Here is a 208650-nt window from a genome sequence, read left to right as displayed (position 1 = left end):
GGCTGCCGGACAGCGCCGCGAAGCGGCGCCATCGCCTGCGGGGGCGAAGCCCGCAGGCGAGCGGCCCCCTGCGGCTGCGCAGCCGCAGGGGAACCCGCCCGCTGCAAGACGTGTGCAGCGGGTGTATGTGAAGATCGCGGCCGGGATGGAGCAGCCGGCCGCTCTCGAGAAGCTGAAGCAGTTGCTCGTGGCCCATCACGGGCCGCTGCCGACGGTGCTCTTCTATGAGCGGGATCAGCGGATGCTCGCGCTCAGCGAGCAGTATAATGTGAAGCCGTCGCCGGATCTGTTCGGCGCTGTCGAGGAGCTGCTCGGCAAGGGCTCGATCGCCGTAAAATAATAAATTGCAATAGGACGGGCGTCCGCGCATGCAGCGCCGCACGTCCTATTTTTTATGCACATCTGCCCGCCCGCTTGCATACATTAGGAGACACCGGGCTTTTCTCCCATCCGGGGGACTTGTCCGCCGAAGCGGTGCGAAGCCGCAATAAAGCGACTGTCGGCGGCATCTTAGCATGTACGCTGCGTCCGGCTACGGAGGGATGACAATTGACTAGCGGGATTGAGGCATGGCTGCTGAAGCGGGGCGTGTCGGTCGGCGACGTAGCGGAAATCGTATACTCGCTGCAACGGCCGTACAATGCCGATCTGACGATGGCGCAGTGCGAGGAAAGCGTACGAGCCGTCTTGGTGAAGCGGGAAGTGCAGTATGTGCTGTACACTGGCATCGCGCTTGACGAGCTGGCGGAGAGGCGTTTGCTCCCCGAACCGCTTCAGGCGATTATGGAGACGGATGAATCGCTGTATGGCGTCGACGAGACGCTGGCGCTAGGCATTACAAATGTTTATGGCATGATTGGATTGACGAGCTTCGGCTATCTTGATAAAGTGAAGCCTGGTATTATTCGTCAGTTGAACTTAAAAGGCGAGCGTATCCACGTATTCCTTGACGATTTGGTTGCCGGACTTGCCGCTGCTGCATCGGCGCGGATCGCACACCAGGATCCGAAAGCGGCGAAGTACGATTTGCCTCAAGGGGACTAATTTGAAAGATACCCCCTGGAAACGTCGATGGACGACCGCTTTGGTTGCGGCCCGAAGAGTAGATATGCTATCATTAATTCATTATAGGGCCTGGAGACCGATGTTTTTTAGGGGGTACCTTTTATGTGGACGGTCATCTATATTGCACCAACGACCAAGATTGCAGAGAGCATTAAGACTAGGCTGACCGAAGAAGGGTTTCTTGTGCAGGTGCGGCCGATTAACCTTTCGAAACAGCAATACGAAATTCTGGTCCCGTCCGGTGAGTTGGAAGAAGTGCAAGAAGTGCTTAACTCTATACTCCATCCGTGATTTCGGCCTAATAACTGCGCCGTGAGAGGTGTCATTCGTGTTTAAGGACTTATTCCATAAGAAGAAATATGCCACGGTTCCTTCCGTGCCTGCTCCTTTGCAAGAGAGGCCTAAGAAGGATCTTCCGGAAGGCTTAATGAACAAATGCTCCAAGTGCGGCAACATCGCCTTTACTAAGGAGCTAGAGAAAAACTTTAAAGTATGTCCGTCATGCGGGCATCACTTCCGTCTGACCGCATGGGAACGGATCGGAATGACGCTTGATGACGGACGTTTGCTTGAATTCGACGCTAATCTGGAGTCGGTCGATCCGCTTGGATTCCCGGACTACAAGAGTAAGCTCGCCAAGCAGAAGGAGAAGTCTGGCCTGACGGAAGCGGTCGTAACGGGAGAAGGCGCCATTGGCGGCGTTCCTGTTGTTGTCGCTGTTATGAGCTTTGATTTCTTCACGGGCAGCATGGGTTCCGTTGTAGGGGAGAAGATTACGCGTGCGATCGAGCAGGCGGATAAGAGGAAGCTCCCGATCATTATTTTCTCGACATCGGGCGGCGCCCGTATGCAAGAAAGTATTCTTAGCTTGATGCAGATGGCGAAGACGAGCGCAGCGCTGGCGAAATTCCAGGGCAACGGCGGCTTATTTATCTCCGTCTTCACCGATCCTACGACAGGCGGCGTATCGGCGAGCTTTGCAAGTCTTGGCGACATCAATTTGGCCGAGCCTGGCGCATTGATCGGCTTCGCGGGACGTATCGTTATCGAACAGACGATCCGCCAGAAGCTGCCTGACAATTTCCAAACGGCGGAATTTAACCTTCAGCACGGCCAGTTGGACAAGGTCGTCCATCGTAAAGATATGAGATCGACGCTGACGAGGCTGCTGGAACTTCATACCGTAAAGGGGGATTGGTCCGATGGCGAATGAGCTTCCATTCGAGAAACCGCTCGTTGATATGCGCAAGAAGGTCGAAGAGCTGAGACAGTTGAGCCATGACAAAGGCATCGACTTTTCCGAAGAAATCGCGCGTCTGGAGCTCCGCTGCAAACAGTTGGAGGAAGAAATGTACAGCGAGCTGTCGGCCGCTCAGAAGATGCATCTTGCACGGCATCATCAACGTCCGACTTCGCTTGACTATATTCAAGCTATTTTTACCGATTTCATGGAGCTGCACGGCGACCGGCTGTTCGCTGACGATCTCGCGATCGTTGGCGGCATTGCCAAGCTGAGCGGCGTTCCAGTGACGGTCGTTGGCCATCAACGGGGTAAGGATACGCGCGACAATATCGCCCGTTTCTTCGGCAGTCCGCATCCGGAAGGATTCCGTAAGGCGCTTCGCTTTATGCAGCAAGCAGCCAAATTTAATCGTCCGATCGTGACATTTATTGATACGAAAGGCGCTTATCCTGGCAATACTGCTGAGGAGCGCGGACAATCGGAAGCGATCGCTCGCAATCTGCGGGAGATGGCTGCTTTTGGCGTGCCGATCGTATGCGTGGTCATCGGGGAAGGCGGAAGCGGCGGCGCGCTGGCGCTTGGCGTAGGCAACCGCGTGCTCATGCTGGAGAATGCGATCTATTCGGCAATCTCGCCTAACGGCGCAGCCTCCATTCTGTGGAAGGATGCGTCGAGAGCGGACGAGGCGGCGGAAGCGATGAAGATCACGGCCAAAGATTTGCTCGCGTTCGGCATTATCGAAGAGATCGTGCCGGAGCCGCAAGGCGGCGCACACCGTGATTTGACGGAACAGGCTGCATCCATCAAGGAGGCGCTCGTTCGTCATTTGAAAGAGCTGACGGAGTTAACTTCGGAGCAACTGATCGAGGACCGTTACAACAAATTCCGGAAGATCGGCGCATTTTACGAGGACCAAGAAGCAGCGAAAGCTGTCTCTTCCTCCGAGGAGCCGGCTATTCTTGAACCGGTTCAGCCGGCATTCGATAACGCTGCCGATCATTTGACGGAATCTGCTAAAGTATAACGCAATGAAGGCCAATAGGATGTACAAGCCGCTCGAATGGCGGCGGAACGCCTATAGAGCCGGGTAGTTAATGGATGTTATATGGGTACGTTACCAAACGGAGGAATGAATAAGAATGATGCGCAAAACGAAGATCGTCTGTACGATCGGACCATCGAGCGAATCGCTCGAAAATACGAAGAAGCTGATCGAAGCGGGTATGAACGTCGCTCGTCTCAACTTCTCGCACGGTGATTTTGAAGAGCACGGCAACCGGATCAAGAACCTGAAGCAAGCTCGCCAGGAGCTGGGCAAGACGGTTGCGATTCTGCTCGATACGAAAGGTCCTGAGATCCGTCTCGGCAAGCTGAAGGAAGAGCCGATCGAGCTCGAAGCAGGCAATGCAATTACGTTGACGACGGAAGAGATTCTCGGCGACATCAATCGAATTCCGGTAACGTACAAGAACTTGCCGAACGACATCTCGGAAGGTTCGACGGTTCTGATCGACGACGGTCTGATCGGCCTGACGGTCGAGCGTGTTGAAGGAACGGAAATTCATTGCCGCATCGTGAACAGCGGTCAGATTAAGAGCAAGAAAGGCGTTAACGTGCCAGGCGTACATATCTCGCTGCCAGGCATTACGGAGAAGGACGCTGCGGATATCGTGTTCGGCATTGAGCAGGGCATCGATTTCATTGCTGCTTCGTTCGTGCGCAAAGCAAGCGACGTACTCGAAATCCGTGAACTGCTGGAGAAGCATAACGCGAGCCATATCCAAATCATCTCGAAGATCGAGAACCAGCAAGGTGTCGACAATCTGGATGCGATTCTGGAAGTGTCCGACGGCCTGATGGTTGCGCGCGGCGACCTCGGTGTAGAGATTCCGGCAGAAGAAGTGCCTCTCGTTCAGAAGCTGATGATCCAAAAGTGCAACCGTGTAGGCAAGCCAGTTATTACGGCAACACAGATGCTGGATTCGATGCAGCGCAACCCGCGTCCTACCCGCGCTGAAGCGAGCGACGTCGCGAACGCGATCTTCGACGGTACGAGCGCAATCATGCTGTCCGGTGAGACGGCTGCCGGCAAGTACCCGGTTGAATCGGTAGAGACGATGTCCCGTATCGCGGTACGTGCGGAAGCAGCTCTCGAATACCGTGAGTTGTTCATCAAGCAAGCGAACGCACAGCAGACGTCGGTTACGGAAGCAATCAGCCAAGCGGTTGCGAACTCCGCGCTCGATCTGCAAGCAGGTGCAATCGTAACGTCGACGGAGAGCGGTTATACGGCACGCATGGTGTCTAAATACCGTCCGAAGTCGCCGATTATCGCAGTTACGCCTAACGAATCCGTAATGCGCCGTCTGGCGCTAGTATGGGGTGTCATTCCTGCTTTCGGCAAGGAAGCGGACACGACGGACGAAATGTTCGAGACGGCTGTATCCGGCGCAATCTCGACGGGTATCGTTGGACTCGGCGACACGGTCGTCATTACAGCAGGCGTACCGGTTGGCCGCGCAGGCACGACGAACCTGATCAAGATCCACCACATCGGCGAACTCGTTGCGAAGGGACAAGGCATCGGCACGCAATCGGCTAAAGGCCGTATCGTCGTAGCACGCACGGCAGCGGAAGCAGTAGCGAAGACGACGGAAGGCTCGATTCTGGTCACGGTATCCACGGACAAAGACTTTATGCCGGCTATCCAGAAAGCGGCTGCGATCGTAACGGAGCAAGGCGGCATTACGAGCCATGCGGCGATCGTCGGTCTGAACATGAGCATCCCGGTCGTTCTCGGCATCGACAACGCAACCTCGCTGCTGAAGGATGGAATGGAAGTGACGCTGTACGGCGAGACAGGCGTCATCTATACAGGACAATCCAAAGTACTGTAACTTCTATAAGCAATAAGCAGCTTCTTCGAGCGACGGTAACGGTACCGTCGCTCTTGTTCTATATTTCTATATTCGGCATAGGCGGGTGAATAAGAATGACGGCAACTACCTCTTGGCATGTGTTTCCGCTGCGGGTTCGTTATGAAGAAACGGATCAGATGAGCGTCGTTTTCTATGGCAATTATTTGACCTGGTTCGAAATCGGACGCACGGAGATGATTCGGCATGCCGGCTTCCCTTATCGGAATATCGAAGCGGCGGGGCTAATGCTGCCTGTTATCGATGTTGATTGCCGATATGTGAAGCCTGCGCGTTACGACGACGTAGTACTAATATGCACACGAATTGCGGACGTGTCTCCGGCACGGGTGGCATTCGAATCGCATGCGCGCCTTGGTACGGAAGCTCATCTGTCGGCTGGAGGCGGCCTGCTTAACGAGGGCGAGCTCGCGGGCTGCGAGTTGCTGGCGTCAGGCGGGACGCGCCATATGTGGGTGAATCGTTCGTTCAAGCCGACGAGGCTGGAGCGGGCTATGCCGGAGCTATATGCGTGGCTGCAAGCGAGAATGCCGGTACAAGTGCAGAAATAATCCGTTCATATCGGACTCGGATAGGAGAGAGACATGATGCGCAATCGACGTAATTGGATGTTGGCGCTCCTGATCATTATTCCGCTAATCGAGCTGTGGCTCATCGTGCAGGTTGGAGATTGGCTTGGCGGCGGTACGGCGTTCCTGCTCCTGTTGGCAGGAGGCGTCGGAGGCTTCTATTTAGCCCGTATGGAAGGACGCAAAGCTTGGATGGAGGTACAGAATCAGATCCGACTGGGACAGCCGCCTGGCCATGCGATGCTGGACGGTCTCTGTATCCTGCTGGGCGGCATCTTGTTGATGATTCCGGGCTTCCTGTCCGATATCGTAGGGTTGACGCTGCTGATTCCATTCACACGTCCGCTCTACCGGCGAGTTATGCTGCAATTTATCGAGCGCAAAATGCGCGGCGGCGGTGGGAGCGGCAACGGCAGCGGCAACGGCATGTTTAGAATTCACTGGAAATAGGTTTTATAGCTGATCCCTGCACATCGTGCAGGGATTTTCACTTTATGAAGCCAGTTGTTATCCCTTTTCGTTAGTCCGACAAGCGTTGACGCAGTTGGAGCCGACATAATATGTGTTGTAAGGTATTGATTTTTTTGACAATACAGGCTATTTTATAAATAGTTTATCGATATTAGCGATAAGCAAGTTCCTGACACGAAGGGAGATGTTTTTAATGGCAACTACTTATATGGTGGTTTGTTCTTAAAACTGAATAGCAGGCATACGTGAAGAAAAAGCGGGGAAACGCCCGTATTATTTGGTATGCCATCCAAAGTAACCTTTCGTGAATATTGCTGTTTGCAGATACGATGAAGGTCGTATCTTTTTGTGCGTCCTGATGCCACGCGACAGCAGCTTCTTCTTGAGGCTGCTTGTCCGTGGCATTTTTGCGTCCAAAAAAACAACTTTAAAGGAGCTAACTCAAAAAAATATGATGGATTTAAAAACCTATGGCTACACAGAAATAGAAGAAATTCAAGGCGGATTATTGCCCGGCAGGGTGACGGAGCTTCGGCGCGAGCGCTTCACGGTCATGACGGAGCGGGGCGAAGTAACGGCGGTGCTCAAAGGCGCATTCTATCACAATGTCGAAATGCGCGTAGACTTTCCGTGCGTCGGTGATTTTGTGCTGTTGCACTACAACGAGAGCGGAGATTCTCTTATTGATACCGTATTGCCCCGCCGATCCAAATTCTCACGTGCAGATTACTCGGGTCATGCCGCAGGCTATGCCAAAACCGTGCTGGAACAGGTCGTTGCAACCAACTTTGACTATGTGTTTATCCTTTCTTCTCTTAATTGGGATTTCAATGTTATCCGCATTATGCGGTACCTGACACAAGCCAGACAGAGCGGCGGCCAGCCAATCGTTATTCTGACCAAGGCTGATCTCGTTGAAGATTATAATCTCCCGCTTACGGAAGTCACACTCAGCATCCCTGATGTGCCGGTTCACGCGATCTGCAGCCACACCGGCCAGGGGCTGAACGAACTCGATCCCTACTTGATGCCTGGCAAAACAGTCGTGTTTCTCGGTATGTCCGGCGTCGGTAAATCGTCTCTGCTCAATGCTTTGATGGAACACGACGTAATGAAGGTTCAGGAGATCCGGGAGGTTGACAGCCGAGGGCGGCATACGACAACGCACCGTCAGTTGTTCATGCTCCCCTCCGGTGCGATGGTTATCGATACGCCGGGTATGCGTGAACTCGGGCTTTTTGATGCCGACGAAGGCATTCGAGCAGGCTTTACCGATGTGGAGGAATGGTTCAGGCAATGCCGGTTTACGGATTGCCGCCATCACGCCGAGCCGGGCTGTGCCGTTCTCGCCGCGCTTGCCGACGGTTCATTGCCGCATGAACGGTGGGAGCATTATGTTGCCCAGCGGCATGAGAACAAGTATGTCCAGGATAAAACGAGCTACCTTATCGACAAGAGGGCTCGAAACAAAACAGCCGCCATGTGGAGCAGGCAGACGAAGAAAAATGGAGGCTGGAAAAAATGAATATTAAACACGAAACGCTGATCTTTGTCTTAAGCCAAAAGTTCAAAACGACTATTCTCTCCGCGGAGTGCCAAACTGTGCCGTTGCAGGGCGGAACGGTGGGTAATGTGGGCCTGGTAACAGGCAACGCAGAAACTGCGGATGGCCAAAAATTGCCGTACCGTATCGTGCTGAAAATCCAGCAACAATTTGCACGCTACGGCGATCCGGAATCATGGCGTCGGGAGTATGATCTGTACGCATCTGATCTGGGGGCAACGTTCTCGGATGCCCTTCGCTGGCCGACGTGTTACCACTTCGAGATGAATACCGAAGAAGATGAATTCCAGCTATGGCTGGAATATATCGACGGCGTATCCGGATTAGACTTGACCGGCGACATGTATGAACAAGCCGCGTTGGAGTTAGGACGCTATCAAGGCAAGCTGTATGCGGAACAGCCCGCCGAGTTGCAGAGCCTGATCAACCTAAGTGATGCGGATCTCATGAAGAATACGTATCTGCATTACCGGTCTTGGCCAGTCGTCTACGATTATATCCGCTCGAAGGACTGCGCATTCCCGAAGCATGTGCGGCAGATGCTGATTGATATCGATGAGCACGCGGACGAGATCCTCGCCCGCATCGAAAAGTTGCCCGTCGTGTTATGCCACCGGGACTTCTGGGTGACCAACCTGATCTACACTGACGGAAAATTCGCGATCATCGACTGGGATATGAGCGGCTGGGGCTACCTGGGCGAGGATATCGCAAGCCTGATTGCGGATGAAGCGGATATCGATCACATGGTCGAATACTATCAGCGATGTGTCCCAGCCTATTACAAAGGCTTCTCGGAGTATGCGGATGCACCGCCAGTCGCTGAGCATTGCGTCTACGAGCTGATCCTGCTCAAGTTCGGGTACAGATTCATGGAGTATTATCTTCACACAGAGGACGATGACAAGAAGGTGAAGTATCTCCATACGCTCCAAAAAATCTATGAAATAAAGACCAGTTCTGTGCAGGGTTGACCTAAACAAGAACTCCGAACCCGCTTGAATAAGCGGGTTCGGAGTTTTTTCTTCCCCTCGAAACAAAAGCAGCTCCCAAGCCGATAAATCTGCTTGAAGAGCCGCTATTTATGTAACCTGATGTCAGGACTACTTCACGCCCCGCATGATAAAATAGTATAAGTCGCGGAAAACGTTGGCCCTGATGATAGCGAACAAAATGACGAGCGATACGGGACCGATGATAAGTCCGAGCACACCGAACAGCTTTAAGCCAACGAACATGGCGATGAGCGTCGGCAGCGGGTCAAGACCGACGCTGCTTGCGAGCACTTTCGGCTCGATCATTTGTCTGGTGACAAGAATGACGCCGTATAGAATCGATAAGCCGATGCCTAGCTGCATGTCGCCGTAGATGAATGAGTAAGCGATCCATGGGACCATGACGGCGCCTACGCCTAAGTAAGGCAATAGGTCGACTAAGCCGATGAGCAAGCCAATTGTAATCGCGTAATCGACCCCGATGAGGAAGAGGCCGATAATGACGACGACCGCCGTTATTGAGATCATAATGAACTGGGAGCGTACATAACCGAACAGCGCTTTTTGCAAATCGGTCCATACGGTGGAGATCGACTTCCGAAGCCCTTGCGGAATCCATCCGCTGATCAGCTTCGAATGTTTGTGCCAATCTTTGCCGATGAAGAAGGAAGCAAGAAGGACCACGACCATAATGGTCAGCATATTAGGCAGAGAAATCAGAAGGGCAGTCAACCCGTTGAAGAAGTACGTCACAATATCCGAGCTCGCTTGGGCGAGCAGATTGGCCGTATCAGCGATTTTGGCGTCGATTGGCTCCTGGTATTTCGGGTTTTCATTGTAGAAGGTGCTGATTTTGTTAATGAGGTCCTGCATTTCCGGCGTCTTAATAAACTTATCGAATTCGTTGCGCCACCACTCAATCGTTCCGTTAATGGATTGCGATAAGTGGATGATTTCGGATACGATCTTTGTAATGAGGGCCGATACTACGGTTAGCGCCGCGGTAACGAAGACGAATAAGGTGACCGTAACGGCAAGCCATCGTGGAAATTTTCCTTTATTCTGAAGGTAATTGACGATCGGATTAACCGCATAGGCGATAATCCATCCGATCAGGAACGGGTACACGAGCGGCGTAACGTAGACGACTGCCAGCGCGAGCACGATCAGCATGACGAAGACAAAAGCGCCGCGCCATACGCGCATCCAAATATGACGATTCAATAATTCGCACCTCCACGTAGTCGAATAGTTAATCTTATGTAGTAAGTTGGATTGAGGCCGTTACCGGAAATTTTATCATGAATCAAAACGATTTACCAAGACGACGAGCGGAGGCTTGTCTTAACGTGAATCGGTTTGAGAAAATATGACAAATTGTTTTAACATTCCCTTTACAAATTGTTAATGCTAGACGAATATTCGACTGGCATAATGAAGGTAAGATTGGAGGCACGCGACCGATGAACAAGCAGATGTCTATGTCCTACTACGTCAATCGTGATTTGAGCTGGATCGAGTTTAACCGGCGCGTCCTGCGCGAAGCACAAGATCCGACAACCCCGTTGCTGGAGCGCGCGAAATTTCTGGCGATTGTATCCAGCAATTTAGATGAATTTATGAGCGTGCGCGTTGCGGGTACCCAGAGCCAGATAAAGGCCGGCTATACCAAAATGGATTTTACCGGCTATTCGCCGTCTGGTCTGTGGAAACGATTAATTAAACGAACGTCCCAAATGGTGACGGAGCAGTACCGCTCGTACCGCGACCTGCTTCGCTGCATGGCGAAGGAAGGCATAGTCTTCCGCTCGATCGAGGAATTGAACCAGGCGCAGTACGCGGCGATGGAGCAGTATTTTCACGATATTGTCTTCCCGGTACTCACGCCAATGGCAGTCGATCAGAGCCGTCCGTTCCCGCTCGTACATACGAAAGAGCTGTATTTGTCCGTACTGCTTCGCAAGGACGATGAACCGGAGGATGAGGAGCCTTACTTCGCAATCGTGCAGGTTCCTTCGATTCTGCCTCGCCACGTGCAATTGCCTACGCGCGGCGGATCGAAGCGTTCTGAGTTTGTTCTGCTCGAGGATTTGATCGAGAACCATATCGATACGCTCTTCAAGGGTTATACGCCGTTCGCCGTCCATCCGTTCCGGATTACGCGCAATGCGGATCTGGCGCTTAACGAGGAAGGCGCAGAAGATTTGTTGGAAGAGATCGAGAAAGAGATTAGGCGCAGGCGCTGGGGGATGACCGTCCGGCTTGAAGCGGACAAAGGCATTCATGAATATGCGTTGTCTGTGCTCAAGGATGAGCTCGAAATCGGCGATAACGTCATCGAAATTGACGGACCGCTTGATCTGAGCTTCTTAATGCGGTTCGCCGGATCGCTGCCGGGCTACGACAATTTGCGGTATGAACGGCTGGAGCCAGCTTACCCGCGGGAATTTAACGAATCGGACGATATGTTCGAAGTCATTCGCGAACGCGACGTACTTGTCTATCATCCGTACGAGTCGTTCGAGGCTGTCACGGACTTCCTCGTTCAAGCGGCGTACGACCCTGAGGTGCTCGCGATCAAAATGACGTTGTACCGCGTCAGCGGACAATCGGAGCTTGTTCAGGCACTCGTCAAGGCGGCGGAATCCGGCAAGCAAGTGACGGTCGTCGTCGAGCTGAAGGCGCGCTTCGATGAGGAGCGCAACATCGCATGGGCTAGACAGCTGGAGAAGTCGGGGTGTCATGTCGTCTACGGACTTATCGGTCTGAAGACACACGCGAAGATCATGCTGGTCGTGCGGCGGGAGATGGATGCTTTAAGACGGTATGTCCACGTCGGCACAGGCAATTACAACGATAATACGGCGAAGCTGTACACCGATATCGGCTTGTTCACGTCCCATCCCGTCATCGGAGAAGACGCTTCGGCTCTGTTCAATGAAATGACAGGGTATTCGGCCCCGTATGAATGGCGTGCATTCGGCGTTGCTCCGACGTCGCTCAAGGATAAGCTATTCGCGTTGATTGACCGGGAGAAAGAACATGCGATCGCAGGAAGGCCGGCGCGTATTATCGCGAAGATGAATTCGCTCTCCAATCAGGAAGTGATCGATAAACTGTACGAGGCCTCACAAGCGGGCGTGAAGATCGATCTTATCGTTCGGGGCGTATGCTGTCTGAGACCTGGCGTGCTGGGCAGAAGCGAGAACATTCGCGTCATTAGCGTCGTCGACCGGTTCCTGGAGCATTCCAGGCTGATGCTGTTCGAGAACGGGGGGCAAGAGGAAGTGTACCTGTCGAGCGCGGATTGGATGACCCGCAATTTGAACCGGAGGATCGAACTGATGTGCCCGGTCTTCGATGAACGGCTTCGCAGCTCCATCAAAAATATTTTGTACATGAATTTGGACGATAACGTGAAAGCTTATGAGCTGCTCTCGACCGGCATCTATGAGCGCGTAACGAACGAACTGGCCCCTATGAGGAGCCAGTTCGAGGCGAAGTATATTTCGAAATGGAAATCACATTCGCATAATCACTAAACGCAAGCGGAGGCGCTAACCGTTATGGTAAGGCATCTCCAGCACAGGAAGTAACTTCCACGCTTTACGGAAATCTTTGGACAGCTCGTCCACTTCGGCCCGTTCGATATCGAGCGGGCCGCTGCTCGTTACGGCGCTCAGCTTCAGAATCCCGTTCTCTGCCGTTACAGCCAAGCGGCCGATCGATTGCGTCTCGCTTCGGTCAAGCGCGATGGACAGCTGCAGCAGCATGCCTAGCAGCGCTGCGGTCTCGATGTCGCTCTCGCTCAGCAGATCGCGGAATTCAGCAAGCTGCTGGCGAAGCTTGCTCTTCCCTTTGAAGGAAGCGATGGCCGCGATAATGACGATCTCCCGGTGGGACAGCCCGTTCAGATGCGAGTTGATGATCAAATAGTACGTATGCTTCGAATACTGGTAGTAGTCGATGGATGCGCCGATACGGAACAAAGTAGAAGCTGCATCGAGCCACAGCGCGGCGCGTTCGGGCAATTCCGTCTGGCGGTTTAACGCTTCGAACAGCTGCATGGCGATCCGGTTCACTTGTACGACGTGAATAGGCGGCGCTTCCGGGTGCAAAGCGCACAGGTTGCGGACGCTGTACCCGAGCACATCATCGAGTCTTGGCTTAGCCGAGAAGCGCGTATCGAAGAACAAGCCGTCACGAAGACCGGCACCGCATACAAGATAGTGGGTCGATTGCAGCTTGCGGTACACGACCCGCAGGATGGCTAGACCGGTAATGAAGACGTCAGCACGGTCTTTGGACAAGCCGGGCATTTTGTTCCGCTTCTCCGTCGGAACGAACCGCAACTGCTCGAACAGATCGTCCGTACGCGCTGCGGAGATGTTGTAATTGTGATTGAGCGGGAAGCTGTATTTGCTTATCGCCTGATCGAGCTTGCCCAGTGCACGGACCGTACCGCCGACGCCGACAAGCGGAAGACCCGGCGACCATTGCAGCCAAGGTTCGCGCTCAAGCGCTGCATGAACCGTTTCTTCTAGCGTTTGTAAGGTAGTGTCCGGCAATGTGCCGTCCTCCGTCAGGAAGGATCGCGACATATTTACGCAGCCGAATGGGAACGATACGCTTTGTACAAGCGTGCGGTCGCGAAACAGGGATATTTCCGTGCTGCCCCCGCCAATATCGATCAGGAAGCCGTCCCGGACGTCAAGCGAGTTGATCATGCCAAGAAAGCCGAAGCGGGCTTCTTCTTCGCCGGAGATCACCTCGATCGTCATTCCGGTTTCCTCTTGGAGGCGGTCCACAATTTCATCGCGGTTGATTGCGTTGCGGATCGCAGCCGTAGCGACGGTACGAATATGTCCTGTCCGGTGGTGGGTGCAGATGAGCCGATAATGGTTCATGATGTCGACTAGCTCGTCGATTTTGTCCGGCATTAACCGTCCTTGCTCATCGATGGCTCCGCTGAGTCTTGCAGGACGCTTGCTCCCGTCAATTACGCGGTGAGCGCCGCTGGCCGTTCGTTCATATACGGCTAGCCGAATGGAATTGGAGCCAATGTCGATGATACCGATCCGTTGTTCTATCGTCATAACGTTCCTCCGGAAACGAGTGGAATGCCTCGCATAACGGTATGCGGACTGTAACGACATTTTACCATTTCGGACGCATGATTAATAACCATTTATGCCGTTACATAGAGCTTTTTTTGGCATGGTTAAAAATACTTTATGATGTCGATAAAGGAATTCTATTTGTGGATTTGGGCTGTTTTGTTCACTTCAACGTCAAAAATACGGTATGATAAATAATGTTGAAAATGAGACGAGAGCCTTTTTTCATTGTATAATTCCGCAACCAAAGGAGAGATAACACATGACAGCAACCAAAGGTTTGGAAGGAATTGTCGCTACGACATCTTCCATTAGCTCGATCATCGACGGCGTACTCACGTACCGCGGAATCAATATCGATGAATTGGCGGAAAATGCTTCCTTCGAAGAGGTTGCCTACTTGCTATGGTTCGGTAAGCTTCCGACGCAATCGGAACTGGACGACCTTAATCGTCAACTGGGCGAGTATGCTGCAATTCCATCGGAAATTATTGAGCAAATGAAGCTGTACCCTAAGGACAGCAACTCGATGGCAGCGCTCCGCACTGCTGTATCGAGTCTGGCGCTCTATGACGCCGAAGCGAACGACATGGCTTACGAAGCGAACGTTCGCAAAGCGATCAAGCTGCAAGCGCAGCTGCCGACGGTAATAGCAGCGTTCTCCCGCATCCGTAAAGGGCAGGACCCGATTGCACCTAAGCAAGGCGTATCGGTTGCTCACAACTTCCTATACATGCTAAGCGGTGAAGAGCCTAGCGATGTAGCAGTTAAGTCGCTTGATCAAGCGCTCGTGCTGCACGCTGACCATGAGCTGAACGCATCGACGTTCTCTGCCCGCGTTACGGTAGCAACGCTGTCGGACATTTATTCCGGCGTTACTTCCGCAATCGGCACGCTGAAAGGCCCGCTGCATGGCGGCGCCAACGAAGCGGTTATGGTTATGCTCGAAGAAATCGGCTCGCTCGCTAATGTAGAGCCATACATTACAGCTAAGCTGAACAACAAAGACAAAATCATGGGCTTTGGCCACCGTGTGTACAAGAACGGCGACCCTCGCGCGAAACATCTGATGAAGATGTCCCGTGAGCTCGGCAAACAAAAGGGCAACCTGGAGTTGTACGAGATGTCCACGAAGATCGAAGAACTCGTGACCGGCCAAAAAGGTTTGAAGCCAAACGTAGACTTTTACTCGGCATCGGTATATACTACGCTGGGTATCGCGCGCGATCTGTTCACGCCGATCTTCGCGATCAGCCGCTTGTCCGGCTGGACGGCACATATCCTTGAACAGTACGAGAACAACCGGATCATCCGTCCTCGTGCTGAATACACGGGACCGTCGAACGCGAAATACGTTCCAATTGCGGAGCGTTAATTCGTAAGTTCAGTCTCGCCGCAACAACATTTACGTACATGCCGGGCGGGAGCCGCCCGCGGGCCTTTGGCTTGCGAGGCGCTTGCATCCGCCGGGCTTTGTTATGACTACTAATTCAATTTTCTAGGAGGAACCATTCATGCCACAACTCGAAAAATTCGCGCTGCCGACTGAAGGCGAGCAAATCACGATTCAAAACGGCGTTCTGCAAGTACCGAACAATCCGATCATTCCTTTCATCGAAGGCGACGGCACTGGCCGCGATATCTGGCGCGCATCGGTTCGCGTTCTCGACGCTGCTGTAGAGAAAGCATACAAAGGCGAAAAGAAACTCGCTTGGTACGAAGTATTCGCTGGCGAGAAAGCATTCAACCAATACGGCGAATGGCTGCCGGCTGACACGCTGACGGCAATCCGTGAATATATCGTTGCAATCAAAGGTCCACTGACGACGCCAATCGGCGGCGGCATCCGTTCCCTGAACGTTGCGCTTCGCCAAGAGCTTGACCTGTACACTTGCCTTCGTCCAGTTCGTTACTTCAACGGCGTTCCATCGCCAGTTAAACGTCCTGAGCTCGTTGACATGGTTATCTTCCGCGAGAACACGGAAGACATCTATGCAGGCATCGAGTACCAAGCCGGTTCGGACGCAGTTAAGAAAGTGCTCGCATTCCTGCAGCAAGAAATGGGCGTTAACAAAATCCGCTTCCCAGAAACTTCCGGTATCGGTATCAAGCCAGTTTCGGCAGAGGGTTCGAAACGTCTCGTTCGTTCGGCGATCGAGTATGCAATCAAACACGGCCGCAAATCGGTTACGCTCGTACACAAAGGCAACATCATGAAATACACGGAAGGCGCGTTCAAGAACTGGGGCTACGAAGTAGCTGAGCAAGAGTTCGCTGAACAAACATTCACGTGGGGCCAATACGATGTAATCAAAGCAGAGCAAGGCGAAGAAGCGGCTAACGCTGCACAAAAAGCTGCTCTGGATTCCGGTAAAATTCTCGTGAAGGACGCAATCGCAGACATCGCACTGCAACAAGTTCTGACGCGTCCAACGGACTTCGACGTTATCGCAACGCTCAACCTGAACGGTGACTACCTGTCCGACGCACTGGCTGCACAAGTCGGCGGCATCGGCATCGCTCCAGGCGCTAACATCAACTACCTGACGGGCCATGCGATCTTCGAAGCAACGCACGGTACGGCTCCTAAGTATGCAGACAAAGACGTTGTTAACCCAGGTTCGGTTATCCTGTCCGGCGTAATGCTCCTTGAGCACCTTGGCTGGCAAGAAGCGGCTGACCTTATCTACAAAGGTATGGAAACGTCGATCAACAACAAAACGGTAACATACGACTTCGCACGTCTGATGGAAGGCGCTAAAGAAGTTAAATGCTCCGAGTTCGCTAACGAAATCATCGCGAACATGTAGGAATGTTTGTTTGTAAGGGGGCAGCCCCCTTACGAACCCCCGGGTCCCCTGCGGGGAGGCTGAATCGCCCTAGTCGGGCGGGACAAGCTTCCCTTAGCAGGGGGCTCTTTTTGTCCTCTGCGTGGGGCCTCTTTGCGCCCTGGCCGGGCGTGGCAGCATGATCCACTGCGTGGGGCCTGTTCGCCCTAGCGGGCGGGACACCTTTTCCCCTGCGGGGCAGCTTTTTTCGCCCATCCCCCTAAATCCCCCTTCCCCCAGGAAGGAGGACCCCAAAGGGCTCCGCCCTCTGGACACCCGGAGGCCTCGAAATGGTGCGCACTCGTGTGGGACTGTGCTGTTGAGCCGCTTTCGTACGATCGGATGTTCCCTGTCGGGAACATCCGATCGTACACGCTCTACGGCGTGCATGCAACTTCCTTGCGAGGTCGGCGGTTCGAGCGTTTGAGCGGGCTGTGGGTGCTGATGCGATGGAACAAGATTAGTGCCGTGCGCTCAAGAGCTTCGCGCACGAGGGACATGACCGCCTTCGTAGGATCGGTTCCCTGCGGGAACGCCCGATCCGAAAGCGGTGGACTACCATGTAGTCCGAAAAACATAAAAGCAAGAACATAAAAGCGACAAGATAAGAGCGACAAGATATAAGCAACAGGGCAAAGCTTGAGCGATTAGCGTTGATGTGATAAGTTTAGATTTGATGCTGCATCATTGCTTCATGCCATATTTCTTTGATAAAAAGCGGAAGAACCGATAAGCCTATTAGAGGCTGAAGAAATGGAGGTAGCTGCAATGGCGATCAAACGGAACAAAATTACAGTGGTCGGAGCCGGCTTCACCGGAGCGACGACGGCGCTAATGATTGCGCAGAAAGAGCTTGGGGACGTTGTGCTGGTCGATATTCCGCAGCTCGAGAACCCTACGAAGGGCAAAGCACTCGATATGCTGGAGTCTACGCCGGTTCAAGGGATAGACTCGCGTATTACAGGGACGTCGAGCTATGAGGATACGAAAGATTCCGACGTCGTGATCATTACGGCGGGAATCGCCCGTAAGCCAGGCATGAGCCGCGATGATCTTGTCAATACGAACGCTGGCATCGTGCGGTCGGTGTGCGATAATGTGAAAGCAACAAGTCCTAACGCCTATGTGATTCTCTTGTCCAACCCGGTCGATGCAATGACGTATGTCGCTTATCAACAGCTCGGTTTTCCGAAAAATCGCGTCATCGGCCAATCCGGCGTACTGGATACCGCACGCTATTGCACGTTCATCGCGCAAGAGCTGAATGTGTCGGTAGAGGATGTACGGGGCTTCGTGCTCGGCGGACACGGCGATGATATGGTTCCGCTCGTTCGGTACTCGAACGCCGGCGGTATTCCGATCGAGAAGCTGATTCCGGCTGAGCGGATCGATGCTATTGTGCAGCGTACGCGCGTTGGAGGCGGGGAGATTGTGAATCTGCTCGGCAACGGCAGCGCCTATTATGCGCCTGCGGCATCGCTGGTCCAAATGACGGAAGCGATTTTGAAAGATAAGAAAAGAATACTCCCCGTAATCGCGCTGCTCCAAGGCGAGTACGGCTATAACGATCTGTTCATGGGAGTACCGGCCATTATTGGCGGAGACGGCATCGAGAGGGTGTTCGAACTCGATCTGACGGCGGAGGAGAAAGCGGCGCTCGATAAGTCTGCCGACTCGGTACGCAGCGTGATCCGAATCGTTCAAGGATAAACCGCATCATTCATAATAGATTTGCACAATAGCATCAGGAAGACCCTGACAGGCTGAATGACTGCCAGGGTCTTCTTTTGTTTAAGAAGAGAGGGGTGAAACGACGTGCTGGCAGAAGCGAGGAAGCTGCTGAAGCAGGTTTACGGCTATGATACGTTCCGCAAAGGGCAGGAAGCGATCATAGGGGGCATTATGGAAGGAAGGGATACGCTAGCCATACTGCCGACCGGCGGGGGCAAATCGGTTTGTTATCAAATTCCGGCACTGCTCATGGAAGGTACGACGCTGGTCGTATCTCCTCTAATATCCCTGATGAAGGATCAGGTGGATGCGCTCAACCGTCTCGGCGTGAAAGCGGCTTATTTGAATAGTTCCATGGGGGCGGCCGAGTACCGGGAAGTGATGCGGCAAGCGTTCATGGGCGAGTTCAAGCTGCTCTACGTCGCACCAGAGAGATTGGATGCTCCGATGTTCGCGTCGTTGTCGGAGCAAATGGTTATACCGCTGATCGCAATCGACGAAGCGCACTGCGTGTCGCAGTGGGGGCATGATTTTCGTCCAAGCTACCGGCAGCTAGCAGGATGGATCGCTCGGATGAACAACCGGCCGCTCGTAGCCGCTTTCACGGCGACGGCGACGGAGGAGGTAGCCCGAGATATCGCGGCTATGCTAAGCCTTCGCGATCCGAGCGTTCACGTCAGCGGCTTCGCGCGCGATAACTTGTCGCTGTCCGTAGTGAGCGGGACGGACAAGCCTGCCTTTCTGCGCAAATTTATGGCGGAGCGCGCCGACCAGTCGGGCATCGTATACGCAGCGACGCGCAAAGAGACGGAGCAAGTACATGCTCAATTGGAGAAGATGGGCATCGCAGCCGGCAAGTACCACGGCGGTCTAGGCGATGTGGAACGCGCAGAGATGCAGGAGAAGTTCCGGTTCGACGAACTGCGCGTCATGGTAGCGACGAACGCATTCGGCATGGGCATCGATAAGCCGAACGTCCGGTTCGTGATTCATTGGCAAATGCCCGGCGACGTCGAGTCGTACTATCAGGAAGCAGGCCGCGCAGGACGAGACGGAGAAGAGAGCGAATGCATTCTGCTGTTCGAACCGGCGGACGTGCAGGTACAGCGGTTTCTGATCGAGCAGGGCATGGGCGACGGCGACCGGAAATCGATCCAGATGGCGAAGCTGCATACGATGATGAACTACTCGCGGACCCAGCGGTGTCTTCAGCAGTTCATCGTCGAATATTTCGGCGAAGCGGATGTGCCGCCGTGCGGGAAATGCAGTAGCTGTCTGGACAAAAGCGAACTGGTCGACCGGACGGACGACGCGCTGAAGGCGTTGTCCTGCGTCGCAAGGCTGAAAGGAAAGTTCGGCGTCACGACGGCGGCGAAGGTGCTGAAGGGCTCGCGCGACAAACGAGTGCTGGAGTGGGGGCTGGACAGGCTGTCTACCTATGGTTTGTTCTCCCGCTGGCCAGAGAAAGAGATTTCCGATTGGCTCTATTGGCTAGTAGCCGAGGGATATCTAGCCATGAGCGAGGGGCAATATCCGACCGTGTCGCTAGCATCCGGCTCGCTGCCGGTGCTGGAAGGCCGGGAACAGGTGCTTCAGCGGAAAAGGACATCTGTACGAAAAGCCGCTTCCGCTGCCGTCAGCTCTCCGTTGTTCGAAGCGCTGCGAGAATGGCGGAGAATGGCTGCAGCACGGGAGAAGGTTCCGCCGTTTATGCTGTTTTTCGATGCGACCTTACGCGATCTGGCAGACGCGGCTCCAACCACTCACGAGGCACTGCTGACGGTCAAAGGCATTGGCGCGGCCAAAGCGAACAAATACGGCGCCGAAGTGCTCGAAATTATCCGTTCATCCTCAAGCTCATCAGGTTCAAGCATCGCACAATTGGCTGATGCCGGATCACTGGAGGCAGGCAACACGTCAGGCGGTGAACCATACGGCGGTATGCATGACAGCGGCGTGAAGCGGACAGCTTCCGCAACAGCAGCAGCGTCATCTGGTGCACCAACAGCTGTGTCTGCCGCAGATGCAGCCGACAATGCGGCAGGGACCAGCCACGCGCTGTCGATGGAGCAATTCGAAACGGGCATGAGCGTGAAGGAAATCGCCGCTTCGCGGGGGTTAAGCGAAGTCACGGTTGAAGGACATTTGATCCGCTGCGCACTGGAAGGGTATGCGGTCGATTGGGAGCGGATTTTGCCTAGCCAATATGAGAGTAGGATCGTAGAGGCGATCGAGCAGACGGGCGGCGAGAAGCTGAAACCGATCAAAGAGGCGCTTCCCGATGAGATCACCTACTTCATGATCAAGGCATGCCTAGCAAAGCGAAGCTTAGGTTAGAGTGGCTTGAAGGCGGCAAAGCTGACAATATGGTGAAGTTTGTCGTCCAGCTTTGTGAAATGGAGTGCATTTTAGTATACTGATAGAGATTAGAAGGTAACGTTTTCAAGGAGGAATTGGTTATGGACAACATTATGACTTTGCTTCACGTAATCGGCGCGACGGGTATGGGCATTTATTTGCTGATGCCGGTGCTGATCGGACAATCGACGAAACTGACGGGCGCGGGCCAAGAAGGGCTTTCCGCTGGTCTGTATACGGCGAACCGCATTGCGCAATACTTCCTCGTCCTGCAGCTGTTGACGGGCGGCTATATGATGTCGCAAAACGACTACACGCCGCTGTGGATGGCGCTCGTAACGGTCGGCTTCCTGGCGATTGCCGCTGTATCCGGCATTATGGGCAAGCCACTGAAGCGCATCGGGCAATCGATTAAAGAAGGTCAAAGTGCAACGGCTCACATTGGCAAAGCACGCGTGCTTAGCATCGTTGTGCTGCTTCTGTATGTGGTTGTTATTATTTTGATGAAAAATCCGATGACGTAAGATCAACGGGAGAGGAGTATCAGCATGAATACTGCATCACCTGATTTGATTACGTTTGGAGAATCGATGGCGTTGTTTATGCCGGCTGAGCACCGCGCTTTGGAGCGGGCGGCTGTGCTTGAACAAGGCTTTGGCGGTGCGGAAAGCAACGTCGCAGTCGGGGCAGCCCGGCTCGGCGTTTCTGTAGGGTGGTTCGGAACGCTCGGCAACGATCCGTTCGGCCATATGATCGTCAAGACGCTGCGTGGGGAAGGCGTCGACGTATCAAGGGCGAAGCTGAGCAGCGAAGCGCCTACGGGGCTGATGTTCCGCGAGACGGTCGCCGGCAGGCTGGCCGTCCACTATTACCGGAAGCATTCGGCTGCAAGCCGTATGACGCCGGAGGATCTGGACGAGGAATACATTCGCAGCAGCAAGCTGTTGCATGTGACAGGTATTACGGCGGCGCTGAGCGACAGCAGCAGACAAACCGTCATCCGTGCGATGGAGATCGCCCGCGATGCAGGCGTGCCGGTGAGCTTTGATCCGAATTTGCGTCTTAAGCTGTGGTCGATCGAAGAAGCCCGCAAGACGCTGCTTCCGATGGCGGAGATGGCGGATTATTTTATGCCGGGCTGGGACGAGCTCCAATTGCTCTATGAGACGCAGGATTGGGAGATCGTTGCCGAGCGGCTCGCGGCGCTGAAGGCGATTTCGGTCGTGAAGAGCAAAGGGGACCGTACAATCGTTCTGCAAGACGGGCGTATGGACGAAGTTCCGTTCTATCCAGCGGACAACGTTGTAGATACGGTCGGTGCAGGCGACGGCTTCTGTGCCGGATTCCTCGCAGGTATCGTGAAAGGCATGACGCCAATCGAAGCGGTTCGCCTTGCGAGCGTTACTGGATCGCTTGCGGTACAGATGCGCGGCGACTGGGAGGCGCTCCCGACTTGGGAAGTAGCTGCAGGACGCTTGGGCGGACAAGCGTGGGTGGAGCGCTAAGATGGCAGAACTGCAAGTATCGAAAGGCAAACGACGCCGCGACGGTATTTTGCAAGAGCTGAAGCTTCAAGGCAGGCTGTCCGTTCAAGAAATTGTCGACCGTTTCGGCTGCTCGGAGGCGACAGCCAGACGCGATCTGGAGCTGCTGGAGAAGTCGCAACCGATCATTCGCACGATTGGCGGAGCGATGTACGACGGGATGAGCACGGTCAGAGATGTCAGCTTTGCGGAGAAGGAGCGTCTGTCCTATCTCGAGAAGGAACGTATCGCCGCGAAGGCGGTATCGCTTATCGAGGAAGGCGACGTCATCGGGTTGTCCGGCGGGACGACGAATTTTCTTATCGCCCGGTCGATTAAGACTCGCCGCGGCATTACGGTCGTGACGAATGCGGTCAATATCGCAATGGAGCTCGCGGGAAGCGAGATACAAGTTGTCGTGACGGGCGGCATTATGCGCCATAACAGCTTCGAGCTGTGCGGTCCGCTCGGCGAGGCGATGGTCAGTCATCTCCATATCGGCAAAATGTTCATCGGCGTCGACGGTGTCAGCGTCTCGGGCGGCATTACGACGTATTCCGAACAGGAAGCGCAGATTGCCAAATCGCTGCTCTCGCGCTCTCAGCGTACGATAGCTGTCTTCGATCATACGAAGGTCGGCAAGACGTCGCTGTTCTCGATAGCGCCGTTGTCTATTATTCATACGTTCATTACGGATGCGCCGCTGGAGCCTGAAGTTGCCGACGCTGCGAAGCAGATTGGCATAGAAGTGCTGCTGTGCGAGAACTGAACTAGAGTGTTGGAAGGCTGTCCCTGCCGTTAGGCGGGACAGCTTTTTTATTTTGGAGATGAATGTGGTGTTGTTATTGCTAGCTGGTGCGGGACATAGGAGAGGGGGATTGGGGGCGCTAATGAATCCTACAATGCTTATTAGCGGAAAAACAGACGCTTGAGAAGTGTAACGAATCGTACAGACGTTATTTCGTGTTGTAATGGCTCAAATCGAGTGTTTTATTTCGCAAGGCAGCTCCCGCTAACTACTTGGTCGGACTGCCCTGTACCTGTCTATATCGCTAATGCATCTAAGCTGAGACTGATGCCTATAGGAGAAGGGTTAGCAGGTATGGGCATCAGTCTCAGCTAGGCGAGTGTTGAGCGATTTGGTCGGACCGCTCTGTCTAAATCGCTAATGCAACTAAGCTGAGACTGATGCCTATAGGAGAAGTGTTAGCGGGTAAGGGCATCAGTCTCAGCTAGGCGTGTGTTGAGCGAGTTGGCCCGGCAGCCCTATCTATATAATCCAGAACAAAGAACCTAAAGAAGCATCTTACACGGCTCGATAGAAGCGAGCGTGAGTAAGATGCTTCTTAAGGCGAACATTAATGTTGAATGTATGGATCCCTGTGTCAGTTGAGAAGTGCCTATCGCTGATAGACGGTACGGCCGGCGACCCAGGTGCGCTGAACGCTCAAAGTGTCGTCGAGCAGGACGAGATCGGCGCGTTTGCCGGTTGTGATGGAGCCGGTCTTCTCGTCAATGCCGAGCAGCGCTGCGGGATTGCCGCTCGCTTGACGGCTCGCTTGCTGGATCGTTGCGCCGGCTTGTTCGATCATGTAGCGAAGCGCCGCATCCATAGTCAATGTACTGCCGGCCAGATTGCCGCCTTCCTTTAGCCGGGCGATGCCGCCGGTTACGATGACGTCGAGGCCGCCGAGATCATAGTTGCCGTCATCGAGACCTGCTGCCGATATGGCATCGGAAATAAGGACGAGTTTGTCCGCTGGTTTTGCTGCGGCAAGCAGCCGGACCGCTGCCGGATGCACGTGGATGCCGTCGGCGATGAGCTCGGCATAGATCGTATCCTCGGTCATAACCGCTCCGAGCGTACCCGGCTTCCGGTGATGAAGGCCGGTCATGGCATTGAACGTATGCGCGCCTTGGTTCAAGCCATATTGTACCGCTTCGACGATCTGTTCATACGTCGCGTTTGTATGGCCGCAAGCCGCGTTAATGTGATGGTCGCGCAGCCAACGGATAAGCGGAAGCGCACCTTCTTTCTCCGGCGCCAGCGTCATCTGGCGGATGAGACCCGGAAAGCGTTCCGACCAGTCCTCCAGCCAGTCGGGGCGGGGAGGCGACAGATAGGCCGGGTTTTGCGCGCCAATCCATTCGCGGCTTAGAAACGGGCCTTCGAGGTGAACGCCAAGCAGTTCGGCATATTGCATATCTCCGCCGCGGTATCCGCTGGCAGCAGTCAACACGGCTTCGATTGCTTCATGTGAAGCAGTAACGGTCGTGGCGAGCATACCCGTCGTACCGTGAGAAGCATGGAATTTCGTAATTCGGTCGTAAGCGTCATGGTTGGCATCCATGAAATCAGAGCCGAAGCCGCCGTGAACATGAACGTCGATGAAGCCAGGCAGCAGCCAGCCTCCTTCGCCGTTGATAACAACCGCATTCTCGACGAGCCGCTGGCGGTTTTCCAAGTTAGGACCCTCATCCGAAACAACGTCAGCTATAAGCCCGTTATCGATTATGGCACTGCCTTGGATGATTTGATCGCCGCTGACGATTCTCACATTGCGAATAATCCAATTTCTGTGGCTGCTAGTCATTAAAGATCCAACTTCCTTCCCGCTTCGCGGTCGAGCAGGACAATGACATCGCTGTGCGTCTGAAGCAGCGAAGCAGGACAATCGGTCGTGATCGGTCCAAACAACGCTTCGCGTACAATGTCCGCCTTGTCTGCGCCGCGAACTGCTAGTATGATCGTTTTGGCTTTAAGGATCGAACCAACGCCCATCGTAACCGCTTCTGTCGGTACTTCATCCTTAGAATCGAAGAAGCGGGCGTTCGCATCTCTTGTCTTCTCCTGAAGCTGAACTATATGGGTTCCGCCGATCAAGCCTTCCGCTGGTTCATTAAAGCCGATATGTCCGTTATGGCCAAGACCAAGCAGTTGGACATCGATCGGATGCTCCTCAAGCAATTGGTCGTATCGTTTGCACTCGCTGTTCAGCGAATCCGCCATTCCGTTCGGCAGATTAGTCTGTCCGGCAGGAAGATCGATGCGGCTGAACAGATGTTTGTTCATATAGAAAGCGTAGCTTTGTTCGTGATCGGCTGTCAACCCGACATATTCGTCGAGATTGAAGGAGGTAATATGGCGGAACGATACGCCCAAGCGGTGATGCTTCTCTACCAGCTTGTCATAAATGCCGATAGGGGTCGAGCCTGTTGCAAAGCCGAGCACCGCTTCAGGATTATGTTTAACGGTATCGATTAAGTATTGGGCGGCTGTTTCGTCGAGCTGCTCCTGCGAGTCGAAAATTTGAATATTCATTTCGCGCAACCTCCATTAATAAGTTACTTCTATTGTACGTCAAATGACTGGTTGTTACAATAAAATGATCGATAAAACCATAATTATGATTTATTCAATCAAAACGAATGGGTGAATCGAAGGGAAGCTCGCACATGCCTCGTTTTATTAACCTGCGTAAGCTGAACCTCCATTATCCGACCGGCTTGTGCAGCAAACCGGAAAGTTGCTCGAACCATAATCGCTACGTTATGATTAGGGAATAAGGTTTGAACGAGGGAACAGGAGGAATTTGTCGTGGCTTATTCATCGCGCAATGCGCCGGATGAGGCAGCGCAGACCGCGAAACGCAAAGGGGAACATATCCGGATCTGTTTGCAGGAAGAAGTGGCTGGCGTTGGCATTACGCCGGGCTTTGAGCGTTACCGGTTCCGGCATAATGCGTTGCCGGAGCTGAGATTTGATTCGATATCGCTGGAGACCGATTTTCTGGGCAAAAGATTAAAAGCGCCCCTTCTTGTCAGTTCGATGACCGGAGGAACGGATGAAGCATCCGCTATTAATGTAAGGCTTGCGAAGACAGCCGAAGCGAGAGGATGGGCCATCGGGCTCGGATCGATGAGGGCTGCAATCGAGAACGAAGCGCTGGCGGATTCGTTCCGAGTACGGCATGTTGCGCCGACGGTCCCGGTCATTGCCAATCTGGGCGCTGTACAACTTGGCCTTGGGTATGGCACGGAGCAGTGCAGAAGAGCGGTTGAGCTTGCGGAGGCCGATGCGCTCGTCCTTCATCTCAACGGCATGCAGGAGCTGTTCCAGCCGGAGGGCGATACCGATTTCAGCGGATTGTTGCATCGGATAAATGAGGTTTGCCGGCAGTTGGACGTGCCGGTCGGCGTGAAAGAAGTCGGCTGGGGCATTGATGCGGCTACGGCGGCACGGCTGCATGATGCGGGAGTTGCTTTTATCGACGTGGCGGGGGCAGGCGGAACGTCATGGAGTCAGGTTGAGAAATTCCGCTCGTCCGACCGAATGAGACGTGCTGCGGCGGAAGCGTTTGCAGATTGGGGCATTCCGACGGCGGAATGTATTCGGGACGTCAGGCAAAGACTGCCGGAAGCAGTCGTTATCGCTAGCGGCGGCCTCGGCAACGGCGTTGAAGCTGCGAAAGCGATTGCGCTTGGCGCGAATGCAGTTGGCTTTGGCCGTGCGCTGTTGTCACAGGCTGCGCCTGCCGGCGGTGAAGAAGCGTTGAGCTCACAATTCGAGCAGATCGAATTCGAGCTTCGCGCGGCGATGTTCGGCATTGGGGCTGCTACGATTGCTGAATTGGCGGCTACAGATAGATTATGGGACGAGAGCGGGGCAACTCGATGAACGGTCGGCATATTGTTGTGGCGGGAAGCTTGAACATGGATGTCGTCAGCCGGGTAGAACGGTTCCCGCGTCCCGGCGAGACGATTCGCGGCACCGACGCTCTGTACAGTCCGGGCGGCAAAGGAGCGAATCAAGCGGTTGCGGCTGCCCGATCCGGCGCAGCAACCGTAATGGTTGGAGCCGTCGGCACCGACGGCTTCGGACAACAATTGTTAGGAGCACTCGCTTCAGACGGGATAACGGTTGAAGGTGTTGGCGTTAAAGAGGGCTCGTCCGGCATCGCGCTAGTTACGGTTGATGGAGCGGGCGAGAATCAAATCGTACTGTGCGAAGGGGCGAACGGGAAAGTCGGAGAGGAGGAGCTGAGACAGTTCGAACAGCTCATGAGCAGCGGTGCTGCTGTGCTGCTGCAGAATGAAATTCCGTGGGAAGCTAATGCGGCGCTCATGAAGCTCGCTTCGCAAGCGGGCGTTCCCGTGCTGTACAATCCGGCGCCTGCGGCTCCGGTACCGGACGAAGTATTGCCTCTACTCGATACGATCGTGCTGAATGAGACGGAGACAGAAACCGTAACCGGCATCGCGCCTTCCGATGAGACGAAGCTAAAGGAAGCAGCCGGACATTTGCTTGCGAAGGGTGTCGCTGCTGTTCTCATTACACTAGGAGCAGCAGGCAGCTATTACCATGATCAGAGCGGAACGACCGTACGCATGCCGGCACGGCAAGTGTCGCCGGTGGACACGACTGCGGCTGGCGACACGTTCATCGGTGCCTATGCAGCAGTACGGTACGGCGGCGCTTCCTCCTCGCAATCGCCGGAAGAAGCGCTCAGCTATGCGACGGCGGCGTCTGCATTAGCGGTTATGAAACCAGGCGCGCAGTCTTCGATTCCTTCGAGACCGGAAGTGGTGGCTTGGATGAAGGACGAACCGACCGTATAGACGGGCTACTGAGGCGGAGCGCCGGTAGAGCTTCCGATCATAAGCTCATTCTGCAGCACAAGCCGGCTCGGCGCCTCATTCGAACGCCCTTCGATTCGGTCGATCAGCATCTGAATTCCGAGTTCTCCGAATTTGTAAGCTGGCTGTACGGCTGATGTGAACAACGGATCGATGAGATCCCGGTAGCCGAGATCGTCAAAAGTCACGATCGAGATTTGACCTGGCACATCGATCGATCGGCGGCGAAACGATTGCAACAGCCCTAGCGCCGTTACGTTGTTGCCTGCGAGCACGGCAGTCGGCACCGGAGACAGAGAAAGCAGCCGCTCGGCGGCTGCTTCCATATCCTGCAGCCGGTAGCCAGTCTGAAGCACTAGTTCTTCATTGTAAGGAAGTCTATTCGCTTCCATCGCTTCCTTGAAGCCTTGATGCCGCTGGCGCGCGGTCGATACGTCGAACGTTCCGCCGACGAGCGCGACATGCTGATGGCCAAGCGACACCAAGTAATCGATCAGCTTACGTACTCCACTAATGCTGTCTCCGACGACTGAATCGCATAGGATGCCGGGCACGTCGCGGTCGAGCGCAACGTATGGCGTACCGTGCAGCGTGAGCGCTTCCAGATGGCCTTTCGAATCATCTCCGGCTGGCGTGAGCAGTACGCCGTCTACCCGCGTCGATAGAATCGTATCGATATATTCTTTCTCCTTCTCGGCATTCTCGTCGCTGTTGCCGAGCAGCAGCTTGTAGCCGAGCGATCGTGCGGCATCCTCTGCACCGCGCGCCACCGTCGTATAGAACGGATTCGTAATATCCGTGACGAGCAGCGAGACGATATTCGTTTTCTGAAGCACGAGTCCGCGCGCCATAGCATTGGGCACATAATTCAGTTCGGCCATGACTTGCCGGACTTTCATCCTCGTTTTATCGCTAATCCGTCCTGTATTATTAATGACACGCGAAACGGTCATTGCCGACACATTCGCATGCTTCGCGATATCATATATCGTAATCATCCCGTACCAACCTTCCGCTTGATATCCGTTCGAAGTAAGTAATAGATTAATCGTACCGAATTTCATCATTGACAGCAACCGTGACGCTTTGATACTTTTATGTTATCGGAAGGGTTATCGGTAACCCATTAGATCTTTAGTTCTAAATATTTCTTTATTTTTAGTTCTTTAGTTCTATGACTCTTTTGGTTTTTAAGTACTTTTAGCTTTTAAGTTCCTTTAACTCTTTTAACTTTGTTCTTATTAAGTTCATCAGAATCTTCAAGTCCATTAAACTCTTCTAGTTTTTTACTCTTTTAGCCTTTTAAGTTTTTAGTTGGTTTGGTTGCAGGACGCCATTATTTATTCAAATACGACTAATTGTCGTAAGGAGATGTTCATATGGGCAAAGCATGGGAGAGCGGAGCAGACGCTATCGTCATGGACGACCGAGATCACGTTGCGACCGCACTGCGCGAATTGTCGCCTGGCTTGACGATTACGTTCAAGCACGCGGGCGAAACCGTTCAACTCGAAGTCATGGAAGCGATTGCATTCGGACACAAAATTGCGGTTGCCGCAATCGAAGTAGGCGTGCATGTACGGAAATACGGTGAGGTAATCGGCCGTGCAACAGCTGTCATTCCGAAAGGCTGCCATGTGCACGTTCACAATATAGAGGGCATACGCGGGCGCGGCGACCAAGCTGCAGCGCCAGCTGCGGCGAAAGGGGAGTAACGGACAATGACTGTCAAAACGTTCAAAGGCTATGCGAGAGAGAACGGTGATTTCGGCATTCGCAATCATTTGCTCATTATTCCGACCGTTATCTGCTCGAATCAGGTCGTGAACCGGATTGCGCAGCTCGTACCGGACTCGGTAGCGATTCCGCATCAGCACGGCTGCAGCCAGATCGGTGCCGATAAAGACCGGACGTTCGACGTGCTTGCCGGAACCGGCATGAATCCGAATGTCGGAGCGGTGCTTATCGTCAGTCTCGGGTGCGAGGTTGTCGATCCGCAGCAACTGGCGGAGACGATTCGCGCGACAGGCAAGCCGGTCGAATTTTTTGATATCCAGAATGTCGGCGGGTCGGTCAAAGCGATTCAGCACGGTGCCGAAATCGCCCGCCGCTTGCGTGCGGAGCTCGACCGTACAAAGATGGTCGACGTGCCGTACAGCGCACTGCGCGTCGGCGTGAAGTGCGGCGGCTCGGATGCGACGAGCGGACTTGCTTCGAACCCGGCGCTCGGCGTTGCGGCGGATACAGTGATCGGCGAAGGCGGCAGCATCGTCATCGGCGAGACGACGGAGATTATCGGCGCAGAGCATATTCTCGCCGAGCGGTGCCAAGACGAGAACGTATCGGCGAAGCTGTACGAAATCGTCCACCGGTTCGAGCGGGAAGTCGAGAAAGTCGGAGCGGATATGCGGGGCGGCAATCCGAGCCCGGGCAACATCGCGGGAGGCTTATCGACGATTGAAGAGAAATCGCTCGGCTGCATCAGCAAGTGCGGTACAGCGCCGATTCGCGCCGTTATCGAATATGCCGAACAGATTCCGAATGGCGGGCTTTATTTCATGGACTCCCCGGGCAACGATATCGAATGCGTCTCCGGTATGGCGGCGGGTGGCGCGCATATCGTCTGCTTTACGACTGGACGCGGGACGCCGACGGGCGCAGCCGTCAGTCCGGTCATTAAAATAACGGCTAATCAGCGGATGTACGACCGGATGTCGGACAATATGGATGTCAACGTCAGCGGCTTGCTGACAGGTGAGCTTGATTTGGCCGAGGCGGGTGCATTGATCGGCAACGAAATTTTTGAAGTGGCGGCAGGGAAGCTGACGAAAGCCGAAATTCTTGGCCATCAGGAATTCAGCATTAACCGGATCGGACCAAGCTTGTAATCATCGAAGGGAGATAAGAGGATGCAGCGTTTATTGGATAAAATATCGCTTGTAACAGGCGGCAGCCGCGGAATTGGCGAGGCGATCGTCATCCGTCTGGCCGAGGAAGGCTCGGACGTCGCCATTAACTATACGTCGGAACGTTCCGCCGTGCTGGCGGAATCCGTCAAAGCAAAGGTGGAGGCGCTCGGACGCCGAGCCCTTATCGTTCGTGGCGACGTTGGTAAGAAGGACGATGTCGAAGCGATGTTCGAACAGGTGGAGCGCGAGCTTGGACCTGTCGATATTCTGGTTAACAATGCCGGCATCGCGCCGTTCGAGCCGTTCATGAGCGCGACCGAGGAGACGTGGGACCGGACGATCGATACGAATTTAAAGTCGATTTTCTTATGCTCGCAGCGGGCGGCAAGAGGGATGATCGAACGCAGACGGGGCAAAATCGTCAACGTGCTCTCGACGGCAAGTCTTGTCGTGACGAGCCCGGTCATTCCGCATTATCAAGCGTCGAAAGCCGGCGCCCATATGCTGACCAAGGGAATGGCCATCGAGCTTGGCCGGTATAACGTAAACGTCAATGCGGTTGGACCGAGCACCGTAGACACGGATATGTGTAACGATTTCCTTGGAACGCCCGGCATGCGGGAGAAGGAAGAGCAGGCGAATCCAATGAAACGGCTAGGCACCGCGCGCCAGATCGGCGATGCGGTCGTCTTCCTCGCTTCGGAAGAAGCGATGCAGATCAACGGTCATCTGCTTATGGTCGATGGAGGTTTGAGCGTGAAGGCGGCCCAGCCGGAAGACCATATGGAACGGTAATGGAGGTTTCACAAAAGACAGGGCATTCAAGTCGTTGCTTTTACTTGATAAGCCCCGTTCCATCGATTTTGACCGACGTGCGGACTTCGAATTTCGCGTTCGGATACAGCTTCACCCACCGGTTCCATGTTGCATCGGAACCCCTATGCATGGCCCGGTAACGCAGGCCGAATCCGAACGGATCGACGCCTGTGTTTCTTATTTTGTCGAGCATCGTTTCTGCCTTCGTTGAATACTGATCGCTGAATGCCTTCTCGATCTGTCTCCAATCGCTGTTATACAGCCCTCTAGGCGCTTGCTCCAGAATGCAGCGGAGCCGGACTTTCATTCGAATGACCGCCTGCCCGTTCTGTTCAATAATCCGATAGCTCCGGTGAATCCCGGTCAGCAAAGCGACGATCGGTTTCCCTTTGTACGTGGCCATAATCGAGGACTTCTTAAACTGAGTGCTCAGTTGGTTATACATTTGCGTTTCTTCATTGCTTAGCGTCAGTTTCACCTTCTGTTTGTCCAGAAAAGCGACCTTGCTGATCATATACGTCATATGATCCCGCTTGATAACGGGAAGAAACGGATCCAAGCCCCTCTCCGTGTACCGGCGCTCAAGGTCGAACAAAAACATCTGAAGCGTAAAAGGTGAATCCGTTCCTTCTGTCCCAAAGCTCAGAAAGAGCGAGTTGCCGGGATACCGTTCAGACGGCGGGTTCGCATTCATCACATCTTCCGCAGAAGGCTTGCCGACAGCAACAGTAGCGATGCTCTGAATGTCGCGTCTGCGAATCATCCAAGTCAGCGCCTCAACGTAATCGCTCTGAACTAGAGACTCTCCAAGTACGATGACTTTGCAATGGCCGAAGTCGATCTCCTTATCTACATGGCCTTTGAGCAGGCGTACGCCTTCGGCAATCGTTGCCGTATCGATGGACTCGAGCTGCGATTTGGACGCGCCGGGTTCGGCTTTCGGTGAAGGGATTGCGAGCCGCAGCGTAATCCGGTACGGTTTATCCGCATTGCTCGTCCGATCGATGCCGGCTGCTACGACGAAAAATCTTTTGTCGATATCCTTGAACCCGCATCCCTGCATCAACAAGGACAGCATGATGAAGGCCACGCAGGCGGTGCAGAATCGTCTCAAGCCGCTCCCCTCCTCAAGAGTGTATGCACAACGATCCAGATGACAAGCCCGTATTCCGAGAACATCCGAATGATCAGCCAGTAGGACGTAAATTCGGTCAAATGTTTCTCGTTGAGCAAATACAGCGCAGCGACCGTAATGACCGCGAATACGGATACGATGACGTAATTGCTTCGCGGGACCGGATGCTCATCGATCGACGGCTTGTACTTCGGAAAGCAGCTCTTGATCATTTCCATCGCCTGATGCCAGCCCGAAGCGGTATAGATAAGCGTCAAATTCAAGTACAGAATCAGGAAGACGAATAGGACCCGTTCAATAAAGCCGTATTCCATTGCGAGCGAGTCGGACGTGGCGGACCATACATAGAGGTATGAGGATACGCCGTCTATCCCATGAAGGCCGATCGGAATGAAATATGTGGTCGCCAGTACGCCGATGCCGAACACGGGCAGCAGATATCCGCGCTTGAATTTGTAGTTAGGCGGCAGCACGCGGTTATAAATGGACAGGTTCAGATAGCCGGTAAAAATAAATGTCGCGGCAGCGAGCGGCGCGAGCTTCGGCATCGATTGCACGTAATTGCTGGCGGTACGAATAGCATCCCAATTCATCTGATCGCTGCCGCCTGCCTTCACGAGCAGCATGACAATAAGCGGCACATTCAGCAGCAGCATAATTTCCATGATGAATAGCATGCTGAGCGTCGAGCGGGTTGCAGCATACAGGCAGATGACGCACATGACGCCTAGAATAACAAGCACGTTCGCGTCCGGATTGAAGAACCGGTTGATCAAGACGGCGTACGCATCGACCGTAATGCTGGCAGCAGAGAACCACATCAGCGCGAAAAACAGAAATGCCGGAACCGTTACCCATCGCGGATAGTTCTCGTTCAAGATTTCCGGTACGCCCTTGCCGGGATATTTGGTTATGGTGCGAATAAATACAATGCCAAATAAGGGACCGATCACCGCGGCAGCGATAAGAGACGATACCGCTCCATGGTACCGGTATTGGAATAAGATATTCGGCACGAACAGCATCAGGTTCAACAGGCTCACCATGACGAAGTTGTACATCACGTAACGGTTCATCGGGCGTTCACCTGGCCGATGTCGCCTTCTTTCTTCGTAATGTTGCCGAGGAACCGGAAGTAAGGCTTACCGAAGCTGCGCAGTTGGCACAAATACACGATGTAAATGAACAACCCGAAAGCAACGCCCATAATGCCGAAGAAGATCGATAGGACGATGAGCGGGTATTTCAAGAAACGGATCGCATACGACATGGATGCGATAGGGACGACGAAGTTCGATATCGCAACGACGGACGTTACGATGATCATGATGCTGCTGACGAGACCTGCTTGCTGGGCGGCTTGACCGAGAATGAGACCTCCGACTGTCGTCGCGGTCGAGCCGACGTACCTCGGCAGCCTCGCGCTTGCTTCGATCAGCGCTTCGATGAGAAACAGCATCAGAAACACCTCGATGAACGAAGGATACGGGACGGCAGACCGGCTGCCTGCAATGGAGAATGCAAGCTGAACGCGGAACAGTTCTGGGTTGTACGAAACGACGGATATGTATAGGGCCGGCAGCGTCGTCGTGAGCAGTATAGACAAGTAACGAAGCGCGATTAGAAAATTGGTCATCCACAGCGATTCATATTTATCTTCCATCGCGTGCATGAAGTCGAAGAAGTTGGCCGGCAGAATAAGCGCGAACATGCTGCCGTGCAGCAGAAGCACTAATTTGCCTTGACTGAGCGCTCTTGCCACTCGGTCAGGACGTTCGGTAATGATCATCGTCGGGAACAACGCGCGCCGCGGCGATGACAGTTCTTTCTCTAGCTCGCCGACGGCGCCGATCATTTCGTGCGTGACTTCCTTTAATCGGTTACGTATATTCGCTAATAAAGTTGGATCGACGCGGCGCTGATCGTACAGCAGCAGCATACGGGTCATCGACAGCGTGCCGACGGTGCCTTCTTCGATCTTGAGCTCTGCGGAAGGATAGCGGGAGCGAATAAGGTTCATCGAGTCAATCAGGTCTTCGCTGAGCGCTGTCTGCGGTCCTTGCACGGAGCTTTCGACTTCCGCAATCGGATTCTGGTTGCGGATAACACGGGCTGCGTCCAGCATGTATATGGCGTTCTCCAGCTTCACTAGGACGAAGCCTCTCAGCAAGTTGCCTGCCCAGCGCGCGGGGTCTTCGATTTTTTTGAACGAAGGGTTCGTCTCTAGAATCGTCTTGAACGACTGCTCTTCCTTCGTGAACGGAACGAGGATGTAGTCGCTCACTTTGCTCTCGTCGACGAGGGAACCGATGTACGCCACTTCGAGCGTAAACTCGCGATTATGTATCCGGTGCGTGTTCAAGTCTTTAGCTTCGGCGAATAACGTCGTAATGCGGTGCAACATGCGATAGCCTCCTTCTTCCGATGCTGGTTATAATTAGTAGGATGTACAGCGGGGCGGAAATTATGTCCGTGAATTGACCTTTGCCCGCTGTGCCTCAGATGAAGTACAATAATTCGGATGGGGTTGTCCGAATATAGGCGAAGTTTCGGAATCTGAGGCTTCGAGCAGTTAGGAGATACGGTTCATGGGAGAATGGTTCGAACGGAGCTTCGGCTCTGATTATATGGTTGTATATAAACACCGCAATTGGGAGCAGGCGAACCGCGAAGTAAAGCAGTTGTGCGAGTGGGCGAAGCTGCCTGCCGGCATGGAATTGCTGGACATCGGCTGCGGCATGGGGCGGCATGCGCTGGCACTTGATGAGCTAGGGTATCAAGTAAGCGGAATGGATTTGTCGCTGCCGCTGCTGGAGCAGGCTAGAAAACAAGACGTGAGCAGCCGGGTCAACTGGAAGCAAGGCGATATGCGCAAACTTCCGTATGCGGACGGTACGTTCGGAGCGACGGTTAACTTGTTCACGTCTTTCGGCTATTTCAATGAAGAAGACAACGCGGGCGTTCTTAAGGAGCTGCGCCGGGTGCTTCGTCCGGGCGGCACGTTCGTGATCGATTTCTTGAACGCGCCTTATGTAGAGCGGACGCTGGTGCCGCTGTCCGAGAGGGTAGATGAAGAGACGGGATGGACGATTCGGGAGGAACGCCGGATCGAGGACGGTGCCGTCTGCAAGACGATTACGATTACGGAGCCGTCAGGCGAAGAGCGCTGTTATGAAGAGCGAGTGAAGCTCTATGGTCTCGAGTGGTTCAAGCAAGCGATCGCCGCGGCAGGTTTACGGCTTGAGCGGACTGCGGGGGCATACGATGGAAGTCCTTATCAGATTGATCAATCATTAAGACTGATTATGAGCGGGAGTGTAGCGGAATGACAGCGGAGCAGGAGCATCCAACAGCAGGCAGCAATGGCGGTCCGGCAGGCGGACAGCCGGCGAACGTGAAGCGCTGGCCGAATGGATGGCTGCAGGTGAAGGTTCCGCTTCCATTTGCGTTGAAATATGTGAATGCTTATGTCGTGCCGGAGCCGGAAGGCGGCTATACGCTGATCGATCCCGGGTTGAATACGCCGGAAGCGGTCGCAGCTTGGGACGAGGCGCTGGAGCGGGAAGGGATTCGCGATGAACAGATCGTTCGAATCGTTCTGACCCATCAGCATCCGGACCATTACGGACTTGCTGGACTGTTCCAAGAGCGGTCTGGAGCGCCGGTCTGGATGACAAAGCCGTCGCACCAATATGCCCTTCGGATGTGGGGGCAGGAGCGGGAGCTTGGCGCGAAGCTGTCGGCGGTGTTCGAGCTGCATGGCATGCCGGCCGTTCTGCGTGAAGGAATCGCGGACAACTTGGAGAGCTTCGTCGCGAACGTATCGCCTCAGCCCAAGGTGGAGTATATGGAGGCCGGTCAGCCATTCCGGTTCGGCGGTATCGAATGGACGACGCTCGACGCGCCGGGCCATGCGAGCGGGCACATTCTGTTCTATGACGCTGCGAGCCGGACGATCGTATGCGGTGATCAGGTCATGCCCGACATTACGCCGAACGTAAGCATCGTGCCGGATGAACTGGACGATCCGCTTGCGGCATTCCTAGATAGTTTGCTTCAGTTGAGCCGGCTGGACGTCGGGATGGCGTTTCCAGGACACCGAGAGCCGTTCGTAGATTTTGTGGTGAGGTGTAACGAGCTGATCCGCCATCACGAGCGCCGTCTGGACAAAATGGTTCAACTGCTTCAGGAGCAGGAGAACCAGTCGGCGACCGGCTTCGAGGTGTGCGAATTGCTGTTCGGCGCCCGTCTGCGCACGAATATGCATAATCTCCGCTTCGCCATGGCGGAGACGCTTGCGCATTTGGTCCACCTGGAGAAGCAGGGGCGAATTGAGCTTGCGGAGCGGGACGGATGCGCGGTGTACCGGGCGAAGTAAGTTCTAGCGCTCGCGCATGCAGGAGTGTAATAAGCAATAAGAAGGCGCGTCAGTCTAATCCCGCAGCAGGCGAGAAAGGATTGGTGCGCTTTTTTGTCGAGATCGTCATAAGATTGCTGTCATTAAGGTTTTCTAGTTGAGGCAGCATCTCGACGAATTTCTTGATGCCGTATAATAACTAAATCCATCAGTTGTCTGTAGAGTTGAGTTGCAGCCTTGCTGTCCATGCCGTACCTTTCAGCGAGATGTTCGACTTTGTTGAAAATACGAGATTCGCGGTCAACGTCTTGGACATTCATATCCTCTTTCGCTTTTATTTTGCCTACTTCTTCAATTAATTTAAACCGCTGTGCGAGCCGCTCGATGATTTGTTCATCCAGCTGGTCTATCTGCTTCCGAAGGTCTTCTAATGTTGCCATCGCGTTAAACACTCCTTATTCAACTGAGCTTTAGTGCTTTTATGCTTTTGTGCACTGAAGTAATTGAACTATAACATATCTGCTTAAACGATTGGAAATTTTTTTATGGAAAATAATGATGGGTAGGCGGTGCGGCATGCACGATCGTGAGAATGAACTAGAGGGACAGATCCAGGAAGTGTTGGTGCCGATGCTTAAGCGGTAGCTTCGGGTAACGAAGGAAATTAGAAGGTGGTTAATTGTATATGAAAACGAAATGGATATGGGCAGCCATTGTGTTGCTATTAACATCCTGCGCTCAGGTTAAAGATGCTGCGAATCCATCCCTTACGGGGCCTGATTCAAACAAGATGGATCGGCTGGACTATAACATTACGGAGGCCGATTATACGTCGGGGAATATGTCGATCAAATACCCTCAGATCACGGGGCTGGACGATGCAGGCAGACAGAACAAGATCAATGAACTGATCCGGAATGAGAGTCTAAAAGTTTTACACTATTACACTGATCCGGGCAACCAAGGCATTCCCGACAATTTGGACTTAGATATCACTTACCAGATTGCATTGAAAGATGCGAATCGATTAAGCATTCAATACGCTGGTTTAGGTGATGTGGCTGGGGCAGCCCACCCGAACAATCTTTTCTATACAACCAATATAGATCTCGCCAATGGGACGAAATTACGGCTGAATGACGTTGTAGTTATAGATGAGCATTTTATCGATAAGTTGTGGAATGGACAATTTACAGTACCGGAGCATACGGCGGCGAGTAAATCAGACATTGTAGACGCATTAAAGATGTGGTCCAAAAGCGAGCTGCTGCAGCAGTTCAACCATTCTGATTCTTTAGATGAAATCGGAACAGCCAGCCAGAGTGATATTTTTAGTTATTTTACGAAAGATTCAGTAGGCATCAGCATCCCTGTTAGTCACGCGCTAGGCGACCACGCGGAATTCGAGATCAAGTATAGCGATTTGGAACTTAAAAAATAGATCACACTTCGAGAGGTTGAAAATATGCAATTTACTTTCGATCATTTAGGCGCTTATAAGCGGGGAAGACTCTGGCTGGATGAGTCGCCGTTATTGCCATATTCATCACAGAGCACGGTAGAGAAAACATTTATTCAAAAAAACGGCCTTCAATCCAGTCCATGTCGCTTAACCATCGAACTTGTATTGAGAGCGGGTATGATTAGTAAATATGCTTTTATTGGCGTAACCTATAGCCCTTCTAACGAAGGGAAGCTAGTCGTGAAGGCAGAGGTTGGACACGAGAATGGTACGATTATTGAAGATATAATCGCGCTGAAGCCTGATGAGGTTCGATTAGGTATTCCAGAGGAATATATCACCGCAATAGTAGACGAGATTCATAAGCTTGTCTCTGATGCGAACGATCTCCTGCCTTCCGGAACATTAATCATTCATACAGGTGCCCATGGCTTAGTGGGGTCAAGTCAGATGAGTTTTAGAAAAGCGATAAGAGTGGTTTTGAATTTATTGACGCATGGTGATCTAAATAACGGTACGGAAATTAGAGACCTCATTACGAAAGAGCTGAACATCCCCTTCTAATTAGATCTTTGTTGAAATTATGAATAGAGATATCTTTAATGTGAAAGCAGGATTTATTCAACATTTTATTATGCGTTTGGTCAAAGGCGATTACGCGGTGAACATCACGGCTGCAGGCACGTACACGGTACCCTTCTCAATCGGATGGTTGGGGAGGGCTATTTTTTTCTTTTTAGAAATGGGGGAAGTGCCTTATGATGTGTATATCTGGAAGTAGGGCGGGTGATCCCGTTGGAAATCGACAATGAGAGAGGATTGGAGGGGGATTCAAGATGACCGAATTCGATTCTTTAATGACGGATTTCTATCAGAAACACAAAAAGTATCACTGCTTACAATCATTCAATCTGCATCGCGATCTAAGTGGGCTTGGCGATCCGGAATATACGTTGGAAGTTATTTTGTGTGACTATCCATGTTACGAGGGAGATCAGAAATTTCGGATTACCTTCGGAGGTGTGAGAGATATCAAAGTGGGATATCTTGAGGGGATGTTTGCATTGTACTTCAACATTTATGACGTTAGAGACCACCAACTGCAAGGCATCAAATACCGAGTTGCTGAGGAAGAGGAAGCAATGTTTTCGTTTTATTGCGAGAGCTTTGAATATGAAATCATAGAATGAGTAGGAGCGTTAGGAGCTTCTAGTTGATCAATATAATGATAACTTGGAGGAATCGCGATGAGTTACGATGTTCATATTATTAAGTCTGAACACTGGTTCATGAGTAATGAGCGGCCCATTACAGAAATTGAGTTTACGCAGGTTATAAAGCATCTTAAAGATCTGCCAGTCTTTTATCAAGATGGCAGACTAACTTTGTGCGGAGCGAATAAGCCAGCAATTGAAGTGCTCATTGCTGCTGCTAATAAGATAGGCGCCAAGGTTCAAGGAGACGAAGGGGAATATTACGATTAAGAGTTAAAGATGATGCTGTAGATAGTTGCTGGAGGTGTGAGGATATTTGATTAAGGGAAGTTGTTCACTCGTGGTTTCATCGACTGATCCAGTTGATTTTGAATTGATAAGTTCTATATTAAATGTTGATCCGACGAGGGTCGTCAACAAGGAGCAGATGGTAGGAGGTAAATCTGCACCTAAAAATATTTGGAGATATGACGTTAAATTCAAGGAAAAAACGCCAGACGAAGCATTAATGGAACTTTTGGATCTGTGTGTTAATCGTAAAGAAACGCTGCTGTCTTTAAAGCAACAATATGAATTATCAATAAAACTATTTATTAGATCAGATTTTGGTCAACTAGGGTATACATTGCCTGCAAGTGTTATTAAGAGCCTAGCTCAACTTGAAGTTGATTTAGAAACTCATATTTTATCTTTTGGTGGAGTGGAATGATTAGAGAATACAGATGATGTAAGAGCTGTATGAGTAAACTATTTGCCTTCTTTACTCGTTCATAGTGTTAAATGATGTAAGGGGACGTGCTTCATTCGATGCGGCAGGTAATGAAGCTATATCTCGGATTTACCGTTGTTATTTTAATGCTGAGCATGTTGAATGGTTGCATAAGCAAATCCAAATATCCCATGGGAAAAGATACGGTGGAGGAAACCGGAGGCGGGAAATTCCAGATAGGGAGATATCCCGATGATCTGAAACTGGAAATTTATAATGATAACCTTGAAATGACGATATTGGATTATCATGTGGCAGACTATAGAAAACGGCACGGAGTTTTATATATAATTGGCGATACTTTTGCTGTCGTGAACGGTAAAACTAATACTTGTAAAATATACTCGAAATCCGGTCAAAAGATATACGGAAAATTGGAGAATGAAAAGTTTATAACCTACTTGGATAGCTATGACAGCTTCTCTGATGCTGAGAAAAAGGTTTTTGATGAGATGAAGAGATAACAATCTAAGAGGACCGCCTTACTCGATGGAATGGTTGAAAAAAAACCGCAACCAGCCTCCCGGCCGGTTGCGGTTCCCCGTTAAAACTTCGCGTAATCGAACTTATCGCTGCCCGCGTCGAACTTCATGAGCGGCAGCTTCTCCAGCACGACCAATACTTTGTGCTCGCCAAGCGAATAAGCGATCGCTGTCCCGCCCGTATCGGTGTTCACTACCGTTCCACTCGTCAAGATGCCCTCCAGCTTCAACATGGAGGCGGTTTCTTTAACAAGGTTGGCAATATGCTCAAGGTTCGGCTCGTTAAGCGAAATCGTATGAATCGGTGAATTATTCACGTAGATTGTCGTTAGGGTCATATAGGCTCTCGTCATCTGGAAGCATCATCCTTCGCGTCATATTGTTAGGAAGTGAGGTCGTGCTGCTTCTATTCTAACAGAGAGCCGGGATTTACACAGCATTAAAAAAGAGTTTCGAGCATATCTATGAACAAATCCAATTATAGCTCCCGGTTCCGCTCATAGTAGTAATGAAACGTCTTGGTCAGCAGCTCCGCCAGCTTCATGCTGTCATCCGCGCCGAGATGGTCGATTAACCCGTCAATCGATTCATTCAGCTGCTCATCTGCTTCCATCGCGATTTGCCTTCCTTTATCGGTAAGCTCGATGCCGACAGACCGTTTGTCATCCGGATCTACGGTGCGTTCTACAAGCTCGGATTCGATCAACCGTTTCATCAATTGCGTAATGGTAGGGGTGGTGACCATCATTTTTTTGCCTATGTCGGATACTTTCATTTTCGGAACTCCGGCTTTCTCACTTTCCATTATGCTGAACAGAACACGAATCTCGCTCCGGTTGAAACCGCGGATCGTCCGCTGGCGCCATTCGGCCTTGGAGAAAAGCAGGAACGCATCGTGCAGCTGTTGTATCGTTAATGAATTATTCGGCATGTTGAAATCAAATCCCATCTCAATCTGAATTTGTACAAGCTTATTATACTTGAATTATGCGAAACGGTTCATTATTATATTAATAGTTAAGTTAGTAAACTAATTATCTCGCTCATCGTAAATGAAAGTCAAGCAGCACCAAGAAGATGAGGTGAATATGACGATGATAACAATTGGAATAATCGGTACAGGGTACGTAGGGCTCGTCCACGGCGCGGTTCTTGCTCATTATGGTTTCCAAGTGACGTGCATGGATGTCGATGATTACAAAATAACCCGTCTGCGCGAAGGTGAATCTCCGATTTATGAGCCAGGCTTGGATAAACTGCTTAAGGAAGGGCTTCAATCAGGCGCGTTGTCGTTCACGACAAGTGCCGAGCAAGTCGTTCACAACAGCGATGTAATCTTCATCGCGGTCGGAACGCCTTCGAAGATGGACGGCAGCGCGGATCTTCGTTATGTCCGGGAAGCGGCGCTTTCGATTGCGCAATATGCGGACCGGGACAAGCTCGTCGTGTTAAAGTCGACACTGCCTGTAGGCACTTGCGGAACGTTCCAACGCTACTTCGACAGCGCTGTTGCCGGCAGTGGTGCAGCCTATCGGATCGAGGTGGCATCGAACCCGGAATTTTTGCGGCAGGGTCAAGCCGTGAGTGATGCATTGTCGCCGTCCAGAGTCATTATCGGGACCGAATCCGAGCATGCAGAGCGGCTGCTCCAGTCGGTCTATTCGGTGCATGCCGATGCGGGCATCCCGTTCCTCTGCACGAATCTGGAGTCGGCAGAGATGATTAAATACGCAGCTAATTCGTTCTTGGCGGTCAAAATATCGTTCATCAACGAAATGGCGCTGCTGGCCGAGAAGGTCGGGGCGAACATTTCGCATATCGCGCAAGGAATGGGTATGGACGAACGGATATCGCCCCACTTCTTGCAGGCGGGCCCGGGATATGGAGGCAGCTGCTTCCCGAAAGATACGCAGGCGCTCGTCGACGTCGGCAGACGAAGCGGCGAAGAGCTTTATGTTGTACAGGCTGCTATCGCTGCGAATAAGAAACAGAAGCAGACGATGCTTGACCGCATAAGCGAGACGCTCTCTTATGGCGGTTCCTTGAAAGGCAGGACGATCGCCGTCTGGGGGCTGGCCTTCAAGCCGGACACCGACGACATTCGCGAGACGCCAAGCTACGATGTCATTCAGGGACTGAGCGGCAAAGGAGCGGCGATTCGCGTCTATTGCCCGCAAGGAATGAAGCAAGCAGTGCGGTTATGGCCAGATCTGAACCCATCGATCGAATACTGCATCAGCGAAGAGGAAAGCGCCATTCAAGCGGATGCCATCGTCATCATGACCGAATGGGAGCAATTTCGCAGAGTCGATTGGAACGCTATTGCAGGCAGCATGCGCAGCAGCTTTTTATTTGATTGCCGCAACATGTTCGGACAGGATAAGGCTGTTCGCGGCCGCTTCCATTACTATGGAGTCGGAGACGGCTCGGATCGGCGGCATTATACGCTGCGGGAGGCTCAATGAGAACGTATTGCGTAACCGGAGGAGCGGGTTTTATCGGCTCCCATTGGTGCGAGAGGCTGCTCAGCCTTGGGCACCGTGTCGTTTGCATCGATAATTTCGCGGATTTTTATGATTATAAGATCAAGATAAGCAACGTGCTTCAGAGTACCGGAACGAAGCGTGCCTTCCCTTACAGGAATAAGAAAGAGGACTTGAGCAGGCTGCCAGACTTCGTGAACGGGCCCGCATATAAGCTTGTCGTGGCGGATATCCGCCATTCAGACGAATTGGAAGCGATATTCGAGCAGGAGCGAATCGATGCGGTCATTCATCTGGCGGCGATGGCTGGCGTGAGGCCGTCGATCGATAATCCGCTGCTCTACGAGGACGTGAACGTTCGGGGGACGATGCAGGTGCTCGAAGCGATGCGTAAGCATGGCGTACGCAAATGGCTGTGCGCCTCTTCGTCGTCTGTATACGGCAATCAGTTGAAGGTGCCGTTCTCCGAGCAGGATGTCGTGGACCGGAGCATCTCGCCGTATGCGGCAACGAAGAAATCATGCGAAGTGGTCGGGCACACGTATCACCATCTTTATGGTATCGATACGATCATGCTTCGATTTTTTACCGTGTATGGTGCTAGGCAGCGGCCGGATCTCGCCATCTATAAATTTACCCGCATGCTGGACCATGGCGAGGAACTGACCGTGTACGGCGACGGGTCGACTAGGCGTGATTATACGTATATTGACGATATTATCGACGGAATGCTCGGTGCTCTTCATTATGTAGAAAGTCGTGAACCTGTATATGAAATCGTCAATTTGGGTACGAATCATACCATAGAGCTTGCTGAGCTTGTTCAGACTATTGAGAACGAGCTCGGGCGCAAAGCGAACATTCGCAGGCTGCCGAAGCAGCCTGGGGACGTCGAGAAAACCTATGCGGATATTACAAAAGCGAACCGGTTGTTCGGATATGAACCTAAGACTCAGCTTGCGCAAGGGATAACCCGGTTCGTTACATGGTACAGGAGTGAGTGCGTATGGTAAGACTGTCAATCGTAGCGCCGATCTATAACGAAGAGGACAATATTCGGCCGCTGCATGAAGCGATTACGAATGCGGTGAGAGGACGGGTTGAAAGCTACGAGATCGTGCTTGTCAACGACGGAAGCAAGGACCGCAGCGCAAGCCTGCTGAATGAACTTGCGCAGGAAGATCCGGCCGTGAGGGTCATTCATTTCGAATCAAACTGCGGGCAGACGGCCGCGATCTATGCCGGACTTAAACAGTCGGTTGGAGAATTGATTGCGCTCATCGATGCCGATCTGCAGACGGATCCGCGCGATATTTTCAAGCTGATGCCTTATATTCCGCAGATGGATTTCGTGAACGGCAAACGGGTGCGCCGGCAGGACACGCTCGTGAAGAAGGTTTCTTCCCGCGTCGGCAACGGCGTGCGCAATTGGCTGACCGGCGACAGCATCTACGATACGGGCTGTCCGATGAAGCTGATGAAGCGGGAGGTCGCGGACAGCTATTATTTGTACGAAGGGATGCACCGGTTTCTGCCGACGCTTGCGAAGATCAACGGCTTCAAGGTGATCGAGGTTGCTGTGTCGCATCATGAAAGGCAGTTCGGCGTGTCCAAGTACGGTGTGTTTAATCGGGCATTCGTCGGGTTGATGGATGCAATCGTCATCGGCTGGCTGCGCAAACGGGTCATCCGCTACCAGATTAAGGGCCAATAGGATGGGGCAGCTCACATTCAGCAACTTATCGGTCAGTGAAATCTGTTGGGTCGTATTCGGGTTCGCCGGACAGCTGCTGTTCACGATGCGTTTCATAACGCAATGGCTGGCGAGCGAGAAAGCGAAGCAGACGGTCGTGCCGCTGTCCTTCTGGGTCTACAGCATACTGGGCAGCGCGGTCCTGTCGGCATACGCGATCTACCGCCGCGACCCCGTCTTCATTCTGGGGCAATTGCCCAGCGTATTCATCTATATCCGGAATATCATGATCAACCGCAAAGCGAATTTGGCGGATGCGCAAACAGGCGGCCGGTCTGTCGATTCGAATATGTAGCGGCATGATTCGTGTTCGAGGATGAAGTAATCATCGGCAATTGAAATGCGATAGAAACGAAAGAAACAACCTTAGTTCGGGCGCTTGGCCGGATTAAGGTTGTTTTTGTTGTGCTGATCTCGTGGTGAACAGTACCCTAGCGATTCCATCCATGAAGGGGGACGTTGGAAAAAAGTCTTGGTACCGGTTCGAAATTATGATACATGTAATATATTGGATTTAATTTGGTTTTCATAGCAACAAATCGGAACAACCCGCTGCTAATCAGGAGGTTACATATGAGTTCTATTCTGAAAGTTATAGAAAAGCTAAAGTTAAACGTTTTGAATATTGATGATGTTCCGGAGTCATTTAGTTCCGATGTATACAAGCTTACTCTTGCCAGCGGAGCTAACGTTTTTGTGAAAATCCCATATAACAAGGACAAACTATTCCGCGAATATCAGATGCTTGAAACATTGAAAGGGATAATACCTGTTCCTGAGGTGTTGGACATTTGGTACGGGGATGAAAGCAGTACGGGAGCCTTGCTTCTTTCAGCCATTCAAGGTAAGCCTTGTACAGGGGACGTTGATGAGAAACTCTCTTATCAAATCGGCGTGTATCTGGCTATGCTCCATGAGGTTAAGACTCCTGGGTATGGTTACCATGTAACCGATGGGTTTAAGCTGCTTGAGCCTAATGATTGGAGATTACATATTAGAAGCATCTTTGAACAGTGGAAAGAGCCATGCAAAGAGATTCTCGACTCGACCTTGTATGAAAGATGTATTCTTCACTTTGACGAAGTTTTCTCTGCTTTACCCGATCCTGACGGGCCATGCATTGTTCATATGGATTTTAGACCAGGGAATATATTGGTGAATGGCAACGAGGTTGCTGGCATTATTGATTTCGAGAGTGCACGGGGCGGATCGTCGGAAATCGATTTTACCAAAGTGAATCGATATATTTGGGAAGTCAATCCGAGAACAAAGATGCCATTTATCGAAGGGTATCAATCGGTTCGACCTATGTTGGCTCTGGAGAGAGTGTTGCCGTTATATGATATTTACGATGCCTTCAGCGCAGTTGTTTGGTGTAAAAACAGAGGAATTGAAAAGAATCTGACTTTCCTTCAGGAGAATATTGATATTTTAAGAGCCTGTTCAAAAAGTTCAATAAACTCGTAAGAAAGCTAGGGTTGGTCCGAGAAGGGCCATCCCCGCAAGGGATGGCCCCAAAACTTGCCGTTAGATGATGAAGGGGTTAGATTAAGGCACGTCTTGCCGTAAACCACCAGCCGCCGGCTAGCAGCAAGCATGCAAGTGCGAGTGTCAATCCGAATCCTTGAAGAAGGGAATCGTTGGAGATCAGCGTCTTTAGTCCGTCGACAAGTTTACTGCGAAGCGGCGCGATCGACGTGAGGATGGGGATTGCCGCGATGAATACTGCCCAGATAACCCAACCTGCGGCGTGGCGCAATCCGGAGAACAATAGGTTCAAGAGCGATAGCAGAAACAGATAAGCGCCGAACTGGTACACCAACATTCCCGCAACGCCGAATTGATCCCATTGGAAAATTTCGAGAATATTAAATGTATGTTCATAATCACGGATCCAGTTTATCTCCAATTGGTACCAAGCAATGTTGAATACTGCGAAGATGAGCGACCATAACGCATAGATGATTAAGATGCCTACGTAATAATCTTTGCGGGTTGCGCCTAAGTTGATGATCCTTCTGAAAAAGCTTACCGGCAGGACGCTGCCCACGAAGATCAGGAATAGCGTAAATAGGTTCCCGGCTGACACCGAAGAGTTCTCTCCTGCTCCCATGGATAGACTTAAGATTAGATCTGTAATCAAACTGACGGCAAAGATGCCTAGAATAATCAACAGATACAACTTAAGCTGTAAGAAGGATGCTTTCGTCAATACAGCGATTTTATTCAATTCGCTGCCCCCCTTCGATTAAATAGGAGAAGAATTTCTGCAGCGGCAGGCCTTCGATGGAGATGCCGAGCTTATGAGCCTGCTGTCTGTCCGCATCTCCGAGCGGTCCGTATACGGCAGCCAGAAATCCTTTGCCGTGAGCCTCCTTATAGATGACTTGCCTTCCGTTTATGAAAATTTCTATAGCTTCTCGTTCGCCAGTCAATAAATGAGACTGATTTCGGAGATGGTCCACTTCGTCTTGCAGCAGAATGCGGTAGAATCGCTCCCGCATCAGCACATCAAGACCAAGCACCGGTTCGTCGTAAATCGTTAGTGGCGCCCGGCTTGCCAGACCGATGATATTCCCTACTAGCGATTCCATGCCTCTAGAGAGCTGGCGGATTTTCTTGTTGGGGTTGAGGTTGAAGGTTCTAAGCAGCTCGTGGGCGAATGTCCAGTCCCAGTTTTTGTGGAACACGGATGCAAGCTGCAGGATCTCCATCACTTTCGCGCTGCCGAAGAATAGATTTTTCTCCCGTATATAGCAGACGTCTTGTGGAGTTTCGCCTATCCTGAGCCGGGACCCTGCGATTTCGATTTGGCCGTAACTGGGGAATATGCCGCCTGTGATCATATTCAGCAGAGTCGTTTTTCCAGCTCCGTTGCGGCCAAGCAATCCATAGATGGTTTTCTCGGTCAGATTCATTGCGAGATGGCTGACAGCATCATGTTTTCCGTAGCTTTTGGTTAGGTTCGTGCAAGTAACCATTGTACTCATCTCCGATCATCTCCCGCCCTTCGCTTGAAAATGATTTTTTAAAGAGCAGCGGCCTTGGGGCCGGCTACGATACGCAGAACCATTTCGGCTTCCGGCATCCGATAGTTGTCTGCCATAGGCATGTTGAATGTTGCCAGAGCGGAAAGTGTGATCAGGAAGGAGGAGATTAAGATCGATAGATCTCCATCGACGAATTGTTGCGTTTCCTGTCCTTCTATGAACAATGGCAGCAGCAGTTCCACATAGTGGTCCATCGAGTATTTGTTAATCATTTGCTTAACTTCCGGCGGAACTTCATCCGAAACATGAGCTTGTTGGATCAGCATAAACGGGTATTGCGATTTTACGTCCTCCAACACGCTTGTGGTAAAAGCCTTTAGTTTTTCATACGGAGAACCGGGAAGTTGATAGATGGTTTTCAACGCGTTGACGGATTCTTCCATCGCTACTTCGATAAGCGCAATGAACAGCTCTTCTTTGGATTCAAAAAAACGGTAAAGCTGGCCGGCACTGAGACCGGCTTCATCGGCGATCATACTCATCTTGGCTCTATTCCAGCCTCGCTGGGCAAAGACTCGATAGGCAGCTTCCATAATTTGTTCTCTTCGTGCTTTACGTCTGCCGAGAAGTTGTTTTTCGGTTAAAGGTGACATGAGCTGCAAAATTCACTCCTTTGATTGATAACCATTCCATGTTAGGGTTGCTGCATCAATTGATCCATCGTTGCAAATGCCGCCCGTTCAAAAGAAGGCATGTTGTGTTCGAGCAGTTCTTCGATTGACCTGTCGGAGCCTGCGGCTAACTCATATAACAGTTGTTTGCCGGCGTCGGAACCGTCAGCAAGCAGGGAGGAAACCAAGTGCGGATTGAACAGCTCGGAAGGAGAGAGGTACAAGGAATTCACGAGCCAATACAATCCGTGTAATTGATAATCGGTCTGCTCCGTTGAATGTCTAAGGATGAATTCAAAATAGCGTTGTGCAAAAGTTAAACCTTTTAACGGCTCGGGCCCGACATGCTCGACTCCTGGCCACCTCAAGTCAGCGACGCCGTTTAACCACCAGGCGGGCTCAATCGTATCCTGCATTCGCTGGAGAACGCTCAGTTCGAAGTCGGATCGAGGCCGGAGTTGCTGCTGTGACAAGCAAGCTGCCAAAATTTCTGCTTCGATCGCGGCGACGGTCATTCCTTGGCCGTAGATGGGATCAAACTGAGCAAAGGCATCTCCCATAACCAACAGACCGGACGGCCAACGCCGCATTTGCTCAAAATGTTGTCGGGTCAGCTCCGGCACGCGGTAACCGCGTGGAGAAGACACAGGCTCAAGTTCCTGCAGCCTTTCCATAAATATCGGATTTGCCAATTGGGCTACTTCGCGTTCGAATTGCTCTGCATTCGTAGCGGGATAACGGCCTCCCAAACCCCATAGTGTCATTTCGGCAATATTATTTTCAATAACAGACAATACGGCTGTATAAGTCCCTCTGGCAGGGTCACCTTCGGAACGGAGGACGTTCCATTGATCTGCTTTATCGGAAGGGATTTTGTAATGGCGCGTACTGTATCCCAGGGATACTCTCAGCAGCTCCGGTTCAGGCACATCATAACCGAGCTCGGTCAGCCATTGGACCGCTTTGGAGGAACGGCCGCTGCAATCGATCACAAGGTCCGACGTAATAGGGTTCACCTGCGCTTGGGCTGAACCTCGTTCCTGGATTTGCACCCCGATGATTTGGGAACGGTCCGGCGTTGGATAGAAACCTAACACGTCTGTCCGGGCTAGAAAATGAACGTGCGGAATCATCTGCACACGTCTGCGGAGCGCCCATTCCAGCAGCGCTCTGCTGAACAAAGCTTCTTGTTGAGGGTTGACGGTGACCATGTTTCCGTACGGATTAATCAGATAACTTGCTCTGCCCTGTGATGAAGGAGCACCGTTCGTCAGCAGTTCCTCCGTAAGGCCTGGAAACAAACGATTCAAGATCAAACTACCCCGAGGGCTTAGCCGATGGGGCTGAAACGCTTGCGGAGTACCGGGTCGATTCTCAGGCAGATCGGGTAAGGCATCTCTGTCAATTACCAGAATTTCGCCATAATACTCAGACAGCACCTTGGCAGCCAATAATCCTGATATCCCGCCACCGATTACTATGGCTCGTTCAGTGGTGCTCTTCGTAGCCGTATACTTCGTGTCAGTCATACGGTCTTCCTCCTGTTATGAAGTATGGTTTCCGTTCTCAATAACGTTCTTGAGGTTGAGCAAGTCCTGTTGGGCACTGGCAAATGATCTAAATCAGAGGCGTACTCGTAAACGGAATCGGACGAAGATAGAATGAACCATTCATTCATTTTTAAAATTAACAAACGGATATAGATTTGTCAATAATTACTTATATGAACGGGCTTTTATCAAAGAAAGGGCCATCCCGTATAAAGGGTGGCCCTGGAGCTATCATTTACAGACGTTGCGGTGCTCACTCCATGACAAGTCCGCCGGTGACAGGTGTGTAGGTTCCCGTCAGGAATCTAGCGCCATCCCCTGCGAGAAATGTAATAACTCCTGCGACATCCTCCGGTTCGGCGATCCGGCCCAGTGGCGTAAAGCTGCCGATTACTCGGCTTTCTTCCTCTGAGATCTTAAAAGGCTCATCGGTTCTAACGAAGCCGGGAGCGACGATGTTAGCCGAGATTCCAGCAGGGCCGAATTCTTGCGCAATATATCGAGCAAACGTATCGAGCCCGCCTTTCGCAGTACCGAAAGCAATATATTGAGGGGTAGGATCTTTGCCCTCCGTACTGGAAAGATAGATGATTCTGCCAGAACGCTGGGCCATCATCGTAGGGATGACGGCCTTCGTGGGCTCGAATGCCGATTTCAATTCATCCGTCAGCTGCTGTTCGAATGATTCCCAAGAGAGCTCGGCAAAGGTGGAAGCGATAGTGCCGGAATTGGAATTGCAGATGAGAACGTCGATACGTCCGAATGCGTTCTTCACGGCATCTGCGAGCTGTTCCATTTGCTCTTTGCTGCGAGCGTCCGCGCGAAAGGCAAGAGCTTCGCCGCCGGCGGCAGTAATCTCGGAGACAACGGATTGGATGGCTAGCTCATCCTCATTGCCGCTGACCACAACCTTGGCCCCTAGTAGAGCTAATTGCATACACGTTGCACGCCCAATCCCCCGAGCGCCCCCGGTAACAATGACTACTTTTCCGTGCAGAGACATCATAAGCAAGCAACCTCCTTCCTTGAACCTATTCCGTATCCTGCATACCATATTGCCTTGCAATATCTAGTGCTGTCTGCTTCACTTTGGCCGCAAGATGTGCAGGCTCAAGCACAATAACATCCGTCATATACTGGAGTACCGTACGAATCAGCCAACTTTCACTCGAAAAGGCCGTGCGCACCATAAGCTGTCCGTCCGGCAGCCGTTCAATATCTTGATGGTCAAAATGGTCCATCACGCTCACAGCGGCCGATGCTTTAAATTGAAGAATAACGGAAAACTTCTCATTCCTCTCAGGCGCTATCCATCTTTCATTCAATTGCGCGAGCGATTCTGCTCGACGAATGAAGGTGCCCGTCTGCACATCCAATTCCCGAATCCGCGTCAGCTTGAAAATACGATAATCGCTGCGCAAGCGGCAATAACCGTGAAGGTACCATGCATAGTTCTTGAGCACGAGCGCCATCGGCTCGACTTCACGTCCTTGCTCATCGCCTGTTCGGCTCGTGTAGTTGAATCGGACAAGCTTTCGCTCATCCACAGCTTGGCGCAGCGAATCATAACGGCTCTGGTCTTCTTGGCTATTCTTCCAGGGAGTGAAGTCGATATGGATACGCTGCCCTTCTCCTGCCCGGCCTTGCTCAGCTTGCGCCACCATCGCCCCCACTTTACTGAGAAGGAGGTCCATGTTCGAGGAATCATAAGCTTTCGTAGATTCGAGACCGCGAAGTGCGGTTGAGAGGGCGGTCAGCTCATGGAAGGACAGCAATTGACGATCCAGCCGGAAGCTGTCCATAATCTCATAACCGCCCTCCATACCGGTATAGGAGACGATGGGAATGCCTGCTTGACCAAGCGATTCGAGATCGCGATAAATGGTTCGCAAGGATACTTCAAGCTGATCCGCCAATTCCTGTGCTTGTACCCGCTTGCGGTTGAGCAGCAATATCGTAATGGTCATTAATCGTTCAAGCTTCATGGTCATGTCTCCTATGCCGGCATGCCGCAGCCCGCCGTTATATGAATTAATGTGCGGTTGCCAGTTCCTCGCCTTCGGCAGCCGGTTCCATTTTATCCTTCGTCATCAGGCATGCTGCAATCAGCGCTAGAACAGCAGGGATAAGACTCCATGCAAAGGTGGTTTCAATGGATCCTGACAGCCCGGCAGTAACGGTATCAAGAAGCTGAGGATCAACCGTTTGACGGAACGATGGATTCAGCAGCGAATGAGGATCGCTTAAGTTCAAATCAGCAGGAACGGCGATGTCGCCTTGGCCGAGCGATGCGGTGAGCTTCGAGAGCATGCTGTGGCTCTGTATAATGCCGAAGATCGTAATGCCAAGCGCCATGCCGAGCGAGCGATTAAAATTCAACGTCGAGCTTGCCGCTCCGCGCTGTGCTGCAGGGAACGAATGAAGCACAGAAGTGCCTAACACCGAGAAGGAAGCGCCAATGCCAAGTCCGATTAGGATCATAATGCCCGTAATCGAAAGCCGAGAAGATTCTACCGTAATCTGCGAGAGGAAGGCAAGACCTGTCAGCAGCGTCGCCAGCGTTCCGATCATAATGGTTCGGTATTGCAGCTTCGTCATCAGGAATCCGCCAAGCGTTGCGGTGACGACCGAACCGAACATCATCGGCAATAAGGTCAAGCCCGAATTCGAGGCCGAACCGCCTAATACGCCTTGCACGTAGATCGGAATAAAGATTGCCGCTGTCATATAGGCAGCTCCGCTCAGCATGGCAACCAGATTGCTTGTTGCGTACAATCTGCTGCGGAATAAGCCGAACGAGATGATCGGTTCTGCGGCTTTTTTCTCTGCCAGGACAAGGAGGAAGGCAAGAACGGCGAATCCGGCGAACAACCCGATGATTTGCAGTGAGTCCCATGCGTAGGTTTTGCCGCCCAGCTCAAGGGCGAATATAAAGCAGATGATCGTTCCGACGAGAAGAATAGAACCTGCCCAGTCGATTTTCTGCCGCGAATGCTCTGCCGACTCTTTATAGAACAAGACGATCATTAGTAAAGCGATGATGCCCAGCGGCAGATTGATATAGAAAATCCAAGACCAGTTAATATGATCGGTGATGTACCCGCCCAGCAAGGGGCCGATTACACTCGACAAACCGAATACGGCCCCGAAAGCTCCCATCATCTTCCCGCGGTCCTTAGGCGACACGACGTCGAACAAGATGGTGAACGCAATGGATACCATTGCCCCGGCTCCGACCCCTTGTATAGCCCGAAAGATACTTAACGCAACGATCGATTGCGCGAAGCCGCATAGTGCGGAACCGATCATGAACATGATGATTCCGAAGATAAAAAATCGTTTGCGTCCATACATATCGGACAGTTTGCCGAAGATCGGCATGCAGGCCATCTCTGCGACCATGTACGCTGTGGTGACCCACACGAACTTATCGAGTCCGCCCATCTCTCCGACGATCGTGCCCATTGCAGTAGAGACAATGGTGTTGTCCATGGACGCCATCAGAATAGCAAGCAGCAGTCCCCCAACGATAGCTGGCAATTTGTTAGTCATACGTTTCCATTCCCTTCTTGTACCTGAATTGATTGCTGAACAATCATCTGAAACCATCATAAGCTTCCCTTGTTGACAACTGTGTGTCAGGGAAGAAGGGCTGCGGCGATTTTTTCTGAAAAACAGCTATATGTCGTCAGTCGTTTTCGAACCTCCCAGTTACAGGGAAATTCAATCATTTTGTCGAATAAGTAGTCATCTAAATGAAGGAGACAAGGGAAATGACAATAGATGAATGTAAAAAATTTTTAGAGGATTCTGTGATCGTGGAAGATGTTTGTTCAAAATATATCCAGAACCTTGAGAATACAAAAGAATTTATTGATTGCTTTATAAAAGGCTTCGTTGAGGAAGGAAAGGATTGTTCTTTTGATTTTGCGGAGGTATTCAGTTCAGAGGAAATGGTTACTGAGAATATTGAATTAAGAGGGAATCAATTTTATGTTTCATTTCATTATCCTTATTTACTTTCTGTCTGGAGAGATCAAACACAGCTTGCCAGAGTGACAGCAACAGCAGACGGTGAATGTGTAATTGAAAATGATGAAGAAATTACAGAAGAAGACATAAAAATATTACGTCTTAAAAACATGGAAGAGGAATATGACGACATATCAATTCTATAGGAATAGAGAAGGTGGCTAAATGAATATCTGTTTGAAGTTCGGTGACACATCCATTATTGGATTAGTTAATGCTCAGGAATATAAATCCTTTGTTAATAGTGACTGGAAACTAAATGAACTTTTAAATCATTTCTCAGAACAAATGACTAATGGGAATTTATTGGTTTACCAGATGACGAATGAGGGCATTGAACACTCATGGAATATTCTTATAGAGAATGGTTCTGATATAACGGATGAGGAATTTTATAGGAAAGCAGAGGGATATATTAAAGTCACAAGTAACCGATTATACATCGTTGACTATGATTGTTTAACGATGTCTGCTCAATTTGAAGATAGCGGGGTTCCAGATAAGAACTGCAAGAAAAACGAAATTGACCTAAGCAACGGCACCTATAAAGTTACTTTTTATCAGTATTACAATGTCGATGAGAGTAACTATATGGGAAGAACAGATATGGATGCGAAAATGGTCTTTACTTTAGTCTCTGATTTCCAAGATAATACTGATCAGGTATTCTGGTGCACTTATTACTAATGGCCATCCAATCTGGATGGCCCTTTTCCATATCGTTATAGTAGACGAATTGGTGTGGATACCCATTATTCGAGCCCGCCATGCTTCCCTACATACTTGATCGAGTGAATATGCGTTCTCGTTAGATCGATCACTTCCTTAATGAATTCCTCAAGAGATTCCTTGAAATTGCCCCTGATCCACATCACAATCAGTCCGTAAAAGCCGAAGGCTGTGTACCGTTTGAAATAATCCATGTTGACCTGCATGTTATTGATCGTTTGGAACTGGAACTGTTCTTGATAGATATTCAGAATCGTCTGAGGGAATTGAGTGTGCAGCCCTGGCAGCGTGTCATCGAACGTAATCAGCTCGAAAAAATCCCGGTGTTCATAGATGTAAGCAATGATGGCGAACGAAGGCGGATTCAGCTTCTCAGCGTACACTTGTTGGCCGGGGATATAGGGCTTCCCTACGGAATCCTCTAGCCCTTGCATCATGGAAGCAAGCAAATCATCAGCCAGCTCTATTTTGTCCTGATAATGCACATAGAAGGTGCTGCGGTTATAAGCGGCGCATTCCACAATGTCCCGGACAGTCACGGAATGGTAGCCTTTCTCTTTGATGAGCTTGATGAAAGCGGTCTTCAAATGCTCTTTCGTCCGGTTTCGTTGCCGGTCATTCATGAATGAATTTCTCCTCAACAAGACATTTTTGATCGAAGTGTCTACGGACTGAACATCCGCGTAAACCTTGATGATTGTTATAAATGTACGAAAAAGTACAATGAAAGTGTAAACTAAATAGCGGCTGCATTCAGTAGTCATGCTATTCTCATAAACCTACTGCTAGGAGGATCAACTATGGGTAAACTGCAGGACAAGGTAGCGGTCATTACGGGCGGAGCTTCCGGAATTGGCGCAGCGACAGCACGGTTGTTCGTGTCCGAAGGAGCTAAGGTGGTTCTTGTCGATCTGAATGAAGAGAAGGGATTGGCATTCGAGCAAGAATTAAAGGCGCTTAACGCCGAAGCCCTGTTCATAAAAGCGAATATTACAAGCGAAGATGAAGTAGCCGACATTTTCCAAAAGACAGTCGAAGCGTTCGGCAAAGTGGATGTCGTGTTCAACAATGCAGGCATCGGACGCGTACATTCTTCGCATGATCTGGAATACGCCGAGTGGCGCAATACCGTCAACGTTGACTTGGACGGCGTGTTCTTGGTAGCACGTGAAGCGATCCGCGAAATGTTGAAAACGGGCGGAGGTTCGATCGTTAATACAGCGTCTATGTACGGCTGGGTCGGCTCGCCTGGTTCGGCAGCCTATAATGCAGCTAAAGGCGGCGTCATTAACTTGACTCGTTCGCTTGCGCTTGAATATGCGGAACACCATATTCGGATTAACTCATTATGTCCAGGCTTTATTGATACACCTATCATTCCGGAGGAAAGCAAACAAGCGTTAGCTGCGCTTACGCCAATGAAGCGTCTCGGTCAAGCAGATGAAATGGCCAAAGCTGTTCTGTTCATGGCGTGTGATGATTCTTCCTTTATGACAGGCAATAGCTTGACGGTTGACGGCGGATACACGGCTCAATAAACAACCTTGATGGATACATTTCACCAAACTTATATTCATCATTCCAGGAGGGATATAATCATGGGAAAATTCGACGGAAAAGTGATCGTCATTACGGGTGCGGCAGGCGGAATCGGGAAAGCAACGGCTAAGAAGCTGGCAGAGCAAGGAGCGAAGCTTGCTTTGGTCGATCTGAACCTTGGTGCGGTTCAACAGGTCGTGTCGGAATTGGGACTTGATGATTCGCGTGCAATTGCTCTTCAGGCTAACGTAGCGAACGAAGAGGAAGTTAAAGCTTACGTGGACACAGCTGTCGGGAAGTTCGGGAAAATAGACGGTTTCTTCAATAACGCAGGGGTCGAAGGCATTACGGCTAATATCGAGGATTATCCAACAGAAACATTCGAACTTGTGTTCAACGTCAATGTGAAGGGCGCATTCCTTGGCTTAAAATATGTCGTGCCTGTGATGAAAAAGCAAGGGTACGGCAGCATCGTGAATACGTCCTCCGGCGCCGGACTGATCGGTGCGCCTGGATTCGTCGGCTACAACAGTTCTAAGCATGCCGTGATCGGCATGACCAAGGTCGTGGCATTAGAAACGGCTCCATTCGGCGTTCGGGTGAATGCCGTGGCGCCTGGTGTAATCAACACCCGCATGATGCGCCAGATCGAGAAAAACACGGTCCCTCAAGACGCCGAAGGAGCGAGACAAGCGTTCGGCGCAGCAGTCCCGATGGGAAGATACGGAGAGGCTGAAGAGGTTGCGAACGTAGCCGTGTTCCTGCTATCCGATGACGCTTCCTACGTGTCGCAATCGATCTACACGGTCGATGGCGGTCAAATTAACCAGTAACGACTTGCGTGTATGTATGCCGCAGCAATAGTTAAATAGGAAACCTGCGACGGGTTACCAAAACAAAGAGAGGGCTCATCGTCCTCTCTTGTTTGCGTTTCATTCACCCATTGCTGATGCTGGGGGAACAAATGGATCGAGTATCTTGTGATTTTATCGTAAAATTAACTCCTTTCCGGGTACTATTCAGACGCGGCAAGCGCGCATGAAAAGGATATTTCATCTCTTTCACGAATAGTTGAACGACGGAGGTGGTTTCCATGAAACGAATTGCAATCGATATGGATGAAGTTGTGGCGGATACGACGGCCAAGCAGTTGGCGGTCTTTAACGAACACTTCAATGAAGCGTTAACGGCCCAGGATACGAATGGATCGAGGTTGTGGAAGCTTTACCCGGAGCGGGCGGAACGGATAATCCAGTTTTTGAACGAGCCGAAGTTTTTCCGCGATCTAGCCGTTATCGAGGGAAGCCAACAGGTTATTCGCGAGCTTAGCGAGCGGTACGAAATCTTTTTTACGACGGCCGCGATGGAGCATCCTTCGTCTTTCACGTGCAAGTACGAATGGCTGAGAGAGCATTTTCCTTGGATATCGCCGATGAATTACGTGTTCTGCGGTGACAAAAGCATTATCCAAGCGGACTATTTGATCGATGATACTCCTCGGCATTTTGAACGATTTCAAGGACAAGGCATATTATTCTCGGCCCCCCACAATATATATGAGACAGGATATATTCGAGTGAACAACTGGCAAGAGGTGCGCGACTACTTCTTGAAGTAAGAGCTGCCGCTATCCTGTAATGGGTTGTCATTCATCTATATAATTGGAGTGGGGATATGAACAAACAAACGATTATTTTCGATCTCGACGATACGCTCGTTCATTGCAATAAATATTTCGGAATCGTGATTGATCAGTTTCTAGACCGAATGATGACCTTGTTTCCGCGAACCGAGCGGGCGGTTATTCGCAGCAGGCTGATGGAGATCGATCTTGCATCTGTGGCAGCGAACGGGCTGACAATGGAGCATTTGCCGGAGTCGTTCGTCGCGACCTATAAGGCGTTCTGCGGGGAACAGGGGGCTGCGGCCGACAACCGAACGGCGGATGAGCTGTACAATTTGGGACTTAGTGTATTCTCCATTCCGGTTGAGCCGCTGCCGCAAATGGTGGAGACGCTTGAGCGGCTGCGCGATGAAGGCTATCGTCTGGTGCTTCACACGGGCGGGGAAGAGTCGAATCAGTATCGTAAAATAACGCAGCTCGAGCTGTCTGCCTATTTTGACACGCGGATTTATATTTCGAAGCATAAGGATACGGCAGCTCTCCAGCGGATCGTCGATCAGATGAGGCTGAACCTGGCCGATGCTTGGATGATCGGCAACTCGCTTCGGACCGACGTCATGCCGGGACTATCCGTCGGCTTGAACGTTATTCATATTCCGACCGAAGACGAGTGGGAATATAACAACATCGAGATCGACGTGAAGCCGCGAGGCGCGTACCTCACGTTGAAGTCCCTGGAAGCAATCCCGGACGCGATCCGGGCATATGCGGACCGGGAAGCGGCGGAGCGTTGAGCGGCTGTGGATGAGTTAGTCAGGTAAACGTTGAATATCCGACGTAGTACCGCGTCCGGTCAAAGTAAAATTACTGTACGATGTGCATCCATTTGGCGCTAACTTCGAAAGTTCAGCGGTATTCCTGCACAACGTACATTCATTCGGCGATGAATCGTGTCCTCGACAACTAACTAGGCCCAAAGCCTGCACAATGTGCAGGCTTTGTTTGTGTTGTTGCTCCACTATGTGAAGTGCCTGCACATTGTGCAGTAATCTCACTACACTCGAACATTCGCTTGCGGAGTGGCGCACCTGCGGTCGGTACCTCGATTTAGCTCGTACGAAATACTAGGACAAAACTGGTCTAAAACAAGCATAGGCTCGTATACATAGTACTACCAACCGAACCAATGAAGGTTAGGGTCAATGAAACCATTTCGCCGGGCACGGCGCGAAGATGATGGGAGGAAGAAACGGAGATGAAGCATTATCGTTGGATTCGCCGCGCAGCATGGACAGGGGTAGTCGTAGTACCGTTATTGACGGCGGGCTGTGGGGTGTTCTCACAGAATACGACGAAAGAGATCGACCCGCCACCGGTCGAAACGCAAAACAACGCAAGCCCTACGTTAGCGCCGCAAGATGCGACAGGAGCGGAATCGAATGCTTCCGTCGACCTGAAGACAGGTGAAACGCAAATGACGGTGTACTTGCTGGATGAGAACAACTATCTTGCACCTGTTACGCTCCGGACTACGTTAGGCGATACGAAGCTTGGTAAGAAAGCGCTCGAGATGATGGTCGACGGCGGAGCGTATGCCGACCAGCTGCCTGCAGGGTTCCGAGGCGTACTGCCGAAAGGCACGGAAGTAATCGGTTATGATGAGTCGGCTGAGAAAAAGCTGGCGACCGTCGACTTTTCCCAGTCGTTCGCGAGCTATAACGCGAACGATGAGCGCAAAATCGTCGAAGCGATCGCCTGGACGCTTACCGGCATACCGAACGTGCAAGGAGTAGAGCTTCGTCTCGAAGGGGCCAAGCTGGATGAAATGCCGGAGCAGGCGTATCCGCTCGATCGCCCGCTTACCCGTTCGGTCGGCATTAACCTCGAAGCCGCAGACGGCGTCGATTACGGACAATCGGTTCCGGTTACGCTCTACTTCTCGTCGGAAACGCCAGACGGTGAAACGTACTATGTTCCCGTTACGAGACTTATTAACCGGACTGACGATATTGCCAAGGCAGCAGTCGATCAGCTCGTACTCGGACCTCTGGATCAGAGCAGCCTGATCGGCGTGATGACGCCGGATGTCCAAGTGAAGAGCGTCACGCCGAAGGACGATACGGTTACGGTCGATCTGACGGATGAAGATTTCACGGAAGGCCAACCGGAGCCAGCCGATATGCTGCAAGCTATCGTATGGTCCATTACGGAAAATACGGGCGCAGCCAAGGTGCAAATTAAATTGAACGGCAAGACGAACATCCTCGACGAGAACAACGTATCGTACAGCGAGCCTGTCGGACGCCCAACGGTTATTAATGCATTGAAATCGTAGTTGTTGACGAAGCCGGCGCAGAATAAACTCTTTTCAACTGCCCCTCGTGAAATGGCCGTTAAGCGGCTATGAGCGAGGGGCTGTTTTCGTTTCGAAACAGAGAAAGTCGATTTTGTCTTGCGCGTCTGGTAAAATGGGGAAGGTTATCATACAGAAGATGAACACTAGGAGGACCAGCATGAGAACAGATGGACGTCAGGAAGGCCAACTTCGGCCCGTTACAATACAGACGAATGTGAACAAGTATGCGGAAGGTTCCGTCATGATCGAATTCGGCGACACGAAGGTGCTGTGCACGGCATCGGTCGAAGAACGGGTTCCGCCATTCATGAAGGGGCAAGGCAAAGGCTGGGTAACGGCGGAGTACTCGATGCTGCCCCGCGCAACGCAAACCCGCAATCAGCGCGAAGCGGCCAAGGGCAAGCTCGGAGGCCGCACGATGGAAATTCAACGTCTGATCGGACGTGCGCTTCGCTCGGTTGTCGATCTGCCCGCTCTGGGCGAGCGGACGATTACGCTTGATTGCGATGTCATCCAAGCGGACGGCGGCACGCGTACGACGTCGATTACTGGCGCATTCATTGCAATGGCGATCGCTATACATAAATTGTCGGAGAAGCATAATTTTAATAAGTATCCGATTACGGATTTCTTGGCTTCGGTAAGCGTCGGCGTTATTAATGGCAAACCGCTGCTCGATCTGAACTACGAAGAAGATTCGAAGGCGAAGGTAGACATGAACGTTGTGATGACAGGAGCGGGCCAATTCGTCGAAGTGCAAGGTACGGGCGAAGAGTCGCCGTTCACGCGGGACGAGCTTCACTCGCTGCTTGGCTTGGCGGAGTCCGGCATTCATGAATTGGTTGAGAAGCAGCGCGAGGCGCTCGGCAGCGCCGGCGCCCGGATCGGGGGCTAGAGAACGATGTTGCTACAAAGCGGACAAGTCGTCGTCGTGGCGACCGGCAATGCAGGGAAAGTGAAAGAGTTTGCGCATGCTTTCGCTGAGCTGGGCATGGAAGTACGCAGCTTGCGCGATTATGAAGGTCTTCCTGAGATCGTCGAAGACGGCGATACTTTTCAAGCGAATGCACGGAAGAAAGCGAAGATTATCGGCGACGCTCTTGGCTTGCCTGTGCTGGCTGACGATTCGGGCTTGTGCGTCGATGCGCTTGGCGGTGCTCCTGGTGTCTACTCGGCCCGCTATGCAGGGGAAGATGCGACAGATGCGGACAATAACGCGAAGCTGCTGCGCGAGCTGAAGAAGCTTGCTGGCGCTGCCGGCGACATACCGGCTTCCGAAGCGCATGGCGTCGTATTGTTCGGCGGCGCGAGATTTAAATGTGCATTGGCGCTGTACGATCCGGAGAGCGGCACGTTCATCGATGCGGAAGGCGCAGTCGAAGGCCGTGTTCTGTCCTCGCCGCGCGGAGAGGGAGGCTTCGGCTACGATCCGTTGTTCTGGCTGCCGGAGCTAGGACGTGCGATGGCCGAGCTGACGACGGAAGAGAAGCAAGCGATCAGCCATCGCGGCGCTGCACTGCGCGAGTTGCTAGCTGCGCTTCGGCAGAAAGCTTAGCTGATAGGCGTACTTGCGGATAATGCCGCAAATGCAAAAAGGTCGATTAGAGGCAGCGCCTGCTGTCCTATTCGACCTTTTATATTTTGTGCTTAACCGTACAGTACAGGTTATCCTAACCATATCCAGCAGATTATAATGACCGACCAGACCAGAGCGGAAATTTTTAATCCGTTGGACGCGCCTTGTATGAAATTCCCTTCTTCCTGCATCGCAATAACCTCCTCGAAACGAAGTAATAGGTGAAGCACGCTTATTTTTCCTATACGTCTTAAGTAGTAGTGTCGGTTTATGAAATCGAATTCATAAGAGTGATTCCTAAAGTTGAGTAAAAAGGACTAGACGAGGAGCGCAGCGGCTGGCGGCACATGAAAAGGCGGCGCAAGGGATTATCCTTGCGCCGCCTATGGGCGTTTGAAGCGGGGGATGGCAATCAGCCGATCGACACGTTATATTCTCGCAGCCATAGATCCGTTTGCCACAAGTAGGCGAACAATTGCGGTCCGCTCATCAGCTGGCCGAACCAAGGGATGTTGGAGCTTGCATCGGTCGAAGCGGCGATTTCGCGTACCTTCTGGACGTTGATGAGCGGCAGCAGAGGAGAGCTAGGATCGTTCAGCACGTCGAGCAGCTTGCCGCGAACTGCGTCCAAGTAGTTCGGATTATGGGTTTTTGGATAGGGGCTTTTTTTGCGCCACAGCACATCGTCCGGCAGTACGCCTACAAGCGATTGACGCAAAATGCCTTTTTCCCGGCTGCCCGCCGTTTTTATTTCCCAGGGAATATTGAACACGTAATCGACCAGTCGATGATCGCAGTAAGGTACCCTCACTTCGAGACCGACCGCCATGCTCATCCGGTCTTTCCGGTCAAGCAGCGTCGGCATAAAGCGTGTAATGTTCAAATAGGACATAATCCGCATACGCTGCGTGGCCGCGTCCTCGCCAGCGAGATGCGGCACCTCGTCGAGTGCTTCGGCATACCGGTCAGCCAAATATTGCTGCGGCTTGATCCAGTCCGCAATGTCAGGATGAAGCAGATCGGTACGCATTCCGGCCGCAAGGGACCAAGGGAATGTATTGGCGTTCAATGCTTCTTCACGGTGGAACCACGGATATCCGCCGAATATTTCGTCAGCGGCTTCGCCGGACAGGGCGACGGTCGCACCTTTCTTGATCTCCCGGCAGAAGAGCAGCAGCGATGCATCGACATCCGCCATTCCCGGCAAATCGCGGGCTAGCGTTGCTGCCCTCAGGGCATCCACGAGCTCCGGCGTATCAAAATGAACGTTATGATGGATCGTACCAAGATGCTCGCTCATTCGGGTTATCCAAGGGGCGTCTGCGTTCGGCTGGAACGCATGCGCCTTGAAATGTTTGTCGTTGTCGACGTAATCGACGGAATACGTATGAATGTTGCCTTGGCCGGTTCCTTGGTAATATTCCACCGCAAGGGAAGTAAGAGCGCTCGAATCCAAGCCGCCGGACAGCAGTGTGCACACGGGAACGTCGGAAACAAGCTGCCGCTCGACCGTATCCTGCAGCAGCTCTCTTACACGTGCAGCCGTTGCGTTGACGTCATCCGTATGCATCCGGCTTTCCAGTTTCCAATACGTAACCAACCGATTGCCTTCCCGCGTTACGGTCAAGCATTGACCGGGCCGAAGCTCCCGCAGCCCTTGGTATACCCCTTGGCCTGGCGTTCGCGCAGGTCCGACAATAAAAATTTCTGCTAATCCTTCTGCGCCGATCCTGGCCGGAACATCAGCATGAGCTAAGATCGCTTTCGGCTCCGATCCGAACATGAACGTGCCGTTGCCTTCCCGGAAGAACAGCGGTTTGACGCCAAGCCGGTCGCGGGCTAGAAACAGATGCTGCTCGGCGGAATCCCATACGGCGAATGCGAATATGCCATTGAACCGCTCCAGACAAGATTTTCCCCACTCCATATAGGAGATCAACAGCACTTCCGTATCGCAGTTTGTCGTGAACGAGCGTCCTCGGCTCTCCAATTCGGCCCGCAGTTCAGGCGCATTGTACAACTCGCCGTTATACACGACGACGCAGGTACGGTCGCCGTCGCGCCGGATCATCGGCTGGGCTCCGTTCTCGGGATCGATAACCGACAGCCTCCGGTGCCCTAGACCGCAATGGGCGGATATCCACGTACCGGCCGCGTCAGGGCCGCGAGGGGCCATCGTTTCTGTCATCCGTTCGAGTTGTTCGCTATCCTGCGTCAGATCACGGCTCCAATCGATCCAACCGGTAATTCCACACATACAAACTCATCCCTCTCTTCAGGATGTTATCGGCAAGCTCGCTCGTTCCACCGTCTGCGGCCCGCCCGGCAGTTGCGCTCAGGTGAGGGCAGACGTCTATTTGTCGAGATAATACCAGTTATATGCGGAATTATAGGATAAAATGTCTGTCCATGGGGGGAACCTATGGAAGGATGTCCAATAACCGGACAAGGAAGGGGGCGATCACGATGAGACACGATGAGGCGCATGCGAACGCGGATGCGGGCGAACGGAGGAGGTACTACGTATCGGCTGCGTCCGGTCAAGTGCTGGAGGATCCCGAAGCGGCCGCTTACGAGCTCGTTATCGAGGCGAATGACGATGAGGTGAACAAGCTGAAGGAGCTGTTCGGCGAATATTCGAGCATGGACGAGGCTGAGGCGTTTCATTTTCTAAGACACCCGTACGAAACGAGTGATGACCGGGCGATTACGGCCGGAACGGACACGATCATTAACCAGATCTATGGCATGCTGTACGATCTGGGTACGGAGGAGACGAAACAATTTCTTCATGACAGCCGGATTCGTTAACATACACGATCAAGAAGCCTTCGAGCCCGGCTGTTGCGCCGGATTCGAAGGCTTTTTTATTGCGGGCGCGGCACTAGTGCTCCATTAGGCAAGTATCCAAGATTACAGCTTCCTCTGTACATATGTTGAAGAAACCGAACATTAGCGGAGGGGAATCATGAAGGCTTGGGTCAGCAGAAGCATTCCTTTTGTGAATAAAATAAAAGTAACGAAGTGGATGCGCGGGGGCAAGAGCACCCGGTCCGCTATACCGGAAGCCGGCAGGCTGACGAAGCAATCGCTGGACAATATGCTTAATCAATACCGGATGGTTTACGTGAAGCCGTCATCCGGGCAGAAGGGCCAAGGAGTCATGCGCGTCCGGAAGGCAGGCGACGAATACGAATTTCGTTATAAGCGGATTAACAAGAAAACGGCGACCGTTGACGAACTACATGGGTTGATTCAAAAGTATAAAGTCGGCGGCCGGTATATGGTTCAACAGGGCATTCGGATGATGAAATATAAAGGCAGCAGCTTCGATCTGCGTATGCTGGTGCAGCGTAAGGGAACCAAAAAAAGCTGGGTCATTACAGGCAAGTTTGCAAGAGTAGCGGCGAAAGGGAAAATCGTGACCAATGTTGCTCAAGGCGCTGCCGTTCATACTGTTCCGTCTGTGCTTCGTGCGAACTTTTCGAAGAAGGATGCCCGTTCGATGGCGCAGCAAGTCGAGGAGCAAGTGCTTCGGATTGCGCGCCGTTATGCCAAACTTATTCCCCAGTGTATCGAGCTTGGCGTGGACATCGCTATTGACCGCGAACAGCAGATATGGATGCTTGAACTAAACACGAAGCCGGGCATTTATCCGTTCCTCTATTTAAAGGATAAATCGATGTATCGTAAAATATTGGAATACCGGAGAGCGAAATAAGAGGCACTTCCAACTCATGAGATGCTGGCGCGAATGCCCGGCACAGTAGGAGCGGCGGCGATATCGAAGTCTTATGCCGCTCGGAATAGGTATGAATCCAAGACGGGACCTGCTGCCGGACATATGCTGAAGACATCACATCAAGCATGGAGGTAGTGATGAAAGCTTCCAAAGCTAAAGCTTCTATAAGTTATGTTAACAAACTAAATGTAAACCGATGGATGCGCGGCAGTAAGGGCACTCGCTACGCGATTCCGCGAACGGTCTGGCTGACGCGCCGAAGCCTCGGCAGCATGCTCCGGGCTTACCGAATGGTCTATGTAAAACCGAAAGGCGGCGAGAAGGGCAAGGGAGTGATGCGCGCCCGCAAGCTGCAAGGCCTAAGAAGATACGAATTGCGATTTAATCGAAAAACGAGAAAAGCTTACTCCGTCGCGGCGCTGCATAGGCTGATTCGACGGCATAAGAAGAGCGGCGCTTACATTATTCAGCAAGGCATCCGCATGATGAAATATAGGGGCCGAAGCTTTGATATACGCGTCATGACTCAGCGTAAGAGCACGAAGAGCAGTTGGGTCATGACAGGCATGTGCGCGCGCGTAGCGGCAAGTGGATTGATCGTAACGAACACTTCCCAAGGCGGTGACGTTCTGCCAGTATGGACAGTGCTGCGAGCGAATATGTCACGGAAACGCGCTCGGTCGATGACGGGCCGAATCGAAAGGCTATCGCTTCGCATCGCGAGGCGGTATGCGAAGAAGCGTTCCCGGTCCGTGGTGTTTGGCGTCGATATCGCAGTCGACCGCAAGCGCCGGGTGTGGATGCTGGAGTTGAACACGAAGCCGGGTCTCGTACCGTTTCGTTATTTAAAGGATAAATCGATGTACCGGAGAATGCTGAAATATCGCAGACGGAAATAATTACAGAAGGCATGCGGATCGGCTGTGCCGCCCGCATGCCTTTTGCAGCTATACGCTACTCTTTGAGCTCTAAACCGAGCCCTCTTTCCTTCGCAAGATCAACGTAATAGGTGGCGACGGCCAGATCGAATATGGCCATTCCCATCGGGGAGAACAGCAGCCGGCCGCCATCTGGAACCTCCAGACCACCGTCAATAACCGCATCTGCCAGCGGTACCGAATCCTCCCTGCGCAACCCTGCCGTTTGATACATATGCTCGATATCCGTATTTTCACGGCAGATTTCATCCCAGTCGTCGACGACGACCGTCTCGATATCGGCTAAGGCGGACGGCATGTAGTCGCGGAGCGATACGTGCAGCAGCAAGCTGCCCGCTGGCGGCGGAATATCGATGTACCTGCTGCCAGACACCGTGCAGGTAAGCACGATATCTGCTTCCGCATAAGCATCGCGCCAATCCGAGGCGGCGATGCCCGAAGGTCCGGCGAGGCTTGCCGCCTCTTGCGCGCGGGCTTCCGATAAGTCATAGGCGGTCAGACGTCCGAGACGTGGTCCAAGCACGCTCTGGAGCATCCGCACATGCCACTGGCCGATCGGACCGCATCCGATTAAACATACGTTCAGCGGACGATCATGCTGTTGATTCGGCAGAGCAAGCCAGCGCCGGAGCATAACGGAGCTGACGGAAGCGGTTCGAAGAATGCTAAGCAGCGGGCTATTGATCAGCGCATAGGGTTTACCGGTTGCCGCATCGTTCAGAATGACGACGCTGTGCGCTCTCGGCAGGCCGCTGGCCGGATTGTCCGGAAAGCTTGCAATCCACTTTATGCCTGCCGTATCGAATGGCCCTCCGATATAAGCCGGCATAGCGATGATTCGATTAGCAGGGTTATGAAAGCGAAGATAAGGCTTTATCGGTTGGACATAGCTGCCGCCCCGCATGCATTCAAGCGCGTTCACAATTGTATCGGTCAGGTTGGCCCAATCTGCGCCAACCTCCAGTAAGTCGGTTTCGTTCAAATAGAGCATGTTACAGTTCAGCTGCCAATCGGACTGCCGCTTCTTCGCCGAAGCAGTTTCTCACCCAGTCATCGCTGTATACGGTATCCAAGTAGCGGTCGCCGCGGTCGGCAAGGATCACGACGACGTTGGCGCCGTCAGGCAGCTGGTCCAGTCTGCGTTCCAGCGCCATAATGACCCCTCCTGCCGAGCCGCCGACCATAATCGACTCCCGCCGCAGAAGCCGTCTGCAGCCGATGGCGCAATCGAGGTCGCTGACCGTCTCGTGGCTGTCAGCGAGTCCCGTCTTGAACAGCGGCGGGACGATGCCTGCGCCAAGCCCAGGAAGCCGTCTGCTGCCCGGTCCGCCAAATATGACGCTGCCCGCAGCATCGACGCCGATGACGGATGTGCGCCAGCCTTGTCCGTGCACATAATCCGCGCAGCCGCGAATACTGCCGCAGCTGCTGACGCCGACAAGGAGCATGTCGATCTCGCCGATTGCCTCTGCAATTTCCGGCATCGTTGTATCGCGGTGTGCTGCGGCGTTAAATTCATTCCCATATTGATTCGGCCAATACGCGTCGCCGATTTGATTTACTAGCTGATTGACTCGGGCAATTCGGGCAGGCAAAAACTCGCCTGTCGCGGGGTCAGGCTCGCTGACGAAGTCGATCTGCGCGCCATACGAACGTATGATGCGCAGATTCGTTTCGGCCGTTCGCGGATCGACGACGCAGATGAACCGCAGGCCGAGAACGCCGCATATCATCGAAAGGCTGATCGCCATATTGCCTGAGCTGGATTCGACGATTGTCGTGTTAGGGCCTACTTGGCCGGTTGCAATCGCTTCTTTCATCATCCTTAGCGCAGGCCGGTCTTTGGCGCTTCCTCCGGGGTTATACATCTCAAGTTTCGCATAAATATTGACGCGCGCATCCGGATACAGACGGCGCAGAGGCACAAGCGGCGTTCCGCCGATAAGACGGAGTACGCCTGTTTCTGTTTCTAATTGGAATCGGTTGGACGATGCCATTTCTTTTGTTTCACACTCCCTTGCGGCAGTTCGCTTTCGCTGGCCGCCAGCACGATTTCGATACGGGGCAGCATGCCTGCGCTGATCATTGCGCCGATCTCGGGCACCTTGCGCCCGATCTCCGCTTCGATCCGAGCGGCGGCAGCCGGCGTTGCATCGGGGCCGTACAAGTAGACGACGAGCCGGTTGCCGTCCGAGGCGGCTCTCACTTGGACACGGTTTACATGGGCGAATACAGCCGCTTCAATATCGTGGATGCTAATTTTCTCGCCATGCTTAAGCTCGGGGCCGATTCGTCTTACGATCGCTTCGAACGTCGATTCCGTTCCTTGTCCATTGCTTCCGCTTGTGAAGCCGCGCACAACATCGCCAGTCGCGAACCGAAGCGCCGGAAAAGCTGCACGCTGCGTTGAAGTCAGCAGCAGCGCTGCTTCGTCCTGCCCGAGCAAATCGGTCAGTCCAAGTTCCGATGGCTGTACGACTTCTGCGCTAATGCCGTCCGCCAGCCGGTATACGCCAGCTTCATGATCATGCCAAGCGATCGTTCCGATCTCGATTGAGCCGTACGTATCGATAACATCCTTCTCCTGCAAACCAAAGCTAGCCGCCATGGCGCTTCGCCATTCCGGAGATGCCGGTTCGCCAACGGTCACAATGCATCGGATGCCGAGCGATGCCGGGTCGTCAAATGCGCATGCGACGCGGTCGAGCAGCGAAGGCATCGTGTAGAACAAGTCGGGGCGAAAGCTCGTTAGCCGCTCGACATGTTCGGCAAGAGGGGCGTCGTATGCGATAGCATCCGCTTCCCATCCGAGCGTCCGGAACACGTCCAGCGCCGTTGCCGCTGCATGTCCGGTGCCCATGTCGGCAAGGGCGCGGCGAATAGGCCTGCCGCTTGTTATCCGGGCGAACAGCTTCGCTTTCACCTGCAAGTAACGGCGCTCGTCCGCATGCGAATAGACGATCGCTTTGCGGGAGCCGCCGCTCGTGCCGGATGTCCGGTAGACGTACGAGTTCTCGGGTGCAGGGGCGCTGTAATAATGACGCTCCAGCACGTTGGCTGTCATAATGGGCGGCTTGCCGTCTAAGTCGGGTTGGGATTGCAGCAGCTCGGCATACCAAGGAAATTGGCGCGCGTAATACGCGGCCAGCCGGTTCATTTGGCTTATTTTCAATCGAATACCTCCCCCGATTACTATCGTATGTTCAATCAGGCCGCCCGGAATGGGTGAGAATCCAAGATTGGACCTGCTAGCGTACATATGCTGAAGAAACCAAACCATTGGCGGAGGGAACTTATGAAGATAACGATCAAAGGCGTGAAGTATGACCGTAACAAAATGAGAAAGACGCGTATACTTCTCGGAGACAGCAGAGTCCGTGCCGCTATTCCGAAAACGGTCATGCTGACCACGAACAATCTTCGCAACATGCTTAGAGCGTATGGGATGGTTTATGTGAAGCCGAACGTCGGAGCGCTTGGCAACGGCGTTATGCGTACTCGCAAACTGAAGAGCGGCGGGTATGAGTGGCGTTATAAGCTCATGAAGAGAAAAGTATCGACCGTTGCGCAGCTTTACCGGTTGATTCGCCAACATAAGCTGGGCGGCAGCTATATTGTGCAGCGGGGCATCCACATGATGAAATACAACGGAAGGAGCTTCGATCTTCGCGTCATGACGCAGCGGGTTCATCCGCACGGCAGCTTTGTCATAACCGGTATGCTTGCCCGGGTAGCGGCGAAAGGGAAGGTTGTCACGAACGGCAGCAAAGGGGCGACGATTCATACGACGCGGCAAGTGTTCAAGTCGAAACTGTCCAACTCGGGTGCTATTTCGTTAGAGCGGAAAGTGGCCATACTTGGTCTGCGAATCGCTCGCCGATACGCTGTCGCATATCCGCGCTGCATTGAGCTCGGGCTTGATATAGCGGTCGACAACAAACGTCGCGCCTGGCTGCTTGAGGTGAATACGACGCCGCAAATTACTCCTTTCCGCAAACTGAAGGACTTGACGATGTATCGTAGAATATTAGCTTACCGGTAAAATAACCGTATGCCTCCGACAAGTCCGAAACTTCGTTGGAGGCGTACTCGTCTCAAGTATTGGTACCGGTTTCATAAACGGAACGACACTTATGAATTGACACCAATCCGAATGAACCAACCCGCCCCAGAAGTGACACCTGAAGCGATGCGCTAGCCCGAAGTCACCCATCCAACCCGTCTGCCGCCATTTATTCGTGTAATAAAACCTAACACAACCATTGATCACTTTGCCCGAACGAACTAAAATGTTAGATATAGTGACATACGAGCTGTTCGGGAGGGGTCCGCATGCGTATGACGGTTGAGCAAGCGCTGTCGGTGTATCCGTTGTCTGAAGGAAAGCTTATTGCGGGTAAAATGGGGCTCCAACGTATGATTCGTGCGGTGAATGTCATTCGAACGCCAGAGTTTGCAGGCCATGTGCGCTCTGGCGACATGCTGCTCGCGCCGGCTGCCTCGCTGCCGGGCAGTCCGGATGAAGCGGTGCGCCTCGTACGAACGCTCCATGGGCTTGGCACGGCAGGTATCGGTGTAACCGGTGTGACTGGCGGAGCCGGCAGTCTTAACCATCAAGCCAACGCCTTGGTGGAAGAGGCTGAGCGGCTGCAATTGCCGGTCATCGCGCTCCCTGATGCATTCAATTGCGTTGCCGATGTGGACGGACTGCTCCGGGCGGAGCTCGGGCGGCAGCTTATTACGGTGCAAGATGTCATTGAGAAGCAGAAGAAACTGATGCGGCTTGCGCTGCGAAGGGATAAAGGCGGTGACGGCCGCATTGCGGACATTGCCGATATCGTCGGATTTCCGGCAGCAGTCTTGCTGCAGAACGGCCGGATCTTATTCAATTCAATGTCGAGTACGGAGGCGGCGCTGATGCGCCACTGGGAGCGGCTGCCGATCGGCCGCTGGGCAGGCTTCGAAGGCATTCGGGCGCTGAGGATCGCATTAACGAACGGGGAAGAAACGATAGGCTGTGTATTGTTCCAATCCATCGGACAGACGACGAAGCCGGAAGAAAATATGCTGCACCAAGCAGCGGAGCTGATCGCGCATCATGTGTCTTCGCTCCAACCGGACAGCGCGGCGCTGCTGGCGCCTGATGATCTGGGGACGCTGTTCGTCCGCTACTTGCAGGGCGGGCTTCCGTCGCGGCTGCTTATGGAGCGCGCCCGCAAAATCGGTGTAATGCTGTGCAACGGGGAATATTACTGTGTGCTCGGCGTGCAGGAAGAGCGAATTCCAGGGCGACTAATGACAGCTGCACCGGTGCAGCATGGCATTGACCGCAGCCTAAGTCAAGAGATGATGTCGCATCCGCGGCTGACGGGACTGCAGATCGTTCATTTCTCGGTTGGCGAGGACAGTGTATTCGTCATTCCGGCCGAGACGTTCCAGGGCGTCGATAAGCTCGCCGCTGTGCTGCGGGAGTGTATGGATGCCATCCGGCGCAAGGGCGGCAAATCGCTGCGCCGAATATCCATCAGCTATAAGAAGACGGTGCCGAATCAGCTCCGGGAGGCATATGCGGAATGCTTGGATGCGATAAGGCTGTCAGACAGCGCGGCAGACGAGGAGGAAGTCGTTCCATTCTCGGACAAAGAGCTTGCGTTTTTGTTCGAGGGAGTGCCGCGAGAGCGGATGGACCGGTTCTGCCGTGCGGTGCTTAGGAAGCTGTCCGATGAAGAGAATGAAAACGAGCGGGAGCTGATGCGCACGCTCGATATGTTTTTGCGGCACGACGCACAAGTTGGGGAAGCTGCGAAGCAGCTGTACATTCACCGGAATACGGCGGCATACCGGCTGGAGAAGATCGGCGAGATGCTGGAGGTCGATTTCAAAAAAACGTCGGATCTGCTCCGGATGAAATTAGCCTTTCTGTTCCGGCATATATTGATGGAGGAGCAGCCGGTTGATTAGAGCTGCGGCAAGTAACAACAGGAGGTGCGGCAATGGGGAACACGCTCATTCGCGATGCAATCATTGTAACAATGAACGATCAATGGGACGTTATACGGGGCGATGTTCGAATTACGGATGACCGGATTGTCGGATTAGGCAGCCCGGACGGCGAGGACGGATTTGTGCCGGATGAAATTATTGAAGCGAAAGGCAGCATTGTGCTGCCGGGCTTCGTTCAGACGCATATCCATTTGTGCCAGACGTTGTTCAGAGGGCGGGCCGATGATATGGAGCTGATGGATTGGCTTCGTACCCGGATTTGGCCGCTGGAGGCAGCGCATGACGAGCAATCGGTGTACATATCGGCGCTGCTCGGCATTGGCGAGCTCATTCAGAGCGGCACGACGACGCTGCTGGATATGGAGACGGTGCATCATACGGATGCGGCTTTTCGGGCTATGGCCGAGAGCGGCATTCGCGCGATATCCGGCAAGGTGATGATGGACCGGAGCGGGGACGATATTCCGCCCGCGCTGCAGGAGCGGACGGCGAAGTCGATCGAGGACAGCGTCGCGCTGTTGGAACGATGGCATGGTTATGACGGCGGAAGGCTGCAATATGCGTTCTGCCCCCGGTTCGTCGTGTCGTGCACGGAAGATCTGCTCATTGCCGTTCGAGACCTTGCAGACCGGCATCAAGTGCTCGTTCATACCCATGCCTCGGAGAACCGCGGCGAAATCGAGCTGGTCGAACGGGAGACCGGCAAGCGGAATGTCGTCTATTTGGACCATATCGGCCTTGCATCTCCCCGTCTAGTGCTTGCGCATTCCATCTGGCTCGACGATGAGGAACGGGACATCATTAGACGCAAAGGCGTTAAAGTGACGCATTGTCCGGGCTCCAACCTGAAGCTTGCATCTGGAATCGCTGGCGTGCCGGGGCTGCTGGCAAGCGGAGTGCCGGTCGGATTAGGAGCGGACGGCGCGCCGTGCAACAATAATCTCGACATGTTTCAGGAAATGCGGCTGACGGCCATGATTCATAAAGTGCAGCATGGCCCGACTGCGATGGACGCGAGAACGGTGCTGCGGATGGCCACGATGGGCGGCGCCGAGGTGCTCGGGATGGAGAGACAGATCGGGTCGGTCGAAGTCGGCAAAAAAGCGGATCTCATTATGCTCGATCTTCATAAATTCCACGCCTACCCTTCCTATGACGCCGATATCTATTCCCGTGTCGTCTATGCGGCAGGGCGCGGCGACGTGGATACGGTCCTGATCGACGGGCGCATTGTGATGCGCAGCCGGATCGTGAGAACGATCGATGAAGCAGCTGTTCTGCGGGAATCGGATTCCGCAATCGGGCGGCTGCTCGGGAGGATGGCATGATGGGCTGGTTATTCCGGCATCCGAACGCCGATTACGCTTCAGAGCGGCTTCCGCGTGTGGCCGGCGTATTGCTCGCGGCTGGTTCAAGTAGGCGGATGGGGAAGCCGAAGCTGGCGCTCCGCTGGCCGGATGGCCGGTCGGTTGGATCGGTATCGTTCCGTCAACTGAGGATGACGCTGCAGAAGACGATCGTCGTCGTCCGGACGGACGATTCGCTCGGTTGGCTGCATGACGAATTGGTCAGAATGCGTGCGCAACCGGGCGGTACCGACAGCTGCATGATCGTTCGGTGCGCCGAGGCCGAGACGGAAGGGATGGCTGCTTCATTGCGCGCGGGGGTCTTGGCAGCGTCTAGACTGGGGGCGGATGGGGCGTTAATTGCACTTGCCGATCAGCCCTTTGCAGGCTGTCGGTTGATGCATAAGCTTGTGCACGCTTTTCAAGCTTCCGGCGGGGCCGATTGGGCGGCTGCTTCTGATACAGACGGAGCGAAGCCTCCCGTCGTCTTGTCCAGCAGCCTGTTTCCGCGTGTTCAACAGTTAAGCGGGGATGAAGGTGCCAGAAAGCTGCTGAAGGATCCTTTTTCCCGCGGCGTGCTCGTTCAGGCGGAGCCGGGCTGCTTCATGGATATCGATACGCCGGACGATTGGCTGCGGGCTGAGCGAATGCGGGCTGGACTAGATAGTGGATTTTAATGTATATGTCAATTAAAATTACTTAAAAGCGACGATCAAGTGCATTCTGCACAATCGTCGCTTTTTGTTTTGGATAAAGGCCCAATTCTGTGTTAGATTAGTTGACCTGAATATGACGTTCTCATATATTGAGTGTAAGCTTTTGGACGTGAGAGACGGATAGTACGCTGAACAACACGGAACACGGGAGGGATTCCGATGGACAGCTTTCATTCGTTGTTAAGACGGAAATTCTCATTCTCGGTAAGAAAGCAATGGGTGCTTGCAACGTTAATCGCAACAGAGGGCCATGCTTACCGCAAGCCCGGCGCTGCAATGCTGATCGGGCAGGATGGGGAGGCTGCCGGCCATTTGAGCCCCGGCTGCATAGAGACTGATCTTATCGAGCAGGCAAAGCGGGTTGCAGCATCCGGTTGTTCGGGCATTGTCACTTATGACGCGCGCGAGCCGGATGATCTGTCGTTCGGAGAGGCGGTAGGATGCGGCGGTTTGCTCCGGATACTGCTGGAGCCGGTCGACTCGCCGCTTGAGCAGGCGCTTGGCGCCGTGTACCGGGCTTTGAATGAAGGCATGCAAGCGAAGCTGGTGCGCATGATGCCGAGCGTTGACTCCGTTGCTGAATATCGCGTTCGCTGCGGTGACGGATGGCATGAACGATTCGTCCGTTATCCGCAGATGCGGAGCAACCAGACATCGACCATCAGTTTATCCTACACGCCTAATCCAAGGGTATTGCTGTTCGGAGCGGGAGACGATGCGTTACCGGTTGCCGAACTGGCTTCGCGGGCTGGATTCTCGGTTCTTGTTGCCGACCGGAGAGAGTCGCTGTGCACGGCAGCGCGGTTTCCGGAAGCGGCGGCAAGAGTGACAGGCGGAGTAGGCGAAATGCTGGAGGCCATAAGCGTCCGGCGGGACGACCGGGCTATCCTCATGACGCATCAAATGTCGCAGGACCGGTCGATACTGGAGCATTTGGTCCATTCTCCGCTTCGATACATCGGGCTGCTCGGTTCCGCCAAAAGGACAGCCGCTCTAGTAGAAGGGCTGTTCCGGCCTGGCGACAGCAGGCTTCGGTCTCCTGTCGGCATCGTCCCTGGCACGGATGGCGCTGAGCGAACGGCAATCAGCATTGCGGCGGAGCTGCTTGAAGACATAAGCCGGGCGAATAAGGCAGCTTCGGCGGCTTCCGGCCTGTAGTAACGCTAGGACAGGGAATAAGGGGGGAGCGGGATGGAGTGGACCGGACATTCCGAGCATCTTACGGCTGCGGTCGGCATGACACAAGTGTGGAGACCGGATACGACGGAGGAAGCGTGGCGGCTGAAGCGGCAATACGGAACGTTCGCAAGCTATGTTGCAGGCGGCACTTGGCTTCGTACAAGGTGGGAGTCGGGCAGTTCCGTCCTCCCGCCCTATCTGATCAGCTTGGATAAAATTGCGCCGCTTCAAGCGATCCAGCAGTTAGAGTCAGAGCAGGAAGCAGTCGAACTGCGGATTGGCGCCGCGGTTACGCTGGCCGCAATCGAAAGCCATCCGCTAGCCGGGGGGGCGGTGCCGCTGCTCGGAAAGGCTGTAAGTGCGGTTGCGGCGCCGTCGGTGCGAAGGCAAGCGACGATCGGCGGCAACGTCATGTCCCGCAGCGGCGATCTTATTCCGGCATTGCTCGCATTGGATGCCGTTATCGTCTCGTATAGCCAAGGGCAATATGAGCGTCAGCCGCTAGCGGAATGGTTGGCGGGAGACGGCGGCGATTGCGATAAGCTTACCGTTGGATTCGAATTGAAACAGGTGGGCGGCAGCTGTTGGTTCCGCAAAATCGGCCGGAGAGAGACGTTCACGCCATCGGTTATTACGATCGCTTGTGCTTACCGGGCGGACTCAACTGCCGGCAGGCTCTTGGATGTCCGGATTGCCGTAGGCGGAGCGGGAATGGCTCCGGTCCGGTTGTATGAAGCAGAGACGGCTGCCGAGAGCGGTGCATCCGGTGCCAGTGTGTATGCTGCGGTCCGGAAGGGGATTCCGTCCGTGGCCGATGATTATGCAAGCGCGGCATATAGAAGGATGGCCGCGGCCAATGTTATTGCGGCGGAGTTAGACCGCGCGGCGAGCGGCTGAAGAGGAGGGCGGGCGAATGGAGAAGCCGGACGATGACAGGAGCAGCAGTGAAGGGGCGGCTGCATCAAGCCCGCTGAACAATCGGCGAAGCGCGGGCAGGTGGATGGAGCGGCCGGACGGAGCGGCGAAAGCGGCGGGCAAGCTCGTCTATTTAACGGATATGAAGAAACCGGGCATGCTGCACGGCAAAATATTGCGAAGCAGCTATCCGCATGCGAGGTTGCTGGAGGTGGACGTATCGGCGGCATCCCAAATGCCAGGCGTCCACGCCGTTCTGACAGCGGACGATGTGCCGGGATTGAACGGTTACGGCATCGTGACGCAGGATATACCGGTCTTTTGCACCGACCGCGTTCGGCATGTCGGTGACGTAATCGCCGCCGTGGCGGCGGATACGGCGGAGCTGGCTGCTGCCGCGCTGTCGGCGGTTCGGGTGCAATACGAGCAGCTCGCCGTTATCGATGATCCGGCGCTGGCGCTTGCGCCGGATGCGCCGCAGCTGCACGAAGGCGGCAATGTGCTGGCAAGGACGCGCGCGGCGTTCGGCGATGCTGATTCGGCATTTGACAGCTGCGCGGTCATCGTAGAGGAAGAGTATGTGACGCCTAGACAGCTTCATTTATATATGGAGACCGAAGGCGGACTGTTCGTGCCCGAAGAGGACGGCCGTCTGACCGTATACTCGCCAACGCAGCATGGTTATAAGGACCGGCTGCAGCTGTCCCGTATATTGGCGATGCCGGAAGAGTCGATACGAGTCGTGTCCAGTCCGATCGGAGGTTCGTTCGGCGGGAAGGACGAGTTGAACGTGCAGCCTTACGGCGCTTTGCTCGCGCTATACACGGGCAGGCCGGTCAAGATGCACAACAGCCGGCGCGAATCGGTCCGCTCCAGCATTAAGCGGCATCCGATGCGAATCCGGATGAAGACGGGGGCGGATAAAGACGGGCGGATTATCGCCCATCGTGCCGACATTCTGGCCGATACCGGCGCTTACGCGACGCTCGGAAGGGAAGTGCTTATGTTCGCGACCGAGCATGCATCGGGGCCGTACCGTATCCCGAACGTATTGATCGAAGGGCTCAGCGTATTTACGAATAACGGCGTGGCGGGAGAGTTCCGCGGCTTTGGCGGCAATCAGGTCATATTTGCGCTGGAAGGTCAAATAGAGCGGCTCGCCGACCGGCTCGGCCTCGATGCCTGGGAACTTAGGCGGCGCAATTTGCGGGAAGCGGACGATCCTGGCCCGCTTGGGCAGAAGATTGCACCGACTGACGGAGCCCGTCAAGTGTGGGAAGCGGCACTGCGCTCGCCCTTGATGACGAAGCGCGGCGGCGGAGCGCAGGGAGAAGAGCCTTGGTTGCTTCGCGGCGTAGGCGCGGCGATCGTGATGCACGGCGGAGGACTAGGTTACGGCATCCCGGATCCGGCTGGCGGAAGACTGCGGCTGGCGGACGACGGCAAGCTGGAAGCCGTGTTCGGCTTCGAAGAATTCGGCCAAGGCGTGATTTCTGTTCTGACGCTGCTTATGCGCGACCACTTTGGCTGTGCGGGTGAGGATATCCGTATCGTGATAGGTGATACGGATACCGTTCCTCATACTGGCTCAGCCACGGCATCGAGAGCGACGGCGATGGCATGGCAGGCGATGCAGCGGTTGGCTCCGCCGTTCGCGGAGTCGATGCTCCGCAAAGCGGCAGAACTGCTAGGGTGCACGCTTGATCAGCTGGAGACAGGCGAAGGCGGGATATGGCGGACGGCCGACCCATTCCCGGTGTGGGATTGCCAGTCGGAGCGTTCTTCTCCTGAAGCATGCTCGCCGAGTTGCCAGACGCTCGCGCTAACGTACCGTCAGCTTGCGGCGGCTATGGCGGAGCCGCTTGTTCAAGAGACGTCATTCGATTTTCCGGTCACGTCCTCCGCCACGCCGGCGGTTGGGTCGCATTTTCTGTACAGCTATGCCTCGGTCGTGACGGAAGTCGAGGTCGACATGCTGACGGGAAAGGTGCGCGTGCTTCGGACCGATCATGCCGTGGCGGCTGGTCCGGTCGTCAACCCAATGGGGTTTCTCGGGCAGATCGAAGGAGGCAGCGTGATGGCGCTTGGCTTTACGCTGACAGAGGACGTCGTCATGGAGGAAGGGCGATATGCGCGGCAGCAGCTTGACACCTATATGATTCCGACGATTCGGGATATACCGCGGCAAGTTTGCGTGGAAGCGGTCGAACAACTGCCGGAAGACGATCCTTTCGGTCCGCGCGGCGTCGGCGAGATTGGTACGGTCGGACTGGCGCCCGCTGTCGCGGCTGCGGTAAGAAATGCTTGCGGAAGCTGGATTAGCAGGCTGCCGATTCGTCCGGAGCAGTTGATCCGGCCTTATCATGCGGTGAGACAGCATTGGCGGGGAGGGGATATCGGTGATTGAAACCAATTTCCGGCTGTCTTGCACAGTAAATGGCGAACCGATTGAACGGCTCGTTCAGCCGGCCCGCAGGCTGCTCGATCTGCTCCGTGAAGATATGGATTTGACGGGTACGAAGCCGGGGTGCGAAGCAGGACGCTGCGGAGCGTGCATGGTGCTCGTCGACGGCCAGCCCATGAATGCTTGTCTTATGATGGCCTATCAATGCGAGGGCCGCTCGGTCGTGACGATTGAAGGGTTGAGCGGCTGCGGGCAGCGTCACGCTTCAGGTTCTCATCCGGCTGAATCGTATGCCGACGAGCCTCATCCTATCCAGCGCGCCATCGTGGCGGAGGGTGGACTGCAGTGCGGTTATTGTACGCCTGGCATCGTGATCAGCTTGGCCGGGTTATACAATCGGACGGTTGCTCCGTCCAGAGAGCAGATCGAAGAAGCGCTCAGCGGCAACCTGTGCCGCTGCACGGGGTATGAAGGCATTATTAGAGCGGCAATGCGGGCATCATCCCATCCAGATCCGACACCATGAATGCGCGAAAGCCGATTAGCCGTGACGCTGGAATCCAGCGGCTCCGGCATCGGTTCTAACATGGGAGGAGAGAGCGGATATGAAGAAATGGATGCTATTGCTCACGATGGTTGTGCTGGTCTTTGCCGCGGCGTGTTCCAAGGAGTCGCAGACGAAGGAAGAGCCGGCAGATGCGGGCGGTTCTACCAAGCAGGAGACCGCACCGTCAGACGCGGAGACTGCTGCTAAGAAGCCGAGAGTCGCATTCGTCTATATCGGCGTGCCGGGAGACGGAGGCTGGACGTATCAGCATGATCTCGGCCGGAAAGCGGTTGACGAGAAGTTCGGGATTAAGTCGACGATCGTCGAGAACGTTCCGGAAGGTCCGGATGCGCAGCGCGTGTTCGAGGAGCTGGCACAGAAGAACGATATCGTCTTCGGCACGAGCTTCGGGTATATGGATGCGATGGTCAATGCGGCGGCGAAATACCCGAACGTGAAGTTTGCTCATGCGACCGGCTACAAGACGGCAGATAATTTGTCTACCTACGCGGGGCGCGGCTATCAAACCGGTTATTTGGCTGGCATGGCGGCAGGGAAAATGACGAAGAACAACAAGATCGGCTATGCGGCGGCATTTCCGATACCTGAAGTCATTTATACGATCAATGCTTTCGCGCTCGGCGCGCAAAGCGTCAATCCGGATGCGACCGTGCAGGTGGTATGGACGAATACGTGGTTCGATCCGGCTGTCGAGCGACAAGCAGCGGTTAGTCTGCTCGATAAGGGTGTCGACGTGCTGGCGAACTATCAGGATTCTCCGGCAGGGATTCAAGCGGCGGCGGAGCGCAATGTGTTCGGACTTGGCAATGATTCGGATATGAACAAATATGCGCCGGAGCATTATTTGACTAATCCGACTTGGAACTGGGCGCCTTACTATATCGATCAAGTGCAGCAGGTCGTTGACGGTACGTGGAAGCCCTCCAATTACTGGGGCTCGATCGCCGATGGTATCGCGGACATTGCGCCGTTCGGCACAAGCGTTCCGCAAGACGTGCGAGAACTGATCGAGGCGAAGAAGAAAGAGATTACGGATGGCGCGTATCAAGTGTTTACCGGACCGATTCTCGACCAGGACGGCAAGGAGAAGGCTGCGGCCGGCGCCGTGCTGACCGACGATGACATTCATAACATGATGTGGTTCGTTCAAGGCGTAACCGGTACGATTCCGAAATCCTAGAGCGGAAGGGTGAAGGGCATGAGATTCGATCCCGCGCTTCGCGATGAATGGCATCCGGCTGCACGGTCCGAACAAGTTGCAGAGAAGCCGGTTTCTGTGACGGTGTTGGGCGAATCGGTCGTATTGTTCCGTTCGTCCGAAGGCGTTCGGGCGCTTCGCGACCTTTGCATTCACCGCGGAGTGCCTTTATCGCTTGGAACGGTACGGGAAGGCGAACTCGTCTGCGCCTATCATGGCTGGCGGTACGATGGCGAAGGCCGGTGTGTCTGTATTCCGGCACTGCCGGCAGGTCAGACCATACCGCCTAAGGCGAGAACCGAAACGTACGCTTGCACGGAACTGTACGGATTAATATGGGTTTGTCTTTTCGATCCTAGGACGCTTCTGCCGCCTATCGCCGGCCGGATCGATGACACGTATTTGTCCATTCGAATGGGCCCTTATCCAGTCAAAGCGGCAGCACCTCGCGTGATCGAGAATTTTCTCGATATTTCGCATCTCATGTTCGTGCATGAAGGGCTGCTTGGCGATCCGGCACATGCCGAAATCAATGATTATGCCGTGCATGCCGCCGGAGAATGTTTGCGCACCGATGAGATCATCGTCTATCAGCCCGACCCGGACGGGCGAGGCATCGGGGTGCATAATCGGTATATTTACGAAATATTCAGCCCGTTGTGCGTGAAGCTGTTCAAACAGCCGGCGGAGACGGAGGAACGGTTTCATCTATTTCTAGTCGTTCTGCCGGAAACGGAAACGACCTGCTCGGCGTTCATGCTGCAGTACCGCAATTATGCGGCGGACGTGCCGGATGAGGTGTTTATCGACTTTCAGAGCCGGCTGCTGGAGCAGGACAAAAGAATCGTCGAAGCGCAGCGGCCGGAGCTGCTGCCGCTCGACTTGCAGGCGGAGCTTCATCTAAGATGCGACCGGCTCAGCATGGCATACCGCCGGATGCTCAGAGAACGAGGCGTGACGATCGGCACGGCTTAGCGCAGAGCGGAATCGCCGGCCATTACGAATAGTTAGGGAGTGATGCCGCATGTTTGCGGACCGTGGATTGATGTATGGCAAAGGCGACGTATTCGTCTACCGGACCTATGCGACGCCGCTGCGGGGAGTAACGCCGATCCCGGAGTCGGGTTATGAAGGCGACGACAACGTCATTTTTGCTTGGAACGTTCAGGTTGCGCTTGGAGGAGAAGCTTTCCGGACGTCCTTCACGGATGGGGACAATTCGCTGGTTGTCGCGACCGATTCGATGAAAAATTTTATTTTGCGTCATACGGCCGACTTCGAGGGCAGTACGATAGAATCGTTCCTCTATGTGATGGCGGCAAGGTTCATGAACCGGTACGGCCATGTGGACGAGGTCGAGCTTGGCGCTCAGCGGGTGCCGTTCGATCCGGCAGCGGTCGGAATCGAGGGCGGAGTCGCGCGCAGCCAGTTTGTCTTTCGGCGGTCCCGTAACGAACAGACGACGGCGAGCATTCGGATGAAGCGAACGCCGTCGGGGCCGATCGTAACCGCATTGTCGGGAGGGTTATCGGGCGTGCAGCTCATCAAAGTGAAAGGCAGTTCGTTTAACGGCTTTATTCGGGATGAATACACGACATTGCCGGAGACGAGCGACCGTCCGCTTTTTATTTATTTGAATCTTGCCTGGACCTACGGCGATGTGGACGACGCCATAGGCGGCGATATGTCGCGCTATGTTCCGGCAGAGCAGATCGGCGATATTGCGCAGACCGTATTTCATGAAGTGGCGTCTCCTTCCATTCAGCATCTGCTCCATCTGATCGGCATGAGGATCATGGCTAGGTTTCCGCAGCTTGCAGCGGTCTCGTTCGAATCGAATAACCGGACGTGGGAGACGGTCGTCGAGCAAGTTGCGGCCGGCGAAGGAGCTGTCTACACGGAGCCGCGGCCGCCGTACGGATTCCAGCGATATACGCTGACAAGGAGCGATGCGGATGAGTACCGGCCGAATTACGACGCACGCATTGGATCTGCAGCGCGCTAAGCCTGCCGAAGGGATGGCGGTCGGGTTGTGGCGAATTGAAGGCGACGCTAGACGTCAGCTGTCCTCGGCTGTTCTGAATAAGGACGGCAGGGCGGATGAACCGCTGTTGTCAGGGGGCGAATTGGAACGGGGGGATTACGAACTGCAATTTGAGGTTGGCAGCTATTATGGCTGCGGAGATGGCGGGCAGACCTCGTTCACGCCGTTCGAAATGGTTGCCATCCGCTTCCGTGTCGCGGACGAGAGCCAGCATTACCATATTCCGCTATTGATCGCACCGGGAGGTTACAGCACATACCGCGGCAGCTGACGGGAGGAGATGACGGATGAAACCGCTGTTGAGCCTGGAGCGGCAGCTGCACAATTTAATGGAGTGGCTGGCCCATTACGGCGCCGACCGGGAAGGCGGCGTTACCCGTTTGCTGTATACCCCGGCATGGATGAAAGCGCAGCATGCGTTGTTCGAACGGATGAAGGATGCCGGTCTTGCTCCCTACTTTGATGATGCCGGGAATCTGTTCGGAAGGTTGGAAGGCACGGAGCGGCCTGATGAGACCGTCCTGACCGGCTCTCATGTTGATACAGTCCGCAGCGGCGGCTTATATGACGGTGCGCTCGGTATTGCGGCAGGAATGACTGCTCTGCAGCGGCTGCATGAGCAGTTCGGCAAGCCGAAGCGAACGCTGGAGGTCGTGTCGCTGTGCGAAGAGGAGGGAAGCCGGTTTCCGGTGACGTTCTGGGGATCCGGCAATATGACGGGGCGCTGGAGCATGAGCCGGATTCCCGATGTGGCGGACGACGAGGGCGTCAGTCTGGCGGAAGCGATGGCGGCAGCCGGCTTCGGTCCGGACACTCACCGTCCATGTAAGCGCAGCGATCTGCATGCCTATATTGAGCTTCATATTGAGCAAGGAATGGTGCTGGAGAAGCTTGGCTTGCCTGTCGGCATCGTGCAGGGCATCGTCGGGCAAGTTCGGCTGACGTTCGAGGTGTGCGGCGAGACGAACCATGCCGGGACGACCCGGATGGGCTGGCGGCGGGATGCTTTGGCCGGTACGGCGGAGATGACGTTAGCCTTGGAGCGGGAGGCGGTCGCAGCGGGCGATCCGTTCGTTGCGACGGTAGGCAAACTCGAAGTTGCGCCGAATGTTTCCAATGTTATCGCGGGCAGCGTCTTGTTCACGGTCGATTTGCGGCATCCGGATGCCGCGGCGCTGGAGTCGCTCTCCCGGCATATTGTTGAATTGTTCTACGGTATTGCCGCATCCAGGTCGCTGAGACTGTCTCACCGGCAATGGATGCATGCCGAGCCGGTTCCGATGGACCGGCAGCTGTTGGCGGAACTGGAAGCGATCTGCTTGCGCAAGCAGATCGGCTGTCATCCGCTGCACAGCGGAGCCGGCCATGACGCACAGATCATGAGCGCAGTATGCCCGGCAGCGATGCTGTTCGTCCCGAGCCGCGCTGGCATCAGCCATTCGCCCTTGGAGCATACGGATCCCGCTGACATGGCGGCCGGTACAGAGGTGCTGATGGAACTGCTGTATAAGTTGGCGTATTAAGATGAACAGAGTAGTGATAGAAGTTTCCAGGCTGTTCGTCAGACTGCCTCGGAAGCTTCTTTTTTAGCGATGTGGATTGGGAGTAATACGATATCCGGGAAGGTGCCGGTTCATACGATGATTGAGGTGGGGTGGAAAATTTAGTATAGTAATGTCTGAGAAACCGTTCGGGGGATCATGGATGAGTAAAGACGCGAAGAGCGATATTATCGCTGTTGTTTTAATGGCTTTCGTAATTAGTGTGCTGTTTGGTGTTACGTGGATTAATAAAGCGACGAATGATTCAGGGTTAACACGATTTACTGAAGTGAGCGAACATCTTAACCGGTTTGTGCGTGAAGCCGATTCGTTGGCGCCGCAAGAGATTATGAACGCCGAACTTGAATTGGACCCGAAGCCATTCACCGATGCAGCGGCTTATGCTCCGGATTACGGCACAGCGAATGAAATGCTCTACATTGCTGAACTGATTAAACAATATAATGACGGCGCGGACATCCAAGTACTTCATGAAGCAATCATGTTACTGAATGAAATTATGCCTCATATTCGAGAAACATTATAGCTGCAACATAACCCCCTCCTCGCAATGAGGCGGGGGTTATGTTGCAGATCGAGCAATTTATATTCATTTATATTCATCAGACAGCTTGTTACACGTGCAGCCACCAGATTCCTGCGCATTCCGGCAGACTCACCCAGTTGTTTGTCTCAACACGGTTCGCGAGCTCGTCGGAGAAGAAGAAGGAGGCCGTTTCCTTTGCTTCCGCCAGGCTGCCGAATTGATAGTCGGTCCGAATCCAGCGGTGAGAGAAGCCGTATTGCTCTACGAGCGACTTGTAATATTCCTTTAGAAAATGCGGCGGGTCCGGCGTTTCCGTCCCCGTTCCCATCGTCTCGAATAGGATGATCGTTCCGCCTGGCCGCAGCACCCGTTTCATCTCAGCGATGACGGCTGCCAGATTGTTCTCCCAATCGGGCTTGCCGCTTTCCGCCACATAGCACACTGTCCAGCCAGCGACGATAAGATCGGCACTGCTGTCTGCTAGCGGAAGCGAGCGGTTGTCCGCTGTCTTCGTCGTCCAATTCGTCAATCCGGCGCCTGTCAGACGCTGTGCCGTAATGTCCAGCATGGCCGCGGAAGCGTCCAGAGCTGTCAGGCTTTTCGCTCGAGGAGCCAACATGACGGCAAATCTGCCCGTTCCTGCACCGAGGTCGACGATATCCAACCCGTCGATTGGCCGAATTTCCCGGATATACGGCTCGAGGGAAGGTTGGCGTGCGATCATCTGATGATAGGCGGCAGCTTCGCTGCTGTAGATTTGATCGTGATCCGGCATTGATAAATCCTCCTTTAGTTGCTTCTGTTTGATTGATGCTTCATCATCATAAAAGTTGACGTAACGAGAAGGTCAAGGCCTTCGCAATTCGTGCATCGGCGATTTTTTGGTGAGACTTGCAAGCCGTCCGATCTTGAAGTCGGACGAGGAGAAGTTGAGGCTGCGCGTGTGGCTCACATCGAAGTTCGAAGAGACGCTTCGCGATGCGCTGCAGATGCTTGGATTGCCGGCACCAAGCCGGATGTAAGCGCGACTGAGTAAAGTGACGGAACATGGAAGTGGAGGCAGGAGAAGATGCAGCAATATAGGCATATGGGCGTTTACGGCGTATTGGTGAAAGACAATCGGGTTCTTCTGATTAAGAAGGGCCGGGGGCCGCATACCGGCAAATGGGATTTGCCCGGAGGCACGATCGAATTCGGCGAGGAACCTTATGATACGCTGATTCGAGAGTTCGAGGAAGAGACGGGCATTGTGGAGTTGAGGGGGACGATCCGGTCGGCACTCTCTTATACGCTTATTCATCCTTTTAAGGGGGAGCTCGAAGAACTGCATCATATCGGAATCATTTATGATGTGACTTTGCTTAGCGAGACGTTCGACTTGAAAGCGGATGGCGACGAGCAGGATTCGCTTGGAGCGCAATGGATCGCGTTGGAGGAGCTGCCGGATTTGCCGGTTACGCCATTCGTCGAGCAGTTGCTGGTGAGTAAGCTCTAACGAATCAAGGTGCTCGTACCAACCAACGTATGCTCTAACGAACCGTAGAAGCCTTATTTGAACCAAATGAGCCTGTTTCGAATTCTAACGAATCGAGCAGACGCTATTTGTCCGAATGAGCTGCAAAACAGGCGAATGTCGGCCTAATAAGGCTCCCAGGATTCGTTGAGATTGTCGATAGCGTCTTTTTTCGTAATATAAGGTCGCTACGATTCGTCCGTGCTGGCATTTGCCCTTCCCGCAATGTCCAGAGTAAATCGGAGCCTCCGAGACACCATTAGGAATTGAACACCGCCTGCTTTATCTGGCATTGAGCTTATAAAAATAAAAAACCTCCTCGACGGAGTATCCGTTGAAGGAGGTTGTGATTTTGTATTCATTAGAGCTTTAAGTAATGAAATGGCGTCCTGGAAGGGATTCGAACCCCCGACCGACGGCTTAGAAGGCCGTTGCTCTATCCGGCTGAGCTACCAGGACGCGAGATTTTCATAATAGCATATGAATTGCGAACGCGCAATGAAAATTATGGCGTTTTACGAAAAATATATTTGTGCCTGTTCCGCTCGTTTAAAATGGCTCGAAACCGGATAAAACTGCAATAGTGAGTTAAAAGATTATAAGCAAACGGCTTTCGTGTTTTTCATCGCTTGGCATGGTATAATGAACCAAAGTTTGGCGGAGCGTATGTTCGATTCTGCCAATGCAAGGCGGTGCTACCATTACAAATACGAACGAACCTCGGGAAGGCAATCGAGATAACGTCTACCTGTTCCCGAATATGCTGGACCATTATCAGATTCAATTGACACGCATGCTCGAAGCCGAGCAGTTCAGCGAAGCCAAGGAATTAATCCGCTTTCTGCTTCAATGCAGGGGCGAGGATGAACGCCACTACGAAGAATGGAGCAATTTGCTCGCGTGGCTGGAGATGGCTTTTCCTGATGATTCATGGGCGGCAGAGATTCCGAGTGCTGAAGAGGACGAAGAAGAATTCCGCCGGCTCGCGCTGAAGCCCAGCGTGCAGGACGAAGCGTACGTGAAGCAAGTGCTCTATATTATTGAACATCATCCTATGGCGGATCAGCAGATGCTGGCTCTGGAGCGGGCTGTCCATCTGGACGATCCGGCGGTGGATGAAGTGATCAAGAACTGGCTCGAGCGGGGACCGCAGCATCCGGCTGTCCAGTTCAAAGCGCTGCAATGTCTGCGAAGACGGGGGACTGCCGGCACGGTGACGCTGTTGAGACTCGATGAGACGGTGACGCTGGATATCGAGATGACGCCGCTGTCTTGGGATGATTTCCCGGAACCGGCTGTGCTCGCTTTGGAACGCGTAGAAGGCGCAGTGGAATCGCTTGACCCGACGCTGCCGCATTTTGCCCAGGAATTATGGAAAGATTTGCTTCAATATCTATACGGAACATCTGCGTTCGAGTGGATGCAGGAAGGCAGCGAACATAGCATTGATTGCTGGGCGGCAGCGCTTCATGTCATGCTGATGCTGACCGTATACGGCACGGCGGACGACGATGCGGTCCGCGATACATATGGCATATCGGAACCGCTCCGCTTTCGGTATGAGCAAGCTTGCAGGTCTCTGAGGCAAGCTGCCGCTTACGGACAACCGGGCGGCGGTCCCGAGTCTTGATAAATAGCGGGATGTTGTTTATAATATAATGGTTTATTAAACGTGAGATTTTCGCATTCGTATGCGTAATTGTTGGAGGGGACAGCAAACCATGAAAGCAACTTGGGAACAAATAGACACTAATCTCGTTTCGCTCAGCGTAGAGGTTGAAGCGGAGCAAGTTACGGAAGCGCTTGATAAAGCATTCAAGAAAGTCGTACAGAAAGTAAATGTACCAGGCTTCCGCAAAGGTAAAGTACCACGCGCAATGTTCGAGAAACGTTTCGGCATCGAATCGTTGTATCAAGACGCAATCGACATCATCCTTCCGGATGTGTACACGGCTGCAGTGAACGAGACGGGCATTCTGCCTGTTGACCGTCCAGAAATCGACGTGCAACAATTCGCGAAAGGCGAAACGTTCAAATTTACGGCGAAAGTAACGGTTAAACCAGAAGTGAAACTCGGCGACTACAAAGGTCTCGAAGTTCCAGCAGCTGTAGCGGCTGTAACGGAAGAAGAGATCAACGAAGAGCTTGAGCGTCTGCAACAACGCCACGCTGAACTGAGCGTAATCGACGAAGGTACGGTTGTTAACGGCGACATCGCTGTAATCGACTTCGACGGTTATGTTGACGGCGTAGCATTCGACGGCGGCAAATCCGAGCGTTACTCGCTCGAAATCGGTTCCGGTTCGTTCATCCCAGGCTTCGAAGATCAAGTGATCGGCATGGGCACGGGCGACTTCAAGGACGTAGAAGTTACGTTCCCAGAGAGCTACCATGCGGACAACCTGGCTGGCAAAGCAGCTGTGTTCAAAGTGAAGCTGCACGAAATCAAACGTAAAAACCTGCCTGCGCTTGACGACGAGTTCGCCAAAGACGTAAGCGAGTTCGATACGCTTGCTGAGTTCAAGCAAGATCTCGAAGGCAAGCTGCAAGAGCGCAAAGCAAAAGAAGCTGAAGGCGCTCGCGAGACGGCTGTCGTTGAGAAAGCAGCTGAAGCAGCAGAAGTTGTAATTCCAGAAGCAATGGTTGTAACGGAAACGGACTACATGCTGAAGGATTTCGAAAACCGCCTGCGTATGCAAGGCATGAACCTTGAGCTGTACTACCAATTCTCCGGCCAGAACGAAGCAGCACTGCGCAGCCAAATGAAAGGCGACGCAGAGAAACGTGTTCGCAACAACCTCGTGCTTGAAGCGATTGCGAAGGCTGAAAGCATCGAAGTTAGCGAAGAAGTGCTGAGCGAAGAATTCGAGAACTTGGCTAAGGCGTACAACCGTCCTGCAGACGAACTTCGCGACATCTTCACTCGCAACGGCAACATTGAGAACCTGAAAGAAGATCTGGCGCTTCGCCAAACGATCAAATTCCTTCTCGAGAACAGCAAAGAAGCGGTTAACGCTTAAGGCATAGCATATATAGCGCTTGCTGGACAAGCGGAATAGGAAGTAAGGCACGTTCTCGAACGTGCCTTATTTTTCCACTCGGTGCATATACATATCATATACATAATTGTGAACGCTGTTCACCGCCCATAGGGACGAATCCCTGTACATAATGGCAACACCGCGTCGTATAATGTGTTACCGATCTGTTTCCTTTGAAAAATGACATCGGCGCAGCGACGTGATAAAATAAGGAAGTAACCATTCCGCTAAAGAAAGAAGGTTGGTCGCAATGAACTTAGTACCGATCGTAGTCGAACAGACGAATCGTGGAGAGCGTTCTTACGATATCTATTCGCGGCTTTTGAAAGACCGGATCATTTTTCTCGGGAGCGCAATTGACGATGACGTTGCAAACTCGGTAATCGCACAACTGTTGTTTCTGGCGGCCGACGACCCAGAAAAAGATATTCACCTCTATATTAACTCCCCGGGCGGTTCAGTAACCGCTGGTATGGGTATATTTGATACGATGCAGTTTATCAAGCCGGAAGTATCGACGATCTGCGTCGGTATGGCGGCAAGCATGGGCTCGCTGCTGCTGACGGCAGGCGCTAAGGGCAAACGCTTCGCGCTTCCGAACAGCGAAGTGATGATCCATCAGCCGCTTGGCGGCGTACGCGGCCAGGCATCGGACATTAAGATCCATGCAGACTGGATCATTAAGACGAAGCAGAAGCTGAATCAAATTTATGTAGAGCGGACGGGTCAGCCGTACGAGAAGATCGAGCGCGACACGGACCGCGACAACTTCCTGTCGGCCGAAGAAGCGGTTGCCTACGGTCTGATCGATAAGGTGGTTACGTCACTATAGAAAGGGTGATTCCATGTTTAAATTCAACGACGAGAAAGGCCAGTTGAAGTGCTCGTTCTGCGGCAAGTCGCAGGAGCAGGTTCGCAAGCTAGTCGCCGGACCCGGCGTTTATATATGCGATGAGTGCATCGAGCTGTGCACGGAAATCGTAGAAGAGGAGCTCGGCCACGAGGAAGAGCTTGATCTGAAAGATATTCCGAAGCCGAAAGACATTCGCGCGATTCTCGACTCCTACGTCATCGGACAAGAGAGTGCGAAAAAATCGCTCGCGGTTGCCGTATATAACCACTACAAGCGCATTAACTCGCAGAACAAGCTGGAGGATGTTGAGCTGCAGAAGAGCAACATCTTGCTCGTAGGTCCTACGGGCTCCGGTAAGACGCTGTTGGCGCAGACGATGGCGAAGATTTTGAACGTGCCGTTTGCCATCGCGGATGCGACGTCTCTGACGGAAGCCGGTTATGTCGGTGAAGACGTTGAGAACATTTTGCTGAAGCTGATTCAAGCAGCCGATTACGATGTAGAGAAAGCGGAACGCGGCATTATCTATATCGACGAGATCGATAAAGTAGCGCGCAAGTCGGAGAACCCTTCGATTACGCGCGACGTATCGGGCGAAGGCGTGCAGCAGGCGCTTCTTAAGATTTTGGAAGGAACGGTTGCATCCGTGCCTCCGCAAGGCGGACGGAAGCATCCTCATCAAGAGTTTATCCAGATCGATACAACGAACATCCTGTTCATCTGCGGCGGCGCTTTCGACGGCCTGGAGCAGCTGATCAAACGGAGAATCGGCAAGAAAGTGATCGGCTTCAACGCGGCTGGCGACGGCCAGAAGGATCTGAAGCCAGGCGAGTACTTGTCGATGGTGCTGCCGGAAGACTTGCTCAAATTCGGTCTGATTCCGGAGTTCGTCGGCCGTCTGCCGGTTATCTCGTCGCTTGAGCCTCTCGACGAAGAGACGCTCGTGCGCATCCTGTCCGAACCGAAGAACGCGCTCGTGAAGCAGTATCAGAAGCTTCTCGAGATGGATAACGTGAAGCTCGAGTTCGAGAAGGGCGCATTGGAAGCGATCGCCCGCGAAGCGATTAAACGCAACACGGGTGCACGCGGTCTCCGTGCCATTATCGAGGGCATTATGCTCGAGGTCATGTACGAAGTGCCGTCGCGTGATGACGTAAGCAACTGCCTCATTACCGAGCAAGTGGTCAATGAGAAGATTATGCCGGAGTTGACGACGAAGAAGGGCAAGAAGAAAGAAGAAAGCGCCTAATCCCTGAGCTTCAGGGTGCCGGCGACATCATACATTACCGTCGGAGCTTCCACCCCGGCGGACGGTCAGTTGAACCGTCCGTCCGCCGGGTGGACTTTGACGTTCATGGGAGAGAGTACGTCATGTATTTGCGCAAGGATACGGTACCGGTTAAAGTCGGTCCTCTGACGATCGGCGGCAGCGACGAAGTTATTATTCAAAGTATGTGTACGACGAAGACGGCGGACGTGGAAGCGACCGTTGCCGAAATTTTACGGTTGGAAGAAGCGGGTTGCCAGATCGTTCGCGTTACCGTCAACAACAAGGAAGCGGCCGAAGCGATCAAGGAAATTAAGAAGCAGATTCATATTCCGCTTGTAGCGGATATTCACTTCGACTACCGTCTGGCGCTGCTTGCGATCGAGAACGGCGTCGATAAAGTCCGGATCAATCCGGGCAACATCGGCCGCCGCGAGAAAGTAGAAGCGGTTGTGCAGGCGTGCAAAGAGAAAGGGATTCCGATCCGGATCGGCGTTAACGCCGGCTCGCTCGAGAACCATCTGCTCGAGAAGTATGGCTACCCTACACCTGAGGCAATGGTCGAAAGCGCCTTGTTCCATATCGGCATTCTCGAAGAACTTGATTTCCATGACATTATCGTCTCGCTGAAAGCGTCCGATGTGCCAATGGCAATCGCAGCATACTCGATGGCAGCGGAGAAGATCAAATATCCGCTCCATCTCGGCATTACGGAGGCGGGTACGCTTCATACCGGCACAATCAAGAGCTCGGCGGGTATTGGCGCTCTGCTCGCGATGGGCATCGGCAATACGGTTCGGATCAGCTTGAGTGCGGATCCAGTCGAAGAAGTGAAAGTAGCGCGCGAACTTCTTAAGACGTTCGGACTGATTACGAACGCCGCGACGCTGATTTCCTGTCCGACTTGCGGCCGTCTTGACATCGACCTGTTCTCGATCGCGAATGAAGTCGAAGAGTACATCTCCAAGATCAAAGTGCCGATCAAAGTGTCGGTGCTCGGCTGTGCCGTTAACGGCCCGGGCGAAGCTCGCGAGGCGGATATCGGCATCGCAGGCGCACGCGGCGAAGGCATGCTGTTCCGTTACGGCGAAATGATTCGCAAAGTGCCGGAGGCTGAGCTGTTGTCCGAGCTGAAGAAAGAAATTGACGAGATCGTTCGCGTATTCGAAGCGACTGGCGAGATTCCGGGCCGGAAGCAGCATACGCACGCGAATTAACGACCGGACAGAATCGAGTCCTCTCCGTATATTCGAACACCCGCAGGGAATACTGACAAGTATTAGACCTGCGGGTGTTTTTTGTATTGGCCACCGTGCCAAACATTAAGGAGGGGATTTAGATATGACTTTAAGTTTTGTGCTGATGCTGATCCAGGTGTTTTTTGCTGTCGTTATCGGCTTATACTTTTGGAATTTGCTGCGCAACCAGAAGACGAACCGTTCCGCAGTTGACCGGGAATCACGCAAAGAGCTTGATAAGCTTCGCAAGCTTCGTTCCATTTCGCTTACGAAACCGCTCGCGGAGAAAACGAGACCGCAAGCGATGCAGGACATCGTCGGCCAGGTGGACGGGCTGCGTGCGCTGAAGGCAGCGCTGTGCAGCGCCAATCCTCAGCATGTTATTATTTATGGACCGCCGGGTGTCGGCAAGACTGCAGCAGCACGGGTCGTGCTGGAGGAAGCGAAGAAGAATCCGGCGTCTCCGTTCTTGTCGGATGCGAAATTTACGGAGATCGATGCTACGACTGCGCGGTTTGACGAACGCGGCATTGCCGACCCGCTCATCGGTTCGGTTCACGATCCGATCTATCAAGGCGCAGGCGCAATGGGGGTTGCCGGCATTCCGCAGCCGAAGCCGGGCGCTGTTACTAAAGCGCATGGCGGCATTCTGTTTATCGATGAAATTGGGGAATTGCACCCGATTCAGCTGAATAAGCTATTAAAAGTTCTTGAAGACCGGAAAGTATTTTTGGAGAGCGCTTATTACAACTCTGAAGATGCGAACATTCCGATGTATGTGCATGATGTGTTTCAGAACGGTCTGCCGGCCGATTTCCGTCTTGTCGGCGCGACGACGCGTTCGCCGCAAGAGTTGCCTGCGGCCCTTCGGTCCCGCTGCATGGAAGTCTATTTCCGGCCGCTGCTCGCAGACGAAATATCGCAGATCGCCGTCAATGCGGTAAAGAAAATAGGCTTCGAGCCATCGCCAGCCGCAATTGAGGTTGTCAAACGGTACGCGACGAACGGCCGGGAAGCGGTGAACGTCATTCAGCTTGCCGCAGGTCTTGCATTGTCCGAGAAGCGCAGCGAACTGTCGGCTGCCGATATCGAATGGGTTGTCAACAGCAGCCAAATTCCGCCGAGACCCGACCGGAAAGTACCGGCTGAGCCGCAAATCGGCTTCGTGAACGGTCTTGCCGTCTATGGCCCGAATATGGGCACGCTGCTGGAAATCGAGGTTAGTGCAATTCCGGTTCGTTCCGGCAAAGGCATCTTTACGATTACCGGCGTCGTGGACGAGGAGGAGCTTGGCGGCGGATCGCGTACGCTTCGCCGCAAAAGCATGGCGAAGGGCTCGGTTGAGAACGTGCTGACCGTGCTGCGCCGCTACGGTCTTCGTCCGCACGATTACGATCTGCATATTAACTTCCCTGGCGGCACGCCGATCGACGGACCGTCGGCTGGCATCGCCATGGCAACGGCAATCGCTTCGGCTATCAAAGGCGAACCGGTCAGCAACAAGCTTGCAATGACCGGCGAAGTCGGCATACACGGCAACGTGAAGCCGGTAGGTGGGGTGCTAGCGAAAGTGGAAGCGGCTTTCCAAGCCGGCGCAGAGCATGTCATTATTCCGAGGGAGAACTGGCAGGCGATTTTCGAAGGGCTTGAAGGTGTGAAGATTACTCCTGTCGACCGGGTAGAAGAAGTGTTCGCGCTCGTATTTCCGCAGTCGGAAGAGAAGTTTCAGTTGCTTGACGCCACAGCTGCACAGGAGCGTTACATAACGCCGACGGTGCCTTATTTGCAGGCGGATTCGGCTGAGTGATAAAATAGGATAGACAACACAAATGGAGGTGCTGGTATGGGGCCGGGTAAATCGAAAGGTCGTAGGCTGCCCCTGCTTCCGCTCAGGGGGCTGCTCGTATATCCCAGCATGGTTCTCCACCTCGACGTGGGAAGGGAAAAGTCGGTCAGGGCGCTGGAGAGAGCAATGGTCGAAGACCACATGATTCTGCTCTGCTCGCAGTCGGAAGTGAACATCGAGGAACCGACACAGGAAGATATATATCGGATCGGCACGATCGCGCGCGTCCGTCAGATGCTGAAGCTGCCGAACGGGACGATACGGGTGCTCGTCGAAGGCGTTGTTCGTGCAGAGGTCATCGATTATTTGCCGAACGACGAATATTACGAGGTTATGATTCGGGAACTGCCGGAGCAGGAAACCGACGACTCCGAGACGGATGCGCTAATGCGGACCGTGCTCAGCCAGTTTGAGAATTATATCAATCTGTCTAAGAAAGTGACGCCCGAGACGCTTGCCGCCGTCTCCGACATCGATGAGCCGGGACGCCTGGCGGATGTGATTACGAGTCATCTGTCACTGAAGATACGCGATAAGCAGGACATTCTCGAGACGATCGACGTTCGTGCACGGCTTGAGAAGCTGTTGGACATTCTGCATAACGAACGCGAAGTGCTGGAGTTGGAGAGGAAGATCAACCAGCGCGTCAAGAAGCAGATGGAGAAGACGCAGAAAGAATATTACCTTCGCGAGCAGATGAAGGCGATACAGAAAGAACTTGGCGATAAAGAAGGGCGTGCCGGCGAAGTCGAAGAGCTGCGCGCCCAGCTCGCGGAAGCGGGACTGCCGGACAAGGTGAAGGAGAAGGTCGAGAAAGAAATCGACCGGCTCGAGAAGATGCCGTCGACCTCTGCAGAGGGCGGCGTCATCCGCAATTATATCGATTGGTTGTTAGGATTGCCTTGGAACAAAGGGAAGGATGAAGGAATCGAGCTCGATCTGGAGAAGGCCGAGGCGATTCTGAACGACGATCACTATGGGCTGGAGAAGCCGAAGGAACGGGTTCTGGAATATTTGGCCGTTCAGAAGCTGGTTCAGAAGCTGAAGGGACCGATTCTGTGTCTCGTCGGACCTCCGGGTGTTGGTAAAACGTCGATCGCACGCTCGATTGCAAAGTCGCTGGACCGCAAGTTCGTGCGTATCTCGCTTGGAGGCGTCCGCGACGAAGCGGAAATCCGCGGCCATCGCCGCACTTATGTCGGCGCAATGCCGGGGCGCATCATTCAAGGCATAAAGACGGCTGGCACGATGAATCCGGTATTCCTGTTGGATGAGATCGATAAGATGGCGATGGATTTCCGGGGGGACCCGGCATCCGCATTGCTCGAAGTTCTCGATCCGGAGCAAAATTCGACCTTTAGCGACCACTTCATCGAGGTGCCGTACGATCTGTCTAATGTCATGTTCGTGACGACGGCCAACAGCCTTCATAACGTGCCGCGGCCGCTGCTCGACCGGATGGAAGTGCTCTATATTCCGGGCTATACCGAACTTGAGAAGCTGCAGATCGCTGAACGGTATTTGCTTCCGAAGCAGAAGCGGGAGCACGGTCTTGAGGAAGGGCAGCTGACAGTCGAGGATGAGACGCTTCGAACGGTCATTCGCGAATACACGAGGGAATCCGGCGTCCGTAATCTGGAGCAACAGCTTGCGGCATTGTGCCGTAAGGCGGCGAAGCAGATTGTATCGGCTTCTAACCAAGAGGGGCCGATCATTGTAGACGCCGGGAAGCTGAAGGACTGGCTCGGCCCTTCGAAATTCCGCTACGGGCTTGCAGAGCAGGAAGACCAGATTGGCGCTGTTACCGGTCTTGCCTGGACGGAAGTCGGCGGCGATACACTCGTCATCGAGGTAACGGTTATGCCGGGCAGCGGGAAGCTTACGCTTACGGGTAAGCTTGGCGACGTCATGAAAGAATCCGCTCAAGCGGCATTCAGTTACACGCGTACGCGTGCGGAAGAGCTCCATATTGACCCGCAGTTTCATGAGAAGAACGACATTCATATTCATATTCCAGAAGGCGCTATTCCGAAGGATGGACCTTCGGCGGGCATTACGATGGCCACGGCGCTTATTAGCGCGCTGACGAACCGCCCCGTATCGCGCGAGGTCGCGATGACCGGCGAGATTACGCTGCGCGGCCGCGTGCTTCCGATCGGGGGCCTCAAGGAGAAATCGCTAGCAGCGCACCGGGCCGGCATCCGCAAAGTGCTGCTGCCGAAGGATAACGAGCGTGATTTGGTCGATGTGCCAGACAGCATACGGGCCGAGATGACGTTCGTGCCGGTCGGCCATATGGACGAAGTGCTGAAGCACGCGCTGCTGCCGGCGGGACCAATTCTTGCCAAAAACGAATCCGAAGCGCAACAACAGAAAGCAGGGACAACCGTTACATGAAAATCACATCAGCAGAGTTTATAATCAGCGCCGTACGACCGGACCAATATCCGACCGACGCCTTGCCAGAGATCGCTCTGGCAGGGCGTTCCAATGTCGGCAAGTCATCGCTGATCAACCGCATGATTATGCGCAAAAATTTAGCCCGCACAAGCTCGCAGCCGGGCAAGACGCAGCAATTGAACTATTACAAAATTAATGAACTCGTTTATTTCGTCGATTTTCCAGGCTACGGTTATGCAAAGGTATCCAAGACGGAGCGCGAAGCTTGGGGTCGGATGATCGAGACGTACTTGAAGGACCGCGAGGAACTGAAGCTCATTCTTCTTATCATCGATATTCGTCACGAGCCGTCTAAAGATGATCAATTAATGTATGATTGGTTGAAGCATTATGAAATCCCGACATGCATCGTCGTGACGAAGGCGGACAAGATTCCGAAGAGCCGATGGGACAAGCATATGAAAGTAGTGAAGGAAACGCTTCAAGTCGATCCTCGGGATACGATGATCCGCTATTCTTCCGAAACGGGAGAAGGCCGCGACCAGCTGTGGGGGCACATTTTGCAGACGATCGGCGGGTAAAGGAGAAAGGCAAAGAAGGATTGAGCAAATTCAAAGGATATTGGAAATATTGCCGACCGCATCAAGGAAACAGGCCGATTATTCAGAAATACGCTTGAATATCGCGGACGCTCAGCAGGAATAAACATTCCGGATGACGTATAATAAACCTGAGGCAGAAGTCAAAGTCGTGCAAGCTTAAAGAATTGAGGAGATTTTATGGCTCAGCGGTTAGCCACTCAGTATGTCAAAGCCAAACTGCAGTTGTCGGTTGAGGAAATGTCTCGCTTTGTCCGGTTCTTCGAGGATCAGCAAATCCGCTACGGCGTGAAGGTGCTCGAGAACGGGAATCAAGAGGTTGTTCTCGAAGACTTGGCAGGGAGGGAAGAAATCCGCTTAGTATTTGAACGTCATCAAGATGTGTATGTGTGTGTGCTTTCCTGCCGACTTGTTCATCCTGGATTAACGAATGCGATGCGCAAAGCGGTAGCGGCTTTTCGCGGGGATGCGATCGTCAATCGGATCTACAGCAATTATACGATGATTTATCATTATAATAAGGGTCAAGTCCGCCGGATTGTGGAAAGTGCGGGAGGTACCGAACGAATTGTGTTCGAGCACAAGGATACGCTCGGACAGCTGGAACGGCAGTTTCGGACCACGATCATAGAGCGTGAGATCGAGATGGTGCAAGGAACGATCAACGAGCTGCTCGACCTTCGCAATCAGACGGTTGACGAAGGCCAGCTTCAGGACATCGATCTGCGGCTTCGCGAAGCGACGCATCAATTGTTCGTGCTTGAAGCGTGAAGTGAAAGATACGGGAATGGCCTGATAGGCCGCACATGGTGCGGTCTTTTTTATTTGTTGTGGAACGGCATTTATCATGGCGGGATCAACATAATGCCGTGCACAATGTCCGACAATTCCACATACGTTATATACGGAATTGATGGATCTTTTCAACCCCAAGGAACGATTCAAACAGCCCGAAAAAAAGGGTTGCAATTCAGATCGATAGATGTTATTTTTATTTTCGTTGAACAGAATAGGAACCAGGATTCACTCAGGACATAGTAATGTTGCGAGAGATTATTCCCTCGGGAAGTGAATGACGTAGGTCCTAGCGGATGAAATTTTTTTAAACATTTTATTCCTAGGAAGGGGGACCGAAAGATGGAATATTCAACTTTCGGAAGACACGTTGCTGTTGACACTTGGGGCGTAGATTTTGATCTCCTGAACAATGCAGAGGCCTTGCAGGCTCAAATGGTGGAAGCTGCTGAAGCATGCGGTGCTACCGTACTTTCCATGCAGGCAAAGCAATTCGATCCTCAAGGCGCGACGGTGCTCGTACTCCTGTCGGAAAGCCATCTCTCGATTCATACGTATCCGGAGAAGGGCTTTGCGGCGCTCGACTGTTACACCTGCGGTGAAACCGTGGATCCGCAGCTGGCAATTGATTACATGCTGTCCGTATTGAAGCCTAAGGCTTCGTATGCGAAGAAGCTCGTACGCGGCATGGGTGAACTGCAAGTTGTTGAACCCGTAATGAAACAAGCGGAGCTCGTATAATTACGAAGCGATGCAAGATGGAATGAACATGCGAAACGCATTGTATAGAAGGAATGGTCATGGACATCAATCCATGGCCATTTCTTTTTGGATGCGAATAAGGGAAGTTTTGTCTGACTACACTAGGGACATAGCTTCTTTCAAACATTTTTCATAAATGAAGGCGTCAGCGTACAGGAGACTATGCTATAATGTTCGTGACCATAAAGGGTACATACTTGATCTGAAGGAGGCAGGGACGCATGCACATCATCGTAGTTGGCTTGAATTACCGTACGGCGCCTGTCGAGGTTAGGGAACGGTTCTCGTTCGCTGAACACGACTTGCCCGCTGCATTGCGGCAATTGAAGCAAACCAAGAGCATCCTCGAAGGCGTCATCGTCGCGACCTGCAACCGGACGGAATTGTACGCGGTCGTAGACAGACATCATCTGTGCGGACATTATATTCGCAGCTTTATGGAGCAATGGTTCAATCTGCCGAGACAGCAGTTCACGAACCATCTGTATATGTATGAAGACGATCAAGCGATCGAGCATCTGTTCCGCGTTACGAGCGGTCTCGATTCGATGGTTATCGGAGAGACGCAAATCCTCGGACAAGTGAGGGATGCGTTCTTGTTCGCCCAGAAGGAGAAGGCGACAGGAACGCTGTTCAATATGCTGTTCAAGCAAGCGTTGACGATGGCCAAGCGTGCACACACCGAGACGTCGATCGGCGAAGCGGCCGTGTCGGTCAGCTATGCGGCGGTAGAACTCGGTAAGCGGATTTTCGGTCATTTTGGCAAGAAGACGGTTATGATTATCGGCGCAGGCAAAATGAGCGAGCTTACGGGCAAGCACTTGGCTGCGAACGGTGCGGACCGCGTCATTGTGGCGAACCGGACGCTGGAGCGGGCTGAAGAATTGGCGGAAAAGCTCGGCGGAGCGCCTTGCACGTTGGATGAGGCGATAAGCCGGCTGCATGAGGCGGATATTGTCATCAGTTCGACTGGTGCGAGCGGCTTCGTACTGAAGCGCGAGCAGGTTGCTGCTTCCATGCAGCGGCGCAAATCGCGTCCTCTGTTTATGATCGATATTGCGGTGCCGCGCGATCTGGATCCGACGATTGCAGCGGTTGACAACGTATTTTTATATGATATTGACGATCTCGAAGGGATCGTCGAGAGCAATCTTGAGCAGCGCCGCAAGGAGTCGGCGAAGATCGAAGCGATGATTGCACTTGAACTGGAAGCCTTCCGCAACTGGTACAAGACGCTTGGTGTCGTTCCGCTTATTCGCGCTCTTCAGACGAAGGCGGAGACGATTCATGACGAAACGATGGACAGCATGATGAAGAAGCTGCCGGATCTCGGCGAACGCGAGTTGAAAGTAATTCGCAAATTGACCAAGAGTATCGTTAATCAAATGATGAGCGATCCGATAATGCGCATCAAAGAAATGGCTGGCGAGAAGCATGCCGGAGAAGCGATGGACATGTTCGTCAAGCTGTTTGCACTAGAGCAATCACTTGAGGACGGCGCCGAGAAAGCAAACGTCTTGAAGCCTTCGATGTCCTCTCAATCGCAATCTGCGGCCGATTCTGCCCCGGTTCAATTGCCGGCTGGCGTTGCAGCGGCAACGCCATAAGGAGCCGCCGCAAGCTTGCGGCGGTTTTTTTGCTGTTTGTGTGGTGACGGAGGATGGGGGCGCTTATGATTACATCGAATTGGTTTTATGATGCCATGCTGTATGTTTATGCCCTGAGCCTTCTGTTTTATTTCTCCGACTTCGTTGATGCGAACCGGAGTGCCAAACGGATTGGAGCAGGGCTGCTTGTCTTTGTATGGGCATTGCAATCCGGCTACCTCGTATATCGGCTTATGTCTCATTTGGACGTCGCCTATATATCGGGGTTTGAATATTGGTTTGCTTTTTCGTGGCTTCTTGTTACGACCTCGCTAGTCATCAGCCGGTTTTTCCGGATCGAATATATCGTGTTTATCGTCAACTTAATCGGCTTTGCGGTTCTAACCGCACTGCTGCTTGTGAATCCTGGACCAGCGCAATCGGCGCAGCCTTATGAGGCGGCCCGAGATTTGCTTGTCGTGCATGTCAGCCTAATGACCTGCTCGTTCGCGTCGTTGACGATCTCCGCTATATTCGCAGGGATGTATATGTTTTTGCACCGCAAGTTGAAGAAGAAAAGGTGGACGAATCCGGTTCGCCGGCTGCCTAGCTTGGAATTGATTGATTTGTACTCTTTCCGCTTGATAGCTGCTGGAGCGCCGCTGCTTGCGATGTCGCTGTCTGTCGCGATCGTCTCGATCGTGGTCGAAGGGCGTTGGGGTTATTTGTACGATTGGAAAGTCGTTTTCTCGCTTGTAGCGCTAGTGCTGTATGTCATCTACCTGTTGCGGCGCAAGCTCCAGGGACAAGTCGGGTTCGAAGCAGCCCGGCTCAATCTGTTGTCATTCGGTGTCCTCATTCTGAATGTGCTGCTGAATCCAATATCGAATTTCCACTAAATGTCAGGGATTGTTGAGGAGAGTGTTCCGATGTCTGGCAACGAAAGCGGATTGTATCCGGTTATGCTCCGGCTTACGGGCAAGCGCTGTATTGTTGTCGGGGGCGGGCCGGTCGCGCAGCGCAAAGTGGCATCGCTGCTGGATGCAGGCGCGGACGGTATCATCGTTATTAGCGACCGGCTGACAGAGACGCTGGATGAATGGGTAGAAGCGGGACGCATTCGCGTCTTGCGCCGTCATTACCAGGAAGGCGATCTTGCGGACGCTGCGCTAGTCATTGCGGCTACGAACAACCCGAATGTGAACATGCAAGTTGCGGATGATGCGCAGCGGCTCCGAATTTGGGCGAATACGGCAGATGACGGGGCGTCGGGCGATTTGGTTACGCCTGCCGTCGTTCGCAGAGGCGATCTTATCGTCGCTCTGACGACCGGAGGGGCAAGTCCTGCGCTTGCCGCCCGGCTTAAGCAACAGCTGGAGCAGCTGCTGGGGAGCGATTATGAACCAAGGCTGCGCGTGCTTCGACTGTTAAGGGAACGGCTATTGGATCGCTCCGCGGAGGCGGATGGCCGATGTGAAGACGAACAACTCGATACGGCGAGACGGCGTTTACTATTGCGCGCCGCTGCTGAAGATGAGTGGGGCTGGCGGACTGTGGCGGCAATGCTTCCAGAGACGTTCAGCAGTACGGATGAGAGTGCAAATCATTTATTACATACAAAGGAGCTGCGCGGCAGCCTTGATCATTGGATCAAGCATCTGACCGAACAGCTAGCATAGGAGGGGTAGCCGATGGCTGCATCAACCCATACGCCGGACGGCAATCGAGTTATTCGAGTGGGAACGAGACAAAGTGCTCTTGCACTGACACAGACAGGACAAGTGATCGATCAACTGAAGCAGCTCAGCGATCAGCACGGACTTGGCTATACGTTCGAGACCGTCAAAATCGTAACGAAAGGCGACCGCATTCTGGACGTCACGCTTTCGAAGGTCGGGGGCAAAGGTCTGTTCGTAAAAGAAATCGAGCAGGCGCTTCTGGATGGCGAGATCGATATGGCCGTACACAGTATGAAAGATATGCCTTTCGAGCTGCCTGAAGGGTTGATGAACGGTTCGGTTCCGAAGCGCGTTGATCCTCGCGATGCTCTAATTACGTCGACTGGAGGCGGGCTGGATTCTCTTCCTGAAGGCGCGAAGGTCGGAACGAGCAGCTTGCGGCGCGCCAGCCAGCTGAAAAACCGCAGACCGGACATTGAGCTTGTGTCGATACGCGGCAATATCGATTCGCGTCTGCGCAAGCTGGAGACGGAAGACTTCGATGCTATCGTGCTCGCGGCAGCGGGCTTGTCGAGAATGGGCTGGGAATCGCGCATTACCGAGCCGCTGCCGGTAGATCTGTGCGTACCGGCTGTCGGACAGGGCGCGCTTGGCATCGAATGCCGGGAGTCGGATGCACAAGTCCGCGAGCTGCTGTCACTGCTGAACGATCCGGTAAGCGAGCTGGCGGTGCGGGCGGAGCGGAGCTTCCTCGGCGCATTGAACGGCGGCTGTCAGATTCCGATCGGCGCTCACGCTGTCGTAACGCCGGCTCAAGACGCTCCGGAAGGGTCGCTTGAAGACGCGGTCATCGAGCTCGTCGGCATTGTCGGTTCGCCGGACGGCGGTATTTTATTGAAAGAGATCGGCAAAGGTACCGATCCGGAAGCGCTTGGCAAGAATGTAGCAGCAGCGCTTCGGGCAAACGGTGCAGATGACATTTTGGCTCAGGTTAGGGGTTGAGGCGATATGCTGGGGAAAGTATATTTAGTCGGTGCAGGACCAGGCAATCCGAAGCTGATTACGGTGCGCGGATTGGAATGTTTGAAGAAGGCGGACGTCGTTGTCTATGACCGATTGGCAAGCCCGCGCCTATTGGCGCATGTAAGACCGGATGCCGAGCGCGTATACGTCGGCAAGCTGCCTGACCGTCATACGATGAAGCAAGAGGAGATTAATCAGCTGCTCGTCGATCTGGCACTGCAAGGCAAAGTCGTAACCCGTCTTAAGGGCGGCGATCCGACGATATTCGGCCGTGTCGGAGAAGAGGCGGAGCTGCTCGTTGAGAACGGAATCGAATTCGAAATCGTCCCTGGCATTACATCTGCAATTGCGGTACCCGCCTATGCAGGCATTCCGGTAACGCATCGCGATTTTGCATCCTCCCTGTCGATCGTGACGGGCCACGAAAGTCCGGAGAAGCTGGACTTCTCCATTCATTGGGATAAAGTAACGAATGCGACAGGGACGCTTATTTTTCTTATGGGCGTTGCGAAGATTGGCTACATTAGCGAACAGCTCATGCAGCACGGCAAATCGCCGTCGACGCCAGTCGCGCTCGTCCGTTGGGGGACGCGCGTCGAGCAAGAGACGATGGTCGGCACGCTTGAAAATATTGCCGAGAAAGTAGCGGCTGCGAATTTCCAGCCTCCAGCCGTTATCGTCGTCGGTGAGGTCGTCAATCAGCGGGAGACGCTTCGTTGGTTCGAGAAGAAACCGTTGTTCGGCACACGTGTGCTAGTTACTCGTGCCCGCGCACAAGCAAGCGATTTGGTGCAATTGATTGAAGAGCTGGGCGGTGAGCCATGCGAGTACCCGGTCATTGAGATGAAAGACGTATCCAAGCCGGAACAGACGGCCGCGATCGAGCGTGCGTTCGGTGAAGCGGATACGTTCGATTGGCTGCTCTTCACTAGCGTGAATGGCGTAGAGTCGTTCGTCCGTTGGCTGCGGCGCACCGGCACGGATGTTCGCCGCTTCTCGAAGGCAAGAATTGCTGCCGTCGGTCCGAAAACAGCCGAAGCGCTGCAGGAGCGGGGCCTTGCGGTAGAGGAACTGCCGGCACAGTACCGTCAAGAGGGATTGTTCGAACGGCTCGAGGGCGAGCTTGTCCAAGGACAGCGTGCGCTGCTTATTAGAGGCGATCTGGCGCGTGAATGGCTGCCGCGCGAGCTGCGCAGCCGCGGCGTGGACGCGGTAGAGCTGGACGTCTACGAGACGGTGCTCGCGGAGCATCAGGATGAAATGGTGCTGGAGCTGCTGCAGGAAGGCGCCGTTCATGTCGTGACGTTCACTAGCTCGTCGACCGTAACGAATTTGCTCGAAGTGCTGCGGCGCAGCGGAATCGAGCAGCCGGAGCAGCTGCTTGCCGGTACGCAAATCGCCAGCATCGGACCGATCACGACGGCAACGGCGCAAGAGGCGGGGCTTCGTGTATCGATCGAACCGGAAGAGGCGACGATCGAGGCGCTCACAGCTGCTATCGCGGCGCACAGGATGGCTCAGCGTTCGGAAGGCTAACAGACTAGGAATTATTCGGTGGAAGTGCCGCCATTATATATTTATCGTATTAGAGAACAGCTACAGGAGGTTGACCAGCATGAGCTTCCCAACGGTAAGACACCGCCGTCTGCGCGCATCGGCTGCTCTGCGGAGCATGGTGCGCGAGACGGTGCTGACAGTTAACGATTTTATTTATCCGGTCTATGTCGTGCATGGAACGAACATTAAGCATGAAATCCGTTCGATGCCCGGCGTCTATCATTTCTCGCTGGACCTGCTCGAGCAGGAAATCCGCGAAATCGTATCGCTAGGCATCAAGTCGATTATTTTGTTCGGCATTCCGTCGAGCAAAGATGCGGTCGGTTCGTCTGCGTATGACGCCGAAGGCATCGTGCAGCAGGCAACGCGTCTGATCAAGCAGTGGGCGCCGGAGCTCGTCGTCGTCGCGGATACGTGTCTGTGCCAATTCACGGATCACGGCCATTGCGGCATCGTGCATCAGCATGAGCTGACGGGTACGGCTGAAGTCGACAACGACGAATCGCTTAAGCTGCTCGTGAAGACGGCTGTATCGCAAGCGGAAGCAGGAGCGGACATTATCGCTCCTTCGAATATGATGGACGGGTTCGTCTCGGCGATTCGCGAAGGATTGGATGAGGCCGGTTATACGAATGTGCCGATCATGTCCTATTCCGTCAAATACGCATCGGCCTATTATGGTCCGTTCCGCGAAGCGGCGCACTCGGCGCCGCAGTTCGGGGACCGCAAGACGTATCAGATGGATCCGGCGAATGCGCGCGAAGCGCTTCGCGAAGCGGAGTCGGATGTGCTGGAAGGCGCGGACTTCCTCATGGTGAAGCCGGCGCTGTCTTATCTCGACATTATCCGGACGCTTAAGGATCAATTCGATCTTCCGCTTGTTGCGTATAACGTAAGCGGCGAATATGCGATGGTGAAGGCGGCAGCCGCTAACGGCTGGATCGACGAGCGTCTTATTACGCTGGAGACGTTGACGGGCATGAAACGTGCGGGTGCGGACTTGATCATCACGTACCATGCTAAAGATGTCGCTCGCTGGCTGCAAGACTAGACTAACTGGCGAAGAGCGAACATACAGGATTGAAGGAGACGAATACGATGAGCGAAACGATAGATTCAAGCCGCCAACGCCGCGACGAGAAGTCGAAGGCTGCATTCGAGCAGGCGAAACAATATATTCCGGGCGGCGTGAACAGTCCGGTTCGCGCTTTTAAATCGGTAGGCCTGACACCGGTATATATGGAACGCGGAAGCGGTTCCCGCGTCTATGATATCGACGGCAACAGCTACATCGATTATGTCGCTTCGTGGGGACCGCTCATTATGGGCCATGCCCATCCGGAGGTTGTCGAAGCCATCAAACGGACGGCAGAGAAAGGGACGAGCTTCGGCGCGCCGACTGAGTTGGAGACGTTGATGGCGCAGCTCGTCTGCGAACGTGTTCCATCGGCAGATATCGTGCGCATGGTTAACTCCGGCACGGAAGCGACGATGAGCGCATTGCGTCTTGCACGCGGCTATACGAAGCGCAGCAAAATCTTGAAGTTCGAAGGCTCGTATCACGGCCATGCGGACAGCCTGCTGATTAAGGCCGGTTCCGGCGTAGCGACGCTCGGTCTCCCGGACAGCCCGGGCGTGCCGGAAAGTATTGCTTCCCATACAATTACGGTGCCGTATAACGATATCGAATCCGTCAAGCTTGCATTCGAAAAGTTCGGCGAGCAGATCGCCTGCGTTATTGTCGAACCGGTTGCCGGCAATATGGGTGTTGTGCCTCCGCTGCCCGGCTTCCTTCAAGGACTGCGCGACGTTACGACGAAATACGGCAGCCTGCTCATTTTCGACGAGGTTATGACGGGCTTCCGCGTGAACTATCATTGCGCGCAAGGGCTGTTCGGCATTACGCCCGATTTGACTTGCCTTGGCAAAGTAATCGGCGGCGGACTACCGGTGGGCGCATACGCCGGCAGACGTGATCTGATGGAGCAGATGGCTCCGGCAGGTCCGATCTATCAAGCAGGCACGCTGTCGGGCAATCCGCTTGCTATGGCGGCAGGCTATACGACGCTTAAGCTGATGACGCCGGAAGTGTACGAGCGGCTGGAGCGTCTGTCGACGCGGCTGCAGCTCGGCTTCGAGGCGAACGCGGCGAAGCATGGCATTGCCTCTACGATCAACCGCGTTGGCTCGATGGTATGCCCGTTCTTCACAGACACGCATGTCATCAACTTCGAGACGGCCAAGACGTCGAATCTGGACCAATTCCGCGCGTACTTCGCTTCGATGCTTGATCTGGGCGTAAGCGTTGCTCCATCCCAGTACGAGGGAATGTTCGTGTCTGGTGTGCATTCCGAAGAGGACATCGATTTGACGATTCAGGCGAATGACATTGCGTTGTCCCGGCTGTAGAGCATATGGGTGAAGGACGTTTCGATTGGCAGTCAGGAGTACGAAGGGATGGACGGCAGCTTGTTCTCATGCGCGAAGGTTATGGCAGCGGCCTGAGCGCCGAAACCGAATGGCCGCAGCCGGATTCACATCCGCATACCGTCCGGCAATGGCTCATTGCGCAGAACTGGTTTCCCGTTAAGTGGGTGAATTTGCTTTTCTCCGTCGGCGGCATTCGAATGGCGGGAGATCAAATTACGCTAGAGGCGTTTCGGGATGCCGATCCTGCCGCCGATGCGCTGTACCGGATGGCTTCATTGCCGCAAGTGCATACGGGCCGATATAGCGAGGCCGCGGTGCTCTTCGAGGATGATCACGTGCTTGTCATGGATAAGCCGGCAGGCATGGCTGTTCATCCTTCCCGGCAAGGCGAACGCGGCACACTCGATGAGGCGGCGGCACGCCATTTGCTCTTGCGTAACGATCCGCTGCCGGTACGGCACATCCATCGGCTCGACAACGAGACATCAGGTCCGGTACTGTACAGCAAGAACGACCTCGCCCAGCTCCGCTTGGACGAAGCGATGCGTTCGAAATCAATCGACCGCATCTATGCCGCATTCGTTCACGGAACGGTACGGAGCTGTACCGGTACGATTGATGCGCCGATCGGGCGCGACCGCCATCACGCTGCCCGGCGCCGCGTCGTTCAAGGCGGCGATCCAGCCCGCACCCATTACGAGGTGCTGGAGCAGTACAGAGACGCCGCACTCGTCAGGCTGAAGCTGGAGACGGGGCGGACGCATCAAATCCGCGTGCATATGAGCCATATCGGGCATCCGCTTATCGGCGATTCGCACTATGGAGGCAAGACGCAATGGCTGGCGCATCAAGCGCTGCACGGTGAGCGTCTGTTGTTCACGCATCCGCTTCATGGAGGCCGGATGGAGACGGCGTCGCCATACCCGGATTGGTTCGTACGCTTGCACAGCATAGTGGCGGGCTCCGCGAAATAAGATTCATAGAGGGTGAACAAGGCTGCTCTGCAGACGGCCGTTGTTCGCCCTCTATTTTATTGTTAGCAGCATATTGCCGCCAAGCCTTGGCGTTTCCCTGAATTTCATAGTCATGCTCTATCCCGCCCTGCCATATGATAGGTATTGAATGAAACGATTGCCCAAGCTTGCATGGCAGAAGGGAGGATTGGAGCGTGCCGGATCAATCGAACGGATTGCGCTTTGATGTGTATGAACGGGTGCACTTGCCGGATGACGTCGCTGCGATTGAGGAATTGGAAGAGATCGAGCTCGTTCCTCGGATTCAAGTGGTTCAGCAGGGAGAGCAGGCGCTCTTAAAGGGGCAGCTGCTGCTGTCGGGTATATACCGCTCGCAGTATGATTTGCATCAGCCGCAAAATTTGGAGCACTGGATCCCGGTAGAAATTACGCTGCCGATGAACCGGGTGCAAAGTTTGGATGATATTTCGGTCGAGATCGACCATTTCGATGTCGACCTTCTATCATCCCGCACGCTGAACATTACCGGTATATTGTCGCTGCACGGCATTCAGGTGGAGCAGCAGGAGGCGCAGATCAGCTCGTGGCAGGAAGAGCCGATCACGGTTATCCACCGCCGGGAACCATCGCAGCCTTTGCAGTCATCACCGCCGGCGGAGCAGCAGATTCCAAGCCATTTTAATGAATTTCCTGAGACGGCTCGGCAGGATGAGTACGGACAGGCTCATTACCGGGCGGAGGATGCAGCCGTACCCCGGCCAGACCAGCAGCGGGAGGCGGACATTCCGTCGCCTTGGGGACAGCCGTTCCAATATCAGCCGCCCCGTCAAGAACCGGTACAACCGTATCCGTTCGCGTTTGAGTCGGGACAGGCGGAGCTGCAGCAGCAAGCACCGATATGGAACAGCGCGGGGCAGCCTGTCCGGGGGGAAGCGGAACTTCCTCCTCAGGAGCGGGAGCCTTATACACCGCTGATCAATTGGTCGGCATTCGCTTCCCAACAGCCCATCGAACAGCCTGCTGAGGCATCTGCCGTCCAAGAACGGCCAGAGGAGCAGCAGAGTGAATTGTTTGATCAGCCGATTGAGAAGGATAACCCGGTTAATTCGGTATTTGACGATCGGGGCCAGTTGGGACAATTCGGAGACATTTCGCCTCCGTTCAGGAACGATTCGCCAAGCGTGCAGGAGGAAGAGGATGAGGATTCATTCGCTTCGGCCTCGGCCTTATCATTCCCGCAGCAAAGCGTTCAGCAACAGCAACCGATTGAACCTAATCAACCGGTACAAGGTGCGGCCTCGCCGAACCAATCGCCTTTCAATCAACAACCAGCTTTTGCTCCGGGAGAGGCAAGGCAGCTGCAGGATAACGAGGCGGAACGCAAAGAATTGCGAGTTGCATTCGGCCGCAAGCGTCCGGAGGAAGCGGAGACCGAGCGGGAAGCCGTCGGCTTTCGTACACTGCTCTCGTCCTCGCGGCGGGAGCAGGAAACGCGTGATGCTGCCGAAGCCGCTCAGGTACCTGCGAGAGAAGGCTCGCGGGTAACGACGGGCGACGAAATCGAGTGGAAGACGTTGTTCCTTGGCAAGCTAGCGGATGAGCAGGCGTTCCGCAAAGTGCGGATGTGCATCGTTCAGCGGGAGGAGACGCTCGACGATATCGCGGCACGCTACGGCAAAAATTCGCGGGAGCTGTCGCTGTACAACCGGCTGCAGGATCAATCGTTAATCGAAGGCCAAGTGCTGTACATCCCTTAAACACTAGCATAAACAAAGGCGCTGCCCGGCTCACGTAAGGTGAGCAGACAGCGTCTTTTTTCATTTCATATAGGGATGGGGGCCATATCTTTCAATTGCTAATGGACGGATTTAATTTGTTTGACGATGGCGAGCCTGCGCCGTTTCAACTCCTGCATGGTCTGCCGGAATTTCTCGAGTTGAGTTTCATCCGGCGCTTGTGTGCGCATGGCATCGAACAGCTCCAGCATTCGGCGATTGATGAGGTCGAACTCGCTCCACAGCTGCCGTTGAACCGCCTGGTCGTTCAGTGATTTGGCGTAGGCGTCCTTATTGGCAAGAGAGTCTGCAATTTGCTGTTGCCAATAGGTATCGCCGATTTGGACCGCGTAATTGTACAAATCAAGGTGGTCGTTAACCCATGCATCTAACTGTTGGCTGATCGAGCTGTTCATTGTGCATCACCTGATTCACTGTTTTATACCTAGTATTATACTCGGAATTTATGGAATTACAATATGCAAAATACACTATCGCATCCGAAGGAATGTGCGGCAGCCCGCTTGACGAATTATGATCCGAATGGTTATGATGAAGAGGCAGTTACCTAAATGTGTCAGGGGAAATGTTAATGATTACTGGTGTTCTTAACTTGTAATTGGATATTGCGATAACCGAATACGTTCACAGTTTCAAGAAACTTTCAATTGAAGGTTGATTTTGAGCTGCGTTCAATCGGCGATTCGCACCAATAAGTTAAGAACATGAGAGATTTCCGCCTGAACGTAATTCTTCCGTTCGGTCCGATCGCCGTGCTCTAGCAGCACGGCTTTTTTTGTTACATTCGGACCTTCATTTACGGGAGAAATCTATTCGCAGGGACGGAACGCTTACTCGCGTTCTGTCCCTTTTTTTGTTGTACCCATTATTTGAAATTGGAGGAACGAACCATGGTTATGAATGAACAAACGATGCGAATGCTGGAATTGGATAAAATGCTGATGCTTGCCGCCGATTATACGGTATCGCCTGCAGGGCGCCGTCTGGCGGAGAAACACATGCCGAGCGCGGATGAACGGCAGGTCGAGGCATGGCTGGAGGAGACGGAGGAAGCGGCCGCTCTGCTGGCAGCAGGCGCAAGCATTCCGTTATCCGCGATGGAAGGAATTGACGTTATCGTCGCTCTCCTTGGCAAAGGGAGAGTGTATACCGTGTCGGAGCTGCATCAAATGAACGTCTGGCTGACGTCCATTGCTCAGTCGAAAAGGTATATGGACAATAAACGGCAGACGGCGGCAAGAATTGCGTCTTATGCTGATTCGATGAGCGATTGTCCGGAGCTGCGCAAAGAATTGGACCGCTGTTTGCGCGGCGGCGTATTGGCCGACGAGGCGAGCGCTGAGCTTGGCCGCATCCGTCGCCAGTTGTACGCAATTGAAGGTAAGATCGAGAAGCGGCTGGAACAGTCGATGAGCAAGTACAAAAGCGCGCTGCAAGAATCGATCATCAGCAAGCGGCGGGGACATTATGTGATTGCCGTTAAGCGGGAGCTTCGCAAGCAAGTGCCCGGCACCGTCTGGGACGAATCGGCGAGCGGACAGACGCTGTTCGTAGAGCCGACGGATATCGCTTCGCTTCAGATGGAATGGGACAGCTGGAAGGCGGACGAGGAGCGGGAATGTTATGCCATTCAAGCACGGTTGTCGGAGATGGCAGGAGCCCGTGCTTCCGAGTTGGCCTGGAACGTCGATGCGATGGCAGCGTTCGATTTTATTACGGCTAGAGGCAAACTGTCGCGTATGTACGATGGCCGGCGTCCGGCAATGAGCCGCTTGCCCGTCATCCGGCTAGTGAATGCCCGGCATCCGCTAATTGATAAGCGCCAATGTGTGCCGCTTGATGCCGAACTCGGCGCGAACTGGCGGCAGCTAATCGTTACGGGTCCGAACACTGGCGGCAAGACGGTGGCGCTGAAGACGTTCGGACTGCTCGTCCTGCTGCACCAATGCGGTTTTCTTATCCCTGCTGATGCGGCGAGCGAGTTGGGCGTCTTCGCGCAGGTCATGGCGGATTTGGGAGACGGACAAAATCTGGAGCAGTCGCTCAGCACGTTCTCCGCGCATATGACGAATGTAGCATCGATGGTAAATGCGGCAGGAGAACGTTCGCTTCTGCTGCTCGACGAATTAGCAGCAGGTACCGATCCAGGCGAAGGCATCGCCTTGTCGGTTGCTGTATTGGAGCACTTGCTGCTGAAACGCTCGCTCGTCGCGGCTACGACCCATTTCAACGAAATCAAAACGTATGCGGCGGAGACCGAAGGGTGCATGAATGCGAGCATGACGTTCGACCGTGAGACATTGAAGCCGCTTCACCGGCTTGTGATAGGAGAGGTTGGCGAAAGCCGGGCATTCGCTGTCGCCCGCAGGTTTGGATTGCCAGAGATGATTGTCGCCCGTGCAGAGACGCTTGCTTCGAATGCCGTATCGGCAGCGCCAGTCCAGACGGACCGGTCCGTCAGCGAACGAAGTTCGCGTCCTTATGCAAGCGAGTCTGTCAGGCGGCAGCAGCCTCAGAAGCCGGAGCAACGCATCGAACGTCCGCGATCAGAGTCGGGTGAAGCCGATTCGCAGACTGGGGAGAACCGGCGCAAGCCGCTTCTTGCCGGCGACTGCGTATGGATTTATCCGATGAAGCGTACGGGAATCGTATATAAGGAAGCGGACGAACGGGGCAACGTAATCGTACAGGTGGAGCAGCGGAAAATGTCTTTTAGTCATAAACGGCTTGCGCCATACATCGACCGTACGCGGCTGTATCCGGGCGAGGATTATGATATGAGCATCGTCTTCGATTCGAAGGATAACCGGAAGAAGCGGCATCTCATGAACCGGAAACATGTCAAGGGGCTTGAGATCGTTACCGATCCGGAAGCGGGCGAATAGCCCCTATCGTTGACTTGTATCGGCAAGAGCAGTATTATTACCATATACGTATCATTCGATAAGGTCAGCCGTATTGGCAGGATTATTGTCGGATGACAGATTATATTGGCAACAACGAAGAAAGGGAAACGCAGCAATCGTGCCTTCAGAGAGCGGATCCGTTACGCTGTGAGGAGCCGCAGGATTGTCGATGCCGCGTGTCGCCCCGGAGTTGCCCGGACTGAACGCTGCTGCTTTGAATGAGAGCAGGCAATAGGTCCGGCCGGTTACAGCCGTTATCTGTTTAAGTGCCATGCGGCATATGTGCGTTATTGCATATGTTCGTCATGGAATGAAGGTGGTACCACGGAAGCTAGAACCTTTCGTCCTTTGCGGCGAAAGGTTTTTTTTATTTTCTATAGCCTATGGAGGTAGTGAAACATGTCTGATAATCAATCGACAATCTCGATGCCGACGACATACGATCCGAAAGCAGCGGAGCAAAAGTGGTACGACTACTGGACGAAGGGAAATTATTTCCAGGCGGGCAAACGTCCCGATGCGCCCACATATACGATCGTCATCCCGCCTCCTAACGTGACGGGCATGCTCCACATCGGCCATGCGCTTGACTTCACGCTGCAGGACATTATGACGCGTACGAAGCGGATGCAAGGTTTTGACGCGCTTTGGCTGCCGGGCAGCGACCACGCCGGCATTGCGACGCAGACGAAGGTGGAGCAGAAGCTTCGTGAACAAGGGGTGTCGCGTTACGACCTTGGCCGCGAGAAGTTTCTGGAGAAAGTATGGGAATGGAAAGAAACGTATAACAATACGATCCGCGAGCAGTGGGCGAAGATGGGCTTCGGCCTCGATTATTCCCGCGAGCGCTTCACGTTGGACGAAGGGCTTTCCAAGGCCGTTCGGCATGTGTTCGTCAGCCTGTACGAGAAAGGCTTGATCTACCGCGGCAAGAAAATTATTAACTGGGATCCGGCTGCACGCACGGCTCTATCGGATATTGAAGTCGAGTATAAAGAAGTAACGGGCGCGCTGTATCATCTGCAATATCCGCTCGCTGACGGCAGCGGACATCTTACGGTTGCGACGACTCGTCCGGAGACGATGCTCGGCGATACGGCCGTTGCGGTTCATCCGGAGGATGAGCGTTACAAGCACCTCATTGGCAAAATGCTGCGTCTGCCGATCGTCGACCGTGAAATTCCGGTTATCGCGGACGAATATGTAGAGAAAGACTTCGGCTCCGGCGCCGTGAAGATTACGCCTGCGCATGATCCGAACGACTTCGAAGTGGGCCTGCGCCATGACCTGCCGCAAATTACGGTTATGGACGAGAGCGGCAAGATGAACGAGCATGCCGGACCGTATCAAGGTCTCGACCGTGCAGATTGCCGCAAAGCGATCGTGAAGGATTTGCAAGAGCAAGGCGTCTGCATCCGCATCGAGGAACATGTGCATCAAGTCGGCCACTCCGAGCGCAGCGGCGCTGTCGTAGAGCCTTACTTGTCGACGCAGTGGTTCGTATCGATGAAGCCGTTGGCTGACCGTGCGATCGAAGCGCAGAAGAGCGGCAAAGGTGTCAACTTCGTGCCGGACCGGTTCGAGCGCACGTATTTGCAATGGATCGAGAACGTACGCGACTGGTGTATTTCCCGCCAGCTGTGGTGGGGCCATCGTATTCCAGCGTGGTATAACGCAGAGACGGGCGAGACGTTCGTCGGTACTGAAGCGCCTGCCGGCGCCGATCAAGAAGGATCGCCTTGGCGCCAAGACGAAGATGTGCTCGACACGTGGTTCAGTTCCGCATTGTGGCCGTTCTCGACACTCGGCTGGCCGGATGAGGACAGCGAAGATTTCAAACGGTTCTATCCGACCGATCTGCTCGTTACGGGCTACGATATTATTTACTTCTGGGTTGCGCGGATGATTTTCACAGCGCTCGAGTTCACGGACCAAATTCCGTTCAAGGACGTGCTGATGCATGGTCTCGTGCGCGACGAGAACAACCAGAAGATGTCCAAGTCGCTTGGCAACGGCGTCGATCCGCTCGACGTTATCGAGAAATACGGCGCGGATGCGATGCGGTTCATGCTCTCGACGAACAACACGCCAGGCCAAGACCTGCGTTTCCGTTGGGAGAAGGTCGAACAAGCACGCAACTTTGCGAACAAAATTTGGAACGCATCGCGCTTCGCGCTGATGAACCTGGGCGGCGTATCCGCTGCCGATATCGACATTACGGTACCGCTCGGCACGGCTGACCGTTGGATTCTGCACCGCCTGAACGAGACGTCGCGCGACGTTACGCGTCTGATCGACAGCTATGACTTCGGCGAGACGGGCCGTCTGTTGTACAACTTTATCTGGGACGATCTGTGCGACTGGTACATCGAGTTCGCGAAGCTGAATCTGTACGGCACCGATCCGGCTGCCAAGCAAGCAACGCAGTCGGTGCTCGCATACGTGCTCGACCGGACGCAGCGTCTCATTCATCCGTTCATGCCGTTTATTAGCGAAGAGATCTGGCAACACTTGCCGCATGAGGGCGAGACGATTACGCTGGCGGCATGGCCGACGTTCGATCCGGCGCTTGAATCGCCGGAATCGGTGCGCGAGATGGAACTGCTTATGGAGCTAATCCGTGCGGTTCGCAACATTCGCGCAGAAGTGAATGTGCCAATGAGCAAGAAAATCGAGCTTATTGTTAAGCCTTCTGGAGAAGCGGAACTTGCGATCGTTGAACGCAACCGCGAATTCGTGGAACGTTTCTGCGGCACGTCGAAGCTTGGGGTTTCGATCGACGCTGCTTCGCCTGACAAAGCAATGTCGGCAATCGTAACGGGCGCTGAGCTGTTCTTCCCGCTTGCTGGCCTGATCGACATTGCTCAAGAAGTCGCGCGTCTAGAGAAAGAACTGAAGACGCTCAACGGCGAAGTCGAGCGTATCGAGAAGAAACTGGGCAACGAAGGGTTCGTAGCGAAGGCTCCTGCGAAAGTCATCGAGGAAGAAAAAGCAAAAATGGCAGATTACGCTGACAAAAGAGACAAAGTGCTTGCACGTATTGCTGAGCTTCGCGGGTAATCCGGACGGAAGGTAGTGAAATGAACATGAGTATGAATGACATGCAATCGGAGGCTGCAGCGGCGGACAACGCCGCTCCGCTCCGTACATACAAGGAAGCTGCGGATTGGATTAACGGGCTCATTCCATTCGGCGTTCGGCCGGGCTTGGATCGGATGAAGCTGCTGATGGAACGGATGAACAATCCGGAGCGGCGTCTGCGTTTCATTCACGTGGCAGGTACGAACGGCAAAGGCTCGACCTGCGCTTATTTGACATCGGTATTGATCGCGTGCGGTTATGATGTAGGGACATTCACATCGCCGTACATTACGAAATTTACGAACCGGTTCCAATACAACGGAGAAGACATTCCGGAGGAAACGCTGCTCGAGCTCGCGAACATGCTGAAGCCGCATGTCGAAGAGATTGCGGCTTCGGAGCTCGGATCGCCGACGATGTTCGAAGTGTCGACAGCGATAGCGATATTGTTCTTCGCCAAGAAGACATTCCCGGACTACGTCGTATGGGAGACGGGACTCGGCGGCCGGATGGACGTGACGAATATCGTGTCGCCTGCCATCTCGCTTATTACGAACGTGGGCCACGACCATATGGACATATTAGGGGATACGATTGAAGCGGTAGCTATGGAGAAAGCCGGCATTATTAAGCCAGGCGTTCCTGTAGTCAGCACGGCGACGCAGCCGGAAGTTATTGCGGTGTTGAAGGAGAAGGCAGCCGAATCGAAGAGTACGCTCTATCTGCTCGGGGAGCAGTTCCAATACGAGTCGGTATCGGTTCAAGAGAATCTTCAATCGTTCCGATTCCGCGGCCCATTCCGTTCGATCGAGCCTCTCGAAGTTACGCTTAATGGCGGCCACCAGCAGGCGAACGCCGCACTGGCGGTAATGGCGCTTGAAGTGCTTCGTCAGTACAATGCGTTAATTGTTGAGGACGAAGATTTGAACCGGGGACTTCGGGCTGCCGCTTGGCCGGGCCGATTGGAAATGGTGTCGAACGAGCCGCGCATCCTGATGGACGGCGCGCACAATCCGGAAGGCGCAGCGACACTTGCCGCTGCGTTACAGTCCACTTATTCGTATAATCGGGCTCATGTCGTGATCGGAATGCTGGAGAATAAGAATCACAGCGAGACTCTCCGGCATATACTGCCAATAGCGGATACGCTGATCGTGACCGAGCCTGATTTTCGCAAAAAAATGAGTGCGGAGTCTCTCGCTTCTATAGCTTCCGAGCTTGCGTCAAAACTAGGCTTGAAGGTTAATGTAATTATCGAGCCGGATTGGCGTGCGGCGCTTGATCGTCTGGAGAAGACGATAGAAGATGGAGATCTCGGCGTTGTGACGGGGACACTGTACCTTATTTCCGACGCGCGCTCTCGGCTGCTTCATATCACGGATAATGAAAAAGGTTGGTGAACCGTCTTTGAATACGGCAGAACATGTGCATTTTATCGGCATCGGCGGTTACGGGATGAGCGCGATTGCGCGTGTCATGCTGGAAATGGGTTATAAAGTAACGGGGTCCGACGTTGTGCGGGCTGAGCTGACGGAGAAGCTGGCGCAGAAGGGTGCAGGCATCTTCATCGGCCATGAAGCCGAACACGTGAAGGGCGCCGATCTTGTCGTGTACTCGACGGCGCTTCCTAAGGACAATGTCGAACGTAAGGCAGCGGAAGATTTGAACATTCCGATTCTTCACCGCGCCCAGATGCTGGCGCGTCTTATGAACGCTGGCAAAGGCGTAGCGGTAGCCGGCGCGCACGGCAAGACGACGACGTCGTCGATGATAGCGCTCGTTATGGAGACGTGCGGCATCGATCCGACGTATATTATCGGCGGCGAAATCGTTAACGTCGGCACGAACGCGAAAGCGGGCAAGGGCGAGTATGTCGTAGCAGAAGCAGATGAAAGCGACGGCTCGTTCCTGCAATACCATCCAACGATAGCCATCGTGACGAACATCGAACCGGATCATCTTGAAAATTACGACGGTGATTTCAACAAGCTGAAGAGCGCTTATGTCCGCTTCCTCCAGCAAGTGAAGCAGGACGGCAAAGCGATCGTATGCATCGATGACGAGAACCTGCAGGAGATCCTTCCGCAAGTCGGAAGCGGTTCGCTGCGGGACGATCAGATTGTGACGTACGGCATTGAGTCGGAAACGGCGCATTTCCGCGCGACAGACATTCTGCTCGGCGACCGTAAAGTAACGTTCACGCTGAACCGTCAGGGCCAAGCGCTCGGGAAGGTAGAGCTATCCGTACCGGGCCGCCACAACGTCTATAATGCGATGGCGACGATTATCACCTGTCTGGAAGCCGGACTCGAGTTCGGGGCGGTAGCCGAGGCGATTCGGCAGTTCCGTGGAGCGAAGCGCCGTTTCCATGTGCTGGGCGAGAAGAACGACATTCTCATCATCGACGATTATGCGCATCATCCGACCGAGATCCAAGCGACGATCAGTGCGGCTAAGGCGACAGGCAAACGGATCGTTGCCGTATTCCAGCCGCAGCGTTATACGCGCACGTACTTCCTGCTGGAGCAGTTCAGCTGTGCGTTCGGGGAAGCGGACGAGGTTATCATTACCGACATCTATTCGCCAGCTGGCGAGCAGCAGATCGAAGGTGTGAACTCGCGCAAGCTGGTCGAGCTGATCATTAAGAACAGCAACGAGAACACGGCATATGTGCCGACGAAGGAAGAAGTGCTGGAGCAGCTTAAAGCAGCGATGAAACCAGGCGATCTGATCATTACGATGGGCGCGGGGGACATTTGGAAAGTAGCGGCTGCGCTGGCAGAGAGCCTGTAACCAGTTGTTTCGGATAAACACATCAAGCAAGCACGCAATCGAGCGTGCTTGCTTTTTTTTTTGTGTGATGCATATGTGCCACAACAGCGTGCAGGAAGCTGGGCAAAGAGTTCTTGCAGTCCTATTGATGTCGCAGCAGTCTTGCATTGCCATAAGTTTCGTGCGGCGAGGAGCTAGTTGAAGGGGGTTGCTGGATGAAAAGTAGTGTCGGGACAACATATTTGATGAAAAATGAAACTTTAGCACTACTCATCTGACTTCAGAACGAATTCGTTCATGACGATATAACTAAAGAAAATCAACAACTTAGAAAAGGAAGGGTAATCATGAACAAAAAGTTAAATGTTTTCCTGTTAGTCTGCTTGGCTATTATGATCGTACCGGCCTATGCTTTTGCTGCGGCTACTGCGGTCACGGTATCGGTGGACGGCAAAGCGGTGAAGTTTACGAATGCTCCAGTTCGGAAAGACAACGCGACGATGGTTGAAGCGAAGCCTCTTGCGGCGCAAATCGGCGCGACCTATGCGTATGATACGAAATCGAGCACCGCTACGATCAAACGAGGCGCGACGGTCGTCAAGCTGACGGTCGGCAGCAAATCGGCGACGGTTAACAATGCGAAGAAATCGCTGCTTGCGGCGCCGTCTACTCTGAAAGGCTACGTTATCGTACCGGCAGAATTCGTTGTGCAGTCGTTCGGCGGAACCGCCAAGTGGGACGGCAAGAGCACGCTGACGATCACTTCGCCGGCAGCCATCGAATCGGCGAGCCAGAAGAAGGCTGTAGAAGTCGTTAAGTCGTACATCGCATCCATTTCGAATAAAGATTTGAAAGCAATGAAAGCGACTTGGCTGCCTTCCAGCTGGAATGCAGAAGATGAAGCGGATATGAAGGAGCAGTTCGAAGAACAAGCCGCGAAGTTTACAGTTAAGTCGGCGAAGATTACTTCGTTCAAAGGGACCTCGATAACGATCGATGCCGTCATTCGCGTCGAAATGGACAGCCAATACGCACTCGACGAAGTTCATGAGAACGTGTACGTGCTGGTGAAAGACTCGGCAGGCGTGTGGAAGATTAAGTCGGAAGAATGGCAGGGCGGAGATTACGACTTGCCTCAGCAACCGGCAGCAGCTTCCGCTGATTTCTCGGCAAGCGTAAATGATTTGGTCGAGCAATATGCGAACAGCTTGAGTGAAGAAAATTTGGAAGCGATCAAAGGCATGTTTGCGGCAGATTCGATGAGTGCTGCGGACGAGATTGATTATTGGACTTCCGATTTCGAAGATTATGATTCGCTCTACACTCCGTCTGATGTATTCTTGTTCGCAGCTGACGAGAACAACGGTACGGCTTCGGTTCTCGTCTCGTTCGACGTTGAAGATGAAGAAGACTACTATACGTATGAGTCGGTTCTGTTCCTGAAGAAGGATGCGGCCGGCAAGTGGATGATTCAAGAAATAATTGATTTGCTATAGCAGATTTGGACTGGGCAGCGCTCGAAGCTGTCCAGTCTTTTTTATATGGGATAAGTGTCTGCTTCTTGCCCGCCGCACATTCGTCGTCATAAATCTCGCATCACGCTCATAGATTGCTAGTACAGGATGGACAAGAACCTTCCGAAGCTGCTTTTGCCGAAGGCAAAAGGTGAAGGAGAGAATGAGCATGAAGCGAGACCGAAAAATGACGATCCGGTTCGATGGTGCTGAATCGGCGGCGAACAGCCGCAAAGCGGCGGGTGAAGATGTGCGGATGAATCCGCATTTGCGGGTTCTGCCTGATATGCGTTCTGAGGACGGACTAGAGAAGAGCGAGCCGGCAGCAGATCAATCGCGGACATATAAACGGCCTTCACTGGATGATATTCAAGTGCTGGAACAGCTCATTCGGCAGGAGAACGGGACGGTCGCACGACGGGACAGCTATCCGCAGGATGCGAATACGGGCGAGCAGGACCGGATATCGCCGAGCGGGCCGAGCGTATGGACTTTTCCAGAGCCAATCAAGCAAACGAAGGTGAAAAATGTCGAAACCGAACGAAAACTAAATTCGGCTGCGAATCGTATAGAAGATGCAGGTATGTCAACACAGCATACAGCATCATCGGTAATGAAGGATGAAGAACGCGAAGAACGGTTGTCCCAGACCGGACGGATTGCGGTCGTTCAACCACCAGATACAGACTCGTCTCTGCTGCCCTTAAGCGCAGAGGACAAGCCTTATAGCATACCCGATTGGGATTTGGGCAGTCTGGAGAGCGGACATTCAAGCGGACGCTTCGGAATTCGTCCAGCTATTGCTGATTATTCGCGTACCCGCTCGCGCGGGCCTTCGTGGCTGAAAGTATTCGCTTCGGTGGCGGGCGCTATCGCGACTGGTGCGTTGTTCGGATATTTGGCGCTCGCTCTGTTCGCCGGACAAGGTCCTTGGTCTGGCAGCAACGACGGCGAAGGGACGGCTGCATCTACGGCGGTTGCCGATCCTGCGATTGCTCCGGCCGGCTCGACTGACAGCAGCGGGAATCCGTCGCTTCCTGCCGCAAGCGGCAGCGGAAGCGGCGGAACGGCTGCAGCGGGCAGTCCGGAGGACAATAAGCTGCCTCCAGCCTCGAACGGTGCAACCGCCAATGTGCAGCTTGATTTGAAAGCACAGTCGTTTCAAGCGCTTCAATACGGCGTCTTCAGCTCTGCAGAAGGAGCGGATGCGACAGTATCGGATCTGGCGGACAAAGGCTTAGCCGCTTACCGTCTGGATACGGAGAACGATTTCCGCGTCTATGTCGGCATGTCCGGCAGCCGCGATGGGGCATTGGCGCTGAGCCAACTGCTGAACGGCATGGAAGTATACGTGAAGGCGATTGAGCTTCCGGCTGTGAAGGCGATGCCGTTCTCGGGAAACGCTGAAGTGCTTCGGAAGTATTGGAAGGAGACAAGCGAGTTGATCAGCATGCTTGATCGGCTCACATTGGATCAATTGGAACTGACAGCTCCGAAGCCGCTAAGCGCCGAATCGTCCGCTTCTTGGAGAAAGCTGCATGAGCAGTGGCTGTCCACTTCGGCGGCTGTCGCAACCAAGCTGACGGGGGAACAGGAGAAGAAAGCTTCGAATCAGTTGGCCCAGTCGATTAATACCGCAGCAGTATCGCTTGTCGAGTACGACAAGAAGCCGTCTGCTTCCCACCTGTGGAATGCGCAATCGGCTCTGATGTCCGCCGTATTTGCCGAAAAAGGATGGCTGGAATCGAGCGGCGGATTGTAAACGGTAGAACTAGCGCTTATAATGTCCATAGGTGTCAATTCATGGCGAGAGGCGTTGGGCGATGAAGAAGAACGGCTGGATGCTCCTTCTATTTATCGTACTTGGATTGTTAACGGGAGCTTTAGTGCAGAGATGGCTGAAGCAGGTACCAGGCTTGTCCTTCCTGACGGATACGACGACGGTGAACTGGTCGCCGGCAGCCGATCTTTATGTAGTAAGCTATGATTTAACGATTCGGCTGGAACTCAGCATTCTGAGCATTCTCGGACTTGTTGCGGCGATCTGGCTGTACCGTAAAATGTAATTCCGACAGAAGCTTGAGCAAGCAGCGGAGTAAATGAAAGGAAGTGCCATTACCGTGGCAACCGGGATGCATTCCGAATTGAATACAATTGGCCAGCTCGTGCTGGCCTCATCGTCTCCGCGCCGGCAGGAACTGGTCGCATCTCTCGACCTTTCCTTGCCGGTTCGTATTTTGTCGACGGATGCGGATGAGAGTGCAGATCCTTCTTGGTCGCCTTCCGAGATGGTGGAGCAGCTTGCGCTGCGCAAGGCTGAAGCGGCACTCGAACGTCTTCGTCAAGAGGGCATCGATGGTACGTCGCTTGTTATTGGCGCCGATACGATCGTTGTGCTGGACGGCGAAGTGCTTGGGAAGCCGGTGGACGTTCAGGATGCAATTGCAACGCTTCGGCGGCTGCAAGGCCGTGAACATGAGGTCTACACAGGTGTATGCTGCTTGTCATCTGAGAGTGGTGTCCGCGATGTAAGGCACCGCCGAACACGTGTCTGGATGAAGCCCATGCCAATCGAGCGCATTGAGCGTTATGTTGCAACCGGCGAGCCGATGGACAAAGCAGGCAGTTACGCCATTCAAGGACTTGGCGCTACGAATGTGGAGCGGATCGAAGGCTGCTACTTCAATGTCGTCGGATTGCCGCTGTCGCTGCTGTCCGATATGCTTGCGGACTTCGGCATCTCTGTCTATTAATGTATAGAACGGTTTTCTATTTGTAATCGGGAGGTAGCTCGGGACATGGAATCTAAAGCGCAATTGATGCGCGATGTCCCCCGTGAAGAACGTCCGAGAGAGCGCATGATGGTACATGGGGCGGAAGCGCTAAGTCACGCTGAACTGCTTGCGATATTGCTGCGAACCGGCACTAGCCGGGAATCGGTCGTGGAGCTGGCAGCCAGCATTCTGAAAGAATGCGGCGGGCTCCGTTATTTGGCTGATATGAGCGTTGAGCAATTGATGGGCGTGCATGGCGTCGGTCCAGCCAAGGCGCTGCAATTAAAGGCGGGAATCGAGCTGGGCAGGCGAATGGCCGCAGCCCGGTTCGGCGACCGCCCTGTCATCAAACGACCGCAGGATGCTGCCGACCTGGTGATGGACGAGCTTAGGTACCAGTCGGTTGAACATTTTATGTGCTTGTTTCTAAATACGAAAAATCAGGTCGTTGCTCGCGAAACGCTATCCGTCGGAACACTCAACGCCTCGCTAGTACATCCCAGAGAAGTGTTCCGTGAAGCGATTAAGCGCAGCAGCGCGTCTATTATATGTGCGCATAACCATCCTAGCGGCGACCCAGCCCCGAGTCCGGAAGACATTACGCTAACCCAGCGGCTTCGCGAAGCAGGAACGTTGATCGGCATCGAAGTGCTGGACCATCTTATTATCGGAGATGGAAAGTTTGTTAGTTTGAAGGAGCGGGGACTGTTGTAATATAATAATAAGGATTGTCGTCAAGAAGAGAAGGGAGCTTTACACATGTTTGGAGGAGCGAAAGATTTGGGTATCGACCTTGGAACGGCGAATACCCTAGTCTATGTAAGAGGAAAAGGAATTGTCGTCAGGGAGCCTTCTGTGGTCGCCCTGCGTACCGATACGAAGACAATTACAGCGGTAGGCGAACAAGCGAAGAAGATGATCGGCAGAACACCAGGCAACATTCGCGCCATTCGTCCGATGAAAGACGGCGTTATCGCCGACTTTGAGACAACCGCTACAATGATCAAATATTTTATTCGCCAAGCGCAGAAGCAGCGTTCGCTGTTCCCGCGCCATCCGAACGTCATGGTATGCGTACCGTCGGGCATTACGGCCGTCGAGAAGCGCGCCGTCGAAGACGCAACGAAACAGGCCGGCGCACGCGAAGCGTTCACGATCGAGGAGCCTTTCGCAGCTGCAATCGGCGCCGATCTGCCCGTGTGGGAGCCAACGGGGAGCATGGTCGTCGATATCGGCGGCGGTACGACCGAAGTCGCTGTCATCTCGCTGGGCGGCATCGTAACGAGCCGTTCGATTCGCGTTGCCGGCGATGAGATGGATGAGGCGATCATCCAATATATCAAACGCGTCTACAATCTGATGATTGGCGAGCGTACGGCTGAGCAGCTTAAGATGGAGATCGGTTCGGCGCTTCCGCTTGAGAAGAGCGAGTCGATCGAAATTCGCGGCCGCGATCTCGTGTCGGGCTTGCCGAAGACGCTCTCCATTACATCCGATGAGATGACGGATGCGCTGACGGATACGGTTAACTCCATCGTGGATGCAGTGAAGATAACGCTTGAGAAGTGTCCGCCGGAGCTGTCCGCCGACATTATGGACCGCGGTATCGTATTGACCGGCGGCGGAGCGCTACTGCGCAGCCTCGATAAGCTGCTGTCGCGCGAGACGGGCATGCCGGTTATCGTAGCGGACAATCCGCTTGACTGCGTAGCGATCGGAACGGGCCGCGCGCTCGACAACATTCACCTGTTCAAGAACAACCGGTCGGCGTCGTCCCGGTCGAAACGCTAATAACAGGCGTTAGCATTACACCATAGAGAGTATAACGATGGGCGGTGATCGAACTGTTTAATCTGATGAGAAACAAACGGCTGTTCGTCCTCATGCTCGGATTAATCCTGTTCATCGCAGCGCTCGGATTCTCGCTACGCGACCGGCAGCTGTCGGCGCCCGAGAAGTTTGTCAATGATTCCGTCGCCTATGTACAACAATGGTTTTACAAGCCCGCTGGCTATATAGCGGGCTTGTTTGAGGATATTGGCAACATCCGATCCCTGCAGAAAGAGAATGAACAGCTCCGAACGACGGCCGCTGCATATGCGAGAGACAAGATCAAATACAACGTCATTGAAAAAAGCAACGAGTCATTGGAGAAGGCCCTCCATTTCACGGAGCGCCAGCGCAGCTTGAACGACTACGAATATTTGATCGCGCAAGTCATTTCGATAAGTCCCGACCCGTATAACCCTACCATTAAGATCGATCTGGGTTCGGAGAATGGAATTAAGGAAAACATGGCCGTTGTCTCCACCGACGGGCTTGTCGGCATCGTAACGAAAGTATCGGCATTCTCCTCGAATGTGGAGCCGATTACTTCGCTTGATGAGAAGTCTCCAAATTCCAAGTCGATCTCGGTCACCGTGCTCGGCAGAGAAAACGTTTCGTTCGGCATTATCGGCACATTCGATCATGATAAAGGCCGCTTCATCATGAACCGTATTCCGGAGAACGATCCGATGATTGTCGGCGATACGGTCATCACTTCGGGACTTGGCCGCGTCTTCCCGAGAGGACTTGTTGTCGGGACGGTAGAGACGACGCCGCAAGCTGGCGATTTCGGATTGACGAAGGTCGCTTCTGTGAAGCCGCTCGCCGATTTTAACCGTTTGACCGAAGTTTTCGTCGTGAAGATGGCGGAGACGGGGGAAGAAACGCCATGACGACCGGTCGGTTGATCATCGTGATGTTCCTTGTATTTATCGTGGAAGGGACGCTGGTCCCTTGGTTTATACCGGACTCACTGGCAGGCAGAATCATTCCTCATTTCACTTTCATACTCGTGATGTACACTGCACTCTACGCCGGGCGTCATAAGGCATTGTTGTTAGGTTTGATCTTCGGATTGCTGCAGGACGTTGTCTACTTCGGCAACTTGCTTGGCGTTCATTCCTTTGCAATGGGGTTGCTTGGTTATTTGACCGGTCTGCTGCTCGATAAGAAGCGAGTGACGATGATGAGTGCGCTGTCTGTTATCATACTGGCCTGTATGGCCTACGAATCGATTCTATACGCGGTTTATCGTGTATTCCGGTTTACCCGCGAGTCTTACCCGCATGCGCTGATGGAGCATATGGTGCTCAGTACATTTCTGCAGCTCGGATTTGCACTAGCGATCTATGTTCCGGTGAGACGCTGGATGGAGAAGTCTGGCCATCCTGTACGCAAGCCCGAAAATGAAGAAGAATAATCATGCGGTTCGGCAGGATTCGGGGCATGTCGAAAAGAAAGGAATAGATCATGGGAGGGACGAACGTTGACCGAAAAACAACATATTACCATCAAAGGCGTCAAAGAGGGTCTCGTGTTCCTTCTCGATGATCGCTGCGAATTTTCGGCACTGCTCGACGAACTGCATTATAAGCTTGAGAAAACACATCAGCAGCTGCTGACCGGACCGCTTATTCACGTTCATGTCAAGCTTGGCAACCGGGAAACGACAGAAGAAGAGAAGGAACAGATCAAATCGGTGCTGCGCCAACGCGGCAATTTGCTCGTACAGTCCGTTCAAGGAGAGGCTGACCAGGCGCCTCAGCCGGATGGGAACGAACAACAGTTAAAAGTAATGACGGGAATCATTCGATCCGGTCAAGTCGTAACGCATGAGGGAAGCTTGCTTCTGCTCGGCGATTTGCATCCTGGCGGATCGATTATTTGCACAGGCGATATTTACGTAATGGGAAATCTTTCGGGAATGGCTCACGCCGGATCGGAAGGGAATGCGGAAGCGATTATCGCGGCTTCTATCCTTCGTCCGACGCAGCTTCGAATCGCCGAAGTGATCAGCCGCCCTCCGGAGGAGTGGATGACGGGGGATGCTGCGATGGAATATGCTTTTCTGAACGAAGGCGTTATGCAAGTCGATAAGACGACCCAGTTATTCCGTATGCGTAAAGAACCGCTCGTGTATAAAGGAGTGTAGAGAGCATGGGAGATGCGATAGTCGTAACATCGGGGAAAGGCGGCGTAGGCAAGACAACGACGTCGGCAAATGTTGGAACGGCGCTGGCGCTGCTCGGCAAAAAAGTATGCATGGTCGATACGGATATTGGTTTGCGCAATCTGGATGTCGTGATGGGACTTGAGAACCGGATCGTATACGATCTCGTCGACGTTGCAGAAGGGCGCTGCAGACTGCAGCAAGCGCTTGTGAAAGACAAGCGGTTCGAAGAGCTGTATATGCTTCCAGCCGCTCAGACGAAAGACAAGCACGACGTGACTCCGGAGCAGGTGCGCGATATCGTGCTGGAGCTTAAGAAAGATTTTGATTACGTCATTATCGATTGCCCGGCAGGCATCGAGCAAGGCTTCCGGAATGCGGTTGCGGGCGCGGACCGCGCAATCGTCGTGACGACGCCGGAGAATGCGGCTGTACGGGATGCGGACCGCGTGATCGGTTTGCTGGAGCAAACGAACATTTCGGCGAAACTAATCATTAATCGGATTCGTCCGAACATGCTCAAAACGGGCGATATGCTCGAAATCGATGAAGTGTGCCAAGTGCTGGCCGTTGATCTGCTCGGCATTGTGCCGGACGATGAAAAAGTCATTAAATCGGCAAACGCGGGAGAACCGACCGTTATGGATCCTTCCTCGCGTGCCGCGATTGCATATCGGAACATTGCGCGGCGTATACTGGGCGATATGGTGCCGCTAATGCCGCTAGACGAGAAGTCGGGCAGTGCATTCAAGCGTATCCGCAAGTTCCTGGGAATAGGATGAATTAGCAGTGATTCATAAACTGAAGAAGCTAGATTGGGGCATCATCGCACTGCTGCTGCTGTTCATGTGCATCAGTACTTTGATCGTGCATAGCGCAACCTCGTACGATCCGCGGTATGCTTCTTATGACACCAAGACCGTTATTTTTTACTCGATCGGCTTTGTCGTCGTTCTTATGATGTCATTGATCGATTATCGGCTGCTGCTCAAGGGTTGGTACATTTGGTACGGTATCGGGCTTGTGTTGCTCGTACTTGTGTTCTTTCTGGCAGAGGAGATCAACGGTGCGCGAAGTTGGTTCAAGCTGCCGGGCGGATTGCAGTTCCAGCCTGCCGAAATGGTTAAGATCGTCCTTATAATCGGCATCGCCTATCTAATGGGCAGGCGGCAAGGTGAGCCGTTGCGGCTGACAAGCGACGTGCTCGCAGTTGCAGCCTACTCTTTCGTGCCCTTCCTGCTCGTTATGATGCAGCCGGACCTCGGCAATGCGATTATTTTCCTCGTTATCGTGCTCGGTATGCTGTGGATCGGCAATGTCCGGTATTCGCACGTGCTGGCCGGGTTCACGGTCGTTGTTGGGTTCATTTTGTTGTTCGGTATTTTGTTCAATACGTACAATGACCAGATCAAAACGTATATGGTCGAGCACGAACGGCTGCATTGGTACGAACGGATCAATGGTTTCATGAATCCAGGCAGCGGCTCGGAGAAGGAAATCTACCAAGCGACGAAGGCAAAGATCGCAATCGGCTCCGGCGGGTTGGCGGGGGATGGATATTTGCAAGGCGACTCGAAGAATAACGCCTTCATCTCGTATCCTTACTCCGATTCGATCTTCGTCGTCGTTGGAGAAGAGTTCGGATTCCAAGGCTCAGCCGTACTGCTGATGCTCTATTTCTTGCTTATCTATAGGATGATCTTAATTGCGTTCCAGTGTTATGACAAACGGGGGTCGTTCATGATCATCGGTATTGTCTCGATGTATGTTTTTCAAATCTTCGAGAATGTCGGGATGATGATCGGGTTGATGCCGATTACCGGTATTACGCTGCCGTTTGTCAGTTACGGAGGCACTTCACTGCTGCTCAATATGATCTGTATTGGTCTTGTGTTCAGCATTAAAGTGCATCAGGAGAAATACGAACTGGATACGTAGCTGTTGTTCTGTACTAGGAGTTGTTCCGAAGCTGAGTGCTTCGGAACAACTCTTTTTGTTGTATGCCGAATGTTCGGAGCTGGCGTACAGAGAATACGGCGTCTGAGGCTTATTAGGAATGAAGTTGTTATTTCGCGTCATATTCGCGTCATATATTTTGGGATTTTCTTTGTGGAATAAGCGATATCGGCAAATTTGGCCATGACACCACGTGGAATCCATTGTAATATGTTAGTAAATCTAACATATTGATAGGTGGATGATGCGATGACGTTGGATTTGATTGTGAGAGGCGCAGCTGCCGTGCTGCAAGACGGCGTGAAGCAGGTCGAAATCGGCATCAAGGACGGCATCATCGCAGTAATTGCAAATAGAATTGAAGAAGCAAGCATGGAAACAATCGACGGCAGCGGCTTAACGGTGCTGCCCGGTGCCGTTGACGTGCATGTCCATCTTAACGAACCTGGCTTAGGTCATTGGGAAGGGTTCGATACGGGGACTGCCGCGCTAGCCGCGGGCGGCTGCACCACCTGCTTCGATATGCCGCTTAATGGCAGACCGCCAACGGTGACAGAGCATGCGCTGCGGATGAAGCTTGCAGCCGCTTCCTCATCTCGTATCGATTACGGTTTATGGGGCGGCTTAATGCCTGGACATATGGATAGTATCGGTCCGCTGGCGGAAGCGGGCGTTATCGGCTTCAAAGCGTTTATGTGTTTCCCGGGTTCGACTGAGGAGGGCGACTTTCGTGAAGTCGACGATGTGAGCTTGTTAAGAGGGATGGAGAGAATCACTCCGACCGGCCGGCTGCTTGCGCTGCACGCCGAGACGGAGCCGATTGTAGCGGCATTAGCGGATGAGATGAAGCGCGCCGGAAAGACAGATGCAAGGTCCTATGCTAGATCGCGTCCAATCTGGGCGGAGAGGGATGCGGTGCGGCGGGCACTGCTCGCAGCGGAGCTTACGGGGTGTCCGGTCCATTTTGTCCATATCAGCAGCTCAGATGCGGTGCTTGATATCGCGGAAGCGCGCCGCGCAGGCATCGATGCATCGATCGAGACGTGTGCTCATTATTTGACGCTAACCGAGGATGATTTGGCTGAAATCGGCGCTGCGGCAAAATGCTCCCCTCCGCTGCGCGACACGGCAAATTTGGAGCGGTTGTGGGAGCTGGTTGCGGATGGAACAATCGAGATTGTCTCTTCCGATCATTCGCCATGTCCGCCAGAGATGAAAGATTCGAGCGATTTCTTCGCCATATGGGGCGGTATATCAGGGGCGCAAAGCACAATGGAACTTATGCTGGACGAAGGCCATCTGAAGCGCGGACTGCCGCTCACACGAATTGCACGGGCCGTCGCCGGAGCTCCAGCGGAACGGTTCGGGATTGCGGACCGCAAAGGGGCAATAGAAGTAGGGCGAGATGCCGATCTTGCGTTTGTCGATTTGAACGGGACGTATCGGCTCGAGAGGGAGATGCTGTTCGACCGGCACAGGCAGAGTCCTTATGTCGGGCGTCAAATCGGCTGCCGCGTCGTGCGGACGATGGTTCGAGGCAGGACGGTATACGCAGAGGGGGCTCTGACAGGTGGAGCAGGGGGAGGGATTCTCGTCCGTCCAACAGTACAGGCTGCTGGTTCGGTGTTCAGGCCGAATCCGCAATCTACGCTGCGCGGTTAGGCGGCAGAGCTGACGATTATGATGGATTAAGGGGGATTGTCGATGAACGAACGTATTGTATTCGATCATGAGAAACGTGCTTCGGACCGGATGAAGCTGCTGGATTGGCTGGACCATAGCGACGAGCGTTTGATCCAAATGATCCAATCGTTAGTGAGAGTCCCGTCCGATAATCCGGCTGGAGACTGCCGTCCAATAGCCGCCGAGACAGCGGCATGGCTGGAAGAGCTTGGATTCGAGCCGATTACGGTTCCGGTGCCTGCCGAAACAGTTCGTCAGGCCGGCATGATTGCGGTCAATAATGTACTGGCTAAGATCACAATAGGTGACGGCCGCGGGCCGGTCATCGTGCTGAACGCACATGGCGACGTCGTTCCGCCAGGAAGCGGCTGGAGCTACGATCCTTATGGCGGACAGATCGATGAAGGCAAGCTTTACGGGCGCGGTGCAGCCGTCTCGAAGTCGGATATCGCGGTTTATACGTTTGCGGCGATGGCTATAAGGGAGTTGGCTGCCGGCGGCTCTGGTACGATCGTTCTTGTCTTTACGTTCGATGAAGAGACGGGCGGCGAAATCGGACCGAAACGGCTGCTCGCATCAGGGAAGGTCGATCCGGACTATGCGATATGCGCGGGTTTTACGCATTCGGCCGTTCATGCTCATAACGGATGCTTGCACTTAGAAGTAAAGGTGAAGGGCAAATCCGCGCATGCGGCTATACCGGATACGGGAGCGGATGCGCTGCAAGCGATGAACCGGCTTTTGACAGGGCTGTACGAATATCGAAACGGGCTGGCGCAGCACCAGTCCGGTGTGCCAGGCATCGGTTCGCCTACATTGAACGTTGGACTTATCAGCGGGGGGATCAATACGAACGTCGTGCCGGACGAGTGCACGATTCGGCTTGACCGCCGCATTATTCCGGAGGAAGATCCGATAGCGGTCGAACAGGAACTCATTGACCGGATAACGGCGTCGGTCTTGCATATGCCGGGCATATCGGTCGAAACGCAGCGCATATTGCTTGCCTATCCGTTCGGTCCTGTCGATACTGCCTCACCGCTCATCAGCGCTCTGAAGACAAGCTGGTCGGACGTTATGGGCGGAGGCGAACTTCCTGTGGAAGGTGTGCCGTTGTACGCGGACGCCCGTCACTTCGATGAGGCAGGGGTGCCGGCTGTTATGTTCGGAGCTGGCCCGCGCACGCTTGCGGAAGCGAATGGCCACCGGTCTGATGAGCATGTTCTGGTGTCCGATGTTGCCGCTGCTGTACGTGTTATAACGCTAACGCTTTACAATTTGCTGAATGCCGAGGCTCACGACTCACTGTAATTTGGACGGCTTTCCGTATATGATAGATGAACGATAGAACGGTTTGTTCGAAGAAGGCTGCAGCAGCTGTGAAAGGGAGAGGCAGAATGAATATTGTCGTACTAGATGGCTATACGTTAAATCCCGGAGATCTGTCGTGGGAAGCTTTCGAGGCGCTTGGAACGGTTACAGTATACGATAAGACGGATGCGGATCAAATCGTTGAGAGGGCGCGGGAGGCAGACGCCGTCTTAACGAACAAGACGCCGCTGAACGGCAGCGTACTTGCCGAGCTGCCGCGTCTGCGTTATATTGGTGTGCTTGCAACCGGTTATAATGTGGTCGATCTGCCTGCGGCATCGTCGCAAGGAATCGCCGTAACGAATATTCCGGATTACAGCACAGCATCGGTCGTTCAACTCGTGTTTGCCTATTTGCTCGAGCATTGCCATCATGTGAAGCAGCATAGCGATGCTGTCCATAGCGGACGTTGGAGCAGCAGCCGTCACTTTATGTTTGCTGATTTTCCGCTCGTGGAGTTGGCGGGCAAGACGATCGGTCTTTTCGGATTCGGCCAGATCGGGCAACAGGTTGCACGGACTGCACTAGCGTTCGGGATGAACGTTGTTGTGCATACGCGTACGGAGAAACGAGTCGAAGGGCTGGAATCGGTTCGATTCGTCACAATGGAACAGCTGTTTCGGCAGTCAGATTTCGTTACGCTGCATTGTCCGCTTACTTCGGATACGCAAGGTATTATTAACAGCCGGACGATTGAATGGATGAAGCCGACTGCGGTATTGATCAATACAGCGCGCGGCGGACATGTCGTTGAAGCAGATTTGGCTTCCGCATTGAACGAAGGACGGATTGCCGGTGCCGCCGTCGATGTGCTAAGCGTCGAACCGCCGCCGGCAGACAACCCGCTCATTGGCGCTCGCAACTGCTATATTACGCCGCATATCGGCTGGGCAACCTTCGAAGCACGGCAGCGGCTAATGGGAATTGCGGCGGACAATTTAAAACAGTACATGATCGGAAGTCCAGTTAATCGAGTGAACGGATAACCGTAAAGAGTGTGTTCAGAAAAGATAAGACCGGTTCCAATCTATTCATGCGGCTGCCTAGCGGCAGCACGGATAGAGTGGCGACCGGCTTTTTATTTGGTGAAGCCAATCCATTTAGGCTGTGTTTGGTGCCGCAGCAGAAAGATTAGCCCGCAAGATGTTTAATGGAATAGTCGTTGTTCCCGGGCTGCTGCCGCTCATAGTTGTTCCTCATCCTTCATACATATAGGACAAGTGAAGGAGGGCGAAAATAATGAATGAACGGATTCGGCAGCGGCAACAGCAGAAAATCCGGCAAATCATCGAGCAGTCCAAGACGGCGGACTTGTATGGTGAACCGGTTACCCTATTGAATCAGCCCAATGAGCATGTTGAACATAAGGCAATTCCAATAATAGAACGGCAGCCTGCTGCAGAACAGCCGGCTGCTGCCGATCATTCTGTCATAGATAGTCTTCCTCCTGCCGGCTGGACTGTGCCCAACGATGCTTTTTCCCCGCCTGTTTCTGCTGCTGCGGGCCGATCAAGCGTGAAGAACCATGTGAACCCATATGAGCAGGATCCGGAGAAGTTGTGGAAGGCGAATGCCGCACCATGGCTTGGCTTGTATGCGGACAGGCTGCCTGGGAATAACGGAAGCCGGCATTCTCATGAAACGAACCATACGGAAGGCGGCTCCAGGTTCTGGCGCCTGATCCGAAATCAGTTCATTGTAAGCGCGATTCTGTTCGGTGTTCTGTGGGGGCTGTTCAAATTGGACGGAGCTCCTGCACAGGAAGCCCAGACGGTTGTCACGACGGCGCTTACGACCGATTTTGATTTTCAGACGGTATCGGCTTGGTATGATCGTACGTTCTCCGGTTCCCCGGCGTTCATACCGTTGTTCAGCAACGGCGGACATGCGGAGACGGTGGACGGCGCTGCCATGACTGCGCAGGCGGTTGTCTCTCCGCTGCCGGAGTCAACGCTTGTGAAGTCGTTCGCCCAGTCGCTCGGCGGAATCGAATTGGCAGGGCAGCCAGGCGATCCGGTATCGGCAGCGGAGACCGGACAAGTCTTGCTCGTTACACCGGATGCCGGCGAAGGGCAGACGGTTATCATTCAGCATGCCGGCGGCAGGCAAACGCAATATGGACAGCTCGGCGAAGCGAAGGTGCGCAAGGACGACTGGGTAGAAGCGGGAGACGTGATCGGCCGGCTCGGCAACGGTGAAGGCAATGGGCACAGCCTGCTGTATTTCGCCGTGAAGGAGGACGGACGGTTTATCGATCCGACCGAAGTGATACCGCTTGATTAAATGGCGCGGAATCGTATGGAGCGTACACCCGCTGTTCGTTATCGTTATGCTGCTGTCGGTTGCCGCGGGCCGGTTCGCCGAGCTTGTTACGTTGTTCTCGCTCGTCTTCGTGCATGAGCTTGGACACGTAGCAGCGGCCCGCGCGTTCGGATGGACGATTCGCGAGGTGAAGCTGCTCCCGTTCGGAGGCGTGGCGGAAGTCGAGGAAGCGGGCGGCATGCCGACGAAAGAGGAGGCCATTGTCGCAGTTGCCGGACCGCTGCAAAACGTCTGGATGGCTGGCGTAGCTTGGGTAATTGGTCATCTGAGCGGCTGGGATTCAGCCTGGTCGGACGAACTGGTGAAGGCTAACCTGATCATTATAGCGTTCAATCTTATTCCAATCAGTCCGCTCGACGGAGGTAAATTGCTGCAATGCTTGCTAGGGCGGTTTCTGTCCTATCATCGGGCGCTGTCTTGGTCCATTCGGCTAAGTATTGTAATGAGCACCATACTGGCCGTGTCAGCTTTTATTGGGCCGTTGTGGCCAGGAGGCGGCGTACAGCTTAACGTGCTTGCGATCGCTCTGTTTCTGCTTGCGACGAATTGGACTTACCGCAGGCATATGCCTATTCTCTTCATCCGTTTTCTTGTGAACCGGGACCGCTTCACCGCCAAGCGGCTTAGCAGGAGCTCCGGCGCATCCCCGATCATTGTGCGTCCAGAAGCGGCGGTTCAGTCGGTGCTGCGCCATTTGCGCAGGGACCATGTCCATCTTGTCTACGTGACGACCCCACGAGGCGAGTTGCTCGGCGTCATGCCTGAGAACGAGCTGTTATACCGTTACTTTACCTCTGCGAACCCGAACCGGCCCGTCATTGAGCTGATCGTTTGACCGTCTTCCCGTTCATGCTATAATCGTCCTAAATAACAGCGGACGGGCAGGGGGAGCAGATGAGGCAGCTATTGGTACAAAGCCGCATTGACGGATTATATGCCGCGGTGCTGGAAGACGGCATTCTAATTGATTATGTATCGGAGCCCCGCGAGCAGGGACAGCCTAGCAGCGGCCTTGGCACGGTGGTGGGCAACGTGTATAAAGGCAAAGTGGTGAACGTGCTGCCTGGCATGCAGGCTGCCTTTCTTGATATTGGCCTCTCGAAAAATGCCTTTCTATACATCGACGATGCGCTGCATCCGAACATCGACAAGCGCGAGCAAACTTCGGGAAGAGATAAGCCTCTAATTCAGAACATCGTGAGGCCAGGGCAGGAGCTCATTGTGCAGGTGATGCGGGATCCAAGCGGCGGCAAAGGGGCCCGTGTGACGACGCATATGTCGCTGCCGGGCAGATGGCTGGTCTATATGCCGGAGGCTGACTATGTCGGCGTATCGCGCAAGATCGATAACGATTCGGAGCGGGAGCGGCTTCGGATGCTCGGCGAACGGCTGCGGCAGCCGGGAGAAGGCATTATTATCCGCACTGCTGCGAGCGGCGTGCCGGATCTGGCGTTGGCCGAAGATGTGGCGGGAATGCGGGACGTGTGGCGCGGGATTATACAGAAGGCACCGGATGTGAAAGCGCCTGCCGAGCTGCACCGGGAACCGGGGCTAGTCCATCGGGCCATAAGGGATATGCTGACAGCTGATACGGATGAAATATGGGTCGATGATGACGGCGTGCTGGCACAGACGGTGGCGCTCGTGAAAGAGATGGCTTCCGGCCGGGAAGGGATCGTGAAGCGTTATCCGGAGAACAGGATGTTCGCGCAGTTCGGCGTCGATGCCCAAGCCGAGAAGGCTTTCGCAAGAACCATTCAATTGGCCAGCGGCGGATATATTGTGTGGGACGAGACGGAAGCGCTGACTGTCATTGATGTCAATACGGGTAAATATACGGGCGGCGGCAGTCTGGAGGAAACGCTCTACCGGACGAATGAGGAGGCGGCGGAGGTGATTGCGCGGCTCCTTCGTCTTCGCGATACCGGAGGCATCATTATTGTCGATTTTATCGATATGGAGGAAGAGTCGAACCGGCAGCGTATCTCTCAGCGCATTGAATCGCTAACCAGAGGAGACCGGAACCGTTGCACGGTCGTTGGGTGGACGAGGCTTGGGTTGCTCGAATTAACGCGCAAGAAGGCAAGGCTTAACAGGCGCTCGCCGGGAAGCTCCACATGCGAATCTTGCGGTCGTGAGCGTTAATTGACGAAAATCGTTGAATTAGCCTAGTGGGCATGCTATAATAGTCGGGTGTATGTTTTCATTATTTGTTTTCATACACAAGGTACCGCTCCGAACAGGTCAGCAAGTGCGGCACTTCGTGTCTGCCACCTGCATCAGGCGAGTCTTCACTAATAAGGAGGTGCACCATCCATGTACGCAATTATTGAAACGGGCGGCAAGCAATACAAAGTTCAAGAGGGCGATGTTCTTTACATCGAGAAACTCGAGGCTGGCGCAGGCGAAAACATCACTTTCGACCGCGTTCTTGCCGTATCCAAAGGCGACGCACTCGTAGCAGGTACGCCAGTTGTAGCTGGCGCTACAGTTTCTGCTAAAGTCGAGAAGCAAGGCCGCGGTAAAAAAATCATCGTTTACAAATACAAAGCGAAGAAAAACTACCGTCGCAAGCAAGGCCACCGTCAACCGTACACGAAAGTGACGATTGAAAAAATCCAAGCGTAATCGGATAACTGCATGATTACGGTGACATTGACGCGGAACGGCTCGGACCGCCGCATCGTGAAGTTCGAAGTTTCCGGACATGCGAACTACGCGAAGCGGGGACAAGATATTGTCTGTGCGGGCGTCTCCGCAGTAACCGTTGGCACAGTGAATTCGATTGAAGCTGTTGCGGGAGTCAATCTCCCCTACTCGATACGTGACGGATGGGTGAGCTCGGATATTCCGACGCAAGCTGATTCGTCCGTCGACGAGCGAGTGCAGCTGCTGCTTGAGAGTATGGCGGTCATGATCGGGTCGATCCAGGAAACGTACGGGAAGTACGTAACCATTCAAGAACAATTCGTACAATAGAGGAGGGAAACCACCATGTTGAAATTGGATCTTCAGTTGTTCGCATCCAAGAAGGGCGTAGGCTCGACGAAGAACGGACGTGACAGCCACTCGAAGCGTCTGGGCGCGAAACGTGCAGACGGTCAAGTCGTTACTTCCGGCAGCATTCTGTTCCGTCAACGCGGAACGAAAGTTCACCCGGGTAACAATGTAGGCATCGGTAAGGACGACACGCTGTTCGCGTTGGTAGAAGGCGTTGTTAAGTTCGAACGTTGGGGACGCGACCGTAAAAAAGTTAGCGTATATCCAGTAGCTGAAGCAGCTGTAGCTGCAGCAGCCGAATAATATCGCTTCAACAAGTGCCCGGCCTGTAGTAACAGGCCGGGTTTTTCATCATTTGGCAGCTCATCCGTGTTATACTGCATATACCGCTCTACATAGAAAGTGGGATTATCGCGAATGAATCGGATTGGATCGGCTAAATATATCGTGTCCATATCGTTGCTGCTTCCTTTTATTGCATTATTCATATGGGAAACGGCTTGGTGGCCAATCGTCGCCGCTGCCGTATGGACAGCACTTACGATCGCCGTATGGATTCAGTCGGAACGCAAGGAGCAGCGCATTAAGCTTCAGAGGGTAGAACGGGCGCTGCAAACCGTATCGATCCGTACGATTAATCATCACCGGCACGATTGGATGAACGATCTTCAGGTGCTTTATGGGTATATCCGGATGAATAAGCAGGAAAGAATTGTACAGTACATCGAAGGCATTCGAGAGCGCATGGCGGCGGAGAGCCAAATCGCAAAGCTTGGTGTTCCTTCGCTAGTGACGTACTTGCAATCGTTCCGGACGATGACCCATTCTGTGCAGTTGTCCGTCGTTATTGACGGCGAATTGGATCTGGAAGAAATTCCGATCGATCGGGAAGGTGTTGCGGCTGCGCTGATCGATCTTATGAATATGTACCGAAGCGGCATTAAGCAAGGAACGGGCGAGCCGGCCAAGCTTAAGCTCCAACTGTACCGGGACGACAAGTCGTTGCATGCCGTCTTTTTCTATGACGGGGAATGGAATGACATCGGTGATACGATGCACAAAATAAAACAGCGGCTTAGAAATTCGCCGCTTCAGCCGATCAGTTCGGAGCAATCGCTTGCGGAACTGCCGCTAAAGGCTGAACTGCGCGGTTGAAACGGAGGCTAGAAACAACATGTTTGTAGATAAAGCGAAAATTTTTGTCAAAGGCGGCGACGGCGGCAACGGGATCGTATCGTACCGCCGCGAGCTGTACGTTCCGAACGGCGGACCAGCGGGCGGTGACGGAGGACGCGGAGGCAATGTCATATTCCGCGTCGATGAAGGGCTGCGGACGCTGGTCGATTTCCGGTACCAGAAGCATTTTAAGGCGAAGCCGGGCGAACGCGGCAAGGTGAAGGGCATGCATGGCGCAGGTGCGGAAGATATGATTGTACGGATTCCGCCTGGCACAGTCATTATTAATGACGACACGCAAGAAATTATTGCCGATATGACGCGCCAAGGCCAAGAAGTAATCGTTGCGCAGGGCGGGCGGGGCGGACGCGGCAATATGCGTTTCGCGACATCTACCAATCCAGCGCCGGATATCGCAGAGAATGGCGAAGAAGGCGAAGAACGCTGGATCGTGCTTGAGCTCAAGGTGATGGCCGATGTTGGTCTCGTCGGGTTTCCGAGCGTCGGCAAGTCGACGCTGCTGTCGGTCGTGTCAGGCGCGAAGCCGAAGATCGGTGCTTATCACTTCACGACGATTACGCCGAATCTCGGTGTTGTGGATGTCGGAGATGACCGCAACTTCGTTATGGCGGACTTGCCGGGCTTGATCGAGGGAGCGAGCGAAGGGGTCGGACTCGGCCACGAATTCCTGCGCCACGTCGAGCGTACGCGCGTCATTGTTCATGTCATCGATATGGCTGCGACGGAAGGCCGCGATCCGTTCGACGATTGGGTCAAGATCAATAAGGAGCTTCGTCAATACAACGAGAAGCTGGCTGATCGGCCGCAGATCATTGCTGCGAACAAAATGGACATGCCAGGTGCCGAAGAGCAGCTCGAGCTGTTCAAAGAGCAGCTTGCAGAAGTTGCAGGCGACCGTCATTATGACATCATGCCGATGTCGTCCTTGACGCGCCAAGGCGTGCAAGAGCTGCTGTATAAGGCGGCTGATGTTCTCGAGACAGTACCGGAGCAGCCGATGCTTGAAGAAGTGAGCGAGCTTGCCGAGCGCAAAGTGTACAAGTTCGAGAAGCGCGACGAAATCACGTTCCGCGTCTTCAAGGAAGACGAAATTTACGTCGTCGAGAGCGAAGGTATCGAGCGGCTTATGAAACGGACGAATCTGACGTCTTACGACGCGGTTATGCGGTTTGCCCGCATATTGCGCAACATCGGCGTCGATGCGGCGCTGCGCAAGATTGGCGCCAAGGACGGAGACATTTGCCGGATCGGCCACTACCAGTTCGAGTTTTTCGAAGGCAGCGACTATATCTATTAGAAAAGACGGGGCAGCCCGTCTTTTTAATTTTGGCCGCAATCGGCCAATCCTTCCTTTTTACCTATTGCCGCATCCCGTGAAGTCCGGTATAATGTCCACTATAGATGAACAGTTGTCTTTCCTAGGAGGACGATAATGACAGAGCGTTATTATGTCGTCCGCGAGGACCTTTTGCCGGAAGCGATTATTAAGACGATTCAGGTGAAAGATATGCTGAAGCGGGGCGAAGCGGCAACAGTGCATGAGGCAGTGGAGCGGGCAGGACTTAGCCGCAGCGCGTTCTACAAATATAAAGACGGCGTATATCCGATTAGCGAGCTTAACCGGGAACGTCTCGTAACGGTGTCGATGGATCTCGAGCACCGGGCGGGCATGCTGTCTAAAGTTCTTGGACTTGTAGCTGGACTGGAAGGCAACGTACTTACGATTAATCAGAGCATACCGCTCCAAGGACTTGCCAATGTCGTCATTTCGGTGGACACTTCATTCATGACGGCGGAGCTGACGGAGCTGCTATTGCGCATCCGCCAGTTGGACGGTGTCCGGAAAGCGTCGATTATCGGGCAAGGATAATTCATTGGTTGATGGAGGATACATGCATGAAACCAGTTAAAGTAGGATTGCTTGGTCTAGGAACGGTCGGCACGGGCGTCGTCCGTATCGTCGAAGGTCACCAGGAAGATTTGCAGAGCCAAGTCGGCTCCGCTATCGTAATCGAGAAAATATTAGTACAAAATAAATCGAAGCAGCGGGCGCTAAGCATTGATCCGTCCAAGCTGACTGAAGATGCATGGGATATTATCCGTGATCCGGAGATCGATGTTGTTGTTGAGGTAATGGGCGGAATCGGCGATACGAAGGCGTACATTATCGAAGCGTTAACGCGCGGCAAGCATGTCGTAACGGCGAACAAAGATTTGATGGCGCTGCACGGACCGGAAATTATCGCAACGGCAAAAGCGAACAAGTGCGACGTTCTGTACGAAGCAAGCGTAGCGGGCGGCATTCCGATCATCCGTACGCTGATCGAAGGTTTCTCCTCCGACCGCATAACAAAAATTATGGGCATCGTGAACGGCACGACGAACTATATGCTGTCGAAGATGAGCCAAGAAGGCGCATCGTACGAGAGCATTCTGAAAGAAGCGCAGCAGCTCGGTTATGCGGAAGCGGATCCGACTTCCGACGTGGAGGGTCTCGATGCCGCACGCAAAATGACGATTCTGTCGACGCTCGGTTTCCGTGCGAACGTGGCGCTTGAGGACGTGGATGTCAAAGGGATTTCGTCCGTCAGCCAAGAAGATATCGCTTATGCGAAACGTCTAGGCTACGAGGTGAAGCTGCTTGGCATTGCGGAGCGTCAGGATGATTATATCAGCGTCAGCGTACAGCCGACGATGGTGAAGCTAAGCCATCCGATCGCAGCCGTTAACGGCGTATTCAACGCAGTATACGTGTATGGCGAGGCGGTGGGCGAGACGATGTTCTACGGCGCGGGCGCGGGAGAACTGCCGACGGCTACGTCGGTCGTGGCGGACCTGGTCGCTGTCGTCAAGAACTTGAAGCTCGGCGTGAACGGCTTGCAAGGCGCAACGGCCTACAAGGAGAAGAAGTTGAAGACCGACGAGCAGATTTGCTCAAAGAACTTCTTGCTTCTTCACGTTGCAGACCGTGCCGGCGTGCTCGCTCGTATCACGCAAGTGTTCGCAGAGCATGAAGTGAGCCTGGAGTCGGTGCTGCAGCAGCCGAATCCGAACAATCCGGAAGCAGAAATTATCGTCATCACGCATGACGCAAGCAAAGCCTCGATGAAGAAAGTGCTCCAAGCGTTCGAATCGCTCGACGTGATCCGTCAAGTGAAGAGCGTCTACCGGGTCGAAGGTTAAAGCAATACGAATTTATACTACCGGAATTATCGGGACCGGACGGCGCGATGATGCGGCGTCCGGTTCGTCGTTTCCAATAGGCTGAAAAGAGGGAAAACATGTACGGACCACGTGTAGTCGTTAAAGTGCCGGCCAGCACGGCGAATTTGGGACCGGGCTTCGATGTGCTCGGGATGGCGCTGTCGCTGTTCGCATGGATCGAAATGCAAGAGGCAAGCGAGACGAGCATTACGATGTACGGTGATCAAATGAGCGGCGTGCCGGCAGACAAGTCGAATTTGATCTATAAAGTAGCTCAGATGGTATTCGAGGAAGCAGGCGTGTCAGTGCCTGAGCTCGCGATTTCGATGTACAGTGACATTCCGCTTACGCGCGGACTTGGCAGCAGCGCATCCGCAATCGTTGGCGCGCTCGTCGCAGCCAATACGCTGATTGGGTCGCCGTTGTCCGATGACCGGTTGTTCCAGCTTGCGACGAAGCTTGAAGGCCACCCAGACAACGTCGGTGCTTCGCTGTTCGGCGGCATTGTCGTATCATCTTGGGATGGAGAATGTGCCGATTACGTTCGAATCGAGCCGCATCCGTCGCTTGAGACGCTCGTTGCGGTGCCATCGTTCCAGCTGTCGACAGAGAAGGCTCGTCATGCACTGCCGAAGACCGTCGATTTGACAGACGCTGTATTCAATATCGGACGCAGCTCCTTGCTCGTAGCTGCCCTAGGGGCAGGAAAGCTCGATCTCATCAGCAAAGCGATGCGCGATCGGCTTCACCAACCGTACCGTGCGGCTCTTATCCCAGGCATGACGAAGATTCTGGATCAAGCTGCCGAGCATGGCGCATTAGGTGCGGCGCTTAGCGGCGCGGGTCCGACACTCATCAGCTTCGTTGACAGCGGCAGCAGCCGCAAGCAAGAGCTGGAACAATTCTTGCTCGATACCCTCGGTCGTGAAGGAATCGAAGCGGAGACGCTATGGCTGAAACCTTATCCTCAAGGCGCGAAGTGGGAGTTGATCGCAGAAGGCGACACAACGACGCTGCTCAGCCGGATCGGAAAAGAGGCGACAGTGCAATGAAAGTAGCGGTATTGACGAAGGGCTCTACGTCGGATGACGCAGCCCGTTACTTGCTGAACAATATTGAAGGCGTGGAGCTAGTCTACCACCGCATTATTGCGGACGTCTTCGCTAGCACGGCTGAGGGCAGAACGGATTACAGCGTCATCCCGATCGAGAATACGATCGATGGCTCTGTCAGCCTTCATACCGAAATTCTGGTCAACCAGGTCGATCTGCCGATCCAGGCGGAGTGGGTATACCCTTCGGTACAAAATCTTGTCGGCCGGCTATCGGAGCTGGAACGCTCGCCGGAGACGGGACAGCTTGATTATAGTCCGATTGTCAAAGTCATGAGCCATCCTGTTGCGATGGCGCAATGCCTGCAGTTTATTCGTCAGCATATGCCGGATGCAGAGCTGGAGCATGTCAGTACGACAGCTGATGCGATCCGTATCGTGCGGGACAATCCGGGCAAAGGCTGGGTGGCGATCGGGCAGAAGACGGCAGCGGCGGATCATGGTCTGGACGTGCTTCAGGAATCCGTGACCGATCACGATAACAACTATACGCGCTTCCTGCTCGTCGGACCCAAGCCGCTTCAAGGCAAAGTGTCCGATAAACATAAAACGACGATCATTGTGTCGAATCAGGAAGATTATCCGGGCGGACTGCATCAAGTGCTGTCGGCACTCGCATGGCGCCGCATCAACATGTCGCGCATTGAGTCGCGCCCAACGAAGAAGCGGCTAGGAACGTACTATTTTATGATCGATATCGATATGTCGATGGATTCGATTCTGCTGCAATCGGCGATTGCCGAAATCGAAGCGATCGGCTTCCAAGTGCGGATGATGGGATCGTATCCCACTTTCAAATACGAACCTGAAGCGTAAGCATCAGAAGTAAGCTCTCTCGGAATTTTCCGGGGGAGCTTATTTGTTATGCAAATTTTTTTCGTCCGGTCGGGGACATATGCCTACGTTCTGCATAGGATGTAATGATTGGCGGGCGGATGCCCTTATGTGTTGCATCGCTCGCGATAAGACCGTGACAGGAGGTTTGCGGGGAGTGAAAATCCATATCGTCAAAAGTGGGGATACGCTGTATGCGATCGCTCAAAAATACGGCGTTACCGTCGAAGAAATTTTAAAGCTAAATCCGGGCATTACGAATCCCGACGTGATCGATGTAGGGTTGAAGGTTAAAGTGCCTTCTTCTCATCATGGATCCGGAGGCGGCAAACATGCAGGCGGCGGATCCATTATGCATCAGCATGTCGTGAAGCAGGGCGATACATTATGGAAGTTGTCCAAAGCATGGGGAGTACCGTTGAACGACCTAATCAAAGCAAATCCACAGCTTAAAAATCCGAACGTTCTGTTGACAGGCGACGTCGTGAACATTCCGAAGACGAATAGTCATCATGTACATGCCGAATCGCATCATACGTCCTCTGGTCATAATCCGTTCAAGCCTTCTGCGATTATGAACACCGTGCAGGGAATTGCGGGCAAAATTCCGACCGGAATTATTCCGGGCAAGAAACCGACGGGCAAAATCCCTACGGCGCCTATCGAGAAAACGCCGACCGGTCCGAAAGCGGAAGCGGCGGAGCAGCCGCCAGTGACGCTGCCAATGCCTCTTCCAGCGCCGGCTCCTGCGCCTCAACCGATCGTCGTCGAGCAGCCGAAACCTTACCCGGTACACGTCGAATACCACCAGCAGAACGTTCATTTGTTCCAGCAATGCGGCATTCCGGCCGTTGAGGCAGGAGCCGTATACGGCATACCGCATATGCCGGAGCACGTGTCGCCAGTAGCAACCGGCTATGGTTATGGAGACGGCGGTTATGGTTACGGCTATGGCGACCATCATCATGGCGTCGTAAGCCCGATTGCTGATGTTGGCCATCATACGAGCTACGGCGCACCGTCCGTCGTATCGCCAGCGAACGTCGGTCCTGAGCATTACGGCTATGGCGCACCGTCCGTCGTATCGCCAGCGAACGTTGGTCCTGAGCATTACGGGTATGGCTCTCCATCCGTCGTATCGCCAGTGAACGTTGGTCCTGAGCATTACGGGTATGGCTCTCCATCCGTTGTATCGCCAGCGAACGTTGGTCCTGAGCATTACGGGTATGGTTCGCCATCCGTCGTATCGCCAGCGAACGTCGGTCCTGAGCATTACGGGTATGGCTCGCCATCCTTCGTGTCGCCAGCGAACGTCGGTCCCGATCATTACGGGTATGGCTCGCCGTCCGTTGTATCGCCAGCGAACGTCGGTCCCGATCATTACGGGTATGGCTCGCCGTCCGTCGTGTCGCCAGCGAACGTCGGTCCCGATCATTACGGGTATGGCTCGCCGTCCGTTGTATCGCCGGCAAGCGTAGGTCTGGAACATTATGGATACGGCACGCCAGTCGTATCGCCGGTAAATGTAGGACCTGAACACACCAGTTACGGCTCGCCGCTTGTTTCGCCAGCGAATGTAGGTCCTGACCACTTCGGTTACGGCGCTCCTGTCGTGTCGCCAGTGAATATCGGCCCTGAGCATTACGGTTATGGCTCGCCGGTCGTATCGCCATCCAGTCTTGAGCCGTTCGGATACGGCATCCCTGCCGTATCGCCTGCAGGAATTGGTCCGGAGCATGCCGGTTACGGTTCCCCTACAGCTGTTGATCCATGGCCGTACGGAGCTTATCCGACGTGGCCGGTACAACAAGCTGCTACCGACAAATCGTGCGGTTGCGGCAACCGGAATGAAGAAGAAGAGCAGCAGGTGACGGCAACGGCAGCGGTTGACAGCCCAGCGAAGAAGGTCAAACGCAACGCTCCGCGAAAGCCGGTTAAGAAGGTGACCGTACGCAGTGTTGTGCCTCGTCCGGCGGGGCGCCGCCGCAGCAAGCCTTGGATTAACGACAGATAATTAGAGTGCGCAGCAGCACGGCCTTATGGCTGTGCTGCTGTTATTTTGCATGAACGGTGAATATTTCCCTTGCATTATGCCACAATAACGGAAAATAGGGATGTAAGGGGTTATTCGCCATGAGGGCATTCAGCCTATGGAAACAGCTTAAACGCAAGCTTCGCCGCAATGGTCGCCCGGTATGGACGCTGGCAAGTCTAATGGCTGTTATGGGATATGGTTTGTTGTCGGGAGGGGGGCTGTCGTACGTACATGCCGCGCCGATTGCGGCGCCTAACCAGACAGAAGAGATCGTGAATGCGATTGACAAGGTACAGCGCCCGATGAAAGTGCACATTCACCGAACCTATCTATGCGGAGAAGAATATCGCTCGCTCGGTCTATTGTCCGTCGAACGCGCCAAGCGGGCTGCGCAAAGACCATCCGTGTCGTTTGTACGGCTGAATCAACTGCCAGCAGGCACGCCAGTGCTTGTCTTGGAGGAGAAAGTAGGCGATCTGTCCGAGGCGTGCAAGCAGAGCGCCGTCTTCGGCTTGGACCGCGCTGGCCGGTTAACGCTGTATGACGGTCCTCCGCGTAAAGAGAAAGTGGTCCGCACGTTCTACCAGCTCGATGTTCGGGTGATGGAAAGCAGGCTTCCCAAGGATGAGCTGAAACGTTTGACGGACGGCATCCGGATAGAGGACAAAGAAACGTACTACAGCGTACTGTCCTCGTTCAGCGATTTCGCAATCGACGCCTCGCGGGACGTCATGATTCCTTCGCGGAAGTAGGGCGAGAGGATAGATACTTGATTGGGTCAGCAGTGAAGACAATCGGCAGTTCCCGCGGGGGACTGCCGTTTTGTTATGTTTGCATTTATCCATGGGGAAAGAGAAACGCGTGTTCTCATGTACATGAAATTTTGCTATAATGGAAGGTAGCTTTCGTTATTAGTAGGTGCGTAAGGAGAGGACGTCATTGCGCGTGCTTGGCATAGACCCCGGGATCGCGATCGCGGGATTCGGATTTATAGACAAGGATGGACACAAGCTCACGCCCGTGCAATACGGTTCGATCGAGACCAAGGCGGGTACGCCGCAGGAAACGCGTCTGGTGCAGATTTACGAATCTGCCGGAGCGCTCATGGACAAATATAAGCCGGACTCCGTCGCGGTCGAGAAGCTTTTTTTCAACCGCAACGTGACGACGGCTTTTGCTGTTGGTCAGGCGCGGGGCGTCATTATATTAGCTGCCGCGCAGCGGGGGCTGCCGGTTGCGGAATATACTCCGCTGCAGGTGAAGCAGGCGGTCGTCGGCTACGGCAAGGCGGAGAAGCGGCAGGTGCAGGAGATGGTGCGTATGTTCCTGAAGCTTAGCGCCATTCCGAAGCCGGACGATGTCGCGGATGCGCTCGCCGTCGCGATCTGCCATGCGCATTCCGTCGTGTTGAACAACAAATTGAACGGGGTGCCGAAATTATGATCGATTATTTGAAAGGTCCGGTCGTCCATTGGGAGACCGAATATATCGTCATGGATGTGCGGGACGTCGGATACCGTGTTTTTACGCCGAATCCGTACTACTTCACACGGTCCAGCGAACCGGTTACCGTATTTATCCATCATCATGTTCGCGAGGACGCTATACAGTTGTTCGGCTTCTCGTCTAGAGAAGAGCAAACGATGTTCCGCAAGCTTCTTGAAGTATCCGGCATTGGCCCCCGTGTGGCGTTGGGCGTGCTCGCCGGAGGCAAGCCTGAGTCGATCGTTGCAGCTATCCAGCAGGAGAACGTAAACTTTCTAACCAAACTGCCGGGTATCGGCAAGAAAACGGCACAGCGAATGATTCTGGATTTGAAGGATAAGCTCGGCAACGCTCCTCTGGCGTTCGGTGCGGATGCTTCTGCGTGGTCAGATGCAACTGCTTCTGGCGGCGCTACAGGCGAGCAAGCAACCGCCGGCGCTTGGCCGGAAGCGCGCGAAGCGCTTGGGGCTCTCGGCTATACAGCTGCAGAGCTAGACAAAGCGTACGCCGGCTTGAGGGATTCCATTACGCCGGATGAGTCGATCGATTCTCTGATGAAGCGTGCGCTGCAGCAGTTGTTCAAAGGATAGGCATAGCGGAAAGGGGGATGACGCATGGAGGATGAACGATTAATATCCGCTAACTTGATGATGGACGATCAGGCGGTAGAGCTGAGCCTCCGTCCCCGTTACTTGGCCGAGTATATCGGTCAGGCGAGCGTAAAGGATAATTTAAAAGTTTTTATAGAGGCGGCTAAGATGCGGAAGGAAGCGCTCGATCATGTGCTGCTATATGGCCCGCCGGGTCTTGGCAAGACGACGCTTTCGAACATTATCGCCAATGAGCTGGGCGTTCACTTGCGGACGACCTCGGGGCCTGCCATCGAACGGCCTGGCGATCTCGCTGCACTGCTGACGAATCTGCAGGAAGGCGACGTGTTGTTCATCGATGAGATACATCGGTTGAACCGTTCGGTCGAGGAAGTGCTGTATCCTGCGATGGAAGATTTCGCGCTGGACATTATGATCGGCAAAGGGCCGAGCGCGAGGTCGGTCCGGCTTGATCTGCCGCCGTTTACGCTTATTGGCGCGACGACGCGGGCGGGGCTGCTGTCTGCTCCGCTCCGCGACAGGTTCGGGGTTGTCAGCCGTCTGGAATACTACAAGACGGATGAGTTGGCATTCATTGTTTCTCGTGCATCCGATATACTCGGCGTCAGCATTGTCGGCGAAGCGGCGACAGAGATCGCGCTGCGTTCGCGGGGGACTCCTCGTATTGCGAACCGTCTGCTGAAGCGGGTGCGCGACTTTGCACAAGTGCGCGGCGACGGGATCATTACGCACGAGCTGGCCCGCTCTGCGCTGGAGCTGCTGCGCGTCGATCCGATGGGGCTCGATGCGATCGACCATAAGATGCTCCGGGCGATGATCGAGGGCTTTCGCGGCGGTCCTGTCGGACTTGATACGATCGCAGCGACCATCGGCGAAGAAAGCCAGACTATCGAAGATGTTTACGAGCCCTATTTGATGCAGGTCGGTCTGCTGCAGCGTACCCCGCGCGGCCGTATTGCAACTCATCAGGCGTACCGCCATCTTGGCATTCCAATTCCTGGTGATTCATAGCGTTACAATGCGATTAATAGCAGGTATCGGACCAAAGGAGGGTGTACTTCGAAAGTGGCAACCAGACGGGCAAAGATGAAGAAGGGGGCAGTCGCTGCTGTATTGTCGGCGGCTATCGCGATTTCCATATCGGCATGGACGGCACCGCCGTCCGAAGGGGCATCGGTTCCGAGGCTGGAATCGATCCGTGTTGCTTTGTTTATTGAAGCTCCCGGAAAATACCGGTTGAATACATCGGCGGCAACGTTCTCGGCAGAGGGCGGACTGAAGATCGGCATGCGAACCCCAGCGGCTGTAGAGCCCTGGCTGACAACCGGCAATGATCCTGTGCGGATTGCTATTGATGACTATAAAGCGAAGATGATTGAGACGGCAGATTTTAATACGGCGCTTACCGTACAGAAGCGGCTCGATGCGCTTGGAGGATCTGCTGTCATTACTTCGCTTAGCAAGACCGGCAAGACGGTCTATATCGTTGCGGAAGGCAGCTACAGCACAGCTGTGGAAGCGAGGACCGCGCTCGACAAATGGAGCAAGGACGGCACGATTGTGTCGCTGCTAGGCGCAGTAAAAGCATCGGTTAGCGGTCCGCTGCATTTGGAGGGCGGCAACTACGCGAACGAGGCGGCAGCCAGAAGCGCCGTTCAGCTGTTCGCTGCAGCCGGCATCGATGCATATCCGGCGGTTCGCAATACCGGAGGCAAGACGGAATACAGCATCATGGTCGGTTCAGCGGCGGATGCGGCAGGGCTCTCGGCGCTTAAAGCCCAAGCGGCAAAAGTAAGCGGCGCTCCAGCACTTCGCGAGGCAGACACGGCATTGCCTTATCTGCTTATTCGAGATGACTTTACGGCAACGGGAGCAGCCAAATCGTCGAATGTTTCTTATTCGTTCCCATCGGGATCGACGAAAGTATGGATATCAACGGATGCGAGCGGCATTATTCTTAAGGAACGTGCCGGACAAACATACCGGGGCAGCTTCGAAGCAAGTGCTTACAACGGCAAGCTGGCCATTATTAATGAGCTGCCGTTCGAGCAATATCTATACTCCGTCGTGCCATCTGAGATGCCGTCCTCTTGGCCAGCCGAAGCGCTGAAATCGCAGGCAGTTGCTGCCCGTTCGTATGCGCTCTATCAAGGTTTAGGCTTCGGCATTGCGCATGTGAACGATACGGAACTGAGCCAAGTATACAAAGGCAAGACGGGCGAGAAAGATTCGACGACGAATGCGGTGAAGGCAACGGAAGGCCAAGTTGCGCTTTATAACGGTAAACCGATCGAAGGGCTGTTCTCTTCGAATGCAGGCGGACAGACAGCGGATGCGACCGAAATATGGGGCAACGCAGTGCCTTATCTGAAGTCGGTGCCAAGTCCAGACCAGAGCGTGGAGAAAACATTAAAGCAATGGTACAAAGTCGCGATTCCTGGCGGAGGTACCGGCTACATTCGGGAAGATCTGCTCAAGGAAACGGGCAAAACGAACCCCGTAGGCGCAGTCGTGCTGGCCACGAATACGGACAACGTGAACGTCCGGTCAACGCCGGTCGTCGATGATAAAGTTACACCGGTCGCGAAGCTGGCGATTGGCACGGAAGTCGTAGTGCTCGGCAAAGTGGTCGAATCGAACACAATGTCTTGGGTAAGAGGGCCGTATACGGCTGAAGACGTGCAGAAATCGGCTGGGTTGCCGTCTCCTGTTCGAACGCTGGAGGCAGCATTTGGTCCGTCGGGACGGGTAATCTCGATGACGGCAAATGGATCGCCGTTAACGACGAAGACGCCGGTCACTTACCGGACGCTTATGGGCGGATTGCCAAGCACGCGGTTTACGATCGACGAGACGGCGCGCGTCACGGTACTTGGCGCAGGCGGAGCTACGAGCGAGCGTCCGAACAGTCCAGCCACGCTGTACATACAAGGAGCGAACGGGACGAGCACTGCGCTGTCGTCCTCCGGTTATTATATCGCGGATGGTGAAGGCAATCTTCGTGCCGCCACCCGCGATCCGCAATATTATTTCAACGGTTACGGCAATGGGCACGGCGTCGGATTGTCCCAGTACGGCGCTCTCGGGCTGGCACAGCTTGGGTATGACTATGCTTATATCTTGAAATACTACTATAAAGATATTACGATCGAAGGGCAGTAAGGGACAGGCTCTATTGAACAGTTAGGACGGACACAATGAACGTAGATCTATTTGATTTCGAATTGCCAGAGGAGCTGATCGCTCAGACGCCTTTGCAGGAGCGGACCGCATCACGGCTGCTCTTGCTGAACAAGCAGTCGGGCGATATCCAGCACGGAACATTTCTCGATATCGAGAACCAGCTTGGAGAGAACGATCTTCTTATTCTGAATGATACTCGTGTCATCCCGGCACGCTTATTCGGCATCAAGCAGGATACCGGTGCGAAGGTTGAGCTTCTGCTGCTTAAGGCGCTGGGAGACAACCGCTGGGAGACGCTTGCGAAGCCGGCTAAGAGAATGAAGGCGGGTTCGACACTCGCTTTCGGCAACCGGGAGGACGGAAGTCCATTGTTGCAAGCTGTCGTTGAGGAAGAAGGCGAGCATGGAGCAAGAATCGTCCGGTTCGAGTATGAAGGCATCTTCCAGGAGCTGCTCGACCGGCTTGGCGAGATGCCGCTCCCTCCTTATATTAAGGAGAAACTCGAGGACCGCGAGCGGTATCAGACCGTCTATGCCCGCAACGAAGGCTCGGCGGCTGCCCCGACAGCAGGGCTTCATTTTACAGCAGAATTGTTGGAGAGACTGCAGCGCAAAGGCGTGAAGATTGCTTATGTTACGCTGCACGTCGGATTGGGCACTTTCCGTCCGATGAGCGCCGAAACGGTAGAAGAGCATGTCATGCATAGCGAGTATTATGAAATTTCGGATTTGACAGCAAGGCAAATAGTTGAAACCAAAGCGAGCGGCGGACGTATTATTGCGGTGGGCACAACATCTGCTCGTACGCTTGAAAGCGTTGCTCAGCGTTTTAACGGGGAACCGATTCAAGCTTGCAGCGGATGGACGGACATTTTTATTTATCCGGGCTACTCCTTTCAGCTTGTCAATGCTTTGTTGACGAATTTCCATCTTCCGAAATCGACGCTCGTCATGCTCGTCAGCGCGCTCGCCGGCAGAGAAGCGATTATGAAGGCGTACGCGGAAGCGGTTGAACGCCGCTATCGGTTTTTCAGCTTTGGCGATGCAATGTTTATCTATTAAAATCGATGGAATCGATTGAGGAACGGAAGAGGGACAACGTGGCAGTTAAATACGAGTTGATTAAAGAGTGCAAGCAATCGGGCGCCCGCCTTGGCCGTGTACATACGCCGCATGGCATAATTGAGACGCCGACGTTCATGCCGGTAGGCACACAGGCGACAGTCAAGACGATGAGCCCAGAAGAATTGAAGTCGATGGACGCCCACATTATTCTGAGCAATACGTATCACCTGTTCATCCGCCCAGGACATGAAATTGTCCGTCGGGCAGGCGGATTGCACAAGTTCATGAATTGGGACCGGCCAATTCTGACCGATAGCGGCGGCTTCCAAGTGTTCAGTCTGGCGAACATGCGCAAGATTACCGAGGAAGGTGTAACGTTCCGGTCGCATCTGAACGGGGATAAGCTGTTCATTTCTCCGGAAGTGGCGATGGAGATTCAGAATGCGCTCGGTTCGGACATTATGATGGCGTTCGACGAGTGTCCGCCGTATCCGGCTGATTACGATTATGTGAAGCAGTCGCTCGAACGGACGACCCGTTGGGCAGAAAGATGCTTGAACGCGCATGCCCGCAAGCACGACCAAGCGTTGTTCGCCATTGTGCAAGGCGGCATGTACGCCGATCTGCGGAAACAAAGCGCGGAACAATTGACCGCTATGGATTTCCCAGGTTATGCTATTGGTGGACTAAGTGTTGGCGAGTCCAAGCCGTTAATGTATGAGATGTTGGATTGCACCGTACCAATGCTGCCGGCGAACAAGCCCCGTTATTTGATGGGCGTTGGATCGCCCGATGCGCTTGTTGAAGGATCTATTCGCGGTATCGATATGTTCGACTGCGTGCTGCCGACCCGGATTGCCCGCAACGGCACGACGATGACGAGCGAAGGACGTCTCGTCATTCGGAATGCGAAATTTGCAGACGATTTCGGACCGTTGGATCCAGCGTGCGATTGCTACACATGCCGCAACTATTCCCGCGCGTACATTCGTCATCTGATCAAAGCCGACGAAACATTCGGCATTCGACTGACGACGTACCATAATTTGCACTTCTTATTGCAGCTCATGAAGAATGTACGGCAAGCGATAATGGACGACCGGCTGCTTGATTTCCGGGATGAGTTCTTCGCTCAGTACGGTCTGAATGACAATGAGAGAGGATTCTAAAGAGGAGGTTAACACATGTATCTAGCAGCAGACACAGCTTCTTCCGGGGGCGGCGGCATTTGGGGCTTGCTCCTGCCATTCATTTTGATGTTCGCGGTATTCTACTTCCTGCTCCTGCGTCCGCAGCAGCGTAAGACGAAAACGCGTAACTCGATGATGAGCCAACTGAAGAAGGGCGATAAAATTTCGACGATCGGCGGCCTGCATGGCACGATCGTGGAGTTGAACAGCGATACGGTTGTCCTTCGCGTCAACGATACGGTCAAGATGACGTTCGATCGCACTGCGATCGGCAATGTTATTGCCAGCGCACCGGCTCCGGCTGAAAAGGCTGAAAAAGCTGAGAAAGTAGCTTTGGAGAAATCCGAGAAATCAGAGTAATGACCAGATCAAACAAATGAACACACCGAAAGGTGTGTTCATTTGTTGTTGGAGGCCGCTGCGGAGTGCCGCTGGGCATTTTATTTCGCTTGCCAGCGGCGAATGCGCCGCAAATAAGTGCCGTAGGGCACTTATTTCGCTTGCTAGCGGCGAATGCGCTGCAAATAAGTGCCGCAGGGCACTTATTTCGCTTGCCAGCGGCGAATGCGCCGCAAATAAGTGCCGCAGGGCACTTATTTTGCTTGCCGGCGGCGAATGCGCCGCAAATAAGTGCTGCTGGGCATTAGCTATGAAGCAGCGCCAACTAACTTGCAAATAATAAAGGCCAGACCGGCGTCAGAGTTGACGATGGTCTGGCCTTTACTACATCTACATAGGAAGGGCGGGAGGTGTATCTCCTGTAGGAGCGGAGCGTTTGCCTTTGAAATCGTGAATATACCATGGTGAAGTTGTTCAAAAATTACACGATTTCAACAGCAACCGTAAGGAGATACACCTCTTGCCCTTACTTAAGCTCTTCCCGAGCGAACGGGCGTGAAGTCAGCCGGTCCGGCAGGCGAAGCAAGTTCGTCTGAGACAGCTTAATTGCAATCGTGGATGCAAGAATGCCGAGTACGACGCCGCCGCACATATCGATGAACCAATGAATGCCGAGATAGAAGATCGAGAAAATGATTGCGACTGCCATCGTGCACGTCAGAGCAGCCCACTTTTTGTTGCCAGAGCGGACAGCCAGTATGGCGACCGTGACAGAAATGGAAGTATGCAAGCTTGGGAAACAGTTATTAAGTCCTGAAAGTGCGCGATATTGCGTTTCGAATTTAGGAAATGCGTCCAGCATCAGAAAATCAACATTAGGCGCATACGACCATACTTCATCCACAGGGAAAAACAGAAAGAACGGGATCGCGACAAAATAATTGATCATAATGGCATAGCAAGTTGCGTAGAACATTTGTTTCGATTCGCTCTTATACGTATAAATGAAAATGGATGCAATCAGCATCGCCTGAAATACGACTATATATAGGAAAGAAAGCACGGTCGTTAAGACAGGGTTATGAAACAAATGCTGCAGGTTGGCCACGAGATCGCCCTCAAGCGAATGAAACCAATGCGTGAAGTTAACGTGGTAATCCATGTTTCGTTCGATTTTCATTTCGTTCTTATTCAGCACTAGTATCGCAAGCATGGCAACAAAGTGGATCAAATACCGCGGCGATGTGACCATATTTTTCAAATAATCGAACCCCGCAGCAAATGGATTCCCGGCAATGCCGTATGCGACCAGCACGATGACAGCAAGTGTGGTATACAGCGCAACGGTACCCATATTGTCAAACAAAACCATCAATGATCCCCCTATGTATTACATGATGTCCCAAGCGCCTGCATTAGTATAACACAAAATGGGGGGATGTCCGCAAACGAACTTACTTCTTCAGATTGACTCCAATCATCCCGCCAATGGCGCCAGCCGGAATGACGATTGCTAATAAACTCCAAGTATGAGCCGAAAATCCGGCATTTACCGATAAGAAACCGATCAGGATGATAAGCAGTGCATATACGATGCCGAGTGAGCCTCCGAAATACCAGCCTTTACGCCCGGATCGTTTGCCTGAAGAAAAGCCTCCGGCGAATGACGAGCAGCCATGTACGGCCAGTGCATACATCGGAAGAGATGATTCTTGCATGCTTCCGAATCGGAGGAACAACGAAAGCAGCAGCGCGCCCGCCGCAAGCCAAATGCAAGCTGTCATTGCGCCGGCAAGCGTTGGTGAAGAGACGCTAACCTTCGATACATTTTTTATTGGATTCACGACCAATGAGCCTCCTTTATCCATCATACGGATCGATAATTGGACTTACTTTCACTTTATGGCGGGAGAAGTTCATTTAGTACAAGCATGCCAATAATTCGAAACGATTCCGTCGCATGACCACAAGTGGCATAGGTGACAATACCGTGTACAAGACGGACGCAGGATGAGGAGGTCGTTAGGCGTGGAGGCAGCAGAGTTCGGAAGTTTGTTTATTCGAACGGTTCTGATATACTTCGTCGTCTTCCTGGTAATGCGCTTAATGGGCAAAAGGGAAATTGGCAAAATGTCGGTTCTGGATTTAGTCATTTCGTTCATGATCGCGGAAATCGCGGTCATCGTCATCGAGGATACGAGCCGGTCGATGTGGCATGGCATATTTCCGATGGCGCTGCTGATGATTATTCAGATCATCATTTCGTTCATCGCGATGAAAAACCGGAAGGTGCGGCTTTTATTCGACGGCAAGCCGAGCATCATTGTTCAGAACGGACAATTGAACCGAAAGATCATGACCAAGGGTCGCTATAATTTGGATGATCTTATGCTGCAGCTGCGGGAGAACGGCGTCAGTACAGTCGGCGATGTTGAGTTCGCAATATTGGAGACAAGCGGCAAGCTGTCCGTTATCAAGAAAGAGAAAGAACAACGGACAACGGAAGAGCGGCCAGGGTCCTCTGAATGGCTGAATGAACGGCTTTCGAAATTCGAAACCGCATCCTCGCTAGGTACGGTGTACAAAGAAGAAGAGGAGAAGAAATCCGAGCTGTTCCCGAAGCGGTACCGGTTCGAAATGCTTCCTGTCCCGCTCATTATGGATGGCAAAGTACAGGATGAAAATTTAAAGAAGCTGGAGAAAACCAGATTTTGGCTCAAAAATGAGCTTCAACTGCATGGCGTTACCGATTTCAAGGATGTGTTCTTCTGTACGATCGATCATCGGGGAAGATGGTTTGTCGATGCGAACCGCAAAAAAAGATAACCTTTACGTCTTGAACAATTTGCCGATGACCGGCAATCGGATCATATCGGAGCGGTCGACGATTCCGGTTGCAACCATAATAACGGTATAAAGCAATACACCGCCTATGGTAGCGGCCGTTAGATTAAGCGCTTCATGCGGTAGCCATGCGCCTTTCATCAACCATAGCGCGAATGCGCTCATAATGACCATCGCGGCCCCGACTTTAACGATGTCGAGCATTTTGATCCGGTAGCCGATGAACCGGGCAACGCTCCAGCTATGCAAGCCGGTGACGATGACGATGTTGATGCAAATCGCAATAGCGGCGCCGTAAATGCCAAGTTTAGGATTTGAGGCCAGTTGCAAAATAAGAATGAGCTTAATAATAGCGCCAATGAATGTGTTCATAAGGGCGGTACCGGGCTTATCGAGCGCCTGAAGTGCCGCTTGGAACGGGCCTTGCAAATAGATAAACAGACCGAAAGGAGCGATAAGCCGAAGCAAAGGCGCGATGTCGGCATGATTATAAATAAGGCGGCACAGCGGCTCGGCGAACAGTGTCATGACGACTACGAATGGGGCTCCGGTAACGAGCGAAAGACGAAGAGATTGATGCATTCGCTTCTGAATCAGCGGCCAGTCACCGCGTGCTGCCGCTTCTGACAATGAAGGAATAAGCGATACCGACAGCGAGTACGTCAGCGCAGACGGGAGCAACACAAGCGGAATGATCATCCCTTGCAGCGCTCCATATTGGGAAGTCGCCACTCCGACAGCAACGCCAGCCGCCGCGAGGCTCCGGTTCGTAAATATCGTTTCGAGCAAATAGGACATCGACCCAACCAGCCGGCTTCCTGTTACCGGGATAGACAGCCGCAGCAGACGGCGGGTTACGGGTATACGGGCTGGCCGTTTCGAATAAGGCAGCGGAGGCTCGGAAGGAAGCTCGGGCTCATGTTCGGCATTCCTTCGGCGGTCTTTGTAGTAATGGTAAAGGGTTACGCCGAGGCCGGCGATTTCACCGGCAACCGTTCCGAGCATCGCGCCGGCGGCGGCCCATTCCAAGCCATAGGGGAGCAGCAATCCCGCAAGCATAAGCTGAAATACGATACGGATAACCGTTTCTGTCACTTGCGAAGCGGCGGTCGGTATCATATTTTGTTTCCCTTGGAAATATGCGCGGTAGACGGACGAAATGCCGATGATGAGGACCAGCGGCGTCATACATAAGAACGTTTGATAAACGCGGGCATCGGGCAGAATACGACTCGATATCATCGGCGCGAACAGAACGAGGAGCGCTGTCAGTCCTAAGGAGAGCGAGAGAGTGAGTGTCATGGCCGCTCTGAATATATGCTTGACTCTGCGCGTATCGCCGAGCGATTCGGCTTCGGCAATCCATTTGGACACGGCAAGAGGTATGCCTCCAATTACGATCGTAAGCATGACGGACAGAAACGGATATCCAAGCTGGTAAATGCCGACGCCTTCCGCCCCGATAATGCGCGGAAGCGCAATTCTCGGAACGAAACCGAGCAGCCGGTTAACGATGCCGGCAATCAGCAGTATCATCGCGCCTTTCATAAACGATTGTTTCGTCACAGTTATTCCCTCTCTTCGTGAACAAGCTCCTATATACCCATCCATATGCGGACAAGTGATGGCGCATGTCCAATGTGAAGCAGGGAAGTTGAAATCGTTTTTTCAAAATTTGCCGGAAGGAATTCGACATTGTCAGAGCGAATAAAGGTTATGTTGCCCATAGCATGCTTGTAAGGTTGGCAATGGAAAGGAAGTGCGGGCGATGATGGATGAAGAGCTTGAACGAGTGGTGCAATCGCTGTGCGAAAGCAAGGCTGAAGAATTCCGGCTAATCGGTTACGAGCATGTCGAGGCGGAAGAGATTTGGTCCTGCGTAAGCAGCAAATATCAGAAAAACGGACAACCGGCGCTGCATGCGATCGTGAACGACATTTTGTCTCTTAAAGTGACGACTTTCATGAATCAGATGACGTTGGATGCGTATCGGGGAAGCCGTTTCTGATAAGAAACGGCGTTTTTTTTGACTGCATTTTGCCCACTCGGTATAATAGGACTATTGTGAATATAAGGGGGATCATCGGTTTATGAAAGGGAGCAGCAGGTTAATAGCCTTCCTGGGTATTATCGTCATTATGGCCGGCGTATTCGCTTGGACCACCCCGGGATTGGTCAAAGACATCAGGCTAGGATTGGATTTGAAGGGCGGTTTCGAAGTTCTGTACGAAGCTTCGCCGCTTGAAGGCGGAGAGAAAGTGACGCCTTCCTCTTTGAAGGAAACGAGCAAAAGCTTGGAGAAACGGATCGACGCGCAGGGCATCGCCGAGCCGGAAATCACGACGGAGGGCAGCAACCGAATTCGGATCAAGCTCGCCGGCGTAGAGAACGAAGATCAAGTGCGCGACATGCTCAAGAAGCCAGTCAATCTGACGTTCCGCGATCCTGACGGCAACGTCGTACTGAACGGTACGGATTTCGTGCAAAACGGTGCAGGCTTGCAGCGTGACGAATTCGGCAATCCGATTATTACAATTAAGCTGAAAGATGCAAAAAAGTTCGAGGACGTAACGACGAAGCTGACAGGCAAGACAATGTCGATCTACCTCGATGAAACACTGCTGTCCTCACCGATGGTTAACTACCCAATCAGCGGCGGTACGGCGCAAATTAGCGGCAGCTATACTTCTGAAGAAGCGACAAACCTCAAGGATACGATCAACCTCGGGGCGCTTCCGCTGAAGCTGACGGAGAAGTATACGCAAAGCGTCGGCGCGAAGCTCGGCCAGCAATCGCTTCACCAAACGGTAGAAGCAGGTCTGATCGGCTCCGGCATCATTCTCGTTCTACTTATTGCACTGTTCCGCATTCCGGGCGTTGTTGCGGGCATTACGGTCGTATCCTACGTATGGCTGCTGCTGCTCGTATTCAAGCTGATGAATGCTACGCTCACTTTGCCTGGCATCGCAGCATTCGTACTGGGTGTCGGTATGGCGGTTGACGCGAACATCATTATGTACGAACGGATCAAGGAAGAGATTCGCAGCGGCAAGAGCTTGCTGTCCTCGCTGAAGGCAGGTTCGAAGAACTCGCTTCGTACGATTATGGACGCTAACATTACGAACATTATCGCCAGCGTTGTTCTGTATGTCATCGGCAACGGAGCAATCCGCGGTTTTGCGCTGACGATGATCTTCAGTATTCTCGTCAGTATTCTTACGAACATTTTCTTCTCCCGTTTCCTTATTCATTTGCTCATTCGGAGCAATTTGTTTAAGAAACCGAGCTATTATGGCGTGAAGGAGGCGGAGATCCGTGCACTATAACGAACAGTACCATACGAAAATCCGCTTTGATTTTATTAAGCACCAGAAGAAGTTTTTCGGCGCTTCGCTCATTCTTGTCATACTGGGCATCGTATCGCTGCTCGTATTCCATATGAATCTCGGCGTTGACTTCAAGGCGGGTACGCACATGGATATCGAAGTCGGCGCGCCGATTACGAAAGAGCAAGCGGCGGACGCACTCGGCAAGCTTGGTTACAGCGACATTGAACTGACACTCGGCGGCGCAAGCAACCAGCGCGTATCCGTTCGGTTCGATGAAGTGCTTGAGCAGGCTAAAGTATCCGAAATTACAAAATCGTTCAAAACGCAATACGGCGACCAAGTGTCGGAAGAGGTAAACGTCGTATCGCCGGATATGGCGCAAGAGCTCGGCGTGAAGACAATCTACGCAATTATAATCGCGAGTATCGCGATTATGATTTATGTCATGATCCGTTTCGAATGGCGGTTCGCGCTTGCGGCTAACATTGCGATTCTGTACGACGCATTCGTCGTCATCGCGCTGTTCTCGATCTTCCGACTCGAAGTGAATCTGCCGTTCATTGCGGCGGTATTGACGACGATCGGTTATTCGATCAATGACAAAATCGTTATCTTCGACCGTATCCGCGAGAACCTTCGCTTCAGCAAGCAGAAGAACAAGGAGCAATTGGCCGAGCTGGTCAATGCGAGTCTGTGGCAAACGATGGCACGTAACATCTATACGGTTCTAACGGTATTGATTGTTGCAGTAAGCTTGTATTTGTTCGGCAGCGAATCGATCAAACTGTTCGCACTCGCGAAAATTATTGGTCTTGCGAGCGGTGCCTATTCGTCCGTCTGTATCGCAAGCCCGTTGTGGCTGATTCTGCGCGGTGACAAACAAAAGCCGGGCAAGACGGCGAAAGCACCGGTCGCTTCGTAAGAGGAGGCAGGTATGAGCGCTAATCGATTATCGGATAAACGGTTCTCCGCGATGAATGCGGGGATATGGGGTAATGGAGCATTGGCGCTTGGCAAGGCGGCTGTAGCGCTTTTATCGGGAAGTACGGCATTGATGGCGGATTCAATCCGGTCTGTCGCCGGTTGTGCCGAATCGCTTGCGGGCGGATATCGAGCCGATGAGAGCAGATTGCGCCGAAGTAAGAACACGCGTGATAGCAGTGGGGCGACTGCTGTTATTATCGTGTCAGCGATTACGCTGCTGCTTGGCGTCGAGATTGGACTCGAAGCGATGCGCAGCTTACGCAACGATTCCATTCCTGTTCCGGATTGGACGGCTGCCGCATTCGCCGCAGTTGCGCTGCTCTTGAAGGAATGGCTGCTGCCGTCTCCAGGACGGCAGCTGCTAGATCGGACTGCCTCGATCGTTGCGATCGTTGGTGCAGGAAGTTCCGCATATGGACGCTTCGCCGGCATATCGGCGTTGGAGCCGGCCGACTGCTGCGCCTCTATTATCATTGCTTTAATCGTGATTTACAAAGGGTACAGCTGCTTGCTGCAGCTTACCTTGTATAAACGCAATTCGATCGGAGCGGAGGAGCAAGCTTCCGAGCTTATGGAAGTGATCCAGCGCGTAGAAGGCGTCGTAACGGTCGAATCGCTTCGTGCCCGCGAACATGGACATTATATTGTTGTTCATATCATCATTAGCGTTAATCCGCGAATATCGGTACTGGAAGGCCATGAAATTGCCAAACGGGTGAAAGAGTTAATCATGAAACGGTTTATTCACGTGACCGAGACGACCGTTCATGTCGAGCCTTATGATCCGGGATACCCGTACAAATCGAATCATGATCCGAATCAAGAACATATGCCGACGCTGCTGCAATAGCCGCAGCGTCTTTCAATTGTGTAAGAAAAGGAGGCGACGCTGATGATCGAGTCCAGAACAAGATGGTCTCAGCCGGAATGGGATGAGCGGCGGGAGCAAGCGGCAGCTGCCATTATGCAGTCGCTGCAGCTTCCGCCGCTCGTCGCGCGTCTCTTGGTCGGGCGCGGCATCGAGACGACGAAGGAAGCCTCTGCTTTTATGCACGGCGACAAAGAACTGCTGCATGATCCGTACGAGCTTGCCGGCATGGAAGCAGCTGTTCAGCGCATTCGAAGCGCGCTGGAGCAGGGAGAACGAATTCGCATTTACGGAGATTACGACGCCGACGGCGTATCAAGCACGTCGCTTATGATTCATCTGCTTGAACGTCTGGGCGCGAATTTTGATTATTATATTCCGCACCGAACCCGAGAAGGCTATGGAATGAACAAGGGGGCAGTCGATCTCGCTGTATCGGCTGGCGTCGGTTTGATCGTGACCGTAGACACTGGCATTAGCGCTATGGAAGAGATCGAATATGCGAACAGCGTCGGCATCGATGTTATCGTGACCGATCACCATGAACCGCCTGAGCAACTGCCTGACGCTTACGCCATCGTTAATCCGAAACAGCCGGGATGCCCTTATCCGTACAAGTCACTGGCGGGAGTCGGGGTGGCATTCAAGCTGGCGACGGCACTGCTAGGCGAGCCGCCGGTCGACTTGGCCGATATCGCGGCGCTCGGCACGATCGCGGATGTGATGCCGCTGACCGGCGAGAACCGTGTGATCGTCAAACTCGGCTTGCAGACGATGGGGTCAGGCAGTCGGCCGGGCTTCGCGGCACTGGCCGAAACGGCTGGCGTTGATGTTGAGAAGATAACGGCGACGAACGTCGCTTTCGCGATGGCGCCTCGTATTAACGCAAGCGGCAGACTCGATCATGCGGATGGAGCGGTACAACTGCTGACGACGTCCGACAGGGAGTCGGCCGACCTGCTGGCTGCAAGACTGGATGCTTTGAACCGGGAGCGGCAGCTCATTGTAGAGGAAATTGTTGAGCAGGCGAAGCAGCAGTGGGCTGACAAATGTAAGGCAGCGGCTGATGCTGGCAGACCAGTGCCGTCTGTCATTGTCGTTGCCGGCGAAGGATGGAATGCGGGCGTTATAGGTATTGTCGCATCCAAGCTTCTGGACCGTCATTATAAACCGGCGGTTGTGCTCGGAATCGATCCGGAAACAGGTATGTGCAAAGGCTCAGCCCGCTCGATTGAGGGCTTCGATCTACATGCTGCAATGACGGAATGCGAGGAACTGTTCGACCATTTCGGAGGCCATCAGGCGGCGGCAGGCATGAGCCTGCACCGCGACAAGCTGGGCGCATTCGAGGCGAGCCTAGAGCGATCGGCGACCGAATGGCTGACGCCGGACGATTGGATTCCGAAGACGTTCATCGATCTTGCATGCGAGCTGAGCGAAGTCACACTGGCGACGATTGATCAGCTTGCGCAGCTCGAGCCATTCGGCGCAGGCAATCCGGCTCCGCGCATTCTGATCGCCGCTCAGCCGGTCGTCGACAAACGGACGATGGGCAAGGACAGCCGACATCTGCGGTTGACGGTAGGAAGCGGCAAATCGCGGATTGAAGCGGTCGGCTTCGGCTTTGGCGAATTATCAGAACGGATATCGCAAGGAGCCGAGGTTGACTTGATCGGCGAGCTGTCGGTGAACGAGTGGAACGGCAGCCGCAAGCCTCAATTAATGTTGCAAGATATGCGTATCGAGCAGCTGCAGCTGTTCGATTGGCGCGAGGAACGGGAACCGCATGCTTTGCTCCGCCGGCTGCTTGAAGCGTCGAACCGAAGCGGCCGTCCCGTTGCAATCGTAACGGCGGCAGAGTCTGCCGGCGAGACGGCGGCAGCCTGCGCAAGAATGGATGCCTCAGCTGATGTATACGCGCTATGGCAGTACGGCGGCGAACTTCCTGCCGATCATTCGCGCTATCGTGATTTGATCGTATATGGCACTCCGCCATCGGCACGTTCTTTGCAATTGGCGGTCGAACAACTGTCGGGCGTGCAATCGGTTCATTTGCTTTACCCGATGCGGCCGCAAAGCAAATCCGCTACCAAGACGGGTTTTCCAGAGCGGGCAGACTTCGGGGCTGTCTACCAGTCGCTTCGGAGAATGGGACGGGCTCAGCTAGGAGGGCTGCCGGAACGTATCGCTGAGGCGAGCGGTTGGCCGCTTGAGACGGCGGTGATGATGCTCGACGTTTTCGAGGAATTATCATTTATTCAGAAGGATAACGGCATTATGACGGTTGTGGACTCACCGGCCAAGACGGAGCTGTCCGCTTCAGATACGTACTGCAGATCGCAGCAGGAAGCAGCCATGAACGGCATTATATATGATTCTATTGAGTCATTCGCTCAGTTTATTACGAAAGGGAGATCTTCGTGACGAATTTCAAAGACCATATCCGCGTCATCCTTGATTACCCGCAGCCGGGCATCCGGTTCAAGGACATCACGACGCTGCTTCAGAACGGACCGGCATACCGGGAAGCGATCGAAGCGATGAAAGCGGCCGTCGAACATTTGAACATCGATGTCGTTGCAGGACCTGAAGCCCGCGGCTTCGTTGTAGGCGCTCCGCTTGCTATCGCTTTAGGTGTAGGCTTCGTGCCGATCCGGAAGCCGGGCAAATTGCCTTACGACACGATTGAAGCAAGCTACGATCTGGAGTACGGCAAGGACAGCCTCGCGATTCATACCGATGCGATCAAACCGGGACAACGCGTTCTGATTGCGGACGATCTGCTTGCAACAGGCGGCACGATTGCGACAACGATTAACTTGATCCGCCAACTGGGCGGCGAGGTCGTCGGCGCATCGTTCCTGATCGAGCTCGGGTACTTGCCGGGCCGGGAGAAGCTTGGCGGCGGAATTGAAGTGAATTCGCTGGTTACGTACTGATAATAGGGACGGCCCGTAAACGCGATTAGCGGTTGCGGGCTTTTTTGACGATATTAGCCTATACAGGTTTTCTCATGTACTAGAATGGCATCCGACATCGTTCGAGAGTTGACGCAGTGCCTGCATAGAAGGCATAATAGCTTTAATCCATTAATGTATTGTAATATGCGAGTACGGTTGGAAGTTTGAATAGGGTAAACGGGTACGTAAGACGAAGACGTAAGCGGCTCGTTTCGGAAAGGGACGTTGCATGGGCATAGAGCAGTTACTTGAAAAGGCATCGACCTATATGAAGGAACAGGATCTGCTGCGCGTGCGCGAGGCGTACGAGTTTGCGGAGCAGGCGCATTCCGGCCAAGTCCGCAAATCGGGAGAGCCGTATATTCTGCATCCTGTTGCCGTAGCCGATATTCTTGTCGACATGCAGATGGACGTCATGTCGATTATTGCGGCTTTGCTTCATGACGTCGTTGAAGATACGACAGTCGATCTTGGGGCGGTTCGAACCCGTTTCGGCGACACCTGCGCGATGCTTGTCGACGGGTTGACGAAGCTGGAGAAAATTAAGTTCCGGTCGAAAGAAGAGCAGCAGAACGAGAACTACCGCAAAATGTTCGTCGCCATGGCACAGGACATTCGGGTCATTCTGATCAAGCTCGCCGACCGGCTTCACAATATGCGCACGTTGAAGTTCCAATCGGAGGAAGCGCAGCGCCGGATTGCTTACGAGACGCTCGAAATATTTTGCCCGATTGCACATCGGCTCGGTATTAGCGCCATCAAGTGGGAGATGGAAGACATTGCGCTCCGCTACTTGAATCCGCAGCAATATTACCGGATCGCCAACTTAATGAAGAAGAAACGGACGGAGCGGGAGCAATATATCGCGGAAGTTATCGGACGGATTCAGGAGAAGCTCGACGAAATGGGCATCGAGGGCGATATTTCAGGGCGGCCGAAGCATATTTACAGCATCTACAAGAAAATGACGATGAAGAACAAGCAGTTCAACGAAATTTATGATCTGCTTGCTATTCGTATTATCGTGGACAATATTAAAGATTGTTACGCAACGCTTGGTATTATTCATACGCTATGGCGGCCGATGCCTGGTCGGTTCAAGGACTACATTGCTATGCCGAAGGCGAATATGTATCAGTCGCTTCACACGACTGTCATTGGACAAAACGGCGAGCCGACCGAGGTGCAAATCCGGACGTGGGACATGCACCGGACGAGCGAATACGGTGTTGCCGCGCACTGGGCTTATAAAGAAGGCGGCAATCACGTTGTCGCCGGCGGCAACTTCGAGGATAAAATGTCGTGGTTCCGCGAAATATTGGAGCTGCAGCAGGATGCGAAGGATGCGTCGGAGTTCGTCGAATCGTTGAAAATGGATTTCTTCTCAGATCTTGTATTCGTATTCACTCCGAAGGGCGAAGTATTCGAACTGCCAGCCGGCTCTGTGCCGCTTGACTTCGCTTACCGCGTCCATACGGAGGTCGGCAACCGGACGATCGGCGCTAAGGTGAACGGCCGCATCGTGCCGCTTGACCATAAGCTGAAGACCGGCGATATTGTCGAAATATTGACTTCCAAGCATTCGTACGGCCCGAGCCAGGATTGGGTCAAAATCGCGCAGTCGTCGCACGCCCGCAGCAAGATTAAGCAGTGGTTCAAGAAAGAGAAGCGCGAGGAGAACGTTGCCAAAGGGCGAGAGCTGCTTGAGCGAGAGATTAAGCGCCTCGGACTTGAAGCATCCGTCTGGCTGACGGACGATAAGCTGCAGGAGGTTGCGACGAAGTTTACCTTCAACGACGTCGAGGATATGCTGTCGGCGATCGGCTTTAACGGCATTACGGCTGCGCAAGTATGCTCGAAACTGACGGAGCGGCTACGCAGAGAAGCCGAGGAAGCGAGCTTGATCGAGCTGACGAGCGAGCCGCGCGAGATGAAATCGCCAGGCGCTCAGAAGAAGCGACCGAATTATGGCGTAACGGTCAAAGGTATCGACAATTTGCTCGTCCGATTCGCCCGCTGCTGCAATCCGGTTCCCGGAGATGAAATCATTGGCTACATTACACGCGGACGCGGCGTGTCCGTTCATCGGCTTGATTGTACGAACATTCCGGTCAGCGGCGAGGGAGAAGAAGCGGATCGCGTCATTGAGGTCGAATGGGAAGATTCGATCGAGGCGAACTACAGCGTCGATATCGAGATTACGGGACATGACCGCCGAGGCGTACTGAACGAGGTGCTGCAGGCTGTGTCCGAGAGCAAGACGAACATCTCGGCGGTGACGAGCCGTGCAGTCAAGAACAAGATGGCGATGATCCATATGACGATTCTGATTCGCAATGTTCAGCATTTGGAGTCGGTCGTCGAGAAGATCAAGCGGGTGAAAGATATTTATTCCGTTCAGCGGATTATGCAATAGCAGTAAGCGAGGGTTGTGCAGTGAGAATTGTTGTGCAGCGAAGCAAGCAAGCTTCGGTTGAGGTGGAAGGGAATATCGTCGGAGCGATCGACCAAGGGCTTGTGCTGCTTGTTGGCGTTACGCACGAAGACACAGAGGCAGACGCCAAGTGGCTTGCGGAAAAAGTAGCGGGACTGCGGATCTTCGAAGATGAGTCCGGCAAAATGAATTTGTCCGTTCAAGACATCGGCGGCGACATTTTGTCCATTTCGCAGTTTACGTTGTATGGCGACTGCCGCAAGGGCAAGCGGCCGAATTTTTTGTCTGCCGCGCGGCCGGAGCCTGCGGAAGCGCTGTATAACCGGTTTAACGAGCTGCTCCGGGCTTCCGGGCTGCGCGTGGAGACCGGAGTGTTCGGCGCGATGATGGACGTATCGCTCGTCAACTGGGGGCCGGTAACGCTTATACTGGACAGCAGAAGCGAGTAATCGGTCCGCACAACTGCGGTTAGATGAGCCATATTCGGAAACAATATCGGTAGAGTGCGCGCTTCGCGACTACTTACCGTATAGGAGTGTTTCCGATGCATCAATCGCGCAAGGAGCAAAGCATTCAGCGGGCGTCCAACAGACTGCTGTCGACGGACCGCAAGGAAGCGATGCTGCTCGACGAATGGGAAGACGATATGGAAGCCGCCGCCGAGTGGGCGCATGGTACGTTGCCGGCAAGACGGCACGGCAGGGAGCCGGGGGCCGATTAATTTAATGGAACCAGCCGGGTGCCTTCCGTAACGAGAAAGCGGATGAGTTGATTAATCAACTCATCCGCTTTTTTTATTCGTAGGGCAGTATTTATTAAATCAGACGGCATAACCCGAGAACGAGTTCATACGTTCATTATTCGTTCGTGCTCTCCGCTGCAGTTGTGCTGGAGTCGAGGATAATGACGCAGCGGGATTCCGGCTCCCATTGTACTTCGGCTTTGAATGCTTCGCCCAGGAAGCGCAGCGGCACCATAACGCGGCTGTCTTTCATTTTGCCGGGATATTCAATCGTGACTTTGCTGCCGTTAACCGTTGCGCTTTTGCTGCCGAGTACAATCTTGACTTCGACGCCATCGCGGGTAACGGTCACGGTTTGAGTTGCAGGATCCCACAGCACTTCAGCATCCAATGCTTCAGCAATAGCACGGAACGGAACGAGAGTATGGCCTGCTTCCACGACAGGAGCGACGTCAAATTGCAGTTCTTCTCCGTTAACGAAGGCGCCGATGTCTTTTTTGCCCAGCTTCTTGTTCAGCTTGCCCAGTTTTTTGTAAGCTTCGAGGTCAGAAGGGTTAACCAGTACATCCGCCATTCCTTGAACATATGCAGCGGCCTCTTTTTTGCCTTCGGCTTCAAGCTGTTTAGCTAAAGCCGACAAATCGGTGTTTGCTTCAATGGTCACGTCGATGCCGTATTTGGATTTGAGCAAACTCGCAATGCGCGCCCCGGCAGGCTTGTCTTTTACGTTCCCATACGCATTCAGCAGGCCGTGCGCGCCGCGATGTCCGTGACCGTAGACGGAATCCGTGACAGAGACGCCTTTGCCATGGCCATAGACGGAATCGGTCACAGAGACGCCTTTGCCTTTGCCGTTGTTGCCATAGACGGAACCGGTAACGGTGACGCCCTTGCCTTTACCGTTGTTGCCGTAAACAGCGTCGGTAACGGATGTGCCTTTGTCTTTATTTTTATCTTCGCCTTCATGGCTATTGCCGTTGCCTTTACCGGAGCTCGTAACCGTAGCATGTTCACCCGATTTACCGGAATGACTGTCGTTTCCGCCTCCTTTACCCCCTGGCGCTGCAAAAGCAGTGGATACCATCATACTGAATCCAAGTACTGCGGTCATCATCATTACTTTCTTGTTCATCATGCACTCTCCTGTTCGGTATGTATTTATTTGCCTACTTCACTAATATCGTTCGAAGTCGTTATTCGAATTAGGGTGGTTATTCTAAAAATAATAAAAAATAATAATGAAATTAATAATATTTCTATTTATATCGTTCAAATCAGGCTTAAGACTGTCACCGCTTTCATACGTAAACGCTTTATATTTTGTAATCTTATTGTAATGCTAATAACATCTTGTTTTAACATGACCGGTCTATACTAGAACTCGACCCCCTTTTTAATAATATATTTGGATAGCCTGCAGATTTGGTGCTGCAGGCTTTTTTCTGCCCATTAGGGCATATTAGAATCGCGGCTTGACTTCGCATGCAGAGCCGAGTAAAATTTAAAGGAATAAGTTGTCGATTCAATGATGGGACAGAGTACCCGCGTACACGTATCCAGAGAGAGACGCCTTGGCTGGAAGCGTCTTTATGGTGGCGGAGGGGAAAGACTTCCCGGAGAACGAATGGCGAACGGACGGATGGATGATCATGCTGCATAGCGGCGTTGGCATTTGAACCGTTGTCACTAGCCGTATCGCGTATAACGGGCGTTAACCGTTTGAAGCGGTTCTGCTTCGTATCCAACAAGCGTATAGCTGTTGGGATGAAGATTGGAGCCGGAATGTGGGTGGCACCACGGGAGACAAGCAGCAATCTCTCGTCCCTGACTGTTCGAGCAATCGAGCGTCGGGGGCGGGAGTTTTTTTTATTATTGAACAGAATCAGGGGGATTTACATGGCATTCCAGAAACCGCCGGGAACGCAGGACTTTCTGCCGGGCGCCGTAGAGCGCTGGCAGTTCGTTGAGAGCAAGGCGCGCGACATTTGCCGCCGCTTCAATTTCCGCGAAATCCGGACGCCGATCTTCGAAGCGACCGAACTGTTCCAACGCGGCGTCGGCGAGACGACGGATATCGTCGAGAAAGAAATGTATACGTTCACCGACCGCGGCGACCGCAGCTTGACACTTCGTCCGGAAGGAACAGCTGGCGCAGTTCGTGCCTTTGTCGAGAATAAATTGTACGGCGAGCCGGATCTGACGAAGCTGTACTACATCGGTCCGATGTTCCGTTATGAGCGTGCGCAGGCGGGACGTTACCGTCAGTTCCATCAGTTCGGCATCGAGGCGCTTGGCGCGGTCGATCCAGCGTTGGATGCGGAAGTCATCGCGCTTGGCTATACGTTCTATACTGAGGTCGGTCTCAAAGGCGTCCGTGTCGAAGTCAACTCTGTCGGTACGCCGGCGGTACGCGCCGCATTCCGCGAGCGGCTGCTAGCGTTCTTGGAACCGAAGCGCAGCCTGCTGTGCAAGGACTGCCAATCGCGTATCGACCGCAATCCGCTTCGCGTGCTTGACTGCAAGGTGGATCAGGCGCACTTCGAAGGCGCGCCTTCGATTATCGACAGCCTTGACGAGGAGTGCCAGACGCACTTCGAGAAGCTGCAAGCTTATTTGACCGATATGAACATTCCGTTCGATATTAATCCTCGTCTCGTACGCGGTCTGGACTACTACACGCATACAGCGTTCGAGTACAAGGCGGAAGGCATCGGCGCGATTGATACAATCGGCGGCGGCGGCCGTTACAACGGGCTCGTAGCAGAGATCGGCGGTCCGGACCAACCGGGCGTCGGACTTGGTCTGGGGCTAGAGCGGACGGTCATGTTGCTGGAACACCAGCATACGGAACTGCCTGATCTGCATGCGGTCGATGCTTATGTCATTGCGCTTGGAGAAGCAGCGGAACGGGAAACGGCGAAGCTCATTCACGGGATGCGGCTTGAAGGCCTGTCCGTCGAGCGCGATTACCAAGGCCGCAAAATGAAGGCGCAGATGAAGTCGGCGGACCGGTTGAAGGCGCGCTTCACGGCTATTCTCGGCGACGATGAACTGGCCCGCGGCGAAATCGCCTTGAAACATATGGCGACTGGCGAGCAGCGGTTCGTACCGCTTAATCAATTAGCCGATGAGATTAAGAAGAGCAAATAAGCAGCTTAAGACAACCCAATACTATGATAGAGGAGAATGATTCCCCATGATGTTGAAAACTCATTCCTGCGGTACATTGACGAAAACCGATGTTGGCCAAGTCGTTACGCTGAACGGCTGGGTACAGCGCCGTCGCGACCTTGGCGGCGTATTGTTCATCGATCTTCGCGACCGTACCGGTCTTGTCCAAACGGTATTCAACCCGGATTTCTCCGGCGCAGCACTCGAAATCGCTGACAAAGCTCGCAACGAGTTCGTGCTTGCCGTTCGCGGCAAAGTTGTCGAGCGCGATCCGGAAACGTTCAACGCCAATATTGCGACAGGCGAGATCGAAATCCGCGTAACCGAAATCGAAATTATGAACTCGGCGAAGACGCCTCCGTTCCCAATTGAAGACGGTGTAGAAGTCGACGAGCCGCTTCGTCTGAAGCACCGTTATCTTGACCTTCGCCGTCCAGAGATGCAGCGTACGATGCTGCTCCGTTCGAAGACGACGAAAGTATTCCGCGACTTCCTTGACGCAGAAGGCTTCCTCGATGTAGAAACGCCGATTCTGACGAAGAGTACGCCGGAAGGCGCGCGCGATTACCTCGTACCGAGCCGTGTGCATCCGGAAGAGTTCTACGCGCTGCCGCAATCGCCGCAAATATTCAAACAGCTGCTGATGGTCGGCGGTCTGGAGCGCTACTACCAAGTAGCTCGCTGCTTCCGCGACGAAGACCTTCGTGCTGACCGTCAACCGGAGTTCACGCAGGTGGACATCGAGACGTCGTTCCTGTCGCAGGATCAACTGCTCGGCATGATGGAGCAACTGATGGCACGCATTTTCCGCGAGACGGTAGGCGTCGAAATCCCGTTGCCGTTCCAACGGATTACGTATGCTGAAGCAATGGACAAATACGGCTCCGACAAGCCGGACCTCCGCTTCGATCTGGAAATTAAGAACATTACCGATATCGTTGCAAGCAGCGACGTCAAAGTATTCGCATCCGTTGCAGCTTCCGGCGGCGAAGTTAAAGCGCTGAACGCGAAAGGCTGCGCAAGCTGGAGCCGTAAGGAACTCGACGACCTGCAACCGTTCGCTGCCCGCTACGGAGGCAAAGGCCTTGCATGGATCACGGTGAAGGACGGCGAATGGAGAGGTCCGATCGTTAAGTTCCTGAAACCGGAAGAAATCGAAGCGCTGACGGAGCGTCTGGGCGTTGAAGAAGGCGATTTGCTGACGTTCTCGGCTGACAAGCCGAAAGTCGTCGCTGATGTCCTTGGCAACCTGCGTCTGAAGCTGGGCCGCGATCTTGGCCTGATCGATGAATCGAAATTCAAGTTCCTGTGGGTTGTGGACTTCCCGCTGCTCGAGTGGGACGAAGATGCGAAACGTTATGTCGCGATGCACCATCCGTTCACGCGTCCGAACGACGACGATTTGGCGCTGCTCGAGACAGATCCAGGCAAAGTGCGCGCGCAAGCATATGACATCGTGCTCAACGGCTACGAAATCGGCGGCGGCTCGATGCGGATCTACAAGCGCGACGTGCAAGAGCTTATGTTCAAGACGCTCGGCTTCTCGATGGAGCAAGCGAATGAACAATTCGGCTTCTTGCTCGAAGCGTTCGAGTATGGTACTCCGCCGCACGGCGGCATCGCGTTCGGTCTGGACCGTCTCGTTATGCTGCTGACGGGCCGTTCGAACCTGCGTGAGACGATTGCCTTCCCTAAGACGGCAAGCGCAACCGACGTTATGGTCGACGCTCCGTCGCAAGTCGAGCTGTCACAACTGGAGCAGCTGCATATCCGCACGGTACCTAAGCCAAGCTCGAAGCCGGCTGCCGCTGCTGCTGCAGGTGCGCCTCAAGCGTAATTAGATACAGGATCGTAAGGTGTTTCCCGCCTGGCCGGCGGCAGCAATAGCTGCCGGCTAGAGCGGACCGTCCGGCAATTAGCCCGTCTGCCACACGAGCAGATGAGCTTTTTGCCGGACATTTTCCGTATATACGGACCTATCCTACATAGCATGAGGAGGCCTGATAATATGCTGCATCAATTCTCGCGAACAGAGCTTTCGATCGGTCCGGAAGGACTCGAAGCGCTCAAAGGCAGCACGGTAGCCGTGCTCGGTATCGGCGGAGTCGGCTCGATCGCGGCGGAAGCGCTGGCGCGTACAGGCGTCGGCCGCATTATTCTAATCGATAAAGACGTCGTAGACATTACGAACATCAATCGCCAGATTCACGCGCTGACGACGACGGTCGGCCAGCCGAAAGCGGACCTTATGCGTGACCGAATCAAACTCATTAACCCTGAATGCGACGCTATTTCGTTGCGCATGTTCTATACCGAGGAGACGTACGAGCAGCTGTTCGACTATGAGCTGGATTACGTGCTTGACGCATCGGATACGATCGGCTACAAAATTCATCTCATTAAGCAGTGCCTGGAACGCAAGATTCCGATGATCTCCAGCATGGGCGCCGCGAACAAAATGGATCCGACGAAGTTCCAGGTCGTCGATATCAGCAAGACGCATACCGATCCGATCGCGCGCGTCGTGCGGACGAAACTGCGCAAGGACGGCATCAAGAAAGGTGTCAAAGTCGTCTTCTCGTCGGAGGAGCCGATGAAGCCGCGCGAAGACGTGACGCAGCGGATCGTGCCGGACAACGCGCCGGAAATCCGCAAGGCGCAGCAGCCGCCCGCCAGCAATGCATTCGTTCCGCCGGTTGCGGGGCTGATTATGGTCAGCGTCTGCATCAAGGAACTGCTAGAGGCGAAAGCCAAGAAGCAGCAGGGCGAGGGCGGCAACGCTTAATGGCAGACCTTGCGCTGCTGAAGAGTGAGGAGACAAGGCAGAAGCGTGGCAAGGCTGCCGTCGAGAAACTGTCGGTCAGCTTGAAACGGCCGAGCGACAGGGGTTAAACAGGAAGAGCTGACTGATTGCCGTATTGGCAGACCAGTCGGCTTTTTTGCTATTTGGGAAGGGCGCTGCACGACTTGGCCCGGCAGGAAATGGTATGGCAAGGCATAGCATGGCATGGCATGGGCATTCCAGCACGATAGATGCCTTAATGCAATTTTGATGGGACGAATTAGGTGTTCAGAAGTTCGTGGTGGGGTTCGTTGTAATTTGTACAATGAATAGTGCCTCATAGGGCTAAACTAACTTGCTTTATTGCATTCTGTACAATCGGAATATGCGTGAACAAGCGATATTAGCTGTTTTGGAGATGTTGAGGCCTTTTTTCGTTGTATGAAATACATTGAACGGTCCTGCCTAGTCAAATCTGAAGCTTCTCATTGTACGTAATGCACTGAGAAATGAGAGACCATCCAATCGAACAAATGTGCGGATTATAGGCCGATATGCTAAAATAAAGATAGTATATGGAACGAAGGAGCTGCAGCCATCATGGATTTATTCAGCTTTGGGGAGGAGCAGGCGCCGAAGGCGAGGCTGCTTGCGGACCGGATGCGTCCCGAAACGCTGGACGATTATATCGGGCAAGAGCATATCGTTGGACAGGGCAAGCTGCTAAGGCGAGCGATTGAGGGCGACCGGGTATCGTCGATCATCCTGTACGGTCCTCCGGGATGCGGCAAGACGACTTTAGCTCATATTATATCGAGGCGGACAGAAGCCGATTTCGTAAAGCTGAACGCGGTCGATGCGTCGGTTAAAGATGTTCGTGACGTGATCGACCGGGCGAAATCAGCTAAGTCGCTGTACGGACGCCAGACGATTCTATTTCTAGACGAGGTGCACCGGTTCAACTCTTCGCGGCAGGATGCGCTTCTGCCGGCTGTAGAGCAGGGTGTTATTATATTTATTGGTGCAACTACGGAAAACCCGTTTCATTATGTGAACGGGGCATTACTGTCCCGGTCTACGTTATTCCAGCTCGAGCCTCTAACGAAGAAGCATGCCCGTGAAGCGATGCTTCGGGCACTGTCTGATGCGGGGCGCGGACTAGGCTTTATGCGGCTGCAGGTGGACGAGGATGCGCTTGATCATATTGCGCAGACGGCAGGAGGCGACATCCGCCGGGCGCTCAACGCACTTGAGATCGCGGCGGTCACGACTCCGTCCGAGCCGGATGGTTCCGTCCATCTTACGCTTGAAGTCGCGCAGGAATCGGTCCGCAAGCCGCTTGCGAAGGCTGATGAATCGACGCAATATGATGTGCTGTCCGCATTCCACAAAAGTGTGCGCGGCTCTAGCGACGCCGCATTATTTTGGTTTCTCTATGCGGTAGAGAAGCTTGGGATGGAGCCGATGACGTTCCTTCGGCGTCTCATTGTCGCATGCAGCGAGGACATCGGACTTGCGAATCCGCAAGCGATGGTGCAGGCGACGACGGCACTTGAAGCCTATCGTAAAATCGGTTGGCCGGAGGCGAAGTACAACATCGCACAGGCGATTTTGTTTGCGGTTGAAAGTCCAAAGTCGAATGCAACCACAATGGCGATAGGCAAAGCAATGAGCATCATTGAACAGTCGGGCACGTTAGAAGTGCCGCTTCATCTACGTGATGCGCACTACAAAGGCGCAGTGAAGCTTGGACATGTCGGCTATCAATATCCGCATGATTTCCCGGGCAATTATGTAACCCAACAATACTTGCCGGACTCGCTTCATGGCCAGCATTTCTACGACGCCTCCGAGCAGGGCATGGAAGATAAGATCCGCCAGAACCAGCAGCTTAGACGGAATAAGGATAAACGGACGACGAAGTAACCAGTCGCTTCACCAAAGCCGGCACCAAATCCATCAGCACAAAGTCATCACCCAATGTATCACCAAAACCAGCACCAGCACCAGCACCAGAACCAGATCCAGATCCAGATCCAGACCAGCACAACACCAAAATCATAATCACAAAGACATCACCAAAACCAACAACACAATACATCACCAAATGTATCACCATAATAAACACCAAAACGATCACCAAAGCCATCATCAACGCCATCACCAACACTAGGCAAGCAGCAACGGAATATATCCGTTGCTGCTTTTTTGTTGTCTTCAAATGAAGTGGCAGGTGCTCGAACTGGAGCTTGCCCGGAGGGCGCGCGGGTCGTTGCAGAGAGAAGATAAGGAGCGGCTGTGTAACTCGAACGTTATCTGGATAGGTAGCAAGGGAACGGTAAAATGGAGCTTGTCCGAAGGGGATGCGAGTCGAAGTGCTTAGAAAATAGGGAGCGTCTCTGCTGCGTTAAACGTTATTCTGTCCGGGGGTCCAGGGGGATGGAATCCCTTGGGGTCCTCCCTTTGAAGGGAGGATTTAGGTGGGTAGGAAAATGATTTAGATGGTTAGAAAGTTGAAGTTGAATTTGAAGTTCAACTGGGGGTCCTTAGGGGCCATGCCTCTAAGTTTGTCCCTCCCCCAAAAAAGTTGCAATTGACAAACTTTTTTGGGGATGTACAATGAAAGTAGGCACAATCCTCTATCTAGAGGCATAGAATTACGACATAGATTTTTTTACGATAAAAGTTGACCTAGTGCAAAACCGTTTGCCTAGTACAAATATTAATGATTGAGGTGATTAGTATGGGGAAAGAGACAGGCATTGCAATGCATAAGCAAGGCTGGAGCAGGGAGCAGTCAGGCGTCAGCCTCCCGGAAGTGCACCGTTCCATGAAAATTCCGAAAACCGGGTCATGGTTCCGCAAGTTTCTGGCGTTTGCCGGTCCGGGTTATCTTGTCGCTGTCGGATATATGGATCCCGGCAACTGGGCTACTGATATTGCGGGCGGCTCGATGTTCGGTTATTCGCTTCTCTTCGTGATTCTGTTGTCGAACCTAATGGCAATGCTGCTGCAAGCACTTGCGGGGAAGCTTGGCATCGTGACAGGCCGCGACTTGGCGCAAGCTTGCCGCGATCATTACAGTAAGCCTGTAGCCATTGGATTATGGGTGTTGTGCGAGCTCGCCATCGCCGCCTGCGACTTGGCAGAAGTACTCGGTACGGCAATTGCGCTTAACCTGCTGTTCGGCATTCCGATTATATACGGCGTTCTAATAACCGTTCTGGACGTTTTCCTCGTGCTGTTGCTGCAGAACAAAGGGTTCCGTTATATTGAAGCGCTGGTCATTACGCTTATCGCAACTATCGGTGGATGTTTCTTGGTTGAGATCATATGGGCGAGACCGGACGCAGGCGGCATTGTGAACGGGTTCTTCGCACCGAGCACGGAGCTGTTCACGAACCCGGAGATGCTCTATATCGGCATCGGTATACTCGGAGCGACGGTCATGCCGCACAACTTGTATCTGCATTCCTCCATCGTACAGACGAGACAAATCGAGCAGACTCCGAAAGGCAAGCGGCAGGCGATCCGGTTCGCGACAGCCGATTCGACCTTCGCTTTATCGCTCGCCCTGTTCATTAACGCTGCAATATTGATCATTGCAGCAGCAACGTTCCATACGTCAGGCAATACGGCTATTGCTGAGATCGAAGATGCTTACCATATGCTTGCGCCGCTGCTCGGAACGTCTGCAGCGAGCATACTGTTCGGCGTCGCACTGCTTGCGGCAGGCCAGAACGCAACGCTGACAGGAACGCTGGCGGGACAAATCGTCATGGAAGGCTTCCTCAATATTCGCCTTCCTGCATGGCTGCGCCGGCTAATTACCCGGATGATCGCGATTGTGCCGGCTGTCATCGTAATCGGCATTATGGGCGATTCGGGCACGGTCGATCTGCTGATTCTAAGCCAGGTTATTTTATCCTTGCAGCTTTCCTTTGCCGTTATTCCGCTCGTGAAGTTTACAAGCGACAAAGCGAAGATGGGCGAATTCGCCAACAAGCTGTGGCTGCAAATCACGGCATGGACGATCGCTGTTGTCATCGCCGGACTGAATATTTACTTGCTTGCTCAAACGGTCGGCGATTGGTTCAGCTGACACCAGCCTCTTCTCGAACTCATACATGGAACGAAAAGCCGTGCGCTTCGCTGGTTCGCCAGTGAGGCTGTGTGCGGCTTTTTTTGATTGCTTAAGAACCCAAATTCATGATTTTCCCGAAAATCGGCCGTCTGGTCTTGTGAGCGGCTGAATACGTGCGAATCATTGGCATAATGGAACATCCTTCCCGAATAAAGTGGAATACGGACCGATTACAGCGCTTTGCGCTGTCGGTACGGTTTGACGCAGCTGTTGTCTATCGAATAAGCTATTGCTATATAATTGGAAATTATTTCGTGATTCGTTGAAAATAAAGGAGGTGCGCCTGCTATCGTACGGATCTGCTCTTATGCAGCGTACGGTCGGCAGGGATTCGTTGAGTAGTGACCCGTTACCGTTAATGTTGAAATTGGTACTGGTTGTTTTGTTGGTCATCATGAACGGTTTTTTCGTTGCAGCGGAATTCGCAATGGTTAAAGTAAGGAGCAGCCGCATCGATTCACTCGCCTCTGGCGGCCATCGGCGCGCCTTGTTCGCCTCCCATCTGACGAACAATCTCGATGGTTACTTGTCGGCATGTCAGCTCGGAATTACGCTCGCTTCGCTCGGTCTTGGATGGATCGGCGAACCGGCCATTGCCAGCTTGCTGGAAAAGTGGTTCTCACAGCTCGGATTTCACAGCGAGGTGCTGTCGCATACGATCTCGTTCGCGATCGCTTTCTCGTTCATTACGGTGCTTCATATCGTGCTCGGCGAGCTGGCGCCGAAGACGATTGCCATCCGCAAATCCGAAAGCGTTACGCTGTTGACAGCCGCGCCGCTCGTCTTGTTCCACAAAATCATGTATCCGTTCATCTGGGTGCTCAACGGATTGGCGAACCGGCTGCTGAAGCTTGCCGGCGTCGAGCCAGCCTCCGAACAAGATTCCGCGCATACCGAAGAAGAGATTCGCATCCTCGTCAAGGAAAGCCACAAGAACGGGTTGATCGACAATACGGAACTGACTCTTGTCGACAACATTTTCGATTTTGCCGAGACCAATGCCCGAGAGATTATGATTCCGAGAACAGAGATGGTGTGCTTATACGCTAACCTTTCGTTCGAAGAAAATAAGGCGATTGCTTTGAAAGAAATGCACACTCGATACCCGGTATGCGACGGAGATAAGGACAATATTATCGGGTTCGTGCATATTAAGGACATTCTGAAAGTATCTTCGCAAAATTTGAAAGATGTCCGCACGATTACGCGGCCGATGACGACGGTGCCGGAGTCGATGCAGATCAGCACCTTGCTGAAGCTGATGCAGAAACGCCGGACGCAGATCGCGATTCTAATCGATGAATACGGCGGCACCTCGGGACTCGTGACGCTCGAAGATATTATGGAAGAGATTGTCGGAGAAATTCAGGACGAATTCGACGAGGAACGCCCCGAGCTAGAGAAGAAAGACGATAATACGTACTCCATCAGCGGGATGATGCTTATCGAAGAAGTGAACAGCTACTTCGGCATCGAGATCGAGTCTGACGATTATGATACGATCGGCGGCTGGCTCTATGCGCAGATCGAAATTCCGCCGAAGCGGAATCAGAAGGTAACGACGGATGACGATTACGAGTTCATCGTGGAAGAGACCGATCATTTGCGTATATCGCGCATTAATGTTCGAAGAAGGCGGGATGGCGAGAATGGACAGCCGACGCTGGGGATCGAGCTAGGGTAACCTGCAATCATAGGAAGATCATATATATCAAAAAATAAGCCGTCAGCGGAAGGTTGCAGTAACCTGCCGCTGGCGGCTTATTCGTGTACAGAACTTCGTGAGGATGTCTGCGTGAGATTAAGCGTTCAAGGAGAATGCTGCTTCATTCACAAGCTTCACGCGATTAATGGTACCGCCGCCAAGGCAAACGTCGCCGTCATAGAAGACGACCGCTTGACCAGGCGTAATCGCCTTCTGAGGCTGGTCGAAGACGACGGCTGCCGTTCCGTCCTCGCGAAGCGTAACCGTGACACCTTGATCGGCTTGACGGTAGCGGAATTTCGCTGTACAGCGGATCGACTCTTCCGGACGAGACGGCGCGATCCAGTTGATGTTCTCCGCTTCGAGGCTTTCTGAGTATAGGCGCGGATGCGCATCGCCTTGAACGACGTACAGAATGTTGTTCTCCAAATCTTTGTCCGCGACGAACCAAGGCTCGCCGCTGCCCGAACCGCCGATGCCAAGTCCTTGGCGCTGGCCGAGCGTGTAGTACATCAATCCGTCATGCTGGCCTTTGTCCTCGCCCGATCGCAGATCGATCATCGGACCGGGCTGCGCTGGCAGGTAGCCGCTCAGAAACTGCTTGAAGTTGCGCTCGCCGATAAAGCAGACGCCGGTGCTGTCCTTCTTCTTGGCTGTCGCAAGACCGGCTTCGTCCGCGATGCGGCGAACTTCGGGCTTCGGCAAATGCCCGATCGGGAACATCGCTTTGGCAAGCTGCTGTTGATTCAACTGATGGAGGAAATAAGTCTGGTCCTTATTGTTGTCAACGCCCCGCAGCAGCTTCGTCTCACCGTCCTCGGTCCGCTCGACGCGGGCGTAGTGGCCGGTGGCTAAATAGTCGGCGCCAAGGTCGATTGCCTTTTGAAGAAACTCGCCGAATTTGATCTCGCGGTTGCACATAACGTCGGGATTCGGCGTCCGGCCGCGCTTATATTCATCGAGGAAGTACGTGAATACTTTGTCGAAGTACTGCCGCTCGAAGTTAACCGTATAGTAGGGAATGCCGATCTGGTCGCATACGCGGCGGACGTCTTCGGCGTCCTCCTCGGCTGTGCAGTGACCGAATTCGTCGGTGTCGTCCCAATTTTTCATGAAAATGCCGATAACATCGTAGCCTTCCTGCTTGAGCAGCAGGGCGGTGACCGACGAATCGACGCCGCCGGACATGCCGACAACGACGCGGGTTTCCGCTTTCGATTTGATCATGCTGGCTTACCACCTTCATTGCTAAGAATGTATGTATTGTATCATGCCTCTCTATCTTTTTCATCTTATCGGCCTAGAAGGATGAGACGATGCGCTTATTTTTCATAATAACTTCACGATATTTCTACACGAACACGCTTTGATGTGCTAACATAGAACTGATATGGGAATACAATGATTTAAATGGGCCGCATCGGTCATCCATTATATGAACCATTAGACGCATGGAATGAGGTGCCGTTTTTTGAAAATTTCGACGAAAGGCCGTTATGGCCTCACAATTATGATGGAGCTTGCTGCTAAATTCGGTGAAGGACCAATTTCGCTGAAGAGCATCGCTGAGAAAAACCAGCTGTCGGAGCATTACTTGGAACAACTGATCGCTCCGCTTCGCAACGCAGGATTGGTGAAGAGTGTACGGGGGGCATACGGCGGCTACATATTGTCCAAGTCGGCGGAGAATATTACAGCGGGGGATGTCATTCGTGTACTCGAAGGTCCGATCTCTCCGGTAGACTTCACAGAAGAAGACGATCCGGCGAAACGCGACCTGTGGCTTCGTATCCGTGATGCTATCGCCAGTGTACTGGATTCTACGACATTGTCCGATCTGGTTACGTTCAAGGAAGAAGGACAGATCGACAACTACATGTTCTACATCTAGAGCTCGCGCTTGAATTTATAGATCGCCAATGATTTGAAGTTATTGACTTTGTTTCACGGCCAGGAATTGAGGCGGTACAATGAGAACGTATTATTTCGATCATGCGGCGACTTCGCCGATGCGGCAGGAAGCCATATCGGCGGTAGTCGACGTAATGAACGGCGGGCCGGGCAATCCGTCCAGCATGCATCGTTACGGACGCGAGGCGCGTCAACGCGTCAACCGTGCCCGGGATACGATTGCTGCGTTGATCGGAGCTAAGCCTGCTCAGCTGTTGTTCACCAGCGGCGGTACGGAAAGCGACAATCTCGCGATTATCGGAGCCGCACGGGCGATGAAAGAACTAGGCAAGACGCATATTATTACGAGCGCCGCGGAGCACCATGCGGTGCTTCATGCTTGTCAGTCGCTGCAGCAGGAAGGCTTCGATCTGACGGTTCTGCCTGTCGATCAGAGCGGACAATTGTCCGTTGATGTCGTATGTGATGCGTTGACCGACCGTACAGGGCTTGTCAGTGTGATGTATGCCAACAATGAGGTCGGTACGGTGCAGCCGATCGAAGTAATCGGCGAAGCGGTTAGAGCGCGTGGAGCGCTTTTCCACGTTGACGCGGTACAGGCACTCGGTTCGCTGCCAATCGATCTTAGCAAGCTGCCTGTCGATCTAATGAGCTTCTCCGCACACAAGATCAACGGACCTCAAGGTATCGGCGCGTTGTATATCGCGGGCAACGTTGCGTTGTCGCCGATAATGCATGGCGGATCGCAGGAACGTAAGCGCAGAGCGGGTACGGAGAACGTCGCAGGCATTGCCGGCTTCGCGGCAGCGATGAAGGCAGCGTCGGACGAGCTTTCGTCGCGAAAACTTTTGATGGATCAGCTTCGTCAACAATGGGTAGACCTTATGCATCAAGCGACCGACGGCCATATTGCGGTCAACGGCCACGAGACGGAGCGGCTTTCGCACATTGTGAACATTAGCTTTCTCGGCATCGACACCGAGACGATGCTAATGAACCTTGATATGGCGGGAATCGCGGTGTCTGGCGGCTCTGCATGCACATCCGGATCCTTAGAACGGTCTCATGTGCTGACGGCGATGGGCATAGGCGACGAGAGGTTGATGTCTGCCGTACGATTCAGCTTCGGATTGGGGAATACTTTGGAGGAATTGAACGAAGCGGCGAAATCGGTTGAAACGATTGTCCGCCGGCTGCGTAAATAACCCCCAAGGAGGGCTCTCCTCTTGATTAAGCTGCAGCAGCTGATCGGGTTGCCGGTCGTCGATTTGCATACAGGCAAACAATCGGGCAAAGTGAAGGACGCTTGGTTCGACGAGCACTGGATGATGCAAGGGATTGTGGTGGAATCCGCGAGATGGCTGGCTCCCAAGGATCGAATATTGCCTTGGAACAAAGTCGCTTCTTGCGGCGAAGACGCTATTCTTATCGACGGCAGAGATGCTGTCGTACCGAAGGATAAGTTATGGGCAGGCCGCAGCTTTCAGACCGGACAACCGAAGCTGAGAGATTTGCCTGTTATTACCGTACAAGGAACGCAGCTTGGCCGCGTATCGGATGTTTATTTTGAGCCCATTCAGGGTACACAAATAGTAGGATACGAACTAACGGACGGATTTGTCTCGGATTTGCTGGAAGGACGCAAATGGCTGAGGTCGCCGGAAGAATCGGATACTGTATTACTCGGGGAAGATGCGATTATCGTTCCGGCTTGCTGCGAGGCGCAGCTGTTGCCGGTCGCACCTTCCGATTCGGATATAGGGAGAAATGAAAGATGATGAGATGTCCTAATTGCAATTCCAAAGACATCGGTAAAATCGGTTCCCATCAATATTACTGCTGGGGCTGTTTCATCGAACTGACCGTGAACGGTGAAAAAATGTCGGTGTATCAAGTGGAAGAAGACGGAACGCTCAGTTCGCTGGACGATCTGTTCTTCGAAGAAGAGATGCCGCAAATCCATGCGAACGGCTAACGAGTCTTCGCTTGACGCGGTCCATGTTTAATGACAGAAGCTTACGGGCGCCAATTGGGCGTCCGTTTTGCATTTCTAGACTATTTTTCCGAGCCTAGGATGATCCGGAGCGCTTGTACATATAATGAATTAGTATGCCGCTGTATATGGAAGGAGGCGCGTGCCCGGTGGACCGTTTTACGAACAACCGCATCTTTCGGCTGCTGGTCTATGCGATTCTCGGCCTTATCGTCGTCTATATGCTGCTGTTATTGAAACCGATATTCGTCCAAATCTATACGTTTCTGAGGGCGGTGCTGCTGCCGTTCTTCATCGCGATGATTATTTCGTACGTGCTGAATCCGATCGTGACGATGCTCAGCGACCGCAAGATGCCCAGATCGGTAGCGGTCCTGCTCATCTATGCCGTCTTCTGCGGATCGCTCGTCGTCGTGCTGATGAATATGATCCCGATGTTCATGGGGCAATTGCAGGAGCTGAACAAGCATGCGCCGGAGCTGACGGTTCGAGCGAAAAATTTGGTCGACGATCTGAACAACTCAATGCTGCCGGACAGCATACAGACAGGCATCAACAATTCCATCTATAAAATAGAGAAGAAACTGTCCGAATCCATATTCGGTCTAATCAACAATATCGGCGCGATGGTCAATGTGCTGTTCATTCTGTTCATCATTCCGTTCTTGTCGTTCTACATTTTGAAGGATTTCGAAGTGTTCGAGCGGACCGTTATTACTTATGTGCCGAAGAGCCACCGCCAGCATACCGTCCGGCTTTTCAAAGATATCGACACGGCGCTCGGCAGCTACATCCGGGGACAATTTCTCGTCTGTCTGATCGTTGGCGTGCTGGCCTATATCGGCTATTGGATCATTGGCATGCCTTATCCGCTGCTGCTGGCGGCTGTCGTGGCGGTTACGAATGTCATTCCTTACTTAGGGCCGTTCTTCGGCGCGGCTCCTGCACTGCTCATGTCAGCAACCATATCGGTCAAAATGATGATACTCGTCGTCGTCGTCAACACCGTCTGCCAAATTCTTGAGAGCAATGTCATTTCCCCTCAGGTCGTCGGCCGTACGCTTCATATGCATCCGTTGTCCATTATTCTCGCGCTGCTCGTCGGCGGGGAGTTGGCGGGCATTGCCGGAATGATACTGGCGGTGCCTATCTTTGCCGTATTGAAGGTCATTGTGCAGCACATCTTCGCTTATTATGTTAGGAGACGAACAATTTGACAGCTAATAAAGGACAAGGTTATAATTTAATGAAGTGTGCTTGATTCATAGAATGAAATCTGTGATGAAGTCGAAGTACGCCATAGCCCGTCAATCAGAGAAGGTTCCCTTCACGCTAGTCATCTTAGGCGCGTCGGCTGTAAGGAACCGTTGGCGAAGAATGGCCGAAGCTGGCTTCGGAGAGTGAATGAACTTCACCGGTCCGGAACCGTTAGATTCCGAATGAAGGCGATTGTCCGTCCTATTGTACAGGATTCGTAGGAGAGGACAATAACCAGGGTGGTACCGCGAGATTCTCGTCCCTGTTACTAACAGGGGCTTTTTTTGTTTTTACCGAAAGAATACCGTTCATTTCTAGGAGGCCGATTAACCATGAAAGCTAGTGAAATCCGTTCCAAATGGCTTGCTTTCTTCGAAAGCAAAGGACACCACATTGAACCGAGCGCATCGCTCGTGCCGCATAACGATCCGTCGCTGCTCTGGATCAATGCGGGCATGGCGCCGCTGAAGCCGTATTTTGACGGACGCGTCATTCCGGACAACCCTCGCATTACGAACTCGCAGAAGTGCATTCGTACGAACGATATCGAGAATGTCGGCAAAACGCGTCGCCACCATACGTTTTTTGAAATGCTCGGCAACTTCTCGATCGGCGACTACTTCAAGGAAGAAGTCATTACGTGGGCGTGGGAATTCCTGACGGATAAGAAATGGATCGGCTTCGACCCGAACCGTCTGTCCGTAACGGTATACCCGGAGGATGAAGAGGCGTTCAAATTCTGGAATGAGAAGATCGGCCTGCCAGCAGAACGTATCTACAAGCTGGAAGAGAACTTCTGGGATATCGGCGAAGGCCCTTGCGGACCTTGTACTGAAATATTCTACGACCGCGGCGACAAGTACGGCGATCTGAACGATCCGGAGTGCTGGCCAGGCGGCGAGAACGAACGTTTCCTCGAAGTATGGAACCTTGTATTCTCGCAGTTCAATCATAACAAGGACGGCAGCTACACGCCGCTTCCGAATAAGAACATCGATACGGGCGCAGGCCTCGAACGGTTCGCTTCGATTCTGCAAGATGTCGACTCGAACTTCGATACCGACTTGTTCCGTCCGATGATCGATCAAACATGCGAAATTGCAGGCGTTGCTTACCATGTCAACGCTGAGCACGATATCGCTCTGAAGGTCATTGCAGACCACATTCGTACTGTAGCGTTTGCAGTCGGCGACGGCGTGCTGCCGTCGAACGAAGGCCGCGGCTACGTTATCCGCCGTCTGCTCCGCCGTGCCGTTCGTTACGGCAAATCGCTCGGTGTTGACCGTCCGTTCTTGTTCGAACTGACGAAAACCGTTGGCGACGTAATGGGCGTCTACTATCCGGAAGTTGTTGAGAAACGCGAGTTCATCGAGCGTGTAATCCGTACCGAGGAAGAGCGTTTCCACGAGACGTTGTCCGACGGTTTGACACTGCTCTCCGCTCTTGTCGCTCAAGCTCGCGAAGCTGGCCTCAGCGAGATCAGCGGAGAAGATGCGTTCCGCCTGTACGATACGTACGGCTTCCCGTTCGACTTGACGGAAGATTTCGCGGCAGAGAACGGTATGACAGTTGACCGTGCCGGCTTCGACTCGGCGATGGAAGCGCAGCGCGAGCGTGCTCGTGCTGCACGCCAAGATACGGGCGGCATGAACATACAGGGCGGACCGCTGTCCGAACTCACGGAGAAGAGCGAATTCGTCGGCTATACGGCGTTAACGGCGCAAGGCAAAATTACGGCGATCATCCATGAAGATTCGCTTGTTGATATTGCAGGCGAAGGCAGCCGGGTGCTAGTGCTGCTCGACCGCACGCCATTCTATGCCGAGAGCGGCGGCCAAGTCGGCGACCGCGGCGTTATCGAAGGCAACGGCTTCGTGCTTAACGTCGAAGACGTTACGAAGGCTCCGCACGGCCAACCGGTTCATCATGCTGTCGTTGCAAGCGGTACGATCCGCGTTGGCGAAAGCGTGCAAGCGAGCGTAGCTCGCGATTTGCGCGACGATATTACGAAGAACCATACGGCAACGCACCTTCTGCACAAAGCATTGAAGGAAGTGCTTGGCCAACACGTTAACCAAGCGGGCTCCCTCGTGAAAGCCGACACTCTGCGCTTCGATTTCTCGCACTTCGGCGCGATTACGGAAGAAGAGCTGGCGGACATCGAGCGCCGTGTGAACGAACAGATCTGGATCGGTACGCCGGTCGTGATCGAGAGCATGGCAATCGCGGAGGCGAAAGCGATGGGCGCGATGGCACTGTTCGGCGAGAAATACGGCGACGTCGTTCGCGTCGTGCAAGTCGGCGGCTACAGCATCGAGCTGTGCGGCGGCATCCATGTTGCTAACACGTCGCAGATCGGCACGTTCAAGCTGATTGGCGAGAGCGGCATTGGATCCGGCGTACGCCGGATCGAAGCAGTGACGGGACGCCATGCATACTCGTATATGGAAAGCCAGTTCGAGCTTCTCAAACAGGCAGCCGGCCTCCTGAAGTCGAACACGGCGGACGTGCCGAAGCGCATCGAAGCGCTGTTCGGCCAAGTGAAAGAGCTGAGCCGCGACAATGAGTCGCTGCAGGCGAAGCTGAGCCGAATCGAAGCAGGCTCGCTGATTGACCAAGCGAAGACGGTTGGCGGCGTCACGGTGCTGACAGCAGCCGTAAGTGCGCCAAGCATGGATGCGCTTCGCGGCATTGTCGACGAGTTGAAAGCGAAGCTGCCTTCGGCGGTTATCGTATTGGGCGCTCCGCAAGAAGATAAAGTAAACCTCGTCGCGTCCGTATCGCCGGACCTTGTGAAGAAAGGTCTGAACGCCGGCAAGCTGGTCAAAGAAGCGGCTGCTGTGTGCGGCGGCGGAGGCGGCGGACGTCCAGATATGGCGCAAGCAGGCGGCAAAGACGCATCGAAGCTTACGGATGCATTGAAACTTGCGGAAGAACTAGTTCTTGCGCAAGCAAATGTGATATAGTAATAATTGACACTGCCGTTTAAAGCGGTTTCCAAAGTGAGGTGCTGAGGATGAGCTCGATGGACAAAACGATGAAATTCGACGTCAAGGCGGAAGGATTGGAAGTATCCGCGCAAGAAATTCTGCTCCAGGTGCATGATGCGCTGCAGGATAAGGATTACAATCCAATCAACCAGATTGTCGGCTACCTGTTGTCCGGGGATCCCGCCTATATTCCGCGGCACAACAATGCACGCAGCTTGATCCGTAAGAAAGAACGAGATGAATTGATTGAAGAGCTTGTTCGATTTTACTTAAGCGAACATAAATAAGACGGGAGCCTGGCAACGAATGCGGATTATGGGTCTGGACTACGGCGACCGCAATATCGGTGTCGCGGTCAGCGACGCCTTCGGGTGGACGGCTCAAGGCACGGGAGTTGTTCATCGTAAACGCGAAGGCGGCGAGTTCGACGAGATTGCCGCTCTTGCGAAGGAGCACGAGGTATCGGAGGTCGTGGTCGGTCTCCCGAAGAACATGAATGGCACAATCGGACCTCGTGGTGAAATTTGCATAGCATTTGCTGAGGAACTCCAGCAAAAGCTAAACTTACCTGTTCACCTATGGGATGAACGGTTGACGACTGTTTCTGCGGAACGAACGCTGCTTGAGGCAGATGTCAGCCGTAAAAAACGAAAGCAGGTCGTGGACAAGTTGGCCGCGACACTCATTTTGCAAAACTATCTCGATTCTAAGGCGAAAAGGTGAGGGTGACGATGGCGAATAACAACGAGAACCAATTTGAAGAACCGGAAATCATTTACATTCCGGATGAAGAGGGCAACGAAGAAGAATTCGAAGTCATCATGAAGTTTGAGGTCGACGGCTCGGAGCACAAGTACATGATGGTGGTTCCGCTTGAGTCGAACAGCGAAGAAGAAGACGAAGTCTACGCGTTCCGTTATGAAGAGGAAGGCGATGATTTGAAGCTGTATACGATCGAAGATGAAGAAGAATGGAATATCGTCGAAGAAACGTTCAACACGCTGCTTGGCGAGCTGGAAGAGAGCGACGAAGACTAACGGTTCGGATTGGAATTGAAGGAGGAAGGCTTCGTAATGCAAGAACTTGATATGACGCCGCAGCGCGGAACGAAGCTGCAGGACAAGTATGGGAAGTTCATCGAACTGACTAGCGGGAACGGCACGGAAGAGACGTTCCGCATTATGTCCGAATTTCAACTGGGCCAGCATTATTATGCGGCGCTTCAGTCTGAAGCCATGCGCAATGAAGGCGAAGTCGAGATGCTGCGTCTCATAGAAGGCGACGAGCTGGAGCTCGAGAACATCGAAGACGATGAAGAGTGGGAAACTGCTGCAGAAGCATATGATATGATCTGCTTCGACGATTCGGGCAAGTAACGGATCGCTGTAATCCTTTAAGCCTTACACACTATAGTTGACACGAGCAAGGGCGGCCGACACCGCCCTTTTTCGCGGAAATGGAGGAGCATAAGTTGTCGCAATATCCGCAATCGCACCATGAAGAAGAAGAGGAAGACTACCAGCCGTCCGGGCCAAACAAAAGCCGAATTACGATGTGGGTCATTCTTTCCCTGCTCGGAATTATGGTCATCGGAGCCGGCAGCGTAGCGCTTTATGTTTGGAACGGCCTCAGGCCGACGGCTGCAGGCGACATGAAGCGAGTCGAAGTGAAGAGCGGGATGTCGCCGTTCGAAGTAGCAGAATCGTTGGAGAACGAAGGAATCATTCGCAGCGCATTTATTTTTAAATACTACTTGAAGCTGAAGGATGAAGGGGATCGTTTTCAAGCGGGAAGCTACGACATGACGCCGGGCATGGAGCTGAATGCGGTTATTGCGAAGCTGAATGCCGGAGATATTGTGAAGGCGGAGACGATCAAGTTTACGATACCCGAAGGGTTCACGGCAGCACAGATCGCGGACAAGCTAAGCCAGGAGGGCATCGCGAACAAGGACGAGCTATTAAGTCTAATGGATGCCGATCGCAAATGGGAAGACGTGGATGCCGTGCTGCAAATTCCGTCTGGAATACAAGAAATGCACCGCCTCGAGGGCTATCTGTATCCGGAAACGTATGAGATGAAGAAAGGCTCTACCGCGGAACAAATCATCCAGCGGATGTTGGCGGAGACCGACCGGAAGCTGAATACGCTGCCGGAATTGGACGTTCAATTGGAAGATCGCGGCTTGACGCTGCATCAACTGCTCACGATAGCGTCGCTCGTTGAACGAGAAGTCGTCGTGGACGAGGAGCGTCCTCTCGTAGCGGGCGTTATCTATAACCGTATTAAGCAGAATATGCCGCTTCAAATCGATGCGACCGTACAATATTTGCTTGATAAGCAGAAAGAGCGTCTGATGGAGAAGGACCTTGAAGTCGATAGTCCTTATAATACGTACAAGAATCAAGGATTGCCTCCGGGTCCAATCGCGAGCCCAAGCATGAAGTCGATTCAAGCAGCGCTCAATCCGGAGCAGACGGATTATTTGTACTACGTGACGAAGAAAGACGGTACGCAGACGCATCTGTTCGCGAAGACGTACAAAGAGCATCAACGCAATATTGCGGAAAGCAATGATACAGCTCAGCAATAAAACTTTGATCGCTAACGAATGTTGTTCGTGTATTACGATCGACGGAAGGGACTCGCAGCAACGGCTGCCGGCGTCTCTTTCGTCTTTATCTTTTTTAGTGCATGGTTGTGTTGGAACAGGAGGCATAAGAAGATGACCGTATATAAACCGGAGCTGCTTGTAACAGCTTCGAATTTGGAAGAACTGGAGCGTCTGATGGTAGCGGGCGCGGATGCGTTCGTCGTAGGCGAATCCCGGTTCGCAACGCGGCTTCCGGGACACTTCTCCTTGGAGCAAATCGCGCAAGCGGTGGAGCTGGCGAAGCAGTCGCCGCGCCAAGTCCGGATCTATGCCGCGATGAACAATATTATGGATAACACGCTGCTCGACGCTATACCGGATTACGTACAGGAGCTTGCGCGAATCGGAGTATCCGCTGTCGTATTCGGCGATCCTGCCGTGCTGATGGCGGTTCGCCAATATGCGCCGCAGTTGCAGCTCCATTGGAACGCAGAGATGACATCCACCAACTATGAGACGGCTAATTTCTGGGGACGGCGAGGCGCGACTCGTTTCGTCTGCGCGCGCGAACTCAATATGGAACAGATCGTATCCATGAAACAGCACACAAAGCTTGAAATTCAAGTGCAGGTGCATGGCATGACGAACATCTACCATTCGAAGCGCTCGCTTGTACAAAGCTATATGGACTTTAAAGAACAAACGATTGCGGAAGGCGCTTCTAGCCCGGATGCGGGAATGTATCTGATGGAAGCGGAGAGACCGGATGACCGGTTCCCGATCTATGAGGATACGAACGGCACGCACATCATGAGTCCGGATGACTTATGCATGATCGAGAATTTGCACGAATTGCTGGAAGCGGAGATCGACAGCCTCAAGATTGAAGGACTGTTGAAGCCGATTGAGTATAACGAAACCGTCGTACGGGCTTATCGAGCCGCGATTGATGCCTACTGCAGCGATCCGGCAACCTACCAGTTCCGCGACGAATGGCTGGAGAGCATACAGGCGGAGCAGCAGCAAGGCCGCGAGCTAAGCTATGGATTTTTCTTTAAAGAACAAGTGTATTAATCGATAAGGGACTAAGGATAGAGGTGACTTCACATGAGTAATTCGGCAACGGAACCTAAGCATATGCTCAAAGGCAAACGGTATCGTCTGGGCAGACCGGAGCTGCTGGCTCCAGCAGGTAACTTGGAGAAGCTGAAATTCGCCGTTCACTATGGCGCGGATGCAGTATATATCGGCGGACAGAAGTACGGCTTGCGCTCCAACGCGGATAATTTCAGCTTCGAAGATATGCGCGAAGGCGTCGAATTTGCAGCGAAATATGGCGCCAAAGTGTTCGTGGCGACGAACATTTATGCGCATAATGAAGATATCGAAGGGCTGGAAGACTACTTGCGCAGCTTGGAAGAGGCCGGTATCGCAGCGATTATTGCGGCTGATCCCGTCATTGTCGAGACGGCGCTGCGCGTTGCTCCGAAGCTGGAGGTTCATCTAAGCACTCAGCAATCGACACTGAACTGGCAGGCTGTGAAGTTCTGGAAGGACGAGGGATTGCCGCGTGTCGTGTTGGCGCGTGAAGCAAGCCTGGAGGAGATCGCCGAGATAAAAGCACATGTCGATATCGAGATTGAAGCTTTCATCCATGGCGCGATGTGTTCGTCGTTCTCAGGGCGCTGCGTGCTGTCGAACCACTTCACGGACCGGGACTCGAACCGCGGCGGCTGCTGCCAATCTTGTAGGTGGAAGTACGATCTGTTCATTGATGCGGAGCAATTCGAGGATGGCGGAGAGCAATTCACGATGGGCTCCAAAGATTTGTGTATGATCGAGCACTTGCCGGAGCTGATCGAGGTCGGCATCGACAGCTTCAAGATTGAAGGAAGAATGAAGAGCATCCACTATGTTGCCAGCGTCGTCAACGCCTATCGGCAAGCGATCGATGCCTACTTCGAAGATCCGGAAAGCTACGTGTTGAAGCCGGAGTGGTTGGAAGAAATTCAGAAGGCGGCGAACCGGCCGCTGAACACCGGATTTTTCTTCCAGACGCCTGGTTCCGGCGAGCATATCTACGAGCCGGAGGATAAGGCTGCGCCGTACGATTTCGCAGGTGTCGTCCTTGACTATGAGGAATCGACGGGTATTGCAACCGTGCAGCAGCGCAATCATTTTAAGCCGGGCCAGCAGGTGGAATTCGTCGGTCCAGGCGGCACATTCTTTAAGCAGACGGTTGGTGAAATTACGGATGCCGATGGCAATACGCTCGATGCGGCACGCCATCCTCTGCAACCGATACGGATGGAAGTCGAACAGCCGGTTAAGCCGATGGATATGATGCGTAAACGGATCGGCAAAGGCCAATAAACGAGTCCAACAACGAGTAAGTCTTTATGACCAGTACAATGAGGTTGTGATCATTGGAAGTGGTTATAAAGGCTTATTTTTTTGTTGAGATCAACGGGATACACCTCGTCGATTTGCAACGTTTCGTAAGCAGAAGAGGGCGGCCTGTGTGCAGAGCGCGCTGCCCCTGACGGATAGGTTGCACATAAGGCTGAAAGGCGGCAAACTGCTTGTCGTTATGCAGAGAAACGATTCGACAGCGAAATTTATTTTTTCTCGTAAAATATTAAAAAAATGTGTTTATCAAGCCTGATAGGGCTTACAATCAGGTTGATAAAATCCGATATATATGGTGCATCTATTTTTTAGTGCGTAAGTATGCCTTATGAGTCATAAGGAGTACGCATATATTTCGAGAGCGGGCGGTGTGACATCTATGTTGAAAAAGGTGAAAAAGCCGAAAGCGGGTAAATCAGAGGGTCAACAACAAGAATCGCTGCAAACACAGCAGATGCAAGAGACACAGCAAGCACAAGAAAAGAAAGCATCCAAATTTGCAAAAGGTAAAGTATCGATTCCGAAGCCCAAGCTGAACGGCAGCTGGAAAGAAGCCAAATGGGCGAATCCGCAGCGCTCGGTCGGCGCTAAGCTGTTTTTGTTCATTCTGACGAGCATTCTGGCATGCGTACTTGTCGTCGGGATTCTCGCATACAACACGTCGAAGGGGATCATTCGCAACAATGCGATGGATTCTAACTTTCAGACGATCGAGCAAGCTGCAGGCAAGCTGAATCTGATGTTCGATAATTTCGATGCGCAAACGCTTCAAGTCATGGTAGACGGCGATATTCAGGAGGAGCTCAGCAAATTGCGCGATGCTCAACTTGAGCAGTTCGAACGCTTCGAAGCGTCGACTCGGATTCAAAAGATGCTAGAGGAGTACGTGCTCAGTAACAGCTCGCTGAAAGGCGGATACTTAATCCCGTTGGAAGATGGCGGCTTTTCACTCGGCAGCTCAACGCTCGATCGTAAAGAGCTAGAAGCTACGGAATGGTACAAAAGAGCGGTCGAGGCGAACGGACAATCCATCTGGATTCAATCGTCGGTCAAAGGACCTTCCGGCAAGTCGAACGAGCCTGTGCTCGGCATTGCACGTGTGCTGAAGAACAATACCACAAGCGAGCCGATGTTCGTACTCTTGTTCGAAATTAAGCTGAGTGTCATCGAGAAAACAATTGGCGACATTTCGCTAGGCGATGGCAGCTCGGTATCGCTTGTCGATGCAGAGAACCGTTACGTGCTGAATCCGAGTGCTGCGGATAATGCGACGCTTGGCAAACCGAGCGACGTCGAGATCCCGACCGAAGGCGATATGGCAGAGAAAGGCTCTCTCGAGTTGGACGACTCGGAAGGAAACAGCGTGCTTGCCGCATACTCGACCTTCAATAACGCAGGATGGAAGATAGTCGGTAAGACACCTGTTGAGCAGCTTGTGAAGGATGCTCAGCAAATTTACGTCCTGACTTTGATCGTGACAATTATCGCTGCGCTTGTTGCAGTTGCAATCTCGTACGTGTTAATCCGTACGTTCGCGCATCCGCTTGTGAAGCTTCGCAACTTGATGAACGAAGGCGAACGCGGCAACCTGAGTGTTCGGCTGTATCTGAACCGGAAGGACGAGATCGGCCAATTGACCGACAGCTTTAACCGGATGATGGCCGAAATTACATCTCTCGTCGAGAAGACGAACTTGTCCGCTAACGATGTTCTTGCAACGGCAAGCGAACTGACGGAAGCGTCCCGCAAAACAGCTGTTTCTGCGAAAGAGATCGCAGTCGCAACGGAAGAAATTGCTGGCGGCGCAACGAGCCTCGCGATGGAAGCAGAGCGCGGAAGCGATCTGACGGGAACGATCAACGAGCAGATGAAGTCGGTGCTCAGCTCGAATCATTCGATGGAGCAATCCGCTGCGGCCGTTGAACAGGCGAGTGAACAGGGCAGCAACTATATGAACGTCCTCATCGAGAAAACAGGCGTGACGGAAGAGATGACACGCAACATGGTCAGCAAGGTTGATAAGCTGAAAGATTCGACTTCGTCGATCCGTAAAATTCTCGATGTCCTGAACAACCTGACGAAACAGACGAACATCTTGTCCTTGAATGCAACGATTGAGGCAGCGCGCGCAGGAGCGGCGGGCAAAGGCTTTATGGTCGTCGCAGACGAAATTCGCAAGCTCGCTGATCAGTCACGTCATTCGATCGATATTGTCGGTCAGATTACGGAGACGATCCAGCGTGAAATCGACGAGACGGTGCAGGTGCTGTCGGAGGCTTATCCGATTTTCCAAGAGCAAGTATCGTCCGTTAAAGAATCGAACCAAATCTTCTTGGCTGTACAAGGCCATATGAACCGTTTCGGCGAAAGCCTCACTTCGGTTACGGCAGCTATCGGCAAGCTCGATGAGTCGCAAGCGGTATTGTCGGATGCAATGAGCAGCGTAAGCGCGGTCGCTCAGCAATCGTCGGCAACTTCCGAAGAAGTCGCATCGCTGAGCAACGAGCAGCTGAGCATCAGCGAAAGCCTCGTGAAGCTGTCGGGCAAACTCGAAGACGTATCGAACAAATTGCAAGATTCGCTGTCCAGGTTCACGACGACGGGCTCGAACGACAACAAATAAGTTTAACAAGCCGCCTCAAAGTCAGGATCATCCGACTTTGGGGCGGCTTATTTTTTGTGGGAAAATTGCTGTCAAGACAACGGAGCTGAAGTAATTGCTGTCAAACGCAACTGCGCAGTCGAATGTTCTTCCGATCGCTGTTGTTTTCGGATTCCTTTTGAACAATTAAAGCAAGGTGGGAATCCGAAAACAAAGGCGACCGCTGACGCTTCTTCAGAATCATTCGTCTGCTCCGTTGTCCCTGCAGCAATTTTTAGGTGGGATACAATGGTCGTCATTGCCGTTATCAATCGGCTTGACGACAAAAAAATTCTGCTTGTGAATATTCATAACGCAATCGTAAGACCATTAACTTTCGGTTTACCTAGCCTCTAAGCGTCCCTTACGTTAGTTTTTCCCACACCGTACGGAGCAAGCGAATGATAATGTTACTATCCATTTCCATACCGAACGGAGCAAGCGAATGATTCTGAAGAAACGAAGTGGTCGCCTTTGTCCTCGGATTGTCACCGCTTAGCGGTATTACAAATTCAAAACAATCTGAGGACAACAGCGATCGTAAGAACATTCGCTTGCGGAGTGGAAGTGTGTGGAGGACTATTCATTCGCTTGCGGAGTGAGCCTGACGTTTGAGTCCAATCCTTGAGGCAATACTGATCAGTAGAAGCGATACAGGTGCGGAAAGGGATGCGAACGTTGCGAAGAAGATTAATGACGCTGGGCGTCATCATGACCGTGTTGTTCGGCATTTGTATATGGCGGCTGGGCATGATTGAGCTATGGCCAGCAGCCAGTCATAGCATGGCGGCAGATGTGGCCAAACAATCGGTTGCCCAGCGTGACAGCGAGCTCATTATCGATACGGGAAGAGGAGATTTCGTCGATCGGTACGGCACGCAGCTGACAGGAGAAACGATTCAAGCGCTTGCTGTGTTTCCGTTAGCCTCTTATACCCGCGGAGATAAGGTTCAGCTGGAGAATATGGCATCCATACTCGGCATTACGCTCGATCAGCTTCAAGCTTATTTGAGCGGCATTAAACAGCCTGGTTATTGGACCGTACCGGGGACAGCGCATCCCGCTGCGCTGTCCGACGAGCAAGTGAAACAGTTCAGTTCTATCCGTGTGAACGGAGTTCGCGTCGTACCTTATCGTCTGCGATACACGGCTCCATATCTTGCTGCGCATACACTTGGTTTTATTAGCCAGCACCCAGAACGGGTGAAGTCCGCATACGGGCACGAATATGCATCGGGTACGATGAAGCTGGATGCAATAGTAGGCGGAGCTGGGCTGGAGCTGTCGCTTGACCGACTGCTGCGTGGAGGGAAAGAGACGATTTTATCGTATTACACCGATGCGGCAGGACAGCCGTTGAGCGGCCTAGACTTGCGCGTAACAGGCCCCGTTAACCCGATGTACCCGCTTGCGATTGTGACGACGCTGGATGCGAAGCTGCAGTCGTCAATCGAAGCCTATGTCGATCGGAAGGGGCTCAAGAAAGGGGTCGTCGTCGTACTGGATACGGGCAGCGGAGACATTGCGGCTATCGTATCCCGTCCGAAGCTTAATCCAGAACAGATCGGATTGCCGGGAACCGATACGGTGAATCGGGCGCTGAGAGCGGTTGAGCCAGGGTCGATCTTTAAGATCGTCACTGAGGCAGCGGCGCTGGAAGCCGGCGTGTCGAAACCGAACGAATCGTTCCACTGCACAGGGGAGTACGGACGGTATGGATTATCGGATTGGAAGAAAGGCGGACATGGCGATTTGACGCTGCGGGAAGGACTGGCACACTCCTGCAATATTGTTTTCGCCGATATAGCAGAACGGTTGACGCCGCAGCAATTGCTCGATACGGCTGTCCGTCTTGGACTCGGGCGGCAGGCGGGCTGGTCCAGCGACCGTGCTGTCGGACCGCTGGCAGGTCCGCTGCGATTGCTGCCGGAGGAAGAGGCTAGCGTTATTTTCAAAACAGTGCCTGCATCGTTCGACGGAGGGTTAATGGCGCAGACGGGAATCGGACAGCGCGATGTGCGGATCTCGCCGTTGCAAGCGGCCAATATGATCGTTTCCATTGTCAATCAAGGGCGTGTAATGGAGCCAAGAATTGTAAGCGAAATCCAATACGCGAATGGTCAGCGGTTCGCCAAGCTGCCAGTCCAGGCAGCACCAGCGCCGAAGGGCCGATTGTCGCCAGCGACAGCACAAGAGCTCATGAACGGGATGGAGCTTGTGGTGAAATCCGGTACGGGACAATCCATTCAAGATGGAATATGGGAGGCGGCTGGGAAGTCCGGTACGGCGGAGGTGGTTCGAGAAGGGGTAGACCGTGTCAATCAATGGTTTATTGGGTATGGTCCAGTTCGCAAACCGCGCTATGCCGTTGCCGTACTCGCGGAGGACCGACCGCCGAACAGCGGGAACGAAGCGAAGCAGTTGTTCAGGGGCATTCTTGATATTGCAGCTAAGCTGCAGTAATAAAATAAGGTTGGGTTATGAGGATCGGATCGTCCCTCGTGCCCAACCTTTTTGTGCTTAGTAAAAGAAGACTTACTTAGATTCTTCCTCAACAACATGCGTTTGGTCGGAAGAGTCGAATTCTCCTTGCGGCATCCGGATCCACCGGTGGAAATACCGCTGATCGTATAGTGCTTTCATAAGAATGATCAGAATCGGGGACATAATAACACCTGCAATGCCGAACAGCGACAGCGAGATAATCATGAACGTGAGCATTGTAAATGCCGATACGCCTAAGGTGTCGCCTGTAATCTTGGGTTCGAGAATTTGACGGGTAACAACGACAACGAGAAACAGAGCGGATACCCAAATCGCAAGCGTCGTATTGCCGACAATGAACATATAGATGATCCATGGAATGAATACCGTTCCGACGCCAAGCAGCGGCAAAATGTCAAATATCGCCGAGACGAACGAAATCATAAACGCGTTCTTGACGCCTAGCACCATCAAAGTGATGAAGATGACGACGAACGTGATGGAAACGAGCTTCAACTGCGATTTCAAGTAACCGCTAATGCCTTTGAAGACGTTATCGCGCAAAAAATAAAAAGCTTTCTTGAACGTTCGCGGTGTTTTCTCCTCAGCCGTTCTCTTCCAATCCTTAATCTCGACGCTCAAGAAGTAGGCTAAGATGATGCCGATCGAGAAGTTAAAGACGAACGTCGAGAAGCTTGTCAAATAGCGTGAAATGGTCAGCAAGAAATCAGTAGCGAACGATTGTCCCTTCTGGGTGACGTAATCGACGACCTGATCGAATTGAGCGACCATCTCCGGCGACAGCGAGTCGTATTTGGAAGAAAACCAATCGGATTGGGATGACACCTCGTCCTTCATAATCTGCTGGTACTCCGGCAGGTTATGAATGAGGTTCTTCGCTTGATCGGCTATAATATATCCGGCGCCTAAGAACAAGCTAATGATGACGAGCGTGAACAACAGGACGCTGATGGCCGACGCGATCGATTTCTTCATCCCGAGCTTATTGAGCCAGCGGGCCGGCGGTTCGATAAACAAGTAGACGACGAATGATAAAAATACAGGCGTAGCCAGCTTATACATAAAGCTGAAAGCATACATGATCAAGTAGACCGTGAGCGCAATCAGCGCGATGTCGAAGGCGGTGCGCCAATATTTTTTGTAAAATATGATCATGAATGTTGCTCCTTATTGGTATAGAATTTACAGTTAAAGACTATTCCATTGTACTACAATTTGCATTTAGGTGCCTATTTTTTGTTGTTGTATGATACAATTAGAGATAGTCTTAATCGAGCTATTGGTATTCGCAAGTGAGCAGTGAAACAATATTAATCGAATCTGGTGGGACTAATCGATGCAAAACCTTCTTATTCTGCTTTTTTATGGACTTACCTTTTATGCTTTTCTGCCTGGTCTGATCAGCCGGCTGTTCGGATTTCGCGTGTTCAAGCGCGGCCGGGCCAAGCGCGAAATTGCGCTCACGTTCGATGACGGTCCGGACCCGAGGTATACGCCGCAGTTATTGGATTTGCTGCAGCGCTACGGCGCGAAGGCGACATTCTTCGTCGTAGGCGCACATGCGGAGAGACATCCCGAGCTGTTGAAACGGATGCAGGATGAAGGTCATGTAATCGGCGTTCACAATTATGAGCATAAGACGAATTGGCTTATGCGGCCGAAGACGGTGAAGCGGCAGATTGAACGGACGAACGAGATCATTATGAATGCGACGGGGCAGAGAGCCGTCTATTACCGCCCGCCGTGGGGTATCGTCAACATTTTCGATTATTCCTTACGTAATTTGCAGATTATACTATGGTCCTCCTTGTTCGGGGATTGGCGATATAAAGTAGGGGCGAAGCAACTGGAGCAGCGCATGATGAAGAAGCTTCGTCCGGGAGAGGTTATGCTGCTGCACGACTGCGGCATGACGCCAGGCGCAGACGAGAACGCGCCAGAGAATATGCTGAAGGCGCTGGATAACGTCATGCGCGAAGGCGTACGGCGGGGCTTCCGCTTCATCGCGATTGATGAGATGATCGGTTTGACCGAGAAGGCAAGAGCGCTTGTGCCGAAGAGGTCGAAGCGGATCATGATCGGACTGTGGCTAACGTGGGAGAAACTGTTCCACTTGACGTTCCGAACCAAGCCGATCGGTTCGCCGGATCCGTCATTTCATTACCGGGTTATTAAATACCATGGCCGCACGCTGTCTCTCTCGGGTGGCCGGGAACTGGTAAACGGCGATCCGATCGTCGAGCTGCACTTCGATAATAAGCTGCTGATGGAGCTTGCGCATAAGTCCGCTTCACCTGTCGCGACAGCGATACGACTAGTGCGGGAGATGGAGAAGCGTCTTCCGATTATGGCAATGACGATTGCAGAAGACGCTGAGGCACGTCGAGCAAAGGCTGTGTACGGTGTGACGATGATTCACCGCGGTGCTGACCGGATGGGCTTTCAAGTTCATCCGCTGCCTGATGGACTGTTCGCGAGAATGTCCAAGATATATTTGCACATTCTGATGCGCATACTGACACCGCCCTCCAAGCCGGGCAAGAAGAGCGAACGTCATGCTGTCGAGATGGCTCCTCATATTGTGCTGTTCGATATGCCGGATATATTGAATCTGGCTGCTGCTGCGCATGGGGAAGGCGGCGAATCGTTCAAGCATGCACCGGGCACGCGTAGAACGAACGAGCGACTGATTCAACCGCTGCCTAATCGGATGGAGCTTAATGAAGAACTGGAGGGCGCTGCAGTCGGTAAATCCGGTTTGTAAGTAGCTCTTCCCATATAAGATGTACAGCCGTTATCTCTAACGCAAAGGAGATAACGGCTTTTTGCTTTAATTCTTTAAACAAAGAATGGAACATTCTGTTGGAATATATTAGAATGTAGGGGTTGCTAGGCTGGATGAGATGAATAGAAATGGGGTAATGACCAATATGGCGTTGTACATTGCAGGCTATGCTGTGTTTATTGTTCTCATGGTGTTGGTGATCATAGGATTTACGAATCAATACCGAGCAGGGGCGAGAATTGCTGCAGGATATATTAGATTCAGGCAGCACATGCTGCTGCTTGCCTTGTCGGTTGCGGCAATTGTAATGTGGGCCACGCTAATGATTCAAGACAGCTATTCATATTTGATCGTATTCGCATGGTTGCCGGTTAACCTGTTTGTTACACCTTCCGTGCTTGGCGAGAACGGCTTGAAAGGCGGTCTTGGATTCATTCCCCGCGATCAGCTTCTCGATTATTCGATTGAGGCAGACGGCCGTTCTCCTGTAAAAGTTCACTTCAAGGTGCAAGGACAACAAGAACGGGTTGTGATGAAGGTTTATACGAAGCAAGCGGCGGAACTGGATCAGAAGCTGGCGCAATATTTTCAAGCAAGAAGCGCACAATAACGCAGAAGAAGAAGGTATGGACACAGAAATGCCGAACAAGACGATCCAAAGAACTGCACTTATTCTTGTTGTATGCTACACTTTCGTTCTGCTGTATTGGATGTTCTTCGCTTTCGGCCGGACTCATCTGGAGGCGGAGGGCTACCGGTATAATCTGATTCCATTCCGAACAATCGAGCACTTTATCGAGATTCAATCGAAATATCGAATGTCGTCCTTCATTAACCTGATCGGGAATGTCGCCGTATTCGTCCCGTTCGGTGTGCTGTTGCCGCTTCTCGCTCCCTATTCGTTAAGGCGATGGACGGCTCTTTATTCTATTGGCATTAGTGTGTTGGAGCTGCTGCAGCTCTTGACGAAACGAGGCATGCTTGACATTGACGATCTGATATTGAACGTCGCCGGATTTCTGATCGGGTACGGTATGCTGGCATTGATTCGCAAGGTTCGGTAATAAAAAAAACGCTCATCGGAGATGGCTATTCGCCATTTCGATGAGCGTTTGTTCCATTTGATCTATTATTGCAGGATAGCACCCATGCTTGCGTTCGTAACGAGCTTGGAGTAGCGAGCGAGGTAGCCTTTCTTCACCTTCGACTCGAAGCCTTGCCATTCTGCCTTGCGGCGTTCCATTTCTTCATCGTCGATGAGCAGGTTGATCGTTCGGTTGTTCAGATCGAGCTCGATCTCTTCACCGTCGCGTACGAATGCGAGCGGGCCGCCTTCAGCTGCTTCCGGCGAGATGTGGCCGATGCTGATGCCGCGCGATGCGCCGGAGAAACGGCCGTCGGTGATGAGGCCGACTTTGGCGCCGAGACCCATACCCATAATTTGCGAAGTAGGAGCGAGCATTTCAGGCATGCCTGGGCCGCCCTTCGGTCCTTCGTAACGGATAACGACGACATGACCTTCTTTGATCTTGCCGTTCGCGATGCCTGCGAGGCAATCTTCTTGCGAATCGAAGCAGATTGCAGGGCCTTTGTGGTAGCCGCCGACCGACTTGTCGACTGCGCCGACTTTCACGATACAGCCTTCAGGAGCGATATTGCCGAACAATACAGCCAGACCGCCGCGTTCGCTGTGCGGGTTGTCGAGCGTATGAATAACTTCCTTGTCCAGGATGTCGCAGCCTGCCACGTTCTCGCGAAGCGTCTTGGCCGTTACGGTCATGCAGTCGCCGTGAAGCGCGCCTTCCTTCTTGAACAGCTCGTTCAGTACGGCGCTTACGCCGCCTGCATTGTGTACGTCCTCGATATGCCAGTCCGATGCCGGTGCGATCTTCGCCAGATGCGGCACGCGGTTCGCCACTTCGTTAATGCGGGAGATCGGGTAGTCGATGCCGGCTTCATGAGCCAGTGCAAGAGTATGAAGAACCGTGTTCGTCGATCCGCCCATCGCCATGTCGACTGCGAATGCGTTGTCGATTGCTTCTTTGGTCACGATGTCGCAAGGTTTGATATCCTGCTTGATCAGCTCCATCAGCTGACGAGCGGATTTCTTCACGAACTCTTTGCGCTCTGGAGCGACAGCAAGAATCGTACCGTTGCCTGGCAGTGCAAGGCCGAGTGCTTCAGCCAAGCAGTTCATCGAGTTAGCCGTGAACATGCCGGAGCAGGAGCCGCAAGTCGGGCAACCGAATTGCTCGAGCTCAGTGAGGCTCTTCTCGTCGATTTTGCCGGATTGGAACGCGCCAACGCCTTCGAAAACGCTCGACAACGAGATCGAACGGCCGTCGGACGTTTTACCCGCTTTCATCGGACCGCCGCTGACGAAGATCGTCGGGATGTTGATGCGCAGAGCTGCCATCATCATGCCTGGCGTAATTTTGTCGCAGTTCGGAATACAGACCATGCCGTCGAACCAGTGCGCGTTAACGACCGTCTCGACAGAGTCTGCGATAATTTCTCGGCTTGCGAGCGAGTAACGCATGCCGATGTGGCCCATTGCGATACCGTCGTCTACGCCGATTGTGTTGAACTCGAATGGTACGCCGCCTGCTTCGCGGATCGCTTCTTTAACGAGCTTGCCGAATTCTTGCAAATGCACATGTCCTGGAACGATATCGATATACGAGTTGCATACCGCGATGAACGGTTTGCCGAAATCTTCTTCTTTAACGCCTGCTGCACGGAGCAAGCTGCGGTGCGGCGCCCGATCAAAGCCTTTTTTGATCATATCGGAGCGCATTCTGTTGTTTTTGGCCGACATTGAAGTCCCTCCCATGAGTTTGTCCATAGCAAATAGTTTACCACAACGATAGGTTCGTGACCACCGGAAACGTGCGCCGCTGCTGGGCTTGACGCCAATATCTTAACGATCTGTTAAGATATCCTTAAACATCGTTAATCTGTTAGGCGCCCGAGGGACAAAATAACAGCGTTCGGTGTATAGTAGGGTTGATCCATTCAGAAGGTTCGGATTAGGTTAAAACGAGGTGAAGAGCGAGACGATGAACCGCACCATATTGATAGTTGATGATGACCGCCAGATCGCGGAGCTTATCGATATTTATTTGCGAAATGAAGGCTTCGAGACGAAGATCGCCGGAGACGGTGAAGAAGCGCTCCGGATGATCGAGGCGCAGCCGTTCGATCTCGTCGTGCTGGACGTTATGATGCCCCGAATGGACGGTCTTGAACTGTGCCGACATTTGCGCAAGGAGGAAGCGATTCCTATCCTGATGGTGAGCGCGAAGGCGGAGGATATGGACAAAATAATGGGACTGATGACCGGGGCCGACGATTATATGACGAAGCCATTCAATCCGCTGGAGCTCATCGCACGCGTGAAGTCGCTGCTGCGCCGCTCGTATCAGTACAGCCGCCCGGCCAAAGCGGAGGACGAGAACATCTTGTATATCGGCGGACTGCGGATCGACCGGATGACGCATAAAGCCGAAGTCGACGGGAAGCCGCTTCATTTGACTTCGACGGAATTCGGCATCCTTTACTTGCTTGCGAGCCAGCCGGGGCGGGTGTTCAGCGCGGAAGATATTTTTCAGCAGGTATGGGGCGAACGGTATTTCGAATCGAACAATACGGTGATGGTGCACATTAGCAAGCTGCGGGATAAGCTGGAGCAGGAAACCGGCGACAAGCTGATTACGACCGTATGGGGAGTCGGGTACAAAATCGATGCATAACCATATCGTGCTGCGTATGTCGCTGCGGCTTGTCTGGCATATGGCGCTCGCTGCGGCATTAGCTTTCCTAACCTTCTTCCTGCTGCAATCCGTCGGGCTTCAGCTTCTCGTTCAGTATCCGTCGCTGTATTGGAAAGTCGTGCGCCTAGCCAACCGGATGGACAGCATGTTTACGCCTGCGCTTGCCATCGTGATTTATTTGTTCTATTTCCTGCTGCTGCAGCAACGCCAGTTCCGGTATCTAGCGCGCATTAGCCGTTCCGTTCATTACATTGCCGAAGGCAACTTCGACCACCGCATTCCGATTCGCCAGAGCAGCGAACTGACGGATCTAGCCGAAATAACGAACCGGATCGTCGTTGGCATGTCGGAGACGCTGGATAACCAGCGAAGATCGGAGCAAGCGAAAAATGAGCTTATTACGAACGTATCCCATGATCTTCGTACGCCATTGACGTCCATTATTGGTTATCTCGGATTAATTGAGCAAGACCGGTACCGCGACGAAATCGAGCTGCGGTATTTTGTACAGATTGCGCATGATAAAGCGAAGCGGCTTGGTGTGCTGATCGAGGATTTGTTCGAGTATACGCGTATGCGCCACGATGCCGTACCGTTGAAACGTTCGGAGTTCAATCTGATTGAGATGCTTCGCCAGTTGCTGGTTCAATATCAGGTGTCGTTATCCGACGCCGGGCTTCAAGGCTCACTTCGGACGGAAGAAACGAATGTGATGCTGTTCGCGGATGCCGATAAGCTGGTGCGCGTGTTCGAGAATTTGTTTGCGAACGCCATCGCCTACGGCCGCGAAGGCAAGAAGCTCGATATTACGGTCCGGTGCGAAGGCGGTTTCTCAGTGACCGAAGTCATTAACTACGGCGAGCCGATTCCTTCCGTCGATCTGCCCCACATCTTCGACCGGTTCTACCGGGTGGATAAGTCGCGTACGGAAAAAGAAGGCTCGCGCGGCTCCGGCCTCGGGCTCGCTATTGCGAAGAGCATCGTCGAACGCCACGGCGGCACGATCAGCGTCGTGAGCGATCCATACCGGACTGCATTTATTTTACGGCTGCCTATTCATATTTAGCGGTAGGCGTCAGGAGTCAGGAGTGAGCCTCCCTAAACGATCTCGGCAGATTCGCTCGATTGCATTTCGTACAATGAAAGCAGACGCGTGATGTGAAATGGTGGGATTGATTGTATTTCATACAATGGAAAACCAATCGTTAACGGTAAATTCAGGGTTTTGTGCCATTTGACCCGACTCTCGGTTGTACGAAGTACAATGAAGGAGCTTGGACGAGTGGCGCATGCCGGATTTCCTTGTATGAAATACAACCTCCAACGAGAGTAATTGATGATCCATATAACTACCAATAGCTTGATACCTCGCTCGATGCGCTAGAGAAGAAGAGGCTCCATATAGTCGCTGAATACATTTATTTTCATATAATCAACACTCGTCCAAATGTAAACCAATCTTAAGGTTTTCTTATGAAACGGTTATGGAACGGTTGCGGAAACGTTAAGCTGTGTTTCGTATGATGGAAACATTAGATAACGTTCGGAGGTAAGGTTCCATAATGAAAAGATGGGTGCTGCTCGCAGCAGCAATTGGCGTGCTGCTATGGATGATCAGAGTGACGGATTGGCCATTAGGCCATCAGTCTTTGAAGGTAGAGGCCAAGGCGGCCATATTGATCGATGCGAATACGGGTAAGACATTGTTTGTTCAGCATGCGGATATGCCGCTGCCGCCAGCGAGCATGTCCAAAATGATGACGGAGCTGCTTGTGCTGGAATCCGTTCGTGCAGGACGAATGAATTGGGACGAACAAGTGACGGCGTCCGGTTATGCTTCTTCCGTACCAGGGGCGGGAGCGGGACTTAATCAAGGCCAAAGCTACTCCGCACGCGAGCTGTTCGAGTCGATGGCCGTTCATTCGTCGAACGATGCCGCAGTTGCGCTCGCCGAGCATATTGCCGGGACGGAGAAGCGATTCGTCCAATTGATGAATGACAGGGCGAAGCAAATTGGTTTGTCAGATGAGGCGAAGTTCGCGAATGCGACCGGACTGAGCAGCGCTGATCTGGCTGCTTTTACGGAGGCAGCCTCGTCAGGAGAAACGTCGCTTACCGCTAGAGACGTCGCGCTGCTTGCCCGCTATCTGATTCGATCCTTCCCGGAAGTGCTGACGACTACGTCGCGGCCTGCGGTTGGGGATACCGAGAGCCAGAACGGCGTGCTACGCACGACGAACCTGATGCTGCCTGGCGAACGGTTCGCTTATCCGGGCAGCGACGGGTTGAAGACGGGCTACACGGAGCGGGCGGGCTACTGCTTCACCGGTACGACGGTCCGCGGCAACACTCGGCTAATCGCAGTCGTTATGGGAACAGATACGGCTGACGAAAGGTTCGTGGAGACGGAGCGGCTCTATGAGCTTGGCTTCGGCGAGAAGCAGAGCGGCGGAAGATCGCTGGCTGCCGGACTGTCACGGCGGTTGAAGGTTGCGCTTGGACCTTAATAAGGATGACGAATAGCGTCGATCTCGGAGCTGTCATAGCTCCGAGACGGCGCTTTTTATTTGAATTCGGGTAAGGAAATGGGATGCGAGGACTAGCGTCTTCGCGTTTCTGTTGCTTTGCTCATAGATTCCTATGTAGGATTCCATAATTCTCTCTTCTAATATAAAGTTGGTAGTATATGACAGGGAAGATGATGACCGTACAGAGGAGGACGTTCATGACCATTGTGATCATGAATCCGATGAATGACGCGCATTGCCGGCATATGGCCAATCGTCTGCAAGCGCTCGAAGCGGATTTCATAGAGCTTGAGTCGCCGCTGACGAACGATTATGCCCTGCAGGATGGCGTTCTTTATTACAATGGAGTACCGATTCGAGAGGTGTCATCCGTCTTTTTCAGAGGGGTGATGTCGCACAATCCAGATTACTTTCAACTGGAGGACCCGCAGCGCTTCGACGTTCAGGTCCAATTCGGAGGAAGAGCAGAGGCAATCCGAGGGTGGCTGCGGATTATGCATGAGCGAGGCGCGATAGTCGTCAATCCTCCTTCTCAAGCGTCCAAATACTATCAGCTGTACAAGCTTCGCACAATCGGAGTCACGCTGCCGTCTACGTGCATTACTTCATCAGTCGGCATAGCACGTGCATTCGTGGTGCGTATTGGAGGGCAAGCCGTCTGCAAGCCGCTGCCTGGAGGCAGCTTCTGC

At 53.3% G+C, this 208650-nt stretch carries 194 protein-coding genes, 1 tRNA gene and 1 other annotated feature (1 of these 196 cut by a window edge); of the genes, 160 read left to right on the top strand and 35 right to left on the bottom strand.

The features are described from left to right. The 10 genes from PKO01S_RS28650 to PKO01S_RS03055 all read left to right on the top strand — a co-directional run. Window positions 1-340, top strand: a 340-nt coding sequence (locus PKO01S_RS28650; RefSeq protein ID WP_164779453.1) for a hypothetical protein, incomplete at its 5' end; no start/stop codon positions are given. 209 nt (window positions 341-549) lie between these two features. Beyond that, entirely contained in the window at window positions 550-1044 is a 495-nt protein-coding gene (locus PKO01S_RS03095; protein ID WP_127529824.1) for a phosphatidylglycerophosphatase A family protein, read from the top strand. Window positions 1045-1167: 123 nt separating this feature from the next. After that, window positions 1168-1356: a glutamate decarboxylase gene (locus tag PKO01S_RS03090; RefSeq protein ID WP_127529823.1), complete on the top strand. Its 189-nt coding sequence runs from the start codon at window positions 1168-1170 to the stop codon at window positions 1354-1356. 37 nt (window positions 1357-1393) lie between these two features. After that, window positions 1394-2278: an acetyl-CoA carboxylase, carboxyltransferase subunit beta gene (gene accD / locus PKO01S_RS03085; RefSeq protein ID WP_127529822.1), complete on the top strand. Its 885-nt coding sequence runs from the start codon at window positions 1394-1396 to the stop codon at window positions 2276-2278. Beyond that, entirely contained in the window at window positions 2268-3332 is a 1065-nt protein-coding gene (locus PKO01S_RS03080; protein WP_127529821.1) for an acetyl-CoA carboxylase carboxyltransferase subunit alpha, read from the top strand. Before accD ends, PKO01S_RS03080 begins: the two co-directional genes overlap by 11 nt. A gap of 118 nt (window positions 3333-3450) precedes the next feature. Further along, window positions 3451-5205: a pyruvate kinase gene (gene pyk / locus PKO01S_RS03075; protein WP_127529840.1), complete on the top strand. Its 1755-nt coding sequence runs from the start codon at window positions 3451-3453 to the stop codon at window positions 5203-5205. 95 nt (window positions 5206-5300) lie between these two features. Then, entirely contained in the window at window positions 5301-5795 is a 495-nt protein-coding gene (locus tag PKO01S_RS03070) for an acyl-CoA thioesterase (protein ID WP_127529820.1), read from the top strand. Between the two features lie 33 nt (window positions 5796-5828). After that, the gene (locus PKO01S_RS03065) at window positions 5829-6263 is read left to right on the top strand and encodes an FxsA family protein (protein WP_246070420.1); all 435 of its coding nucleotides are present in this window, start codon (window positions 5829-5831) and stop codon (window positions 6261-6263) included. A gap of 472 nt (window positions 6264-6735) precedes the next feature. Next, window positions 6736-7809: a ribosome small subunit-dependent GTPase A gene (rsgA, locus tag PKO01S_RS03060; RefSeq protein ID WP_127529819.1), complete on the top strand. Its 1074-nt coding sequence runs from the start codon at window positions 6736-6738 to the stop codon at window positions 7807-7809. Then, window positions 7806-8822, top strand: a complete 1017-nt coding sequence (locus tag PKO01S_RS03055; RefSeq protein ID WP_127529818.1) for an aminoglycoside phosphotransferase family protein — start codon at window positions 7806-7808, stop codon at window positions 8820-8822. Before rsgA ends, PKO01S_RS03055 begins: the two co-directional genes overlap by 4 nt. A gap of 129 nt (window positions 8823-8951) precedes the next feature. Here PKO01S_RS03055 and ytvI (PKO01S_RS03050) read toward each other — a convergent pair whose 3' ends face one another. Next, window positions 8952-10067 carry a sporulation integral membrane protein YtvI gene (ytvI, locus tag PKO01S_RS03050; RefSeq protein ID WP_127529817.1) on the bottom strand — a complete coding sequence of 372 codons (1116 nt, stop codon included), beginning with the start codon at window positions 10065-10067 and terminating at the stop codon, window positions 8952-8954. A 239-nt stretch (window positions 10068-10306) separates the two neighbouring features. Here ytvI (PKO01S_RS03050) and ppk1 point away from each other — a divergent pair, with 239 nt between their 5' ends. Continuing rightward, window positions 10307-12385, top strand: a complete 2079-nt coding sequence (gene ppk1, locus PKO01S_RS03045; protein ID WP_127529816.1) for a polyphosphate kinase 1 — start codon at window positions 10307-10309, stop codon at window positions 12383-12385. Window positions 12386-12400: 15 nt separating this feature from the next. On the opposite strand, the gene PKO01S_RS03040 is transcribed toward ppk1, so the two are convergent. Further along, window positions 12401-13939: a Ppx/GppA phosphatase family protein gene (locus PKO01S_RS03040; RefSeq protein ID WP_127529815.1), complete on the bottom strand. Its 1539-nt coding sequence runs from the start codon at window positions 13937-13939 to the stop codon at window positions 12401-12403. A gap of 283 nt (window positions 13940-14222) precedes the next feature. On the opposite strand from PKO01S_RS03040, the gene citZ reads away from it, so the two are divergent. The 7 genes from citZ (at window position 14223) to PKO01S_RS03005 (ending at window position 23169) form a co-directional block, all read left to right on the top strand. Beyond that, window positions 14223-15335, top strand: coding sequence for a citrate synthase (gene citZ / locus PKO01S_RS03035; protein ID WP_127529814.1), 1113 nt, complete (start codon window positions 14223-14225; stop codon window positions 15333-15335). A 139-nt stretch (window positions 15336-15474) separates the two neighbouring features. Further along, a complete protein-coding gene (gene icd, locus PKO01S_RS03030; protein ID WP_127529813.1) occupies window positions 15475-16770 on the top strand; it encodes an NADP-dependent isocitrate dehydrogenase in 1296 nt (431 codons plus the stop codon). A 786-nt stretch (window positions 16771-17556) separates the two neighbouring features. Continuing rightward, window positions 17557-18498, top strand: a complete 942-nt coding sequence (gene mdh, locus PKO01S_RS03025) for a malate dehydrogenase (protein WP_127529812.1) — start codon at window positions 17557-17559, stop codon at window positions 18496-18498. A gap of 105 nt (window positions 18499-18603) precedes the next feature. Further along, the gene (recQ, locus tag PKO01S_RS03020; RefSeq protein WP_127529811.1) at window positions 18604-20856 is read left to right on the top strand and encodes a DNA helicase RecQ; all 2253 of its coding nucleotides are present in this window, start codon (window positions 18604-18606) and stop codon (window positions 20854-20856) included. 122 nt (window positions 20857-20978) lie between these two features. Next, window positions 20979-21401, top strand: a complete 423-nt coding sequence (locus PKO01S_RS03015) for a hypothetical protein (protein ID WP_127529810.1) — start codon at window positions 20979-20981, stop codon at window positions 21399-21401. A gap of 24 nt (window positions 21402-21425) precedes the next feature. Beyond that, the gene (locus PKO01S_RS03010) at window positions 21426-22382 is read left to right on the top strand and encodes a sugar kinase (RefSeq protein ID WP_127529809.1); all 957 of its coding nucleotides are present in this window, start codon (window positions 21426-21428) and stop codon (window positions 22380-22382) included. Window position 22383: 1 nt separating this feature from the next. Further along, window positions 22384-23169 (top strand): DeoR/GlpR family DNA-binding transcription regulator, encoded by a 786-nt coding sequence (locus PKO01S_RS03005; RefSeq protein WP_127529808.1) that lies wholly within the window; start codon window positions 22384-22386, stop codon window positions 23167-23169. Window positions 23170-23800: 631 nt separating this feature from the next. Here PKO01S_RS03005 and nagA read toward each other — a convergent pair. Continuing rightward, on the bottom strand, window positions 23801-24994 hold the full coding sequence (nagA, locus tag PKO01S_RS03000; RefSeq protein ID WP_127529807.1) for an N-acetylglucosamine-6-phosphate deacetylase: 1194 nt from the start codon (window positions 24992-24994) through the stop codon (window positions 23801-23803). Beyond that, complete coding sequence (nagB, locus tag PKO01S_RS02995) at window positions 24994-25722, bottom strand: glucosamine-6-phosphate deaminase (RefSeq protein ID WP_127529806.1); 729 nt, start codon at window positions 25720-25722, stop codon at window positions 24994-24996. Before nagB ends, nagA begins: the two co-directional genes overlap by 1 nt. Before the next feature lie 276 nt (window positions 25723-25998). Between nagB and fni the strand changes: the two genes are divergently transcribed. Beyond that, window positions 25999-27078 carry a type 2 isopentenyl-diphosphate Delta-isomerase gene (gene fni / locus PKO01S_RS02990; RefSeq protein WP_127529805.1) on the top strand — a complete coding sequence of 360 codons (1080 nt, stop codon included), beginning with the start codon at window positions 25999-26001 and terminating at the stop codon, window positions 27076-27078. Continuing rightward, window positions 27075-28019: a ribokinase gene (gene rbsK, locus PKO01S_RS02985; protein WP_127529804.1), complete on the top strand. Its 945-nt coding sequence runs from the start codon at window positions 27075-27077 to the stop codon at window positions 28017-28019. The genes fni and rbsK overlap by 4 nt, the downstream gene beginning before the upstream one ends. Window positions 28020-28024: 5 nt before the next feature. Here rbsK and PKO01S_RS02980 read toward each other — a convergent pair whose 3' ends face one another. Next, window positions 28025-29104 (bottom strand): LacI family DNA-binding transcriptional regulator, encoded by a 1080-nt coding sequence (locus PKO01S_RS02980; RefSeq protein WP_307719803.1) that lies wholly within the window; start codon window positions 29102-29104, stop codon window positions 28025-28027. A gap of 312 nt (window positions 29105-29416) precedes the next feature. Here PKO01S_RS02980 and PKO01S_RS02975 point away from each other — a divergent pair, with 312 nt between their 5' ends. Genes PKO01S_RS02975 through PKO01S_RS02965 form a run of 3 tightly spaced genes read left to right on the top strand, consistent with a single transcriptional unit; the run spans window position 29417 to window position 31741 of the window. Next, on the top strand, window positions 29417-29752 hold the full coding sequence (locus PKO01S_RS02975; protein WP_127529803.1) for a UxaA family hydrolase: 336 nt from the start codon (window positions 29417-29419) through the stop codon (window positions 29750-29752). A gap of 6 nt (window positions 29753-29758) precedes the next feature. Then, window positions 29759-30925 carry a UxaA family hydrolase gene (locus PKO01S_RS02970; protein WP_127529802.1) on the top strand — a complete coding sequence of 389 codons (1167 nt, stop codon included), beginning with the start codon at window positions 29759-29761 and terminating at the stop codon, window positions 30923-30925. 21 nt (window positions 30926-30946) lie between these two features. Next, window positions 30947-31741 (top strand): SDR family NAD(P)-dependent oxidoreductase, encoded by a 795-nt coding sequence (locus tag PKO01S_RS02965; RefSeq protein WP_127529801.1) that lies wholly within the window; start codon window positions 30947-30949, stop codon window positions 31739-31741. Between the two features lie 40 nt (window positions 31742-31781). Here PKO01S_RS02965 and PKO01S_RS02960 read toward each other — a convergent pair whose 3' ends face one another. The 3 genes from PKO01S_RS02960 to PKO01S_RS02950 are packed head-to-tail and all read right to left on the bottom strand — an operon-like array spanning window position 31782 to window position 35301. Continuing rightward, window positions 31782-32876, bottom strand: coding sequence for a Ger(x)C family spore germination protein (locus tag PKO01S_RS02960; RefSeq protein WP_127529800.1), 1095 nt, complete (start codon window positions 32874-32876; stop codon window positions 31782-31784). Next, entirely contained in the window at window positions 32873-33973 is a 1101-nt protein-coding gene (locus PKO01S_RS02955) for a GerAB/ArcD/ProY family transporter (protein ID WP_127529799.1), read from the bottom strand. Before PKO01S_RS02955 ends, PKO01S_RS02960 begins: the two co-directional genes overlap by 4 nt. Next, window positions 33970-35301, bottom strand: a complete 1332-nt coding sequence (locus PKO01S_RS02950; RefSeq protein ID WP_127529798.1) for a spore germination protein — start codon at window positions 35299-35301, stop codon at window positions 33970-33972. Before PKO01S_RS02950 ends, PKO01S_RS02955 begins: the two co-directional genes overlap by 4 nt. 184 nt (window positions 35302-35485) lie before the next feature. Here PKO01S_RS02950 and PKO01S_RS02945 point away from each other — a divergent pair, with 184 nt between their 5' ends. Both PKO01S_RS02945 and PKO01S_RS02940 read left to right on the top strand, forming a co-directional pair. Continuing rightward, complete coding sequence (locus tag PKO01S_RS02945; RefSeq protein ID WP_127529797.1) at window positions 35486-36226, top strand: class I SAM-dependent methyltransferase; 741 nt, start codon at window positions 35486-35488, stop codon at window positions 36224-36226. Continuing rightward, a complete protein-coding gene (locus tag PKO01S_RS02940; RefSeq protein ID WP_127529796.1) occupies window positions 36223-37275 on the top strand; it encodes an MBL fold metallo-hydrolase in 1053 nt (350 codons plus the stop codon). Before PKO01S_RS02945 ends, PKO01S_RS02940 begins: the two co-directional genes overlap by 4 nt. Window positions 37276-37397: 122 nt before the next feature. Here PKO01S_RS02940 and PKO01S_RS02935 read toward each other — a convergent pair whose 3' ends face one another. Beyond that, on the bottom strand, window positions 37398-37694 hold the full coding sequence (locus PKO01S_RS02935) for a chorismate mutase (protein WP_127529795.1): 297 nt from the start codon (window positions 37692-37694) through the stop codon (window positions 37398-37400). Between the two features lie 245 nt (window positions 37695-37939). Between PKO01S_RS02935 and PKO01S_RS02930 the strand changes: the two genes are divergently transcribed. The 6 genes from PKO01S_RS02930 to PKO01S_RS02905 all read left to right on the top strand — a co-directional run bounded on the left by PKO01S_RS02930 (window position 37940) and on the right by PKO01S_RS02905 (window position 41163). After that, window positions 37940-38695: a polysaccharide deacetylase family protein gene (locus PKO01S_RS02930; protein WP_127529794.1), complete on the top strand. Its 756-nt coding sequence runs from the start codon at window positions 37940-37942 to the stop codon at window positions 38693-38695. A 24-nt stretch (window positions 38696-38719) separates the two neighbouring features. Next, complete coding sequence (locus tag PKO01S_RS02925; RefSeq protein WP_127529793.1) at window positions 38720-39280, top strand: hypothetical protein; 561 nt, start codon at window positions 38720-38722, stop codon at window positions 39278-39280. A gap of 272 nt (window positions 39281-39552) precedes the next feature. Next, window positions 39553-39906, top strand: a complete 354-nt coding sequence (locus PKO01S_RS02920; RefSeq protein ID WP_127529792.1) for a hypothetical protein — start codon at window positions 39553-39555, stop codon at window positions 39904-39906. 57 nt (window positions 39907-39963) lie between these two features. Further along, window positions 39964-40200: a hypothetical protein gene (locus PKO01S_RS02915; RefSeq protein WP_127529791.1), complete on the top strand. Its 237-nt coding sequence runs from the start codon at window positions 39964-39966 to the stop codon at window positions 40198-40200. 46 nt (window positions 40201-40246) lie between these two features. Continuing rightward, window positions 40247-40639: a DUF4279 domain-containing protein gene (locus tag PKO01S_RS02910; protein ID WP_127529790.1), complete on the top strand. Its 393-nt coding sequence runs from the start codon at window positions 40247-40249 to the stop codon at window positions 40637-40639. Window positions 40640-40749: 110 nt separating this feature from the next. Then, window positions 40750-41163, top strand: a complete 414-nt coding sequence (locus PKO01S_RS02905) for a hypothetical protein (protein WP_127529789.1) — start codon at window positions 40750-40752, stop codon at window positions 41161-41163. An 80-nt stretch (window positions 41164-41243) separates the two neighbouring features. Here the strand turns inward: PKO01S_RS02905 and PKO01S_RS02900 are convergent, their stop codons facing one another. Together PKO01S_RS02900 and PKO01S_RS02895 are read right to left on the bottom strand one after the other, a co-directional pair. Further along, the gene (locus tag PKO01S_RS02900) at window positions 41244-41534 is read right to left on the bottom strand and encodes a hypothetical protein (protein ID WP_127529788.1); all 291 of its coding nucleotides are present in this window, start codon (window positions 41532-41534) and stop codon (window positions 41244-41246) included. A 125-nt stretch (window positions 41535-41659) separates the two neighbouring features. Continuing rightward, window positions 41660-42112 (bottom strand): MarR family winged helix-turn-helix transcriptional regulator, encoded by a 453-nt coding sequence (locus PKO01S_RS02895; protein ID WP_164779452.1) that lies wholly within the window; start codon window positions 42110-42112, stop codon window positions 41660-41662. 163 nt (window positions 42113-42275) lie between these two features. Here PKO01S_RS02895 and PKO01S_RS02890 point away from each other — a divergent pair, with 163 nt between their 5' ends. From PKO01S_RS02890 to PKO01S_RS02870, 5 genes are all read left to right on the top strand, one after another. After that, window positions 42276-43646 (top strand): UDP-glucose dehydrogenase family protein, encoded by a 1371-nt coding sequence (locus tag PKO01S_RS02890; RefSeq protein WP_218031449.1) that lies wholly within the window; start codon window positions 42276-42278, stop codon window positions 43644-43646. Then, window positions 43643-44677 carry a GDP-mannose 4,6-dehydratase gene (locus PKO01S_RS02885; protein ID WP_127529786.1) on the top strand — a complete coding sequence of 345 codons (1035 nt, stop codon included), beginning with the start codon at window positions 43643-43645 and terminating at the stop codon, window positions 44675-44677. The genes PKO01S_RS02890 and PKO01S_RS02885 overlap by 4 nt, the downstream gene beginning before the upstream one ends. Beyond that, on the top strand, window positions 44671-45378 hold the full coding sequence (locus PKO01S_RS02880) for a glycosyltransferase family 2 protein (protein ID WP_127529785.1): 708 nt from the start codon (window positions 44671-44673) through the stop codon (window positions 45376-45378). Before PKO01S_RS02885 ends, PKO01S_RS02880 begins: the two co-directional genes overlap by 7 nt. 1 nt (window position 45379) lies before the next feature. Continuing rightward, window positions 45380-45712, top strand: coding sequence for a lipid-A-disaccharide synthase N-terminal domain-containing protein (locus PKO01S_RS02875; RefSeq protein WP_127529784.1), 333 nt, complete (start codon window positions 45380-45382; stop codon window positions 45710-45712). 278 nt (window positions 45713-45990) lie between these two features. Next, window positions 45991-46884, top strand: coding sequence for a phosphotransferase family protein (locus PKO01S_RS02870; protein ID WP_127529783.1), 894 nt, complete (start codon window positions 45991-45993; stop codon window positions 46882-46884). A gap of 76 nt (window positions 46885-46960) precedes the next feature. Here the strand turns inward: PKO01S_RS02870 and PKO01S_RS02865 are convergent, their stop codons facing one another. From PKO01S_RS02865 to PKO01S_RS02835, 7 genes are all read right to left on the bottom strand, one after another. Then, window positions 46961-47647, bottom strand: coding sequence for a hypothetical protein (locus tag PKO01S_RS02865; protein WP_127529782.1), 687 nt, complete (start codon window positions 47645-47647; stop codon window positions 46961-46963). Then, window positions 47640-48407, bottom strand: a complete 768-nt coding sequence (locus tag PKO01S_RS02860; RefSeq protein WP_127529781.1) for an ATP-binding cassette domain-containing protein — start codon at window positions 48405-48407, stop codon at window positions 47640-47642. Before PKO01S_RS02860 ends, PKO01S_RS02865 begins: the two co-directional genes overlap by 8 nt. 38 nt (window positions 48408-48445) lie before the next feature. Next, entirely contained in the window at window positions 48446-49060 is a 615-nt protein-coding gene (locus PKO01S_RS02855) for a TetR/AcrR family transcriptional regulator (protein WP_246070423.1), read from the bottom strand. Window positions 49061-49101: 41 nt separating this feature from the next. Continuing rightward, a complete protein-coding gene (locus tag PKO01S_RS02850; RefSeq protein WP_127529779.1) occupies window positions 49102-50607 on the bottom strand; it encodes an FAD-dependent oxidoreductase in 1506 nt (501 codons plus the stop codon). Between the two features lie 274 nt (window positions 50608-50881). Beyond that, the gene (locus PKO01S_RS02845) at window positions 50882-51634 is read right to left on the bottom strand and encodes an SDR family NAD(P)-dependent oxidoreductase (protein WP_127529778.1); all 753 of its coding nucleotides are present in this window, start codon (window positions 51632-51634) and stop codon (window positions 50882-50884) included. Between the two features lie 25 nt (window positions 51635-51659). Then, window positions 51660-52613 (bottom strand): helix-turn-helix transcriptional regulator, encoded by a 954-nt coding sequence (locus tag PKO01S_RS02840; RefSeq protein WP_127529777.1) that lies wholly within the window; start codon window positions 52611-52613, stop codon window positions 51660-51662. Between the two features lie 46 nt (window positions 52614-52659). Beyond that, window positions 52660-54180, bottom strand: coding sequence for an MDR family MFS transporter (locus PKO01S_RS02835; protein WP_127529776.1), 1521 nt, complete (start codon window positions 54178-54180; stop codon window positions 52660-52662). A 221-nt stretch (window positions 54181-54401) separates the two neighbouring features. Between PKO01S_RS02835 and PKO01S_RS02830 the strand changes: the two genes are divergently transcribed. Both PKO01S_RS02830 and PKO01S_RS02825 read left to right on the top strand, forming a co-directional pair. Beyond that, complete coding sequence (locus PKO01S_RS02830; RefSeq protein ID WP_127529775.1) at window positions 54402-54806, top strand: hypothetical protein; 405 nt, start codon at window positions 54402-54404, stop codon at window positions 54804-54806. Window positions 54807-54825: 19 nt separating this feature from the next. Then, window positions 54826-55347, top strand: a complete 522-nt coding sequence (locus PKO01S_RS02825; protein WP_127529774.1) for a hypothetical protein — start codon at window positions 54826-54828, stop codon at window positions 55345-55347. 65 nt (window positions 55348-55412) lie between these two features. On the opposite strand, the gene PKO01S_RS02820 is transcribed toward PKO01S_RS02825, so the two are convergent. Beyond that, a complete protein-coding gene (locus tag PKO01S_RS02820) occupies window positions 55413-56012 on the bottom strand; it encodes a TetR/AcrR family transcriptional regulator (RefSeq protein WP_127529773.1) in 600 nt (199 codons plus the stop codon). Window positions 56013-56189: 177 nt separating this feature from the next. Between PKO01S_RS02820 and PKO01S_RS02815 the strand changes: the two genes are divergently transcribed. The 7 genes from PKO01S_RS02815 to PKO01S_RS02785 all read left to right on the top strand — a co-directional run bounded on the left by PKO01S_RS02815 (window position 56190) and on the right by PKO01S_RS02785 (window position 62463). After that, on the top strand, window positions 56190-56927 hold the full coding sequence (locus PKO01S_RS02815) for an SDR family NAD(P)-dependent oxidoreductase (protein ID WP_127529772.1): 738 nt from the start codon (window positions 56190-56192) through the stop codon (window positions 56925-56927). A 60-nt stretch (window positions 56928-56987) separates the two neighbouring features. Next, the gene (locus PKO01S_RS02810; RefSeq protein WP_127529771.1) at window positions 56988-57761 is read left to right on the top strand and encodes an SDR family NAD(P)-dependent oxidoreductase; all 774 of its coding nucleotides are present in this window, start codon (window positions 56988-56990) and stop codon (window positions 57759-57761) included. A 260-nt stretch (window positions 57762-58021) separates the two neighbouring features. Beyond that, entirely contained in the window at window positions 58022-58546 is a 525-nt protein-coding gene (locus tag PKO01S_RS02805) for a 5' nucleotidase, NT5C type (RefSeq protein WP_127529770.1), read from the top strand. 56 nt (window positions 58547-58602) lie between these two features. Beyond that, window positions 58603-59346, top strand: a complete 744-nt coding sequence (locus PKO01S_RS02800; RefSeq protein ID WP_127529769.1) for an HAD family hydrolase — start codon at window positions 58603-58605, stop codon at window positions 59344-59346. A gap of 461 nt (window positions 59347-59807) precedes the next feature. Then, the gene (locus PKO01S_RS02795; protein ID WP_127529768.1) at window positions 59808-60887 is read left to right on the top strand and encodes a GerMN domain-containing protein; all 1080 of its coding nucleotides are present in this window, start codon (window positions 59808-59810) and stop codon (window positions 60885-60887) included. A gap of 178 nt (window positions 60888-61065) precedes the next feature. Further along, window positions 61066-61803, top strand: coding sequence for a ribonuclease PH (rph, locus tag PKO01S_RS02790; protein WP_127529767.1), 738 nt, complete (start codon window positions 61066-61068; stop codon window positions 61801-61803). Window positions 61804-61809: 6 nt separating this feature from the next. Further along, window positions 61810-62463, top strand: coding sequence for an XTP/dITP diphosphatase (locus tag PKO01S_RS02785; protein WP_127529766.1), 654 nt, complete (start codon window positions 61810-61812; stop codon window positions 62461-62463). Between the two features lie 433 nt (window positions 62464-62896). On the opposite strand, the gene asnB is transcribed toward PKO01S_RS02785, so the two are convergent. Further along, on the bottom strand, window positions 62897-64741 hold the full coding sequence (gene asnB / locus PKO01S_RS02780; RefSeq protein WP_127529765.1) for an asparagine synthase (glutamine-hydrolyzing): 1845 nt from the start codon (window positions 64739-64741) through the stop codon (window positions 62897-62899). A gap of 209 nt (window positions 64742-64950) precedes the next feature. On the opposite strand from asnB, the gene PKO01S_RS02775 reads away from it, so the two are divergent. The 3 genes from PKO01S_RS02775 to PKO01S_RS02765 all read left to right on the top strand — a co-directional run bounded on the left by PKO01S_RS02775 (window position 64951) and on the right by PKO01S_RS02765 (window position 67125). After that, complete coding sequence (locus PKO01S_RS02775) at window positions 64951-65295, top strand: hypothetical protein (RefSeq protein WP_127529764.1); 345 nt, start codon at window positions 64951-64953, stop codon at window positions 65293-65295. Between the two features lie 157 nt (window positions 65296-65452). Then, a complete protein-coding gene (locus PKO01S_RS02770) occupies window positions 65453-66205 on the top strand; it encodes a YheC/YheD family protein (RefSeq protein ID WP_127529763.1) in 753 nt (250 codons plus the stop codon). Window positions 66206-66363: 158 nt separating this feature from the next. Next, on the top strand, window positions 66364-67125 hold the full coding sequence (locus tag PKO01S_RS02765) for a YheC/YheD family protein (RefSeq protein WP_164779451.1): 762 nt from the start codon (window positions 66364-66366) through the stop codon (window positions 67123-67125). Between the two features lie 55 nt (window positions 67126-67180). Here PKO01S_RS02765 and PKO01S_RS02760 read toward each other — a convergent pair whose 3' ends face one another. From PKO01S_RS02760 to PKO01S_RS02750, 3 genes are read right to left on the bottom strand one after another with little or no spacing between them, the layout of a single operon-like run. Next, window positions 67181-68155: a 2,3-diaminopropionate biosynthesis protein SbnB gene (locus PKO01S_RS02760; RefSeq protein ID WP_127529761.1), complete on the bottom strand. Its 975-nt coding sequence runs from the start codon at window positions 68153-68155 to the stop codon at window positions 67181-67183. Window position 68156: 1 nt separating this feature from the next. Continuing rightward, window positions 68157-69161, bottom strand: coding sequence for a 2,3-diaminopropionate biosynthesis protein SbnA (gene sbnA / locus PKO01S_RS02755; RefSeq protein ID WP_127529760.1), 1005 nt, complete (start codon window positions 69159-69161; stop codon window positions 68157-68159). After that, a complete protein-coding gene (locus tag PKO01S_RS02750; RefSeq protein WP_164779450.1) occupies window positions 69134-70336 on the bottom strand; it encodes an AMP-binding protein in 1203 nt (400 codons plus the stop codon). The genes sbnA and PKO01S_RS02750 overlap by 28 nt, the downstream gene beginning before the upstream one ends. A 123-nt stretch (window positions 70337-70459) precedes the next feature. Here PKO01S_RS02750 and PKO01S_RS02745 point away from each other — a divergent pair, with 123 nt between their 5' ends. The 14 genes from PKO01S_RS02745 to PKO01S_RS02680 all read left to right on the top strand — a co-directional run bounded on the left by PKO01S_RS02745 (window position 70460) and on the right by PKO01S_RS02680 (window position 85625). Next, window positions 70460-71206 carry a YheC/YheD family protein gene (locus PKO01S_RS02745; protein WP_164779449.1) on the top strand — a complete coding sequence of 249 codons (747 nt, stop codon included), beginning with the start codon at window positions 70460-70462 and terminating at the stop codon, window positions 71204-71206. Window positions 71207-71496: 290 nt separating this feature from the next. Beyond that, window positions 71497-73125, top strand: coding sequence for a helix-turn-helix domain-containing protein (locus tag PKO01S_RS02740; protein WP_127529757.1), 1629 nt, complete (start codon window positions 71497-71499; stop codon window positions 73123-73125). Window positions 73126-73157: 32 nt separating this feature from the next. Continuing rightward, window positions 73158-74495: a 5'-deoxyadenosine deaminase gene (locus tag PKO01S_RS02735; RefSeq protein WP_127529756.1), complete on the top strand. Its 1338-nt coding sequence runs from the start codon at window positions 73158-73160 to the stop codon at window positions 74493-74495. Further along, window positions 74492-75190 (top strand): nucleotidyltransferase family protein, encoded by a 699-nt coding sequence (locus PKO01S_RS02730; protein WP_127529755.1) that lies wholly within the window; start codon window positions 74492-74494, stop codon window positions 75188-75190. Before PKO01S_RS02735 ends, PKO01S_RS02730 begins: the two co-directional genes overlap by 4 nt. Before the next feature lie 198 nt (window positions 75191-75388). Further along, a complete protein-coding gene (locus PKO01S_RS02725; protein ID WP_127529754.1) occupies window positions 75389-76387 on the top strand; it encodes an XdhC family protein in 999 nt (332 codons plus the stop codon). A 33-nt stretch (window positions 76388-76420) separates the two neighbouring features. Next, entirely contained in the window at window positions 76421-77305 is an 885-nt protein-coding gene (locus PKO01S_RS02720; RefSeq protein WP_127529753.1) for an FAD binding domain-containing protein, read from the top strand. 16 nt (window positions 77306-77321) lie between these two features. Continuing rightward, window positions 77322-79730, top strand: coding sequence for a xanthine dehydrogenase subunit D (gene pucD / locus PKO01S_RS02715; RefSeq protein ID WP_127529752.1), 2409 nt, complete (start codon window positions 77322-77324; stop codon window positions 79728-79730). Beyond that, window positions 79723-80253: a (2Fe-2S)-binding protein gene (locus tag PKO01S_RS02710; protein ID WP_127529751.1), complete on the top strand. Its 531-nt coding sequence runs from the start codon at window positions 79723-79725 to the stop codon at window positions 80251-80253. The genes pucD and PKO01S_RS02710 overlap by 8 nt, the downstream gene beginning before the upstream one ends. A gap of 79 nt (window positions 80254-80332) precedes the next feature. Further along, a complete protein-coding gene (locus PKO01S_RS02705; RefSeq protein ID WP_127529750.1) occupies window positions 80333-81475 on the top strand; it encodes a BMP family ABC transporter substrate-binding protein in 1143 nt (380 codons plus the stop codon). An 18-nt stretch (window positions 81476-81493) separates the two neighbouring features. Beyond that, window positions 81494-82468, top strand: a complete 975-nt coding sequence (locus tag PKO01S_RS02700) for an aromatic ring-hydroxylating dioxygenase subunit alpha (protein WP_127529749.1) — start codon at window positions 81494-81496, stop codon at window positions 82466-82468. 49 nt (window positions 82469-82517) lie between these two features. Further along, window positions 82518-83498 carry a factor-independent urate hydroxylase gene (gene pucL / locus PKO01S_RS02695; protein ID WP_127529748.1) on the top strand — a complete coding sequence of 327 codons (981 nt, stop codon included), beginning with the start codon at window positions 82518-82520 and terminating at the stop codon, window positions 83496-83498. After that, window positions 83449-83808: a hydroxyisourate hydrolase gene (gene uraH, locus PKO01S_RS02690; RefSeq protein ID WP_164779448.1), complete on the top strand. Its 360-nt coding sequence runs from the start codon at window positions 83449-83451 to the stop codon at window positions 83806-83808. Before pucL ends, uraH begins: the two co-directional genes overlap by 50 nt. A 16-nt stretch (window positions 83809-83824) precedes the next feature. Next, on the top strand, window positions 83825-85060 hold the full coding sequence (locus tag PKO01S_RS02685; protein WP_127529746.1) for a Zn-dependent hydrolase: 1236 nt from the start codon (window positions 83825-83827) through the stop codon (window positions 85058-85060). A 181-nt stretch (window positions 85061-85241) separates the two neighbouring features. Then, window positions 85242-85625 (top strand): hypothetical protein, encoded by a 384-nt coding sequence (locus PKO01S_RS02680; protein WP_127529745.1) that lies wholly within the window; start codon window positions 85242-85244, stop codon window positions 85623-85625. A gap of 88 nt (window positions 85626-85713) precedes the next feature. Here PKO01S_RS02680 and PKO01S_RS02675 read toward each other — a convergent pair whose 3' ends face one another. Then, window positions 85714-86400 carry a class I SAM-dependent methyltransferase gene (locus tag PKO01S_RS02675; protein WP_127529744.1) on the bottom strand — a complete coding sequence of 229 codons (687 nt, stop codon included), beginning with the start codon at window positions 86398-86400 and terminating at the stop codon, window positions 85714-85716. A gap of 109 nt (window positions 86401-86509) precedes the next feature. Between PKO01S_RS02675 and PKO01S_RS02670 the strand changes: the two genes are divergently transcribed. Beyond that, a complete protein-coding gene (locus PKO01S_RS02670; protein WP_246070419.1) occupies window positions 86510-86647 on the top strand; it encodes a DALR anticodon-binding domain-containing protein in 138 nt (45 codons plus the stop codon). 47 nt (window positions 86648-86694) lie between these two features. Beyond that, the gene (locus PKO01S_RS02665) at window positions 86695-87120 is read left to right on the top strand and encodes an NUDIX hydrolase (protein WP_127529742.1); all 426 of its coding nucleotides are present in this window, start codon (window positions 86695-86697) and stop codon (window positions 87118-87120) included. Between the two features lie 400 nt (window positions 87121-87520). On the opposite strand, the gene PKO01S_RS02660 is transcribed toward PKO01S_RS02665, so the two are convergent. Next, a tRNA-Arg gene (locus PKO01S_RS02660) sits at window positions 87521-87597 on the bottom strand. 223 nt (window positions 87598-87820) lie between these two features. Here PKO01S_RS02660 and PKO01S_RS02655 point away from each other — a divergent pair. From PKO01S_RS02655 to PKO01S_RS02565, 19 genes are all read left to right on the top strand, one after another. After that, the gene (locus PKO01S_RS02655) at window positions 87821-88768 is read left to right on the top strand and encodes a hypothetical protein (protein ID WP_127529741.1); all 948 of its coding nucleotides are present in this window, start codon (window positions 87821-87823) and stop codon (window positions 88766-88768) included. Between the two features lie 91 nt (window positions 88769-88859). Beyond that, entirely contained in the window at window positions 88860-90158 is a 1299-nt protein-coding gene (gene tig / locus PKO01S_RS02650; protein ID WP_127529740.1) for a trigger factor, read from the top strand. A gap of 271 nt (window positions 90159-90429) precedes the next feature. Further along, the gene (clpP, locus tag PKO01S_RS02645; protein ID WP_127529739.1) at window positions 90430-91011 is read left to right on the top strand and encodes an ATP-dependent Clp endopeptidase proteolytic subunit ClpP; all 582 of its coding nucleotides are present in this window, start codon (window positions 90430-90432) and stop codon (window positions 91009-91011) included. 13 nt (window positions 91012-91024) lie between these two features. Next, window positions 91025-92281: an ATP-dependent protease ATP-binding subunit ClpX gene (gene clpX, locus PKO01S_RS02640; RefSeq protein ID WP_127529738.1), complete on the top strand. Its 1257-nt coding sequence runs from the start codon at window positions 91025-91027 to the stop codon at window positions 92279-92281. 122 nt (window positions 92282-92403) lie between these two features. Further along, window positions 92404-93516 (top strand): flavodoxin-dependent (E)-4-hydroxy-3-methylbut-2-enyl-diphosphate synthase, encoded by a 1113-nt coding sequence (gene ispG / locus PKO01S_RS02635; RefSeq protein ID WP_127529737.1) that lies wholly within the window; start codon window positions 92404-92406, stop codon window positions 93514-93516. A 124-nt stretch (window positions 93517-93640) separates the two neighbouring features. Further along, window positions 93641-95344, top strand: a complete 1704-nt coding sequence (gene lonB, locus PKO01S_RS02630) for an ATP-dependent protease LonB (protein WP_127529736.1) — start codon at window positions 93641-93643, stop codon at window positions 95342-95344. Between the two features lie 36 nt (window positions 95345-95380). Further along, window positions 95381-97780 carry an endopeptidase La gene (lon, locus tag PKO01S_RS02625; RefSeq protein ID WP_174818536.1) on the top strand — a complete coding sequence of 800 codons (2400 nt, stop codon included), beginning with the start codon at window positions 95381-95383 and terminating at the stop codon, window positions 97778-97780. After that, window positions 97777-98364, top strand: coding sequence for a ribosome biogenesis GTP-binding protein YihA/YsxC (gene yihA, locus PKO01S_RS02620; protein WP_127529735.1), 588 nt, complete (start codon window positions 97777-97779; stop codon window positions 98362-98364). The genes lon and yihA overlap by 4 nt, the downstream gene beginning before the upstream one ends. A gap of 198 nt (window positions 98365-98562) precedes the next feature. Beyond that, on the top strand, window positions 98563-99153 hold the full coding sequence (locus tag PKO01S_RS02615; protein WP_127529734.1) for a non-ribosomal peptide synthetase module: 591 nt from the start codon (window positions 98563-98565) through the stop codon (window positions 99151-99153). 366 nt (window positions 99154-99519) lie between these two features. Next, window positions 99520-99918, top strand: a complete 399-nt coding sequence (speD, locus tag PKO01S_RS02610; RefSeq protein WP_127529733.1) for an adenosylmethionine decarboxylase — start codon at window positions 99520-99522, stop codon at window positions 99916-99918. A 242-nt stretch (window positions 99919-100160) separates the two neighbouring features. Continuing rightward, window positions 100161-101546, top strand: coding sequence for a glutamyl-tRNA reductase (hemA, locus tag PKO01S_RS02605; RefSeq protein WP_127529732.1), 1386 nt, complete (start codon window positions 100161-100163; stop codon window positions 101544-101546). Window positions 101547-101611: 65 nt separating this feature from the next. Next, window positions 101612-102424, top strand: coding sequence for a cytochrome C assembly family protein (locus PKO01S_RS02600; protein ID WP_127529731.1), 813 nt, complete (start codon window positions 101612-101614; stop codon window positions 102422-102424). 30 nt (window positions 102425-102454) lie between these two features. Next, window positions 102455-103204, top strand: coding sequence for a precorrin-2 dehydrogenase/sirohydrochlorin ferrochelatase family protein (locus PKO01S_RS02595; protein WP_164779447.1), 750 nt, complete (start codon window positions 102455-102457; stop codon window positions 103202-103204). Window positions 103205-103216: 12 nt separating this feature from the next. Next, window positions 103217-104206 carry a hydroxymethylbilane synthase gene (gene hemC, locus PKO01S_RS02590; protein WP_127529729.1) on the top strand — a complete coding sequence of 330 codons (990 nt, stop codon included), beginning with the start codon at window positions 103217-103219 and terminating at the stop codon, window positions 104204-104206. Between the two features lie 6 nt (window positions 104207-104212). Next, window positions 104213-105763, top strand: a complete 1551-nt coding sequence (gene cobA / locus PKO01S_RS02585; RefSeq protein ID WP_127529728.1) for a uroporphyrinogen-III C-methyltransferase — start codon at window positions 104213-104215, stop codon at window positions 105761-105763. A 79-nt stretch (window positions 105764-105842) separates the two neighbouring features. Beyond that, window positions 105843-106835: a porphobilinogen synthase gene (gene hemB, locus PKO01S_RS02580; RefSeq protein ID WP_127529727.1), complete on the top strand. Its 993-nt coding sequence runs from the start codon at window positions 105843-105845 to the stop codon at window positions 106833-106835. A 47-nt stretch (window positions 106836-106882) separates the two neighbouring features. Further along, window positions 106883-108193, top strand: a complete 1311-nt coding sequence (hemL, locus tag PKO01S_RS02575; protein ID WP_127529726.1) for a glutamate-1-semialdehyde 2,1-aminomutase — start codon at window positions 106883-106885, stop codon at window positions 108191-108193. Window positions 108194-108261: 68 nt separating this feature from the next. Then, window positions 108262-109188, top strand: coding sequence for an RluA family pseudouridine synthase (locus PKO01S_RS02570; protein WP_127529725.1), 927 nt, complete (start codon window positions 108262-108264; stop codon window positions 109186-109188). Window positions 109189-109382: 194 nt separating this feature from the next. Next, window positions 109383-110945 (top strand): LysM peptidoglycan-binding domain-containing protein, encoded by a 1563-nt coding sequence (locus tag PKO01S_RS02565; RefSeq protein ID WP_127529724.1) that lies wholly within the window; start codon window positions 109383-109385, stop codon window positions 110943-110945. Window positions 110946-111043: 98 nt separating this feature from the next. Here the strand turns inward: PKO01S_RS02565 and PKO01S_RS02560 are convergent, their stop codons facing one another. Continuing rightward, window positions 111044-111379, bottom strand: a complete 336-nt coding sequence (locus PKO01S_RS02560; RefSeq protein WP_127529723.1) for a hypothetical protein — start codon at window positions 111377-111379, stop codon at window positions 111044-111046. Window positions 111380-111880: 501 nt separating this feature from the next. Between PKO01S_RS02560 and PKO01S_RS02555 the strand changes: the two genes are divergently transcribed. After that, window positions 111881-113869 carry an endonuclease MutS2 gene (locus PKO01S_RS02555; protein ID WP_127529836.1) on the top strand — a complete coding sequence of 663 codons (1989 nt, stop codon included), beginning with the start codon at window positions 111881-111883 and terminating at the stop codon, window positions 113867-113869. Between the two features lie 51 nt (window positions 113870-113920). On the opposite strand, the gene PKO01S_RS02550 is transcribed toward PKO01S_RS02555, so the two are convergent. Beyond that, a complete protein-coding gene (locus PKO01S_RS02550; RefSeq protein WP_127529722.1) occupies window positions 113921-114163 on the bottom strand; it encodes a hypothetical protein in 243 nt (80 codons plus the stop codon). A 126-nt stretch (window positions 114164-114289) separates the two neighbouring features. Between PKO01S_RS02550 and PKO01S_RS02545 the strand changes: the two genes are divergently transcribed. The 38 genes from PKO01S_RS02545 (at window position 114290) to yajC (ending at window position 154634) form a co-directional block, all read left to right on the top strand. Next, window positions 114290-116950, top strand: a complete 2661-nt coding sequence (locus PKO01S_RS02545) for a valine--tRNA ligase (RefSeq protein WP_127529721.1) — start codon at window positions 114290-114292, stop codon at window positions 116948-116950. 26 nt (window positions 116951-116976) lie between these two features. Continuing rightward, a complete protein-coding gene (locus tag PKO01S_RS02540; RefSeq protein WP_127529720.1) occupies window positions 116977-118371 on the top strand; it encodes a bifunctional folylpolyglutamate synthase/dihydrofolate synthase in 1395 nt (464 codons plus the stop codon). Between the two features lie 7 nt (window positions 118372-118378). Continuing rightward, the gene (murC, locus tag PKO01S_RS02535; protein ID WP_127529719.1) at window positions 118379-119764 is read left to right on the top strand and encodes a UDP-N-acetylmuramate--L-alanine ligase; all 1386 of its coding nucleotides are present in this window, start codon (window positions 118379-118381) and stop codon (window positions 119762-119764) included. A 326-nt stretch (window positions 119765-120090) separates the two neighbouring features. Next, window positions 120091-121239, top strand: coding sequence for a copper amine oxidase N-terminal domain-containing protein (locus PKO01S_RS02530; protein WP_127529718.1), 1149 nt, complete (start codon window positions 120091-120093; stop codon window positions 121237-121239). 187 nt (window positions 121240-121426) lie between these two features. Next, a complete protein-coding gene (locus PKO01S_RS02525; RefSeq protein WP_164779446.1) occupies window positions 121427-123019 on the top strand; it encodes an SPOR domain-containing protein in 1593 nt (530 codons plus the stop codon). Window positions 123020-123080: 61 nt separating this feature from the next. Beyond that, window positions 123081-123323, top strand: a complete 243-nt coding sequence (locus PKO01S_RS02520) for a DUF4321 domain-containing protein (RefSeq protein WP_127529716.1) — start codon at window positions 123081-123083, stop codon at window positions 123321-123323. Between the two features lie 66 nt (window positions 123324-123389). Further along, window positions 123390-124010, top strand: coding sequence for a Maf family protein (locus PKO01S_RS02515; RefSeq protein WP_127529835.1), 621 nt, complete (start codon window positions 123390-123392; stop codon window positions 124008-124010). A gap of 45 nt (window positions 124011-124055) precedes the next feature. Continuing rightward, window positions 124056-124745, top strand: a complete 690-nt coding sequence (radC, locus tag PKO01S_RS02510; RefSeq protein ID WP_127529715.1) for a RadC family protein — start codon at window positions 124056-124058, stop codon at window positions 124743-124745. A 45-nt stretch (window positions 124746-124790) separates the two neighbouring features. Continuing rightward, window positions 124791-125822 (top strand): rod shape-determining protein, encoded by a 1032-nt coding sequence (locus tag PKO01S_RS02505; protein WP_127529714.1) that lies wholly within the window; start codon window positions 124791-124793, stop codon window positions 125820-125822. Window positions 125823-125866: 44 nt separating this feature from the next. Continuing rightward, window positions 125867-126751: a rod shape-determining protein MreC gene (gene mreC / locus PKO01S_RS02500; RefSeq protein ID WP_127529713.1), complete on the top strand. Its 885-nt coding sequence runs from the start codon at window positions 125867-125869 to the stop codon at window positions 126749-126751. After that, window positions 126748-127278: a rod shape-determining protein MreD gene (mreD, locus tag PKO01S_RS02495; RefSeq protein WP_127529712.1), complete on the top strand. Its 531-nt coding sequence runs from the start codon at window positions 126748-126750 to the stop codon at window positions 127276-127278. Before mreC ends, mreD begins: the two co-directional genes overlap by 4 nt. A gap of 66 nt (window positions 127279-127344) precedes the next feature. After that, a complete protein-coding gene (locus PKO01S_RS02490) occupies window positions 127345-128010 on the top strand; it encodes a septum site-determining protein MinC (protein WP_127529711.1) in 666 nt (221 codons plus the stop codon). 5 nt (window positions 128011-128015) lie between these two features. Further along, window positions 128016-128810: a septum site-determining protein MinD gene (minD, locus tag PKO01S_RS02485; RefSeq protein ID WP_127529710.1), complete on the top strand. Its 795-nt coding sequence runs from the start codon at window positions 128016-128018 to the stop codon at window positions 128808-128810. Window positions 128811-128817: 7 nt separating this feature from the next. Beyond that, on the top strand, window positions 128818-129966 hold the full coding sequence (locus PKO01S_RS02480) for an FtsW/RodA/SpoVE family cell cycle protein (RefSeq protein ID WP_127529709.1): 1149 nt from the start codon (window positions 128818-128820) through the stop codon (window positions 129964-129966). Window positions 129967-130233: 267 nt separating this feature from the next. Next, window positions 130234-131646 carry an allantoinase AllB gene (gene allB / locus PKO01S_RS02475; protein WP_127529708.1) on the top strand — a complete coding sequence of 471 codons (1413 nt, stop codon included), beginning with the start codon at window positions 130234-130236 and terminating at the stop codon, window positions 131644-131646. A 42-nt stretch (window positions 131647-131688) separates the two neighbouring features. Beyond that, complete coding sequence (locus PKO01S_RS02470) at window positions 131689-132978, top strand: ArgE/DapE family deacylase (protein WP_127529707.1); 1290 nt, start codon at window positions 131689-131691, stop codon at window positions 132976-132978. An 86-nt stretch (window positions 132979-133064) separates the two neighbouring features. Next, the gene (locus PKO01S_RS02465; protein ID WP_127529706.1) at window positions 133065-134024 is read left to right on the top strand and encodes a D-2-hydroxyacid dehydrogenase; all 960 of its coding nucleotides are present in this window, start codon (window positions 133065-133067) and stop codon (window positions 134022-134024) included. A gap of 253 nt (window positions 134025-134277) precedes the next feature. Beyond that, the gene (locus PKO01S_RS02460; RefSeq protein ID WP_127529705.1) at window positions 134278-135321 is read left to right on the top strand and encodes a M23 family metallopeptidase; all 1044 of its coding nucleotides are present in this window, start codon (window positions 134278-134280) and stop codon (window positions 135319-135321) included. Next, complete coding sequence (locus tag PKO01S_RS02455) at window positions 135314-136195, top strand: site-2 protease family protein (RefSeq protein ID WP_127529704.1); 882 nt, start codon at window positions 135314-135316, stop codon at window positions 136193-136195. The genes PKO01S_RS02460 and PKO01S_RS02455 overlap by 8 nt, the downstream gene beginning before the upstream one ends. A 59-nt stretch (window positions 136196-136254) precedes the next feature. Beyond that, entirely contained in the window at window positions 136255-137505 is a 1251-nt protein-coding gene (locus PKO01S_RS02450; RefSeq protein WP_127529703.1) for an Rne/Rng family ribonuclease, read from the top strand. Window positions 137506-137581: 76 nt separating this feature from the next. Beyond that, window positions 137582-137661, top strand: a sequence feature (ribosomal protein L21 leader region). Window positions 137662-137676: 15 nt separating this feature from the next. Beyond that, window positions 137677-137988, top strand: a complete 312-nt coding sequence (rplU, locus tag PKO01S_RS02445; RefSeq protein WP_127529702.1) for a 50S ribosomal protein L21 — start codon at window positions 137677-137679, stop codon at window positions 137986-137988. Window positions 137989-138000: 12 nt separating this feature from the next. Beyond that, on the top strand, window positions 138001-138339 hold the full coding sequence (locus tag PKO01S_RS02440; protein ID WP_127529701.1) for a ribosomal-processing cysteine protease Prp: 339 nt from the start codon (window positions 138001-138003) through the stop codon (window positions 138337-138339). Between the two features lie 15 nt (window positions 138340-138354). Beyond that, window positions 138355-138663, top strand: coding sequence for a 50S ribosomal protein L27 (rpmA, locus tag PKO01S_RS02435; protein WP_127529700.1), 309 nt, complete (start codon window positions 138355-138357; stop codon window positions 138661-138663). Between the two features lie 114 nt (window positions 138664-138777). Next, entirely contained in the window at window positions 138778-139515 is a 738-nt protein-coding gene (locus PKO01S_RS02430; protein ID WP_127529699.1) for a Spo0B domain-containing protein, read from the top strand. Window positions 139516-139534: 19 nt separating this feature from the next. Beyond that, window positions 139535-140854, top strand: coding sequence for a GTPase ObgE (gene obgE, locus PKO01S_RS02425; RefSeq protein ID WP_127529698.1), 1320 nt, complete (start codon window positions 139535-139537; stop codon window positions 140852-140854). A 135-nt stretch (window positions 140855-140989) separates the two neighbouring features. Then, entirely contained in the window at window positions 140990-141427 is a 438-nt protein-coding gene (locus PKO01S_RS02420; RefSeq protein WP_127529697.1) for an ACT domain-containing protein, read from the top strand. Window positions 141428-141453: 26 nt separating this feature from the next. Further along, window positions 141454-142740: a homoserine dehydrogenase gene (locus tag PKO01S_RS02415; protein WP_127529696.1), complete on the top strand. Its 1287-nt coding sequence runs from the start codon at window positions 141454-141456 to the stop codon at window positions 142738-142740. 98 nt (window positions 142741-142838) lie between these two features. Beyond that, a complete protein-coding gene (gene thrB / locus PKO01S_RS02410) occupies window positions 142839-143813 on the top strand; it encodes a homoserine kinase (RefSeq protein WP_127529695.1) in 975 nt (324 codons plus the stop codon). Further along, on the top strand, window positions 143810-144688 hold the full coding sequence (pheA, locus tag PKO01S_RS02405; RefSeq protein WP_127529694.1) for a prephenate dehydratase: 879 nt from the start codon (window positions 143810-143812) through the stop codon (window positions 144686-144688). The genes thrB and pheA overlap by 4 nt, the downstream gene beginning before the upstream one ends. Before the next feature lie 175 nt (window positions 144689-144863). Further along, window positions 144864-146720 carry a LysM peptidoglycan-binding domain-containing protein gene (locus tag PKO01S_RS02400; RefSeq protein WP_164779445.1) on the top strand — a complete coding sequence of 619 codons (1857 nt, stop codon included), beginning with the start codon at window positions 144864-144866 and terminating at the stop codon, window positions 146718-146720. A gap of 119 nt (window positions 146721-146839) precedes the next feature. Further along, entirely contained in the window at window positions 146840-147493 is a 654-nt protein-coding gene (locus tag PKO01S_RS02395) for a BofC C-terminal domain-containing protein (RefSeq protein WP_127529692.1), read from the top strand. 187 nt (window positions 147494-147680) lie between these two features. After that, the gene (gene ruvC / locus PKO01S_RS02390) at window positions 147681-148184 is read left to right on the top strand and encodes a crossover junction endodeoxyribonuclease RuvC (RefSeq protein WP_127529691.1); all 504 of its coding nucleotides are present in this window, start codon (window positions 147681-147683) and stop codon (window positions 148182-148184) included. After that, window positions 148181-148816 (top strand): Holliday junction branch migration protein RuvA, encoded by a 636-nt coding sequence (gene ruvA, locus PKO01S_RS02385; protein WP_127529690.1) that lies wholly within the window; start codon window positions 148181-148183, stop codon window positions 148814-148816. Before ruvC ends, ruvA begins: the two co-directional genes overlap by 4 nt. Window positions 148817-148840: 24 nt before the next feature. Continuing rightward, on the top strand, window positions 148841-149848 hold the full coding sequence (gene ruvB / locus PKO01S_RS02380; RefSeq protein WP_127529689.1) for a Holliday junction branch migration DNA helicase RuvB: 1008 nt from the start codon (window positions 148841-148843) through the stop codon (window positions 149846-149848). 54 nt (window positions 149849-149902) lie between these two features. Then, window positions 149903-151999, top strand: a complete 2097-nt coding sequence (locus tag PKO01S_RS02375; RefSeq protein ID WP_246070417.1) for a SpoIID/LytB domain-containing protein — start codon at window positions 149903-149905, stop codon at window positions 151997-151999. A 35-nt stretch (window positions 152000-152034) separates the two neighbouring features. Then, window positions 152035-153081: a tRNA preQ1(34) S-adenosylmethionine ribosyltransferase-isomerase QueA gene (queA, locus tag PKO01S_RS02370; RefSeq protein WP_127529688.1), complete on the top strand. Its 1047-nt coding sequence runs from the start codon at window positions 152035-152037 to the stop codon at window positions 153079-153081. Window positions 153082-153086: 5 nt separating this feature from the next. Further along, window positions 153087-154253 (top strand): tRNA guanosine(34) transglycosylase Tgt, encoded by a 1167-nt coding sequence (gene tgt, locus PKO01S_RS02365; protein WP_127529687.1) that lies wholly within the window; start codon window positions 153087-153089, stop codon window positions 154251-154253. 15 nt (window positions 154254-154268) lie between these two features. After that, entirely contained in the window at window positions 154269-154634 is a 366-nt protein-coding gene (gene yajC, locus PKO01S_RS02360) for a preprotein translocase subunit YajC (RefSeq protein WP_127529686.1), read from the top strand. A gap of 505 nt (window positions 154635-155139) precedes the next feature. Here yajC and PKO01S_RS02355 read toward each other — a convergent pair. Both PKO01S_RS02355 and PKO01S_RS02350 read right to left on the bottom strand, forming a co-directional pair. Then, window positions 155140-155985 (bottom strand): phosphatase PAP2 family protein, encoded by an 846-nt coding sequence (locus tag PKO01S_RS02355; RefSeq protein ID WP_127529685.1) that lies wholly within the window; start codon window positions 155983-155985, stop codon window positions 155140-155142. Window positions 155986-156067: 82 nt separating this feature from the next. Then, window positions 156068-156457 (bottom strand): TIGR04086 family membrane protein, encoded by a 390-nt coding sequence (locus PKO01S_RS02350; protein ID WP_127529684.1) that lies wholly within the window; start codon window positions 156455-156457, stop codon window positions 156068-156070. 184 nt (window positions 156458-156641) lie between these two features. Between PKO01S_RS02350 and PKO01S_RS02345 the strand changes: the two genes are divergently transcribed. Beyond that, window positions 156642-157439 carry a DUF421 domain-containing protein gene (locus PKO01S_RS02345; protein ID WP_127529683.1) on the top strand — a complete coding sequence of 266 codons (798 nt, stop codon included), beginning with the start codon at window positions 156642-156644 and terminating at the stop codon, window positions 157437-157439. Between the two features lie 3 nt (window positions 157440-157442). On the opposite strand, the gene spoVB is transcribed toward PKO01S_RS02345, so the two are convergent. Next, entirely contained in the window at window positions 157443-159023 is a 1581-nt protein-coding gene (gene spoVB / locus PKO01S_RS02340) for a stage V sporulation protein B (RefSeq protein ID WP_127529682.1), read from the bottom strand. Between the two features lie 202 nt (window positions 159024-159225). Between spoVB and PKO01S_RS02335 the strand changes: the two genes are divergently transcribed. The 9 genes from PKO01S_RS02335 to PKO01S_RS28645 all read left to right on the top strand — a co-directional run bounded on the left by PKO01S_RS02335 (window position 159226) and on the right by PKO01S_RS28645 (window position 168753). Next, window positions 159226-159465 carry a post-transcriptional regulator gene (locus tag PKO01S_RS02335; RefSeq protein WP_164779443.1) on the top strand — a complete coding sequence of 80 codons (240 nt, stop codon included), beginning with the start codon at window positions 159226-159228 and terminating at the stop codon, window positions 159463-159465. Between the two features lie 82 nt (window positions 159466-159547). Further along, complete coding sequence (gene secD / locus PKO01S_RS02330) at window positions 159548-160783, top strand: protein translocase subunit SecD (protein ID WP_127529681.1); 1236 nt, start codon at window positions 159548-159550, stop codon at window positions 160781-160783. Further along, entirely contained in the window at window positions 160773-161708 is a 936-nt protein-coding gene (gene secF, locus PKO01S_RS02325; RefSeq protein WP_127529680.1) for a protein translocase subunit SecF, read from the top strand. The genes secD and secF overlap by 11 nt, the downstream gene beginning before the upstream one ends. A 12-nt stretch (window positions 161709-161720) precedes the next feature. Further along, window positions 161721-162620, top strand: coding sequence for a cation diffusion facilitator family transporter (locus PKO01S_RS02320; protein ID WP_127529679.1), 900 nt, complete (start codon window positions 161721-161723; stop codon window positions 162618-162620). Between the two features lie 42 nt (window positions 162621-162662). Further along, window positions 162663-165062, top strand: a complete 2400-nt coding sequence (recJ, locus tag PKO01S_RS02315) for a single-stranded-DNA-specific exonuclease RecJ (protein ID WP_127529678.1) — start codon at window positions 162663-162665, stop codon at window positions 165060-165062. Beyond that, on the top strand, window positions 165059-165577 hold the full coding sequence (locus PKO01S_RS02310) for an adenine phosphoribosyltransferase (RefSeq protein ID WP_407669614.1): 519 nt from the start codon (window positions 165059-165061) through the stop codon (window positions 165575-165577). Before recJ ends, PKO01S_RS02310 begins: the two co-directional genes overlap by 4 nt. 250 nt (window positions 165578-165827) lie before the next feature. After that, window positions 165828-168014: a RelA/SpoT family protein gene (locus PKO01S_RS02305; protein WP_127529676.1), complete on the top strand. Its 2187-nt coding sequence runs from the start codon at window positions 165828-165830 to the stop codon at window positions 168012-168014. Window positions 168015-168034: 20 nt separating this feature from the next. Continuing rightward, window positions 168035-168481, top strand: coding sequence for a D-aminoacyl-tRNA deacylase (gene dtd / locus PKO01S_RS02300; RefSeq protein WP_127529675.1), 447 nt, complete (start codon window positions 168035-168037; stop codon window positions 168479-168481). A gap of 95 nt (window positions 168482-168576) precedes the next feature. Then, complete coding sequence (locus PKO01S_RS28645) at window positions 168577-168753, top strand: hypothetical protein (RefSeq protein ID WP_164779442.1); 177 nt, start codon at window positions 168577-168579, stop codon at window positions 168751-168753. Window positions 168754-168889: 136 nt separating this feature from the next. Here PKO01S_RS28645 and PKO01S_RS02295 read toward each other — a convergent pair whose 3' ends face one another. Beyond that, window positions 168890-169906, bottom strand: a complete 1017-nt coding sequence (locus tag PKO01S_RS02295) for a copper amine oxidase N-terminal domain-containing protein (RefSeq protein WP_164779441.1) — start codon at window positions 169904-169906, stop codon at window positions 168890-168892. A 764-nt stretch (window positions 169907-170670) separates the two neighbouring features. Between PKO01S_RS02295 and hisS the strand changes: the two genes are divergently transcribed. The 4 genes from hisS (at window position 170671) to PKO01S_RS02275 (ending at window position 176653) form a co-directional block, all read left to right on the top strand. Continuing rightward, window positions 170671-171924, top strand: coding sequence for a histidine--tRNA ligase (gene hisS / locus PKO01S_RS02290; protein ID WP_127529673.1), 1254 nt, complete (start codon window positions 170671-170673; stop codon window positions 171922-171924). A gap of 46 nt (window positions 171925-171970) precedes the next feature. After that, window positions 171971-173782 (top strand): aspartate--tRNA ligase, encoded by a 1812-nt coding sequence (gene aspS, locus PKO01S_RS02285; RefSeq protein WP_127529672.1) that lies wholly within the window; start codon window positions 171971-171973, stop codon window positions 173780-173782. Window positions 173783-173953: 171 nt separating this feature from the next. After that, a complete protein-coding gene (locus tag PKO01S_RS02280; protein ID WP_127529671.1) occupies window positions 173954-174730 on the top strand; it encodes a tRNA threonylcarbamoyladenosine dehydratase in 777 nt (258 codons plus the stop codon). 597 nt (window positions 174731-175327) lie between these two features. Continuing rightward, a complete protein-coding gene (locus tag PKO01S_RS02275; protein WP_127529670.1) occupies window positions 175328-176653 on the top strand; it encodes a replication-associated recombination protein A in 1326 nt (441 codons plus the stop codon). Here PKO01S_RS02275 and PKO01S_RS02270 read toward each other — a convergent pair. After that, on the bottom strand, window positions 176619-176879 hold the full coding sequence (locus PKO01S_RS02270) for a hypothetical protein (RefSeq protein ID WP_127529669.1): 261 nt from the start codon (window positions 176877-176879) through the stop codon (window positions 176619-176621). The genes PKO01S_RS02275 and PKO01S_RS02270 overlap by 35 nt on opposite strands. Window positions 176880-177470: 591 nt before the next feature. Between PKO01S_RS02270 and PKO01S_RS02265 the strand changes: the two genes are divergently transcribed. Continuing rightward, complete coding sequence (locus tag PKO01S_RS02265; RefSeq protein ID WP_127529668.1) at window positions 177471-178829, top strand: Nramp family divalent metal transporter; 1359 nt, start codon at window positions 177471-177473, stop codon at window positions 178827-178829. Window positions 178830-179229: 400 nt separating this feature from the next. Continuing rightward, a complete protein-coding gene (locus PKO01S_RS02260) occupies window positions 179230-180555 on the top strand; it encodes a hemolysin family protein (protein WP_246070415.1) in 1326 nt (441 codons plus the stop codon). Window positions 180556-180672: 117 nt separating this feature from the next. On the opposite strand, the gene mnmA is transcribed toward PKO01S_RS02260, so the two are convergent. Beyond that, the gene (gene mnmA / locus PKO01S_RS02255; protein ID WP_127529666.1) at window positions 180673-181803 is read right to left on the bottom strand and encodes a tRNA 2-thiouridine(34) synthase MnmA; all 1131 of its coding nucleotides are present in this window, start codon (window positions 181801-181803) and stop codon (window positions 180673-180675) included. A gap of 244 nt (window positions 181804-182047) precedes the next feature. Between mnmA and cymR the strand changes: the two genes are divergently transcribed. From cymR to PKO01S_RS02180, 15 genes are all read left to right on the top strand, one after another. Beyond that, entirely contained in the window at window positions 182048-182467 is a 420-nt protein-coding gene (gene cymR / locus PKO01S_RS02250) for a cysteine metabolism transcriptional regulator CymR (RefSeq protein WP_127529665.1), read from the top strand. Window positions 182468-182546: 79 nt separating this feature from the next. Continuing rightward, window positions 182547-183692, top strand: a complete 1146-nt coding sequence (locus tag PKO01S_RS02245; protein ID WP_127529664.1) for a cysteine desulfurase family protein — start codon at window positions 182547-182549, stop codon at window positions 183690-183692. Between the two features lie 21 nt (window positions 183693-183713). Then, complete coding sequence (locus PKO01S_RS02240) at window positions 183714-184265, top strand: PRC-barrel domain-containing protein (RefSeq protein WP_127529663.1); 552 nt, start codon at window positions 183714-183716, stop codon at window positions 184263-184265. Then, entirely contained in the window at window positions 184262-184462 is a 201-nt protein-coding gene (locus PKO01S_RS02235) for a hypothetical protein (protein WP_127529662.1), read from the top strand. Before PKO01S_RS02240 ends, PKO01S_RS02235 begins: the two co-directional genes overlap by 4 nt. A gap of 167 nt (window positions 184463-184629) precedes the next feature. Next, entirely contained in the window at window positions 184630-185697 is a 1068-nt protein-coding gene (locus tag PKO01S_RS02230; RefSeq protein WP_127529661.1) for an AI-2E family transporter, read from the top strand. 372 nt (window positions 185698-186069) lie between these two features. Next, on the top strand, window positions 186070-188703 hold the full coding sequence (alaS, locus tag PKO01S_RS02225) for an alanine--tRNA ligase (RefSeq protein WP_127529660.1): 2634 nt from the start codon (window positions 186070-186072) through the stop codon (window positions 188701-188703). 50 nt (window positions 188704-188753) lie between these two features. Next, complete coding sequence (locus PKO01S_RS02220) at window positions 188754-189014, top strand: IreB family regulatory phosphoprotein (protein ID WP_127529659.1); 261 nt, start codon at window positions 188754-188756, stop codon at window positions 189012-189014. Between the two features lie 19 nt (window positions 189015-189033). Continuing rightward, entirely contained in the window at window positions 189034-189450 is a 417-nt protein-coding gene (ruvX, locus tag PKO01S_RS02215) for a Holliday junction resolvase RuvX (RefSeq protein ID WP_127529658.1), read from the top strand. An 8-nt stretch (window positions 189451-189458) separates the two neighbouring features. Then, complete coding sequence (locus tag PKO01S_RS02210; RefSeq protein ID WP_127529657.1) at window positions 189459-189764, top strand: DUF1292 domain-containing protein; 306 nt, start codon at window positions 189459-189461, stop codon at window positions 189762-189764. Window positions 189765-189800: 36 nt separating this feature from the next. Then, window positions 189801-190103 (top strand): DUF1292 domain-containing protein, encoded by a 303-nt coding sequence (locus PKO01S_RS02205; protein ID WP_246070414.1) that lies wholly within the window; start codon window positions 189801-189803, stop codon window positions 190101-190103. Window positions 190104-190198: 95 nt separating this feature from the next. Continuing rightward, a complete protein-coding gene (gene mltG, locus PKO01S_RS02200; RefSeq protein WP_407669613.1) occupies window positions 190199-191320 on the top strand; it encodes an endolytic transglycosylase MltG in 1122 nt (373 codons plus the stop codon). A gap of 132 nt (window positions 191321-191452) precedes the next feature. Then, window positions 191453-192394 (top strand): peptidase U32 family protein, encoded by a 942-nt coding sequence (locus PKO01S_RS02195; RefSeq protein WP_127529656.1) that lies wholly within the window; start codon window positions 191453-191455, stop codon window positions 192392-192394. Window positions 192395-192427: 33 nt separating this feature from the next. Continuing rightward, a complete protein-coding gene (locus PKO01S_RS02190) occupies window positions 192428-193693 on the top strand; it encodes a peptidase U32 family protein (RefSeq protein WP_174818535.1) in 1266 nt (421 codons plus the stop codon). Window positions 193694-194108: 415 nt separating this feature from the next. Further along, window positions 194109-196352 (top strand): methyl-accepting chemotaxis protein, encoded by a 2244-nt coding sequence (locus PKO01S_RS02185; protein WP_246070413.1) that lies wholly within the window; start codon window positions 194109-194111, stop codon window positions 196350-196352. Between the two features lie 687 nt (window positions 196353-197039). After that, the gene (locus PKO01S_RS02180) at window positions 197040-198833 is read left to right on the top strand and encodes a peptidoglycan D,D-transpeptidase FtsI family protein (protein ID WP_127529655.1); all 1794 of its coding nucleotides are present in this window, start codon (window positions 197040-197042) and stop codon (window positions 198831-198833) included. Between the two features lie 72 nt (window positions 198834-198905). Here the strand turns inward: PKO01S_RS02180 and ytvI (PKO01S_RS02175) are convergent, their stop codons facing one another. Continuing rightward, the gene (gene ytvI, locus PKO01S_RS02175) at window positions 198906-200030 is read right to left on the bottom strand and encodes a sporulation integral membrane protein YtvI (protein WP_127529654.1); all 1125 of its coding nucleotides are present in this window, start codon (window positions 200028-200030) and stop codon (window positions 198906-198908) included. A 181-nt stretch (window positions 200031-200211) separates the two neighbouring features. Between ytvI (PKO01S_RS02175) and PKO01S_RS02170 the strand changes: the two genes are divergently transcribed. From PKO01S_RS02170 to PKO01S_RS02160, 3 genes are all read left to right on the top strand, one after another. Then, a complete protein-coding gene (locus PKO01S_RS02170; protein ID WP_127529653.1) occupies window positions 200212-201639 on the top strand; it encodes a polysaccharide deacetylase family protein in 1428 nt (475 codons plus the stop codon). A 139-nt stretch (window positions 201640-201778) separates the two neighbouring features. Beyond that, the gene (locus PKO01S_RS02165; RefSeq protein ID WP_127529652.1) at window positions 201779-202270 is read left to right on the top strand and encodes a hypothetical protein; all 492 of its coding nucleotides are present in this window, start codon (window positions 201779-201781) and stop codon (window positions 202268-202270) included. 16 nt (window positions 202271-202286) lie between these two features. Continuing rightward, window positions 202287-202724 (top strand): VanZ family protein, encoded by a 438-nt coding sequence (locus PKO01S_RS02160; protein WP_246070412.1) that lies wholly within the window; start codon window positions 202287-202289, stop codon window positions 202722-202724. 65 nt (window positions 202725-202789) lie between these two features. Here the strand turns inward: PKO01S_RS02160 and ilvD are convergent, their stop codons facing one another. Continuing rightward, the gene (gene ilvD, locus PKO01S_RS02155) at window positions 202790-204478 is read right to left on the bottom strand and encodes a dihydroxy-acid dehydratase (RefSeq protein ID WP_127529651.1); all 1689 of its coding nucleotides are present in this window, start codon (window positions 204476-204478) and stop codon (window positions 202790-202792) included. Window positions 204479-204719: 241 nt separating this feature from the next. On the opposite strand from ilvD, the gene PKO01S_RS02150 reads away from it, so the two are divergent. The 4 genes from PKO01S_RS02150 to PKO01S_RS02135 form a co-directional block, all read left to right on the top strand. Then, window positions 204720-205412 (top strand): response regulator transcription factor, encoded by a 693-nt coding sequence (locus PKO01S_RS02150; RefSeq protein WP_127529650.1) that lies wholly within the window; start codon window positions 204720-204722, stop codon window positions 205410-205412. Continuing rightward, complete coding sequence (locus PKO01S_RS02145) at window positions 205405-206499, top strand: sensor histidine kinase (protein ID WP_127529649.1); 1095 nt, start codon at window positions 205405-205407, stop codon at window positions 206497-206499. Before PKO01S_RS02150 ends, PKO01S_RS02145 begins: the two co-directional genes overlap by 8 nt. Window positions 206500-206995: 496 nt before the next feature. Next, window positions 206996-207940, top strand: a complete 945-nt coding sequence (locus tag PKO01S_RS02140) for a D-alanyl-D-alanine carboxypeptidase family protein (protein WP_127529648.1) — start codon at window positions 206996-206998, stop codon at window positions 207938-207940. Between the two features lie 218 nt (window positions 207941-208158). Further along, window positions 208159-208650 carry the 5' end (the start) of an ATP-grasp domain-containing protein gene (locus PKO01S_RS02135; RefSeq protein ID WP_164779440.1) on the top strand. The gene runs 690 nt beyond the window's last position, so 492 of the gene's 1182 nt are visible here — the first part of the coding sequence; the start codon lies at window positions 208159-208161; its stop codon lies beyond the right edge, outside the window.

The sequence above is a fragment of the Paenibacillus kobensis NBRC 15729 genome (genome assembly GCF_004000825.1).
Taxonomy (GTDB): Bacteria; Bacillota; Bacilli; order Paenibacillales; family Paenibacillaceae; genus Paenibacillus_T; species Paenibacillus_T kobensis.
The sequence above is the reverse complement of the archived record's forward strand: the minus strand, read 5'-3'. Positions and strand labels throughout refer to the sequence as shown.

Bases quoted from the DNA above. Each gene is read 5' to 3' on its own strand.
- PKO01S_RS03090 (WP_127529823.1), top strand. From the start codon at position 1,168: ATGTGGACGGTCATCTATATTGCACCAACGACCAAGATTGCAGAGAGC.
- PKO01S_RS03080 (WP_127529821.1), top strand. From the start codon at position 2,268: ATGGCGAATGAGCTTCCATTCGAGAAACCGCTCGTTGATATGCGCAAG.
- pyk (WP_127529840.1), top strand. From the start codon at position 3,451: ATGCGCAAAACGAAGATCGTCTGTACGATCGGACCATCGAGCGAATCG.
- PKO01S_RS03070 (WP_127529820.1), top strand. From the start codon at position 5,301: ATGACGGCAACTACCTCTTGGCATGTGTTTCCGCTGCGGGTTCGTTAT.
- PKO01S_RS03065 (WP_246070420.1), top strand. From the start codon at position 5,829: ATGATGCGCAATCGACGTAATTGGATGTTGGCGCTCCTGATCATTATT.
- rsgA (WP_127529819.1), top strand. From the start codon at position 6,736: ATGATGGATTTAAAAACCTATGGCTACACAGAAATAGAAGAAATTCAA.
- PKO01S_RS03055 (WP_127529818.1), top strand. From the start codon at position 7,806: ATGAATATTAAACACGAAACGCTGATCTTTGTCTTAAGCCAAAAGTTC.
- ppk1 (WP_127529816.1), top strand. From the start codon at position 10,307: ATGAACAAGCAGATGTCTATGTCCTACTACGTCAATCGTGATTTGAGC.
- PKO01S_RS03040 (WP_127529815.1), bottom strand. From the start codon at position 13,939: ATGACGATAGAACAACGGATCGGTATCATCGACATTGGCTCCAATTCC.
- citZ (WP_127529814.1), top strand. From the start codon at position 14,223: ATGACAGCAACCAAAGGTTTGGAAGGAATTGTCGCTACGACATCTTCC.
- icd (WP_127529813.1), top strand. From the start codon at position 15,475: ATGCCACAACTCGAAAAATTCGCGCTGCCGACTGAAGGCGAGCAAATC.
- mdh (WP_127529812.1), top strand. From the start codon at position 17,557: ATGGCGATCAAACGGAACAAAATTACAGTGGTCGGAGCCGGCTTCACC.
- PKO01S_RS03015 (WP_127529810.1), top strand. From the start codon at position 20,979: ATGGACAACATTATGACTTTGCTTCACGTAATCGGCGCGACGGGTATG.
- PKO01S_RS03010 (WP_127529809.1), top strand. From the start codon at position 21,426: ATGAATACTGCATCACCTGATTTGATTACGTTTGGAGAATCGATGGCG.
- PKO01S_RS03005 (WP_127529808.1), top strand. From the start codon at position 22,384: ATGGCAGAACTGCAAGTATCGAAAGGCAAACGACGCCGCGACGGTATT.
- nagA (WP_127529807.1), bottom strand. From the start codon at position 24,994: ATGACTAGCAGCCACAGAAATTGGATTATTCGCAATGTGAGAATCGTC.
- nagB (WP_127529806.1), bottom strand. From the start codon at position 25,722: ATGAATATTCAAATTTTCGACTCGCAGGAGCAGCTCGACGAAACAGCC.
- rbsK (WP_127529804.1), top strand. From the start codon at position 27,075: ATGAACGGTCGGCATATTGTTGTGGCGGGAAGCTTGAACATGGATGTC.
- PKO01S_RS02980 (WP_307719803.1), bottom strand. From the start codon at position 29,104: ATGATGAAATTCGGTACGATTAATCTATTACTTACTTCGAACGGATAT.
- PKO01S_RS02975 (WP_127529803.1), top strand. From the start codon at position 29,417: ATGGGCAAAGCATGGGAGAGCGGAGCAGACGCTATCGTCATGGACGAC.
- PKO01S_RS02970 (WP_127529802.1), top strand. From the start codon at position 29,759: ATGACTGTCAAAACGTTCAAAGGCTATGCGAGAGAGAACGGTGATTTC.
- PKO01S_RS02965 (WP_127529801.1), top strand. From the start codon at position 30,947: ATGCAGCGTTTATTGGATAAAATATCGCTTGTAACAGGCGGCAGCCGC.
- PKO01S_RS02955 (WP_127529799.1), bottom strand. From the start codon at position 33,973: ATGAACCGTTACGTGATGTACAACTTCGTCATGGTGAGCCTGTTGAAC.
- PKO01S_RS02950 (WP_127529798.1), bottom strand. From the start codon at position 35,301: ATGTTGCACCGCATTACGACGTTATTCGCCGAAGCTAAAGACTTGAAC.
- PKO01S_RS02945 (WP_127529797.1), top strand. From the start codon at position 35,486: ATGGGAGAATGGTTCGAACGGAGCTTCGGCTCTGATTATATGGTTGTA.
- PKO01S_RS02940 (WP_127529796.1), top strand. From the start codon at position 36,223: ATGACAGCGGAGCAGGAGCATCCAACAGCAGGCAGCAATGGCGGTCCG.
- PKO01S_RS02935 (WP_127529795.1), bottom strand. From the start codon at position 37,694: ATGGCAACATTAGAAGACCTTCGGAAGCAGATAGACCAGCTGGATGAA.
- PKO01S_RS02930 (WP_127529794.1), top strand. From the start codon at position 37,940: ATGAAAACGAAATGGATATGGGCAGCCATTGTGTTGCTATTAACATCC.
- PKO01S_RS02925 (WP_127529793.1), top strand. From the start codon at position 38,720: ATGCAATTTACTTTCGATCATTTAGGCGCTTATAAGCGGGGAAGACTC.
- PKO01S_RS02920 (WP_127529792.1), top strand. From the start codon at position 39,553: ATGACCGAATTCGATTCTTTAATGACGGATTTCTATCAGAAACACAAA.
- PKO01S_RS02915 (WP_127529791.1), top strand. From the start codon at position 39,964: ATGAGTTACGATGTTCATATTATTAAGTCTGAACACTGGTTCATGAGT.
- PKO01S_RS02905 (WP_127529789.1), top strand. From the start codon at position 40,750: ATGAAGCTATATCTCGGATTTACCGTTGTTATTTTAATGCTGAGCATG.
- PKO01S_RS02900 (WP_127529788.1), bottom strand. From the start codon at position 41,534: ATGACGAGAGCCTATATGACCCTAACGACAATCTACGTGAATAATTCA.
- PKO01S_RS02895 (WP_164779452.1), bottom strand. From the start codon at position 42,112: ATGCCGAATAATTCATTAACGATACAACAGCTGCACGATGCGTTCCTG.
- PKO01S_RS02890 (WP_218031449.1), top strand. From the start codon at position 42,276: ATGATAACAATTGGAATAATCGGTACAGGGTACGTAGGGCTCGTCCAC.
- PKO01S_RS02885 (WP_127529786.1), top strand. From the start codon at position 43,643: ATGAGAACGTATTGCGTAACCGGAGGAGCGGGTTTTATCGGCTCCCAT.
- PKO01S_RS02880 (WP_127529785.1), top strand. From the start codon at position 44,671: ATGGTAAGACTGTCAATCGTAGCGCCGATCTATAACGAAGAGGACAAT.
- PKO01S_RS02875 (WP_127529784.1), top strand. From the start codon at position 45,380: ATGGGGCAGCTCACATTCAGCAACTTATCGGTCAGTGAAATCTGTTGG.
- PKO01S_RS02870 (WP_127529783.1), top strand. From the start codon at position 45,991: ATGAGTTCTATTCTGAAAGTTATAGAAAAGCTAAAGTTAAACGTTTTG.
- PKO01S_RS02860 (WP_127529781.1), bottom strand. From the start codon at position 48,407: ATGAGTACAATGGTTACTTGCACGAACCTAACCAAAAGCTACGGAAAA.
- PKO01S_RS02855 (WP_246070423.1), bottom strand. From the start codon at position 49,060: ATGTCACCTTTAACCGAAAAACAACTTCTCGGCAGACGTAAAGCACGA.
- PKO01S_RS02850 (WP_127529779.1), bottom strand. From the start codon at position 50,607: ATGACTGACACGAAGTATACGGCTACGAAGAGCACCACTGAACGAGCC.
- PKO01S_RS02845 (WP_127529778.1), bottom strand. From the start codon at position 51,634: ATGATGTCTCTGCACGGAAAAGTAGTCATTGTTACCGGGGGCGCTCGG.
- PKO01S_RS02840 (WP_127529777.1), bottom strand. From the start codon at position 52,613: ATGAAGCTTGAACGATTAATGACCATTACGATATTGCTGCTCAACCGC.
- PKO01S_RS02835 (WP_127529776.1), bottom strand. From the start codon at position 54,180: ATGACTAACAAATTGCCAGCTATCGTTGGGGGACTGCTGCTTGCTATT.
- PKO01S_RS02830 (WP_127529775.1), top strand. From the start codon at position 54,402: ATGACAATAGATGAATGTAAAAAATTTTTAGAGGATTCTGTGATCGTG.
- PKO01S_RS02825 (WP_127529774.1), top strand. From the start codon at position 54,826: ATGAATATCTGTTTGAAGTTCGGTGACACATCCATTATTGGATTAGTT.
- PKO01S_RS02820 (WP_127529773.1), bottom strand. From the start codon at position 56,012: ATGAATGACCGGCAACGAAACCGGACGAAAGAGCATTTGAAGACCGCT.
- PKO01S_RS02815 (WP_127529772.1), top strand. From the start codon at position 56,190: ATGGGTAAACTGCAGGACAAGGTAGCGGTCATTACGGGCGGAGCTTCC.
- PKO01S_RS02810 (WP_127529771.1), top strand. From the start codon at position 56,988: ATGGGAAAATTCGACGGAAAAGTGATCGTCATTACGGGTGCGGCAGGC.
- PKO01S_RS02805 (WP_127529770.1), top strand. From the start codon at position 58,022: ATGAAACGAATTGCAATCGATATGGATGAAGTTGTGGCGGATACGACG.
- PKO01S_RS02800 (WP_127529769.1), top strand. From the start codon at position 58,603: ATGAACAAACAAACGATTATTTTCGATCTCGACGATACGCTCGTTCAT.
- PKO01S_RS02795 (WP_127529768.1), top strand. From the start codon at position 59,808: ATGAAGCATTATCGTTGGATTCGCCGCGCAGCATGGACAGGGGTAGTC.
- rph (WP_127529767.1), top strand. From the start codon at position 61,066: ATGAGAACAGATGGACGTCAGGAAGGCCAACTTCGGCCCGTTACAATA.
- PKO01S_RS02785 (WP_127529766.1), top strand. From the start codon at position 61,810: ATGTTGCTACAAAGCGGACAAGTCGTCGTCGTGGCGACCGGCAATGCA.
- asnB (WP_127529765.1), bottom strand. From the start codon at position 64,741: ATGTGTGGAATTACCGGTTGGATCGATTGGAGCCGTGATCTGACGCAG.
- PKO01S_RS02775 (WP_127529764.1), top strand. From the start codon at position 64,951: ATGAGACACGATGAGGCGCATGCGAACGCGGATGCGGGCGAACGGAGG.
- PKO01S_RS02770 (WP_127529763.1), top strand. From the start codon at position 65,453: ATGAAGGCTTGGGTCAGCAGAAGCATTCCTTTTGTGAATAAAATAAAA.
- PKO01S_RS02765 (WP_164779451.1), top strand. From the start codon at position 66,364: ATGAAAGCTTCCAAAGCTAAAGCTTCTATAAGTTATGTTAACAAACTA.
- PKO01S_RS02760 (WP_127529761.1), bottom strand. From the start codon at position 68,155: ATGCTCTATTTGAACGAAACCGACTTACTGGAGGTTGGCGCAGATTGG.
- sbnA (WP_127529760.1), bottom strand. From the start codon at position 69,161: ATGGCATCGTCCAACCGATTCCAATTAGAAACAGAAACAGGCGTACTC.
- PKO01S_RS02745 (WP_164779449.1), top strand. From the start codon at position 70,460: ATGAAGATAACGATCAAAGGCGTGAAGTATGACCGTAACAAAATGAGA.
- PKO01S_RS02740 (WP_127529757.1), top strand. From the start codon at position 71,497: ATGCGTATGACGGTTGAGCAAGCGCTGTCGGTGTATCCGTTGTCTGAA.
- PKO01S_RS02735 (WP_127529756.1), top strand. From the start codon at position 73,158: ATGGGGAACACGCTCATTCGCGATGCAATCATTGTAACAATGAACGAT.
- PKO01S_RS02730 (WP_127529755.1), top strand. From the start codon at position 74,492: ATGATGGGCTGGTTATTCCGGCATCCGAACGCCGATTACGCTTCAGAG.
- PKO01S_RS02725 (WP_127529754.1), top strand. From the start codon at position 75,389: ATGGACAGCTTTCATTCGTTGTTAAGACGGAAATTCTCATTCTCGGTA.
- PKO01S_RS02720 (WP_127529753.1), top strand. From the start codon at position 76,421: ATGGAGTGGACCGGACATTCCGAGCATCTTACGGCTGCGGTCGGCATG.
- pucD (WP_127529752.1), top strand. From the start codon at position 77,322: ATGGAGAAGCCGGACGATGACAGGAGCAGCAGTGAAGGGGCGGCTGCA.
- PKO01S_RS02705 (WP_127529750.1), top strand. From the start codon at position 80,333: ATGAAGAAATGGATGCTATTGCTCACGATGGTTGTGCTGGTCTTTGCC.
- PKO01S_RS02700 (WP_127529749.1), top strand. From the start codon at position 81,494: ATGAGATTCGATCCCGCGCTTCGCGATGAATGGCATCCGGCTGCACGG.
- pucL (WP_127529748.1), top strand. From the start codon at position 82,518: ATGTTTGCGGACCGTGGATTGATGTATGGCAAAGGCGACGTATTCGTC.
- uraH (WP_164779448.1), top strand. From the start codon at position 83,449: ATGAGTACCGGCCGAATTACGACGCACGCATTGGATCTGCAGCGCGCT.
- PKO01S_RS02685 (WP_127529746.1), top strand. From the start codon at position 83,825: ATGAAACCGCTGTTGAGCCTGGAGCGGCAGCTGCACAATTTAATGGAG.
- PKO01S_RS02680 (WP_127529745.1), top strand. From the start codon at position 85,242: ATGAGTAAAGACGCGAAGAGCGATATTATCGCTGTTGTTTTAATGGCT.
- PKO01S_RS02675 (WP_127529744.1), bottom strand. From the start codon at position 86,400: ATGCCGGATCACGATCAAATCTACAGCAGCGAAGCTGCCGCCTATCAT.
- PKO01S_RS02665 (WP_127529742.1), top strand. From the start codon at position 86,695: ATGCAGCAATATAGGCATATGGGCGTTTACGGCGTATTGGTGAAAGAC.
- PKO01S_RS02655 (WP_127529741.1), top strand. From the start codon at position 87,821: ATGCAAGGCGGTGCTACCATTACAAATACGAACGAACCTCGGGAAGGC.
- tig (WP_127529740.1), top strand. From the start codon at position 88,860: ATGAAAGCAACTTGGGAACAAATAGACACTAATCTCGTTTCGCTCAGC.
- clpP (WP_127529739.1), top strand. From the start codon at position 90,430: ATGAACTTAGTACCGATCGTAGTCGAACAGACGAATCGTGGAGAGCGT.
- clpX (WP_127529738.1), top strand. From the start codon at position 91,025: ATGTTTAAATTCAACGACGAGAAAGGCCAGTTGAAGTGCTCGTTCTGC.
- ispG (WP_127529737.1), top strand. From the start codon at position 92,404: ATGTATTTGCGCAAGGATACGGTACCGGTTAAAGTCGGTCCTCTGACG.
- lonB (WP_127529736.1), top strand. From the start codon at position 93,641: ATGACTTTAAGTTTTGTGCTGATGCTGATCCAGGTGTTTTTTGCTGTC.
- lon (WP_174818536.1), top strand. From the start codon at position 95,381: ATGGGGCCGGGTAAATCGAAAGGTCGTAGGCTGCCCCTGCTTCCGCTC.
- yihA (WP_127529735.1), top strand. From the start codon at position 97,777: ATGAAAATCACATCAGCAGAGTTTATAATCAGCGCCGTACGACCGGAC.
- PKO01S_RS02615 (WP_127529734.1), top strand. From the start codon at position 98,563: ATGGCTCAGCGGTTAGCCACTCAGTATGTCAAAGCCAAACTGCAGTTG.
- speD (WP_127529733.1), top strand. From the start codon at position 99,520: ATGGAATATTCAACTTTCGGAAGACACGTTGCTGTTGACACTTGGGGC.
- hemA (WP_127529732.1), top strand. From the start codon at position 100,161: ATGCACATCATCGTAGTTGGCTTGAATTACCGTACGGCGCCTGTCGAG.
- PKO01S_RS02600 (WP_127529731.1), top strand. From the start codon at position 101,612: ATGATTACATCGAATTGGTTTTATGATGCCATGCTGTATGTTTATGCC.
- PKO01S_RS02595 (WP_164779447.1), top strand. From the start codon at position 102,455: ATGTCTGGCAACGAAAGCGGATTGTATCCGGTTATGCTCCGGCTTACG.
- hemC (WP_127529729.1), top strand. From the start codon at position 103,217: ATGGCTGCATCAACCCATACGCCGGACGGCAATCGAGTTATTCGAGTG.
- cobA (WP_127529728.1), top strand. From the start codon at position 104,213: ATGCTGGGGAAAGTATATTTAGTCGGTGCAGGACCAGGCAATCCGAAG.
- hemB (WP_127529727.1), top strand. From the start codon at position 105,843: ATGAGCTTCCCAACGGTAAGACACCGCCGTCTGCGCGCATCGGCTGCT.
- hemL (WP_127529726.1), top strand. From the start codon at position 106,883: ATGAGCGAAACGATAGATTCAAGCCGCCAACGCCGCGACGAGAAGTCG.
- PKO01S_RS02570 (WP_127529725.1), top strand. From the start codon at position 108,262: ATGCGCGAAGGTTATGGCAGCGGCCTGAGCGCCGAAACCGAATGGCCG.
- PKO01S_RS02560 (WP_127529723.1), bottom strand. From the start codon at position 111,379: ATGAACAGCTCGATCAGCCAACAGTTAGATGCATGGGTTAACGACCAC.
- PKO01S_RS02555 (WP_127529836.1), top strand. From the start codon at position 111,881: ATGAATGAACAAACGATGCGAATGCTGGAATTGGATAAAATGCTGATG.
- PKO01S_RS02550 (WP_127529722.1), bottom strand. From the start codon at position 114,163: ATGGCACTTAAACAGATAACGGCTGTAACCGGCCGGACCTATTGCCTG.
- PKO01S_RS02545 (WP_127529721.1), top strand. From the start codon at position 114,290: ATGTCTGATAATCAATCGACAATCTCGATGCCGACGACATACGATCCG.
- PKO01S_RS02540 (WP_127529720.1), top strand. From the start codon at position 116,977: ATGAGTATGAATGACATGCAATCGGAGGCTGCAGCGGCGGACAACGCC.
- PKO01S_RS02530 (WP_127529718.1), top strand. From the start codon at position 120,091: ATGAACAAAAAGTTAAATGTTTTCCTGTTAGTCTGCTTGGCTATTATG.
- PKO01S_RS02525 (WP_164779446.1), top strand. From the start codon at position 121,427: ATGAAGCGAGACCGAAAAATGACGATCCGGTTCGATGGTGCTGAATCG.
- PKO01S_RS02520 (WP_127529716.1), top strand. From the start codon at position 123,081: ATGAAGAAGAACGGCTGGATGCTCCTTCTATTTATCGTACTTGGATTG.
- PKO01S_RS02515 (WP_127529835.1), top strand. From the start codon at position 123,390: ATGCATTCCGAATTGAATACAATTGGCCAGCTCGTGCTGGCCTCATCG.
- radC (WP_127529715.1), top strand. From the start codon at position 124,056: ATGGAATCTAAAGCGCAATTGATGCGCGATGTCCCCCGTGAAGAACGT.
- PKO01S_RS02505 (WP_127529714.1), top strand. From the start codon at position 124,791: ATGTTTGGAGGAGCGAAAGATTTGGGTATCGACCTTGGAACGGCGAAT.
- mreD (WP_127529712.1), top strand. From the start codon at position 126,748: ATGACGACCGGTCGGTTGATCATCGTGATGTTCCTTGTATTTATCGTG.
- minD (WP_127529710.1), top strand. From the start codon at position 128,016: ATGGGAGATGCGATAGTCGTAACATCGGGGAAAGGCGGCGTAGGCAAG.
- allB (WP_127529708.1), top strand. From the start codon at position 130,234: ATGACGTTGGATTTGATTGTGAGAGGCGCAGCTGCCGTGCTGCAAGAC.
- PKO01S_RS02470 (WP_127529707.1), top strand. From the start codon at position 131,689: ATGAACGAACGTATTGTATTCGATCATGAGAAACGTGCTTCGGACCGG.
- PKO01S_RS02465 (WP_127529706.1), top strand. From the start codon at position 133,065: ATGAATATTGTCGTACTAGATGGCTATACGTTAAATCCCGGAGATCTG.
- PKO01S_RS02460 (WP_127529705.1), top strand. From the start codon at position 134,278: ATGAATGAACGGATTCGGCAGCGGCAACAGCAGAAAATCCGGCAAATC.
- PKO01S_RS02450 (WP_127529703.1), top strand. From the start codon at position 136,255: ATGAGGCAGCTATTGGTACAAAGCCGCATTGACGGATTATATGCCGCG.
- rplU (WP_127529702.1), top strand. From the start codon at position 137,677: ATGTACGCAATTATTGAAACGGGCGGCAAGCAATACAAAGTTCAAGAG.
- PKO01S_RS02440 (WP_127529701.1), top strand. From the start codon at position 138,001: ATGATTACGGTGACATTGACGCGGAACGGCTCGGACCGCCGCATCGTG.
- rpmA (WP_127529700.1), top strand. From the start codon at position 138,355: ATGTTGAAATTGGATCTTCAGTTGTTCGCATCCAAGAAGGGCGTAGGC.
- PKO01S_RS02430 (WP_127529699.1), top strand. From the start codon at position 138,778: ATGAATCGGATTGGATCGGCTAAATATATCGTGTCCATATCGTTGCTG.
- obgE (WP_127529698.1), top strand. From the start codon at position 139,535: ATGTTTGTAGATAAAGCGAAAATTTTTGTCAAAGGCGGCGACGGCGGC.
- PKO01S_RS02420 (WP_127529697.1), top strand. From the start codon at position 140,990: ATGACAGAGCGTTATTATGTCGTCCGCGAGGACCTTTTGCCGGAAGCG.
- PKO01S_RS02415 (WP_127529696.1), top strand. From the start codon at position 141,454: ATGAAACCAGTTAAAGTAGGATTGCTTGGTCTAGGAACGGTCGGCACG.
- thrB (WP_127529695.1), top strand. From the start codon at position 142,839: ATGTACGGACCACGTGTAGTCGTTAAAGTGCCGGCCAGCACGGCGAAT.
- pheA (WP_127529694.1), top strand. From the start codon at position 143,810: ATGAAAGTAGCGGTATTGACGAAGGGCTCTACGTCGGATGACGCAGCC.
- PKO01S_RS02395 (WP_127529692.1), top strand. From the start codon at position 146,840: ATGAGGGCATTCAGCCTATGGAAACAGCTTAAACGCAAGCTTCGCCGC.
- ruvA (WP_127529690.1), top strand. From the start codon at position 148,181: ATGATCGATTATTTGAAAGGTCCGGTCGTCCATTGGGAGACCGAATAT.
- ruvB (WP_127529689.1), top strand. From the start codon at position 148,841: ATGGAGGATGAACGATTAATATCCGCTAACTTGATGATGGACGATCAG.
- queA (WP_127529688.1), top strand. From the start codon at position 152,035: ATGAACGTAGATCTATTTGATTTCGAATTGCCAGAGGAGCTGATCGCT.
- tgt (WP_127529687.1), top strand. From the start codon at position 153,087: ATGGAATCGATTGAGGAACGGAAGAGGGACAACGTGGCAGTTAAATAC.
- yajC (WP_127529686.1), top strand. From the start codon at position 154,269: ATGTATCTAGCAGCAGACACAGCTTCTTCCGGGGGCGGCGGCATTTGG.
- PKO01S_RS02355 (WP_127529685.1), bottom strand. From the start codon at position 155,985: ATGGTTTTGTTTGACAATATGGGTACCGTTGCGCTGTATACCACACTT.
- PKO01S_RS02335 (WP_164779443.1), top strand. From the start codon at position 159,226: ATGATGGATGAAGAGCTTGAACGAGTGGTGCAATCGCTGTGCGAAAGC.
- secD (WP_127529681.1), top strand. From the start codon at position 159,548: ATGAAAGGGAGCAGCAGGTTAATAGCCTTCCTGGGTATTATCGTCATT.
- PKO01S_RS02320 (WP_127529679.1), top strand. From the start codon at position 161,721: ATGAGCGCTAATCGATTATCGGATAAACGGTTCTCCGCGATGAATGCG.
- recJ (WP_127529678.1), top strand. From the start codon at position 162,663: ATGATCGAGTCCAGAACAAGATGGTCTCAGCCGGAATGGGATGAGCGG.
- PKO01S_RS02305 (WP_127529676.1), top strand. From the start codon at position 165,828: ATGGGCATAGAGCAGTTACTTGAAAAGGCATCGACCTATATGAAGGAA.
- PKO01S_RS28645 (WP_164779442.1), top strand. From the start codon at position 168,577: ATGCATCAATCGCGCAAGGAGCAAAGCATTCAGCGGGCGTCCAACAGA.
- PKO01S_RS02295 (WP_164779441.1), bottom strand. From the start codon at position 169,906: ATGAACAAGAAAGTAATGATGATGACCGCAGTACTTGGATTCAGTATG.
- hisS (WP_127529673.1), top strand. From the start codon at position 170,671: ATGGCATTCCAGAAACCGCCGGGAACGCAGGACTTTCTGCCGGGCGCC.
- aspS (WP_127529672.1), top strand. From the start codon at position 171,971: ATGATGTTGAAAACTCATTCCTGCGGTACATTGACGAAAACCGATGTT.
- PKO01S_RS02280 (WP_127529671.1), top strand. From the start codon at position 173,954: ATGCTGCATCAATTCTCGCGAACAGAGCTTTCGATCGGTCCGGAAGGA.
- PKO01S_RS02275 (WP_127529670.1), top strand. From the start codon at position 175,328: ATGGATTTATTCAGCTTTGGGGAGGAGCAGGCGCCGAAGGCGAGGCTG.
- PKO01S_RS02270 (WP_127529669.1), bottom strand. From the start codon at position 176,879: ATGATGGCTTTGGTGATCGTTTTGGTGTTTATTATGGTGATACATTTG.
- PKO01S_RS02265 (WP_127529668.1), top strand. From the start codon at position 177,471: ATGGGGAAAGAGACAGGCATTGCAATGCATAAGCAAGGCTGGAGCAGG.
- PKO01S_RS02260 (WP_246070415.1), top strand. From the start codon at position 179,230: ATGTTGAAATTGGTACTGGTTGTTTTGTTGGTCATCATGAACGGTTTT.
- mnmA (WP_127529666.1), bottom strand. From the start codon at position 181,803: ATGATCAAATCGAAAGCGGAAACCCGCGTCGTTGTCGGCATGTCCGGC.
- PKO01S_RS02245 (WP_127529664.1), top strand. From the start codon at position 182,547: ATGAGAACGTATTATTTCGATCATGCGGCGACTTCGCCGATGCGGCAG.
- PKO01S_RS02235 (WP_127529662.1), top strand. From the start codon at position 184,262: ATGATGAGATGTCCTAATTGCAATTCCAAAGACATCGGTAAAATCGGT.
- alaS (WP_127529660.1), top strand. From the start codon at position 186,070: ATGAAAGCTAGTGAAATCCGTTCCAAATGGCTTGCTTTCTTCGAAAGC.
- PKO01S_RS02220 (WP_127529659.1), top strand. From the start codon at position 188,754: ATGAGCTCGATGGACAAAACGATGAAATTCGACGTCAAGGCGGAAGGA.
- ruvX (WP_127529658.1), top strand. From the start codon at position 189,034: ATGCGGATTATGGGTCTGGACTACGGCGACCGCAATATCGGTGTCGCG.
- PKO01S_RS02210 (WP_127529657.1), top strand. From the start codon at position 189,459: ATGGCGAATAACAACGAGAACCAATTTGAAGAACCGGAAATCATTTAC.
- PKO01S_RS02205 (WP_246070414.1), top strand. From the start codon at position 189,801: ATGCAAGAACTTGATATGACGCCGCAGCGCGGAACGAAGCTGCAGGAC.
- PKO01S_RS02195 (WP_127529656.1), top strand. From the start codon at position 191,453: ATGACCGTATATAAACCGGAGCTGCTTGTAACAGCTTCGAATTTGGAA.
- PKO01S_RS02190 (WP_174818535.1), top strand. From the start codon at position 192,428: ATGAGTAATTCGGCAACGGAACCTAAGCATATGCTCAAAGGCAAACGG.
- PKO01S_RS02185 (WP_246070413.1), top strand. From the start codon at position 194,109: ATGTTGAAAAAGGTGAAAAAGCCGAAAGCGGGTAAATCAGAGGGTCAA.
- PKO01S_RS02180 (WP_127529655.1), top strand. From the start codon at position 197,040: ATGCGAACGTTGCGAAGAAGATTAATGACGCTGGGCGTCATCATGACC.
- ytvI (WP_127529654.1), bottom strand. From the start codon at position 200,030: ATGATCATATTTTACAAAAAATATTGGCGCACCGCCTTCGACATCGCG.
- PKO01S_RS02170 (WP_127529653.1), top strand. From the start codon at position 200,212: ATGCAAAACCTTCTTATTCTGCTTTTTTATGGACTTACCTTTTATGCT.
- PKO01S_RS02165 (WP_127529652.1), top strand. From the start codon at position 201,779: ATGAATAGAAATGGGGTAATGACCAATATGGCGTTGTACATTGCAGGC.
- PKO01S_RS02160 (WP_246070412.1), top strand. From the start codon at position 202,287: ATGGACACAGAAATGCCGAACAAGACGATCCAAAGAACTGCACTTATT.
- ilvD (WP_127529651.1), bottom strand. From the start codon at position 204,478: ATGTCGGCCAAAAACAACAGAATGCGCTCCGATATGATCAAAAAAGGC.
- PKO01S_RS02150 (WP_127529650.1), top strand. From the start codon at position 204,720: ATGAACCGCACCATATTGATAGTTGATGATGACCGCCAGATCGCGGAG.
- PKO01S_RS02145 (WP_127529649.1), top strand. From the start codon at position 205,405: ATGCATAACCATATCGTGCTGCGTATGTCGCTGCGGCTTGTCTGGCAT.
- PKO01S_RS02140 (WP_127529648.1), top strand. From the start codon at position 206,996: ATGAAAAGATGGGTGCTGCTCGCAGCAGCAATTGGCGTGCTGCTATGG.